The following is a 230104-nucleotide window of genomic DNA, read 5'->3' on the forward strand; positions in this document are numbered from 1 at the left end:
GAAGGCGGGGAGGGGGAAAGCGGCCTCGAAGCGCTGCGACAGCACCACCTGGAAGATGTCGCCGGCGCGGATGTATTCCTTCGCCTTGGCAACCATATCCTCGAACTCTTCCGGCGTCGTGTTCGACACCGGTGGATCGAAGTGGATGGTTGTGGGGTCGCTGCGATCATCGATGGGAAGCGGCATATCGAGGGCCTGCGTCACCGCGTCGAGGCGGGACACGGCGGCCTCGTAGGCCGCCCTTGCCGGGACCCCGGATTGCGGGCGCACAGGCGTCACGAGGGAGATCTCATCCTTGACCGCGTCGAACACCACCATCACGGTCGGCCGGATGAGGATGGCGTCCGGAACCGCGAGCACATCCGTATTGGGGTTCGGCAGACGCTCCATCTGGCGCACCATGTCGTAGCCCAGATAGCCGAAGAGGCCTGCCGCCATGGGCGGAAGGTCGTCGGAGAGGGGCAGTGCGCTTTCCTTGATGAGCGCGCGCAGGCTCTCCAGGGGAGGGCGCTCGTCCGTGACGAACTGCCTGTCCCGAGTGAGCGCATGGCGGTCGATGGAGGCCACGCCGTCCCGGCATTGCCATACGAGATCCGGGTCGAGGCCAATCATCGAGAAGCGCCCGCGGGTGGCGCCGCCTTCGACGGATTCCAGCAGGAAGGCAGAGCCTTTCCGATGGTGACGCAGCTTGATGAAGGCTGCGACGGGCGTGAGGAGGTCGCCGACGAGGGTGGCGCGCAGGACACCTGCCTCACCGTCCCCGTAGGCCTCCGCGAAAGTCTCGAAATCGGGCGCGATGCTCATGGGTCAGAAGATGCTCATGGATCAGAGTTCGCCGCTGCCTGTTGCTTGCTGCAGAGCCTGCGCGTTGACCGTAACACCGAGATCCTGGCGGGCCTGGGCGATGTACTGGTTGATCAGGTCGTCGCTGATGCCGTTGCGCAACTGGTTCTCGAGATTCTGCGCTTCCTGGGTCGTCGTGACCATGGGCGGGACGGTGGCTGCCGTAACCTTGTAGACGGCACGGGAACCCGCAGCGTTCGCGGCATTCCCGGCCTTGCCGACCGGGGTTGCGAAGATGCGGTTCACGGCTTCCGCCGAGAGATCGTCCTTGGCCGTGTTGCGGGCGAGGTCGGTGGCGGACTTCACCGGCGCATTCGCCTCCTGCGCCACCGTTTCGATGGCTTCGCCCTTGTCGAGGCGTTCAGTCATCTGGCGGGCTTTCTCGGCGAGACGCTGGGCAACCTGGTCCTCGCGCCATTGCGCCGTCACCTGATCGCGGACCTCGTCGAGGGGCTTCTCGCGCGAGGGTTCGATACCCGTCACGTCGTACCAGACATAGCCGGAACCCGTGCGCAGCGCCTCGTTGTCGACGCCGATATCCGAGGCGAAAGCCGCCTTCGCGACGGCCTCGCGATCGGGCGCGTTCACGGGATTTCCGGCCTTGTCGAGTCCCTGGGCATCCATGGCCGGGACCTGCGCGAGCGCCAGGCCCTTCTCCTTGGCGATGTCCGCGAGGGGCTTGGCGCCTGCGCGCAGATCCTCGATTTCGTCGTGAATCTGCTCGATCTGGCTTTGCGCGCGCTCGCGGGCGAGGGCTTCGCGGATCTCGGCCGCCACCTCCTCGAAGGGGCGCACGGATTCGGGCTGGATCCGGGTGACGCGCAGGAGGACCGGGCCGAAGCGGCCCTGGATCGGATCGCTCACGCCGCCCTCGGGGAGGCCAAACGCCGCGTCGGCGACGGCCGGGTCGAGCATCTCGGACTTCGCGAAGGTGCCGAGTTCGAGGCCCGAGGCGGCGACGCCCCGCTCGGCCGCAACGGCTTCGAAGGCCGTGCCCTCCTTGATCTTGGCGGAGGCGGCCTGTGCGTCATCCATGGACGTGAAGGGAATCTGCTGGATCGTGCGGCGCTCGGGCTGGCCGTAACTCGCCTTCCGCTGCTCGTAGGACTGGCGCGCATCGGCCTCCGATACGTCCCCGGGCTTGGCAATGGCGGCGGCGTCCAGCGCCATCACGTTGACGGCGCGATATTCCGGGGCTCGGAAGCTGCCCTTGCGCTCCTCGTAGAAGCTCTGGAGCTGCTCCGCGGTCGGGGCGGGGATCTCGCCCGCCAGGGCGGCGTCCAGCACCACATAGGACGCTGTGCGGCGCTCGGCGGTGAACCGGTGAAGGGCCTCCCTGGCGGCGGCCGGAACGGTCACCTCGCCGGCCACGGCGTCCGCCAGGTGGGCGCGGGTCATGGAAGCGCGCTGCTCCTGTACGAAGCCGGGCTCGGACAGGCCCGCGTTGCGCAGCGCCTGATCGAACAGGGCGCGGTTGAACTGGCCGTCGGCCCCCTTGAAGGCCGGGTTCTCCACGATGGAGCGAGCCACGAGCTCGTCGGACACGGACAATCCGAGGCGCTTCGCCTCCTCGGCCAGGACGGCCTCGGTGACGAGCGAGTTCAGCACCTGCTGATCGAGGCCGAACAGGCGGGCCTGTTCGGGGGTGATCACCGTGCGGAACTGGCGGCTGAGCTGCTGGAGCTGGTTGGTGTAGGCGTTGCGCACCTGGTTGATGGAGATGGTGGTGTCTCCGACCTCCGCGACCGTCGAGGCAGGGCTTGCGCGGAAGATGTCGCCAATGCCCCAGATGGCGAAGCTGACGATCAGGGCGCCGAAGAAGACGGTGGCGATGATTTTGCCGACCAGGGTCTGCCCAGCCTTGCGCATGTTCCGAAGCATCGTGAACCCGTTCTCAAAAAACTCGTTTAAAAGGCCGATAGCCCATCAAACGTCCGGCGAAAAGGGCAAGTCCGGTTGAAAGAAGCCTAAAGGCTCTGCTACTGCCAAGTTTCCAAGCCTGACAGGAGTCCATGAATGAGCGTCGAATGGCCGCGCCCGCTGGTGGCGGGTAACTGGAAGATGAACGGTCTCAAGTCCTCCCTCGAGGTCCTGAGCGAGATTCAGGTCGGCTATACCCCTGGCCTCAAGGGCAAGGTCGAGCTTCTCGTCTGCCCACCGGCGACCCTTGTGCACAGCTTTGCCGTGGCATGCGTCGGCTCCCGCGTGGGAATCGGCGGCCAGGATTGCCACGCCAAGGAATCGGGCGCCTTTACCGGCGACCTCTCGGCCGAGATGCTCGCCGATGCCGGTGCGGCCTATGTGATCGTGGGCCATTCGGAGCGCCGCCAGTATCACCGCGAGAAGGATGCGGATGTCTGCGCGAAGGCCGTCGCGGCCCATCGGGCAGGGCTGACGGCGATCGTCTGCGTGGGCGAGACCCGGGAGGAGCGGGAGGCGGGCAAGACACTGTCAGTGGTGCGCAGGCAGCTGCGCGGCTCGATTCCGGCCGATTCCAGCAGCGACAATCTCGTGGTCGCCTATGAGCCCGTCTGGGCGATCGGCACGGGCCTCACTCCGACGGCCGCCGACGTGGCCGAGGTGCACGCCGCCATCCGCGAGGAGCTGAAGCGCCTCGTGGGCAAGGCCGACCATACGAGGGTACGCATCCTCTACGGCGGTTCGGTGAAACCCTCGAACGCGGCCGAGCTCATGGCGGTCCAGAACGTCAACGGCGCCCTCGTGGGCGGCGCGAGCCTCGTGGCCGCCGATTTCCTGGCGATTGCAGGCGCTTACCTGGGCTGACACCCTAACAATATGTTCTTCGTCATGTCCGGACCTGTTCCGGCCATCCATATCTTCCACCTCCCTCTTGAGGGAACGCAACGCCGCGAAGACGTGGATCCCCGGGCAGAGCCCAGGGATGACGGAACGGGCCAAGGAGCGTGGGGCACTTCAACAAAAGCAGCCTTGCGGGTCTTTGATCCTGCTCCCACCTGTGCTACAGGCCGCCGCAACGAACGGATTGCGAGCGGCTGACGCATTTCAAGCGCAGCCGCTTGAGGTTTTTGGAACGATGCAAACAGTTCTCATCATTGTCCACCTGATCATCGTGCTCGCCCTGATCGGCGTGGTTCTCCTGCAGCGCTCCGAGGGCGGCGGCATGGGGCTCGGCGGCGGCGGAGGCGGGGTCTCCGGCTTCATGACCGGTCGCGGTCAGGCCAACGCGCTCACGCGCGCCACGGCAATCCTGGCCGGTCTGTTCTTCGTGACGAGCATCGCGCTGACCGTCATGGCCACTTCCGGCCGTGGTCCGCGTTCGATTCTCGACGGCGCGGCTCCGGCGGCCCCCGCAGGTCAGCAGGCCCCCGCGGCGCCGCAGGGCGGCAGCGTGCTCGAGCAGCTGCAACGCCTCCAGGGCGAGCAGCCGGCGAACCCGGCTCCAGCGCCCAACGCGCCGGCGCCCGCAGCGCCTCAGCAGTAAGCCAAGCAGCAGGGCCGGAACTCCGGCCCTCTTCTTTTGTGGATGGTTCCGGAGCGGCAGGATTCGCAGATTGCGAATCGGCGCTCCTTATTGATGGATAGGGGTCCATGACGCGGTACGTATTTATCACCGGCGGCGTGGTGTCTTCGCTCGGCAAGGGACTGGCTTCGGCTGCCCTGGGAGCGCTTCTTCAAGCACGCGGCTACAAGGTCAGGCTTCGCAAGCTCGACCCATATCTCAACGTCGATCCGGGGACGATGAGCCCCTATCAGCACGGCGAGGTCTTCGTGACCGACGACGGCGCCGAGACCGACCTGGATCTGGGCCATTACGAGCGCTTCACCGGCGTTCCGGCCTCCAAGGCCGACAACATCACGACGGGCCGGATCTATCTCGACATCATCACCAAGGAGCGGCGCGGGGATTATCTCGGCGCCACGATCCAGGTGATTCCGCACGTGACGAACGCCATCAAGGACTTCGTGCTCACCGGCAACGAGGGCTTCGATTTCGTGCTCGTGGAGATCGGCGGCACGGTCGGCGACATCGAAGGCCTGCCGTTCTTCGAGGCGATCCGTCAGCTCGGCAACGACTTGGAGCGGGGGCAGGCGATCTACGTCCACCTGACCCTGCTGCCGTTCATCCCCTCGGCGGGCGAGCTGAAGACCAAGCCGACTCAGCACTCCGTCGCGGAGCTGCGCTCCATCGGCATCCAGCCCGACATCCTTCTCTGCCGCACGGACCGGGAGATCCCGAAGGACGAGCGCCGGAAGCTCGCCCTCTTCTGCAACGTGCGCGAGACCGCGGTGATCGAGGCGCGGGACGCCCGCTCGATCTATGACGTGCCGCTCGCCTATCACGATGCCGGCCTCGACAGCGAGGTTCTGGCGGCGTTCGGTCTGGACAGCTCCAAGGCGCCGGATCTGAGCCGGTGGACCGAGATTTCGGAGCGCGTGCACAACCCCGAGGGCGAGGTGAACATCGCCGTGGTCGGCAAGTACACGGGCCTCAAGGACGCTTACAAGTCGCTCATCGAGTCGCTCCACCATGGCGGCATCGCCAACCAGGTGAAGGTGAATCTGCACTGGATCGAAAGCGAGATCTTCGAGAAGGAGGATCCCGCTCCGTTCCTGGAAGGCATTCACGGTATCATGGTGCCAGGCGGCTTCGGCCAGCGCGGCGCGGAAGGCAAGATCCGGGCGGCCCGGTTCGCCCGCGAGCGAAAGGTGCCGTATTTCGGCATCTGCTTCGGCATGCAGATGGCCGTGATCGAGGCGGCCCGTTCCCTGGCCGGCGTCGAGGACGCGAACTCCACCGAGTTCGGCCCCACGCCAGAGCCCGTGGTCGGCATCCTCACCGAATGGCTGCGCGGCAACGAGCTCGAGAAGCGTGTGGCCGGCGGCGATCTCGGCGGCACCATGCGCCTGGGCGCCTACCAGGCGAAGCTCGCTCCCGGCAGCAAGGTGGCCGAGATCTACGGCGGCACGGAGATCTCCGAGCGCCACCGCCACCGCTACGAGGTCAACATGGCCTATCGCGAGCGGCTGGAAGCCAAGGGCCTGCGCTTTTCCGGCGTCTCGCCCGACGGCGTTCTGCCCGAGATCGTGGAATACGAGGACCATCCCTGGTTCATCGGCGTCCAGTATCATCCGGAGCTGAAGTCGCGGCCGTTCGAGCCCCATCCGCTCTTCAGGAGCTTCATCCACGCGGCCGTGGAGCAGAGCCGGCTCGTCTGAGGTTGACATGCGAGAGGCGCCGGCGGGAATTCCCGCCGGCGTTTTCTTTTGCGTTCGCGTCTGCCGCCCTAGGTTCAATGGCTCCACGGATAGGAAAGAGCTTGATGACCCGCCGCATCGATCACCTCGTCATCGCCGTCCGCGACCTCGACAAGGCTGCCGGGCTCTACCGGCGTCTCGGCTTCCAGGTGGGCGCGCGCAACCGACATTCCTGGGGCACGGAGAACCGGCTCGTCCAGTTTCCGGGCGCTTTCCTGGAGCTCATCACGGTCGGCGAGGGGGCTCAGATCCCTCCTCACGAGGAGAGCCGTTTCAGTTTCGGGGCCTTCGTTCGCGATTACCTGAAGGATCGCGAGGGTCTGGCGATGCTGGTGCTCGACAGCCGGGACGCCAAGGCGGATGCCGCGTTCTTCGCCGAGAAAGGGATCGGTGCCTTCGAGCCGTTCCACTTCGAGCGCACGGGCCGGAAGCCCGACGGGAGCGAGACGAAGGTGGCCTTCTCCCTGGCTTTCGCGGCCGACAAGGCGGCCCCCAAAGCGGGCTTCTTCGTCTGCCAGCAGCACAACCCGGAGAATTTCTGGAATCCGGCTTTCCAGGTTCATGAGAACGGGGCCAGTGGGCTGGCGGCGGTGGCCCTCGCGGCTCCGGAGCCTGACCGCTGCAAGTCCTTCCTCAGGGCTTTCACGGGTGTCGTTCCCACGAGCCCGGCCCTGCACGATCTCTCGTTCCGCCTCTCGGACGCCCATCTCGACGTCATGACGCCGGACGACGCCGCCGAAAGCTATGTCTCGGTGGAAGCGGAACTCGACCAGCCGTGTTTCGTGGCCTTCACGGTGAGGGTGGAAGACGTGCTGGCGCTGTCTAAGCACCTGGATGCGGCGGAGGTTCCGTATCAGCACGTGGGCAGCAGGCTTGTCGTTCCCGCCAGCGCTGCCTTCGGGGTCGCCGTCGCGTTCGAAGCAACACAATAAATTAACCATAGCCCCTTAACGATCATGACAATGAAACGTAGGGGCTGACCGTGACTTCCACTCTGGCGGGTTTGTTCGACTTTCTGGTCTTCTTCGTCATCGCCGTCGCGCTCGTGGCGCTGTATCTCGGCATCTACACGCTCGCGACCATGCACAACGAGTTCGCCCTGATCCGGCAGAACGTGATCTCGGCTTCGACCGCGCTCGGCTTCAGCCTGGTCGGATTCGCGCTGCCGCTGGGCAGCGCCATCGTGCACGCGCAGGGCATCGTCGACCTGCTCGTCTGGGGGCTCGTGGCCCTGGCCGTCCAGATCGTCGTGTACTGGCTGGTGCGGATCGTGATGCCGAATCTGTCGCAGCGAATCGCCGGCGGCGAGATGGCCGCCGCGCTGTTTCTCGGCGCATCCTCCCTCTCGGCCGGTATCATCAACGCGGCCTCGATGACGTTCTGACACGTCCATGATGGCCTATGGTACGCATAGGCCTCCGGGAACGCCTTGAACCTGCAGGCTACGACCAATCGCCGCTTCCCGTCCGTCACGAAACGGGGTACGGGACGGCCATGACCAATACCCAACAGAACCCCGCTATCGTCGAGGCCGGCTCCGTCCGCTTCGGCAATCACCTGCCTCTCAGCATCATCGCCGGGCCCTGCGCCATGGAGAGCCGCGATCACGCGCTCGAAATGGCCGCGGCGCTCAAGGAAATCACGGGCAAGCTCGGTCTCGGGCTCGTCTACAAGTCGTCCTTCGACAAGGCGAACCGCACCTCGATCTCGAGCGCCCGCGGCATCGGCCTCGATAAGGCGCTCGGCATCTTCGCCGAGGTGAAGGAAAAGTTCGGTCTCCCCGTCATCACGGACGTGCACGAGAACGACCAATGCGCCCTGGTGGGCGAAGTCGTGGACATCCTTCAGATTCCCGCCTTCCTTTGCCGCCAGACCGACCTTCTGGTCGCTGCCGCCAAGACCGGCCGCGTGGTGAATGTGAAGAAGGGCCAGTTCCTGGCTCCCTGGGACATGGCGAACGTGGCCGAGAAGGTGAGAGCCGCCGGCAATCCGAGGGTGATGCTCACGGAGCGCGGCGCCTCCTTCGGCTACAACACCCTCGTGTCCGACATGCGCTCGCTGCCGATCATGGCCGAAACCGGCGCTCCCGTGATCTTCGACGCGACCCACTCCGTGCAGCAGCCCGGCGGCAAGGGCTCGACCTCGGGTGGCCAGCGGGAATTCGTGCCCGTGCTCGCCCGCGCGGCGGTGGCCGTCGGCATCGCCGGGCTCTTCATCGAGACGCACCAGGATCCGGACAAGGCGCCTTCCGACGGACCCAACATGGTCCCGCTCAGGGAGCTGGAAGGCCTGCTCGCCCAGCTGAAAGCCTTCGACGCGCTGGCAAAGGGCAGGGCGGCCTGAGCCGCGTTTGCACCAACCCCATGACGCATCGGAGGGGCAGGCCTGCGTTCCGGCCCCTCCCCACATTGCCGGGCCGTGATATGGAGCGAAGGGCTCCATATCACGGCCTTCTTCGTTAAAGCGTCATGTCCCCGCGCAATCTCATCCTGATCCTCGCCGTCAGCGGCTTCGCCAGCACCTTTTCCGCCCGTGCGGTCGAGCCCATGGTCGGGGTGATCGCCCGGGATCTGAGTTCCTCCGCCCAGACCATCGCGCTCCTCTCCGCCGCCTTCGCGCTGCCCTATGCCTTCATCCAGCCGGTGCTCGGCCCCATCGGCGATGCGGTCGGCAAGGAGCGCGTCATGAAGGTGGCCCTGTCGCTGCTCTTCCTGGCGCTTGCCGGCTCGTTCTTCGCACCCAATGCCGAAACGCTCTTCGGCCTGCGGATCATCGCGGGCGCTGCGGCAGGCGGTGCCGTGCCGCTCTCCATCGCCCTGATCGGCGATCGGGTGGATGTGGCGCAGCGCCAGGTGGCGCTCAGCCGCTATCTCGTCGCGGTGATCGTCGGCCAGCTCGCCGGTTCGTCCGTGGCGGGCCTTCTGGCGGAATGGATCGGGTGGCGCGGGGTGTTCGGCCTGTCCACCGTCATGATGGCCTGCGCTCTGGCCGCGACGGTGATCGGCTTCCGCGGAGCGCTTCCCGGCGGCCGCTTCGACCCGCATACGGCGATCCTGCGCTACCGGACGATCCTGTCCAATCCGCGCGCCCTGTTCCTCTTCGGCTCGGTGTTCGTGGAGGCCACCGCGATCTTCGGCATCTTCCCCTATGTCGCGCCGCTGCTCGAAGAACGCGGTGGGGGCGGAGCGACCCAGGCCGGCTTCGCCATCGGGGGCTTTGCCGTCGGCGGCCTGGTCTATTCGGCCCTCGTGACCTGGATGCTGAGGCGTCTCGGTATCGGCCGCATTCTCATCGGCGGGGGCTTCTGTGCGGCGGCCGCCCTGGTGGCCCTCGGATTCGCCGGAGACTGGAAGCTCGATTTCGCCGCGCTCCTGCTCATGGGCCTCGGCTTCTACATGCTCCACAACACGTTCCAGGCTCAGGTGACGGAGGTGGCGCCGGACGCGCGCGCCTCCGCGGTGGCGCTCCACGCCTTCTCATTCTTCTGCGGTCAGGCGCTCGGCGTCGTGCTGATGGGCTTCGGCCTCCGGCACGTCGGGCTCGTCGCCTCGACCGCTGCGGCAGCCCTCGTCATCCTGTGCGTGGGCCTGATCGCCTCGAACGTGCTGCGGCGGCCGGCTCCTCAGCGGGCGCGATAGGGCGCGACTCCCTGGTCGGGGAGCCAGAGGTTCTTGGGCGCTTCGCCCGTCTGCCAGAACACGTCGATCGGGATGCCGCCGCGCGGGTACCAATAGCCGCCGATGCGCAGGAAGCGGGGCTCCAGGAGGTCGGCGAGGCGCTTGCCGATCGCCACGGTGCAATCCTCGTGGAACGCGCCGTGATTGCGGAAGCTGTGCATGTAGAGCTTCAGCGACTTCGATTCCACGAGCCACGGTCCCGGCACGTAATCGATCACGAGGATGGCGAAATCGGGCTGGCCGGTGACCGGGCAGAGCGAGGTGAATTCCGGCACGGTGAAGCGGGCGAGGTAGTCCGTGTCGGGATGGGGGTTCGGCACACGGTCGAGCGTCGCTTCCTCGGGCGATTGGGGAGTGGCAGTCGTCTGGCCGAGCTGGAGATGGGCTTCCGTCATCGTATTTCACCTTGGATCGAGACGTTATCGGATGCTCCCGTCCTTGCCCGCTTCCGCGTTTCGGTCAATAAGCCTTCTCATGACGTGAGGCCGCACCCGTCATTGCGGGCGCATCGGCCGCTCTTCAGCCCCAGGGAGCCTGCTTAATGACCGCGATCATCGACGTTTTCGCCCGCCAGATCCTCGACAGCCGTGGCAATCCCACGGTCGAAGTGGATGTCACCCTCGAAGACGGCTCCATGGGCCGCGCGGCGGTTCCCTCGGGTGCGTCGACCGGCGCCCACGAGGCGGTCGAGCTGCGTGACGGCGACAAGTCCCGGTATCTCGGCAAGGGCGTGCTGAAGGCCGTCGACGCCGTGAACAACGAGATCCTCGATGCCATCGGCGGGCTGGATGCCGAGGAGCAGGTGGCCATCGACGAGGCCATGATCGAGCTCGACGGCACTCCGAACAAGAGCCGGCTCGGCGCCAACGCCATCCTGGGCGTGTCGCTCGCCGTCGCCAAGGCCGCCGCCGAGGCCTCGACCTTGCCGCTCTATCGCTATGTGGGCGGCACGCAGGCCCGGGTCCTGCCGGTTCCGATGATGAACATCATCAATGGCGGCGCGCATGCGGACAATCCCATCGACTTCCAGGAATTCATGATCATGCCCGTGGGTGCGCCGACCCTGGCGGAAGCCGTGCGCATGGGCGCCGAGGTGTTCCACACCCTCAAGAAAGCCCTGAAGGACGCCGGCCACAACACCAATGTAGGCGACGAGGGCGGCTTCGCCCCGAACCTGCCCTCCGCGGAAGCCGCGCTCGACTTCATCATGAAATCAATCGAGCAGGCGGGCTACAAGCCGGGGCAGGACATGGTGATCGGACTCGACTGCGCGGCCACCGAGTTCTTCAAGGACGGCGCCTATCACTACGAGGGGACGGGCCAGAAGCTGTCCCCGCAGCAGCAGGCCGAATATCTGGCGAAGCTCGTTTCCGCCTATCCCATCGCCACGATCGAGGACGGCATGTCCGAGGACGACTGGGAGGGCTGGAAGGCCGTGACCGACCTCGTCGGTTCCAGGTGCCAGCTGGTGGGCGACGATCTCTTCGTGACCAACGTGAACCGTCTCTCGCAGGGCATCAAGCAGGGGGTCGCCAACTCGCTTCTCGTGAAGGTGAACCAGATCGGCTCCCTCACCGAGACGCTCGCGGCCGTCGACATGGCCCACCGCGCCGGCTACACCGCCGTCATGTCCCACCGCTCAGGCGAGACGGAGGATTCCACCATTGCCGATCTCGCCGTTGCCACCAACTGCGGACAAATCAAGACCGGCTCGCTCGCACGCTCGGACCGGCTGGCCAAGTACAACCAGCTCATCCGCATCGAGGAGGAGCTGGGAACCCAGGCGCGCTACGCCGGTCGCGCTGCCCTGAAGGCGCTGGCGTAACAAAATAACTAAAAACAAGTTAAGCGAGGGCCGCCTTGGGCGGCCCTTTTCGTTTCGGTCCATCCTTATCTTGTCAGGACAGGCCATTCCGACATGGAAAGCGCGTTTCGCGCAATCATCGCGGTCACCGGAACGAGGCCGGGGACGAGAGACGAGGCCAGGCACTTCTAACGCCTCATTAACTATGCTCGGGTACAAAAGTGCCATGGTCATCCGCAGACGATTGAGACGATTCCTCATCCCGCTGGCGCTCTACAGCGTCTCGGCGGCGGTCGCCGCCTATTTCGTGCATCATGCCCACAGCGGTGCACGGGGCATCGAGGCGCAGCAGCAATACGAGGCCCAGATGGCCGAGCTGAACAAGGAACTCGACGACCTCAAGTCCGAGCGCACGCACTGGGAGCGTCGCATCGCATTGCTCCGAAACGACCAGATCGATCGCGACCTTCTCGAAGAGCGGGCCCGCGTGATGTTGGGGCGCGTTCACAAGAACGATCTGGTCATCATAACAGGCCCATTATCGGAATAGCTCCAAAGAATGAATTAACTGAAATTCTGTTGATCTAAAATTCGATATTTTTTACAAGGCGTTGGCAGTTTCATTGTGCAGCGCAAAAGGACATTTGGGGCTCTCGATTTCCATATCCGTCTGCGCTACAACTTTCGTCGAGGAAACCCTTCGGAGGAACCGATGGCTGTTGCTGCCCGCAAGGCGGGCCGTGCCGGTGCAGGCGCGGCTAACAAGTCCACTTCCAGCAAAGGCTCTGCTCGCGGAGCCGCCCCCAATACCCCCCAATTCAATCAGGACCAGGATCTCACAGCGTACAACGACATGCTGCTGATCCGCCGCTTCGAGGAGAAGTCCGGCCAGATGTACGGCATGGGCCTCATCGGCGGTTTCTGCCACCTCTATATCGGCCAGGAGGCCGTCGTCGTCGGCATGCAGATGGCGACGAAGGAGGGCGACCAGGTGATCACCGGCTACCGGGATCACGGCCACATGCTGGCCTGCGGCATGGATGCGAAAGGCGTCATGGCCGAGCTGACCGGGCGCCGCGGCGGCCTGTCGAAAGGCAAGGGCGGCTCCATGCACATGTTCTCCAAGGAGAAGCACTTCTATGGCGGACATGGCATCGTGGGCGCGCAGGTGTCGCTCGGCACCGGCATCGCCTTCGCCAACCGCTATCGCGAGAACGGCAATGTCTGCCTGACCTATTTCGGCGACGGCGCCGCCAACCAGGGCCAGGTCTACGAGAGCTTCAACATGGCGCAGCTCTGGAAGCTGCCCGTGGTCTACGTGATCGAGAACAACCGCTACGCCATGGGCACGGCCGTGAGCCGCGCTTCGGCGCAGACCGATTTTTCGAAGCGCGGCGTATCCTTCGGCATTCCCGGCGAGCAGGTGGACGGCATGGATGTCCGCGCGGTCTACGCCGCCGGCCAGCGCGCCATCGAGTACGCCCGCTCCGGCAAGGGCCCTTACATCCTCGAGATGCAGACCTACCGCTATCGCGGCCATTCCATGTCGGATCCGGCGAAATACCGCACGAAGGACGAAGTGGCCCGCATGCGCGAGGAGCACGACCCGATCGAGCAGGTGCGTCGCCGCCTCTTGGAGAGCTGGAAGCTCTCCGAGGAGGAGCTGAAGGCCATCGACAGCCGGGTGCGCGAGATCGTCAACGAGGCGGCCGAGTTCGCCACGCACGATCCGGAGCCCGATCCGTCCGAGCTCTACACGGACATTCTTCTCTAAGCACGCTTCAACAGGCGCGCACCGGGCTACGGAACGGGCCCTGCGCGACTGACCGATGGCGGCGCACCCAGCGCCACTCCGAAACTTTCGCCGCAGCGACAATCAAAACGAGTCTTTCATGGCGACCGATATTCTCATGCCCGCCCTCTCGCCCACCATGGAGCAGGGCAAACTGGCCAAGTGGCTGAAAAAGGAAGGCGACAAGGTCAAGCCCGGCGACGTGCTGGCCGAGATCGAGACCGACAAGGCGACCATGGAGGTCGAGGCGATCGACGAGGGCGTCCTCGCCAAGATCCTGGTCTCCGACGGCACCGACAACGTGGCCGTGAACACCCCCATCGCGATCCTGGCGGACGAGGGCGAGGACGTGTCGGCTGCAACCTCCTCGGCGAAGGCGCCTGCCGCTCCGACACCGGAAGCCCAGCAGGCGCCGACGCCCGACATGCAGGCGGAAGGCATGGCCGACCGCCCGGCTCCCGCCGAGCGTCCCGAGCAGACGGACCTCTCGATACCGGCGGCTCCGTCGGTCATCACGAACCGCACCAGCTACAACGCGATGGCGGAAATCCCGGAAGGGACCGAGCTGGTCAACATGACCGTTCGCGAAGCCCTCCGCGACGCCATGGCGGAGGAGATGCGCAAGGACGAGGGCGTCTTCGTCATGGGCGAAGAGGTGGCCGAGTACCAGGGCGCCTATAAGGTCACGCAGGGGCTTCTGCAGGAATTCGGCGCCAGGCGCGTGATCGACACGCCGATCACCGAGCACGGCTTCGCGGGCGTCGGCGTCGGCGCGGCCTTCACCGGCCTGCGCCCGATCGTCGAGTTCATGACCTTCAACTTCGCCATGCAGGCGATCGACCAGATCATCAACTCGGCGGCGAAGACGCTCTACATGTCCGGCGGCCAGCTGGGTTGCCCCATCGTGTTCCGCGGCCCGAACGGCGCCGCGGCGCGGGTCGGCGCCCAGCACAGCCAGGAATACTCCGCCTGGTATTCGCAGATCCCCGGCCTCAAGGTGGTCGCTCCCTACAGCGCCTCCGACGCCAAGGGCCTGCTCAAGAGCGCCATCCGCGACCCCAATCCGGTCGTGTTCCTCGAGAACGAGATCCTCTACGGACAGTCGTTCCCGGTTCCGAAGCTCGACGACTTCACGATTCCGATCGGCAAGGCGCGCATCCATCGCGAGGGCAAGGACGTCACCATCGTGTCCTTCTCGATGGGCATGACCTATGCGCTCAAGGCGGCGCAGGAACTGGAGAAGGAAGGCATCGACGCCGAGGTGGTCGACCTTCGCACCATCCGTCCCATGGACACTGAAACCGTCGTCGCCTCCGTCATGAAGACGGGCCGCTGCGTCACGGTGGAGGAGGGCTTCCCGCAATCGGGCGTCGGCGCCGAGATCGCGGCACGGATCATGGAGAACGCATTCGACTATCTCGACGCGCCCGTGGTCCGGGTCACCGGCAAGGACGTGCCGATGCCGTATGCCGCGAACCTCGAGAAGCTCGCGCTCCCGTCGGTGGCCGACGTCGTTCAGGCCGTGAAGGCCGTTTGCTACAGGTGAGATCATGCCGGAACGGAAGTTCGAAGCTCTCAACGTGCCGCCCGATGCGCTCGAAAAGGGCGGCATCGAGATCCTGAGGGCTTCGGTGGTCGACGGAGCGGTCAGCATCGCGCTGCGCCGCGCCTTCGACGATCCGTTCACCTGGGGCGTGCTCCTGATGGATCTCGCCCGCCACGCCGCGCGTGTCTACGCCATGGAAACCGATCTCTCCGAGGAGGAGGCCCTGGCGGAGATCGTTTCGGGCATTCAAGCCGAGCTGGACAATCCAACCGACCCAGGCTCCACGCAAGCCGTCAATTGAGCATTTTCCGGAAAAGTGGATGCCGGTTTTCCGGCAAGAAAATGCGAAGCTAGAACTCTAACTTAGATCAGGATCCAACACGCCATGCCCATCAATATCCTGATGCCCGCTCTCTCTCCCACCATGGAAAAGGGCAACCTTGCCAAGTGGCTGAAGAAGGAAGGCGACACGGTGAAGTCCGGCGACGTGATCGCCGAGATCGAGACCGACAAGGCCACCATGGAGGTGGAGGCGGTGGACGAAGGCGTCCTCGCCAAAATCGTCGTGCCCGAGGGCACCGCGGACGTGCCCGTCAATCAGGTGATCGCGCTGATCGCTGGCGAGGGCGAGGACCCGAAGAGCGTCACGGCCCCTCCTGGCGGCGGCGCCCCCGCTCCGGCCCCGAAGGCCGAGGCTTCGGCGGCTCCTGCGGCCGCACCCGCAGCGCAGGCCAACACGGTTCAGGGCGATGCGAATGCGCATCTGTCCTATGCCCGGGTCGATCAGGCTCCCGCAGGTCCCGCTCAAGGAGCTAGGCCCAACGGGGCAGGGCAGCAGGCAGGCGGCGGCCGCGTGTTCGCCTCGCCCCTCGCCAAGCGCATCGCCCGCGAGGCCGGCATCGACATCGCGTCGATCCAGGGCTCCGGCCCGCATGGCCGCATCGTCGAGAAGGACGTGCGCGCGGCCCTTCAGAGTGGCGGCGCAAAGCCGGCCGCCGCTCCGGCCGCCGCGGCGGCTCCCGCTCCCGCCCCCAAGCCCGCGCAGGCTCCGGCCCTCGCGCCGAGCATGGGTGCGGATCAGGTCAAGGCCATGTTCGAGGCCGGCAGCTACGAGGAAGTGCCCCTCGACGGCATGCGCAGGACCATCGCTAAGCGCCTCGTGGAATCGAAGCAGACCGTTCCGCATTTCTACCTGTCGCTCGACTGCGAACTCGACGCGCTCATGGCGCTGCGCGAGCAGATCAACGCCGCGGCCGGCAAGGACAAGGACGGCAAGCCCGCCTACAAGCTCTCGGTGAACGACTTCGTCATCAAGGCCCTGGCCATCGCGCTGCAGCGCGTGCCGAACGCCAATGCCGTTTGGGCGGAGGACCGAATCCTGCGCATGAAGCATTCGGATGTGGGCGTGGCGGTTGCCATCGAGGGCGGCCTGTTCACGCCGGTCGTGCGCAAGGCCGAGCAGAAGACCCTCACGGCGATCTCCGCCGAGGTGAAGGACATGGCGGGCCGCGCCCGCAACCGCCGCCTGAAGCCGGAGGAATATACCGGCGGTTCGACGGCCGTGTCGAACCTCGGCATGTATGGCATCAAGGACTTCCAGGCCGTCATCAATCCGCCCCACGGCACGATCCTCGCGGTCGGCGCGGGCGAGAACCGCGTCGTGGTGAAGAACGGCGCTCCCGCCGTCGTGCAGGCCATGACCGTGACGCTCTCCTGCGATCACCGCGTGGTCGACGGTGCGCTCGGCGCGGAACTGCTCGCGGCCTTCAAGCAGCTCATTGAGAACCCGATGGGGATGCTTGTTTAACCAACGTCATGGCCGGCCTCGTGCCGGCCATCCACGTCTTCAATGAACGGTCCGGAGCGCAAAGGCGTGGATACCCGGGCCAAGCCCGGGCATGACGGGGGAATTCTATGGCAAACCAATACGACATCATCGTCATCGGCGGCGGACCGGGCGGTTATGTGGCGGCGATCCGCGCGGCGCAACTCGGCTTCAAGACCGCCGTGGTGGAGCGCGAGCACCTCGGCGGCATCTGCCTCAACTGGGGCTGCATTCCCACGAAGGCGCTGCTGCGCTCGGCCGAGATCTACCATTACATGGAGCATGCCAAGGATTACGGCCTGTCCGCTCAGGGCATCGGCTTCGATGCGGCCGCCATCGTGCAGCGCTCGCGCGGCGTGTCAGGCCGCCTCAACGGCGGCGTCGGCATGCTCTTGAAGAAGAACAAGGTCGACGTGATCTGGGGCGAAGCGGCGATCTCCAAGCCCGGCGAGGTCGTCGTCACGGCTCCCAAGAAGCCCGCCATGCAGCCGCAGCACCCGACCCCGAAGGGCGTGCTCGAACCCGGTACCTACCAAGCCAAGCACATCATCGTGGCCACTGGCGCGCGTCCGCGCGCTCTGCCCGGCATCGAGCCGGACGGCAAGCTGATCTGGACCTATTTCGAGGCCATGGTGCCGCCTTCCATGCCGAAGTCGCTCATCGTCATGGGCTCGGGCGCCATCGGCATCGAATTCGCCTCGTTCTATCGCACCATGGGCGCGGACGTGACGGTGGTCGAGGTGATGCCGCAGATCATGCCGGTCGAGGATGCCGAGATCGCGGCCCTTGCGCGCAAGCGTTTCGAGAAGCAGGGGATGAAGATCCTCACGGGCGCGAAGGTCACGAAGGTGGAGAAGGGCGCGAACTCGGTGACCGCCACCATCGACGATGGAAAGGGCGGCACGCTGACCATCACGGCCGAGCGGATGATCTCCGCGGTCGGCGTCGTCGGCAACATCGAGAATCTCGGCCTCGAAAAGATCGGCGTGAAGATCGAGCGCGGCGTCGTCGTGACCGACGGCCTCGGTCGCACCAATGTGCACGGCATCTATGCCATCGGCGACGTGGCGGGCGCGCCCATGCTGGCGCACAAGGCCGAGCACGAGGGAGTTCTCTGCGTCGAGACCATCAAGGGCCTGCACACGCACGCCATGGACAAGGGCAAGATCCCCGGCTGCACCTATTGCAACCCGCAGGTCGCCTCGGTGGGCCTGACGGAAGCCAAGGCGAAGGAACAGGGCTACGATATTCGCGTCGGGCGCTTTCCGTTCGTCGGCAACGGCAAGGCCATCGCATTGGGCGAGCCGGACGGCATGGTGAAGACGATCTTCGACAAGAAGACCGGCCAGCTCCTCGGCGCGCACATGGTGGGCGCGGAGGTGACCGAGATGATCCAGGGCTTCGTGATCGCCATGAACCTGGAGACCACGGAGGAAGAGCTGATCCACGCGGTCTTCCCGCACCCGACCATCTCGGAGACCATGCACGAGGCCGTCATGGACGCCTACGGACGCGTGATCCATATGTGACGAGAAGGGGCGGGGTCTCCGTCCCGCTTTTTCGTTCACGCCGTTCAGAGACGGGTTACGGGCAGGGACGATCCTTCCGGCCGCCGGCGCACTGATCCCGTCAGCGAGGATGCGGGCGCGATTGGCGAGGAGGCCGCGAGGGCCCCCCAACACTCCGCGACGACAAGTCTAGTCCGCTAACCCCATGAGCCTGCGCGTCTCGGGGCTCTCGGTGAGGCGTTGCCCGAGATACCGGGCGCCGTCTTCCGTAAGGTGACCGCCATCGAAGGAAATCAACTTGCCGTCCGTCGTGAACGGGCGACATGTGGTGCGATCCCCGCACAGGAGCATGGAAAGGTCGACGAAGTCCCGTCCGAGCATCTTCGCCATGGCGGCGTTCACGGCCACATGGGATGAACGCATGGGAATTCGAAGTGCGATCCGCTCTTGTTCGGACAAGAACAGCATCTGGCGCAGGTCGAGCACGCCCAAATCCTTCCGTCCGAAGACGAGCACCTTCCGGCCGAAATCCCGCTCCAGATTTCCCTTGCTTTGCGGCACGAGCTTCGCCTGCCATGAATTCCAGCTCGATATCAGCCATATCGCGTCGGCCTGCCGCATCAATTCGTGGAGCTTGCTGTTCGCGTACCAGTTCTGCTTCCTGCAGAACGCACGATCCTTCGGGCTGACCTTGGGCGACAGGTCCGTATCCAAGTAAAGATTGCCGCAGCTCGCGCTGACGCGGTAGGTGGAGAACTGAAGACCCTTGTCGAGGCCGGATTCGTGCAAGGCGTTGAGGAGGTCGCCGGAAAAGCTGTCTCCGACGACAAGGACCCTACGGCCGCCGCGCGGGTCGAAATCTTTCAGCTCGCGTTCTTGGAAACGGCGCCAGACATAGCTGGTGCGCTCATCCATGGGGGCGATCAGGGACTGGTCCTTCGGAGGGTATCGTCCGGCAAAGCCATCAGTCACATGGCCGGCCCAGCCGAAGAGCGCCAGAAGCACGCTTCCTGCCAGGGAGAATGCGAGGATCTGCTTCCTGCCGATTATCGCTCCGTTCCTGAACGGACGTTCCATGTAGCGCCAGCTCAGATAGGCCAGAACACCCGCGAAACCGGCGAGAAGCAGCAACTCGTACGGGGCGATCTGGGGCTTCGAGACGCGTGCCAATGCGAAGAGGGGCTGATGCCAAAGATAGAAGCTGTAGCTGATCAGGCCGATTCCGACCGGCAAGCGCCACCCCAACCAGCGCCCCACAAGTGTCTCGGGGGACGCGCACAGGATGATCAATCCGGCTCCGATCGTCGGCACAAGTGCATAGATCCCAGGAAACGGCGTCTCCTCGTCGAAGGACAGGACCGCCAGCGCGATCAGGCCGAGGCCCAGAAGACCCGCTGCTTCGTTGACATATCTCGTCACCGTTTCCGAGCGCGCCCAGGTGATGCTTCGGTTGAATGCATGCAAGGCGAGCAGGGCACCGATCAGCATCTCCCAGCCGCGCGTCGTCAGCAGGTAGAAGGCCTTTACGGGATTCCTCGCGGAGCCGATCTGCGCCGCCGTGAAACTCGCGAGGCAGAGCGCCGCGAGAGCCACCACGGCCCATCTCCTGCCCTTGCGCAGAAATGCCAGAAGAACCAGCGGAAAGAGCAGGTAATACTGCTCCTCGACGGCCAGACTCCAAGTGTGGAGGAGCGGCTTCAGCTCCGCAGCCGTATCAAAATACCCGTTCTGCTTCCAGAACAGAATGTTGGACGAGAAGAAGGAAACGTAACCGACGCTCTGCGCGAAATCCTTCATGGCGGGCGGAAGCAGCAGCAGCCAGGCGACCGGGATGGTCACAGCGATCACGAGAAACAGGGCGGGCAGGATTCTTCTGGCGCGCCGCTCGTAGAACCGCAGGAAGCTGAAATCGCCGGCGGCCTTCTCGCCGATGATGAGGGATGTGATCAGGTATCCGCTGATGACGAAGAATACATCGACGCCGACGAACCCGCCTGCAAAGGTTTCTATTCCGGCGTGAAACAACACGACCGATAGAACCGCGACGGCTCGCAATCCGTCGATTTCACGTCTGTAGTGCAATGTTGCGTCGTCCAAGAAGCTTCGATTTTTGAGCGCATACGGAACGGTAGGTCGGATGTCCAGGGCGATCTGAGTCACGCCGGACAGCGATTGTTGGGCAACCTGAATTATGTGACATGAAATGGCCCGATTCCAGCTTGTGCCGATTCCGAAAAGGGGACCAGGACCCGATCCGTTGATTTACCTTGCGGCATACATTCCTGCTGATATGAATTCGGCCCGCGTCCTGCAGGGTGCGCGTCATCGGCCGGAAGGGGAAATGGCATGGCCTACATTCAGTTCTACAGCAGCCTTCCGGTCAGCTTCCGCCTCAAGGACCTCTTCGTGGCGCCGGCGACCGGTATTGCGCTGGCGCAGGATCTCAGCCCGAACCTTGCCACCTTCAGCATTCGCGCCGGCTGGAGCAAGGTGCCGGTCACCTATTACGGGACGAGCCTCTCGCTGGCTCAAGGCTCCGTGTCGGCGATCACGTTCGGCAACGATGACAACCCCTGGATCGTGTTCGGGAGCGCGGGCGATCCCGTGACGCGCTTCACGTACAGCAATGGCCTCGCGGCGTTCCAAGGCAGCGGCGCTGCCGCAGCCGCGGTGATCATGGCGGGCGCCGATCATCTTCGCGGCTCGTCCCGGGGCGACTACCTGGATGGCTATGCGGGGAACGACACGCTCAACGGCGGTGCCGGCGACGACACGATGGTGGGCGGCACGGGCGACGATACGTATTACGTGAACAGCCAGAACGACCGGGCGGTCGAGTATTACCAGGCCGGGATCGATACGGTCATCGCCGGCGCCAGCTATACGCTCGGCGCCGAGACCTATGTCGAGATTCTCCGGGCAGCGGCAGGCACGAAGCAGCTTGCGCTGACCGGCAACAAATACGCCAACCACCTCATCGGCAACGACGGCGCGAACACCCTGACGGGCGGCGGCGGATCGGACACGCTGGAGGGCGGCCGCGGGAACGATACCTATACGATCAGCAGCATGCGCACCATGATCATCGAGGAGAGGGGCGGTGGCACCGATACCGTGTTGATCAGCGTGGACTGCGCCCTTCCGGAAGACAGCTTCATCGAGAACCTGAAGGCCACCGGCGGCAAGGCCCTCGAGCTCACCGGCAACAGCCTCGCCAACACGATTACGGGCAACGACGCCGCCAATCTTCTGGGCGGGATGGAGGGCAGCGACACCCTCTATGGCGGCAAAGGAGGCGACACCCTGTACGGCGGCGAGGGCAATGACGCTCTCTACGGCGGCGACGGCGTGGATCGCCTTTACGGGCAGAACGGCAACGACAAGCTCTATGGGGGCGGGAGCGACGGCTTTCTATACGGAGGCTCCGGCGCTGACGCGCTGTACGGCGCATGGGGCAACGATAGGCTCTCTGGCGATGCCGGCAACGACAAGCTCTACGGGGACACCGGCAACGACACCTTGTACGGCGGCGCAGGCAACGACACGCTGGCCAGCGGCGAAGGTTACGACGCCTTCGTGTTCAACACGTCCCTGGGCCAGGACAATGTCGACACCCTCAAGGACTTCAATGCCTGGGCCGACCAGATCCGCTTGAGCCAATCCGTGTTCGGCGGGATCGGAAGCAAGGGAGCTCTGCGTGGCGAAAAGTTCTGGATCGGCGCGAAAGCCCACGATTCGAGCGACCGCATCATCTACGACAAGACCTCCGGCGCCCTGTACTACGATCCGGACGGAACGGGCCACGAGCAGCAGATCAAGTTCGCCGTCATCGGCAAGACCGAGCTGAGCGCCGCCGCGTTTCTCGTGATCTGACGGCTGAGGTAGGAGCCCCGTGGCGGTTTACGGGAACATTGCGCCCGGGCATCTCTTTTCCCATCCGCCAACGGATACGGAGCACGAGATGGAACGCCTTCTTTCGAGCCTCGCCCTTCTTCTGATCGCAACCTTTGCCTACGCGCAGGACACGGCGCCGGTGGTTCCGACCCAGGAGGCCGCGGGGACGCGGGGCGACACAGTGCTGATTACCGTCATCGCCGTTGCGTTCGTGGTCGTGGCCGTCGGCGTGTTCCTGTTCATCCGGCGCGGCGGGCGTACCCGGATGTGAACTCCTGTCGGGACCTGCCGCGCAACGCTTCGCCTCCGCCTCGTCCTCCGCTAAGGAAGAGGCGCGTTTTCACCTTCGCAGGAGAGACACCATGGAGATAAGGCGAAGCGGATCGCAGCCTTCCGGCCGGGGGCCGGCCGAGTGGTTCTCCGGCACCGTCAGGGTCGATCCGCTGTTCCCCGCCAGCGCACCGGCGCGGGCTGCGGGCAACGCGGTCACGTTCGAACCCGGCGCGCGCACCGCATGGCACACCCACCCGCTCGGTCAGGTGCTGATCGTCACCGCCGGCTGCGGCCGGGTGCAGCGCGAAGGCGGTCCGATCGAGGAAATCCGCCCCGGTGACGTGGTCTGGTTCGAGCCCGGCGAGAAGCACTGGCACGGCGCCGCTCCCACCACGGCCATGACCCACATCGCCATCCAGGAATCCCTCGACGGCAAGGCCGTGGACTGGTTGGAGCACGTCACCGACGAAGAATACGGAGCCTGACGGTATTAGATCACGGTCCGTGCGTCGGGAAAGGAGTTTGCGCCTCCTCCTGGCAGAACTGCTCTCCTGCGACTTGAAGCGGTTTGCTGCGTTAACGTGCAGAAGGTCGCAATGCCTGCGGCTCGCCGGGTCGACGCGTGAAGGCCCACGTGGACGCCGCCCGCCTGAGGAGCGGCAGGCCTGCGACCGGTCGAGGTTCGGGGTCAAGCATCATGACGAGCATTCCCGCCACCGCGGAACCTACGGCGGTTCCCGCCCGCAGCCGCAAGCCTTGGTACAAGGTGCTCTACATCCAGGTGCTGATCGCCATTTTCCTAGGCATCCTCCTCGGCTGGCTCGCGCCGGACGTTGCCAAGAACGACTGGATCAAGGCGCTCGGCGACGGCTTCATCAAGCTCATCAAGATGGTGATCGCTCCGATCATCTTCTGCACCGTCGTGTCCGGCATCGCCCACATTCAGGATGCGAAAAAAGTGGGTCGCGTCGGAATCAAGGCGCTGGTCTATTTCGAAGTGGTTTCCACCTTTGCGCTCATCATCGGCCTGCTCGTCGGCAATCTCGTGAAGCCTGGCGCGGGCTTTTCCGCAACGCCGGACCCGAATGCCGTCGCAACCTACACCAAGCAGGCCGCCGAGCAGAGGCCCGTGGACTTCGTCCTCCACATCATCCCCGACAGCGTGGTGGGTGCCTTCGCGCAGGGCGACATCCTGCAGGTCCTTCTCTTCGCTATTCTCTTCGGCTTCGCGCTGCTCGCCCTCGGAAACCGGGCCGCCACGCTGCGCGGATTCATCGACGATGCGGCGCACGCCATGTTCGGCGTCATCGCGATCGTCATGAAGGTGGCTCCCATCGGGGCGTTCGGCGCCATGGCCTACACGGTGGGTCGCTACGGACCCTCGGCGCTGGGGAACCTGTTCGGGCTGATCGTCACCTTCTACGCGACGGCGGCCGTCTTCGTTTTCGTCGTGCTGGGCCTCATCGCGCGGATCGCCGGCTTCTCCATCTTCAAGTTCCTCGGCTACATCAAGGACGAGCTCCTGATCGTGCTCGGCACCAGTTCGTCCGAGAGCGCGCTGCCCCAGCTCATGGAAAAGCTGGAGCAGCTTGGATGCTCGAAATCCGTCGTCGGTCTCGTCGTGCCCACCGGGTATTCCTTCAACCTGGACGGCACGAACATCTACATGACGCTCGCGACCCTGTTCATCGCGCAGGCGCTCAACATCGAACTCACCCTCGGCCAGCAGCTTACGATCCTTCTGGTGGCGCTGCTCACCTCGAAGGGGGCGACGGGCGTCACGGGCGCGGGCTTCATCACCCTGGCGGCCACGCTCGCCGTGGTGAACCCGGCCCTCGTGCCCGGCATGGCGGTCCTGCTCGGCATCGATAAATTCATGAGCGAGGTCAGGGCTCTCACCAACATTACTGGCAATGGAGTTGCCGCAGTCGTGGTGGCCTGGTGGGAGGGCGAGCTCGACCGCGAGAAGCTCAATGCGGGCCTCGACCGTCAGATCGATCCGTCCGATATCGAGACGGCGGTCACGACGGATTAGGCCGGGCCAGGGAGAGAGCCCCGAGGCTTCCGTGATCCGGACCTGGTGGCGGGGTTCTCGGAGCGGCTTTGATCCGTCATGGCCGGCGAGACGCGTCGGGTTAACCTCTCGGGCAATCCGGCCCCGGCACAACCCGGCCCTGCGGCTTTGGCATTTGCGAAGATGCGCCAGAAGTCTTAAATCAGGCCCATATCCCCGGAGGGGCAGGGGCCCTTCTCCCAAAGGTTCACGCTAGGTTCACGCTTCATGGCCGTCGTTCTCGACCTTCTGAACAAGGACAACCGTCCCCGTCACCCGGAAAAGGCGCATCGGCCGGACCAGCCCGTTCAACAGCGCAAGCCCGAATGGATTCGCGTGAAGGCGCCGGGCTCGCCCAAATGGGCGGAGACCAACCGAATCGTGCGCGAGAACAAGCTCGTGACCGTCTGCGAGGAGGCCGGCTGTCCCAATATCGGCGAGTGCTGGGAGAAGAAGCACGCCACCTTCATGATCATGGGCGACACCTGCACCCGGGCCTGCGCCTTCTGCAATGTGAAGACGGGCCTGCCCGAAGCTCTGGATGCGAACGAACCGGAAAACGTGGCGAAAGCCGTGGAGAAGCTCGGCCTGGAGCACGTGGTCATCACTTCGGTGGACCGGGACGATCTGGCGGACGGCGGCGCGCAGCATTTCGCGGACGTGATCCACGCCATCCGGGCCCGCTCGCCGAATACCACCATCGAAATCCTGACGCCGGACTTCCTGCGCAAGCCCGGCGCTCTCGAGGTCGTGGTCAAGGCCAAACCCGACGTGTTCAACCACAACCTGGAGACGGTGCCGTCCAAGTACCTGAAGGTCCGGCCCGGCGCGCGCTACTTCCATTCCATCCGCCTGCTCCAGCAGGTGAAGGAGCTCGATCCGACCATCTTCACCAAGTCCGGCATCATGGTAGGGCTGGGCGAGGAGCGGAACGAGGTTCTCCAACTCATGGACGACCTTCGCTCCGCGGATGTGGACTTCATGACCATCGGCCAGTACCTCCAGCCGACGAAGAAGCATCATCCGGTGATCCGCTTCGTCACGCCGGACGAATTCAAGGCCTATGAAACAACCGCCTACGCCAAGGGTTTCCTCCTGGTCTCCTCGACGCCGCTGACGCGCTCGTCGCACCACGCGGGCGAGGACTTCGCCAAGCTCAAGGCGGCCCGTCTCGCCAAGCTCGGCTAAGGGCACCGGCTGCGAGGAGAGGGCTCCCGCTTTTCGCAGCTGATGCACTCAAGTTTCGGATGGGGGCATGCATCGCATTCTCGTCATCGGCAGCCCGGGTGCGGGCAAGAGCACCCTGGCCCGTCGCCTCAGCGAGCGGCTCGACCTGCCGCTGATCCATCTCGACCGGGAATATTTCGGCCCCGGTTGGACCATGCCGCCGCGCCCAGAATGGCGCGAGCGGGTCCGGGCGCTCGCCGCCCAGCCGGCCTGGGTGATGGACGGCAACTACGCCTCAACCTTCGACATCCGGGTGCCTCGCGCCACAGCGATCGTCTGGCTCGACCTGCCGCGCTGGCGCTGCGCCCTGTCGGTGCTCTGGCGCGTAGCGCGGAATTACGGCCGGGTCCGGCCCGATCTCGGACCCGCCTGCGCCGAAAAGCTCGACCTGTCCTTCATGCGCTGGATCTGGACGTATCCGGACAAGATGCGCCCCAAGACCGCCCGAATGCTGGAGCGCCTGCGACCCGATCAGCGGGTCTTCGTTCTGCGCTCACGATCCGAGATCCCGAACCTTTACGCCCATTTCACCCTTGCCAAGGAGGCCGCCTGAGCCATGCCGACCTTCCGCATGACGCGAACCGTGAAGCACACGCCGAGCCAGATGTTCGCCCTGGTGGCCGATGTGGAGCGCTACCCCGAGTTCCTGCCGCTCTGCGAGGAGCTGCGCGTCGTCCGCCGGGTGCAGAGCGGGGAAGGGGTGGAAACGCTCGTCGCCACCATGAGCGTGGGCTACAAGGCGATCAGGGAGAGCTTCACCACCCGGGTCACCCTCGACGAGCCGCGCCTGCGCATCGGGGTCGAATACGTGGACGGGCCGTTCAAGTATCTCGAAAACCGCTGGACCTTCCGGGCCGTGCCGGGAGGCTGCGATGTGGAGTTCTACATCAACTACGAGTTCAAGAGCTTCGCGCTCAGCATCCTCATGGGCAGCGTCTTCGACAGGGCCTTCCGGAAGTTCACCGAGGCCTTCGAGGAGCGGGCCGACAGGGTTTTCGCCACCTGACGGGATCAGAAGGCGAGGGCCTTCTCGAGGAGCGCGAGCGCATCCTCGACCGCGCTCCGGCGCACGGCCTCCCGCCCGAGATCGCCATAGCGGCGCTCCAGGTGAAGCGTGGCGAAGCCCCTCCGGGCGAGACCGAAATGCACGAGGCCTACGGGCTTCGTGGGCGTTCCTCCGCCAGGCCCCGCAATTCCGGTGATGCCGACGGCCACGTCGGCGCGGGAATGGGTGAGCGCCCCCTCGGCCATGGCGCGGGCCACGGGCTCGCTGACCGCGCCATGGGCTACGATGAGATCCGCCGGAACGCCGATCGATTCCGTCTTCGCCTCGTTCGAATAGGTCACGAAACCGCGCTCCACGACCGCCGAGGAACCGGCAATCTCCGTGAGAAGCGCCGCCACGAGCCCGCCCGTGCAGGATTCCGCTGTTGCAAGCATCAAGCCGTTCTGCCCGTAAGCCGCGAGGAGGGCCGCCGCCCGTTGCTTCAGCTCAGTATCATTCATGGGGTTCCCTCCGGCAGGCGGATCGTCGCGGCCGCCTGGGCGGCGATGCCCTCGCTCCGGCCGGTGAATCCGAGCTTTTCCGTCGTGGTGGCTTTGAGGGATACCTGATCGAGCCGCAGACCCGCGATGTCCGCGATACGCCGGCGCATGGCCTCGCGGTAGGGACCAAGACGTGGCTTCTCGCAGAGGAGAGTCGCATCGAGGTGATCGACCAGGCCGCCGCGTTCTCTCACCAGAGCCACCGCATGCGCCAAAAACCGGTCGGAGGACGCGCCCCGCCATTGCGGGTCGCTCGGCGGAAAATGCGTGCCGATGTCCCCGTCGGCGAGCGCGCCGAGGAGGGCATCCGTGAGGGCATGAAGAATGACATCACCGTCCGAATGCGCCACCACGCCCCGGTCATGGGGCACGCGGATGCCGCCGAGCCAGACATGGTCGCCGTCGCCGAAGGCATGGACGTCGAATCCCGTTCCGAGCCGGGTCACATAGGTCATGAGGAAGCCTCTCAAGCGTCGTTCGGCCTCGGGGAAGTCGGAGGCATGGGTGAGTTTGACGTTGTGCGGATCACCCTGGAACACGTGGACCGTGAGCCCGGCCCATTCCGCCAAGGCTCCGTCATCCGTAAAGGTTCCGAGGCTGGCAGCGGCCGCCTTCCGATGCGCCATGAGGAGGGATGCGAAATCGAAGGCCTGCGGCGTCTGCACCGCTCGGAGGCTGGCCCGCTCCGGCGTCGACATGACCTCGCCGCGTGGCCCGATCACCTTGATCGTATCCGTGACGGCGATGCCCGGCACGGCCGCCTCGCATTCCCCAGCGGTCTCGCAGGCGCGCTCGATCAGAGCTTCGGTCACGAAGGGGCGGGCGGCATCGTGGATTAGGACGCGGGACGGCGCGTGACTCGCCAGGGCCTCCAATCCGCCTCGAACCGAATCCTGCCGCGTTTCTCCGCCATAGGCCACCGGCAGAAGGTCGCCGGTCAGCCCCTCCGGGAGCGAAGCGATGCTTTCGCGGTAGAGATCCAGATCGTCCGGGTGGATGACCACGAGCGCCTTTCCAATTCTCGGATGTCGAAGGAAGGGTTCGAGCGTCAGGGCCAGGACGGGTTTTCCGCCCAACCACCGGTACTGCTTGGGAACTCCCTCACCGGCTCTCGATCCACGTCCTGCAGCAACGATGAGGGCGGCAACTGACATCAGGTCGGTTCTCCACGAGACGCACCCTCCTAAGCGTCACGTGGAAAGAAGGCAAATCTCAGCGACGGGGGCTTGCGCTCCGCGCGGTATTGGCTAGTAAATAGGCACAATGGAACGTGATCAAAAAATAGGCGAAGGCATGCGGGTAGGGCCCATCGAGGTCGGCGTGTCGGCTGTTCTGGCGCCCCTCTCAGGCGTAACGGACGTTTCGTTCCGGCGTATCGCCAAGCGTCTGGGAGCTGGGCTCGTCGTCTCGGAGATGGTGGCGTCCGACGAGCTCGTTCAGGGCTCGGAGGAGGCGCAGCTTCGGGCCGAAGGCGCAGGAATCGAGCCTCACGTGGTGCAACTGGCGGGATGCGAGCCTCGATGGATGGCGGAAGGCGCCAAAATCGCTGAGGCGGCCGGAGCCCGGATCATCGACATCAACATGGGCTGCCCGGCCAAGCGCGTCATCGGAGGCTATGCCGGATCGGCCCTGATGCGTGACCTCGACCATGCCTGCCGCCTGATCGAGGCGACCATTCAGGCGGTGTCGGTTCCCGTCACCGTGAAGATGCGGCTCGGCTGGGACCATGGCTCCCTGAATGCCCCGGAGCTCGCCCGGCGGGCCGAGGCGCTCGGTGTCAAGGCGGTGACGGTTCATGGCCGGACGCGGCAGCAGTTCTATAAGGGCCAGGCCGACTGGGCGGCGATCGCGCCAGTCGTGGGGTCGGTCGGCATCCCGGTGATCGCGAACGGCGATATCGGCACGCTGGAGGAGGCCCGGACCTGTCTCGCGGTGTCACGGGCGAGCGCCGTGATGATCGGCCGCTCGGCCGTCGGCCGGCCGTGGATCGTCGGCCAGATCGGCGCGGCCCTCCGGGGAGAGACGGTTCCCGAGCCGACGCCGGCCGAGAAGACGGAACTGGCCCTGGAGCATTACGAGGGACTGCTGTCCCTCTACGGCGCCAAGGTCGGGATCAGACACGCCCGCAAGCATCTCGCCGCCTATGCCGATGTGGCGGCGGCGGCCGGATTCCACGTTGCCGCGCATGTTCGCTCCGGATTGGTGACCTCGGACGATCCCGCGACGGTCATGTCGCTGCTGCGCTCCCTCTATCGGCATCAGGCGCGGGAAGCGGCATGAGCGTGGCGATCAACGATCTCATCATGAATGCGCTGCCGTTGCCGGTGCTTACCATCGGCCCGGAACACGGCATCATCCATGCCAATACCGCCGCGGAGGCTTTCTTCGAGGTGAGCCTGCGCATGATGCAGCGGCAGAGGCTCACCGATCTGCTGCCGTTCGGCTCTCCGGTTCTGGCGCTTGTGGAGGACGTCAGACAAAGAGGGGCGAGCGTCAGCGAGCACCGCATCGACGTCGGCAGCCCGCGCCTCGGGTCGGAACGCATCGTGGACGTCTTCGCGACGCCCCTTGGCGATGACAGCGATAACGTCGTGGTGATGCTCCAGGAGCGTACGATCGCCGACAAGATGAACCGGCAGCTCACCCACCGCGGGGCCGCGAGATCCATCACGGCGCTCGGCGCGCTCCTCGCGCACGAGATCAAGAATCCGCTGTCGGGCATCCGCGGCGCCGCGCAGCTCCTGGAACAATCGGCGGACGAGAACGACCGGCTCCTCACCCGTCTGATCTGCGACGAGACGGACAGGATCGTGAAGCTCGTCGAGCGAATGGAGCTTTTTGGGGAAGAGCGGCCCGTCGAGCGCGGTCCCGTGAACATTCACAACGTGCTCGACCATGTGAAGCGCCTCGCGCAGTCCGGCTTTGCTCGTCACATCCGTTTCGTCGAGAACTACGATCCCTCCCTTCCGCCCGTGCTGGGGAACCGGGACCAGCTGATCCAGGTCATCCTGAACCTGGTGAAGAATGCCGCCGAAGCGGTGGGGATCGATGCGACGGATGGAGAAATCACCCTTTCGACCGCGTTTCGAACCGGCGTCAGGCTGCAGGTGCCTGGCTCGCAGGAGCGCGTGAGCCTGCCCATCGAGCTGAGCGTGAGCGACAACGGTCCCGGAATTCCTCCGGAGCTGATGAGTGATCTCTTCGATCCCTTCGTCACCACGAAGGTTCAGGGAAGCGGTCTCGGCCTGGCTCTCGTGGCCAAGATCGTCGGCGATCACGGCGGCATCATCGAATGCGATCCGGCGCCCAGGCGCACGACTTTCCGAATTCTCCTACCCATGCACCGCACCGTCTCGGGCAGCGATGCAGACATGTGAGGCCACGACGACATGCCCAGCGGACACATTCTTCTCGCCGACGACGATGCCGCCATCAGGACTGTCCTGAACCAGGCCCTGTCCAGGGCAGGATACGAGGTTCGCTCCACCAGCAACGCGGCGACGCTCTGGCGCTGGGTGGCTCAAGGGGAGGGGGATATCGTCATCACCGATGTGATGATGCCCGACGAGAATGCCTTCGACCTGCTTCCGCGCATCAAGAAGCTGCGGCCGGACCTTCCCATCATCGTCATGAGCGCGCAGAACACGTTCATGACCGCCATCAAGGCCTCGGAACGAGGGGCCTACGAGTACCTGCCGAAGCCCTTCGACCTCAAGGAGCTGGTCGCGGTCGTCGGGCGCGCGCTCACCCGACCCCGAACGGCCGTGTCGAGCGTCAACCCGGCCGAGAACGAGGACATTCCCCTGGTCGGGCGCTCCCACGCCATGCAGGAGATCTACAGGGCCCTGGCCCGCCTGATGCCCACGGACCTGACGGTGATGATCACCGGCGAATCCGGAACCGGCAAGGAACTCGTCGCGAAGGCGCTGCATGATTACGGCAAGCGCCGCCAGGGCCCCTTCGTGGCCGTGAACATGGCGGCCATCCCGCGCGAACTCATCGAGTCCGAGCTCTTCGGTCACGAGAAGGGGGCGTTCACCGGAGCGACCGCGCGCAGCACCGGACGCTTCGAGCAGGCGGAGGGCGGCACGCTGTTCCTGGACGAGATCGGCGACATGCCTATGGAGGCGCAGACGCGGCTCCTCCGGGTGCTCCAGCAGGGCGAATACACGACGGTCGGCGGCCGGGTGCCGATCAAGACCAATGTCCGGATCGTGGCTGCGACGAACAAGGACCTGCGGGTGCTCATCCAGCAGGGCCTGTTCCGGGAGGATCTCTATTTCCGCCTCAACGTCGTCCCTCTGCGCCTGCCGCCCCTGCGCGAGAGGGTCGAGGACATCCCTGACCTCGCCCGGCACTTCTTCTCGCTCGTGGAGAAGGAGGGCCTCTCCCGCAAGCAGCTCGACGCCGAGGCCATGGATCGTCTCAAGCGCTACCGTTGGCCTGGGAACGTTCGCGAGCTGGAGAACCTCGTCCGCCGTCTCGCGGCTCTCTACCCGCAGGATACGATCACCGGCGCGATCATCGATGCGGAGCTCGATTCCCAACCCCTTCTGCCTCCTCAGCCGGCGGGCAAACCCGCGACTCAGGCCCAGCAGAATTCCGAGGGGCTGTCGGACGCCGTGGAGCGCCACCTGGCCGAGTACTTTTCCGGGTTCCGCGACAGCTTGCCGCCTCCGGGCCTTTATCATCGCATTCTGCGGGAGATCGAGGGTCCCCTGATCGGAGCCGCCCTCGCGGCTACCAGGGGGAACCAGATTCGAGCCGCGGAACTCCTGGGGGTCAACCGCAACACCCTGCGCAAGAAGGTCAGGGACCTGGAGCTGATGGTCGTTCGGACCAATCGCTCCTGAGCGGGCCGCTGTAATAATTTGACCACAGTGTTGTGTTGGTGCATCACCCTCCACGGGGTGCCGCACGGAAGGCACCCGGTTTTGCGGGGCCCACGTCTTGACCGATCAGAGCACTCACGAACAGCGCCAGATGGCGGAACCGACCCAGGGCAGCCTCGGCTGGCTCGGGTACGGGGCCGTGCTCGCGGCTCTCGGCTCGGCCCTGACCACCTTCCTGGTGCTGTCCGGCGCAACGCCGATCCTGCCGACGAACAACGTGGTCATCGGGATGTTCGTCCTCAACGGGCTCCTGATCACGCTGCTTCTGGGGATCGTCGCCTGGCAGGCGAAGAAACTGGTTCGCGAGCACAGGGCAGGGGCCGCGGCCGCGGGCCTCCACGTCAGAATCGTCGGTCTGTTCAGTCTCGTGGCCGTGCTTCCTGCCATCCTGGTCGCCGGCGTCGCGAGCGTCACCCTGGAGCGGGGCCTCGATCCCTGGTTCACGGGCAAGATCCGGGAGCTCATGTACAACACGGTCGAGATCGCCCGCGCCTATCGGGAGATGCAATGCCGAATGCTCGCCCGCGAAACGAACCTGATGGCCGTCGACCTGAACCGCGCGAAGGTCATGTATGATGCGGACCGTCGACTCTTCCGCGAATACATGAATTACCGCTCCGTCGCCCTCGGCTTCCCCTTGGCCATGATCCTGGAGCCGGATGGGAAAGTCGTCGAAAAGATCGAATTGAAGAAGCTCGAAGGCATCCCCGAGACCAAGGCGGCAGATCTCCAGGATGCGAATGGTCAGGAGCCATGGTGCCTGTTCCCGCGGACCGGCAATATCGTGGTGTCGGTTCTCAAGCTCGAGGCCCATAACGGACGCATTCTCTACATCGCCCGCGAGGTCGATCCCGGCGCGATCGAGTTTCCGCCGATCGCCGAGGCTGGAGTGGCCTATTACGAAGCCTTCGACCAGAAGAAGGCCGGCATCCAATTCGCTTTCGCGTCCATGTTCACCCTGATCGCCCTGACGGTGCTTCTGTCCGCGATCTGGTTCGGGCTGAATTTCGCCAATCGCCTCGTGGCGCCGATCCGCCGTCTGATTCATGCGACGGACCAGGTGGCGACCGGCAACTTCTATGTGCAGGTCCCGGTGAAGCGAGCCGAGGGTGACCTGGGCCACCTGGGCGAGACCTTCAACAAGATGACCTCCGAGCTGCGCCGGCAGCACGACGGACTCACGGCGGCAAGCGAGCTCATCGACAGCAGGCGGCGCTTCACGGAAGCCGTGCTGGCCGGTGTGTCGGCGGGCGTGATCGGCATCAATGCGCGCGGCGTGATCACGATCGTCAACCCCTCGACCGAGGCTCTTCTCCAGACGCCGCGGGACAAACTGGTCGGCCGCTCCGTCACAGAGATTCTGCCCGAGGTTACCCAGCTCGTTCTGGAGATGATCCAGGGCCGGCAGCGTCTCATGCAGGACCAGATCCAGATTTCCCGGAAAGGGAGGGAAAGGACCATCAACGTCCGCGTCACGAGCGAGCAGACCCGAAACGACAAGCGGGAGTTCGTCATCACGCTCGACGACATCACCGATCTCGTCGTGGCGCAGCGCACCTCCGCCTGGGCCGACGTGGCGCGAAGGATCGCGCACGAGATCAAGAATCCGCTCACGCCGATCCAGCTGTCGGCCGAGCGGATCCGCAGGAAATACGGCAAGGTGATCACGACCGATCGAGAAGTGTTCGACCAATGCACGGACACCATCGTGCGGCAGGTCGACGACATCAAGCGCATGGTCGACGAGTTCTCGTCCTTCGCCCGGATGCCGAAGCCGGCCATCGGTCAGGAGGATCTCGCGGAGACGATCCGTCAGGTGGTTTTCATGATGCGGATCGCACATCCCGAGATCGAGTTCGTCGAGCAATTGCCCGAGGGGCCCGTGATCGCCCCATTCGACAGGCGGCTGATCTCGCAGGCGGCGACGAACATCGTGAAGAACGCCACCGAAGCGATTGCCGCCGTGCCGGAAGCCGAGCGCGGTCAGCCGCAGATTGCCGTGACGTTGGACGATACCCATCCGGAGTTCCTGATCCTAGCCGTGACCGACAACGGCAAAGGATTCCCGGCCGAAGGTCGCCAGCGGCTGCTGGAGCCCTACATGACGACCCGCGAGGGGGGGACTGGTCTGGGCCTCCCGATCGTTGCGAAGATTCTGGAAGACCATGGGGGCGGCATGGACCTCGTCGACAATCCCGCAGGGCGTGGCGGACAGGTCCGCATGTGGATCCCGAAGACGAAGCAAGTTGCAGCGGAAGAGACGCCTGCCGCCTCGGAGCGCAACGAAACTCGCAGAGCAAGCCTATGAGCGCTGACATCCTCGTCGTTGACGACGAAATCGACATTCGCGAGCTGGTGGCCGGCATTCTCGAGGACGAGGGCCATCGCACCCGCACGGCCGGGACCTCGGACGATGCGCTTGCGGCCATCGAGGCGCGGCGGCCGCATCTCGTCTTTCTCGACATCTGGCTGCAAGGCAGCCGCCTGGACGGACTCCAGGTGCTGGACATCGTCAAGGCCCAGCATCCTGACCTGCCGGTTGTGATGATCTCCGGCCACGGCAACATCGAAACCGCGGTGTCGGCCATCAAGGCCGGAGCCTACGACTTCATCGAGAAGCCCTTCAAGGCGGATCGCCTCGTCCTAGTTGCCGAGCGCGCCCTCGAAGCGTCTCGCCTCAAGCGCGAGGTGCGGGATCTGCGCTCCCGCTCCATCCAGGCCAGCCGCATCGTGGGCAAGTCCATCGTCATCAACCAGCTGCGGCAGGCCGTGGAGAGAGCGGCCCCCACGAATGCGCGGATCCTAATCACGGGAGCTCCCGGTTCCGGCAAGGAGCTGACCGCTCGCACCATTCACGGCATGTCCATGAGGGCCAACGGACCTTTCGTGGTGCTGACGGCCGCCAATATCACCCCCGAGACCATGGAGGCGGAGCTTTTCGGAACCGAGGGTGGGGAGGGCGGCGGGCGCCGGGTCGGCGCCCTCGAGGAGGCTCATGGCGGCACGCTCTACATCGACGAGATTGCCGATATGCCCCGTGAGACGCAGAATCGGATCCTGCGCGTCCTCGTCGACCAGAACTTCCAGCGCGTGGGCGGAGCGACCCGCGTGCATGTGGATGTTCGCATCATCTCCTCGTCGAGCCGCGATCTTCCTGCGGAGATCGCGGCCGGAAACTTCCGGGAGGACCTGTTCCATCGCCTCGGCGTCATTCCCGTCCGGGTTCCCTCGCTGGCCGAGCGGCGTGAGGACGTGCCGGAGCTGATCGAGTTCTTCATGGATCAGATCTCGTCCACGACCGGTCTGCCCAGGCGGCGGATCGCGGAAGATGCCATGGCGGTCCTTCAGTCCCACGACTGGCCGGGCAACGTTCGCCAGCTGCGAAACAACGTCGAGCGGTTGATGATCCTGAGCTCCGGCGATCCGGATGCCGAGGTCACGGCGGAGATGCTGCCCTCCGAGATCGGGACGCTCGTGCCCACGACGCCGGGAGGAGCAGGGGGCGAGAAGCTCATGAGTCTTCCGCTTCGGGAGGCGCGCGAGATTTTCGAGCGAGAGTATCTTCTCGCGCAGATCGCCCGCTTCAGCGGCAATATCTCCCGCACGGCCGAATTCATCGGGATGGAGCGTTCCGCCCTTCACCGGAAGCTGAAGTCCCTCGGGATCGGCAGCTAGGAGATGCCGTTCTTCTCGTCGCTGGGCCCTGGAGGGGGCAAACTGCTCCCTCGGGCTTTCATCCACGGGAAAATATGCACCTGAGGGGGTAGATCGAGCGAGTCCCTCTTGCCGAATGGTCAACTTCGCCCTGTAATAGGCCTGCCGGTCGACGACCGCACGATAGCGGACAACCATATACAGGCGGCCCAATAGCCAAGACCGGCGGCAACGGGCTGGCGAGGCAACTTCAATGGCGGGCGATCGCGCGCAGAATCTCCAGGACACGTTTCTCAACTACGTCCGGAAGCAAAAGATTCCCCTGACGATATTCCTTGTAAACGGCGTAAAGCTGCAGGGCGTCGTCACATGGTTCGACAATTTCTGCGTACTATTGCGCAGGGACGGCCACTCACAGCTGGTTTACAAACACGCCATTTCCACCATCATGCCTGGACAGCCCGTCCAGTTGTTCGACCAGATCGACGAGGCTGGCGAAAAGGCCTGAGGTGACTGAACCGCGCACTCCGGGGGAACATCGTCTCGCCGAACTCGCCGAACCTGAAAAAGAGGTTGCGGCCGGGACGCGAACGCTTGTGGTCGGCCCCTATCTGACCCGACGACGCCCCGCCCGCTCGGGCGACCCCGAGACCGAGGCCACGAACCCCCGTCCGCCCGAGGCCCGGCTGGACGAGGCTTCGGGCCTGGCGCTCGCGATCGATCTCACGGTCGTTCGATCCCTGATCGCGCCGCTCTCCTCACCCCGGCCGGCCACCTATATCGGCAGCGGCAAGGTGGACGAGTTGGCGGCCCTGATCCGGGCCGAGGGCATCAGCCTCGTGGTCATGGATTGCGCTCTCAGCCCCGTGCAGCAGCGCAATCTCGAGAAGGCCTGGGGCGCCAAGGTCATCGACAGGACCGGGTTGATCCTGGAGATCTTCGGCCGGCGTGCCCGCACGAAGGAGGGCACCCTTCAGGTCGAGCTGGCGCATCTGTCCTATCAGAAAGGTCGCCTGGTCCGCTCATGGACCCACCTGGAACGCCAACGCGGCGGCTTCGGCTTCCTTGGCGGCCCCGGCGAAACCCAGATCGAGGCCGATCGCCGGCTGATCCAGGAGAGGATGAACCGGATCGAGCGGGATCTGGAGGGCGTGGTCAAGACGCGCTCCCTGCACCGGACCAGCCGGAGGAGGGTGCCCTATCCCATCGTGGCCCTCGTGGGCTACACCAATGCCGGTAAATCGACCCTCTTCAACCGCATGACGCAGGCCGAGGTCCTGGCCGAGAACATGCTGTTCGCCACCCTCGACCCGACGACGCGCGCCATCGATCTTCCGCACGGCGAGAAGGCGATCCTGTCCGATACGGTCGGCTTCATTTCCGATCTTCCGACCATGCTGGTCGCAGCCTTCCGGGCGACCCTTGAGGATGTGGTCGAAGCCGATGTCCTGCTGCACGTCAGGGACGTTTCGCACGGCGAAACGGAAGCCCAGGCCGGGGACGTGGCCGTGGTCCTGCGGGAGCTCGGCATCGATCCCGACGACAGCAGGAGGATCATCGAGGTCTGGAACAAGGCCGACCTGCTCTCGGCGGACGACCGCGAAAGGCTCGCGACAACATCTCACCGGACCGGCGCCGAACGCCGGCCGATCCTCATATCGGCTCTGACCGGGGAGGGCGTTCCCGAGCTCCTCGAGATGATCGAGCACCATCTCGCGTTAGGACGGACAACTTATGAAGTCGATGTCGCGCCCGAAGACGGGCAGGGGCTCGCCTGGCTTCATGAGAACACCGAGATCCTGGAGCGGAGAACCTTGGAGAATGGTCATACCCTCCTCCAGGTTCGCCTGGTGCCCGGCAAGGAACCCCGGTTCCTGAACCGGTTCCCTCACGCCACCGTCGTTTAATCCCGGCGTTCAGCCGACTTCGCCTTGACCCACAGATCTTCCATCTCGTCGAGGGAGGCTTCGCCCAGCGTGCGTCCCTGCTCTCTCAGGGCCTCCTCGACAGCTCCGAACCGGCGCTCGAACTTGGCATTGGTCCGCCGGAGCGCGGCTTCCGGATCGATGCCGAAATGGCGAGCGAGATTGGTCACCGAGAACAGGAGATCGCCGATCTCGTCCTCGATACGATCTCTGCTTCCGGTTGAAGACGCCTCCTTAACCTCTTCCAGCTCTTCGTGAATCTTATCGATGACCTGACCTGGCTCCGGCCAGTCGAAACCGACCTTGGCGGCTTTCGCCGTGAGCTTCTGAGCACGAGTCAGAGCGGGCAGGGCCGTCGGGATTCCCCCGAGAAAACCGGCCTGATGGGTCTCGGGCGGCAAGCCCATCGCCTCGCGGGCCAGCCGCCGTTCGGCCTTCTCTTCCCGCTTGATCTCGTCCCAGAGCACTTTGACCTGCTCCGGCGCCAGGCTGCCGGCGTTACCGAACACATGCGGATGGCGGCGGATCAGCTTGCGGGTGATGGCCTCGACCACATCGGGAAAGGCAAAAGCACCTTTCTCTTCCGCCATCCGGGCGTGGAAGACGACCTGGAGCAGCAAATCGCCCAATTCGTCCCGCAGATCGGCCAGATCGCCCCGCTCGATCGCATCGACGACCTCGTAGGCCTCCTCGAGGGTATAAGGGGCGATGGACGCGAAGTCCTGCTCCAGATCCCAGGGGCAGCCTGTCTCAGGCGTTCGCAGGGCCGCCATGATGTCCAGCAGCCGCGCGATATCGGACGAGGGCTTCATTCAAGGATTCCTTGCTTTCAAGGCGCTACATAGCCCGATTCCTGTGGGGAATCAGGAGAAAAGATGATCAAAGGGCACTTCGAATGGGAGGCGGGTGAGCATGAAGGCACGGGTGAAACTGGTTGATGGAATGATGTTTGTCGGCGAATCCGGCAGCGGCCATGCGGTCGTCATGGACGGCGCGCCTGAATACGGCGGGCGCAACCTCGGCATCCGCCCCATGGAGATGCTGCTGATCGGCCTTGGCGGATGCACGGCCTTCGACGTGGTCCAGATCCTTCGGAAAGGTCGGGAGGACGTGACCGACTGCGAGGTCGAGGTGAGCGGCGAACGGGCCGAAGCGGACCCCAAGGTCTTCACGGCCATCCACGTCGAGTACCGGGTCAAGGGCCGCAATCTGGCACCCGCGAAGGTGGAGCGAGCCATCGAGCTCTCAAAGGACAAATACTGCTCGGCCTCGATCATGCTGGGCGCGACGGCCAAGATCACCCATGGCTGGACGGTTGTCGACGAGGCGGCGGAGGCTCAGGCAACAGCCTAAGACCCAGGAGAGGGATCGAAGCGGATCTCTTTCAGGCCCTAATATGATTCGCATAAGATATATTATGGAACCGAAATCCGTGGGAGCCTGACTGCAGCGTCAAGAGCCCGGCTGTTCTGAACAAACGCAACAGCCACTCTGAACGGGTTCTTCCGCTCTACGGCATTGGGATCCGCAGGCCGTCGTAGGCCGGCGTGATGTGCGGCGGCAGCTCGCGGCGCAGGGTTTCGTAGTCCAGATCGGTGTGCAGGTTTGTCAGGACGGCACGCTTCGGCTTCACCGCCTCGATCAGCTCGAGCGCCTCGGGCACCGAGAAATGCGTGGGATGCGGCGTGTAGCGCAGGGCATCGATGATCAGGAGCTCGAGGCCCTCCAGGTAGCCCAGGCTCTCCTCGGGCATCCGGCTGACGTCCGGCGCGTAGGCCACGTTGCCGAACCGGAAGCCGAGCGCCTCGATGTCGCCGTGGATCATCCTGAACGGCACGGCCTCGACCGGACCGCCAGGTCCCGTGACGGTCGTGGTCGTGCCGGGCATCAGCGGACGCATCTCCAGGATGGGCGGATAGCCGCTGCCGGCCGGCGCCTCGAAGCAGTAGCCGAACCGCAGCTGAAGCAATTCCGACGTCATTCGGTCCGCATAGACCGGAATGCGCTTGCGCATGACAATGGCCAGCGGACGAAGGTCGTCGATGCCGTGGATATGGTCGGCATGTTCATGGGTGTACAGGACCGCATCGAGCCGTCTCACATCCGCCCCGAGCAGCTGATCGCGAAGGTCCGGGGTGGTATCCACCAGAACGCTCGTCGTGGCGCCCGCCGTGGTTTTCTCGATCAGGATCGAGCAGCGCCGGCGCCGGTTCTTCGGGTTGGACGGGTCGCATGCGCCCCAGCCGACGCCCACGCGCGGCACCCCTGCCGACGAGCCGCAGCCCAGGATGGTTAACGTCGAGCTCATGACATCTGCGCCTGCTCTTTAGCCATGTCGGCCTGTGCCGCCTTGGAGAAAAGACGATAGAAGTTGTCGGTCGTCATCCTGGCGATGTCCACCTCGGCGGCTCCGACGACATCGGCCAGCACCCGCGCGGTATGCGCCACGTAAGCCGGTTCGTTGGTCTTGCCCCGATACGGCACGGGCGCGAGATAGGGCGCATCCGTCTCGACGAGAAGCCTGTCGCGGGGAACGGATGCGGCGATCCGGCGGATCGCGTCCGAATTCCTGAACGTCAGAATGCCGGAAAACGAGACGTACAGCCCAAGCTCGACGCCTACCCGGGCGAGCTCCTCGCCCGACGAGAAGCAGTGGAGAACCGCGCCAAAGCGCCCTCGCCCCATTTCGTCCGACAGGATCTCGATCATGTCCTCGTCGGCCTCCCGAGCATGGATCACCAGCGGCAAGCCCGTCTCGCGCGCGGCTTCGATATGCGTCCTGAAGACCTTGCGCTGCACATCCCGGGGACTGTTGTCGTAGTGATAATCGAGCCCGGCTTCTCCGATCGCGATGCAGCGCGGATGAGCCGAAAGCTCCACCAGACGCTCCACGGGCACGTCCGGCTCCTCGGCGGCATTATGGGGATGGGTCCCTATGCTGAAGAAGATCTCGTCATATGCCTCGGCGAGGGCCTTATAGGTTTCGTAGCGGGCCACATGGGTCGAGATCGTCACCAGCCGGCCGATTCCGGCGGACCGGGCCGCCTCCAGAATCGAGGGCAGTCGCGTCTGAAGATCTGGGAAATCCAGGTGGCAATGGCTATCGACCAGCATTGGGGAAAGCGCCCTCCTCCGGGTCCGTTAATGCTTTTGGCTGCATAGATCGGATTACCCGGCTCGTCTAGCGACGGACTTCCTGGGTGGTCGCCCGCGGCTCGTCATCCTCACGGGATTCCTTGTGCCGCATCCTGCGGAGCCTTTCCTGATGTCGGCGGACAGGGAGTTCATCCATCTCCTGCGGCCGGACCAATGGAACCGAAAGGCACACGCTCTGCGCCGGCAGGACGTCGCACCAATCATGGATCAGCTGCTTGTAGCACCGCCCGACTGGCCGGATGTTGCGATCCAGGTCATAGAGCCCGACCGGCGTGACGCGGTTGTTCTCCTCGCGCAGGGCCACGTCCCAGTCCATCTGGTCCGTCAGGGAATACCAGGTGAAGCCCACGATGGGCACGCCGGTGTTTCGCACCCTGAGGACATTCGCCCATTGCTTCCAGAGCCAATCGACAGCCTCCTCTCCGGTCGGCCCCTCCATCAGGTTCGTTTCCGTATGCATGACGGGCAGGCGGTAGCGCTCGTAGTACTGGCGCGTGATCTCGTCATACCCGAACACCTCGCCGGCGGCCCGTGAGGACCCGTCCGCCTTCACCCGATGCTCGTTGGTGACGTAGTAGTCGTTCCCCATGATGCAGTGGTGACGGAGCGACGAACGGCTGAGGAAGAAGTGATACTCGTCGCGGGTCATCCCGTTGTCCATGAGGAACTCGTACATCTCCGAGTCGATCCGGCGGCCGTAGTTGAGATCGAGCGACAGGAAGCGCCGCGCGTTCATGATTTCCGCCGGTTTGATCGCGGCGGGGTTCTCGGCGTGGAAGTATTCCGATGACTCGCTCTGGATGAACAGGGCATCCGGCCGGACCTTGAGGATCCTCTCCATGGCGAGGACATTGGCCTTCACGATGTGCTTGAGGGCCGTCACGAAAGCGCCGTCACTCCGCAACTGCTCGTTCCACCATCCGTAGGCTGCGGAGAAGGTCGCGCAGATGAACATCTCGTTGATGGGCGTGTAGAGCTGCACCCAGGGGAAGCGCCGGGCGAATGCTTCCGCGTAGTTCGCGAACAACAAGGGAAAGTCGGGGTTCTGAAAGTTGCCGATCCAGTCCGGGACGCCGAAATGACACAGGTCGACGATCGGAATGATGTCGCGGCGCTTGAGCTCGCCGAAGGTCATGTCGGCGAAGGACCAGTCGTAGCGCTCAGGCCCGAGGAATGCCGTGTGCAGCGGCGGCCCGTAGCGCAGCACCTGGACGTCGAGATCGGCCAGAAGGTCGAAATCGGTCTGCCAGTGCTTGTAATGGCCGCACTTCTCCATCTGGTCGATACGAGTGCGGCCGTTGTTGATGGTCGGGATGCTGTTCTCGATCCCGGTCGCGAACATGAAGGTGGTGTACATCTCACGCTTCCGCTGAAGACCCCGAGGGGCCTGTCAAAGCGGAAGCGTCAGGATGCTTCCGCCTCCACATAACGCGGGAAAATCGGCGCAGGTTGCGGGAGAGCCGTCCCCGCCCGCAGGCGGTGCTCCGGTCCGACGGCGGCTAGAACCCGCTCCTCAGGGGCGATCGCCAGCAGGTCCAGAAGCTTGGCTGCAGCCGTCGGAACGAAGGGTTGCGCCAGGATGCCGACCGCTCTCAGCACCTCCGCGGTGACGTAGAGCACCGTACTCATGCGGTCCGGATCGCTCTTGCGCAGCACCCAGGGCTCCTGGGATGCGAAGTAGCGGTTCGCCTCGGCCACCACGGCCCAGATCTCCGCCAGGGTCGTATGCACGGCGAAGTCCTTCATGGCCGCCCTCGCCTTCTCCGGTAATGCGTCCGCGAGCCAGAGAATATCCCGGTCCGCCTGGGTGAATTCGCCGGGTTGCGGCACGGCCGCGCCGCAGTTCTTCGCGATCATCGACAGGGAGCGCTGGGCCAGGTTACCGAGATCGTTCGCGAGATCCGCATTGATGCGGTTGACGATCGCCTCATGCGAATAGTTGCCGTCCTGGCCGAAGGGCACCTCGCGCATGAAGAAGTAGCGGATCTGATCCACGCCGTAGGTGTCGGCGAGGTCGAAAGGATCGACCACATTGCCGACCGACTTCGACATCTTCTCGCCCTTGTTGAGCAGGAAGCCGTGGCCGAACACGCGCTTGGGCAGCGGCAGCTCCGCCGACATCAGGAAGGCCGGCCAATAGACCGTGTGGAAGCGCACGATGTCCTTGCCGATGATGTGAACGTCGGCGGGCCAGTAGTGCCGGCGCGGATGGTTCTCGTCCGGAAAGCCGCAGCCTGTCAGGTAGTTGTTGAGCGCGTCGATCCACACATACATCACGTGCTTCGGATCGCCCGGAACCGGGAGCCCCCAGTCGAACGTGGTGCGGCTGATCGAGAGATCCTGCAGGCCGGAGCGAACAAAGCTGGTGATCTCGTTGCGGCGGGTTTCCGGGCTGATGAAGTCCGGATGGGCCGCGTAGTGCTCCAGCAGGCGGTTCTGGTAGGCGGAGAGGCGGAAGAAATAGCTTTCCTCCTCGATCCACTCCACCGGCGTGCCCGTGGGCGCGCGCCAGCTTCCGTCCGGCTGCTTCGTCAGCTCGCTCTCGTCGTAATAGGCCTCGTCCCGCACCGAGTACCAGCCGGAGTACTTGGACAGATAGATGTCGCCCTTCTCCTGCATCCGGCGCCACAGCTCCTGAGTCGACGGCAGGTGATCCGCATCCGTGGTGCGGATGAAACGGTCGTAGGAGCAGTCCAGACGGTCGGCCATGGCGCGGAACTTCGCGGCCATTTCATCCACGAAGGCCTTCGGAGTCGTGCCGTTCTTGTCGGCAGTCTGCTGGATCTTGAGACCGTGCTCGTCCGTGCCCGTCATGAAGAACACGTCGTAGCCGTCGATGCGCTTGAACCGGGCGATCGCGTCGGAGGCGACGACCTCGTAGGCGTGGCCGATATGGGGTGCTCCATTCGGATACGAGATCGCCGTGGTGATATAGAATTTCTGCTTTTCGGCCATGGCGAATCCTTAAAACTCTCTAATCTCGAAAGCGGCGGCGGCGTGCGCTCAGGCCGTTCGTCGAACGGCCTCGGCCAGATCGTCGAACAGCGTCAGGATGAAGGGCCGGCGGTCGAGATTGAACACGTCGATCTCGCGGGCCGTTCGGGCGATCTTCTCACATACCTCCACCAAAGGCGCAAGGCGTGCGGCCCCGGCGCCGGCCCTCTCGTGCAGCTTGCCGGAGACCCATCGTTCGACGGTTTCCAGCGCAAGCTCGTAGCTGTCGTCGGCGTCCCGCCTCGAGAGAGCCTCGGCCAGTGCATAGATCTGCTTGGCGTCGGCCTTCGGCAACCCGTCCAGAAGCCGCGTGACCTGCTCCACGAAGGCGACCTTGTCCGCATCCAGCAATTCGAGGGTGCGCCGCACCGAGCCCTCCCCGTAGGGCATCGCCTGATCGAGCAATTCGTCCGGCACCGTGGCCCAGGGTTCTCCCAGCGAACGAATGGCGCTCCTGACCTCGCCCTCGGCCAGAGGGCGCAGGAGCAGACGCCGGCAGCGGGAGCGGATCGTTGGCAGAACCCGCTGCGGAGCGTGGCTGACGATCAGGAACAGGGAGCGTGGCGGCGGCTCCTCGATCACCTTCAGGAGCGCGTTGGCGCTCGAGATTGTTAGGTCCTCCGCGCTGTCCACGATGCAGACGCGGTAGCCGCCGTCGGCGGCCGTGGAGCCGAACATGTTCAGGGCCTTGCGGACGGCGTCCACGGGAATGGTCGTGGATGCCGCCTTCTTGTCGGTGGCGGGGGCCCGGCGAAGGACGGACAGGTTGGGGTGGGACAGGGCGGAGATCTGCCGCGCCACGCTCGTGTCGGGGGCCACATCGAGACGAGCGGGCGACGGGTCGTTCGCCCGCCTGGGAGCGAGAACGGCGCGGGCGAGGCGGTAGGCCAGGGTTGCCTTGCCGATCCCCTGCGGCCCTCCGATCAGCCAGGCGTGATGAAGGCGGCCGCTGCGCAGCCCCTCGATCAGGGCCTCCTCGCCTTCCCGGTGGCCGAAGAAGGCGAACTGATCCCGCGGGTGCGGGGCTCCGTCGAATTGATCGGGCTCGGCGGCTTCCTGCACGTCACGCGACATCGAGAGACCTCTCGGCGGGCCGGGTCAGCTCGGGAATCCGTTCGCGCAGCGTCGCCCAGATGGCGGCCTCGACCTCGTCCGCCGACTGATCGGCATTGATGACGGCACAGCGCTGCGGCGCCGCCTTGGCGATCGCCAGGAAGGCTCGCCGCAGGGATTGGTGAAACGAAAGGTCCTCATCCTCGAACCGGTCGGCCCCCTCGCCTTTCCGCGCTCGCCGCTCTCCGGCACGGGCCAGTCCGACCTCGGCCGGGAGATCGAGAATGAGGGTCAGATCGGGTTTGGTTCCGGCGAGGGTGACTCGTTCGAGATCGTCGATCAGCGAAGGGGCCATTGCTTCCGAGGAGCCCTGGTAGGCGCGCGTCGAATCCGCGAAGCGGTCGCAAAGGACGTTCGTCCCGTTCCTGAGTGCCGGCACGATGGTGTTGTCGAGATGGTCGATCCGGGCGGCTGCGAACATCAGCGCCTCGGCAAACGGTCCCAGGGATTTAGCATGGCCGGACAGAATGAAGGAGCGGATCTCCTCCGCCAGAGGGGAGCCGCCGGGCTCCCGGGTGACGAGCGTCGGGTGGCCGAGCTGCTCCAGCCGACCTTTAAGCCTCGCAATCTGGGTCGACTTGCCTGCGCCCTCCCCTCCTTCGAACGTAATAAACCGACCCGCCATCAAATTCTTTCGAAGACACTCGAAAAGGCGCGCCGCACCCAGCCCGTTCCGAATTCCAGAAGACCGTCCAGAGCACGCTGGCTCAAGGTCCCCTCGTGAACGTCCTCGCTGGCGTAAAGCGGCAGTTCGAGCGCTTGCATCTCACCACGGTTGACCTGAATCCGAGCCACCTCGGCTCCCTTCTGGATGGGAGCCTTCAAGGGGCCGGTGTAGATGATGCGAGCCGTCACCCTCTCGCCGTCTCCACGAGGCACCAGTACACGAACAGGCTTCCTGGAGACAAGCGGCAGCGAGCGCCTGCTGCCGCCGAACACCTGAGCCTCGCCTACGACCTGGCCCTCGGCAAAGAGCTCACGGCTCTCGAAGGCCCTGAAGCCCCAATCCAGGAGCTTGCGGGCTTCACTGGCGCGATCCCTGGCCGTTTTCAGCCCGTTGACCACAACCACCAGGCGCTGGCCGTTCTGCACGGCGGACCCGATCAGGCCAAAGCCGGATTCATCGATATTGCCGGTCTTCAGCCCGTCCGCGCCGATCTCCATGGTCAGCAAGGGATTGCGGTTCTGCTGGCGAATCTTGTTCCAGGTGAACTCGCGCTCGCCGAAGAGCTTGTAGAGCTCCGGGTACGTCTCGACGATGTGGATGGCGAGCTTCGCCAGGTCACGCACGGTCGCCTTCTGCTCCGGGTGTCCGTAGCCCGTCGCGTTGCGGAAGGTCGATTTCGTGAGGCCGATGGCGCGTGCGCGCTCGTTCATGAGCTTGGAAAAGTTCTCCTCGGTGCCGGAGATCCCCTCCGCGAGCGCAATGGCCGCATCATTCCCGGATTGCACGATCAGCCCTCTGAGGAGGTCCTCCAGGCGGACCGTGCTGTGGACCTGGAGGAACATGGACGAGCCGCCCGAGCTCGCCCCACCCTTGCGCCAGGCATTCTCGGAAACTGTGAAGGTGCTCTCGAAGGAAAGGCGTCCGGTCTTCAACTCGTTGAAGACGACCTCCGCCGTCATGGTCTTGGCCATGCTGGCCGGAGCGGTCAGTTCGTCGGCGTTCTTCTCGAAGAGAACCGCATGACTGTCCGCGTCCATGAGGATCGCCGTGGGAGCGCCGGTCTGGAAAGCCTGCGCTTGTGCCTCCTGTGGAACAACCCAAGGAAAACCAAGGGTTCCGAGGACCAGAAGGGCCGTCGCGAGGAGGCGGGCAGACAAGATTTGACGCATCATGAGGTATCCAGGACTCTTCCGCTAGGAGAGCCTGAATCTGTAGCGCGTCAATGGCAAATCAACGTTCCGTTAAGATAAGCTGTGTGTCCGTGCATAGGGTGAAAACCCTGACAGAGCGTCAAGCCTGCGCCCCTGATCCTCAGCGCACGACGAACTTCGATTGATCCAGATTGTTGAAGCTGCCGCTCTTCTGGAAGCCGCCATGCCTGGTTTCAGGCGAGGCATAGTACAGCCCGGCGACGACAGGGCGTGACGGGGGAAGGGCCTTGGGAGCAGCGGAGCTCACGCTCATGCCGGGACCGCTCGCGCCCGGGATCGTCCCGAGATCGAAGGGACGCTCAGGCGGCAGGGGAACGTTGCTGCGCACCGGCTGCGCCGACGAGGCAACCTGCTGGGGCGCGGAGCTCGCGACCTCGACCTCATCCTCCGGCTCGTAGGCACTGATGCCGATTGCCTGACGCGTCGCATACGCCGGGCGCGGCGTCGCCTGGGCGATCATGGTCGGGGCCGTATTCGTCAGAGCGGCCGGCTGCCCGTCCGTACGAAGGCTGGCCAGGAGAATCCGGTCGTCGCTCCCATTGGTCGAGGCGCGGCCCACATATTCGACACGCACCCGCGCCGTCCCTTGCCGCTGGAAGCCCAGGGCCGCGGCAGCGCGCTCCGAAACGTCGATGACGCGGTTGCCATGGAAGGGGCCGCGATCGTTCACGCGGACGATCATCGAGTGCCCGTTCTGGAGATTCGTGACACGCGCGTAGCTGGGCAGCGGCATGGTCGTATGGGCCGCGGCGATCGAATCGCGATCGAAGATCTCGCCATTGGCGGTCATGCGGCCGTGGAAACTGGCTCCGTACCACGATGCCAATCCCTCGATCGGACGTGGCGCCTCGGTCGGGACGTAGGTTCGGCCGGCAATCGTGTAGGGCTTGCCGACCATGTCGCGGCCGCCGCCCTTGGGAACCGGCTGGCCGTCGGCGATCACCTTCGGGCTCGGCGCGACACCGTATTTCGGGTCGACCCCGCCGCGGACGTTCGAGGAGCAATTGGCGACGGTCAGAGCAAGGGCCGCAACGCCTGCAACACGGATGAGAGCTTGGCCATTGAGAGGCAAAAGGGCCGCTTGGCCGCGTTTCACTTCAGCGCGATCACAATGCATGTTGTTTCGCATCCCCTTTTTCGCACTGCGCATGGCGGCGTCAGAATCTGCCCCAGACAGCCAACCAAAGTGCTTTTGTCGCCTTAAAGGGAAGTTAAATGGCTCCGCTTGTCAACCGCAAAGCTACTGATTTGTTAATGGGGCTTTGGATCACAGCAAAGCCGCCCAACGCCTTAAGTCAATCGAAGATCAGCCCTAACGCTGGGGAAATTTCGAATGTATTTCCCTGAGCCAGCCTCCTGTTCGGGCAGGTCTTGGACCTGTTTCATCAAAGAATAAGCCTCATGTGCCGAGACTGCCCTGACGGAAACCTTGTATTCGGGCTGCGGCAGGTGCAGGAGCACATCCATAGGTGGTCCGGGGTAAGCGGGCCAATAAAGCCGCCGGCCCGCAGCAAGCAGCATTGAAGTTGACGGCGACGGGTCCGCGGCCTTAGAGAACCATGGAGTTCGGCCCGAATGGGCCGGAGCAGATCCGGAGGGGTGGCCGAGTGGTTTAAGGCAGCGGTCTTGAAAACCGCCGTGGGTGCAAGCCCACCGTGGGTTCGAATCCCACCCCCTCCGCCACAACGCTCCGCTAAACGACTGATATTTTTGAAGAAACCGCTGAAACCACAGGACTGGCCCTAACATTGGCCCCAACACCGACGCACGGCTCAGTTTCTCCAGATACCGGCAAACTTCATCAGACGAGCAGTACACTTACGGCCTTAATGCGGAAATCCAGTCTGCTTCGGCTCCGTGCCAATACCGGCCCTTTAGCCTGGACGCGAACCGGACCGATTTGCGGTTGGGAGCAACATGCTGGCCGGTGACTTTGAGGGAAGTGGTTACCGCTGAGGCGCATCTTCTGTGAGGATTCCATCAACGGGCAGGCTGATGATGCAGTGCAGACCGCCTGGCGTGAACGCCAGGCTAGCCATGCCATCCAGTTCATAGGCCAGCATCCGCTCGATCAGCTCGGTGCCAAAGCCGCGCCGTTGAGGCCTCTCACCTGACAGCCTCACCCCCGTCTCGATCCACCGCAAGACAAGGCGTGGCTCACCATCCGGGCGCTCAATGCCCCACTCCACCGTGATCCTCCCACGGTCTGTTGAGAGGGCACCATACTTCATGGCGTTCGTCGCCAGCTCGTGGATGACGAGCGCGAGGGTTTCGGCCGCCTTCGGGTTCAATCGGACGGTAGGGCCCGTGATGCCGGTGACCCGCTCACCCTCTTGTGCGCCAAGGGCCAGGAGCCCTTCGGCCACCAGCGCCTACGGGATCGGACCGGCTGGTGATGGAGGCATCCTGCGCCTCTTTGCGGGAGATGTCCATTCGGCGAAGCCTGAACTCCTGGATCCGTCAATCGTTGGAAGGTTTGTTGCTTCGCGGGGTGAGCCGAGCCCATGCGCATTCTCCCTCATGACAAGGCGGCCGAGTATCGCCGGCTGGCCGAGGAAGCCAGGGCTATGGCGAAACAGGTCTCGATCCAGGATGCCCGCGACAAGCTCCTCGCGACGGCCAGGCAGTTCGAAACCTTGGCGGATATTGAGGATCGCGGGTTGCGCAGGACCGCCCCGTCCAAAGCTTCCAATCGGAGAGCCGTTCCACGAACGCGGATGCTGCTGTTCCGCCGGGTCAACGGCTCCGCTTTTTCTTCGACACTGATGATGGCGACCGTTTCATCGCTGATGAAGTCGGGCTGGAGGTGGCCGATCTGGCGACAGCCAAAGAAACAGCATGCCGAGCGCTCGTGGACATGGCGAATGATGGTCTCCTCTGTGGCGACCGGCGCGAGTTCAGCATCAATGTCAGGGGGGAGGCTGGAGATGTGGTGTTCCACGCAACACTGACTTTCGCGGTGGACGAAAGCTCAAAGCCTCACGAACAAGGTGGATATTAGCGGCCACGTTCAACCCAGGTGATAGGCACCACTCCTCAGTAGAGTACTGTTGGGCTGTGCCACACGGCACTTTCCTCCTGAAACTTGAGGTCAGCTCCTGATCCTGCTCCCTCCTCGGCACCCCCGATGAGGGAGCTTTTTCTACGACGCAACGACCACAAGCCGTCGCAGTGCCCTCGAAGGGCAGCTTAGGTCACCCGAGGAAATTGCCCCACGGGCAGGAATGTTCGTTTTCTGTTTCTTCGCCGGACATCCGTACTGCTTCGCAGATTTGCATGATGCAGCCTTCCCGGTTTGTAGGGTGGACGGGATTTCGGATCGACCGTTCATGGAACCGGAAGCGTATTCAATCAAAAGGCGCTACTATCTCTTTGCGAGGCGCTGACTAATCCACTTCTCGGCCGCCTCCAGATCAGCAAATGTCGGCTGATCATGTGTTTCCAGGCGCCCGAACCCTGCTTCCAGGTACCAATGGCCAGTTAGTCCATCATACTGGTCGCCAAGGTGGGTCAGCACCGCCAACAGCCGCTGCTTCTCGTCGAAGACCAGCATGCCCTCTTCATCCGATCCGGTGGCAACACGCACTGGCTGGAGGGTGAGGGTCATGCGGCTGGCCGCTCCTGCACCAGGTGAAGATAGGTCGGGTCGAAGTCGCCGGCCTGCTTCAACCCCTCCCAGTCAAGAACGTTCAGCCGTTCGCCTTTCAGCTCGATCAGGCCATTAGCCCGCAACTCCTGAAGCACCCGGTTGACATGAACCGTCGTGACGCCGAGCGCATCGGCGAACTCGCCTTGGGTGATCGGTAGGTTGCAGGCATGGTCCTCGGCCAGCCCCACGGCCCTCAGACGTACCAGCATTTCGCACAGGACGTGCGCCATGCGATGGTAGGCTTCCCGCCGCCCGACATTGAGCAGCCACTCGCGGAAGACGGCTCCCTCCACCAAGGTCTCGCGCCAAAAGGCGGCGGTAAGCCGGGGATAACGCATGCAGAGATCCCACAGATCTTCGTGCTGGATAAAGCCGACGCTGCACGGGCTCAGGGTGGCGACGCTGATGTCCAGCACCTTCAGGTGCAGGCTCTGGAGGTCGGGCATGTCGCCGGGAACACCGAAGGCCACGATCTGAGTCTTGCCGTCTCCCGTGGCCTTGTAGGTGCAGGTGAAGCCGCTCAGGATCACGAAGCAGCGGGAGGGGCGGTCGCCTTCGCGCACCACGTCCTGATCATCCTTGAGGACATTCACCTGCATGGGCAGATCAAGGAGGGCCTGCCGCTCGTCATCATGGAGCGGGAAGATGCTCTCCAGCTTGCGGACGAGCGGGTTGTGATCAGGCGGGAAAGGCGCTGGCACAATCACGCTCCCTATTGGGCAGGCTGGAGCATTCGCATGCTTCAGCACCGAACCCGAGACGTCGTTGATGATGAACCCACCCTTACCAGAATGTATATGCCTGTCTTTGCTCCATGTTATTTTTTGCGTTTTCTTCCAACTTTCACTTCTATAGCAAGGAGAGGTCGCAGGGAAACCTTCGCAGGGGAGACAATCGTCCGTGAATGACGTGCATTTTCCTTCTTGGTACGCTTTCAGCCTCGGGCGAGTGCGCTCAAGATGATCTGCCGCCGGACGTGCCACTGGTCGAGGATCGCCTCCAATTGCCGCAGCAGGTCCCTGGCTTCGGTCACATCATAGCCCTTCTCGATCATCCGCTCGATCCGCTCGATCTGCGCTGATACCCGCAGATCGGCTTCGACGATGAACTCTTGGACCTTGGCGATGTCTTCCTGGCGGTAGGGCATGATGGATGATCATGCCTCATACCGCACTGAATTAACATGCGTTAAAAGAACATACTAACTTATGTTACAAGCAGCAGACGCGATCTCCTCCGCGTTCGGGCGGAATATTATCGAAGAGTTTGCAAGGCGCCTTGGTCCCCGGTTGCTGTGGGGCCACGACTCACACAGCAGCGTGCAGGAACAGGGTGGCTCTGACCAAGCGGTCAGGGCCCAGGTCCTCCTCCGGCTCAAGCTCCAGGAGCTCCGCCAATCGCGTGCGGGCGCGGTTCACGCGGCTTTTGATTGTGCCCAGGGTCGTGCCGCAGATCCTAGCCGCCTCCTCGTAGGACACCCCCTCCGCTCCGACCAACAGCAGTGCCTCGCGTTGCTCGACGCAGAGCCGAGCCAAGGCCGCCTGCATGTCGTTGAGATCCAGGCGAGCACCCTGCTCCGGCAGCACCGCCAGATTGCCAGCCATGACCCCCTCCGGGTCAGGCACTTCCCGGCGCCGTCGTCGGATTTCGGTGTAGAACTGGTTGCGTAGAATGGTGAAGAGCCAAGCCTGCATGCTCGTGCCGGGCTGAAATTTGGCGAGGTTTTCGAGCCCTCTCATCAAGGCCGTCTGCACGAGATCATCGGCGGAGGTGACATCGCCAGACAGCGAGATGGCGAATGCCCGCAGATGCGGGATCGCATCCAGCATCGCCTGGCGCAGGGCTGGGTCAATGGCCATGAGACAACCTCCCCTTCTGGTCCAGCGGTTCCAGGATCCGGAGCAAGGCGTCCGGAACGGGATCGCTCATCAGCTGGGCGTAATGGGCCCGCAGCCGTTCCCCGAGACAGGCTGCGACCTGCGGCGGAAGAGTTGGCTCATGGAGGAATTTGCCTGTGGCAGCCTGCGGCTCCTGGAACGTGTCAGGAACCTGCTCGACGAGGTGGGGCAGTGTGGTCAGCACGTACGCTCCTCCAACTCTGTGGCGAACCATCCATGCGTAACCCTCCAGCGCAAGCCTGCCATTAACCTATGATGGGCTTGAGAGTGGGAACAACTCCAGGCGAACGAGTTCAATCGAGCGTGACGAGGAAGAAACTCCGGCTACGTTTCACCTGCGTGAATGAGCGGATCCACGGTCAAGACCACCTTTGTACGCGATGGTGTTTGCGCATTCATCTTCCCGCGAGAGCCCTGTCGGCTGCCCCCTCCGACAGGGCTCTTCCTGTCATGGAACCACACGAGAGTTGATGTAATGAGTGTTCCCTGTTGCATGATCGTTGAAGACCAGGCGCTGATTGCCATGTCCCTGGAAGCCTATCTGGAAGATGCCGGGTTCGCCGTGGCCGGCCCATTCCCGTCTTGCGCCGATGCCCTTCGGTGGTTGGAGTACAACACACCGCAGGTGGCGGTGCTGGACGTGTCGCTGCGGGATGGCTCCTCCTTGCCGATTGCCCAGGCGCTGAAGGAGCGCAACACGCCCTTTGCCGTCTATTCCGGCCTGCCTTTCACCGCCAGCCTGCCGGAGGAACTCAAGGATGTGCCGTGGCTGGAAAAGCCAGTCCCGCGGGAGGAACTCACCCAAGCTCTGGCTCGCCTCCGGCGAACGGATGCATGACGACATCTTCATTTGCGAAGGAGGAACGATGTTTACCCTCGAAATCGGCGGCAAGCCCATCGCGATCACGGACGCGGAGGAGGCCCAGGCACGGGACATCTTCGAGAGCGATGAATTCAAGCAGGACCTGACAGCGATGACCAGCGAGGGAGCGCCGTTGTGGGACGGGCAAGCGCCCCTGACGATCCGGCCGGCGACCCAGCAGGAGGTTGCGGCGTTCGAGGCCCCCGAGTTCGACATCGATGACGACGAGGAAGACGAGAATGACGGTGACGGTGTGTTCGTGACCTTCCTCGTGCCGGTTGATCATGACCACGAGGAGATGTCGGCCATCCCGCCGGAGCTCCAGAGCTGACAGCGAGCACTTTGGGATTTGCGGTCCACGCACCGCTGTCCCGATGGACCAATTTTCCGACCCCGGTCGTCTCACCTGATCCAGCGCCAGCCATGGGTCCTCGAGGATTGAAATGAACAGTCTAAAGCCGCATCCCAAAGGAACGGAGACGAGGCTCATCACGTGGTGATCGTCGGTGCCGGACTCGCGGGCCTGTTCTCGGCGCAGCCCCCGGGCGGCACGCCCCTGCGCATGACTGTGATCGACCACCGAAATGTTGCTTTGTTCATGCATTCGTCGCAGTTCGGGGATTTAAGGACGACGGTCGGCCGCGCTTGTTTGCACCTCTTGAAGGTCCGGATCGGGTCAGGAACCGAGATCCCCTGCGTTCCCGGAACGTCCGGTTCGATGAGGCTTGCGGTCTTCGAGACTAGGTCTTAGGTGTGCCAGAAGGAGACCTTCCCCTCCCTTTTCTGTCGGGTCCTCCTGAGTGACTTACCCTCCAACAAGCCGCACTGCCGCTACCAGCGTCTATCACAAGCTTGGACGGAAAGAGTTTCAGGACGAGACGTTTGGGAACGTCCCGGGCAACTTGCGCATCTTCCCCTCTGAACGGGATGGCTCGTTATCCTTGTACCCTCCAAGCGATCCCTGCACGATTAGACGTTATGTGTCGGAGGAAGCTGATGCCTGTCTTCAAGCGTGAATTGGCCTTCGCTGCCGATCGCCCTCTCGAGAATGCGGGAGATTGGTGGCACCTAGTCCTCGACACCGATGCGCCGGGTCTCTACGTGGAGCACAGCTGGGCTCGCATGGGCGTTCACTCGGATGGTCAGGCCGACCGTGGTGCCCAGCGCTTTGGCATTAACGACTTCCTCACACTCGCAGAAGGTCAAGCCGCACAGCCGATGCTGATGGGCGCCCTTAAAGAGATGTTCCGGGATTCCGAGCCTACCTCAGAATAGAGGATTCCTAACATTGTGCGTATGCGCCAACCGTCGCTGACTTGGGCTTGCATCAAGAGCAGGCGGAGCAATCGGGTCCTTCAACCTGATTGTTCCGCCTGCAATCTCTCTACTCAGCCGCGTCGAGGAACCTCTGAGCCGTCCAATCGACTTCGCATTCGCTGAAGTAGCGGGAAATGCCACTCTCGAGGGACGGCATGATCAAACCACGCTCGCTCGACAGAGACGTTAGGCGTGGAGTTCCCTCCACCAACCGAGGCCCGGCTCGCCAGGAGAAGCCGCCCTCCGCCGCCACCCGCTCGGCCAGTTCGCTCCAGGAGGTCATGCCCTGGTTCGCCAGGTGCCAAATCCCGTGCTCTCCATCGACCAGAAGATCAAGAGACGCATGAACGAGGTCGGGACCATAGGTTGGCGAAATGATGCCTTCGGGCGGGTTAATGGCGCGGCCTGCCTCCAGGTCGCTGAGCACCTGATAGACGAAGTTTGCTCTGTCCCAGGGGCCGAAGAAGGCGCTCGTGCGGATCACGAGCGCCTCCGGGTGAGCCTGCGCTACGCGTTGCTCGGCCTCAGCCTTGCTCTCGCCGTACACGCAGGCCGGACAGACTGGATCACTCTCCAGGTACGGGCGTCCAAGGCTTCCATCGAAGACCCGGTCGGACGAGAAGGCGACCACCGGCAGCCCGAGGCGGGCAGACGCCTGTGCGATGGCTTCGGCTCCCGTCGCGTTGGCCCTGAAGCACAGATCCCGCTCACGGGCGGCATCATCGACACGAACGTAGCCAGCCGCATTGATCACCGCCCAGGGGCGATGCCGCGCGAGCGCCGCATCGACGGATGCCGGATTGGTGATGTCCATCTCGCCGCGCGTGAGGATCACATGGTCAAGACCGCGCTGCGCGCACAGGCGGGCAAAGGCCCGTCCGAGAGTGCCCGTCGCACCGGCAATCAGGATAGGCCGGCGGGCACGGGATGGCGCTGCGGCCTTGCTCGCCGGTGGATGATAGTGCCGCCCGTCACGCCGCCACCAGCCTTGCTGGTCGAGCACCGGGTGCTCGAAGGTGCCGGTGTGCGCCAGGGCCTCGGCTGCCCTGCCGATCGCGGTGCGGCGCGGCTGGCCGTTGCGGATGTCGAAGGCACCCGGCTCATAGAAGCCGTTACGGGCCACCAGCAAGGAATTCCAGTCCACGGCGCCAAGCAGGGACCAGATGGTGACAGCTCGAATGTCGTGGCCCGTCGCCCTGAGGTCCTGCACGCCTTGCCAGACCTCCATCAGCCAGCGCACCTGCTCCTCACGGGTGGAGCCGTGGTGAGCCTCGGTCACCGCGATGGGTTGCCCGTAGCGGTCCCAGACCTCCGCAAGGCGCGCCTTGAATCCAAGCTCCTCGGACGGAATGTCCATCCGAAGCGCCTCGACATCGGCATAGTGGTCGATGCGCGTGGCCCCATTGAGCGGGTGCAGGTGGTTGCCGCCATGGAAACACTCGGGATAGTGATCCATCGCCTCGTCGAGGTAACGTTCGCTCGTGGGATAGTGATTGATGCCGATGATGTCCGGCGCGGAGTCGCCCTCAAGGAAGAAGTCGAGCTCCTCCTCGTCGATGCCATGCTGGAGGCAGATCTCATACCAGGGATGCGACCGGTCCACCCGCCCGAACAGCAGGTCGAGGCTGAGCCAGCGGCGCTGGTTCTCCAGGTCGGCCTGGTAGCGTAGATGTGGCGTGCTGTACGTCTTGCCCATGTCTTCCGTTTGCACGAGCTGCGCATGCGGCGTGATTCGGCGGATGGCGCGCATGGCGAGCACGGTAGCCCGGCACTCAGTGATGAGGCAGCGCAGGAAAGTGGTGTAGTCGCGCCCATGCGGATGCCAGTGACCGTAAAGCCCGCTGAAGCGGGCCGTCGTCAGCGGCTCGTTGATCGGGGTGAACATGTCGACCCACGGGTAGCGTGCCGCGACACGCTCGGCATGACGGGCCAGCAGATCGGGGAAGTTCGGATCGATCAGGCTGGTGTAGCGCGGCCCGCTGCCATGATGGACAAGACCTGCAATCGGCCGGATGCCGAGTTCGCGCAGGCGAGCAAAACGCTCGTCCGTCCAGGTCCAGTCGCAGATGTCCGGATGATCCGGCGCGATGGACTCCCACACAACGGGGTAGCGCATCGTCCTGATCCCGAGAGCCGCGATGGCATCGAGGTCGGACAGGCGCTGGAGATGGCCTGTCTCCTCCACCTGATTGCGAAACTCATTGCCGATTTGCACAACAGTGCACTCAACGCCGCCCCACAATTGGAGCGGCCGCTTTGCTGGCTCGGTCAAGGTCAAACCTCTTTATCTCAGAGCACGCGGATCGCGCACGAAAGGAGTGGTTCTAACCTGATCCAAGCACCAGTAGTTCCTGATTATTTGACAATATAGCGATATGAGTAACTTAAGTTAGTGAGCTGGCGTGAAGGACCGTTCGCAATAACTGTGCAACCAGCTCTGGTGTTTGGAACGAAGTTGTTCGGACAGGATCTTCCATTAACCTATGATGGGCTTGAGAATGGAAATTGGACGACACGAGAGGGCCTAATGATGGCTTGAGCTCGGAAACTATAGCCGCGTTTAACCTGCGTAATTGAGAGGATGGCCGGTCCCAGGCAGGGTGCACGAAATGGCGGTGTTTCGATCAGCTCCAGCAAGGCGCTGTCGGTCCCATTTGATGGTGGGGCTCTTCCAGCTTCCTGAACAATGAGAGATCTGTTGCGATGACCAGACCCTGTTGCATGATCGTTGAAGACCAGGCGCTCATTGGCATGTCCCTTGAAGACTTCCTGGAAGATGCAGGCTTCTCTATAGCCGGCCCATTCCTGTCCTGTGCCGATGCCCTCCAGTGGCTGGAGCATAACACTCCGCAGGTGGCGGTGTTGGATGTGTCGCTACGGGATGGCACGGCCCTGCCCATCGCCCACGAATTGAAGGAGCGCAACACGCCTTTTGTGGTCTACTCTGGCCTGCCGTTCACCGCCAGTCTGCCGCAAGAGCTCAGGGATGTGCCGTGGCTGGAAAAGCCAGCTCCACGCGAGGAACTCACCCAGGTCATTGCCCATCTTGAGCACCGTGCTTCCTGAAAAGGCCGGGCTGTGACAGCAGAGTAGCTCTTGAGATTCGGTGAGCAGGAGAGCCAATGTTGACCATTGAGGTCGGCGGCATCCCGATTGCCGTGACGAATGTGGACGAAGCCCAGGGACGCGAGGTCTTCGAAAGCGCGGAGTTCAAGCGTGACCTGATGATCATGAACAGTGACGGCACGCCGTTGTGGGATGCGAAGCCACCCCTGACCGTCCGGTCCGCTTTCCGGCATGAGGTCGCCCTCATTGAAACCGCTGATGAGGAGCCTGACATGGGTGACGAAGCGGGAGCCGATTTCGTGTTCGTAACCTTTCTCATGCCGATTGACCATGACCACGAGGAAGTCTCAGCCATCCAGCCTCAGCTTCAGGGCTGATGCCGAGCGCCACGTCGCCGCTCACCGCGCGGTCGTGCTCGACTTCCAGCCGCTTCACCTCCACGCAGGTGAAGATCGTGGACCAAAGGGTCCGCACCTTACATGGAAGTACATTTCTCACCTTCTCGGCCTGATCGGGATCCAAGTTGCAGGCCAGGATCGTGAAGGACCTCTTCGGGTCAAACTCGGCCGTTTAAGCGCGGCCGTGTAAAGGTCTGCTGATCGCCGATGACCTGCCCTCCCCTCTGCGGCTGAAACGGCCCGTGTGGTCTGACGGCCCTCTCGTTGATTTCGCTTCAGCTTAGTCGAGCCAGGGCTGCAGGAGCGGCTTGGCAAGCGCCAACTGCCGCACGATACCCTGGTGCGGCACACCGCGCTGGTGCAGGAACTCCTGCATCTGCTGCTTGACATCATCCCAGGACAGTCCGTGCCGATAGCAGCATTCCAGGTACCTGAGCGTGCGCTCGCGGTTCAACTCGGGAACAGCGAGCGGAGCTTGCTCGTCCATGAAACACTGGGCCACAAGATCTTCGCACGCCATGGCAGAAGCCTTCTGAGACGGTCGAACGGGATATGTGCCGAGACGGTTCAGAATTCGAGGCAGATCTTGCCGAAGTGCGCTCCTGACTCTTCGTACCGGAAGGCATCGGGAATCTCAGCCAAGCCAAAGCTGCGATCGATCACCGGCCGCAGGCCTGTGGCTTCGATCGCGCGCACGAAGTCCATCTGCTGGCGTCGGTTGCCGACAATCAACCCGTGAAGCCGGGCCTGCTTGGCCATCAGGGCACCGGTCGGGACCTCGCCGGCGCCACCAGTCAGCACACCGATGAGCGAGATGTGTCCGCCGAGGCGTACCGCCGCGATCGACTGCGCGAGCGTGCCCGGCCCGCCCACCTCCACCACATGGTCGACGCCGCGTCCACCGGTCCAGTCCCGCGCACGCACGCCCCAGTCCTCATGTTGGCGGTAATTGATGGTGTGGTCGGCGCCCAAGGCCCGGACCCGCTCCAGCTTCTCGTCCGAAGACGAGGTGGCGATGACCGTCGCGCCCATCGCTTTCGCCAACTGAAGGGCGAAGATCGACACACCACCGGTGCCGAGCACCAGTACGACATCACCGGCCTTGAGATTGCCATTGACCACCAGGGCACGCCAAGCCGTCAGCCCGGCTGTTGTGAGCGTTGCCGCCTCGGCATGGCTGAACCCTTTCGGCGCTTGCGTGAACCAGGTGGCGGGACGCACCACCACCTCTCGGGCATAGCCATCCACCCCGTCGCCCGGGGTGGATGAGAAGTCTCCCATGGGCGGCGGCCCCTCGAGCCAGCCCGGGAAGAAGCAGGAGACGACATGATCACCGGCCTTGAACTCGGTCACGCCCTCTCCCACCGCCTCGACCACGCCGGCGCCGTCGGACATCGGAATGCGCCCGTCTTCCGTCGGCATCCGTCCGCTCACCACCCCATAGTCGTGATAGTTGAGCGAGCTCGCATGGAGGCGAACCCGGATCTCGCCCGGACCGGGAGCGCCGGGATCCGGCATGTCGATCAGCTCAAGCCGATCAAGTCCACCGGGTGCATGCAGAACGATCCCTTTCATTGTCCGTCTCCCAATCCTTGTCTGTAGGCTCGTCCAGAGCGAAGGGGTGCCGTTGGGACGAGCGGGACAGGGCGCCTCTTGCCCGCCGTCAGGGCTGCGAACACGCCCGGCTTTCAGCGCCGCAGTCGAAAGTCGCAAGCGCCTCCCGCCTGAAGTCGCGCAACTTAACGCATTGCGGCAAGCCGGGGTCCATGCTGAGACACATCAAGTCCTCAGAAGCTCCGTGAGACGTTTTCCCAGTCTTGTTATTGAGCTTTTGGCCGGACCTGTTCCGAGCGTCTGGCGTTGACGGCGTACTGCCCTCATCCTGGAGCAAGACATGCCTAGCCCTCAAGTGCTCGTGGTCGCCACCTCGCATGACCAGATGGGATCCACCGGTCACCGCACGGGTGTCTGGCTGGAGGAGCTCGCCACCCCCTACTACGCCCTGCTGGACGGAGGTGCGGAGGTCACGCTCGTGTCCATCAAGGGCGGGGCGATCCCGTGGGATCCCCGCAGCCTGCCAGCCGAGGCTGGTGAGGGACCGGGCGAGAAGCCGGAGGAGCAGCAGGAAATCCCGGCCTCAGTTCACCGTTTCCTGGCAGACGAGAACGCCATGCAGACGGCCCGGAACTCCCCTGCCCTTGCGAGCGTCGATCCAGGCGCGTTCGACGCGGTGTTCCTGCCGGGTGGACACGGGCCGATGTGGGATGCGGCCAACGACGAGACGCTGGCTCGCATCGTCGGATCGATGTTCGATCAGGGCAAGGTTGTCGCCGCCGTCTGCCACGGACCGGCCGGGCTGGTGAAGGCCAATCGGCAGGACGGACGGCCCATTGTTGATGGGCGACGGGTGAGCGCCTTCACCAACACCGAGGAGGAGGCGGTGGGATTGACAGCGGTGGTGCCCTTCCTGCTGGAGGACCGGCTTAAAGAGTTGGGAGGCCGCTTCGAGCGAGGACCGGACTGGCAGCCCTTTGCCGTACAGGACGGCAATCTGATCACCGGGCAGAACCCGCAATCCTCCGAGCTTGTGGCTCAGCATGTCCTGACTGCCCTCAGGACAGGCGGCTAGGCCTTCACCCACGATGACGATCCTCATGCTGGTCGGGGCGACTGGGCTCGTGGGCGGCTCCGTCCTGCGGCAGGCGCTGGACGACACGCGTGTGACCCGGATCGTTGCACCCACCAGACGGGAGCTGCCGTCCCATCCGAAGCTCGAAAACCCGGTGGTCGATTTCGAGTACCTGCCGGCTGATGCCGCGTGGTGGTCCGTCGATGGCGTGATCTGCACCTTGGGCAGCACGATGCGCAAGGCAGGCTCGCAGCAGGCGTTCCGCCGGGTTGACCACGACTTCCCGCTGGCTGTGGCGCGGCTTTCCCGTCAGCATGGCGCCCGCGCTTTCGCGTTGAATTCGGCCACGGGAGCGGATCCTGGTTCGCGCTTCTTCTACAACCGGGTCAAAGGCGAGGTGGAGGACGCGCTTCGGGAAATCGGGTTCCTGTCCCTGACCATCGTGCGCCCTTCCCTGATCGGCGGCGACCGGGAGGAGCTCCGGCCCGCCGAGTTCATGGCCATGCGGCTCCTGCGGCTGGCCGAGCGGCTTCTACCACGCCGCTATCGGATCGTGCCGCATGAGCGGATTGCCAGGGTCTTACTGGAGGCCGCGATCACTGCCGCACCCGGCGAGCGCATCATCGAGTCCGAGGCTATCGTCTGAGGAGGCGCCAGGCAACGACCGAGGCCCCATCAAGCCTGCGGTGGCCAAGCCAGGTGCGATCACCCCACCTGCTACGACCGGTTCCTGACAACCTGATGCCGCTGAATTCTGCTGCCGTGTTTAACTTGGAACATGGCCTGCACTCTGCGAATCCAGTATTCCGAAGGGGGCTTCAGAGTTGTTCCTCCCTCTGGATCCTTCTCCCTCCCCGTCCCGCGGGCGAGGGATTTTTTATGGACTGAGTTCACGCAAGCGCTCTGGCGTAGCGCCAGCTGTCCTTTGAGATGGGGCAGCGTGTGGCAGGTCAGCCGCGGATTGGCTCGTCAGCCACGCATCCGCGGCTCCGCGTCCTTGATCCCGGAGATGCTGCAGATGCGCCCAGTCGGTGTTCATGAAGCTGAACTCGCTCAGGCCATCGATATGATCTTCGGCAACAAGTCGGTGCAGCTTGAGACGCCGCAGCTTGCGCCCAAGCCGCGAGTTCTGCATGTCGCCCTCCCGGCAGAGCTGAGCCATCAGCGACAGGGCCTCCAGGTCCCTCTGCAGCGAGCTGTTGAAGGTGATCTGGTTCAGCCGCTTATGGATCTCCGGCGAGGTCGTCGGCAGTTCAGCATGGCTTGCTGGAATGATCTGCACCACCAAAACCTCTGAGGCCCTTGTGGCGGTCACGAGGGGCATCAGGGGAGGGTTCGCCGCATAGCCCCCGTCCCAATGCGGCTCGCCATCGATCAGCACCGCCTGATGGAGTTGCGGCAGGCAGGCAGAGGCCAGGACGACATCGTGGCTCAGGTTCTTGTTGCGGAAGATCCGTAGCGCTCCGTCCCGGACCCGCGTCGTGCCGAGCAGCAGCCGGACGGGCGGGCCAACACGCACAGCCTCGATGTCAACCTCCGCAGTGAGGATGTCGCGCAAAGGGTTCAGATCGAACGGGTTGAACTGGTACGGAGAGAGGTGCGAGGTCACGTGCGACAGGACGGGGTTGGCCGAGAGGAGACGGCTCTGGCGGCCCGCCTCGCTGATCCTGCGCCAGAACCGCTCAAGGGTGATGCGCGCTTCGCCCGCACCTCCTTTCGCCAGTCCGGAGGCGAGCAGGACCGCGTTCATGGCGCCTGCACTGGCCCCACTGACGGAATCGAAGGTCACGCCTTCCTCTAGGAGCCGGTCGAGCACGCCCCAGGTAAAGGCACCAAAGGCTCCTCCACCCTGCAGCGCGAGCGAGATCCGCTTTGGCTTGGAAACTGCGCTCCTGACGGCGCGCCCAGGAACAACCTTGGCCTTGGCCGTGGAAAGCGGGGCAACAGGGCCGGCGATGGGATTGAGAAAGTTCAGGTCTGCCTCCATTTCGCCGCAGGTTTTGTTGGTATTGATCGTCGCGCGGCGGGGCCGTTCGGAATTGTGTGTCCGAACGCAGGAAGGCGAACGTCTGAGACGGCTAGTTGTTGCTGCGGTGCAGCATACGGCTAAGCCGTTGCGGCCATGCGCCCAAGACATGGAACCACATAGGACGTCCGTGAAAGCGTCAGGCGCTCGGGGCGACGCTGGACCAGATTGGAGCTGATCCGCGGCTGGCTCCTCGCCCCGTGTTTGCCGAGGCGCGCCCCGACAACGCTGCTTCCATCCGGCTGCTGACCAAGGTAGGCTTCTACGTCATGGGACGTCCCGGTCCCCGGCCCGACCGGATCGAGTTCGGACTCGGATGAGAACGCCACGTTCATCAGAAGATTAACCGATGGATGTTCCTGACCTTCTCCCCGACGTCATCTTCGACCGACTTTCTTAGACGCATCAGGCAAGGGACTTCGCTTTTGGCGTTAAACGGGCGGCCATGGGCCCTCACATCATCGCGCGATAGGATGATGTGAAACGGCACTGAAGCGTTGGCCCCTCGCAAGGGAGGCGCAACGCCTCGGTTTAGCGACATATATAGGAATTTGGCAGGGCATTATCGGCGCCGGCGATGACCGCTAACGCTATGAACTCGCTAGGACATCATGTGCGTAATGGCAGTCAGCCCGAGGGGCCGTACTCGATGCTGATTTACACATCAGAGCGACGTTAATGAGGAGCCATGAGAGCCGCCTTGCCGGCCTTCAACGAGCTTGATCTTGGCATCGACCAGATCGGCCAGGGCGCTGTCCGGCGTCATGACCCGCAAATCCTTCGATGCTTGCTTGAGTTCAGCCAGTGTCGCTCTGTCGACAAGCGTTCGCTCGGCAATCTGCGATACTTTTTCATAAACCATACCTCAATCCTCTAGGTATCAAAACAGCCGGCAGCCAGTCTTTCAAATGCGACTTTCATAGGCTTGCCCGGAGGTCATTTCAGGCTGCCGGCAACGCTCTTGGTCTGGCGGGCTTTACACCCTCAGGAGTGACTGCTCCCGCTGTTTAGGCGAATGAAAGTGCGACTTTTGCGACTTGGAAGACGCAGTCGTTTCTTACAATCCTTGCGACGCAGGACGCTCGCAACGTCCCTGGAGATGGTGCTGCGAGAAGCCAATGGGCTTTGGCCTTATCTGTCTCCGAACGGATGAAACGGCCCACGGGCCGCTCGCCTGGGCCGATCCAGTTCCCGGAGCCGGTGCTCCAGATCATGAAGATCACAAGCCTCCTCAAGGTACTGCCTGTCGCGTTCGGCATCCGTGGGCAGAAGATCATGCCTGAGTTGTCTCAGATGGGCTCCTATCTTGTTGGGCCACGGTCCTCGGTTCAGGGTGATGCTCGACAAGCGAAGGAATGCCGAATTGAGAAGTGGAATAAGGACCATGTCATAGCTCCTGGTTGGGGATGAGCCTTCCCGGTGTTTCCTAAGTCGGTCTTCTTCTTGTTTTCAGGCTCCTCGGTGCACCTGAATTGTCAGCGGTGCCCTGCTTTCGCCAGCGGCAAGCGATGACTTCTCCGCTCGACCGTGATCGTACGACCTGCCTTGAACGGGGTGAGTGCAGTCCCTCCAGCGGAGAGGCGCGAGGGAACGGAAGCCTCGAGGGCGACGGGCCTGACCTCGTCCTCGGGCAAACCCATCAACTGAGCTGCGATTTCGATTTGGCTGTCGATGTTGTTCGTCAGGCCTTGGGCTGCCGTGACAGCCTCCTCGACACTTGGCGGATCATGCCGAGTCCGCCGCCGGTTCCACTCGGGTGATCGTGTCGGCTTCTGTACCATTTTAACATTCTCCACCATGCGGGAAGCAAACGCAGGACGGAGAGAATTGTGCGCTGCACAATTGCCGCAGGCGTATGGACGCAGCGTTATGGCGTCGGCCTCTGAACTTCTCCTGCCTCGCCGGGATCTGCCTGAGCCGGACTGGTCATCAGTGCGGGTACGGCGCTAATCCTCACATTCACCCGGCGCTGAAGCGCCAGGACTCCCAAGCGATCCTGATCGTCAGCAAGATCGAACGACACCTCACGGGTCGAACGCCCGCTCATTGGGCCCTGTCACAAGCGGGCCGGAATGCCGGCCTGGGGTCACGTCCTGTCGTTCAGCTTGGCCAAGCGAACGTCCGCTTCCCCGGTGACCGCGGATGTACGGCAAAGTCGGCCCCGTGCCATTTGCAGTCCTTCGCCTGCGAGCGTCGCGAGGTTTGCGGCAGCGCCTACGCATAAATGCAAGCGACGTCGTGGCGGTTGGGCGACAGCGTGGATTGGGCCTTCGGGCGCCTGGAGTGTCGCTTCAGTGACTTGATGATCGCCGAGCCGCCCGGTCAAAAGCCTCGACGAGGGTGTGATACAGCGCAGGCGGCAGATCATGCCCCATTCCATCGATCAGCATGAGGTCCGCATTCGGGATCGAAGCTGCGGTGTCTCGGCCGCAAGCCGGAAGGAAAATCGGATCATCGGTACCATGAATAACAAGCGTCGGTGCGGTGATGGTCGCCAGGCGTGAGCGACGGTCACCGGCCATAGCCATCGCGGCGATCTGCCGTGCGGAGCCAGCGGGATCATAGGCGCGCCGGGTTTCCTCCAGGATCAGGAGGCGATGCGCCCCCTCGTCGAACCCGTGGCCGCTGCCGGCGATGCGCCGTGCGAAGGCAAGCCTGTGCGCGAGGAAACGGGCTTCGTCCGAGACGGGATCCGGCGCCGGGCGCATCATGAGCGCCATGACCTCGGGCGCGGCCTGCGGCAGCATGGGATTGCCCGTGCTTGACATGATCGAGGTCAGGGACAGCACCCGCTCGGGATGCTCGCTCGCCGTAATCTGGGCGATCATCCCTCCCATCGAGCGCCCGACGACATGCGCCCGGTCGATGGCGAGGGCGTCGAGCAACCCAATGGCGTCCGCCGCCATGTCATAGAGCGTATAAGGAACGTCGGGCCGCTGTCCGGCCATCAATGCAGCCGCCAGCGCACCGAAATCCGGCGGAGGACAGTGGTGGAAATGGGTCGAGCATCCGGTGTCTCGGTTGTCGAACCGGATTACGCGATAACCGCGCGCCGCCAGCGCCTCACAGAACGGAACGGTCCAGCGGATCATCTGCGTGCCCAACCCGGCGATCAGCAGGAGCGCCTCATTGGCCTCGTCGCCGAAGCTGTCATAGGCCAGATCGATCCCATTGGCTTTCACGACAGTCATGATGCTATTCCGCCCGGGGTAAGGTTAGTTGATCCTGCGGACCAAACGCCAGGCGAAGCACGTGCGACCGCACGTCCTGCGGCCAATTCGCAGTCCATTGCTCCAGCTTTGGACGATCATCCACGAAGAGCGCGCGCGTCGCCTCCTCGTAGCCCGGCAGATCGCCCGCCATGGCCAACATGAAGTGATAGGCGGCATCCTGCGCGGCACGATTATGTTGTCGCGTTCCCCCGCTCCGCCGGGCCTCATCCACCAGCCGTCTCAGGGCGGCAGATGCGCCACCCGGCTGAGCGGCCAGCCAGTCCCAGTGCCGCGGCAGCAGTGTCACCTCGCGCGCAACGACGCCCAGTTTTGGTCGCCCCCGGCCCCTTGGTTCGGAACTCTCGTCTTTCGCAGGTTCAGTCGCCTCATCCGCACGGGGGCGGTAGCGCCCAGCATGCGTCTGAGGCGGCTGGGACAATCTCTCGACAATGTCGGCCTCGGACCCGCGCAGGTCCAGATCGATGACGCGGCCGGTCGCATCGTCGAAAACGAGGATCGCGTTCGATGAGTGATTGTCGGTGGCCGCTTTGACCGCGAGAGCCACTTCGATCAGCGGGCCGGAGAGGAGCACGCGATGACCGTCGAAGGCCGTGCAGGGTTTGGCAAGGAGGTCGGACACGTTCGGCACCACAGGTTAGCCGCTAATTATAACCCGGATAAAAAACTTGCGTCAATATTGCCCGGGTAGTATTCACGGAGGGCGTCCTTGTGGACGCCGAGGCGATTTGCAGTCGTCTCGCAACGGACTGAAAGGTGTGGCAGGATGAAGGGCGAGGCGCGCAAGGCGGCAGTGGCAGCCTACAAGGAACGCAAGGTCGTCGGCGGGGTGTACGCGGTTCGCTGCGCGGCTTCCGGCGAGACCTGGGTCGGACACTGGCCCAACATCGAGACCATTCAAACCCGCCTGTGGTTCACGCTGCGACAGGGCACCCACCCCAGGAAGGAGCTGCTTGACGCTTGGCGTCGCCACGGCGAGGCGCAATTCAGCTTCGAAATCCTGGAAAGGCTCGAGGATCAAACATCATCTTACACGCGTGACTCGTCTTTGAAGGATCTGACGTCCCGTTGGCGGGAGAAATTGAAAGCCAACCCGATTTGAAGGAGAGGAGTTCCAACTTCCACCTGTCGCGCATGCGCCCGACCTGATCCATCACCGATGAGGAGCGTCCCGAGAAGGATCCGTGCTTCGTCGCTCCGAAGGACCACTCCGGGTTAAACGGAGCCATTGAGCCCGAAACTGTAAGGTCCGCTTACCCGCCCAACAGCGGATCCTCAGCATTCTTCGGCTTCGTGCCAGGCAGTATAGCCCACGATCCCGCGCGGATCGGTGCGGGTTTCTATGGCACGGGCATCGGGGTCATGAGTGAGACCTGCTCGTCAGGCTTGGCCTCGAATTGTTCGCCGATGGCGTCAATCGCCTACATTCGCTTGATCTGGTGCGATTGCAAGCACTAGAGCCATGCCTTGCTTCTTGATGATGCCCAAGCGGGTAAGGCCGAAAATTTAATTCAAGTCCTTTTATGCGGCGAACAAGCCGACACCGCGGCGGATTGGGGCGCGTGGATGTCAGCCATGTGAGGACGCCAGGAGGAATTCAAGCCCTTTTAGAACCCGCGGGAGTAGGAGTGGGTCCCTCTGAGCGGGGCGTACTTTGCCCATAAAAAAAATCGCCGTTGGCTATGTATCTCACCCCGTCCCTGGATCTCCGATTGATGCGTGCGACGGATCGACCCGCGTTTGGAGCGTAGTTACTGCTCCAGGCAAAGGGGTCTTGTGAGAGACGGAGAGTCGTCTTCACTCTCCGCCTCGGGCGACATCAACTCGAGGGACAGTAACAGCGGTAACGCGATCACAACTCTACACATTGGTCAGTAGACCTCTTCGCAAGCTGTTATCGTGTGATCGTTGTTGTCACCTGGGGATGTTCGCTCTCCACCAGCGCAGATGTATCGACCCTGGCCTTTGGTCTCCACCTCCCCAGCTTCCGCCATTTTCTTGAGAAGCTGGCGGATGTTGTTGCTGGGAACGTCAAGCCTTTCTGCAATCCCGGCTGGGGCGATCGGTCCGTCCGCTTGCTTCAGCACCGACAGAATGACTTCACGCTGGTCGCTGCGCCGAACCTCTGACGCAGGACCCACAGCCGTACAAGAGCCGGTGCTTCGATCTCCTCGATATCCCGTCCCCGGCCGTAGAGAGTGTCACCTCGGCTACCCTTGTCCAAGATCAGGATGGTATCGGCAGCGCCCGTGAACCCAGTCGTCCCGGATACCATATCGAAGGGATCGTCCGCTTTCTTTCTTCGGACATGATGCACCACCAGAATCGCCTGATCGACCATTTCTCCAAAGGTCGGGAGTGTCGGCTCGTACTCCTTTACGGTGAGCGGATTCCGCCCCTCTGCCAGATGCGAACGTGCCAGCGCGGCCAGTTCCCTGGCACGCGCCAGGTTTATGGTGCTTGCACTGCCTAACCCATCCCCCGCAGTTTGCCTGAGCCTGTCTCGCCCCTCTCCTTCCAGCGGAAGAGGAACACCCAGCGGCGGCGCGAGCCATCTGGCGAGATTGAGAGATACAGTCCGCCGCCGTCAGCATGCCGCCCAGGCTTCTTGAGAGTTGAGACAGCTCTCGCGCTCAACCGGTTTGTCATTCGCGCCACGGTCTGCTTCCCTACGGCCCAAACTTTGGCCCCAACACCGGCTTCGGATTGTCATGAACAATCACGGACTTGAGCGGACTACAGTTCTTGAAACCACCGTAGAGTCAATAGATTCGCGAACACACATGGACGGTCATAAAAAGGAGTGAGACGGACACCCCTCCGCCATCATCCAGGGCTCAGTTGATCGTAATCACACGCAGATTCGCAGGACAGGCTTCGCCCTCCCCCATCACATGCGTCCCTTCTGCTGCTGGCTTGGTTATGGAAGACCGCGCCCGCTCATCCGGTGGGCAGCCATCGTGCTGCTGAGCGCAGATGATGTCGGTATCACCGAAATCATGCGTTGGTCCGGCACCTCCAAGGCCTGTGTCTGACGCTGGCAAGAGTACCTCATGCACGAGGGCGTTTACGACCTGCCACGCAACCAGACGCGCTCCTCCCGAATCAAGCCGCCCGGTCCTGGCAGGGCCGAGCGGGTTGTGCGGACGACCGGAGATGAAGGTCGGATCACGGTGAATTTCGTGACGATTGGCGGGTATCGCCACGAGCGTAAGGGGCGTGCCGCGATATCAGCGGGTCTCGGTGAATCCCGTTTGCATAGAAACTGCCAGCCCCCAGTCTGTGTGGCATGGCGATGCCGACGGATTCGGAAAAGGCTCTGCCGGGACGTTCACCACGGTTCGCAGGACCGTCAAGACGACGTCAGCCGAAGTGTTCGTCATTTGATAGTGCCCACATCGAGAGCGCCCGGAAAGTGAAGGGCACCCGAGGGCCCTCTGCCGGACCTGGATAGGCTGCTGCCTTCCGACGTCATGTCCCAAGCCTCGATGGCCTCGCGGACAGTCTCTGGAAGGTCGAGAGGCCGCATGCTGAGTGAGCTCCTGTTGGAAGTGATATCTGCCAGTACAGCCCGCCACTGCTCGATCTTGGCTGACCGCCGTGCTTCGATTTCGTCGGGAACTCTCTTGGTGGACCAGCCCGAGGAGGCAGCTAATAAGCCCAGGAGCGTACTCATGTCATTCTCCCGTCTTCCGTAGAGTAACATGATGAATATTCGTTCTTCAGCTTAGCAGACGTGCGTCAACACACCTGGCGGGGCATCATTGCTTGGAGAATGGGTTTGTGAGGACCTTGGGCTGTGCCATCGAAATGGCCGGGATGGCTTCATCCTCCACTTCCGAAACGACTGAAGTGCCTCTCGCAGACCTTTCGCGCGCTCCTCCGGGGTTTGGGGGGTCCATACTCCGAACGCCAAACGGATCGCGGTCGTGTGCCTCATGCCAACTGCTACCATGCAACGGCCTGTGCCGCTCGCGTACGCAAGCAACTTGGCGACGATCAGGATGGAGGTGGCTGCGGAATCTCTTCAGAAGGAGACACGTTCTGCTCCCGCCTCCCAAGTAACCGCTGCAGGTCATTGCCCAGCTGATTGACAGGGATCGCCTCGTACTGAGATACGGTTACGCACCGGCTCTCAATGCTGGCCATCACGACGGCGTCGGCAGTATCTTGCTGCTCTTCGCCCGCCTGAGTACTCGCGGGATCGCTGCGGACGTCGCCTGGGCTGCTCCCGCTTCTCAGAACGATGACGTACCAGACGTTGCCGGATTTTGCAGCGTCCCCTAGCGCCCGAGCCCTCTGCTTTGCTTCATTCAAAGCCTTTCGGCGCTCTTCGGTCGACTCTCCCCGTGTGAAGGCGAGATTAGGGGGCGTATCGCCGCTTTCGCCGTACGGATGCACGAAGTTCAGCGTCATCCTCAGCCCGTCGACCTTGACCTCGTTGACCGGAAGCGCGGCGGCCTCCTTTCGCCCTTGAACAAACTCACGGACCGCCACGTCGCATGACCGGAATTCATCCTGCTCCTGCTCGGCTCGGTTTGGCGAAGTTCGCTCTACGGCAGAAGTGCTCCGTTTCCGAGACGTGGCGCCGTCTACTCCTGCGGACGCAACCAGGACCAATGCAGCAGCCAACATAAATGCCCGCATCATGGCTTCATCCTCCCGCCATACGGAAAGTGTCGCCATCTCGACCAAAGGCCAAGCTGTGCTGGGTAACGGATCTGCAGCCGAGATGGCCACTGTCTCATATTAATACTTTTGCCAGGTTCTTTGTTGCTACATCTTTCGAGTGTCGCTCAGACACATCGTCTCCCATCGGCCCGGGAGAGATGGGTTGAAAGACTGTGTTCCGGGGTGTTTCTCATCTCCTAAGCCGTCTCGTCAGCCGTGGCGTCGCCGTGGTGAGCGGCTCGTCGAGCCCGTCGTCCGTCCTATCGCACCGAGCAACGTAAGGAACCGTCCAGCATAACCGTCGCTTAGAATACTGAATCCTCTACAGCGAGTTCCACATCCGGGGTCACCAATGCCGCTGAGCCAAAACCCCATTGTTGAGTGGCCGGCAGAGTTCGAGCACCTGGTCCAAAGTCTTCAGATTTCGGCCGATGCCGATAGCACGCGCAATGGCCACATCGATGTCGATGTAGATGCCGAGACCCTTTTCCGGCTCAATGTCTTCGAGGCCCGGATGCGACACCGACGGGTTCGCCTGAGGGTGCCCGGCACAGATGAATGTCTCGTGGCCGAGATGAACGTGCTGGTGGGTTTGGGAGCCGCAGACAACCCAGGCCGGCGCAGCGCCAAGGTCCGCATCAGCTTCCACGACATCCAAGAGGATGGCTGCGTCGACCCCGTTCCTTCAGATGAAGCCGCGCTCTTCGTTCACCCCGGCTGAGGGAGCCACTCGATTTCGTCGGCGACAGCCAGCATCTCGTTACCGGTCTTCGGTACTCCGGCTCAGTCGCCACCGATTAGGACTTTTGAGCTATGGGGCATACCGCTGTTGCGCCAAGGCCCCGGCATTGACGCTGCGCCGCTCCCAAGCAAGGCTTAGCAAGGGAGGTACGGGGAAATGGCCATGCTCAAGCGCCTACTCGTTACAGCAGCGATCGCTACAGGGGTTAGTCCGGCGATGGCGGACATCATTGTGGATCAGGCCATGATCACAGCGGGCGAGCTGCGCGTGACCGGCCGTTTGAGCAGACCACGCCAGACCGCCCTGACCCTCGATAGCCAACACCAGACGAGAAGCGATGCGAATGGACGCTTTGCCTTCCGGGTCGTCTACCACCCTGCCGATTGCATCGTCACGCTTCGGGCGGACGACGAGCAGCGGGACGCCGTCATAGGATTTTGTGGCCAGAGAGGGCCGGAAGGACAGCGAAGCGAGGCGCCTCCTCAACAGGCGAGCATCGAGCAACCCGTGGCGGTTGGTCCTCCAGGCCCCTCCGGTCCTCCAGGCCCCTCCGGTCCCCCTGGTCCGCAAGGTCCCAGCGGGCCTCAGGGACCCGCAGGACCTCCGGGTCCGGCAGGGGCGGACGGGCCGCAAGGTCCGCCAGGACCTCCGGGCCAAGCCACGACCGATGGACAGCCTGGCCCCATAGGGCCTCCAGGACCAGAAGGGCCTCCTGGACCACCAGGCCCGCAGGGCCCCCAAGGCGTTGCAGGTCACCAAGGACCGCAAGGGCCACAGGGGGCTCCTGGTCCCAAAGGAGAAGCCGGCGCTGCGGGGGCGCCCGGACCCGTTGGACCGCCCGGCCCCCAAGGCCCAGATGGACAGGTCGGCCCACCCGGACCTCCAGGGCCCGCAGGCCCGACCGGAGCGGCTGGCCCGCCTGGAGCTCCTGGTCCGATGGGGCCCGAGGGCAAGCCTGGAACAGCCGGAACCATCCTTCGGGTACTCGTTCAGCAATGCACCCAAGGCGGGCGATGCGCTGCACGGTGCGATGACGACGAGTATCCGATTGGCGGAACCTGCAACCGGGGCGACCAATTCGCCATGGATGAGACCAGCGTCTATTGCTTCTCTGTCAATGAGAGCGATAACGGCATCCGCGCCAGGGCGATTTGCGCCAGGAAGTGATGGACCTTTGTCCGTGAGAACCGTGCGGCAGATAGACATGGATGCTGCCGCACGTGCCGGAAGCACGGGCATCAGCGCGCCTTCTGGTGAAGGTGGGCGAATGACTTTGGGATCTCAGCGCGACGCGGCCGTTCTGCTTACGGCGCCCAGGGCCATGTCTTGCGACGTGACGGCCGCATGGAGGGCGGAGGCCAGGAGCTGCGCGATGCAGTCGTAGCCGCGATCACCCAAGTGAAAGCGGTCGCCCGAGAGCATGGCGTTCAATGTATCCGCAGAGCGCTCAGCCCACTCCTTCATGAGCCGGTAACGCGAGAACACGGGCACCTGCTCGCGGGCCGCCGTCGCGCTGACGAGCCCGACGAAGCGCTCGTATCGGCCAAGATCCGGGATGCCGGGATAATATTGCTGATCGAGAAGCAGGAGATCGACATGCGCGGCCTGGACGGAATCGATCCCCTGCTCCAGCAGAGCCACGAAGCGCCCCTCGTCACCACCTTTGAGGATATCGTTCGTGCCGACCTGCCAGATGACCAGATCCGGTTTGCTGACCTTCAGCACGGCCTCGAGGCGGCTCAACGTCTCGGCAATCGTCTCGCCGCCCCGGCCGGCATTCTCGACCACCACTTGCGCTCCCCAGATTGCGGCCAGATCGGGCTGGAGTTGGGCCGGATACGACAAGGCGGGAGCCGAAGCCCCGATCCCTTCCGTTGAGGAGGAGCCGATCGCCAGGACTCGAATAAGCTCCTGCCGCTTGAGCCGCCGCGGAAGGCTCTCGAGCTTGCCTGAAACGGAGAGAACTGGCCGTTTTGCGGAGCACGCTTCATCCATAGCCAGGGCAGAACCGCCCATTGCGACCAGAGCGAACCCTATCGCGGCAAAGGCTCCGACGACACCGCGAAATGCCCCGCTTGTCCCCTTCGCTCCGGCCGCGATACGGCCGAGCTCTTCTTGTTCCATTCGAGATACCGCGCCAGTGCCAGAAGCCCCAGGATGCCGAAGATCGTGAATACCATGCCGACTAGATGCGGGCTAGCGGACGATTTCACGGCTGCCAAAGTCATGATGACCTCGCCCAGGGCGCTCAAGATGGAGCCGACGGCAAAGATCGGAAGGCCATTGCGGCCCAGGCGCATCATCTCGGCTCCGAACCAGCTTCCCTGAAGGAGGTAACCGAGACGAAGCTGTGTTACGACATAAGCCAGCGCGAGGAAATGGAGCACGCGTCCAAGTCCGAGATCGCTCTTGACGATGTCCAAATCCTGAAAGGCCTGCCAGAGCAGGCCCGGTGCCTGACCGAAGGCCTCCGTCATGATCACCAGGGATGCCGCCAGGATAAGAACAGCGCTCGCCAGCGTAATGCGGAGATACGGCACGCCCGAACGGGCCAGGAAGGCGCCCGTCGCGATCCCAATGGTGAACAGCAGCTGCCAAGCGAACGGATTGAAGAACCACCGTCCCGGCTCGGGCCAGCTCGGGAAGGCCAGGATATCGACTCGAGCGAGGAGATAGATGCCGACGGACACGAGAACCGCCAGGGCGACATGAATCCGCATCAGGATCATGGCAACCGGCGCCCACACCATGAGGGCGATATAGAGCGGGAGGATATTGAAGTAGCCGAGCTGGTGCCCGAGCAGGAGAATGCCCGTGATCCCCTGGGCCGTGTTGTCGAAGACCGTGCCGCGGCCATGGGCCTCGACCATCGAGAGATCATCGCTCAGCACATACCCCACCGAAAACAGGGCAATGGCCGCGCCCGTCAGGATCAGGTGCATGCGATAGAGCTCGAGCGAGCGCCGGAAACAGCGCCCGATCACGCCGATGGCATCGCCTCGCGGGATCCTGGGATAATAGACAAGCGCAACGGACAACCCCGAGATGAAGACGAAGGCCTCAGTGGAATCGGAAAAACCGTAGTTGCGTGGCGTCAGGTGCTCCAGGAGGTTGCCCGGGATGTGGTTGATGAAGATCATGACGAGGATAAATCCGCGCCAGAAATCGATGACGGTGTTGCGACCGCTGGAAGCGTGCATTCCCGAACCCTCTGACTTTGATGATCACCGAAATCGCCGAACTTATCGGCCAGACCTAAGGTCGAACCTCGAATCGACCAGGAGCCTTCACCCCCGGGTTCGGTATCCCAGACACCGTCCGGCGAGGCAAGCGTGGCAGAGCACCGCGCTCAGGGTCGAGCGGCGGCACCTCCCATGTCCCGGCACGAGGCGGGCTTCGAAGGGCAAGCCCACTTCTTCGCCCTGAAGCGGCTTCCGCGAGACTCAGGTCAGGTTCTCGCTGACCTGCAGAACCGGCTGCACGCTCGTGAAATTCGGGATATCCCCGAGGACCTCCTGAGCATGGGCTTCCGCCGCTTGCTGGAAGTCCTGCATCGAACGGAAGGTGAGCAGCGCTATCACCTGATAGGTTGCTGGACTGCCATCCGGCGCATGAATGCCCCGCAACAGGCGCACGTCTTCGAGGCCCATGGGGCCCCACCGCTCCTTCACGAGCGGTATGTGCGTCTGCAGGTAGTAATCGTGATCGAACGACGATCCGGGGTCGTTCGGATATAGGGCGGCTATAAGAACCATGGCTTCCTCCTCGGGCCGGTATGCTCCGGCTCCTGACGAGGCTCTGCTCCGAATGCCCGATGGGCAAGTGGGCGATGCTGCCTCAAACGAGGGATCACGGCGGTTATCGGTAGGATTGTCAGATTTTCGCTGCCTGCGACCGCGCCCCTTTGAATCGCAGGCGCGCGTAGCCGACAACCGTAAAGATCAGCCATGCAGTCTGTGTGATGAACGACGGCAAGTTGAAGTCGAAAATCAGGGAGTAAAGGATCGCGAGCGCACCAATGCCGTTGAGCAGTGCATAGTAGCCGTCCTCGACTTTCAGCCTGCCGAGTTGCAGCAGACCATAGGCCGAAACATAGGCCGCAACTCCGACCAATCCCACGAAATCAGCGACGCTCATTGCCACTCCCTTGGCGTGATGCAGACTTATGGCATGTCGCGCATCGTTCATGAAGAGGGCTCCACGGGACAGGGCCCGGACCTCGCCCGGCCCTTGAAAGAAGGCCAAGGCTGCTTGATCGGAAGTGCTGCTCATGGGGTCCGACATCGTGTGTAATGGTACGCAACGGAACACCTGACAGGGTGCTCGCCGAGCCCTCGATCGCCGGGTTTGCACTTTCAGGAGTACCGGGCTTGCAGCCTGCCCAGGAGCGCTCCCAGCACCATCACACAAGGCCATGAATGGTGATGTCCAACGGGCAGCTTTGCCGCAAGGTCCGCGACCCGAGCGGCCGATCGATACGCCCGGGCCTGCCACCCGGAAGGCGCTCCGGAGGGAACAGCCCAGCAGAACGGGAATTGCCTTGGGAGGCGGCGCTGAAGCCGCTCTTTGGAGGAGTTCGCCCAATGTCCGACCGCAAGCAGGATGGTCAGCAACCGGAAGCTTTGCGCTCTCTGGAATCCGCCGCGAAGGCGGGAAGCCAAAAACCGAAGGACCAGGGTCTTGAGGCCCGTGGAGACACCGCGCCGGTCTCCGCCCCTCTGGAGCAGGAGCAGGAAACCGCCGCGAAGGTGCTTGAGGAGGGAGTCAGGAAAAACCCGCAAGGGATGGAGGAGGCTGCCCGGAAGGCTCCGGAGCGATAGCCTTCCTCTGGCTGCAGGAAAGCCCTCCCCGATCCGTTTCTCGAGCGTTCAGGAAACCGCACCCGCGAGGTACAGAACGACGCCTGCGGCCGAGCAGGCGGCGAGCGTCGGAAGCATGCCTGCCCTGAACCGGAACATGGCGATGACGGCCGCCGCCGACAGCAGCAGCGCCCAGGGATCGACGCTTGCGAGAACGGGGGCATCGAAGGACAGGCCCAAGCCGCGCACGGGCCATGTCTCGCGAAATACGGTGTGGATGGCGAACCAGACGGCGAGGTTCAGAATAACGCCGACCACCGCCGCCGTGATGGTCGACAGGGCACCGTGAAGGGCCTCGTTGCCGCGCAATGCCTCGATGAACGGCGCTCCCAGGAAGATGAAGAGGAAGCACGGCACGAAGGTCACCCAGGTGGCGAGCAACCCTCCGAGCACGCCCGCCGTGAGGGGCGACAGCGTTCCGGGATCCCGGAACGCCCCGATGAAACCCACGAACTGCAGGACCATGATGAGAGGTCCCGGGGTGGTCTCGGCCATACCGAGGCCGTCCAGCATCTCGCCGGGCTGGAGCCAGTGATAGTTCTCGACCGCCTGTTGGGCGACGTAGGCCAGCACCGCGTAGGCGCCGCCGAAGGTCACGACGGCCATGGTCGAGAAGAAGGTGGCGATGCGGCTGAACACGTCGTCGGGCCCGAGCGTCACCAGCAGGAGCGCAGCGGGCACCAGCCACAGCGCGAGGCAGATCCCTGCGACCCGGAGAGCCCGCGTCGCGGAGGGACGGGCATGCTCGGGCAATGTCTCCCCCAGAAGAGCCTCGGCGTCCGCCACCTGCTTGCCGTCCTTGGCCGCGCCGTGCCCGCCTCCGACCCGGAAGGCCGGCAGGCCCGCGCGCGCGCCGATGAAGCCGATCGCGCCGGCAGCAAGAATGATGATCGGGAAAGGCACGCCGAAGAAGAAGATCGCCAGGAAAGCCACGGCCGCGGGAGCGACCATGATCCGGTTCTTGAGGGCCTTGCCGCCGATCCGCACCACCGCCTGAAGCACGACCGCGAGCACGGCCGCCTTGAGGCCGAAAAACAGAGCCGAGACGATGCCGACCTTGCCGAACAGGACGTAGACGATGCTGAGCACCATGATCGAGACGACGCCCGGCAGGACGAACAGCACTCCGGCGATGAGACCGCCGAGCGTGCGGTGCATGAGCCATCCGATATAGATGGCGAGCTGCTGAGCCTCGGGTCCGGGCAGAAGCATGCAGTAGTTCAGCGCGTGCAGGAAGCGGTTCTCGCCGATCCACCGCTTCTCCTCGACGATGATCCGGTGCATGACGGCGATCTGGCCCGCAGGACCGCCGAAGCTCAGCATCGCGACGTGGATCCAGACCCGGAAGGCTTCGCCGAGGCTCACGCCGTGTGAAGCCTTCGGCTGCCGCGTGGGCGCGTCCCGAAGTGTCGTCTTTTGCTCCATCTCACGCCCCCTGCTTCAGGACCGGCCAGTTGTGGGTCTCATCGGTCGCGTCCCGGCACCAGCGGTAGAAGGAATCGTACACTATCATCCCGGCCTCGAGCTGCTCGAGATCGTCGGCGTACATGCGCGAAAGGCCAAGGGAGGCCGCCAGCAGGCCCGGCGCCTCGGGTGCGAGATCGGGGCGGGCAGTGTCGGCTCCGCGGACGATCCTGGCCAAGTGCAAAAGCGGTTCCGTCCCGAGGCCGAACTCCTCCACCATGGTGTCGAAGGTGCATTTCTCGCCACGATGGCTCCAGAAGACGCCCTCGCCCTCGATGTCGAACGGAGCGGCGCCGAAGCGCTGCGCGACGGCGGGGACCTCGGACGGCGTGACGAACAGGAACACCGCCCGGGGATCGACGAAACGGCGGATCAGCCAGGGACAGGCGATCCGGTCGACCTTGGGGCGGGCCCGCGTGACCCAGACCGTGCGCCCGTTCCCGTCTCGGGGCGGCAGGACAGCCTCCGGCACCATCGGCAGGCCCGCCTGTGACCAGGCCAAAGCGCCGCCTTCGAGGGAGTCCGCGGGGATGCCCTCGTGGCGGAGCCAGGCGGCCACGCCTTGGCTGATCTTGAGGCCCTTCTGGCAGATGACGATGGCGGAGCGTCCCCGAACCTCCGGGGCCCATTCGTGGACCTTGGCCCAGGGGCGGCGAACGGCGCCCGGAATCAGGCGCGGATCGGCGGCGAAGTCCTCGTCCGTCTGGACGTCGATAAGAAGCGGGCACTTGGGCGTGCCGATCAGGCGGGCGAGCTTGTCGGTGGAGATCGTGTTGATCGACGGCATGACGAAGCGTCCTTGCTGAAGGTGAGCTGGACGCGATGCTTGGGCATGTCGCCTCGTGAGGGGATCGCAGCCCCCATGCGCCAATTAGGCGCCAGACGCCGGGCTGTGTCAACGAACTTCTGATCGGTTGCGGAGATCCGCCTCTCGGTCCGCCCGACAGCAAGGACAGGGACCGCTTTGCCTGATCGATTGAGGCGGAACTGATGAAAGACAGACATATTTGATTCAGGTCGGCAGGAGACCATTTCAAACGTTGATATGGCGACACAGGCCCCAAGCGAGGCGGATATGACCAGGGATGAACTTGCCGACAAGCTCGACCATCTGGATCCTGGAGCGACGATCACGGTCCCCAAAGAGGTCCTGGCCCGCATCTTCGACGAGGCGACATTGTCCTACGATTCCCAGGAGGCCCTCAGACGGATTACGGATTTCGCTCTCGAATACCAGTGCAGCTTCTCGTTCCATGAACATGAAGATGCGGTGCCCTGCTTTCAGAAGGACGATGTTTTCTGAAAGGTCGCCAAGCAGGCTCGCCGCGGATCACAGACCCGTTGCAGGGGTGACGCGAGGCGGTGGGAAACAGACGCCTTACGATCGCCCACCCCACCGGAACAGGAGCGTGCTCAAGGGCGGAAGCCTGAGCGTCAGGGAGAAGGGCTGGCCGTGCGAGGGAGCGTCCTCCGTGGGCAAGCCGCCTCCATTTCCCATGTTGCTCCCGCCGTAGATCTCAGCATCGGTATTGACGATCTCGTGCCAGAGGCCTGCCTTCGGCACGCCGATGCGGTAGCCCGTTCTCGGAACAGGCGTCATGTTGCTGACCGCGAGGATGACGGAACCTCCGTCACCTGCCGTTCTCAGCATCGCAAAGACGGAATTCGCCGAGTCGTCCGCGACCGCCCATGCGAAGCCTCTGGGGTCGCTGTCGGTGCTATGGAGTGCAGGCTCGGAGGCGTAGACGCGGTTCAGATCGCGCACGAGCCGCTGAACTCCCGCATGGAGCGGGTGATCCAGCAGATCCCAATCGATCGAAGCGTCATGGTTCCATTCCCGGTTCTGGGCGATTTCGCCCCCCATGAAGAGGAGCTTCTTTCCCGGGTGGGCCCACATGTACCCGAAATAGGCGCGGAGATTCGCAAAACGCTGCCACTCGTCGCCCGGCATCTTTCGGATGAGGGATCCCTTTCCATGCACGACCTCGTCATGGGACAGGGGAAGGATGAAGCGTTCCGAATACGCGTAAATCATCCCGAACGTGAACGCGCCGTGATTGTAGCTGCGATAAATCGGATCCTGCTCCATATAGTGGAGCGTGTCGTGCATCCAGCCCATGTTCCACTTGAAGGTGAAGCCGAGCCCCCCCTCCTCGACGGGCTGCGTCACACCCGGCCAGGCCGTGGATTCCTCCGCGATCGTGATGGCGCCGCGACCCCGCTGGGCGATGATGCTGTTGAGGTGCTTGAAGAACTCGATCGCTTCGAGGTTTTCCCGTCCGCCGAACTTGTTGGGAATCCACTCGCCCTGTTTTCGGCTATAGTCCCGGTAGAGCATCGATGCGACGGCATCGACCCGGAGCGCATCGATGTGGAAGCGCTCCAGCCAGTGGAGCGCGCTGGCGATCAGAAAACCCTTCACCTCGTTTCGACCGAGATTGTAGATGAGCGTGTTCCAATCCTGATGGAATCCCTCCCGCGGGTCCTGATGCTCGTAAAGCGCCGTTCCGTCGAATTGCGCGAGGCCCCAGACGTCGGTTGGGAAGTGAGCCGGGACCCAGTCGAGGATCACTCCAACCCCAGCCTCGTGGCACCGGTTCACGAACTCGGCGAAATCATCCGGCGTTCCGTATCGTCCGGTCGGAGCGAACAGGCCGAGCGGCTGATAGCCCCATGAACCGCCGAACGGATATTCCATGATCGGTAGAAGCTCGATGTGGGTGAACCCCATTCCCACCACGTAGGGGATCAGACGATCGGCCAGTTCGGTCCAATCGAGAGAGCGGTTCTCCTCCTCCCGCAACCGCATCCAGGAGCCGGCATGGACCTCGTAGACCGAAATGGCTGAAGCGTCCGTCTGGCGGGCGGCTCTGTTACTCATCCACTCGGAATCCGTCCACGCGAAGGGCTCCGACCGCGCGACGACGGACGCGGTGCCCGGCGCCGCTTCGCCCGATCGCGCAACCGGGTCTGCTTTCTGCGGAAGCAGCTGACCGTGAGGCCCGATCAGCTCGTATTTGTACCGCTCGCCGGGGCCGAGGCGTGGGACGAAGAGTTCCCATATGCCGACCTCGCGGCGCAGCCGCATCGGATGGCGCCGCCCATCCCAACTGTTGAAGTCTCCGACGACGGAAACCCGCCGGGCATTCGGCGCCCAGACGGCGAAGCGTACGCCAGGGACGCCGTCGATGGTCATCGGCTGCGCACCCAGCACATGGCTCAACTCGTAGTGAGTGCCCTGCCCGATCAGATGCAGATCGAGGTCGCCGAGGAGAGGACCGAAGCTGTACGGGTCCTCGGTTTCCTGAACGGCGTCGGGCCAGTGGATCCGGAGCTTGTAGGACGCCTGGTGCTCGAGCCGGCCGGCGAACAGCCCGTCCGCATGCACGAGACGGAGCCGGGCGATCTCGCGACCGCTGCCGATTTCGACGATCTCGACAGCCGTGGCGCCCGGCATGAACACGCGGACGATACTCCCCTGGTCGCCAGAATGCTGACCGAGAATCGAGAACGGATCTCCATGGCGTCCCTCGATCAAAGCCTGGATGCCGGCTGGGTCGGTGCCGGCGAGGAGAACGTCATGTCTCGGCGTCATTCATGGCCTCCTGTGCCTTCTTCCACGAGGCGATGCACGAGCTCGGAAAGGCCGCGAAGGGGTATCGTCAGCCATTTCGGGCGATTGGAGGCCTCGTATTGGACTTCATAGGCGGCTTTCTCCAGAAGGAACAGGTCGAGGAGCGCCCCGTGCCTGCCGGAGGAGAGCCCCAGATCGGGAGCCTGGGACGTGGTCTCCCAATACGCCTCCAGAAAGGCCTTCTCGGCTCCGGCATGGAAGGTCCCGAGCAGGGATTTCCGGATGTCGCGGAACTGCGAGGTGGAAATGTCCTCGTCGGGCATCGAGGCTGTGACGGCCACGTAGTCGAGCGAGCGGAGCAATCCGGCAACGTCGCGGAGCGGGCTCGTCTTCGCGCGCCTCTCGTCCAGCTCACGCACGGGTTCTCCTTCGAAATCGATGATGTAGGCATCGCCCTGTGCGACGAGGACCTGCCCAAAGTGGAAGTCCCCGTGAATGCGCGTCAGCAGCGTCCCGCGACCGGTTTCCGCGAGCCGGTCGACAGCTGCGGTCAGCCTGTCACGCTGCTCCAGGATACGCCCGGCCTGTGCCGCGGGTTCGGCGTCCAGCTCTCCGTGAAGCCTGTCCAGAATGTCGAGAGCGGACACGAGCTGATCGCGGGCCCTCGCCTTCCAGGATTCGATCTCGTCGGCTCCGGCCTGGACCGGCGCGAAAGCGGGATCGTCCGTGGGCGCGGCCAATGCCACGTGCAGCTCGCCCAGCCGGCGTCCCACGACCTCGGCGAAGTTCTCCAGCGTCGTGAAGATTCCCTCCTCCGGAACGGCGTCGTTCTCGATGAGCTCATACTCGTCGAGGGTCCGCTTCAGGTTCTCGAGCATCCAGTTCCAGGCGTCGCCCTGGTTGCGGATCGCTCCCTGGACGATTCCCAGCGTATGGGGTGTCCCGTCGCCCGAGACCCGCAGGATCTGTCCCAGGAGAGGCGCGGAGTTCTGGTACCCCACCTTGGTCAGATATTGCGTCACCTCCGCTTCCGGGTGCACGCCGGCGAAAACGCGCCGGACCAGCTTGATCATGGCAAGGTCGCCGATGATCAGCGAGCTGTTCGACTGCTCGGCTGACAGCCAGCGGATGGGAGCGTCCGAGGTGACCTGCAGGCAATCGAGCTGGGGAGTGCCCTCGAACCGGATCTCTCCGTCCGGGGTCTGCACCGCGGATCTCTCGCAGAGGGCCTGGAGGACGGCATGCGCCCATCGATCGACGGCAAAACCATCCGTCAGGAATCCGACTCGAGGGCCCCGGCGAACCCGCGCCAGCGCGAGCTGCTGCGGCAGGGGCGACGGGTTGGCGCTTTCCCATGCAATGCCGAGAGGCATGAAGTAGCGCTCGGTGCGCTGGCCGACCGATACCTCGATTTCCGACATCAGGACGTCATCCGTGAACGGCATGTCCACCGCCCACGGAATCCGTGCCTCGTGCAGCGTCTCGTTCTTGGAGGCGAACCAGCGCCTGATCGGAAGGTAGGTCGGCAGGATGTCCCGGGCGATCATCTCCATGTGTCGATTGTCCAGGCCTCCGTGGAGGGCGCCTCTTAGAACCAGGGTCTCGAATTCGGTCAGCTGCTCGGGAGGGGCCGTTCTCCATTGCGGGCTCTCGACCTCCGTCGTCAGCTGGAACCAGTAGAAGCCATAGGGCGGCAGGGTCAGCAGGTAGGTCAGCTGGCCGATTGGCGGGAACGGCGACGGGCCGGTCATCTCGACCGGAACCCGGCCGGCGAAGGCGGACAGATCGAGCTCCACCGCCTGGGGCGTCCGCGACAGGTTCGCGACGCACAGGATCGTCTCGCCCTCATGCTCGCGCAGATAGGCCAGCACCTTGCGGTTCGTCGGGTACAGAAGTCGAAACGTGCCGCGTCCGAAGGCGTGGTGGTTGCGGCGGAGCATCAGCATGCGGCGCATCCAGTTCAGGAGGGAATGCTGATCGCGGCTCTGCGCCTCCACGTTGACGGACTCGTATCCGTAGACCGGATCCATGATCGCCGGCAGCACCAGGCTCGCCGGGTCGGCCCGGGAGAATCCACCATTCCGGTCAGGCGACCATTGCATGGGTGTGCGGACACCGTCGCGGTCACCGAGATAAATGTTGTCGCCCATGCCGATTTCGTCCCCGTAATAGACGACGGGGGTTCCAGGCATCGACAGGAGAAGCGCATTCATCAGCTCGATCCGTCGGCGGTCGCGCTGCATGAGCGGCGCCAACCTGCGACGGATGCCGAGGTTGATGCGCGCTCGCTTGTCGGCAGCGTAGGTATTCCAGAGGTAATCGCGTTCCTCATCCGTCACCATCTCCAGAGTGAGCTCGTCGTGGTTCCGGAGAAAGATGGCCCATTGGCAGTTCTCGGGGATCTCAGGCGTCTGGCGGAGGATGTCCGTGATGGGGAAGCGGTCTTCCTTCGCAATGGCCATGTACATGCGCGGCATCAGGGGAAAATGGAACGCCATGTGGCATTCGTCGCCGTCACCGAAATATTCCTGGGTGTCCTCGGGCCATTGGTTGGCCTCCGCCAGCAGCATCCGGTCCGGATAGGTCTCGTCGAGGGCAGCGCGGATCTTCTTCAGGACCTGGTGGGTTTCGGGGAGGTTTTCGTTATTCGTGCCTTCCCGCTCCACGAGATAGGGAATCGCGTCGAGGCGAAGGCCGTCGATGCCCATGTCGAGCCAGAACCGCATGACGCTCAGGACTTCCTTGAGGACGCGCGGATTGTCGAAGTTGAGATCCGGCTGGTGCGAGTAGAAGCGGTGCCAGAAATACGCTCCCGCCGCGGCATCCCAGGTCCAGTTCGATTTCTCCGTGTCGAGAAAGATGATCCGGGTCTCGGGATATTTCTGGTCCGTGTCCGACCAGACGTAGAAATCGCGCTCCCGCGAACCGGGCTTAGCGTGGCGCGCACGCTGAAACCAGGGATGCTGGTCGGACGTGTGGTTGATCACCAGTTCCGTGATGACGCGCAGGCCGCGGGCATGCGCCTCGCGGACGAAGGTCTTGAACTCCTTCAAGGTTCCATAGTCGGGGCTCACATCCCTGTACTCGGCGATGTCATACCCGTCGTCGAGGCGCGGGGACGGATAGAACGGCAGCAGCCAGACCGTGTTGACGCCGAGCGAGGCGATGTAATCCAACTTGGCGAGCAGGCCCGCGAAATCGCCGATGCCGTCGTTGTTGGCATCGAAGAACGATTTGACGTGCAGTTGGTAGATGATGGCGTCCTTGTACCAGAGCGGATCGTTCCCGAGAGACGCTTCGCTCTTGAGAGCCGTGTCGTTCTTCTTGAGCATTCTCACTTATCCTTTGGGGCAACTCGCCAGATCGAGAAGGGAATCTCGGCCGGGTCGCAGCGGATGCGCTGATACTTTCCGGTCCAGCTGAAGCGGTGGTGACGTACGAGATCCTCGACGGCCAGCGTGCCGTGGTCCGGGAGACCGAACTTCCAGAGCGGCAGCTCCACATCCGCTTCCTGAACGTTGTGAGGATCGACGCTGACGGCCACGAGCAGAACGTTCTCACGCCCGGGCGTCGCTTTCTCGAAGAACAGCACCTTGTCGTTCCAGGCATTGAGGAGCGAGATGTTGAGATGGGAATGGAGCGCCGGGTTGTCGCGCCGGATCCGGTTGAGGATCGAAATCTCGTTGATGATGTTGCCCGGCCGGTCCCAATCCCATGCGCGGATCTCGTACTTCTCACTGTCGGCGTATTCCTTCTTCTTAACGTCCGGGCGGCCTTCGCAGAGCTCGAAGCCGCTGTACATGCCCCAGAGGCCGGAGAGCGTCGTCGCAAGAGCGGCCCGGATCAGGTACGCCGACCGGGGAGCATTCTGCAGGAAGTCCGGATTGATGTCCGGCGTGTTCACGAAGAAGTGCGGCCGGAAGAAGTCTTTCGGCGCCGTCTGCGTGAGCTCCGTCATGTATTCCGCCAGCTCCCACTTTTCATTGCGCCACGTGAAATAAGTGTAGGATTGCGAGAAGCCGATCTTCGCGAGCCGGTACATGATCTTCGGCCGCGTGAAGGCTTCCGCCAGGAAGGCGACGTCCGGATGGTCGCGCCGCACGTCCGCGATCAGCCACTCCCAGAAGGGGAACGGCTTCGTGTGCGGATTGTCGATCCGGAAGAGTTTGACCCCCTGCTCGACCCAGAGCAGGATGGTGTCGCGCAGCTCCAGCCACAGGGACGGCACCGCCCCCTTGGCGTAGAAGTCGACATTGACGATGTCCTCGTACTTCTTGGGAGGATTCTCGGCGTATTTGATCGTTCCATCCGGCCGCCAGTCGAACCAATCCGGATGCTGCTTCAGCCAGGGATGATCGGGTGAGGCCTGAACCGCGACGTCCAGCGCCAGTTCCAGGCCGTGCTCGGCCGCAGCCGCCACGAGCCGCCGGAAGTCCTCGAACGTGCCGAGCTCCGGGTGAATCGAGTCGTGACCACCCTCTTCCGAACCGATCGCATAGGGGCTTCCCGGATCGTCCGGACCCGCCGTAAGGCTGTTATTCCGCCCTTTCCGGTGGGTTCGTCCGATCGGATGGATCGGGGGCATGTAGAGAACGTCGAACCCCATGTCGCGGATGTACGGGAGCTTGCGGATCACGTCGTCGAACGTGCCGTGACGATGGGGATCGTCGCTCATCGAGCGCGGGAACAGCTCGTACCAGCTCGCGAAACCGGCGGCGCTCCGCTCCGCGTCGACCGGGATCGGCCTGGAACGCACCAGGAAGGGCCGTCGATCCGCCGCCGTCATGATCTCCGACGTCTCCGGGGCCAGAAGGATCTCGAGGCGGGTCTCGTAGTCCGCATCGGCGAGCCTTTCTGCCAGCGGCCGGACGCGCTCGGCGATGCCGCTCCCTGTCTCGGCGTGCGCCGCCTCGACCAGCAGGCGCCCCTCCTCCAGCTCGAGCGTGACGTCGAGGCCGGCGGCGTACTTCTTCTCCAACTCCGACCGGAAGATCGCGAACGGATCGCGCCAGGCCTGGACGGCGAACTCGTACCGGCCGAGGCGTTCCAGTGGGAATTCCGCGCTCCACCGATCATTGACCATCAGCGTCATGCGGGTCTCGCGCCATCGATCTTCGTCGGCAGCCCGCCAGAGCAGCGCTGCCACCAGCGGATCATGCCCGTCGCCGAAAATATCGGCCTCCACCCTCACCAGCTCACCGACGATGCGCTTGACCGGAAATTCCCCCTCGTCCACGGCCGGTGTAATCCTCTCGATCACGAGCCGGGGCGCGGCGGTTGCCTGCTCCACGCCCGGGACGGACACCGCGCCGACAACGGCTGCGAGAGGTTTTCCTTCCAGGATCCGGACCTCGCCCGGCCGAAGGAGGACGGTGGTGGCCGGTGTGAGTTCGGCCCCTTCCCCGCCGATCTCCTGGAACGGCATGAACTGCGCGCCGCTCTCCGAAACCAGGAACGACCCCGCCGCCTGCGCTGTCCGGCGCAGGTCGGCGTTCGCGACGACCAGACGGGCTGCCTTGCTCTGCCGAACATCCTCCGCGTCGGTTCTCAACAAGGCCGTGACGGGAGACGCATGTCCCACGACGAGATGCACGGGTTTGCGCGTGAAATGTCCATTACTGCGGGCGAGCACCTGGTTCGCCGTCCGAACCTCTCCCGTGAGATCGAACATCCCTTTCTCGCGCAACGTTCTCAACCCCATCCCGTCGCCGCGCGTCGGATCGAACCTGTCCCTGCTGCCGAATTCGAACCCCATGGGCAGAAGCAGACCGTCCCCCAAGGCGGCGGAAAGGCGCAAGGCACGGGTGGCGCGGCGCTCGAGCACGTCCATGGGCTCGACCTCGTGCACGATGCGCTTGTCGAACGGAGCTTCCGGGAACGCGATCTCGTAACCGATGCCCCGTTGCAGTTCGTGTTCGTCGACGATCCAGTCCTCCCGCAGATCCCACCATCGCAGCGAAGAGAACGTGCCGTCGAACCCTGCTCCGCGCAGCGCCCGCCTTGCCTCGAATCTGGCGCCCGGGGTCCAGGCGAGGAAGCGAACCTCGGATGCATTTCCCCGGACCATGCCGATGAGGCGCTCCAGAGCCGCCGGAGGCATGCTGTCCCAGTGCAGGCAGCGAAAACCCGATACGCCAGCGGCCGTGGCAGCCCGCAGCCGGTCCGCGAGCATCGCCAGATAGGGATGATCGGCCGGATCGGCGCCATCGAAGGGAACGACGACAGCCTCCCTCTCGCCCGGATCCCGCCGGGGATCGGGAATGTCGGAACCGGAGGGTGCGAGACCGAGCTCATGGGCAAAGACGCTGTCCGCCGCAACCCGGTCGACCGTCACGTCGACGGCCAGGGACAGATTGCGTGCTTGGGTCTTCTCGACGAGGCGGGCCAGAGCCTCGACGGCGTCCTCGTGTCCGAGAGCTGGATGAAGGCGCCTCATGTCGAGCGGAAGGAGGATGCTGCCGCTGTGACCTGGCTCGAACGGAGGCGCCATCAGAATGGTGTCGAAGCCCAGGTCGACTGCGTGATCGAGGATCTCATCCCAGGCGTGAAAGGGCCCCGCCAGCAGCGGGTGCACATAATAGATTCGAGGCCCCGTCTGGTCCCTGCCCTCTGCCCGGGCCATTCGAGGATGTGTACGGACGTTGTCTGCTGGTGACACGATTTGCCCTGCCGCTGTTCGATCGGATCAACCTGTGGCGAGTTCACGACCGACGTCTGGAACGCAATACTTGACCGGCGTGTCTCCTCGTCAGAAACAGCCCCTCTCCGCCTTTGGTTCCTGTCGCAAACAAGATCGCTCGGGGTGGACCTGGTGAGAATCGGCCGATTCAGGCCGGCGCCGTTTCAGGTTCCGGAGATGGGTTGCGTTCGGCATCCGGAGCCGGATGCGCCTCCGTCACTCCGGCAGGGATACGACTGAGGCTGGAGAGGAAGCGCTGGCACCAGGCCTCGACCGTGTTGACCTGCAAACGCTTCATCATCGTGGCCCACCGTTCGCGCCTTTCCGCCAGGGGCATCTGGAGCGCCCTCGCGATGGCGGCAGCGCACACTTCCGTGTCATAGGGATTGACCAGGAGAGCGCAGTCGAGCTCATGCGCCGCGCCAGCAAACCGCGACAGAATCAGAACGCCGGGATCGTCCGGTTGCTGAGCGGCGACGAACTCTTTCGCGACGAGGTTCATCCCGTCACGCAACGGCGTTACGAGGCCCACGCGAGACATGCGATACAGGCCCGCGAGCGCCGCATGTCCGACGGTCCTGTTGACATAGCGGACAGGCGTCCAGTCCACTTCTCCGAGATTTCCGTTGGTCCATCCGGCCTGTTCCGCGATCTCGCGCTGCATGCGCTGATATTCGGGGACGTCGGAGCGGGATTTCGGCGTGATCTGAATGTAGGTGACCCGGTTGCGGAAATCGGGATTGGACGTGATGAAACAGGAGAATGCCTCGATCCGCTGCTTCAATCCCTTCGAGTAATCGAGCCTGTCCACGCCGATGATGAGGCTTCGGTTGCCCAGGCTCGCGCGGGTTCGACGGACCAGAGCATTTCGCTCCGCTCCGGCGGCGGCGCGGGCAAAGGTTTCGGTGTCGATCCCGACGGGAAATGCACCGATCCGAACCCGGTGGCCGTCGATCTGATGCTCACCGGGCCCGACGGACGATCCGATGTTCTCGCCAACGAGGCAGCGCTCGAAATTCTCCGCGTCCTGGGGCGTGTGAAAGCCCACCAGGTCATAGGCGCCGAAGTTTTGGAGAAGGCGGTGATAGGCCGGCAAGGCGCTGGCGACATCGGGCGGCGGCCATGGGATATGCAGAAAGAATCCGATCCGATTGTTGGAGCCCAGCTTGCGGAGTTCCGACGCCAAGGGGATGAAGTGATAGTCGTGAACCCAGACGATATCGTCTGGTCGCAGCAGGGGGGCGAGCGTGGCCGCGAATGCCCGGTTGACCCGGAAGTAGCCATCCAGCTCGTGACGCTCGATCTGCACGAGATCGAGCCTGTAGTGACAGACGGGCCACAGGGCGCGATTGGCGAAACCCGCGTAATATTCGTCGTAATCCTGCTTGGCGAGATCCATAACCGCGAACGTGATGTTGCCCGCCTGTGAGATTCTCGCTCCCTCCGACGGGTTCTCGACGGTCTCGCCGGACCATCCGAACCAGAGGCCACCGCTCTGCTTCAGGGCTCCCTCGAGCGCAACGGACAGGCCGCCGGCTTTGGTCGAGCCGTCCTTGGGAACGGGAACCCGGTTGGAGACCACGACCAGGCGCGGGCCGGAGGCGGACGCCCGTCTTCTCTCCAGCTCCGATCCGGACGCTCTCTTGCGGGAACGGGACACCCGGTCCGGCATTTCGGATCGACCCACCGGCTGTCGCGGTGCATCGGAAGCGGGATCTGGAATATCGGCCATGGCTTGACCTTGAAGGAAGGGTGAAATTTCAACCATCCGTCCAAGGGGCAGTTCCCACCGGCGAAAAATAAGCTTTGGGATAAGTCCCCAACCTTGGCCTTGGGAGAGAAGCGGGAGGGATGCGGCGGGGCGTCACGCCTTCTTGCGAATTTGATAACTATTCTTGAGTATCACTCTGAAGTTGTTATCGGTCTATTCAAGGGATGCGCGCAAAATATAAATGAGAACGCGTCCCGCAATCGATAATAGAAGATTTGGGGGTTGCCTGTGCAGAGTTTCGATCAAGGGTCATTGTCGTCCCTCTCCTCCGATGAGGCCTGGACAGACGCATTGGATCAGGCGAACCACACGGCGGAAGCGGGCCGCAGCAGCGAGGCGGCGGTCTTGCGGCAAGCCATCCTGGCAAAGCTGACCTATGGTGTCGGCACCAACCCCGCTCATGCGACCGATCATGACTGGTTCCTGGCGACGGCCTTGGCCGTCCGAGACCGCGCCATGGACCGCTGGATGGCCTCGAGAGGCGAGAACCGAGCCGGCCACAAGCAGGTCTGCTATCTCTCCCTCGAGTTCCTGATCGGACGCCTCCTGTCCGACACCCTGAACAATCTCGGCCTGACCGCCAGCACCCGGGAAGCTCTCGACGGGCTTGGCGTCGATCTGGATCGTCTTCGGGCGGTCGAACCGGATGCCGCCCTCGGGAACGGCGGCCTCGGACGTCTGGCGGCCTGCTTCATGGAGAGCATGGCCAGCCTCGAAATTCAGGCCTATGGCTACGGCATTCGCTACGAGCACGGCCTGTTCCGCCAGACCATCCGGGACGGGTGGCAGCAGGAGCGTCCGGAGGACTGGCTCGCCCGCTCCAATCCGTGGGAATTCGAGCGGTCCGATCTGGTGTATCAGGTTCCTTTCGGGGGCTTCGTCGAGCAGGTGCCCACCGCGGACGGGCCGGCAGCTTCCGTCTGGAGGCCGGCGGAAACGGTCCAAGCCGTCGCCTTCGACATTCCCGTCGTCGGCTGGCGCGGCCGGCACGTCAACCCCTTGAGGCTGTGGTCGGCGCGAGCCGATGAGCCGCTGCGACTCGACGCCTTCAATTCAGGCGATCATGTCGGCGCCTCCGCCCACCAGACCCGGGCCGAGGCGATCTCCCGGGTGCTGTATCCGGACGATTCCACTGAAGCGGGGCGGGAACTGCGCCTGCGCCAGGAGTTCTTTTTCACCTCGGCGTCCCTGCAGGATCTCCTGGCGCGGCACCTCCGACTGCATGGCGATCTCCACACCCTGCCGGATCACGCGGCGATCCAGCTGAACGATACTCATCCGGCGATCGCCGTGGCGGAGTTGATGCGCCTCCTGGTCGACGAGCACCGCTTTACCTGGGAGGCCGCCTGGGCGATCACGACCAGCACGGTCAACTACACGAACCACACGCTCATGCCCGAGGCCCTCGAGCGCTGGCCCGTGTCACTGATGGAGCGTCTCCTCCCGAGACATCTCCAGATCATCTACCAGATCAACTGGCAGCATCTCGAACCCCTGATGCGCAGGGCCGCCGACGTCGAGCTCATCAAGTCCGTCTCCATGATCGACGAGAGCCAAGGCCGGTACGTGCGCATGGGCCACCTGGCCTTCATCGGAGCCCACAAGGTCAATGGCGTGTCGGCCCTTCATTCCGATCTTTTGCGGCAGACCGTGTTCCGCGACCTGCACGCCCTCTACCCGGGGCGGATCGTCAACAAGACGAACGGCATCACCTTCCGCCGGTGGCTTCATCAGGCCAATCCGCAGCTGACGCAGCTGCTCACCCGTGAAATCGGCGAGGAGGTTCTCGACGACGTGGGAGCCTTGATCAAGCTCGAAAGGTTCGCGGACGATACGGCCTTCCAGGACGCATTCCGGAACCAGCGCCGCGCAGCCAAGATCAATCTGGCGAGGATCGTGGACGAACGAACCGGGGTGCGGATCGACCCGGATGCCTTGTTCGACGTGCACGTCAAGCGCATTCACGAATACAAGCGACAGCTCCTCAACATTCTCGAAGCGGTCGCGCTCTATGATGCCATCCGGGCCGAGCCAGACCGGCACTGGGTGCCGCGGGTCAAGATCTTCGCCGGCAAAGCCGCAGCCAGCTACCATCGCGCGAAACTGATCATCAAGCTCGCCAACGACGTCGCCAAGGTGGTGAATTCCGATCCTGTGGTCGCCGGCCGCCTGAAGATCGTCTTTCTCCCCAACTACAACGTCAGTCTGGCGGAGGCGATCATTCCCGCGGCGGACCTGTCCGAGCAGATCTCGACAGCCGGCACGGAAGCTTCCGGCACCGGCAACATGAAGCTCGCCCTCAACGGTGCGCTCACGATCGGCACCCTCGACGGCGCCAATATCGAAATCCGGGAATGCGTCGGCCCCGAGAACATCTTCATCTTCGGAATGACCGCCGAAGAGGTCGAGGCGCATCGCAGAGCCGGGATGCACCGGGACCGGATCGGCTGGTCGTCGCGCTTCGAAAGAACCATCGGCCTGATCACGGCGGGGACTTTCTCGCTGGACGAGCCGCACCGGTTCGATTCTCTGGTTCATGCCCTGTCGTCCGACGACGCCTTCATGGTGGCGGCGGATTTCGAAGCGTACTGGGCAACCCAGCGCCGCGTCGAAGATGTGTGGCAGCAGACCTCGGTCTGGACCCGCGCCAGCGTGCTGAACACCGCCAGAGTCGGCTGGTTCTCGGCCGACCGCACGATCCGCGAATATGCTGACGACATCTGGAAGGTGTCGGTGTGATTTCACTGGAGGGCGATCACGCAGCCCTCGTCGGCCCTCAACGCCAGAGCATCGCTCACCGGCTCGTCCCACCGATCAAGGGCCGTTGAGACCAGCAGGCGTCCGGCAGGCAGACCGTTCAGCGATCGGCTCTCGCCGCTCATGTTGAGCGCCACCAGGAAGCGCCTGCCCTGGTGGTGGCGCTCGTAGGACAGGATGTTCTCGCCCGCCGATCGGGGACGGTAATCCCCGACCGATAGCGCCGGCTCGGCTCGCCGCAGCCGGATGAGAGCCCGGTAGAGCGACAGGATCGAAGAGGGATCCGCCGCCTGAGCGGCCACGTTCACCGCATCGGCATCGCGCGCGACCGGCAGCCAGGGCTCTCCCGTCGAGAAGCCAGCGTTCCTCCCACCGTCCCATTGCATGGGCGTTCGCGCGGGGTCGCGCCCGAGCCCGAGGCCCGGCACGTTCCTCTCCCAGGGATCCTGCACCTTGTCGGACGGAACCGGCACATCCGTCATGCCGATCTCTTCGCCCTGATAAATGGTCGGCGTTCCCCGCAGGGTCAGGAGAAGCATGGCGGCGATCCGCGCTTGCCGAAGCCCGAGCCGGCTTGCCAGGCGCGACCGATCATGATTGCCCAGAACCCAATTCGGCCAGCCTCCGGGCGGCAGGGCAGCCTCATAGGCCTCGATCAAGGTTGAAACGGCAACGGGATGCCAGGGGGTGGAGAGCAGATGGAAGTTGAACGGCAGATGGAATCCCGTGAGATCCACGCCGTAATAGGCCATCAGCCTGTCGATGGGCAGATACGCTTCCCCGATCATCACGCGGTCGCCAAAGGCGTCGGCGACGCGCCGCATCGCCGCGATGGCGCCATGCACCTCCGGCTGGTCCATCGTGTGGGCGCGGATCAGGCGGCGTGCGGGTGACATGCCGCTTCGCCAGTCCCGGTTGACAGGGTTGTCCCGAAGCCGCTCATCCTCGAACAGGTGATGGATGGCATCGACCCGAAAACCATCCACGCCGCGCTCGAACCAGAACGTCAGCACGTCGAGCATCGCCCGCTGCACATCGGGGTTGCGCCAGTTCAGGTCCGGCTGCTCCTTGAGATAGGCGTGGTAGTAATACTGGCCGGTGGTGGCGTCCCAGGTCCAGGCGGACCCGCCGAACTCGCTCAGCCAGTTGGTGGGCTCGGACCCATCCGGCCGGGCATCGCGCCAGATGTACCAGTCGCGTTTCGCAGACGTGCGCGAGGACCGGCTCTCCTGGAACCAGGGATGCCGGTCGGAGGTATGGTTGGGAACGTAGTCCAGGATCAGCCGGAGTCCGCGCTCATGGACGGCCGCGACCAGCCGGTCGAAATCGGCGAGGGATCCGAAGATCGGGTGTACCGAGCAGTAATCCGACACGTCATAGCCGAAATCGGCCATCGGGGATGGATAGATCGGGGAGAGCCAAAGCGCATCGACGCCCAGCGACACAAGATGGTCGAGGCGCGAGAGAATTCCCGGAAGGTCCCCGATTCCGTCGCCGCTCGAGTCCTGAAAGGAGCGAGGATAGACCTGGTACACGACCCCGCTCTGCCACCAGGCATGCTCAGGCGATCGACTCCGATTCAAGGATGTCTCCCGGCGATGACCGCGTGCTCTTCACGCTGAAGAGGAACTCGCGTGCGGCGCCCTGGTTGCCGCGGGAACAAGGTGGCCTTCCCGCAGCTCGGATCGGTTTTCTGCCCCATCCTCGGAACTCCCGTGCCGCCCGAAAAGTGAAGCAGCCCTTGTTTCAGTCCGGACCCGGGTTGTTTGTGGAACATGACGCTGGATCCGAGATTATCCTGTCAGCAACATTGCAGGGGGCAAAGGATGATCCTTCCAGCCATGGAGGCTGCCATGACCCACAAGTACAAGGTCGGTCAGTCCGTTGTCCCAGCGAGTCCTCAGCGAGGAAGTTACGATACTTACCTCGTCCTCAAGCAGCTTCCCCCCACCTCGTACGAACCGCAATACTGGGTTCAGGGCATGAGGAGCGGAATGGATTGCATCGTGTGCGAGTCCCAGGTCAAAGCTGCCGGGGATCGTCAGCCGAGCCTGGCATCGGCAAGTCTGGGAGCCTTGAAGATAAGACCTCAATCCGGAAAGCCTTCCTAAGACAGACCCGCTGTCTCACACTTCCGGTCGATCCGGATCCAGAAGATGGAGGAATTCGGGCAGCAGCACGACGCTTCCGTCAGGGCTGTTTCTGGTTCCGCGGATTGCGCAATCCGTCTGCGAGCATTCGACGATCGCGAGATCTCCATTCTCCGTGCGGCCGACCTCCTCCATCGGCGTCCCGTGAAGCGGGCATCGGCCGTCAGCGAGGCGATGCATCAATTGCCGTGTCGATTGTCTGGGCATCTTCTGTCCAATCCCGGCTTCAGGTCAGGGTGAACCTGCTCAGCGGCGACGTGGATCGCCGTCCGTGATCATACGCGCGTCCTCTGCGGAAATGCGACAGGACTGGAGATCACCGTCTCGAATGCTTCTAGCACGTGCTGGAACGAGCGGTCGGCGTCGGTCTGATGCCCCTTCCGTCCCGCGGGCCTGAGAATGAACAGCAGGAGCGAGCGCCCCGTGACCTCATACTCATGCCCGAACTCGAATTCCTGCAGATCGTCGTTCTGCCCCTGGTTGGTGTCTATGAGCCGGACCCAGCGGCGTCCCCCGGCGGCCTCGGGAAGCGTGAACGGCACGACGTCGTCATGTGCGTTCAGCACCAGAAGCAGCGTCGAGTCGGATCCGACCCGGCGGATGCCCGTCTCCTGTGCGCGTCCGTCCAGGAGGACGCCCATGCAGCGCCCGTTGGGATCCTCCCAGTTCTCGACCGTCATCTCATCGCCCTGGGGCGTCAGCCAGCTCACGTCCCTGACGCCGAGCTCCTCATCGTACTCGCCGGTCAGGAACCTCCCGCGGCGAAGCATCGGGAGAGCCCGCCGGATCGCTAGGAGTTTCTGCACGAACTCCGCCAGACACTTCTGTTCCTGACCGATCCCTTCCCAGTCGACCCAGGAGATCTCGTTGTCCTGGCAATAGGCATTGTTGTTGCCGCCTTGCGTGCGCGCGAACTCGTCGCCGGCCAGGAGCATCGGGGTCCCACGGGACAGGAGGAGCGTCGCCAGCATGTTGCGCATGTACCGGAAGCGCAGGTCACGGATCGCGGCATCGTCCGTCGGCCCTTCGACGCCGTGGTTCAGCGACAGGTTGTCCGAATGCCCGTCCCGATTGTCCTCTCCGTTCGCCTCGTTGTGCTTGTCGCTGTAGGAGGCCAGATCGTTGAGGGTGAAGCCGTCATGAGCGGTGATGAAGTTCACGGAGGCCCAGGGCTTGCGGCCACGCTTGTTGAAAAGGTCCGCAGAGGCCGTCAGGCGCGAAGCCAGTTCCGGGAGCTTCCCTTCGTCCCCCCGCCAGTACGAGCGCACCGTGTCCCGGAAGCGGTCGTTCCACTCCGCCCAGCCCGGCGAGAAGCGCCCGACCTGGTAGCCTCCTGGACCGCAATCCCACGGTTCGGCGATCAGCTTGATCCGGCTGAGGACCGGATCCTGCTGGCAGGCATCCATGAAGCGACCGTCTTCCTCGAAACCGTGCGGCTCACGGGCGAGGATGGTGGCAAGATCGAACCGGAAGCCGTCCACGTGCATCTCCTGCACCCAATAGCGCAGGCTGTCACCGACAAGCTGAAGCACACGCGAATGACTCAAGTTCACCGTGTTCCCGGTGCCGGTATCGTTGATGTAATAGCGTGGATCGGGAGCGAGCCGGTAATAGGATGCGTTGTCGATACCCTTGAAGGACAGGGTCGGCCCCAGCTCGTTGCCCTCGGCCGTATGATTGTAGACCACGTCGAGGATCACCTCGATGCCGGCATCATGCAGGTGCGCCACCATCTCCTTGAACTCCGCAAAGGCGAAGTCGGAATTGGCGGCGTAGCGGCGGGCCGGAGCGAAGAACCCGATGGTGTTGTAGCCCCAGTAGTTCTTCAGCCCTTTCTCGGTGAGATAGCTGTCGTCGACAAAGGTGTGCACGGGCAGGAGTTCGATGGCCGTGACGCCCAGCGAGCGGATGTAATCGATCGCCGGCTGGCTGGCCAAGCCCGCATAGGTGCCCCGCAAGGGCTCCCGGATCCCGGGGTGGCGCATCGTGAAGCCGCGCACATGGGCCTCGTAAATCACCGTCTTCTCCCAGGCATTCTGCAGCGGGCGGTCCCTGCCCCACGTGAACGCCTGATCGATGACGCGGGCCTTCATCATGAAGGGAGCACTGTCGCGCTTGTCGAACGTGAGGTCGTCGACGGTCTCCATCTGATAGCCGAACAGGGCCGGGTTCCAGGTGATCTGGCCCACGATCTGTTTCGCATAGGGGTCGAGCAGAAGCTTGTTGGGATTGAACCTGTGCCCCGCCGTCGGCTCATAGGGGCCATGGACCCGGAAACCGTAGATGGTGCCGGGCCGCGCGTCCGGCAGGTACCCGTGCCAGACCTCGTTCGTGTATTCGGGAAGTTCGATCCGCTCCAGCTCACGCTCGCCCTGATCATCGAACAGGCAGAGCTCGACTTTCGTGGCATTCGCGGAAAAGAGCGCGAAGTTGACTCCCAGCCCGTCCCATGTGGCACCGAGCGGGTAAGGCCGTCCTTCGAGGACACGGGATCTGCGCATGACCTGCGAAACAGCGGATGGCCCGCTCGACGAAAGTGAATTGGGGTTCTGGGAACTCATGAAGATCTCGGAGGTGCAGCGGCCCATTCGGCGCGGAGGATCTACCAACGCGAAGCTCGCCCGAAGGTTCACCCTGCGATGAGCATCAGGTCGTCCAGCCCGCTGATCCTCTCCGCCCGGAGCCTCCGAACGCCAAAAAGCCGTACCGTGGCCGGTACGGCTTGACGCTCAGCCCTTCAGCCGCCTGGAGAAGGCCGGGGCCAAACCGCCCCCCTCACGACCGTCGTTTGAGAACGAGATACGCCGCTGCGGTCCACGAGAATGTGTCTCCGCCCAGCCCCTCGCCGGTCGTCGGATCGAAATATTCGCAGAAGCCAGCCCGTTCGATCGCCTGCACGGTCATCTGCTCGATCCGCCGGGCCAGATCTTCCGTCCCGTTCAGGCGTAATCCATCGCAAATGAGCCAGTTGATGACGGCCCAGACAGGCCCGCGCCAGTAGCGTTTCGGCTCGAAGGCCGCTGACCAGGATGGTGTTGTCGGCACGCCGACGACCATGCCGTCGGTCCAGCGTTCGATCTCCGCCGTCGCGGCGCCGCGCTGGTGCCCGTCGAGCATCACGGCAATCAGCGGAATGAAGCCGGCCTGGGTCGGCGCTTCCACATCCTGACCGGAGACGAGATCGAGTGACACGAAACGAGAGAGGTCGGGCCGCCACCGGCGCGACAGGCCGCGGACGAGCACCTGGTGCATGTCTGCCAGCTCGGACCGTTCCTCCTCGCTGCCGAGGCGTTCCGCGAGATGCAGCAGATCCGCCGTCGCCCGCGCCAGAATGGCCGTCATCTGGACGTCGGCGATCTTGAATGGCGTGGTCGCCCATTGGCGTTGCGGATCCCAGCCGCACTCGCGGTAGAGATCCACCAGATGGATGAAGCGTTGATAATCCTCGTCCCGCGGGCGCATGGAAGGATCGACGTGACCCGTATCCTTCCGGCGGATCACGGTCTTCGTCGTGACCGGGACACGTGCCAGCGCGTCGTCCCAAGCGGGAGAATTATCGCTGCCGCTCTCCCAGGGGTGAAGGATGGAGACTAGTCCTATGCCGTCCGGATCGCGCGCCCTCAGCCACCACCGATGGGACCGGAGAGCCGCTTGGAAAAGCGCCCTGGTGCGTTCCTCGGCATCCGGCGTCCCAAACGTCGTTGCAGTTTCGTGAATCTGCCGGAGGGCCATTCCGAAAACCGGCGGCTGAGTGATGCCCGACGTGGGCACGGCGTGCCGGGTGCCCCAGACCTCGGGACCGGGGAAATACGTGTCGCTCGGCGCATGGAAGACGATATGGGGGATCATGCCGTCGGCCCATTGGCCCTCGATGAGACGCTCCAGTTCCCGATAGGCGCGATCCACGTCGAAGAGGGCGAATCCCATGGCGACGAACGCGGAGTCCCAGTTCCACTGGAAGGGATAGAGACGGTCCGTCGGGACCGTATATCCGCCGCGGTCGTTGCGGGCGAGGATGGCGCGGGCGGCCTCTTCCATGTTGGGCGTGTTCAGGTGATCCATCATCTCATCCAATCATGTCCGGGCCATGGCCCGCCCGGTCCCGCTGTCGATCCACGTCAGGCGCGACGGGTCGACGCTCAGGCCGACCCGCGCTCCCGCGTCCACCTTGGCGGTCGGCGGCGCGACGATCCGTGCGAGCTGCCCGTCGATGGAACCCGTCAGGAGCAGGTGAGATCCCATCGGCTCCACGACCCTCACGTCGAACGGAATACCCGCCCCGTCCGCCGTCAAACTTGCATCCTCGCCCCGCAACCCGAGCTCGATGTCCCCGCCTGCAACCGGGCACGGGAGCACGGCCGCGCCGATCTGCGCTTTGCCCTGGGCGCAGCGGACCTTGATGAAATTCATCGGCGGGCTGCCGATGAAGCCGCCGACGAACCGCGTGGCCGGGGTGGCGTAGATCTCGAGCGGCGACCCGATCTGGTCGATCTTGCCCCCGTACATCACAGCGATCCGGTCGGCGAGGCCCATGGCCTCGGTCTGGTCATGGGTGACGTAGATCGTGGTCGTGCCGGCCTCGCGCAGGACCGCCTTGAGCTCCGTGCGCATTTCGAGACGCAGCAGCGCGTCGAGGTTCGACAGCGGCTCGTCCATCAGCAGAACGGCGGGTTCGACCGCAAGCGCGCGCGCCACGGCGACGCGCTGGCGTTGCCCGCCCGAGAGCTTCGCCGGGTATCGGTCCAGGTAGCCGTCGATATGAAGCAGCGCCGCCGCCCGCTCCACCTTTCGCCTCACGTCGGCTTGCGACGCCTTCTGCATCCGAAGACCGAAGGCGACGTTCTCGAAAACGGTCATGTGCGGGAAGACGGCGTAGTTCTGGAACACCATCGCGAGCCGGCGCTTGCGGGGCGCAAGATCGCTCACGTCGCGCCCGCCGATGACGACGCGGCCGGACGATTGCGTCTCCAGCCCGGCGATGATGCGCAAGAGCGTGGTCTTGCCGCAGCCCGACGGGCCCAGGAGCGCCACGAACTCACCGTCGTTCACGGTGAGCGAGACCTCCTGCAGGGCCCGGAAGGAGCCGAACTCCTTGACCACGCGATCAATGACGATATCAGCCATGAAATGCCCCGCTATTTGCTGGCGATGCCCCACACCGCGAACAGGTATCTCCTGACAGCGAAGATGAAGAGCACGGATGGGATGATGAGGATGAAGCCGCCCGCGAACCGGTAATGCAGCGGGCTCTCGGACAGGATCCGGAGCAGATAGGCGGTCAGCGTCCGTTCGCGCACGGTGAGGATCGAAGCGGCGAACACCTCGTTCCAGGAAATCACGAACGCGAAGATGGCCGTTGCGGCCAGCCCCGGCAGCGCCAGGGGCAGAACCACCCGCATGAAGGCCTGGAAGCGCGTGCAGCCGAAGACCCAGGCGGCCTCCTCGTATTCGCGCGGGATCCCCATGAAGAGGCTTTGCGTCACGAGCGCCGCGAATGGCAGGGCGAGCACCGTGTGGATGAGGGAGACGCCGAACGGCGTGTCGTAGAGGCCCAGTCGGATGAACGACACGGTCAGCGGCAGCGCCAGGATCGCGAGCGGGAAGGCGCGCGTGAGGAGCACGAGGAGCCTGTAGGCGTTCTGTCCCCGGAACGTGTAGCGGGCCAGCGCATAGCCTGCGGGCGCCCCGAGGGCGATGGAGAAGAGCACCGTCAGACCGGCGGCGATCAGCGAATTGATCAACGCGTTGAACACGCCCTCGATGGTGAGAAACTGCATCATCGGCTCGATGGCCAGGTCGGTCGGCCAGATCGACTTGGGCCAGCGGAATACGCCGAGCCGCCCGCCGAAGGCGCCGAGCGCCACGAAGTAGATCGGTACCAGAACCCATGCGAGCAGGGCCACAATCCCCGTCCAAAGCAGGAAGCGGCGAGCGGACGGGAGCGTCGTGCTCCGGCCCGGCTCAAGAACCTTGCTGGTCGCTGCCGTCATGGCAGTTGCTCCGGACGTGTTCGCAGAACCCGCAGGTAGACGGCCGTGGCGGCCAGCGAGATCGCCATGATCAGAACCGCATAGGCGGCGGCCACGCCATAGTTCTGGTTGTCGTTCTGCCAGACATAGGCCTCGCCGGCGAGAACCGGGAAGTTCCGCCCTCCGAGCGCATACACGACGGCGAAAACCTCGAAGGCCAGAACCGTGCGCAGGATCAGGGCCGATTGCAGGCTGGGCTTGAGGAGCGGCAGGGTGATCCGGCGGAACCGCGTCCAGGGCCGTGCGCCGAAGATCTCGGCGGCCTCGGAGAACTCCTTGGGGATCAGCTGAAGGCCGGCGATCAGGATCACGAGCACGATGGCGGTGGCGCGCCAGACCTCCGCCATCGCGATGGCGAAGAACAGAGACCACGGGGTCTCCTGCGAGAGCCAGCCGGTCGGCCCGGGAATGAGCCCGAGGGCGTAAAGCGCCGAGTTGAGGTAGCCCGTATTCTGGAGAAGCGCGAGCCACGCCAGACCAGCCGCGAGGTCGGAGATGCCGAGCGGAATGGTGAGCACCCAGAGGACGAGATCCCGTCCCTTGTCGAGTTTCGTCACCATGGTGGCCATGGCGAGCGCCAGCACGACCTGGATCGGCACGACGACAAGGGTCAGCAGGAACGTGTTGCTGACGGCGAGCGAGAAATTCAGGTCGCCGGCCATGCGCTGATAGTTCTCGAGCGAGAGGCCATCGCCCGCCGAGACCGACAGCCACACCGTCTGAACGAGCGGCACGAGGAACAACGCGCCCAGAAAAATGACCGACGGCGCAATCAGCGCATAGGGAATCCAGGACGTGCGCGCAGGCATGACGCCACTCCGTTCACGATGGAAGACGATCCGGCGGGACGGGCCCCGCCGGATCAAGGACGCCGATCATTGCACCGGGCAGCCGCCCTGGCTGGGCTTGTCGGGGGCCCAGCACGGAGCTCCCGTATCCTTCATGAGGGTCTCGAGCACCTTGGCCTGGGCCTCGAGCACGTCCTGCACCGGCTCGTTGCGCAGAACGATGCGCTGGAACGTATCCATATAGACCTTGTTGAACTCGCCGCCCTTGGCGCCCAATCCCACAGGCAGGAGCGACACGACCGCATCCTTGGCGCCCTGCGTCGCGGCGACGGCTCCGGCCAGGAGCTTGATGCCCGGCGCCAGATCTTGCGGGAGCTCCGCCTTGACGACCGGGAAGAAGCCGACTTCGGCCGCGGTCGCGATCTGCGTTTCGGGCTTGGTCATGTGCTCGATCACGGCGACGCCGCCGGCGCGGTTCGGTGCATCCTTCGGGATCGCCAGGCCGGCGATGACGGGCATGTAGCCCCTGCCCTTCGGACCCGCGGGCGCCGGGAAAGCCACGAACTGATCGGGCTGCAGGGTCAGGGCCTCCTTAACGCGGGCGATGTGGTCCCATGCGATCCACACCTCGCCGGACAGCAGGGGCTCCTGCATGAAGTTGTAATTGGTGGAGTTCGGGTTCGAGACGGTCCAGAGCTCCTTCATGGCGTTCCAGCCTGCCTCGGCATCCGCCGATTTGAAGGGCGTCACCACACCGCCCGTGAAGGACGGATAGAAATAGCCCTGGAAGAAGCGGGCCATGAGGCCCGTCGGACCGGCCGGAAAGCCGAGCCGGCGCTGGCCGGTCTTGTCGGCGATATTCTTGGCCCATTGCCGGAGCTGCGCATAGGTGAGCGTGTTCACGTCGGCGCCTTCGGGCAGGTATTGCAGCGCCTGCTTGTTGGCGACCATCACGTAGGTCGCCTGCATCCAGGGGATGTATTGCTGCTGACCCGTGCCGAGCTTTCCGAGTTCCATCAGGTTCGCCGGTATGCCGCGGTCAGCCAGCTTCGCGGCCACGTCGTCGATGGGCTGGAGATCGGCCGGAACATGCGGCTGCAGCTCACCGTGCAGGGCGCCGACAACGCTGGCGGTGCGCTTGCCGGCCTGGGTCTCGGCCTTCATGCGGACGGCAAAGGCCGGCGGCTCGTCGACCACATAGGTCGTCTTCCCGGACAACCCTTTCAGCAGCACGTCGCGAACTTTGCTCGCCTCTTCGATGGGACGGAGCTGCGTGGAGTAGAAGATCGTTTCCTGCGCCTGGGCGACGGTGAGTCCTCCCAAAAGGGCCGTCGCCGCCATCATGGCGCGCAGAGATCCTGGGTTTGTCATTGTCCTTCCTCCGTTGGTCCCGTTTTATTCGCACCTCGCCTCGGGTCCAAAAGGCCGGGTGCATCCATCTCGACCATCGGCTCACGCGCCTCTCCTCGAACCTGATGAACCGAGAAAATGGTGTGTGGGTCACGACGACCCCGCCCGACCAGTCGTGCTAGGCGAGGGACTGCGTGCTGCTGAAGCGTATTCGGCATGGATCGCCTCCCCGCCCCACCACGCGTGGCAGGCGGGGCCTTTGGACCACCGGCCGGAGCTTGTGACGGCAGCGTCACCGACAGCCCCAGCAGTCGCGGGAAATGCTTCTGGTGTGCCAAGCGCGTCGGGCCCTCCACGATGGAGATAACACCCAAAATGCTCGGGATCGTCAACTCGACCTCAGCCGATATATCGTAGGGGCTCGGAATACCCGATTGCCGTTCGGGAACCCGCCTTGCGCTCTGGCTATCGGCATCCCTGCCGCGCCTTGCGCATCGTGGCGGTGAAGCCTCGCAGAGGGAAACTGTACGTGGTTTTGTTGCCGCGCCGGGATGTTGCTTCGACAACCGCCACACGGCCTTTTTCGAGAGCGCGCACGAACTCGGCCTCACGCTCGGTTCGGCGCAGCCAGGCATAATTGTCGCGCGGGATCATCGTGAAGGTCTTGCCATCCACGGCAACGCGAATGGCCACCGGTGCCAGTCGATAGCCTGTTTGCAGGCTTGCTTCGGTCCGGGCCTTCCCGCCCTTGAGCGAGCGGACAAACAATGTCACCCGGCCGTGATCGAGATGTTCAGGCTTCTTCGATGCGGCATCCGAAAACACATAGCAGGCGCGCGCATTGCCCTCCTGGGTCCTCCAAGCACTCCAGCTCTCGTTCGAACCAAGCATGCGGGGATTCTGCGCCAATGCGCAGGTGCTCGAGAGGACGACGATTGCAAGGGCCGTGCTGGTGACTTTCATCTACGAGATACTCGCCTTTGGGGTTGCAGGAGCCCGCAACCTTCCAAGGCAATGTTACCCATTCGTAAATTTCGCAGCGGCCGGCACGCCGACGATGGCGGCGGCGTGAATTTCTCCAGCGTCCAGAACAGGTTGTCGGCTCATCAACAGCTTGTGAACGCCCTGCGCCACCGATCGCCGCCGTTGCATCGGACGTGGCTCGGCGACGCCTCACCTTAAAGGGGCTGATCACGCCTCTCGCTCTGTGCCGCCATAACCTTCGCTGCTCGGGTCAAAGCCAGGAGCGTCTGAGCCTGCAGTTCGCCCGTCACCTGCAGCCCGGCGGCCCGCTGGAAAGCCTCGATGGCCTCCCGTGTTGATGGTCCCAACTCACCGTCGGCCTTGAGGGCACCGAAGCGGAGCTGGGTCAAAGCCTCCTGCGCTGCCATCACGTCCTGTTTCGTGGGGCGCGGCTTGATTCCCAGAACTTCAGGCGCAAGCCCTCCGACCTGGGAGAGGCCGGGCTGGGCCGCCGCAGCCACTTGATCTCGCAGCTTCGCCAGTTCCGCGTCCGTCTCGGACTTGAGACGCTGCATCTCCTGCTGAGCCGCCGAGAGCGCATTCCGCAGGTTCCCGACCGCCTCTGCACTTTCCTCGGCCTTCTGCCGCTCTGCCGTGAACCGTGTCTGATAATCCTCGAGAGCGGCAGCCTGCGCGCGCAATTGCTCCTGCAATACGGCCCGGTTCAAGGAGGAGTGGGCATAGGCACCCCAACCGGCGATTCCCGCCAGTGCCAGAACAGACCCAATGATGCGGTTGGATAAGGGGAATGATCCTCTCTGCTTTAGAGACACGGTACGTCCTTCTACATGATGATCCAGGCTGGCGATAATCGCCTCAGCGACAACCTAGGGACAATCGTGGTCAAACCATGACCTCGGTCACCTCGGCCCCGTGTGGACGGCGTGTTCCGCAGGGCCGCTTGATCTCGGTCTTTTAACGTTTGACTTACCTGTCGAATGCATAAGGAAAGGCTCTTTTCCCACTTCGTGAACCAACGCCAGGTCGCCACTTCGAAGCTGCATCGAGCCGCTTTTGCACCTGGCTGTGTGGCACCGCGCAAGACGCACGAGGAGAAATGATGTCGCCGCGATACGAATCTGAGCACAGGACCTTCAGCCGTGTGATCACCTTGGCACTTGCCTTGGGAGCGGCCACAGGATGGGGGATGTGGTTCGTCTCCGGCCAGTGGTCCGGCCGGACCGAGCGGGAGCTCAGAGAGCAGCTTTCCACGCTGACCCAGAGCCAGATGCAGTTGCTGCACGAACGCGAGATGGCCGAAGCCGCAGGAAATGACGTCGCCTCTCTCCAGTCACAAATCGCCTCCTTGCGAAAGGAGTTCGACGACTTGTCGCAGCAGCGCGACCGGATGCAGGCGGAGCGCCGTGCGGCCGGAGCGGGGGGCCCGGGCAACGTCGCCGCGAAACCCGATCACGACAGCGTGACGGAGACGGGATCGACCACGACGCTCGATCACCCGGAAAAGGTCTTCGTCGCCACGGCCCAGAAAGCGCTCACCAAGCTTGGTTATGGCCCGCTTTCCGCCGATGGCGTCATGGGACCGGGCACCCGGCGGGCTATCGAGGAGTTTCAGTACAAGAACGGTCTGCCCGTCACCAAGGAACTCGATACGGCGACATTGCAGCGCCTCGGAGAGGTCGACAGCGTGGCCGCAGCCGACTGACGAGAGCATTTTTCACAAGGGTCGCGCCGGTCACGGGAGCGCTGTCGGGCGCGGCCCGACACCGGCGCGACGACGATCCGCCGATGGCGTCTCATTGCGCCAGCCGCGCCGTCTACTTCCTTTACCGTGAGTCCTTGTGTATCCCTGCACGCGACCTTTCATGCTTGGGAGTTCGGGACACATGAGCCTTGAATCCGTACGTGCGTTTTTCATGGAGAATGCTCCGGACATCAAGATCATCGAGATGGCGACGAGCACCGCCACGGTCGCGCAGGCCGCGCAGGCACACGGCGTCGCACCGGGGCGGATCGCCAAGACCCTGTCTCTCCGTGTCGGAGAGCGTACTTTCCTGGTCGTGACGAGAGGCGACGTCCGGCTCGACAACAAGAAGGTGAAGGCCACCTTCGGGGGAAAGGCCTCGATGCTGGACGCCGATCAGGTTCACGCCCTCACCGGGCACCCTGTCGGGGGCGTCTGCCCGTTCGGTCTTGCCACCCCCCTGCCCGTCTATTGCGACATCTCTCTCAAGGCTTTCGACGAGGTCGTTCCGGCCGCGGGCTCCATCCACGCAGCCGTGCGGATTGGCCCCGAGCGAATGGCCAGCCTCGCGGGGGCCGATTGGGTCGATGTCTGTCAGGATCCCTCCCCTGTCTAGGGCATCGGACGTGACAGGTGGCTTCCACTTTTGGGCTCCAATCCGATGCTCCACCCGTGGGGAGCGCATCGTTCGGCGCGGCTCCCTGGGTCCGCGCGATGCGCCAGGACTACGGGTCCAGAAAAATTGCCCTGTTAACCTTAAGCATAGTTGCAGAATCTGATCCGGTTTGGTTAACAGGCTGTCATGTCCGACCGAAACACACATCCCGGCAACGACGCCCTTGCGAAGATCTGCGACCTGTTCGTGCTGCTCGTGGGCATCGGATTGTTGAGCCTGGCGCTCAACGTTGCTCGTATTTAAGTTTCTGGCCTCCTTCGCTGATCTTTTTGGGCTGGAGTGGCCTCATCATCCGCCTTCCCGTTTCTGCCGAGGGGCAAGCCTGCGCACCAGTAAAGATTCCCCGGCCGGAAGGCCGGGGAACTCGGAAAGACTTGCGGCTTGTCAGATGAAAGCCTTCGGGCGCTGAGACCTTGATGAAGACAGCAATATCGACCACGGCTTTCCAGCCAGAGCCGTCCACATCGTATTTGAACGTCCTTTTGGTGTCGTAACCAAACAAGCCGTTCTTATCCTTGGGCTTGTCGAGAGCGAAGTACGACTTACCCGACTTGAGCAACTTCGCCCCCCGCGCTCTCCTTGATGGCTTAGATGACGTAGAAGTCGTTGTAGGCGATGCTCTTGTTGGCGCCGATCTTGGCGAAGATCACCTGCCCACCGGCCTTGTTGCCGTTGGAATCGTACCACAGGTCGCCGGTGGCCTTGTTGTAGCCGACGAAGTCGTCGGCATCCCCCGCCTTGCTGCCCAGCTTGAACGAGCTCTTGCTGAGCCATCCGGTCTTCTTGAGCGCCTTGAAGACGCTGTTCTCCAACCGGATCGTGTCGTAGCTCTTGTTCCAGTCGGTGATCCGGTCCCAGTTGCTCCGGCTGTTCGGCTTTGTGTTGAACACGAAGATGTCCTTGCCATGGTTGCCGTAGAGCGTGTCGATGCCGGCTCCGCCATAGAGCCAGTCGTTGTGGTTGCCGCCCGTCAGCCGGTCGGTGCCGGCCCCGCCCATGAGGGTGTCGTTGCCGTCGCCGCCGCTCAGGCGGTCGTTGCCCGCATTGGCCAGGATCCGGTCGTGGCCGACCGTGCCGGCGGCGGTCTCGCTGGCCCAGTCGGACACCTGGATCGTGACGTCCTGCAGGAACGAGAGATCGGTGTCGCCGTTCTCGACCGTGACCTTGAGCCTGAGCCCGTGGCTGCGGGCCTGCTCGTAATCGAGCTTGAACCCGTCGGCCACCTCGATGGAGCGGCCGTCGGCGCCGATCTTGAAGCGGCCGTCGGTGTTGGCCACGCTGCCGTCCGCCAGCACGATCTGGTACGAGAAGGCTTTGTCTTCCGCATCCTTGGCCGTGAGGGTGCCGACCGGGGCACCGGCTGCCGAGAGCTCCCGGATCGGCGCGGCGGTGAGCGCCGCCTTGCCCACAAGCGTCTTCACCTGAACCTCGTCGGTCACGTTCTCATGGATGCCGTCATTGACGGTGATATCGAAGATCCAGTCCCGGATCGTTCCAGGTACTTCAGTGTTCGGCAGCGGCGCGGCATCGAACTTCAGCACGTCCATCGTCACCTCGAGGGCTTCCGCCTTACCGGTGAAGGTATAGACCCAGTAGTCGCCGCTGTTATCATTCGGGTTTCTTGTCCACTGGATGCCTTCGGGGATCATGAGATCGCCGTAAGCTTTCCGGAACTTCACCGTGAGCGTGAGGGTGTCACGATCAAGGTCGGAGATCTGCAGGCCCTGGAACGGACGGGAGTTCGGGCCCGTGTCGAGAACCTTGGTGATTCCTCCACCGGTCAGGGTCGGCGCGGTGTTCTGGCCCGGATCGTCGTTGTCGATCCTGCCGTCGGCGCTGCCGTTGGTGGTGCTGATCGTGCCGCTGATCGGGTTGGACAGCGCTACCCTGAACACCTCGTTCCCTTCAAACTGCGTGTCGCCCCGCACCCGCAGAACCACCTGCCGGGTGGTCTCGTGCGCGGCGAACTGCACTTGGCCGGTCAACGCCTCGAAGTCGTGGGCGTTGATGTGCGTGCCCTCCACCGTCCAGGTCACAGTCGAGGCCGCGCCAGCCAAGTCGCGGCTGACCGTGAACACATAATCGACAAAGCCCGTGTCGCCCTCCGTCACCGCAGCCGTCGCCGTGGCAATCGACAGGGTCGGGACCTGCGGCGCCGGGTTGGTGGAGGTCACCGTGATCGTGCTGTCGTTGGTGTCGCTCAGTCCGCCCGCATCCTGGATCCGCACCGTGAAGGCGGTGTCCACGTTGCCGTAGTTGGTGCCCCGGTCGGCCGGGTTGAACTGCAGCGACCGAACCGCCGCCTGAACATCAGCCACCGTGCCGGTCAGCGTGTAGACCCCGGTGGCTGGGTTATAGCTGCCCGCCACCCCTGTCGGGATCACGATCGCGCCCTCGGCCGCCGTGTCGAGGGTGATCGTCACCGTCACGTCCGTGCCGCCAATTCCGTCATCGGCGAAGGTCACCCCGGCAAACGGCGTCGGCAGACCCGTGGTCGCATCATGCGCAACCGAGCTGCTATAGGCCGGGTTCGTCACCGTCGGAGGAGTGTTCGTCGGAGGCGAGTTGAGGTCATTGACCGTGATCGTCACATTGCCCTGGACAGTCGCGAAGCCGTCGGTGGCGGTGACAGCGTAGGTCACCGGCTCATCTTCGTCGACGAACGTCACCCGGTTCACCTTGATCTGGTTGCCCTCGATCCTGAACCTTCCGTCCGCGCTTGTCGCGCCCTCGCCCCGGAAGCTGTAGGTCACAGGGTGGCCGTCCGCATCTGTCGCCTGCAGCGTCGCCACCACCATGCCCGCCGCTACGCCCTCGTCCACCTCGAAGGTTCCCGCCGGTATGTCCGGAGCCCTGTTGTCGTCGTCCAGGATCGTGCCCGAGGCGGTGCCGTTGGGGCCAATCATCGTATTGCCGTCCACGGCCGACAGGCTCACGGTGAAAGTCTCGTCGCGTTCGGCCAGGCTGTCCTTGTTCACCCAGACCGTGAAGAACTTTATCGTCTCGTCGTCGCCGAACTCGACATCGCCGCTCAGAACGCCGGAGAAGTCGCCGGCATCTGCGGTGCCGAGGTTCACCGTCCAACGCACCGTCGATGGGGAACCGGGGAGATCGCGCACGAGCTTAAACGTGAAAGCCGTCGGGCCGCCCGACCCGCTGCCTTCGGGGGTTGAGACGGAGAGTGTGTCGAACTGAACGACGGGGCGCGAGGCGTTGAGGATATTGACGGTGTAGTCTTCTTCAATCCGCACGTGGCTCAGCTGGGGATCGGGATCGTAGGTCACGACGCGAAGGATCTTCTCTCCCACATCTTCGTTCCGGATGGCCGCATTGGTCGTGATCTGCCCGGTATCGTCATCGATCGAGAATTTGCCGTCCTGCGTGACCAGCTCCCCGTTGACGAGGAAGGCGAACTTGTTGTTCCGGAAACCTGCGTCCGGATCGACAGCCGCCGCGGCGACCACATTCACTCCGGCTTCCGTGACCCCGGCTCGCATGATGTTCTGCGCGGCGCCGAAGGTGATATCCGTCGGCGCCTCGTTCATGTCGGCGATGTTGATCGTGAGCGCCTGCACGGGACCGTAATCCGCTCCGTCGAAAGCCTTCACGTAAACCGTGTAGCTCTGCCGTGCCTCGTGATCCAGGTTGCGCCCTGAGGCCAGTCGTAGCCTTTTGTCGAAATTGTCGATCACGAACATCCCATGCGCATTGCCGCCGTCGCCGCGCGTGGTGTCGAAATGATAGGTGATCCCGGATGCTGGCGTTTCCACGTCGGTGGCGCTCAGGTTGCCGAAGAAATCCCCGTTCTCGTTGACCGATACTGTGATGCCGCCGTTCAGCCGTGGCGGCGAGGGAATATTGCGCGGGAAGTCGTCCAGGGACCAGGTGCCGTCCGCAAACTTCAGATACTCGATTCCCGCGAGTAGATCCTGACCGTCCAAGCCGCGGTTGTCCCTGACGATCGCAGATCCTTGGCCGCCGAAGGAGATGGTGTAGTCCGCCTTGTTGCCGGAGAACTGCGCAACATCCTGGCCTTCCCTGCCGATCAGCTCGTCGTTGCCGGCACCGCTGATGAAGGTGTCGTTGCCGCTTGAGCCGATGACCGCTTCGATCCCGATCAGAACATCCCCTTCCGCATCGCCGCCATGACCCTTGCCGTCCCTAAGATCGATCGTGACAGGCGTGGCGGAACTCTCGTAGACGGCATAATCGTAGCCCGCGCCTCCGCTGAGAGTATCCGCGCCAGCGCCACCGTTCAGAGTATCGATGCCGCCTTCGCCGAAGAGCTGGTCGTTGCCGTCGCGGCCGACCAGGAGGTCGCGGCCGCCGAACTCGTCGGTGCTGGCGCCGCCATAGATAATGTTGCCGCCGTCGTCGCCCAAGAGAGTGTCGCCGTGGGACGAGCCGATGATCCCCTCGATTCCTAACAATATGTCGCCGTGCGCATCGCCGGTAGCGCCTTCTCCGCTCTGCAGGTCGACCCATACCCAGCCCGTCGAGCCGCTGTACCGCGCAAAATCGAAGCCCTGGCCGCCGGATAGGCTGTCGACGCCGGCGCCGCCTTCCAACGTGTCGTCGCCCCCACTGCCCGTGAGCGTGTCGTTGCCGCCACGCCCGAGCAGGAGGTCATGGTCGCTGGCGGAAGAGGAGCCGCCATCGAGACTATTGCCACTGTCGTCGCCGGACAGTGCGTCCCCGAAGCCGGAGCCGATGATCCCCTCGATCCCGCTGAGCACGTCCCCTTGCGCATCGCCGTTCTGACCGTTGTGGGTCTGAAGATCGACCGTGACCCCGGCCGTCGACCCGTAGTATCGCGCGTAGTCGAAGCCTTCGCCGCCGAACAAGGTGTCCGCGCCAGTGCCGCCGTCCAATGTGTCGTTGCCGCCATTACCCGTGAGCGTGTCGTTGCCGCCGCGCCCAAGCAGAATGTCGTTACCGCCGTCGCTGCCGTTGAAGGCCCCGCCGCCGCTGAGTTCGTTGGCACCGTCGTCGCCCAGGAGAATGTCGTTGCTGAATGAGCCGATGAGGCCCTCGATTCCCTGGAGCACATCACCTTGTGCATCGCCGGACTCCCCCGCTCCAGCCTGAAGATCGACCCTCACGCCCGCCGTCGAACCGGCATAGGTCGCGACGTCGAAACCCAGGCCTCCGACCATGTCGTCGGCGCCGATTCCGCCGTCGAGGGTGTCGTTGCCGCCGCTGCCGTTGAGATGATCGTTCCCGCCGCGGCCCGTAAGAATGTCGTTGCCGCTGCCCGTATCGTCGGACGCAAAGCCGCCGCCGTTCAGGGCATTGCCGTTGTCGTCGCCGGAGAGAGTGTCGTTGCCGAGCGAGCCGACGATGGTCTCGATCCCGATCAGCACATCGCCTTGCGCCTCGCCGAACTCGCCGGTGCCGCTTCGAAGATCGACCCTCACCCCCGCCGAGCCCGTGAGATACCATGCCGTATCCGCGGTTCCCGCACCACCGTCCAGAGTGTCGGCGCCTGCGCCGCCCTCCAGGATGTCGTTGCCGGCCTCGCCCTTGAGGGTATCGGCGTTGTCGCCGCCGCGAAGGGTATCCCTGTCGTCGCCGCCCCAGAGGAAGTCGCGGCCCCCTCCGCCGGTCAGGTCGTCGCCCCAGTTGGTGCCGACAAACTGGTAGTCGCGGCCGTCAGGCGCAGCCCACAGCTTTGCTTCCGTGCGGGGATCCAGAATCTGGGCATGCGACCCTCTATCTGATTCCCAGCTCACGACAAGACGACCGTCGAGAAGCCTGGATAGTGTGGGCTCTACGTCATCGGCTACATTAAGCGTAACGGGATTGCCTATGGGGACAAAGGCAGGGTCGTATTCTCTGATGACAATGTTGCGGTTATTGGTGGGATCCGGGGTATCATAGGCTAGAACAAAGCCGCCGTTCTCCAACGGTGTTACGACCGGTGAGGCGATGGCTTCCCCACTGCTTGCAAGTTCGATGACGTTGAAGCTGTTCCCCTGATCTGTAGAGACAGCCGCCTTGACCTTATGAAAGGATTGCTGATTGGAATTCTCGTTCCACACGATGACGATGTTGGACCCAATCCGGATGCCACTTAGTTCAGGGAAAACAGGATCGGGATCAGTGGTCGAATACGCGCCCATCTGAACTGGAGACAAGGATGTCCCGTCAGGACCACTCAAGGCTTTGAATATCTTAAATGTGCGGGTGGTGATCGACCCGACGGTAACGGATTCGATTGTGGTAAAGGCTCTTACGAACGAACTAGCAAAGTCCGTATAAACGACGCTCGTTGCGTCAACATTGTGTTCAACCCCTTGGGAGAACGTGTACTGACGGACACCTGCAGGGTCGAGATCGGAAGGGACAATCGTTACGGCTGGATGAACGTAGAAGGGGTTTGCGTTATACTGCGCGTAAGAAAGAATAAATCCGCCCCCTGGGCTCTCTACAATTTGGGTAGAGCGCACAGGGTAGGAGCCATTAGCATGGAAGCCAAAGCTTCTCACTGGGGTTAGAACTTCAGGTATCTCGTTATTGATGGTAAAAGCATCGAGAACACGGTATTCTTTGATAGTACGTGATCCTGTGGACGGCACATCCCAAGCGACGACGAATCGCCCATCGCTGAGCACCTGGACGACAGGATTTCTCTCGTCCACCGACCTTACAGGATCTCCGGCCCAAAAGGCATTTCCCTTGGGCGTCCCATCCGCGTTGAAGATCTGGCCGCGGATGGCGAAAGAGCCATCATCATTAAAGAAATCAGGAGTGGCCCAAACCGCCACAAAGGTCCCATCGGGAAGCGCTGCAATGCTGGCCCCCTGATTGGCGGCAGTACCCCCCTGACCAAGAATGATCCTGGGACCCCAAACCTGCAGCGACATGTTACACCCTCCTCAAGGAGAGTGCTTTATAATAACATTGTATGAAACCCACAAGTGCGGCAGAACACACCATTCCGGGTATGGGTTGCATGGTGAAGCGGAGGGGGCACGACCGAGATTACAACGGCCGAGCATAACCCCGCCCACTCCTTATGAAGAGGCGAGGAGCCGGTCTCCCTTGAGAAGGCTTTTTGGTTTCAAACCCACCCGCCGTCGACGAGATAGGTCTGGGCGGACATGGCGCTGGAATCGTCCGAGCCGAGGAAGAGGGCGAAGTTCGCGATGTCCTGCGGCACGAGCTTGCGTTTGACGCACTGCCGCTTCAGCAGCTCCTTCTCGCCTTCCGGCGTGAGCCACAGGTCGATCTGGCGCTGGGTCATGATCCAGCCCGGCACCACGCAGTTCACGCGGATGTTCTTCGGCCCGAGCTCCCGCGCCAGCGCGCGGGTCAAGCCGACAGCGGCGGATTTCGCCGTCTTGTAGGCCGCGAAGGAATCGTCGCTCACCATGTAGCTGGTGGAGCCCATGTTGATGATGGAGCCTCCGCCTGCCCGCTCCATATCCGGAAGCACGGCCTGCGCGGCGAAGAACTGGTGGTCGAGATTGGTCGCGAAGCGCTCGCGCCAGTACTCCGGCGTGACCTGATCGATGGTGTGACGATCGTCCCTGGCCGCATTGTTGACCAGGATCGTGATGGGGCCGATCGCCTCGCTGGCGCGGCGGATGGCGGCCTGGAACGCCGGGATGTCCCGCACGTCGCTGTGCTCGAAATGAACACGCTCGCCGAGCTCCTTCACCAGCGCCTCACCCGCTTCGGCATTGTAGTCGAGGATGGCGACGTTGCTGCCCTGCGCATGGAAGGAGCGCGCAATGCTCTCGCCGATGCCGCTGGCGCCGCCGGTGATGAGAACCGTCCTGCCCTTCAGGGAGGGATATGTCGTCTGGGTCATGAAGCTCGTATCCTGGAGTGAGGCGGTGATGGCGTTGCAGCGTCCTTACAACGCTGCAACGTGGGGTCTTCGCACCTTCGGCGTTTACTCGCTGCCCTTTGTCTTCGGCACGTAGGGTCCGTTGCCGTCGAAAGTGTAGGCGGTCTTCACCGTGGTGTAGAATTCCTGGGCGTAGCGGCCCTGCTCGCGCGGGCCGTAGCTGGAGCCCTTCCGGCCGCCGAACGGCACGTGGTAATCGACACCGGCGGTGGGCAGGTTCACCATCACCATGCCGGCCTCCGCATGCCGCTTGAAGTGGCTGGCATATTTCAGGCTCGTGGTGCAGATGCCCGAGGACAGACCGAACGGCGTGTCGTTGGCCAGCTCCAGCGCCTCGTCGTAGTCCCTGGCCCGGATCACCGTCGCCACCGGCCCGAAGATTTCCTCGCGCGCCACCCGCATCCGGTTGTCCACCTCCGTGAACAGCGCCGGTGCCAGATAGAAGCCGGGCGCATCGCGCTTGAGAAGCTCGCCGCCCGCCACGAGCTTGGCGCCCTCCTCCTGGCCGATCTTGATGTACTTGAGGTCCTGATCGAGCTGACCCTGGTCCACCACCGGGCCGATATGGGTGCCGCTTTTGAGCGCATCGTCGATGACGAGCCCCTGCATCCGCTCCTGCATCGCCTGAACGAAGCGGTCGTGGATCCCTTCCGTCACGATCAGCCGCGAGGACGCCGTGCAGCGCTGGCCGGTGGAGAAGAAGGCCGAGTTGATGGCGCACTCGACCGCCACCTTCAGGTCGGCATCGTCGAGCACCACCATCGGGTTCTTGCCGCCCATCTCGAGCTGAACCTTCTTCATCGGATCGGCCGTGATGCAGGTCTGGGCGACGCGCCGTCCCGTCGGCACGGATCCCGTGAACGAGATCGCCGCGACCTTCGGGCTCTGCAGCATGGCCTCGCCCACCACCGAGCCTTTGCCCATCACCAGGTTGAACACGCCCGCCGGCACGCCGGCCCGGACGATGATCTCGGAGAGGGCATGGGCGGAGCCCGGCACCAGCTCGGCGGGCTTGAACACCACCGTGTTGCCGTAGGCCAGCGCCGGCGCGATCTTCCAGGCCGGAATGGCGATGGGGAAGTTCCACGGGGTGATGAGCCCGACCACGCCCACCGGCTCGCGGGTGATCTCCACATCCACGGCCGGCCGCACCGAGGGCAGCTTCTCGCCGGACAGGCGCAGGCACTCGCCGGCGAAGAAGTGGAAGATCTGCCCGGCGCGGGTGACCTCGCCGATGCCCTCGGGCAGGGTCTTGCCCTCCTCGCGGGAGAGCAGGCGGCCGAGCTCCTCCTTGCGGGCCAGGATCTCGTCGCCCACGGCTTTGAGGATGTCGTGGCGGGTCTGGATCGAGGAATGGGACCAGGCCGGGAAGGCCGCATAGGCCGCATCGATGGCGGCTTCAGCCTCGGCCGCCGACGCGCGGGCGAACTCGCCGATCACGTCGTGGGTGTTCGACGGATTGAGATTCGGCGAGGCCTCCGACGCCCCAACCCATTCGCCTGCAATATAGTTCTTCGTCATCACCATGTCTCCATTCCGTATGCAGCCTCACATGCGCCCTGCCGATGCGAATGGCAAGGAGGCGGGGAGGCAAGGGTTCCTGAAGCAAGAGTTCTTCGGCTACTTCTTCCGGTTATAGACATCGAGGGACACGGCTGCGAGCAGCACCAAGCCCTTGATGACCTGCTGATAGTCGATTCCGATGCCAAGGATCGACATGCCGTTGTTCATGACACCCATGACGAAGGCGCCGATCACGGCCCCGGTGACCTTGCCGACGCCGCCGGTGGCCGAGGCGCCTCCGATGAAAACGGCCGCGATCACGTCGAGCTCGAAGCCAAGGCCGGCCTTCGGCGTCGCGGTGTTGAGGCGCGCCGCGAAGATCAGGCCTGCGAGCCCGGCCAGGACGCCCATGTTCACGAACGTCAGAAACGTCAGCCGCTCGGTCTTGATGCCGGAGAGCTTCGCCGCCTTCTCGTTGCCGCCCAGAGCGTAGATGCGCCGGCCGATCGTGGTGCGGTTGGTCACGAAGGCGTACAGCGCGATCAGGACCGCCATGATGACCAGAACGTTCGGCAAGCCGCGATAGGTCGCCATGAGGTAGCAGAAGGCGATCACGAGAACGGCCAGAAGGGCGTTCTTGAAGACGAACAGGCCCAAAGGTGCCGTCTCGACCTTGTGCTTCACCTGGTTCGCGCGGCTGCGGACGCTGAAATAGATCAGGGCCACGACGCTCGCGGTTCCGAGGAACAGGGCGGTGTAGTTGAACCCTTGCCCACCAAAGACATCGGGAAGGAAGCCCGAACTGAGGCGCTGGAAGACCACCGGGAACGGGCCGACCGACATGCCGCCGAGAAGGGCCAGGGTCAGCCCCTTGAACACCAGCATGCCCGCGAGGGTCACGATGAACGACGGTACCTTGAAATAGGCGACCCAGTAGCCCTGGGCCGCTCCGATCAGGCCGCCGACCGCAAGGCACGCGACGGTCGTCGTGACCGGATCGACGCCCCACTTGACCATCATCATGGCCGCGAGACCGCCCACGAAGCCGACGATCGACCCCACCGAGAGATCGATATGCCCGGCCACGATCACGAGCAGCATGCCCAGCGCCATGATGACGATGTAGCTGTTCTGCAGGACCAGGTTGGTGAGGTTCAGGGGCCGCAGCAGGGTGCCGTCGGTCACGACCTGGAAGAACAGCATGATGACCAGCAGCGACAACAGCATCCCGTAGTCGCGGAAGTGGGCCTTGACGAAGTCCAGCCATGACGTCTGCTGGGGAACGTGAAGCTCTTCTGCGGTTCTCGTGTCCATCTCAGCGCCTCCCCGACTTGACGATAGCGTGCATGATCTTTTCCTGTGAGGCCTCGGCGGCGTCGAGTTCGGCCACGATGGCGCCCTCGTTCATCACATAGATCCTGTCGCACATGCCGAGCAGCTCCGGCATCTCGGACGAGATCATGAGAACGCCCTTCCCGGCGTCGGCCAGTCCGTTGATGATCGTGTAGATTTCGTATTTCGCGCCCACGTCGATGCCGCGGGTCGGCTCGTCCAGGATGAGGATCTCCGGATCGGAGAAGAGCCACTTGCTCAAGACCACCTTCTGCTGGTTTCCGCCCGACAGATTGACCGCCTCCTGGAAGACGTTCGAGGAGCGGATCCTCATCCTGGCGCGATAATCGTTGGCCACGGCGAGCTCGCGGATGTCGTCGATGACGAAGTTCTTGGCCACCCCCTCCAGGTTCGCCAGGGTGATGTTCTTCCGGATGTCCTCTTCCAGAACCAAGCCGTAGGTCTTCCGGTCCTCCGTGGCGTAGGCGATGCCGTTTCCGACGGCTTTTTCCACCGTGCCGACGTCGATCTCCCGGCCGTGCAGCCGAACACGGCCGGAGACGTTCTGCCCGTAGCTGCGGCCGAAGAGGCTCATGGCGAATTCCGTCCGCCCTGCTCCCATCAGGCCTGCGATGCCGACGATCTCGCCGCGTCTGATGTGCAGGTCGACATTCTTGACCACCTGCACGTTCGCATGGAGCGGATGGTAGGCGGACCAGTTCTCCACCTGGAAGATCGTCTCGCCGATCTTGGCCTCCCGCTTGGGATAGCGGTCCGCCATGGTCCGTCCGACCATGCCTCGGATGATCCGGTCCTCGCTGATCGTTTCGGCCCGGCAATCCAGCGTCTCGACGGTGCTTCCGTCACGAAGGACGGTAATGGAATCCGCCACCTTCGAAATTTCGTTGAGCTTGTGCGAAATCAGGATCGAGGAGATGCCCTGCGCCTTGAACTGCAGAAGGAGGTTCAGGAGCGCATCGCTGTCCTTCTCGTTCAGGCTCGCGGTCGGCTCGTCGAGGATCAGCAGCTTGACCCTTTTCGACAACGCCTTCGCGATCTCGACGAGCTGCTGCTTGCCCACGCCGATATTGGTGACCAGCGTGTCCGGGGCCTCGTTGAGTCCCACCATCCGGAGCAGCTCCTTCGTGCGTGCGAAGACCGCCGACCAGTCGATGACGCCGAATTTCGCCTGCTCGTTGCCGAGGAAGATGTTCTCGGCGATCGACAGAAGCGGCACCAGGGCCAGCTCCTGGTGGATGATGATGATGCCGAGCTCCTCGCTGTCGGCGATGCCCTTGAACCGGCGTTCCTGTCCCTCGTAGACGATCTGGCCGGAATAGGAGCCGTGCGGATAAACTCCGCTCAAGACCTTCATCAGGGTGGATTTTCCCGCGCCATTCTCGCCGACCAGCGCATGGATCTCACCGGTCTTGACGGTGATGTTGACGTTATCCAGGGCTTTGACCCCCGGGAACGTCTTGGTGATCCCCCGCATCTCAAGGATCGCGTTCATCACTCAAACCTCAGGCAACTCAAGGGAAAGGCGCAGGGCCGCATCGGAAACGAGCAGGGACCCCGCGCACCGGCGCAGGACCCCTCCCCATGTTCAAGCCTTATTTGAACTGGTCTTCCTTGTAGTAGCCGCTGCCGACCAGAACCTCTTTCCAGTTCGAAGCGTCGACGCTGACAGGCTTCAGCAGGTAGGACGGAACGACCTTCACGCCGTTCTCGTAGGTCTTGGTGTCGTTCACCTCGGGCTGCTTGCCCGACAGGACCGCATCCACCATGTTGGCCGTAACCTTCGCGAGCTCGCGGGTGTCCTTGAACACGGTCTGGGTCTGCTCCTTGGCGAGGATCGACTTCACGGACGGCACCTCGGCGTCCTGGCCGGTAATCACCGGCATGGGCTGTTGCGCGGAGCCGTAGCCGACGCCCTTGAGCGATGAGATGATGCCGATGCTCAGTCCGTCGTAAGGCGACAGAACCGCGTCGACGCGCTTGTCCGTGTAGAAGGCGCTCAGCAGGTTGTCCATGCGGGCCTGTGCGACAGCGCCGTCCCACCGCAGGGTCGAGACCTTGTCCATGCCCATCTGGCCGCTCTGCACCTTGAGCTTGCCGCTCTTGATGTACGGCTCGAGCACCGACATGGCGCCGTTGTAGAAGAAGTAGGCGTTGTTGTCGTCCGGCGAGCCGCCGAAGAGCTCGATGTTGAACGGACCCTTGCCCTCCTTCAATCCGAGAGCCTTCTCGATATAGCCGCCCTGGAGCACGCCGACCTGGAAATTGTCGAAGGTGGCGTAGTAGTCGACGTTCTTCGAATTGCGGATGAGACGGTCATAGGCGATGACCTTGATGCCGCTGTCGGCGGCCTGCTGCAATGCGTCTGAGAGCGTCGTGCCGTCGATGGAGGCGATCACCAGCACCTTCACGCCCTTGGTGATCATGTTCTCGATCTGGGAAAGCTGGTTCGGGATGTCGTCCTCGGCGTATTGGAGATCGACGTTGTAGCCCTTCTCCTTCAGCACCTTGACCATATTGTTGCCGTCGTCGATCCAGCGCGCGGACGATTTCGTGGGCATGGCCACGCCGACGGTGCCTTTGTTCTGGGCCTGGGCCGGGCCGAGAAGGCCTGCGGCTCCGAGGGCCAGCGCCGCGATTGCAGTCGTGAAAGTCCTCAAGGTCGTTCTCCCTGTCTTTATCCGATGGCCGAGCCGAGCGGTCCATGGTTGTGCCGGCTCATATCTAGAGTTCCGATACGGCACGCCCAGCGGCCTGGGCAGCCCTCCTGCCGAGGAGCGGCGTCCAAGCGCCAGCGTCTTGAGAGGGCTCTTCTTCAGGAGCCCTTGCGGCTCGCATATCAGGCGATTTGCTCACGAAAGTCACGTGCTCAATCGCCCAATAATACTATAATACTATTTTGAAATGGAGAAGTGGCCAGGGCCGATTTCCCGCAGCTCGGTGAAGCCCGGCGAACGGGTCTACTCGGTTGAGAAAGCGTGCGTTTCGATGGCCGCGAGAGCACTTTCGCCATGCTTGATCCGGACCCGCTCGGCCGCCTGCATGATCAGGGCGGACATGGCCTCGCTGGCCCCGGACGGATTCTGCCGCTCGATGGCGTCGAACACCGCCTGGTGCTGCTGCATGACGTTCTCGAAGCGATCGTCGCTCGAGACGGGAGAGCTGATCGTGAAGGACGTCGCCAGCGCCGCGCCGATAACCGAGCCGATGGACTGGAGGAACGGATTTCCGGAGGCCTCGAGAATGGCCTGGTGAAAGGCCAGGTCGGCCTTGGTGAAACCCTGGCGGTTCGTGGCGCAGCCATACATCGCCTGAAGGGCGCTCCTCATGGTCTCCACCTGTTTCGGGCTCCGCCGCAGGGCGGCGGTAGCGCAGGCGAAAGGTTCGAGCGTCTGCCGGATCTCGAACAGCCAACCCAGGAACTGCGCATCCACGCCGAGTTCGAGATGCCATTCGAGGATGTCGGCATCGAACATGTTCCAGTTGTTCCGGTCGAGAACTTTCGTGCCCACCTTGGTCTTGGATTCGATCAGGCCTTTCGCTGCAAGGGTCTTCAAGGCTTCGCGCAGGGCGGTCCGGGATACGCCGAACAGCTCCATCAGCTCGGCGTCGCCCGGCAGGATGCTGCCCACCGGGAAGCGTCCCCGCATGATGTTCTGGCCGATGCCGTGGGCCACGAGATCGTGGGCCGACCGCGTTCTCGCTGGCTTCTGCAGATCGCTTGCCAAAACCATGATGCTACTCTCGAGCCCCTATCTTGCCCGGACCGATGCCGCCGACAATCCCCTTTGAAGAACGATGAAGGCGAACAGGAGCGCTCCGATCGCGATCTTGGTCCACCAGGAACTCAAGGTTCCCTCGAAGGTGATGTAGGTCTGGATCAATCCCTGGATCAGCACGCCGACCAGCGTGCCGATGATCGTGCCGGAGCCCCCCGTCAGGAGAGTGCCGCCGATAACCACGGCCGCGATCGTGTCGAGCTCGACTCCGGTTGCTGCAAGGGAATAACCTGCGGACGTGTAAAAAGAAAACACGATTCCGGCCAAGGCGGCCAGAAAACTCGACAGCATGTATATCCTGATCGTCGTCTTCCCCACCGGCACCCCCATCAGCTGGGCGGAGGCCCGGTTGCCGCCGAGAGCATAGACGTTGGCGCCGAACCGGGTGAAATGCGCCAGCACGACACCGCATGCGACGACCAGCAGCATGGCGATCGCCACGAAGGTCAGGCGCCCGCCCCCGGGAAGCGGGAAGGCGATATCCGTGATCTGGCCATAGGCCTCCGCGTTGATCGGGATGGAATCCGTCGTCAGAACGAAGCACAGGCCCCGCGCGAGGAACATCCCCGCCAGAGTGACGATGAAGGCCGGGATCTCGAAGGCGTGGATCAGAAGCCCCATGCCCGCCCCGAACAGGGCCGCGAGGCCGAGAACCAGCACGAAGGCGAGGTACGGATTGATGCCGTACCGCTCGATCGCAACCGCCAGGAAAACCCCCGTGAAGGCGATGACGGAGCCCACCGACAGGTCGATGCCGCCCGAGAGGATCACGAAGGTCATACCGACCGCGACGATGCCCAGGAAGGCGTTGTCGGTGAGCAGATTGCCGATCACGCGCGTCGAGGCGAAGCTCGGAAACTGCGCGAGGCAGATCAGGTAGCCGACGATGAACACGCCAAGGGTGATCAGAACCGGCAGGTGACGGCGCATCATGCCCTCCCCCTCTTCCAAAGGATGCCGAGCCCCGTCAGGACCGGCGACTGCGCCAGAAGCACCGCCAGCACCACGATGGCCTTCACGATCAGGTTGTACTCGGGCGGGTAGCCGCTGAGCAGGATGCCGGTGTTCATGGCCTGGATGATGAGGGCGCCCACCACCGACAGCCCGAGGCTGAATCGCCCGCCGAACAGGGACGTGCCGCCGATCACCACCGCCAGAATCGCGTCGAGTTCGAGCCAGAGGCCCGCATTGTTGGCGTCCGCGCCCCGAATGTCCGCCGTGACGATGAGCCCGGCGATGGCCGCGCACAGGCTGCACCACATGTAGACCGCGATGGTGACCGCCTTCGTGCCGATCCCCGCATAGGCGCTCGAGCGCACATTGGCCCCGATGGCTTCGATGAACAGGCCCAGCGCCGTGGAGCGCACCACGAGATGGGTCACGACCAGCATCACGAGAGCGATCACGACCGGCATGGGCAGCATCAGGAACGAGCCGCTGCCGATGGCCGCGAAGCCCTCGCTGACGAAGGTGATGATCTGTCCCTCCGTGATGAGCTGCGCGAAGCCCCGCCCCGCCACCATGAGGATGAGGGTCGCGACGAAGGGCTGGATTTCGAGAACTGCCACGAGAATGCCGTTCCACAGGCCGCAGGCCAGTCCGATCCCCGCCGCCGCCGCCAGCGCGACCGGAAACGGATACCCCTGCGCCGTGAGGGTCGCCGCCATGGCTCCGGCGATGGCCATCACGGCGCCGACCGAGAGATCGATGCCGCGCGTGGCGATGACCAGCGTCATTCCCAGCGCCAGGATCGCCACGGGAGCCCCCCGGTTGAACACGTCGATCAGGCTGCCGAAGAGACGGCCGTCCTGGAGGCGTATGGCGAAGAAGTCCCGGAACACCAGCCAGTTGACGAAAAGAACGACCAGGAGCGCCGCAAGCTGCGGCAGACCCTTGGGAAGGAAACGAGGAGCACTGGCCTGCATGACGCTACTCATTGATGGCTCGCGATCGTCGTCATGATCGTATCCGCATTGACTTCGGCTCCCGACAATTCGCGCACATGCTTTCGGTCGCGCAGCACGATCACCCGGTCGCTGTAGGAGGCGATTTCCTCCAGCTCGGACGAAATCACCAGCAGGGCGAGGCCGTCCTCGCAGAGCCGCTCGATCAGACGGATGATCTCGGCATGGGCGCCGACATCGATGCCGCGGGTCGGCTCGTCCAGGATCAGGAAGCGCGGCTCCGTGGCCAGCCACCGGGCCAGCAGGGCCTTCTGCTGATTGCCGCCCGAGAGCAGCCCGATCGGCTTTTCGGCGTCGGGCGTGCGAATGTCGAGGAGCTTGATGAAACGGTTGGCGATCTCGTCCTGCTTGCGCCGGGGAAGCTGATGCAGCCAGCCGCGCTGCGCCTGCAGGGCGAGAATGATGTTTTCCCGGATGGACAGTTCCGCGACGATGCCCTCCGTCTTGCGGTCCTCCGGCGTGAAGCCGAACCGCAGCCTGGAGGCATCCCGGGCAGAGGCGATGCGCACCGGCTTGCCGTCGACGTAGGCCTGCCCGGTCTCTGCGCGCTCGATGCCGAAAACCAGTTTCGCCGTCTCCGTTCGGCCCGAACCGAGGAGGCCGGCCAAGCCCACCACCTCGCCGGGCCGAACGGCCAGGTCGAACGGTTCAACGAGGCGCCGCTTGCCGTAATCCTTGAACGCCACCACGGGATCGCCCGTGACGGCAGGACGCTGGTTCCGATGCAGGGCTTCGGCCGCGAGCTCCCGGCCGAGCATCATGGAGACGAGCTCGATGCGCGGGAGCTCCGCCGTGGGGCGCGAGCCCACCAGGCGTCCGTTCCTCAGGACGGTGATCCGGTCGCACACGGCATAGACCTGATCGAGAAAATGCGTGACGAAGACGATCCCGATGCCCCGCGCCTTCAGCTCGTTGAGGATGCGGAACAGGGTCTCGACCTCGTTCGCGTCCAGGCTGGCTGTCGGCTCGTCGAGGATCAGCACCTTGGCGGAGAGATCCACCGCGCGGGCGATGGCGACGATCTGCTGGACGGCGACCGAGAAGCTGCCCAGGGGATCGGCCACGTTGATCGAAAGCCCATAGGTCGACAGAAGCTCGGCGGACCGCCGCCGCATCTCTCCGGTCCGGACGAGGCCGAAGCGGTGGGGCTGACGCCCGATGAACAGGTTCTCGGCGACCGAGAGGTTGGGCAGGAGATTGACCTCCTGATAGACGGTGCCGATCCCCAGCGAGAGAGCGTGCGCGGGATCGCGCGCCTCGATCTCCTGCCCGTCGAGCCGGATGCTCCCGGCGTCGCGCTTGAAGACGCCCGTCAGCACCTTGATCAGCGTCGATTTGCCGGCGCCGTTCTCGCCCAGAAGGCCGTGAATCTCGCCGGCGCGCAGGGTGAAATGGACATGATCCAGCGCCTGAACGCCAGGAAAGCCCTTTGTCAGGCCGTTGATCTCGAGAAGATCAGGCCGTTCGTTGAATGACTGCATACCCTCGCCCGCTCACCGCAATGCCGCCTCCCGGCGGATCATGAGAGGCGGCGGGCCACGCGCCCGCCGCCGATGGGAACAAGGGTCAGTAGAGTTCCTTGCGCTTCGCGTACTCGGCCGCGGCCGTGTCCGGCGTGAAGACCTTGGACTCGGTCTGGATCCACTTCTTGGGCGCGGTGCCATCCTTCTTGTAGGCGATGAGGGCGTCCAGGGCCGGGCCCGCCATGTTCGGCGTCAGCTCCACGGTGACGTTGGCCTCCCCGTCGGCCATGGCCTTGAAGATGTCCGGCACGGCGTCGATGGAAACGATCTTGATGTCCTTGCCCGGCTTCAGACCCGCTTCCTTGATGGCCTGAATGGCCCCGATGGCCATGTCGTCGTTGTGGGCATAAACGGCGCAGATGTTCTTGCCGCCGCCTTCGGCCTTGATGAAGCTCTCCATGACCTCCTTGCCCTTCGTGCGCGTGAAGTCGCCCGACTGGGTGCGGATGATCTTCATGCCCGGGTTGGCAGCCACGACTTCGTCGAAGCCCTTCTTGCGGTTGATCGCCGGGCTCGACCCGACGGTGCCCTGGAGTTCGACCACATTGCACTTGCCGCCGGTTTCCTTGGCGAGCCACTCGCCCGCCACCTTGCCCTCGTACACGGTGTCGGAGGTGACGGCCGTGAGATAGAGGGAATCGTCCTTCGTCTCGATGGAGCGGTCGAGGAGAACGACCGGGATCTTCGCTTCCTTGGCCTCCTTGAGCACCGCGTCCCACCCGGTCGCCACGACGGGAGCGAGAAGAATGGCGTCGACGCCCTGGGCGATGAAGGACCGGACGGCGCGGATCTGATTTTCCTGCTTCTGCTGGGCGTCGGAGATTTTCAGATCGATGCCGCGCTTTTCAGCCTCGATCTTCGACACCTTCGTCTCCGCGGCTCGCCAGCCCGATTCCGAGCCGACCTGGGAAAAGCCCACGGTCATTTTGTTCTGTGCGTAAGCGGCGCCCGACGACAGCATCAGCGCAGCCATGCCGATTGTCGTCAGAAGATGACGAGCCTTCATGCGTTTTCTCCCTCTGCATTCCTGGATTTTAGACTTTAGCAGCCTTAACAGCCGCCTATTTATCATATTATATGCAGTCTCACTGACAGCCATCCGACGTTAGTCGTAATCGGAACCTTTTCCTGACCGGCTGCTGCGATCCGTGAAAGCGACCCTTGATGACTGAAGACAAAAAACGCGAGCTTCGAAGCCAAGCCTGGTTCGGCCGCCAGGACAAGATGGGCTTCTATTACCGCTCCTTCCTCAAGAACAGCGGCTTCCCCCAAGACCAGTTCGAGGGGCGGCCGGTGATCGGCATCTGCAACACCTGGTCCGAGCTGACCCCCTGCAACGCGCATTTCCGCACCATCGCCGAGCACGTGAAGTACGGCGTTCTCGACGCCGGCGGATTTCCGCTGGAATTCCCGGTCTCGTCCCTCGGCGAGGTCACGATGCGGCCCACCGCCATGCTTTTCCGCAACCTCGCGGCCATGGACGTAGAAGAGGCGATTCGCGCGCATCCGCTCGACGGCGTCGTGCTTCTCATGGGCTGCGACAAGACCACCCCCGCCCTGCTGATGGGCGCGGCCTCCGCGGATCTGCCGACCATCGGCGTGTCGGGCGGGCCGCAGCTGCGGGGCGTCTATCGGGGAAAATATATCGGCTCGGGCACCAACATCATCTCCATGAGCGAGCAGCTGCGCGCCGGCGAGGTGACCCTGCAGGAGTTTCACGAGGCCGAGGGCGGCATGAACCGCTCGGCCGGGCACTGCATGACCATGGGGACCGGCTCGACCATGGCCTCGATGGTGGAGGCGCTCGGCGTCGGCCTGCCCGAGAACGCCGCCATTCCGGCGGCGGACGCGCGCCGCAATCAGCTCGCCCGCATGGCCGGGCGGCGCATCGTCGAGATGGTGAAGGAGGATCTCGTCCTGTCGAAGCTCCTGACCCGTCAGGCCTTCGAGAACGCCGTCCGCACGCTCGCGGCCATCGGCGGATCGACGAACGCCGTCGTGCACCTGCTGGCCATCGCCGGTCGCGCGGGGATCGACCTGACCCTCGACGATTTCGACAGGCTGGGCCGCGACGTCCATTGCCTCGTGGACCTGATGCCTTCCGGTCGCTTCCTGATGGAGGATTTCTACTACGCGGGCGGTCTGCCGGTGGTCCTGCGCACGCTCGGCGAGCGCGGCCTCCTTCACAAGGATGCCCTGACGGTCAACGGCAAGTCGCTTTGGGAGAACGTGAAGGACGCCCCCTGCTGGAACCGCGAGGTAATCACCACCTTCGAGGAGCCTTTCAAGCCTGAGGCCGGCATCGCGATCCTGCGCGGTAACATCGCCCCCAACGGCGCGGTCATCAAGCCGTCCGCGGCCTCTCCCGAGCTGATGAACCATACCGGCCGCGCCGTCGTGTTCGAGACGATCGAGGAGCTGCACGAGCGCATCGACGACGATACGCTCGACATCGACGAGACCTGCGTCATGGTGCTCAAGAATTGCGGCCCGAAGGGCTATCCCGGGATGGCCGAGGTCGGCAACATGCCCCTGCCGCAGAAGCTGCTGCGGAAAGGGGTGCGCGACATGATCCGCATCTCGGACGCGCGGATGTCCGGCACGGCCTACGGCACCGTGGTGCTGCACGTGGCTCCGGAGGCGGCGGCCGGAGGGCCCCTCGCCCTCGTCCGCAACGGGGATCTCATCACCCTGGACGTGGCGGCCCGCAGCCTCCATCTTCACGTGGACGCGGAGGAGCTCGAGCGCCGCCGCGCCGCCTGGGCTGCGCCGCAGCCGCATGCCACGCGAGGCTACGTGAAGATGTATGTCGATCACGTCATGCAGGCGGACACGGGCGCGGACCTCGATTTCCTCGTCGGGAAAACCGGCGCGCCGGTTCCGCGCGACAACCACTAGCGCATCGTGCGGAAAAGTGGACCCGGTTTTCCGCTGGGACGATGCGCCGCCTTAAGAAGGGAGCATCGGATTGATCCCAAAAGTGCATTCCACTTTTGGGTCCGATGCTCTAACCGCAAGATCCAACAGACAGAACGTTTCAGGGAGAGAACATGTCTTCGCTCGGCAGATCGTCCAGCCGTCCCTATCGCGGCGTGTATCCGGTGGCGCCGACCATCTTCACCGAGAGCGGCGAGCTGGACCTCGACGGACAGAAGCGCGCCATCGACTTCATGATCGATGCCGGGTCCGACGGCCTTTGCATCCTGGCGAATTTCTCCGAGCAGTTCCTGCTCACCGACGCCGAGCGCGACACGGTGATGCGCACGGTGCTCGACCATGTCGCGGGCCGTGTTCCGGTGATCGTCACCACGAGTCATTTCTCGACCGACATCTGCGCCGACCGCTCCAAGCGCGCGCAGGAAGCCGGGGCCGCCATGGTGATGATCATGCCGCCGTTCTACGGCGCGACCCTGCGTGTCTCGGAAGCCGGGATCCACGAGTTCTTCCGTCGCGTGTCCGATGCGATCAGCATCCCGATCATGATCCAGGACGCGCCGATGGCGGGCACCTCCCTATCGCCCGCGTTCCTCGCCAGGATGGCGAAGGAGATCGCCAACGTGTCCTATTTCAAGATCGAGGTCGCAGGAACCGCCAACAAGCTGCGGGACCTGATCGCCCTGGGCGGCGATGCGATCGAGGGTCCCTGGGACGGCGAGGAGGCGATCACCCTCATGGCCGATCTCGATGCCGGTGCGACCGGCGCGATGACCGGCGGCGCGTATCCGGACGGCATCCGTCAGATCATCGATCCCTACTTCGCGGGCAACCGCGAGGAAGCCGCAGCCGCCTATGAGCGCTGGCTGCCGCTGATCAACTACGAGAACCGGCAATGCGGCCTCTCGGCCGCGAAGGCGCTCATGAAGGAGGGCGGCGTGATCGGTTCCGAAGCGGTCCGCCACCCGCTCCAGCCGCTGCACCCGGAGACCCGCAAGGGCCTGATCGAGATCGCGCGGCGCCTCGACCCGGTGGTGCTCCGCTGGGGGCGCTAGAGCATTTTCGCCCCCGAAAACGCGAAAAACCCAAAAACGGGCTGTTTCCACGAAAAGGGGAAACAGCTCTGGTGGGTGAGCTCTGCAGGATCGCCTCCTCCGCAGGCGACGGCGGATATCCCGCTGCCCGAATCCAGCGCTCGGCTCTCTTTTGGCTCGGACTTACCGGCAACGGCACGGCTCCTCGGTGGAGCGACCCGCACCGCCCTCCGACTTCGGGCCCATCCTCACGCTCCCGGGAGGGCGGAACAACCTAGGCCGTTCAATCACTTATCGCGACGTCCGACAGGTTGTCGCGAAAGCCCGGTGTTGTAAACACGGGGGCTCTGTTGTAAGGCATTGCCGCGCCTCAGTCGCGCGCTTCCTCACCCGAAGCGCATGCGCGGGGCGTGACATCGACCTGGGACGGCAATCCCGTAGGGCCCACGTTCCGGGCGCGCAGCGCGTTGCGTTGTTCCGTGCTTCCGATCATCGGCTCACCTGCCATGATTTCGCACCAAAAGCCCCGCTACGGGCCTCTCCCGATGTCCGGATCGCCTCTAGGATTGGAATTTCGCGGATGAATGCTCCCGCTCCAAAAGTCTCGTTCGTCTCCCTGGGCTGCCCGAAGGCCCTCGTCGATTCCGAGCGCATCATCACGCAGCTTCGCGCCCAAGGTTACCAGCTGACCAAGGAGCACGACGGGGCGGACGTGGTCATCGTCAACACCTGCGGCTTCCTGGACAGCGCCAAGGCCGAGTCCCTGGAAGCCATCGGCGACGCGATGGCGGAGAACGGCAAGGTCATCGTGACCGGCTGCATGGGCGCCGAGCCCGAGCAGATCCGCGAGCACTTCCCGAACGTGCTCGCGATCACCGGACCGCAGGCCTACGAATCGGTCGTCTCGGCCGTTCACCGGGCCGCTCCCCCAGCGCACGATCCCTTCGTGGACCTCGTGCCGCCACAGGGCGTGAAGCTGACGCCGCGCCATTACGCCTATCTGAAGATCTCCGAGGGCTGCAACAACCGCTGCACCTTCTGCATCATCCCGAAGCTGCGCGGAGACCTGGTCAGCCGCCCCATCGGGGACGTGCTGCGCGAGGCCGAGAAGCTCGCCAAGGCCGGCGTGAAGGAGCTGCTGGTGATCTCGCAGGACACCAGCGCCTACGGCCTCGACATCAAGTACCAGCCGAGCCTGTGGAAGAACCGCGAGGTTCGCACCCGCTTCTACGAACTCGGCAAGGAGCTGGGCGAGCTGGGCATGTGGGTGCGCATGCACTACGTCTATCCCTACCCGCACGTGGACGAGATCATCCCGCTCATGGCGGAAGGCCGGATCCTCCCGTATCTCGACATCCCGTTCCAGCATGCCTCGCCAAGCGTGCTCAAGGCCATGCGCCGCCCGGGCAACCAGGAGAAGACCCTGGACCGGATCCGGAAATGGCGTGAGATCTGCCCCGATCTGGCGATCCGCTCCACCTTCATCGTCGGCTTCCCGGGCGAGACGGACCAGGACGTGGACTTCCTGATGCAGTGGCTCAAGGAAGCCAAGATCGACCGCGCCGGCTGCTTCCAGTACGAGCCCGTGCAGGGCGCGCCCGCCAACGACATCCCGGGCGCCGTTCCCGACGAGGTCAAGGAAGAGCGCTGGCACCGCTTCATGCAGACCCAGCAGGAGGTCAGCGCCGCGCTGCTGAAGGGTCGCGTCGGCAAGACGCTTCCGGTCATCATCGACGAGCAGGGCGCGACCGTCGCGACGGGCCGCACCAAGTACGACGCGCCCGAAATCGACGGCGTGGTCTACGTGGCCTCCAAGACGCCGCTGAAGCCGGGCGAGATCGTCAACGTGAGGATCGAGAGCTCGGACGAATACGACCTGCACGGAACGGCGGTCTGACCCTCGTTTCCATCAAGCCCTAGTGCATCGTGCAGAAAAGTGGATCCGGTTTTCTGCGTCGAACGATGCGCGCTCCCAAGACTGGAGCATCTGAGCTTCCAACGTCGTGCCCGGCCTCGTGCCGGGCATCCACGTCGTCTCGGCGCGGTGTTCCCAAGACGTGGATGGCCGTTATGGCCCTCCATCGATTTGACTGCCGCCGATCGTGCGAACCCCCGCGGCTTCCCAATCATTCCTCGCCCTGGCCATCGAGCCGTTCGTGTCGATCCCCCGCGAGGCATCCTCGATGAGAAACGTCTCGAATCCCGCGCCGGCGGCATCGATCGCCGTCCAGGCGACACAGAAATCCGTGGCGAGGCCCGCGCAGAACACGCGCTTGAAACCGCGCTCCTTCAGGTAGCCTTCGAGACCCGTTGAGGTCGTCCGGTCCGCCTCCCGGAAGCCGGAATAGCTGTCGATGCCGGCGTTGTAGCCTTTGCGGACGATGAGCTGGGCGTGGGGGATCTGCAGGTCGCGGGAGATCTCCGCGCCCGCCGTTCCCTGGACGCAATGGTCGGGCCAGAGCACCTGCGGCCCATAGTGGAGCGCGATCACCTCGAAAGGCTGCCTGCCGGCATGGCTCGACGCGAAGGAGGCATGGCCCGGCGGATGCCAGTCCTGGGTCAGGACCACGTGCCGGAAGGCGCTGGCCAGGCGGTTGATCGGCCCGATCACCGCATCCCCGTCCGGGACGGCAAGGGCTCCGCCCGGCAGAAAGTCGACCTGAACGTCGACCACGATCAGAACATCCCGGTCATCCGGTCGAATGGGTCCTTGCTCAGCCATGGGCAGCCTCCTCGGTCCAGGAGAGGGTTTATAGATTTCCTCAAACAAAAAAGGCAGCCAATCTCTTGGCTGCCTTTTGCGTTGGCCGGACAATCGCCGCTTATTGCGGGATCTTGTCCTCGATGCCCTGCACGTAGAAGTTCATGCCGAGAACCTGCTGGTCGGAGAGCACGCCGTTGCCCTTGCACTCGATCTCCTTGCCGTCCTGGCCGATGATCGGGCACTTGAAGGGATTGAGCTTGCCGGACTTGATGGCGGCTTCGGTCTCCTCGGCCAGTTTCTTCACGTCGTCGGGCATGTTCTTGTAGGGGGTCATGACGACCATGTTGGCGTTCAGACCGCCCCAGGTGTCCTCGGACTTCCAGGTGCCGTCGAGAACCGCCTTGACGCGGGCGACGTAATAGTCGGACCAGTTGTCGACGATGGCGGTCAGCTGGGCCTTGGGGGCGAAGCGTTCCATGTCGGAGGCCTGGCCGAAGCCGAACTTGCCGCGGGCCTCGGCCGCCTGGATCGGGGCCGGGCTGTCGGTGTGCTGGGCCAGCATGTCGACGCCCTGGTCGAGCAGAGCCTTGGCGGCATCGCCTTCCTTGGCCGGGTCATACCAGGTGTTGGCGAACACGATCTTGATCTTGACGTTCGGGTTCACGGACTTGGCACCGAGGTAGAAGGCGTTGATGCCGGCGACCACTTCCGGGATCGGGAAAGCGCCGACATACCCGATGGTGTTCGACTTGGTCATCTTGCCGGCGATCTGGCCGATGATGTAGCGGCCCTCATGGAACTTCGCCGCATAGGTCGACAGATTCGGCGCGCGCTTGAAGCCGGTGGCGTGCTCGAACTTGATGTTCGGGTACTTCTTGGCGACCTTCAGGGTCGGCTCCATGAAGCCGAACGAGGTCGTGAAGATCAGGTCATGGCCGGTCCGGGCGAGCTGCTCGATGGCGCGCTCAGAATCGGCCTCGGGGACGCTCTCCACGAAGGTGGTCGTGACCTTGCCCGGGAAGGCCTTCTCGATCGCCTGCCGGCCTTGATCGTGCTGATAGCTCCAGCCGTGGTCGCCCACGGGGCCGACATAGATGAAGCCGACTTTGACCTTGTCCTTCGCCTGCGCCATCGCACCGGTTGCCGACAGAGCGGCAACGGCCACGCCTGCCAAAGCGCCGAAGACTTTCCGTGAAAACATGCTCGTTCCCTCGAGGTTAGATTTCCAGACATCCCTTACAGGTCTGAGGATTTCTGGCAAGAATTCCTTTGCTCACAATATCATCACTTTGCCTAGAGCATCGTGCGGAAAAGTGGATCCGGTTTTCCGCTAAGACGATGCTCTCATCTCAAAAGAACGCATCGAATGGATCCCAAAGTGCAAATCCACTTTTGGGTCCGATGCTTTAGCGGTCAGGCACGAAGGGAGCGCCCAGGGAACCGGGCGCTCCGATGGCCCGGCCATGACGCAGGGACAGGAGCAGAAGGGCGATGATGGTCGCAAGGTAGGGCACCGCCGACAGCATCTGCGAGGGCACGCCGAACTGGGCCGCCTGGGCATGCAGTTGCAGCACCGTCGCGGCCCCGAAGATATAGGCGCCGATCAGCAGCCAGCCGGGCCGCCAGGCGGCGAAAACCACCAGCGCGAGGGCGATCCAGCCGCGCCCCGCCGTCATGCCGGGCGACCAGAACCGGGTATAGACTAGGGCGAGATAGGCCCCTGCCAGGCCCGCGCAGGCGCCTCCGAAGAGGATGGCCAGGAACCGGGTGCGCAGGACGGGAAGCCCGAGGGCATTGGCCGAGGTGTGGTTCTCGCCGATGGAGCGGAGCGTCAGGCCGGAGCGCGTTCTGGTGAGGTAGAGGGCGATCAGGATCGTGAGCGCGAAGGACACGTAGACGAAGAGATCCTGCTCAAAAAAGAGGCGGCCGACATAGGGGATATCGCTCAGGCCCGGAATGTCGATCGGCGGGATGGGATCGCGCCGCGCGCCCACGAAGGGAGCGCCGACCAAGCCGGACAATCCCAGGCCGAAAATGGTCAGCGCCAGTCCGGAGCCGACCTGGTTCGCGGCAAAGCCCAAGACGACCAGGGCGAAGAGCGCTGCCATCATGGCGCCGGCAAGGACTCCAGCCAGGACCCCGAGGAGGGTGGAATCGAAGCTCACGGCGGCCGCGAAGCTGCAGGCCGCGCCCATGGCCATCATGCCTTCGACGCCGAGATTCAGAACGCCCGAGCGTTCGGTGACGAGTTCGCCGAGGGCCGCGATCAGAAGCGGCGTCGAAGCCGTCACGATGGTCAGCAGAATGGCCTCGAAAGTGGTCACTTGCCCCCTCCCCGTGCGACGAGACGAATGCGGTAGCTCACCAGGGCATCGGCCGCCAGGACGCAGAGCAGCAGGATGCCTTGGAAAGCCTGCGTGAGATCAAGCGGCAGCTTCAGCAGGATTTGCGCGCTCTCGCCGCCGATGAAGGTCAGGGCCACCACGAGCGCCGCGATGAGAATGCCGACGGGATGGAGGCGCCCCAGGAAGGCGACCGTGATGGCCGTGAAGCCGTAACCCGGCGAGATCGACGGCTGGAGCTGGCCGATCTGGCCGGAGACCTCGGAAATGCCCGCCAGACCGGCAAGCCCGCCCGAAATCGCGAACACCGACAGGGCCGTCACCTTCGAACTGAAGCCCGCGAACCGGGCGGCGCGCGGCGCGTCGCCGGTCAGCTTGAGGCGATAGCCGAAGAGGGTGCGCCCCAGGACCACCGCCGTCACGAGAACGGCGATCACTGCAAAAACGAAGCCGTAGTGAACGCGGCCTGCTTCAACGATGGGCGGCAACGTCGCCGCCGGATCGAACGTGACCGATTGGGGGAAGTTGAAACCCTGCGGATCGCGCCAGGGACCGCGCACGAGATAGTCGAGCGTGAGCTGCGCCACATAGACCAGCATGAGGCTGGTCAGGATTTCGTTGACGTTGAAGCGCGTCTTCAGAAACGCCGGGATCAGGCCGTAGAGCGCCCCGCCGACAATGCCGAGGAGCAGCATGAGTGGCAGCACCCAGAACCCGGCATCCGTTCCATGGGTTCTGAGGGCGAGCCAGCCGCCCAGGACGGCTCCCATGACGTACTGGCCTTCGGCGCCGATGTTCCAGAGATTGGCGCGAAAGCAATAGGACAGGCCGATCGCGATCAGCGCCAGCGGCGTCGCCTTGACGAGCAGCTCCTGCAACGACCACGGGTCGCTGAGAGGCTGAAGCACATAGACGTCGAACGCGGCGATGGGCGAACGGCCCATGAGCCAGATCACGAAGCCCGCGATGAGGAAGGCCGTCACGAAGGCCGCGACAGGCGCAAGGGTTCTGGCCACCGGCGAGACGGTGGCGCGGGGCGTCAGCTCAAAGCGCATGAGCGTCTCCCTGAGCTTGAGCGACGCCCAGCATCTCGAGACCGACCGCCTCCTTCGTCCATGCGCCGATGGGCTTCAGCGGGCTTAAGTACCCTTGATGAATCACGGCCATCTGGTCGGCCACCTCGAACAATTCGTCCAAGTCCTGGCTCACGACCACCACGGCGCTGCCTGCCCGCGCCAGGTCGACGAGAGCCTGCCGGATCAGCCGGGCAGCGCCCGCGTCCACGCCCCAGGTGGGCTGATCGACGATCAGCAGCTTGGGCTTTCGGATGATCTCGCGACCGATCACGAACTTCTGCAGGTTGCCGCCGGAGAGCTTGCGCGCCTGCGGGTCGCCTTCCGGCGTGCGCACGTCGAAGCTCTTGATGATCGAGCGGGCGAGCCGCCTGGCGGCATTGACCAGAATGAAGCCGGAGCGGCTGACCTCGGTGGCCGCATGGGAGATCAGCGTGTTCTCGCTCAGGCGGTGGGTCGGGGCGGCCGCGTGGCCGAGGCGCTCCTCCGGCACGAAGGCGGCGGCCAGCCGGCGCCGGGCATGGACGCCCAAGGTCCCGCAGGCCCGGCCCGCGATCACGATGGCGTCGGGGCGGCTGGCGAGCCTTTCGCCGGAGAGCGCCGCGAACAGCTCGCTCTGTCCGTTGCCGGCGACGCCCGCGATCCCCACCACCTCACCGGATCGGGCGACGAGATTGATGTCCTTCAGGGCCTGCCCGTGAAGCCCCACGGGCGGCATGTCGAGGTGGTCGACCCGCAGGACCTCGCCTTGCGGCGCGTGCGGAGCATCGGTGCGGATGTCCCCCACCTCGTTGCCGACCATCAGCGCCGCGATCTCCCGGGCGGTGCTCGCGCGCGGATCGATGGTCGCCACGACGCGTCCGGTTCTCAGGATCGTGGCGCGGCGGCAGAGGCGGCGCACTTCCTCGAGCTTGTGGGAGATGTAGAGGATCGAGCAGCCGTCCGCCGAGAGCTTGTCGAGGGTGACGAAGAGATGCTCCGCTTCCTGCGGCGTCAGAACCGAGGTCGGCTCGTCGAGGATCAGCAGGCGCGGGTTTTGGAGGAGGCAGCGGACGATCTCGATGCGCTGCCGCTCGCCGGCGGACAACGTCCAGACCGCCCGGTCCGGGTCGAGCGCGAGGCCGTACGTGCGGCTGATCTCGCTCAGGCGGCCGCGGACGGTGGCGAGGCTCCATTCCCCCGAGAGTGCCACGGCGATGTTCTCGGCCACCGTCATCTCGTCGAAGAGGGAGAAGTGCTGAAACACCATGCCGAGGCCGAGCGCCCGCGCCTCGACCGGCGAGCCGATCGTGACGGGCCTGCCCTCCCAGCGGATTTCGCCGGCGCTGGGCTCGATGACGCCATAGAGAATCTTGACCAGGGTCGACTTGCCCGCCCCGTTCTCGCCGAGAAGCGCATGAATCTCGCCGGGTTCGATGGACAGATCGATGCCGTCGTTGGCGAGCAGGTCGCCATACCGCTTGCTGATCCCTTTAAGCTCGACAAGGGGCGGCCCAGATGATGATACGTCTGCCTTCACGCAAGCGACTCTGAACTGATGAATTGGAAGCTGGTCCGACGAGAACCATGGATAACGATCATAGGGATGCGCCGCACAGGTCGGCAATGGCGAATCCATGGATTATTGTGAGTCGGCAAGCCGCCAGGCACGAGATGACCGGGGAATATCCTGACCATGAAAAGCTATAGCATCGCCGTCGTGGGAGCCGGAGCGGTCGGCCTGAGCGCGGCCCTGGCGTTCGCGCGGGACGGCTTCGAGACGGTTCTGATCGGCGGCCTCGACGCGCGGCGCGACGGGCGGACCGTCGCGCTCCTCAACGGCTCCGTGCGGTTTCTGGAGGCGCTCGGCGCGTGGCCCGCCCTGGTGTCCGAGGCAGCCCCCCTCCAGACCATGCGGATCATCGACGACACGGGCAGCCTCTTCCGGCCGCCGCCGGTGTCCTTCTCCTCGCGGGAAATCGATCTCGACGCCTTCGGCTGGAACATCGAGAACGCCACGCTTGTGGAAAGGCTGGCCGAGATGGCGCGATCCCTCGAGCACCTGACGATCCTGCCCCAGAACGCCACGGGGTTCCGCGCCGAGGAGGATCGCGCCGTCGTCACCCTGGCCGACGGCTCGGCCATCGACGTGAACCTCGTGGTGGCCGCCGACGGACGCAATTCCAGGCTGCGCCAGATCGCGGACATCGAGGCCCGGACCTGGTCCTACCCCCAGACGGCCCTCACGGCGATCCTGGCCCATGACCGGGACCATCGGGAGGCCTCGACGGAATTCCACACCCGCAACGGCCCGTTCACGCTGGTTCCCCTCCCCGGCCGGCGCTCGAGCCTCGTCTGGGTGATGAGCCCGAAACAGGCCGAACGGCTCGCGAAGCTGGACGACGAGGCCCTGGCGCTCGCCATCGAACGCCAGGCTCAATCGCTTCTGGGCGCCATGCGCATCGACGGTCCGCGTGGGGTCGTGCCGATGACGGGGCTGTCGGTCGATCGATACGAGGCTCGCCGTCTCGCGCTTGTGGGCGAGGCCGCTCACGTGTTCCCGCCCATCGGCGCCCAGGGCCTCAATCTCGGGTTCCGCGACGTGGCCTCGCTGAGGGATGCGGTCGTGGACGCCTTCGACGATGGGCGCGAGCCCGGATCGCCGGACACCCTGCGCCAGTATCAGCGCAGCCGCGATCTCGACGTGCGCCTGCGGACCGCCGCCGTGGATGGGCTGAATAGGACGCTCTTGACCGGCCTCCTCCCGGCCGACCTTCTGAGGGGCGCGGGCCTCCTGGCTCTGAGCAAGGTGGGCTTCCTGCGCCGCGCGGTGATGCGAGAGGGCGTTCTGCCGCATATGGGAGCGCCCCGCCTGATGCAGGACGCGTCGGCCGCTTAAGGGAGGAGGTCGTAGGGGACGGTGCCGGTCTTGGTGGTGAGGTAGAGCACCCCGGTCAGGGTCAGGATCGACGCCAGCGTTCCGATGAGCACGCAGGCGGAGGCGCGCTCCACGCCGACATTGTACTGGGTCGAGATCACGAAGATGTTCAGGGCCGGCGGCAGCGCGGCCATCACCATGGCCGCGTAGGTCCAGGTCTGCCCGAAATCGCCGATCGCCGACAGGACGATCCAGACCAGCAGCGGATGCAGGACGAGCTTGACGACCACCAGGGCCGGCACCTCGCCGGGCACGCTGCGCAAGGGGCGCATGGCCACCGTCACGCCCAGCAGGAACAGGGCGCAGGGCGCGGCGGAGCCCGAAAGCCAGCCGACCATCTGGTTCAGGGGGCCCGGAAGCTCCAGGTGAAGATAGCTCGCCACGATGCCCAGCGCCGTCGCCACATTGAAGGGATGGGTCGCGATGCGCCAGACGATCCGCCGGATCGTGGCTCCGAGCCTCAGCTTCTCCACCCCGGCGACCGACATGAGCAGCGGGACCACCGAGAACAGGAACAGGTTGTCGAACACGAAGATGAGAACGACCGGCGCGCTCGCGGCCGGACCGATGGCGGCCAGGATCAAGGGCGGGCCCATGTAGCCGACATTGGAATAGGATCCCGCGACGCCCTGCATCACCGATTGCGGCAGGTCCTTCGTGTGGCGCCAGCCCGCCGCGAAGGCCAGCAGGAAGGCGCAGGCCGTCGAGAAGGTCGTGCCCGCGATGAACGCCCAGTTGGCGAGCTGGTCGAGGGGCTTGTCGGCGATGAGGCGGAAGAACAGGCAGGGCAGCGCCACGTAGATCAGGAAGAACTGCATCCACGCGAGGCCGCTCTCGGGCTGCTTGACGATCTTCCCGCAGAAGAAGCCGAGTCCGATCAGTCCGAAGAAGGGGGCGAGCAGGTTGAAAAGCCCGATCAGGTCGGACATCGCAGGCTCCTGATACGGGGCTAAAGCATCGGACCCAAAAGTGGATCTGCACTTTTGGGGGCAATCCGATGCTTTATCTTGGGACGAGAGCATCGTTCGGGCGGAAAACCGGGTCCACTTTTCCGCACGATGCTCTGTGCGGCAAAGAGGAGGTCCCTCTTCTGGCAAGGTTCCGCCCGTCCGGCAATCCCGTCTTTGGAGGGCGGGCAGACCGAAAATGCAGGGCTCGCAGATGGTTGTCCGGCAGGGCTGTCCCGGCGTCCGCGTGCGCTCAACCGTAAGCCCTTGATGATGTTCTCCGAATTGTGAGCGCCGCCGATTTGGAGATTTCGCCCCGCACGTCTATATCCTGTGTTGAGGAGTTAGGACCATGCCCATGAAAGCGAGTTCAGCGAAATTCGCGATCGGCCAGGTGGTCAGGCATCGCCTGTTCGACTTCAGAGGCCTCATCTTCGATGTGGACCCTGAATTCGACAACACGGAGGAATGGTGGCTGTCGATCCCCGAGGAGGTTCGCCCCCGCAAGGATCAGCCCTTCTACCACCTCTTCGCCGAGAACGCCGAAACCGAGTACATCGCCTACGTGTCCGAGCAGAACCTTCTGCCTGATCACTCGGACGAACCCCTGCGCAATCCCATGATCGAGGAAATGTTCATCAGGGAATCCAACGGCGCGTATCGCGCCAAGCCGAGCCTCGCCCACTAAAGCGTCGGACGTGCAGTCGCACTCACGTTCGAAGCTTCAAGCCTCTGTTTTTGGAGCACCTTTCTCCGCAAAAGCGATTCCGACTTTTGCGCCCGATGCTCCGGACGATCGCACGAATGAAAACGCCGGGCTCGATGGCCCGGCGTTTCCTTTTGGACGGGAAGGTCCAGATTACGGCTTGGGCGCCGCCTGAGGAGCGGCAGGCTGACCGCCCTGGCCCGCAGCGCCGCTGCTCTGCAGCATCTTCTGGCGCATCTCCTCGCTCCGCTTCTGGAGCTCTTCCTGGAGCTTCTTCTGCTGCTCTTCGAGCACCTTCGGGTCGATCGGCGGGCCGTCGAAGGCCTTGGCGAAGCCGGCGGCCGGAACCGCGAAGGTGATCTCGCGGCCGGCCTGGTTCTGGACGCTGACGTTCAGGTTCGCGCCCTTCTTGAGGGAGGCGATGAAATCGTCCTTCACGGGAGCCTCGGCGAAGCAGCCGTTGGGCAGGCACATCACGTAGCGGCCGGGGGTCGCCTGACCCTGGTCCACGGCGAAGCGCAGGCCGGGCTGCAGGAGCAGGCCGAGGGGCATCACGAAGCGGACGACCTTCTGCGGCTGCTGGCCCTTCACGTCGTAGACGGCGAGAGCGAGAACCGGCTGACCCTGATCCGACACGAAGTCACGGGTCGTGTAGCAGATCTCGGTGGTGGTGTTCTGGTCCTTGCCGCAGACCTTGGTCCATTCCGGCTGGGACGGCTCGGCCTTCACCTGCACGACCGTGGGACCGGCCTGCTGAGCGGGCTGCTGGCCCTGCGCGGGAGTGGCCGGCTTGGCGGCCGGGGCTGCAGGCTTCGGCTGAGCTTGGGCGGAAGCGGGTGCGCTGGCGAGAAGGGCCAGGGCGATAGCCAGGCCACAGGTGCCCCCCAAGCTCGCGATGCGTGTCGCGAATGACATGTCGTTAGATCCTCTTCACTCGAAAAGTCGGCTCTTGAATGGGCCGCTGGTAACCGGCGTTCTTAAACCTGCAATGGGACGGTGAATCTTTGCCGAATGCGGCGAAGACATGACCTGTGGCGCTCCTTTAACCTTTCATGGGCTAGGTTTCCAGTCACCTCGGTTAACTTTCTGTACAATATTGCCGCCGGTACGGTCGCTGTCCGGAAGCACCGTCGGCCAGCAGGAGCCCCATGAACTGCAGCCTCGTAAGGACCCTAGCCCTTCTCGCCGCCTATGTCTTGGCAAGCTTCGGACCCGTGGTCGCAGCGCAGGCCGGGACCCTGCGGCATGGTATCGCCATGCATGGGGAACCCGCACTTCCTCGCGGATTTCCGCACCTGCCCTATGCGAACCCCGATGCTCCCAAGGGCGGGCGAATCACGCTGGCGATCCAGGGCACGTTCGACAGCCTCAATCCCCTGATCGTTCTCGGCGTCGCGCCGCCGGCCGTCCCCGATTACGTGCTTCAGAGCCTGATGATCCGCTCCAGGGACGAGCCCTTCACGGTCTATGGCCTCGTCGCCCGGTCGGCGGAAATGCCGGACGACCGCACTTCGGTGACGTTCAACCTCGATTCGCGGGCCCGCTTCTCGGATGGCCGCCCGCTGACGGCCGAGGACGTCCGCTTCACCTTCGACATGCTCAAGAAGCACGGAAAACCCTTCCACCGGTCGAGCTTCGGGCAGGTCAAGGCCGTCGAAATCCAGGATCCTCACCGCATCCGGTTCGACCTCTCGGGCTCGAACGACCGGGAACTGCCCCTCATCATCGCCACGATGCCGATCTTTCCGGCTCATGCCACGAACCCGGACACCTTCGACAAGACCACCCTCACCCCGCCCGTGGGCTCCGGCCCCTATGCCGTCACGGACGTCCGGCCCGGTGAGCGCATCGTCCTCACCCGCCGCAAGGATTTCTGGGCCGAGGATCTGCCGGTGGTGCGCGGCCTCTACAATTTCGACGAGATCCGTTACGATTTCTACCGCGACGCCAATACCTTGTTCGAGGCTTTTCGCGCAGGACTTTATGATTATCGCCTGGAAGGCGACCCGGGCCGCTGGGCGACGGGCTACGATTTCAGCGCCGTGAGGGCCGGGCGCGTCGTCCTGGAAACGGTCCCGATCCGACTGCCGAAGGGCATGAACGGCTTCGTCTTCAACACGCGCCGTCCGGTCTTCAGCGATCCTCGCGTGCGCGAGGCCCTCGGCTATCTTCTCGATTTCGACTGGATGAACCGCAACCTGTTCCACGGGTTGCTCACCCGGTCGGACAGCTACTTCGCGGGTTCGGACCTGTCCTCCGCCGGCCGCCCGGCGGACGACCGCGAGCGCGCGCTCCTCGCGCCGTTTCCCGGAGCGGTCCGGGAGGACATCCTGGAGGGCCGCTGGACCCCGCCCGCTCCGGACGGCTCCGGCCGGGACCGGGACATGGCCCGTCATGCCCTGTCCCTGCTCTCCCAGGCCGGGTGGGTCCTGAAGGACGAGGCTCTCCGCAAGGAGGGCACGGGCGAGCCCTTCACGTTCGAGATGCTGGTCGCGTCCAGCCAGCAGGAGCGCCTGGCCCTCAACTATGCCCAGACCCTTGAGCGGATCGGCATCAGGGCCCGGGTGCGGCTCGTCGACAACGTGCAGTACTGGCGCCGGCTGTCGCAGTTCGATTTCGACATGGTGCAATGGGTCTGGCCCGCCTCCGCCTCGCCCGGCAACGAGCAGCGCAACCGGTGGAGTTCCGCAGCGGCGGAACGGGCCGGCTCGCTGAACTATGCGGGAGCGGCCTCCCCGGCCCTCGACCGCATGCTCGATGCTCTCCTCGAGGCGGAGACGAGAGACGATTTCGTCTCCGCCGTGCGAGCCCTCGACCGGGTCCTTCTGTCGGGCTTCTACGTGGTTCCGCTGTTCTACGCGGGCGATCAATGGCTTGCCTACGACAGCCGCCTGAAGAAGCCGGACAGGACGCCCCTCTTCGGGCCCTATCTCGACGCTTGGTGGCGCCAGCCCGGCTCACCCTGAAGAATCGGGATTACCCTTACTGTTGCGCTTCCGTTCAGCTTAGCGATGCAACTAATCTCGTGCTTTGTACGTTGAGGACGGTGTCTCCTGACTCAACCAAGGCGTTCTCACGCAAGGGTGTTGCAATGAATGGAATGCAGAAGGTTCTCGTCGTGGACAACGGCGAGCGCGCTCCTGACAGCGCTCTTTCGGCAGAACTCGCGGGCATGGGTTACGCGAGCGTCACCACCCCTTTTGAGGCGGCGGACGACGTGCTGGCGCTGATTCCCAGCCCTGCGGCCGTCGTCCTGCACATGCCTCGGCATGCCAACTGGTCCGAGCGGAAGCGGTTCCTGGAACTGGCCAGCCGCCTGCGCAAGACTTTGGCCGCAAGCCACACGCCCGTCATCGTCACGGGTGGAGAGGGCGGCACGGTCAGGCTCCTGGAGAGCGAGCTGAATCCCCGTACCGTCGCGGCCGCGGAGTTCTGAGCCTTTACCCCTTCAGCAACGTGAAGGTCCGCTCTTCCGTCCGGCTCTGGTCTTCGTCGGTCATGAAACAGGCCGCCGTCCGCGAGGGCACCTGCCCCTCCAGCGCATGATAGACGGCAATCGTGCTGCCCGGCCCGCCTCCCGTGTGACCGGCAACGACCAGCCCGCAGGCCGTTTCTCCCGTCATCACCCCCAGACCGTATCCAGGCCTTGTCCAGGGCCGGCCTTCGACGGGTCCCGGAAGGACGAAGGGCGTCAGCATGGCCCGCACCATGCCGGCGGGAAGAAGCTCCCCGCGCATCAGGCCGTGAAGGAGCCTCGCGGCGTCCTGAACGCCTCCCACGAGCAGGCCGTGATACACCCATGCGGGATGGTACGACGACGCGCTGCCCATGGTCACCTGCTCCAGATCCACCGGAAGCGTGGCCACCCTCGCGCCCGTCACTTCCAGCGGACGGAGCACGAGTCGCCTCAAGGCATCGTCGAGTCCCTCTCCGGTGACGGTCTCGATCATCCGCCGCACGAAGAGATAGCCGATATTGGAATACTCCCAGCCCTCCCCGGGTGGGTACCGGAGCCGGTCGGCATCGACACAGGCGAGCAGATCCGGAACGGACCAGGGCTCGTCCCGGCGCGCGACGGCTTCGTGATAGGCTGGAAACCAGCCGTATTCGGCAAGCCCCGACCGGTGCTGAAGGAGATGGCGCAGGGTATAGGGGCGATCCGGTATCGGCTCGTCCAGGTTCAGCAAGCCGTCCCGAACGAGAACGAGCGCCGCGGCGGCCAAGACGGTCTTCGTGAAGCTCCACCAGGGGACGAGCCGGTCGGCATCGTGGCTTTCCTCCACGACGCCGTCCCGAACCACGGCCCAGGTCTCGGCCATTCGCGTCAGGCCGCCTTCTTCTCGGCGATCCGCACCAGGTCGCGCAGGATCACCGTCGATGCCCGGATGCGCTCGTCGGGGCTCTCCACGTCGCGCACGAACACGATCTTCATGTCCGGACGGACCTTTGCGAAGGACGCCTGCTCGGTCACGTAGGAGATGAGACCCGGCGGATTGGCGAAGGAATTGTCGCGGAACGAGATGATGATGCCCTTCGGGCCCCCGTCCACCTTCTCCACATTCGCCCGGCGGCAAAGCACCTTGATGGCCATGATCTTGAGCAGCTGATCGACCTCCGACGGGATCGGCCCGAACCGGTCGACGAGCTCTGCCCGGAAGGCGTCGATCTCGGAATCCGCCTCGAAGGTGGAGAGGCGGCGGTAGAGGCCGAGCCGCAGCTGGAGGTCGGCGATGTAGCTTTCCGGAATCATCACCGGCGCACCGACCGCGATGGTGGGCGACCACTGATCCTCGGCCGGTTCCTCGATGCCCGCCTTCAGCTGGGCGACGGCCTCCTCCAGCATCTGCTGGTACAGCTCGTAGCCCACCTCCTTGATATGGCCTGACTGCTCTTCGCCGAGCAGGTTGCCCGCGCCGCGGATGTCGAGGTCGTGCGAGGCGAGCTGGAAGCCCGCCCCCAGGGTGTCGAGCGTCTGGAGCACCTTCAGGCGCCGCTCGGCCTGCGCGGTCAGGTTCTTGTTGGCCGGCACCGTGAACAGCGCATAGGCGCGGGTCTTGGAGCGGCCCACGCGTCCGCGCAGCTGATAGAGCTGCGACAGGCCGAACATGTCGGCCCGGTGCACGATCAGCGTGTTGGCGGTCGGGATGTCGAGGCCGGATTCCACGATCGTGGTCGAGAGCAGGATGTCGTACTTGCCCTCGTAGAATGCGGTCATAACGTCCTCGAGCTGCCCGGCCGCCATCTGGCCGTGCGCCACGGCGACCTTCGCCTCCGGCACCTCCTTGTCGAGGAAGGCCTTCACGTCGCCGAGATCGTCGAGACGCGGCACCACATAGAAGGCCTGCCCGCCCCTGTAGCGCTCGCGCAGGAGCGCCTCGCGGATGAGCAGGGGGTCGAAGGGCGTGATGAAGGTGCGCACCGCCAGGCGATCCACCGGCGGCGTGGTGATGAGCGACAGTTCGCGCACGCCCGTGAGCGCCAGCTGCAGGGTGCGCGGGATCGGGGTCGCCGAGAGCGTCAGTACGTGGACCTCGGCGCGCAGCTCCTTGAGGCGCTCCTTGTGGGTCACGCCGAAATGCTGCTCCTCGTCGATGATGATCAGCCCGAGGTCCTTGAACTTGATCGACTTGCCCAGAAGCGCGTGCGTGCCGACCACGATGTCGACGGAGCCGTCCGTCAGCCCCTCCTTCGTCTTCTTCATCTCGCCCGACGGCACGAACCGGGAGGCCTGCGCGATGTTGAGCGGCAGCCCGCGGAAGCGGTCGCAGAAGGTCTTGTAATGCTGGCGCGCGAGCAGGGTCGTGGGCACGACCACCGCTACCTGCTTGCCGCTCATGGCGGCCACGAAGGCGGCGCGCAGGGCCACCTCCGTCTTGCCGAAGCCCACGTCGCCGCAGACGAGGCGGTCCATGGGACGGCCCGAGGCCATGTCGTCCAGCACCGCCTCGATGGCGTTGAGCTGGTCCTCGGTCTCGTCATAGGGGAAGCGCGCCGCGAACTCGTCGTAGAGCCCTTCCGGCGGCACCATGCGCGGGGCGTCCTTGAGGATGCGGGCCGCCGCGATCTTCATGAGCGCGCCCGCCATCTCGCGGATGCGCTGCTTCATGCGCGCCTTGCGGGCCTGCCAGGCCCCGCCGCCGAGCTTGTCGAGCTGGACTTCCGTCTCCTCCGATCCGTAGCGGGTCAGAAGCTCGATGTTCTCCACCGGCAGGAACAGGCGGTCGCCGCCCGCATAATGCAGCTCCAGGCAATCGTGCGGCGCCCCCGCCGCCTCGATGGTCTTCAGCCCCTCGAATCGGCCGATGCCGTGATCCACGTGCACCACGAGATCGCCCGGCGTGAGCGCCGCGACCTCGGTCAGGAAGTCCTGCGGACGCCGGGACTTGCGCTTCTGGCGCACAAGGCGGTCGCCGAGGATGTCCTGTTCACTGACCACCGTGAGGTCGCCGGTCTCGAAGCCGTGCTCCAGGGGCCAGATCCCCACCGGGATCTCGTTGCGCGGATAGGCCATCGCTTCCGAGAACCGCTTGATCGGCTTCGTCTGCCGCAGATCGTGGTCCTGCAGCACGTGGCACAGGCGCTCGCGCGAGCCGTCCGACCACGCGCCCAGGATGACGCGGCGACCTTGAGCCTGCTGGTCGCGGATGTGCCGGATCACGGCCTCGAACACGTTCGCGTTCTCGTCCGCCCGCTCGGCGATGAAGTTACGGCCCTGGCGCGCGCCGCAATCCACCACGATTCGCGGCGCGCCCGCTTCGGGCACGGCGAAGGGCGTGAGACGGGCCAGCGGCAGCGCGTTCGTCCGCTCGGACCATTCCTCCGGCCTGACGTAGAGCTGGTCCGGCGGCAGGGGTCGGTAGGGCGCGACGCCGGGCTGGTTCTGGCCCATGGCCTCGCGCCGGGCGTCGTAATAATCCTTCACCTGCGACAGACGCTCGGCGGCGGCATCGTCGGCGAGCGCTTCGAACACCACGGGGATGCCGGGGACGTAATCGAGCAGCGTGTCGAGATGATCGTGGAAAAGCGGCAGCCAGTGCTCCAGGCCCGGATAGCGCCGCCCCTCGCTGATCGCCTCGTAGAGCCTGTCGTCGCGGGTCGGCGCGCCGAAGGCGGCCACATAGGCCTGACGGAAGCGCTTGATGCTCTCGGTCGTCAGTTGCACCTCGCTCATGGGAACGAGGTCGAGGGAGCGCAGGGTGCCGATTGTCCGCTGGCTCTCGGGATCGAAGGCGCGGATCGATTCCAGGGCGTCGCCGAAGAAGTCGAGGCGAACCGGGTTCGGCAGGCCTGCGGGATAGAGATCGATGATGCCGCCGCGCACCGCGTATTCGCCCGTCTCGCGGACGGTGCCCGTGCGCATGAAGCCGTTGCTCTCGAGCCAGTTGATGAGAAGCGTGGTGTCCACCACGTTGCCGGGAGCGGCCGAAAAGGTCTCCGCCGAGATCCGCGCCCGGGGCGGCACGCGCTGCACGAGGGCGTTCACGGTGGTGGACAGGATGCGCGGCTTGTCCTCGGCGGTCTTGGAGCGGGCGAGCCGCGCCAGGGTCGTCATGCGCTGGGCCGTGATCGCCGCATTGGGCGAGACCCGGTCGTAGGGCTGGCAATCCCAGGCCGGGAAGGTGAGGATCTCGATCTCCGGCGCGATGAACCCGAGGCTGCTGGCGAAATTCTGCTGCCTCTGCCCGTCCCGGGCCACGTGGACCAGGACGGCCGGCCCCTCCACGCTCCCCGACAGGCCGCGCGCCAGGTCGGCCACCGCCAGCGTGTCGAACCCGTCCGGGACGCTGGCGAGCGTGAGGCCGTGGCCTTTCTTGAGGGCATCGAGGGCGCGGGCGAGTGCGGACTTCATGATATGTGTCGGATCAATAGGTGGAGAACGCGGGCTTTTGGGCCCGGTTCGTCAATTCGGGGCAAGAACGATGCGTCAGGTATGAATCGGCGACGTATGGGTGTGAAACGCCTTCACCCGCCGGAACAGGGGCGTGTCGTAGTTCGATGGAGTCTCGATCTCGCCCGTGATCCAGCCCAGGAGATCCCGGTCCGTCACCTCGATCAGCCGCTCGAACTCCGCCAGGTCCTCGTCGGAAAGGTCCCCGATTTCAGCATCCGCGAAGCGACCCATGATCAGGTCCATCTCGCGCATGCCCCGGTGCCACGCCCGGTAAAGGATCTGCCGGCGGCGAACATCGAGCTCGGCGGTGGTGCGTGTCGTCCCGCTCATGAAAATGCTCCGGTGAGAAAAAGATGGCGTCGCTTCGAAGCGGCTTGGCGGCTATATAACCATCTCCCTTCGACTTGACACCCGTTTGATGTCTTTGCGCCCTTCCATTCTCGATCCCCTGTTCACCCCGGCGGCCTCCCTGCCCGGCGTCGGACCGAAGATCGCCCCCCTGCTGGACCGTCTCCTGGGCGAGCCCGGCAGGCCCGCGCGCGTGGCCGATCTCCTGTTTCATCTGCCGAACAGCGGCATCTCCCGGGAGATGAAGGGCTCCATCGCCGACGCGCCCGTCGGGGAGCCGGTAACCCTCTCGGTCACGGTCGTGGGCCATCGCCCGCCCCCGCCGGGGCGGCGCGCGCCCTACCGCATTCTCGTCGAGGACGAGACGGGGGACGTGTCCCTGGTCTTCTTCAACGGCCACAAGGCACGCCTCGAGAAGATCCTGCCCGTGGGCGAGCGCCGCTATGTCTCGGGCAAGATCGAGCTGTGGGACGGCCGCCGCCAGATGGTCCATCCGGACCGGATCCTGGACGAGAAGGGCGTCGAGAACCTTCCGGCCGTGGAGGCGGTCTACGGCCTGACCGAGGGCCTCTCCTCACGCATGGTGGGCAAGTTCATCGGGGCCGCCCTGGAGCGGGTGCCGAACCTGCCCGAGTGGCAGGATGCCGCCTGGCTCGACCGCAACGGCCTGCCCGAGTTCCGTGCGGCGCTCTTTGCCCTTCACAGGCCCGACAGCGCCGCGCAGCTCTCCGAGGAGGCGATCGCCAAGTCCGCGCCCCGCCGCCGGCTGGCCTATGACGAGCTGCTGGCCTCGCAACTCGCCCTCGCGCTCGTGCGCAGCCGCATGCGGCGCCTGCCGGGCCGGGTCAACGCCGGTGACGGACGCCTGGTCGAGAGGCTTAAAGCAGCCCTGCCCTTCGGCCTGACCGCATCCCAGGCCAAGGCCGTCGAGGACATCCGCCACGATCTGGTCTCGGACAAGAAGATGCTCCGGCTTCTCCAGGGCGACGTGGGCTCGGGCAAGACCGTGGTCGGGCTTCTCACCATGGCGAGCGCCATCGAGGCGGGCCGCCAGGCCGCCATGATGGCGCCGACGGAAATCCTGGCCCGCCAGCATTACGAGCGGCTCACCCCCATGGCCGAACAGGCCGGGCTCTCGATCGCCCTTCTCACCGGCCGCGACAAGGGCGCCGCCCGCCGGGCGGTTCTGGCCGGCCTCGCCGACGGCAGCATTCAGATCGCGGTCGGCACCCATGCCCTGTTCCAGGAGGGCGTGGCCTTCCAGGACCTCGGCGTCGCCGTCGTCGACGAGCAGCATCGGTTCGGCGTGCACCAGCGCTTGGCGCTCGGCTCGAAGGGCGAGGCCGTCGACATTCTCGTCATGACCGCAACGCCGATCCCGCGCACCCTCGCGCTCACCTATTTCGGCGACATGGACGTGTCGGTGCTGAGCGAGAAGCCGGCCGGGCGCAAGCCCATCGCCACGAAACTGATCTCCATCGACCGCCTCGACGAGGTGATCGGCGGCATCGGACGCGCCGTCGCCAACGGCGATCAGGTCTATTGGGTCTGCCCGCTCGTCGGAGAATCCGAGACGGTGGATCTCGCCGCGGCCGAGGAGCGGTACGAGACGCTCAGGAGTTTCTTCGGCGACCAGGTCGGCCTCGTCCACGGCAAGCTCGCGGGCAAGGACAAGGATGCCGCGATGGAGCGGTTCTCCCGGGGCGAAACCAAGATCCTCGTGTCGACTACCGTGATCGAGGTGGGCGTCGACGTGCCCAACGCCACGATCATGGTGATCGAGCATGCCGAGCGCTTCGGCCTCGCGCAGCTCCATCAGCTGCGCGGGCGCATCGGGCGTGGATCGAAATCCTCCACCTGCCTCCTGGTCTACAAAGGCCCGCTCGGCCAGATCGCCCAGGCGCGCCTCGAAATGATGCGCCAGACCGAGGACGGATTCCGGATCGCGGAAGAGGACCTGCGCCTGCGCGGCGAAGGCGAGGTGCTGGGCACCCGCCAATCGGGCACGCCCGGCTTCAAGCTCGCGCGGCTCGAAACGGACGGCGACCTTCTCGCCGCCGCGCGGGACGACGCGCGCCTGATCGTCGACAAGGACCCCGAGCTGCTGACCGAACGGGGACAGGCGCTGCGCACCATGCTGTACCTGTTCGAACGGGATGCCGCGATCAAACTGCTGAGGGCGGGGTAGGAAACGCCGCCTCCTGTCATGGCTGGACTTGTCCTGGCCATTCGCGCCTTATCTCAGCGGATCGAAGACGTGGATCGCGGGCTTGTCCCGGCCACGACGGAAAGCGGCAGAGTTCTTACTCCACCGTCACGGACTTCGCGAGGTTGCGCGGCTGGTCCACGTCTTTGCCCATGAACACGGCCGTGTGATAGGCGAGCAGCTGGATCGGCACCGAGTTCAGGATCGGCGCCACGACAGGATGCACGGACGGCATCACGAGGGTGGCCATCGTGTCGAGACCGCTTTCCAGAGCGCCCTTCTCATCCGTGATGAGGATGATGCGTCCGCCGCGGGCCGCCACTTCCTGCATGTTGGAAACGGTCTTCTCGAAGATGTGGTCGTAGGGCGCGATGACGATGACCGGCATGGTCTCGTCGATCAGCGCGATGGGACCGTGCTTGAGCTCGCCCGCCGCGTAGCCTTCGGCGTGGATATAGGAGATTTCCTTCAGCTTCAACGCGCCTTCCATGGCGAGCGGATAGGCCGTTCCGCGCCCGAGATAGAGCACGTCCTTCGCCTTCGAGAGCTCGCGCGCCAGAATCTCGATCTCGTGCTCGCGCTTCATGGCCTCGCTCATCTGACCGGGAACGGCGATGAGCGCATCCACGAGCTCCTTTTCCTCCTCAGGCGTCAGCGTGCCACGCGCGCGCCCCGCTGCGATCGCGAGCGAGAGCAGAACGGTGAGCTGGCAGGTGAAGGCCTTGGTCGAGGCCACGCCCACCTCGACGCCCGCGAGGGTCTGCGCGACCAGCGTGCTTTCGCGCGCCATGGTGGAAGTGGGCACGTTCACCACGGAGAGCGTGTGCAGCTTCTCGGCCGTGGCGTAGCGCAGCGAGGCCAGGGTATCGGCGGTCTCGCCGGATTGGGAGACGAAGAGCGCGAGCTCGCCGGGCTCCAGGGGAGCCTCGCGGTACCGGAACTCGGACGCCACGTCGATCTCCACCGGGATGCGCGCCAGCCGCTCGAACCAGTATTTGGACACCAGCCCGGCGAGATAGGCCGTGCCGCAGGCCGAGATGGAAATCCGCTTCAGGGCCCTGAAGTCGAAGGGCAGCTCGAACGGGAGTTCCACCCGCCCGGCGGTGAAATTCACGTAATGCGCGAGCGTGCGCCCCACCACTTCCGGCTGCTCGTGGATCTCCTTGGCCATGAAGTGGCGATGGTTGCCCTTGTCGGCCATGAAGGAGCCCACGGGGATCTTGTGGCGCGGGCGTCGGACCATCGCCCCGGAGGCATCCCGGATATCGGCTCCCTTCCGGCGCAGGATCGCCCAGTCGCCGTCTTCGAGGTAGGTGACGTCGTCCGTGAACGGTGCGAGGGCCAGCGCATCCGAGCCGAGATACATCTCTTCCGCCCCGTAGCCGATGGCGAGCGGAGCGCCATGGCGGGCGCCGATCAGCAGCTCATCCTCGCCATCGAAGAGGAAGGCGAGCGCGAAGGCGCCCCGCAGGCGCGGGAGCGTGACGGCCACGGCCTCCACCGGAGGGCGCCCCTGGCGCATTTCGTGGGTCACGAGCTGCGCGACCACCTCCGTGTCGGTCTCCGTCTCGAACCGAACGCCCTTGGCTTCGAGGCCGGCCTTCAGCTCGCGGAAATTCTCGATGATGCCGTTGTGCACCACGGCGAGCTTTTCGGTCGCGTGGGGATGGGCGTTGGTCTCGTTCGGCTTGCCGTGGGTCGCCCAGCGGGTGTGGCCGATGCCGATGACGCCCGAGAGGGGAGCATCGGAGAGCTTCGCTTCGAGGTTGCGGAGCTTGCCTTCCGCCCTGCGGCGCGCGAGGTGCCCATATTCCAGGGTCGCGACGCCTGCGGAATCGTATCCGCGATACTCAAGCCGCTTCAAGGCTTCGACGATCTGCGGCGCAACAGGTGTGTTTCCGATGATTCCGACGATTCCGCACATGCCCCAGGACTTCCTTTCGACGACCTTATTCTAAGCTCAGCTTCGAACTTCCATATAGAGTTCCATATGGCGAATGTGGGGTATCCCGGAATCAACTTCGGTGACCAATTGTGACAACTGGCCGCTATTTTCCCTTTGCCGCCTTGGCCTTAGCCCGAAATTCCGCGGCCCAGCCTTCCTTCACGACCTGACGGCTGCGTCCGAGCGCCAGGGCGTCCGAGGGAACATCCTCGGTGATGACCGAGCTGGAGCCGACGAAGGCTCCGTCGCCGATCGTCAGGGGCGCGACCAGGGACGAGTTGGACCCGATGAAGGCGCCCTCGCCGATCTCGGTCTTGTACTTGCTGTAGCCGTCGTAGTTGCAGGTGATGGTGCCTGCGCCGATATTCGTCGCCGCCCCGACGCGGGTGTCGCCGAGATAGGTCAGATGGTTGACCTTCGCGCCGACGCCGAGCTCCGTGTTCTTGAGCTCCACGAAATTGCCGACCTTGGCCTTGGGTCCGATGACCGCGCCCGGGCGCAGACGCGCGAAGGGTCCGATCTCCGCCCCGGACGCGATCCGCGTCTTCTCCAGGTGGCTGAAACTGTGAATGACCGCGCCGGGCTCGACGGTCACACCCGGTCCGAAGACCACATTCGGCTCCACGATCACGTCCTGCCCCAGCCTCGTGTCGTGGCTCAGGAAGACGGTCTCCGGCGCAACAAGCGTCACGCCTGCCGTCATCGCGGCCTGCCGGAGGCGTTCCTGGATCATGCGCTCGGCGGCTGCGAGCTGGGCACGGTCGTTCACGCCGTGCACCTCTTCTTCCGGCACCACCGCAACGGCGGTCCGGTGTCCGGCTTCGCGGGCGATCTCGACAATGTCCGTCAGGTAGTATTCGCCCTTCGCATTGTGGTTGCCGATCCTCTCGAGAAGCGACAGGGCCACGTCGCCCCGGATCGCCATCAGGCCGCCGTTGCAGAGCGTGATCGCCCTCTCGGCCTCGGAGGCGTCCTTGTGTTCCCGGATCGCGAGAAGCTGGTCGCCGGCCATCACGAGACGTCCGTAGCCGGTCGGATCCCTGGCCTCGAAGGCCATCACCACCACGGCCGCACCCTCTGCGAGCGGAGCGCGCAGCTTGGCGAATGTCTCCACCGTGACGAGAGGGGTATCCGCGTAGGCGACGATCACGTCGTCGAGCCGGTCGCTCAGGGCCTCCCTGGCGCTCAGCACCGCATGACCCGTGCCGAGCCGCTCGCGCTGCACGAAGATCCGGGCCTCCGGCAGGCGCGCGAGCGCCTCCTTCTCGACGTCCTCCCGGTCAGGCCCGATCACGACCGCGACCTGCGTGGCGCCCGCCTCCGTCAGGGTGGCCAGGACGTGTCCAAGCAGGGAGCGGTTCGCGACGTGATGCAGGACCTTGGGCTTCTCGGACTTCATCCGGGTTCCCTCCCCTGCGGCCAATACGACGGCCAGGCAGCTCCGAGCGGCGGGCGTGTCAGGGGAAAGAGTCGATGTCATCAGGCTTCCATCCGGTAGCGTTCGGGACGCGGCTAAATCAGAAGGGGTATTTCGGCAATCTTTTCATGGGCGAGAGCCCGGTGAGCGAACTGCCTCGTTTACTTCATACTCATGTTCGATGATAAATCATGAGTCTTTCTGATTGTCTGGCCCAAGAGCCAAGTTCACGCAAGAGTATCACTGTGTCGGTTTCGCTGGGGGCCTCGCGCCCTTCTCATCCTCGGCGACGCGATGTGCTGGCCTATCTCAGCGCTTCGGTCGCCGCGTTTACGGTCGCGCCCTCCGTCCGGGCCCAGACGCCTCAGGTCAGCATCGCCACCCGCATGGGGGACGGTCAGCGCTTCGATCCCGCGGCCGTCGTCGACATCGCCCGCCAGCTTTCGAAGAGGCCGTTCGTGCCGGCGCCGAACGATCTGCCCGATGCGTTCTCGAATCTGAATTACGACCAATATGTTTCCATCAAGTCGCTCCAGCAGCCGGTCTGGAGCACGGAAGGGCGGGGCATCGCCCTGGAGCCCCTTCATCGCGGTTTCGTCTTCAACAACGCGGTCGACCTCTTCATCGTCGAGGACGGGAACGTCCGGCGGCTCGCCTATGATCCGGCGCGCTTCAACTTCAACGGCATCAACATCCCCAACGACCTGAAGGATATCGGCTTTTCCGGCTTTCGCCTGATCTCCCAGCCGGCCCAGGGGCGGCCTTTCGACTTCGCCATCGTCCAGGGTGCGACCTTCTTCCGCGCCCTCGCGCGCGGCCAGAACTATGGCGCCATTTCCCGGGCGCTGACCCTCAAGCCCGCTGAGGCCAAGGGCGAGGAGTTCCCGATCTTCCGGGCATTCTGGATCGAACGCCCGAGCGTCGGCAGCAACAGCATTACCATTCATGGCGTCCTCGATTCGGATTCCACCACGGGCTCGGTCCGGATGACCTTCCGGCCGGGCGACATGACCATCGTCGATGTGGAGACGACGCTCTTCCCGCGCGTGAACATGGAGCACGTGGGCCTGGGAGGAATGGCCTCGACATACTTCTACGGCCCGAACGATCGCCGCAATGCGGACGACATCCGTCCGGCCGTTTACGAATCCTCGGGCCTGCAAATGCTGAACGGCCAGGGCGAATGGCTGTGGCGTCCGCTGCACAACCCGGAGACTCTCCAGATCTCGGCCTTCGTGGATAATTCCCCGCGCGGTTTCGGGCTGCTCCAGCGCGAGCGCTCGTACGAGTCCTTTCAGGATGACGCCCAGCGCTTCGAGCATCGGCCGAGCCTGTGGGTCGAACCCCTCGGAGAATGGGGCCAGGGCAGCGTCCAGCTCCTCGAAATTCCCACCGACGCGGAGATCAACGACAACATTCTCGCCTATTGGCGTCCTCGTGCCCCGATGGCGGCCGGCTCGGAGGTCGCCTTCGCCTACCGGCAATACTGGGGCTGGAATTCCCCCGAGCGGCCGCCGCTGGCGACGGTCGCGGCGACGCGGTCCGGGCGCGGCAGCGCCGGCCGGCGCCGGCGCTTCACGGTCGACTTTTCCGGGGACATGCTGGGTGACAATTGGCCCAAGGACCTTAAGTCCGTCCTGACGGTTGGTCCGGGAACGTTCCACGACCTCAAACTTTTGCCATATCCGGAGCGAAAGACGATCCGCGTTGCATTCGAGCTTGACCCGGGCAACGAAAACGCGTGTGAGATGCGTCTCATCCTCGAAGCAGGCGGGAAACCGATTAGCGAGACATGGCTGTATCGTTGGACACCCTAAGTTCCGACTCGAACACGAATATCGCCGCCCTCGGGCGGCCCGAATCCGTCATGCCTCCGGAAAAGCACCTGGACATGCCGACCCAGCATCTGAGGCGCTGGTCGGCGGAGCAGGAGCGCAAGCCGATCCGGCGCAACCCGAGGCTCGGAACCTGGCTCGCCCGGCTGTTCGTGTTCGGCGGCGGTCTGCTGCTGACGGCCTACGGCACCTACGAAATGTACCAGGTCGTGTCGGTGAGCCGGACCACGGCCCTCCAGTGGGTCCTGGTGGGCTTGTTCACCGTCAACTTCTCCTGGATCGCGGTGGCTTTCACCAGCGCGCTGCTCGGGTTCCTCGCCCTCCTCCGGCGTCGCCCGCCCGCTCCGCTCCCGTCGGCGCTGCACGCGCGCACCGCCATCGTCATGCCCGTCTACAACGAGCAGACGGCCCGGACCTATGCGGCGCTGGAGGCGATCTACGAGTCGGTCGAGGCGACCGGCCTGGGCGACAGCTTCGACTATTTCATCCTTTCCGACACAACGAATCCGGACGCCTGGATCGCGGAGGAGCGCGCGTTCCTGGCGCTGCGTGACCGGCTGGGGCCCAGGGCGCGGTTCTACTACCGGCACCGGCCGAAGAACCATCATCGGAAGGCCGGCAACATCGCCGACTTCGTATCCCGCTGGGGAGGACACTACGAGCACATGCTCGTGCTCGATGCGGACAGCCTCATGACCGGCGAATGCATCGTGCGCCTCGCGGCAGCGATGGAGGCCGACCCGGACGCGGGCATCATCCAGTCGCTGCCGCTCATCATCAACCGCAACACCCTTTTCGCGCGGCTTCAGCAATATGCCGCCCGCGTGACGGGTCCGGTCATCGCCATGGGGCTCGCGGTCTGGATGGGCCGGGACGGCAATTACTGGGGCCATAACGCGATCATCCGCACGGCAGCGTTCGCCGCCCATGGCGGCCTGCCGGACCTCCGGGGCAAGCCGCCCTTCGGCGGGCACATCCTCAGCCACGACTTCGTGGAGGCGGCGCTCCTGCGCCGTGCCGGATGGGATGTCTACATGCTGCCGGATCTCGAAGGCTCCTATGAGGAAAGCCCGCCTTCCCTCATCGACCTCTCGGCCCGCGACCGCCGCTGGTGCCAGGGCAACCTGCAGCACATGCGCGTAATCACCGCGAAGGGCTTGAAGCTCCCGACCCGACAGCACTTCGCCACCGGCATCATGTCCTATCTGGCATCGCCCTTCTGGCTGTTCCAGCTGATCGTGGGTATCGCGCTCGTCCTGCAGACCACCTACATTCGGCCTGAATATTTCTCGCGCGACTTCCGTCTCTATCCGATCTGGCCGCGTTTCGACCCCGAGCGAGCCTTGGCCCTGTTCGCCCTGACCATGGGGATCCTGCTCGCTCCAAAGCTCTTCGGCCTGATCCTGATGCTGATCCGCGGCAAGGACCGCCGGGCCTCCGGCGGGAGCATCCGGCTGGTCGCCTCGTCGGTGCTGGAAATCATCCTGTCGGCTCTGCTCGCGCCGATCCTGATGCTGATCCAGTCGGGCTCGGTGTTCCAGATCCTCCTTGGCCGCGACACAGGCTGGCAGCCGCAGCGCCGCGACGACGGGTCCATCCCCTTGCGGGACATCGTGCGCCGACACCGCGCGCACACGGTGCTCGGCGCGCTCGCCGGCATTTCGGCCTTCATGATCGCCACGTCCCTGTTCCTCTGGATGTCACCGACGATCATCGGCCTGCTGCTCGCGATCCCGCTGTCCTGGCTCAGCGGACAGCTCGGAGCCGGACTCGCCCTCAAGCGACTGGGCCTCCTGATGACTCCGGAAGAGCACCGGCCGCCCTCCATCGCGACCCGCGCGAACGAGCTGCAGGTGCGCAACGCGACCCTCGGCTTCGACGACGAGGACAGCCTCAGGGCGATCTACGCAGATCCCGCCCTGAGGGAGCGGCACATCGAGATGCTGCCGTCCGCTCTTCCGCGCAAGCGCGGCATCATCGAAACCGAGCGCGCTCTGGCGGAGGCGAAGCTCGTCGACGCCGAGACAATCGAGGATGCGATCAGCTGGCTGCATCCCAAGGAACGCATGGTGGTGCTGCACGATCGCGCGCTCCTCAACATGCTCGTTCATCTGAAGGAGAAGCCCGCCGACGCCCAGGCTGCGGAGTAGGACCGTCTCCGAACACCAGGGCTCAAGCGCTGGTTTTCATTGTGTAGGTCAGAGGATCTCTTTCCGCATCCCCCGCGACCTCGCTGAGAATCCAGTCCCGGAACGCTTCGATCTTGGGGGAGCGTCGCCGGGCCTTCGGATAGACCAGCCAATATCCCCGGCCCGACGACGCCATGAGATCGAAGGGCTGAACCAGGCGGCCCGCCGCGAGATCGTCCGAAAAGAAGAAGGGGTTGATCAGGGCGAAGCCCTGCCCGGCCATCGCCGCCATTCCCTCGAACTGCTGGATCCCAAGCGAGTTGTCGCGACGGCGCGACAGGTCGACGTCAGGGACGCCTGCTGCCGTGAACCAATCCTTCCACCAAGGATCGCCCGGCGAAATGATCGGGAAATTCAGCAGGTCCATCGGCTCCCTCAGTTCCGCGCCTCGGATCAGCTCGGGACTGCAGACCGGCGTAAAGAGATTGGGAATGAGAAGATGGGCCTCGAGCCCGGGCCAGTCCCCTTCCCCGCTGCGGATTCCGAGATCGAACTCGCTTTGCCCCAGGTCCACGAGCCGGTCGCCGACCGAGATCTGCACCGCGATGTTCGGGAACAGATGCTGGAAACGGCCGAGCCGGGGAATGAGCCAGTTGGACGCGAAGGTGCTGAGCGTCGTAATGGCGAGGGTCGACTGCACCGTCTCCTCCATGCCGGCGAAAGCCGCCCGCAGGGTGTTGAACGCGTCGGTCACCGCCGGGGCGAGCTGCTGCCCCTTCGCCGTCAGGGTGACCTGCCGGGGCATGCGCACGAAGAGCGGAGCGCCGACCCGGTCCTCCAGCATCCTGATCTGATAGCTCACGGCCGCCTGGGTCATGCCGAGCTCTTCCGCGGCCCGGGTAAAGCTCTGATGCCGCGCCGCGGCTTCGAAGACCCGCACGGCGCTCATGGGAGGAAGTTTGCTCGGTGGCTTCGACATGGGCGATCCATAAGGCTGCCTTATGTCAGCCCCTTGGCTTTCGTTTTGTCAAGACAGCCGAACAGGAGCAGTCTCCTCTCATGAGCGGGGCGCCGAAGCGCCTGCAAAGACAGCAATGGTGATCGTCATGAGGTACGAAGATGCCCGCCGCCTGCGCGGCGTCGAGAGCGTTTGGCTGCGTCTGGAGATGTGGCTGCGTTCGTTTCGTCTGCGACCCCGCCGTCCGACGGCTGACTTGAGCCACCTCTCGGATCACGAGAGGCGGGATATCGGCCTGCCGGACCCAGTCCGCTACATGGACTGGCGCAGCCTGAAGGATGAAGCGCGCCTGTAGGAGCGTCAGGAGGACAGGCGGCTCGGCTTGAGCTGGCCGCTCTGCTCGAGCAGCGAATGGCCTGTTGCCGCGATATGCGCCTCAATGCGCTTCAGGTCGCGCACGATATCGAGCTGGAGGGCACTGGTGTCGCCCACGGTTCGGCCGGAGCGGATCTGCTCCAGATGCTTCTGGGTGACGGCGCGCTCGAGATCGCGGAAGCGCTCCTTCTCCGAGACGAGGCGGCGGGCCGAGCCGATATCCTGGAACATGAGCACGGAGGCGGCGAGCTGCAGGTGCTCCAGGAGCTTGTTGTGCATGCTGGTGATGTCGTCGAGGCTGTCCTTGGGCAGGCGCAGGTGGTTCTTGATCCTCTTGGCCGCCAGCTCCATCAGGTTCTTGTCGATGATGTCGCCGATGTGCTCCAGGTTGATGGCGAAGGCGAGGATGTCGGACAGGCGCTTCGCTTCCGTCTCGCTCAGGGCTTCGTGGTTGATGGAGCTGAGATACCGGCGGATGGCGCTGTAGAGCCGGTCCACCACGTCGTCCGTGCGGCTCACCTCGGCCACGCGGCTGATGTCGTCCTCCCGGAACAGGTCCTGCGAGCTGCGCAGCATGATCTCGACCGTGTCGGCCATGCGCAGAACCTCGCGAGCCGCGTTGGACAGGGCCACGGAAGGCGTATCGAGAGCATCCTTGTCGAGATATTGCGGCATGCCGGGATCGGAGGCCACCAGCTTCTCGGGGAATGCCCGGGTGAGCAGCTTCGCAATCCAGGGCAGCGGCAGAATGAAGAGAGCTGCGACCGCCACGTTGAAAAGCGTATGGAAGTTCGCCGCCATTCGGGCCGGGTTGGGATCGAACATCGTCATAGTGCCGAGTACGACATCGATCAGCGGCAGCGCCGCCACGCACCCGACCACGCGCATGGCGAGATTGCCGAAGGGCACCCGGAACTTGGCAGGGTCGCCTCCCAGGCCCTCCAGCATCGGATTGACGGAGCTGCCCAGATTGGCGCCGAGCACCATGACCAGCGCGGCATGGGTGTCGATGACGCCCGCCGTCGCCAGCGACATGATGAACAGCATCGCGGCAACGCTGGAATGGGCCATCCAGGCGAAGAAACCGGACAGGAACACCAGGATCAGCGGATCAGGCGCGATCACCGCCAACACGTTCTTGAGAACCTCGGACGATTCGATCGGCCGGATCGTCTCGCTCAGGAGGTGGAGCGACAGGAGCATCAGGCCGAGGCCGATGGCAACGCGCCCCAGATCCCTCATCCGGCTCGAGCCGCCGCGCTTGTAGGCCATGAAGCCGAAGAAGATCAGCATGGGAAAGATCAGGGTGATGTCGAAGGACAGCACCTGCACGATAAGGGTCGTTCCCACATTGGCGCCCAGCATCACAGCCAGGGCGGGCACAATGTCGACGGCGCCGCCGGCCGTGAACGAGGCGACCATGAGAGCCGTGGCGGTGCTGCTCTGCAGGACGGTCGTGACGCCCACGCCGGCCAGAAAGGCATGCAACCGCGTGCGCAGGCCGATTCCGAGGATCCACCGCAGATCGCTGCCGAAGGCGCGCTGGACCCCGCTGTTGACCATATTGATGCCCCACAGAAGCAGGGCAATCTCACCGAGGAGGTGGATCAAGACGGCAGTAGCGGACATCTATTCCTCAGCGCTCCATAGACAGGCATAAACCATCTGCTTAGTCCGGTTATTTAGGCACGACAATAAGGTTGCCGGCTAATTATGACTAGTGAGCGGAGATTTCCCATTTTTTCCGTTCGGCGCACAGGCATGGAGACCTCGCGCCCCCTCTTTGGCGGGTCCTTCGGCCGGAATCGAAGCCGGTCTGCATCCAGGCTCTCCCTGCGTGACCTGACGCAGAGGCAGTCACGATCGCAGATCATCTCATCGAATTCCTCCAGAACGATGTGCGCCTGGAAACAGCGCTCGTCCTCCCTTTCAGGCCAACATCGGCTCCATCGCCCATGCGGTGCTTCACCGGTTCGTCGACGGTCTCTTCCACACTCTGAGGATGTCCAGCGAAGTGCTTCAGGACAGCACATTCGAGCTGCTCGATTCCGGCAGACTCGTTTTCGCGTCGGGCTCGTCGATGATTCTCGGACGGGACGTCCATGATAGGCCTCAATACCGCCCTTGAATGCGACATCCACGGCAGCGTGAATTCAACACGCGCCAACGGGCGCAGACCATCTTCCGGATCGGCATTCACCCGAGCTACCGCGAGCCGGCGGCCGATGGCCTCAAGCGCGCCTCCGGGCACGACAGGCAAGCATCCGACTTCCTCGACAAGGCCTTTACCTGGCGTATCGCGCCTCGCGGACCGGCAACAGCCGCCTGTGCAACCGACCTCCTGACCGTCGGAGATGCCAATCCGAGCCTGACTTGTGCACATTCTTCGGCCTCGGATTAATCCGGTTGCCATATGCTCGCCACACGAGCCGATTTGGCTACTCCCCAAGCATGCCTTTATTGACCTAAGGAACTCTGCTCTTTTCCAGACGCAACGGATACGCATGTGAGACTGTAAGGCCAAGTTTAGGAAGAGGCCAATGCTAGTCGGCAACACGTCACCTATTGGGATTCGGGGAAGCGAGATGGGTTGGGACGATCCATTTCCTATCGAGAAGTGCTCAGGACGAGTACGAGGTGCGGTTCTCGCGGAATTCCAAGGCCGATGTCCGACGATCCGGGAAGTCGCCAGCATTTCGGATGCGCAATGGCTGACCGTTCCCAATATCGGCCCGACCACATTGGAAGAGATCCGCCGTTACATCGGCCCGCCCTCCGCCGAGGAGCGCCTCCAGAACTTGCCCAGCATGGAGGATGGAGAACTGCTGTCCCGGCTGAACCGGGTCCAGCGAGAGCTGAACCTGATCGCCAGCGCCATCAAGACCAGGGCGTCGTCAGCTCCTTATAAGAAAGAACAGGAGAAGTAATAGCCTGCTCGCTAACTCAGATAGAGTGACGTATTCTGGCGATGAAATGTTATTATATATTCAGACAACTTACCTTATTTCGTTATTCTTTCATTGACTATTTTCCGCAATGCCGCATTGGTAGGCCAACATATAAGCAGGATCTCCAATGTCCTCTACGTCACTTCGGGCAATCGACTTTCTCATCAGTGGAGAGCCTGGCGCGCTCATCACGGTCTCAGAGACCCTCGACGGGAAACTCGACTTCAAGGTCAAGGTCACCGACGTCATCTCGGGTTCCACGGACAAGCCCGATATCGCGGATCTCCGCGGTCTCTTCTTCCATGTAAAGGACGAGACGCTGCTCCCCGGCCTGAAGGTGAGCGGACCCCAGGTTACGACCTATCTCACCCAGGCCAACAAGGTGATGAAGGTCGAAAACGACGTCACCATGGAAGGCGAGGTGGGAAAGTCCATCGGCCCCTTCGACGTCGGCATCGAGTTCGGAACGTCCGGAATCGGCAAGGACGACATCCGCGAGTCCAGCTTCACCCTGAGCGCCTCGAAGCCGCTGAGCCTCGAATTCGTGCTTCAGCAGAATTTCGGGCTTCGCCTGACCAGCGTGAGCAACAACGGCGAGGGCCGGGAGCTCAGCCTGAAGCTCGCGGGGCAGCTGACGGGCACCCCGAAAGTCATCGGGGAGACCTCGCCCGCCCCCGGCGGCGGCACCCCATCCTCCCCTGATGACACCCCGACGCCTCCCACCGATCCGGCGCCTCAGCAGCCGGATGATACCGTCACCCCCGTGCCCGGCGTGTCCTATGACGACCTGATCGAAGGCGGCGACGGCAAGGACACGATCTATGGCGGCCTCGGCGATGACGAGATGCAAGGGGAAGGCGGCGACGACCTGATCATCGGCGGCAAGGACAACGGCAAGCTCACCTGGAATGGCGGCCTGAGGATCAAGATCGGCGACAACCTGTACGGCAATGACGGCAGCGACATCTTCCTTTATAAGAAGGGCGACGGTGTCGATCTGCTCTGGGACTTCCAGCCCGGCCGCGACGTGATCAAGCTGGTGGGCTACACCCTTGCCGACATCCATGCCTTCACGCTGGTTCGCTCGGTCGACAACCGGATCGCCACGGGCGCTCACGACAAGATCGCCATCATCCTGGACGAGGGCGGCGATGCGATCGTTTTCAACGACTACCCTGCCCCCAGCGCCAACGACGTCGCCATCGTCTTCGCCGACGGCAGCACGCTGTCCTCGGCGAAGATCATGGAGCTTGCCAGGTCCAACCCGATCAATCTCGCAGAGGGCACGACCGCAGGAAGCGCTTCCACGGCATCGGCGACCAAGTCCGGGACGAGCGCCGCCCCGCTCCTCCTCTACGGCGGCAACGGCGGCGACACGATCATCGGCGGCTTGGGCCACGACAAGCTCTATGGCAACGAAGGCGTCAACGGACTGAACGGCCGCACCGGGAACGATTCGCTCTATGGCGGCAACACCATCGACACCATCATCGGCGGCGAGGGTGACGACACGGGCTTCGGCAATGGCGGCGATGACGTCGTCATCGGCAATGCGGGCGCGGACAAGCTCTATGGCGCCGGCGGCAGCGACCTGATTTTCGGGGACGACGCGGAAGGCATCGACCTCCCCGACGTGCTGACGTCCTACGCCTTCCCGGCGGACGGCAAGAAGGTCAGCGCGGCCATCAAGATCACGAACACCTGGTGGGGCGGCTTCCAGGCCGAAATCACGATCACGGCGAACGAGAGCGTCAACGCCTGGGACGTGTTTCTCAAGAGCCGGTTCAAGATCGACAGCATCTGGGGCGCGGCAACGACGGCTGAAGCCGGCTGGACCGACGGCGTCGTCTACGACCTCGGCAACGCCACCTGGAACGGATCGCTCTATGCCGGCCAGAAGACCACGATCGGCTTCACGGCGCGCACGGGCGTGAACGGTGTCGTCGACGCCGCTCACATCCTGGCGGGGCTTTCGGTGGCCGATTCCGTGTCCCCCCCCGCGGCCGACAGCAACCGCGTCGCCGGGACGCTCGGCAACACGATGCGTGGTGTCGCGGGCGCGGATAACCTCGTCGGCACGTCGTCCAACGACATCTTCTATGTCGACGACAAGGGCGACAAGGTCCGCGAGACCTCGAAAGCGAGCCTCCAGGACAAGGTCGTCACTTCGGTCACCCATACGCTCGAGACCAATGTCGAGAACATGGCCGCCGCGGGCTCGGCTTCCGTGAACCTGACGGGCAACAGCCTGAACAACGCGATCAGCGGCAACACCAACAAGAACGTCATCGACGGCGGAATCGGCAATGACACGTTGAACGGCGGTGCGGGCAACGACACCCTCACGGGCGGCTCCGGCAACGACAGGCTGCTTGGCGGCACCGGCAACGACGCGTTCGTGTTCAGTGCGGCCCTGAACAAGGCCACCAATGTGGACACGATCACGGGCTTCAGCGTGAAGGACGACACCATCCGCCTGGAGAACAAGGTCTTCGCGAAGCTCCTCAAGACGGGCACGCTGAGCAAGGACTTCTTCACGATCGGCGCGAAGGCGAAGGACAAGAACGACTACGTCGTCTACGACAGCACGACCGGCGCGCTCTCCTACGATGCGGACGGCTCGGGCAAGGGCGCCGCCATCAAGTTCGGCCAGCTCGACAAGAACCTGAAGATGACCAACGCGGACTTCATCGTCTTCTGACGGTGACGAGACGGGGAGCGGACACGGTCCGCTCCCGCTGCGCATTTTGGCGTTGAAGCCTCGGACGTGCATTCGAACTCACGTCTGGGGCTTTAAGCTCTTGATCGTTGAGCATCTTTTCACGCGAAACCGGTTCGCACTTTCGCGTCCGATGATCTAGATCGAAAAGGAAAGGACTGCCCGCGTGCCGGCGTGATGCGGATCGAACTCGATGGCCGATTGAAGGTTGGATGCCATCGCGCGCACGATCCTGGTGCCGAGCCCGCTGCCCTGGACCTGGCCGGTTCCCTTCCAGCCGATCCCGTCATCCTCCACCGACAGGAGGATCTGCTCGCCCGAGCTCGACAGAATCACGCGGATATCGCCGGTCGCACCTTCCGGATAGGCGTATTTGAAGGCGTTCGTGACAAGCTCGGTCACGATGACTCCGACGGACACCGCCTTATCGGTCGGGATCGGGATCGGTTCTGCCTGCAGGGAGATCGTATGCTCCCGGCCCGCGGCCCGCATGGCGCCTTCCAGCTCCTCGACCAGACCTTCGAGATAGGTGTCCATTTCGACGAAACGGACATCGTTGGAGGTGTAGAGGCGACGGTGAATCTGGGCGATGGCGGTGATGCGGCTTTGGGTCTCCGCCAAAGTGTCCTGCGCGATGGTGTCGCCCGCGGCGGCACGCTGCTGCATGGCCACGAGAGAGGCCACGAGCTGCAGGCTGTTGGCGACCCGATGGTTCACTTCGCGAAGGAGCATCTCGGCCCGCTCGCGGGCCTCGCGCATTTCCCGCTCGGCCGCTTCCTTCGCGCGGCGCAGCCGCGCCGCCTCGAGGGCTTGTTCCGCGGCGGAGCGGAGCAGATCGAGGAAGACGCCTCCGACATCCTTGATGACGTAGTCGGCCGCGCCCGCCTTGAGAGCCGCCACCGCAATGCGCCCTTCGTCCGCCCCGGTCACGTAGACGACCGGGGGCGGATCGGAAAGGTTCTGAATTTCAGCCAGGACCTGGAGCCCCTCCTTGCCCGGCATGAAGTGATCGAGAGCGATCACATCGAAGGAGCCGGCGGCGAGCGCCTCGAGCCCCTCGTCGCCGCTCAAGGCGTGCGTCACCTGAAATCCATGCCGCGTCAGCGCGCGCTCGACCAGGCGCCCCAGACCGGGATCGTCATCGATATAGAGAAGGCGGATGGGCTGGTCTTCGCTCACAACGTTTCAGGAACCTGAATGACGGAAAGGAAAAGTCCAAGCTGGCGGATGGCCTGGGAGAACGACTCGTACTCGACGGGCTTCGTGATGTACACATTGGCGCCGAGATCGTAGCACCGCTGCACCTCGCGCTGGTCGTCCGTCGTGGTGAGAACCACCACCGGCGCCCGCCTGAGGGTCTCGTCGCTCTTCAGCTTCGCCAGGATGTCGACCCCGTTCATGTCCGGGAGATTGAGATCCAAGAGGACGAGGAACGGGCCGGAGGTGCGCACGCCGTCACTGAACAGGTGCTCAAGCGCGGCCGTGCCGTTCGCGAAGGTGCGGATCTCGTTGCACACCCCGGCGCGCCGGATGTTCTTCTCGATCAGACGAGCATGACCCTCGTCGTCCTCGATCATGATGATGGTAACGGGCTGCTGATGGGGCATGTTACGCCGCCTCCGAACTCATACTGATGGTCTTGGGCAAAGTGACGGTGAAGGTCGAGCCTTCCCCCAATCTCGAACTGACCGAGATCGTGCCTCCGAGCCTTCGCACAAGGGCGCGGACATGTGCAAGTCCAATTCCCTCGCCCTGCTGATCCTGCGTTCCCGAACGCCGGAACAGGTCGAAGATCCGCTCGTAGTCCCTCTCGTCGATGCCGCGACCGTTGTCCTCGACCTCATACCGAACGCTCAGGCCCAAATCGCGGCCTCTCACGAGAATTCTTCCGGGGCGGCCGGGCTTCAGATACTTGACCGCGTTGTCGATGAGGTTGCCGAAGACCTGCTCCACGGCGAGACGGTCGCTGACGAGATCGGGGACGGCCTCGATGATCAGCTTGGCCCCGCGCTCGTGCAATTGGTGCGCCAGGCTGCGATGCTGGGCCTCGAGCAGATTGCTCATGCTGATCGGCTCCGGCGCCAGGACCCTGCGCCCTTCGCGGGACAGTTTGAGGATGGCGTTGATCAGCTTGTCCATCTTGGCCGTGGACGACCGGATGAAGCCGATTGCCTCCGAGAGATCGGTCTCGACGGCGGCCCGAGCGTCCGGCGCGACCAGGCTCGGCTGGGCCTCGACGATCTTCCTGTAGAATCTCTCGATCTCTTTCTGAGCATTCTCGAGTTCGCTGGTAAAGCCCATGATGTTGACGAGCGGCGCCCGCAGATCGTGGCTCACGATATAGGCGAAGCGCTGAATTTCCTCGTTGGCTGCGTCGAGCTCGGAAACCCGCTCGGCCAGCATCGCCGCCAGACGGCTGGTCTCCTGCTCGGATTGCAGCGCCCGCTCCCGGCTGGCCCGGAGCTCGTCCTGGGCCTGCTTGAGGTCGTGAATGTCCGTGCATGTGCCGTACCAGCGCGTGATCTGTCCATGCTCGTCGTAGACGGGCTGCGCGCGCCCCAGCACCCAGCGATACTGGCCCGAGCGGTGCCGCAGCCGGTACTCGATGTGGTAGGGCTCACCAGTCGCGAGCGACTGCCGCCAAGTTTTCCAGGCGGCCTCCTGGTCGTCAGGATGGAACATCCCGTTCCAGCCGGCTCCGTCGGTCGAGCCCTCCGGCACGCCGGTATACTCATACCAGCGCTGATTGTAATAATCGTGGAAGCCGTCCGGCCGGGTGGCCCAGATGAGCTGGTCGATGGAGTTGGCGATCGCGCGGAAACGCTCCTCGCTTTCCCGCAAGGCGTTCTGAGCCCGACGGTGGTCGGTCACGTCGTGGCCCTGAACGAAGATGCCTGAGACCTTTCCGTCCCGGCCGAAGATGGGCTGGTACACGAAGTCCAGGAAATGCTCCTCCGCCTCCTCGGAATCCTGCTTCAGAAGGATGCGCACGCCGCGGCCGACGAAAGGCTCGCCGGTCTGATAGACCCGGTCCAGAAGATCGATGAAGCCCTGCTCCACCACCTCGGGCAGCGCGTCCTGCACGGTCTTGCCCACCAGATCCGAGCGCCCCACCACCTTCCGATAGGCTGCGTTGGCCATGGTGAAGACGTGGTCCGGGCCGCTGAGAGCCGCAATGAAGCCGGGCGCCTGCTCGAACAGGTCCTGAAGATGCTGACGCTCCCGCGACAGGGTCTGATTGACCTCCTGAACCGCCTGGGCGCGACGGAACATGTCGGTCTCGATTAATGCGGACGGCCCGGACAGGAGAGCGGAGGTCTTGGCGAAGGTCCGGAGCTGGTGCAGCTCCGTGACATCCACCGTGTGCTGGAGAATGGAGATCAGCTCCCCGGCCTCGTTGAACAGCGGCGTGTGCGTGGCGCTCCAGTAGCGCTCCTCGAAGCCCTGGCCGTCCGGCAGGGGAATGGCATATGCGATGAGCGGCAGGTGGTCCGTGACTTTCTCCTGGATCACGCGGTCGAACGACGCGCGAAGCTGCCTGTGGCCGTCCGAATCCGGATCGCTCGGGAACGCCTCGAACATGCCCCGTCCCACGAGCTCCTCCCGCTTGCGCATCGTGGCGCGCAGATAGGCGTCGTTCATCCCCATGATGACGAGCGAGGGATTGAGCAGCACGTAAGGATTCGGCGATGCGTTGAAGAGAGCCTCGAAGTTAATGGATTTCAATACTTTAAGCTGGATGCGAACCAGCTCCCCCGTGAAGTTTGTCGCCTGGAGCCTTGCCTTATTTAGGACGCCTCCCGGCATATGCCAGTTCCGTCATGGCCAAGCTTTCCCGGGCGGCAACCAAACTTGGCCAGGCGCGTTCCGGTTTGGAACATGCCTGATGGTCTTGGTCACGGCATGATGGGTCATGGGGTGCTCGCTTGGACACTGAATATGCCTCTTTGACTTCGGTCGGCACCAATGCGGCCGCGAAGGCGGATGACTTTCAGACCCTCCAGGCCCGCCTCGCGAGAACCTTCCAATCGTTCTCCGCCCTCGACGCTCCCCGGACCGTTCTGATCGTCCCGAGCCTGAGCATGGACCAGGAGGTTTTGGCCAATATCTCGGGCGCTCATCATTACGAGGAGCGCATGCTGTGCTACCTCATGCTGCTCCGGATGCCCCGCACCCGGGTGATCTATGTCTCCAGCTATCCGATCCCGGAATCGATCATCGATTACTACCTGCACCTTATGCCCGGCATCCCGGCGCAGCATGCCCGCAGTCGCCTGACGCTCTTCTCCTGCCACGACGGATCGGCCATCCCCCTGACGGAAAAGATCCTCGGGCGCCCTCGCCTTCTCGAGCGGATCCGGGGATCGATCGCCGATCCGGAAGCCGCCTACATGATCTGCTTCAACGTCACGGAGCAGGAGCGCAGTCTCGCGTCGCGCTTGAACCTGCCGATCTACGGCTGCGACCCTGACCTCTTGCACTGGGGGTCGAAGAGCGGCTCCCGCAAGATCTTCCGCGAGGCCGGCATCGAGATGCCCGAGGGCTTCGAGGAGCTGCGCGGCGCGGACCAGGTCGCCGACGCGCTGGCGGAGCTCCGGGCCCGCAGGCCCGGTCTCAAGCGCGCGGTCGTGAAGCTCGAGGAAGGCTTCTCGGGCGAGGGCAATGCTCTCTTCAGCTATGAGGGTGCGCCCGAAGGCGCGGCCTTCAGACCTTGGGTCAGGGAACGGCTGCCCCAGCTCGCCTTCGAGGCCAAGGACATGACCTGGGAGCTTTTCGAGGAGAAGCTCGCGAGCATGGGGGGCATCGTCGAGGAATTCGTCGAAGGCGATGTGAAGCGCTCCCCCTCCGCGCAGTTCCGGGTCGATCCGCTGGGGCGGCTCGAAGCGATCTCGACCCACGATCAGGTTCTCGGCGGCGGAAGCGGGCAAGTCTTCCTCGGGTGCCTGTTTCCGGCGGACGAGGAGTACCGGCTTGAGATCCAGGAGAGCGGCCTCAAGGCTGCCCAAGCCTTGGCGGCGAAGGGCGTGCTCGGCCGCTTCGCCATCGATTTCCTGTCCGTGAGGGAAGGCGACGCATGGCGCCACTACGCCATCGAGATCAACCTGCGCAGAGGCGGCACAACGCACCCCTTCATCATGCTCGAGTTTCTGACCGAAGGACAGTATGACCCCGGCACCGGCACGTTCCTCACGCCGTCGGGGCAGCCGCGCTGCTATTATGCCTCCGACAACGTGGAATCGGATGCCTATCGCGGGCTCCTGCCCGCCGACCTGATCGACATCGCGGCCCTGAACTGTCTCCATTTCGATGGAGCCAGCCAGCAAGGGGTGATGTTTCACCTGATCGGCGCGCTCTCCGAATTCGGCAAGCTCGGCGTGCTCTGCATCGCCCCCACGCACGAGCGGGCCGAGGAGTTTTATCGCCGCACGACCGAGGTTCTCGACCGAGAATGCCGCCCCGCGTAAGGGGCCTTACCCCTCGTAACGAATCCGGATCCTGGCCGCGGCCTGCCGCGCCCGCTCGCGCGCGTCCTCGACCGTGGCACCCGACGCCAGGGCGACGCCCATCCGGCGATAGGGACGCGTCGTCGGCTTGCCGAAGAGACGAACCTCGACCTCGCCCTCGTCGGAGCCCAGCGAGAGCGCTTCCTTCAGCCCGTCGATGGAGAAGCGCTCGGCCTCCCGGTCGGCCAGGATCACGGCGGAGGCGGTCGGGCCCTTCAGGCGAACCGGCGGAATCGGCAGCCCGAGCACGGCCCGGGCATGGAGATCGAACTCGGACAGGTTCTGCGACAGGAGCGTCACCAGCCCCGTGTCGTGCGGCCGGGGGGACAATTCGGAGAAGATCACCTCGTCCCTGGTGACGAAGAACTCGACGCCGAAGATCCCGTAGCCGCCGAGATTGTCGACCACCCTGCGGGCCATGTCCTGTGCATCCGCCAGGAGCCTGTCGGTCATGGGCGTCGGCTGCCAGGATTCCTGGTAGTCGCCGCGCTCCTGCCGGTGCCCGATCGGCGCGCAATAGGACACCCCTTCACGCGAACGCACGGTCAGGAGCGTGATCTCGTATTCGAAGGGGATGAACTCCTCGACGATCACCTTCCGGCGGTCACCGCGCATGTTGGCGACGGCATAGTTCCAGGCCTGCTCGAGCTCCCCGGAGGAGCGGACCGTACTCTGTCCCTTGCCGGAGGACGACATGACCGGTTTGACGACGCAGGGCAGGCCCGTGTGCTCCACCGCCGCCCTCGCCTCGTCCAGGCTTTCCGCATAACGGTACTTCGACGTGCGCAGACCGAGTTCCGTCGCGGCGAGATCCCGGATGCGATCGCGATTCATCGTCAGAGAGGCGGCCCGGGCCGAGGGCACGACTGTGAGCCCCGGGTCCTCGAACTCCTGAAGCACTTCGGTGCGGATCGCCTCGATCTCCGGCACGATGAAGTCCGGCTTGTGCTTCTCGATGGCCTGCCGCAGGGAATCGGCATCGAGCATGGGGAACACCTCGGCCTCGTCCGCCACCTGCATGGCGGGCGCATGGGCGTAGGAGTCGCAGGCGATCACATGGCAGCCGTAGCGCTTGGCCGAGATCACGAACTCCTTGCCGAGTTCGCCCGACCCGAGGAGGAGAATTTTGGCTGTGAACACTGTCAGGACCTTTCCTCTGCTTTGGCGCGAAACACCGGCCGTCCGAATGCGTTCTGTGGAAGCATGTTTTCGAATGGCTTTCCAGCCGCCTCGTGTCGGCATGGCCTAAAAGCCTGCGTCAGGCGCATCCCTGCCGTCACGCCTGCGCATTGTGCGAACTCACGGTTCATACGTTAAGGGGAAGCCCAGGAGAAGCGGAATGCTTGGAACGAAGAAAACACCGAACCGCTATGGCAAGCGGGTCACCCGTGTCGAGCCCCCGTCGCTGGACGAGGCCATTGCCGCCGCACAGGGCCTGACCGACGACATCGAGTGCCAGATCGAGATCGCCTCCCAGCTCATGGGCTTGCCCGAGGACGAGGTGCGGCCCGTCGTCCTCAAGATGTCGACCCAGACCCGCCGGCCGGAACGGGGTCCCTTCGCGGACCGTATTCTGGATCGTGGCGAGGGCGCCAAGGTCATCGTCGTGGAGCGCCGCCGTCCGCGCTTGGCAGCGCGATAGAATTCCCCTATCGACGCATTCGAGTCCCCGGGACTGCGCGACGTCAGTCCGTTTTTTGAAGTTGCCCGCATGGTCAAAGGCATCATTCTTGCCTTCCTTGCCTTTGCCGTGTTCGCCTGGGGCGATGCCGTGGTGAAGGCGATCGGTCACGATCTCGATCCCTTCGAGGTGACCTTCTTCGGCTATCTGATCCCCCTCCTGCTCTCTCCAGCCTTCATGAAACCCGGCGACAGGCTGACCGACCTGGTGCGCTGGAAGAGCCCCTGGCTCATGGCGCTCAGGGTTTTCTTCATCTCGGTGACGACGCCCTTGAGCGTCATGGCCTTCACCCGACTTCCCTTCGCGGAGGCCTTCGCCCTCCTGTTTCTGATGCCGAGCCTCGTGACGGTGCTGTCGATCTTCATCCTGAAGGAGACCGTCCGGTGGCGGCGCGGCCTTGCGGTCTGCGCGGCCTTCATCGGCGTGCTCATCATCGTCCGTCCCGGATTCCGCGAGGTCCTCCCCGGTCACCTGATCGCCATCGCGGCCGCTCTGTGTGCTGCGGGCGGCGTCATCATGGGACGCATGATCGGCACGACCGAGACGCGATACACCCTGATCGGGAGCGTCTTTCTCGGCACCGCACTCATCGCCGGCATCCTCATGATCCCCGGCTTCACATGGCCGACGCCGTCCCAGTGGGGATTGCTGCTCGCCTTCGCGGCGACGGCTTTCGTCGCTCAGGCCTTTTTCGTCATCGCGACGACCTATGCGCCCGCGGACCGGCTCGGGGCCGCGCAATACAGCCAGATCCTCTGGGCTCTCGTCATCGGTGCGTTCTTCTTCGACGAATGGCCCGATGCCATGGCGCTTGTGGGGATCGTCGTCGTCGTCGCGGCGGGATTGTTCATCTTCGCCCGGGAGCAGACGCTGAAAAAGGCGCCGGCTGCGGCCAGAGTGGCCTCCTCGCCAGAGGAGCGGGCTGACCTGGAACCGGCCGCGCGCTGACAGGACATCCATTTCCCCTCCGCCTGACGCAGCGGTCGGCACAACTCCTTCCGCTGATCTCGACGCAGGCGCCTCCGCGGTGACTCCTCTCGCAAGAACCGACGCGCGGCATCGTGTCCGTTGTCGCACCCCGGCATGTGCATTAATCCCCATCCGAATGCCTGCTCATCCGGATGCTTTAATTTCCCGAACGGAACCATAGAGCAACGCCGACCCCGTCGGCCCGACATGAGAGGCGTTTCATTGATCGATTCTTTGTGCCGTTTGCTCCACCACTGCTCTGGATTGTCCCATGCCCGCCGTTGCCACCTTCAGCCCTTCGGGTAACTCCTACATCGATGGCCTTCTGGGCACCCTCAAGTGGGGGGTGAACAGCTTCACTTACAGTTTCCCGACGAGTGGCGCCTATTACGGCTCCTCCTACGGCGATGGCGAGAACGTCACAAATTTCGGTGCACTCAACACCAGTCAGCAGACGGCCACGCGTGCCGCCCTCAAGATGTTCGCTTCGGTGGCGAATCTCAGCTTCACCGCGATCGGGGAGACCTCCACCCAGCACGCCGACCTGCGCTTCGCCCTCTCTGACAAGCCCGGGACCGCCTGGGCCTACTTCCCGACCACCTCTCCGGTCGGCGGAGATGCATGGTTCAACAAATCCAGTGGCGCCTACAGCAGCCCGATCAAGGGCAACTACGCCTACCTGACTTTCGTCCACGAGATCGGACATGCGCTCGGGCTGGAGCACTCGCACGAGAGCGGCATGCCGTCGGCGCGCGACTCCATCGAGTACACGATCATGAGCTACCGCTCATATGTGGGCGCCTCCACCACGAGCGGCTATGTCAACGAGACCTGGGGCTTTGCGCAGTCGCTGATGATGTACGACATCGCCGCCCTGCAGCACATGTACGGCGCCAACTACGCGACCAACGCGGGGAACACGACCTATTCCTGGAGCCCGACGACGGGCGAGATGTTCATCAACAGTACCGGCCAGGGCGCTCCAGGCGGCAACCGGATCCTGCTGACGGTTTGGGACGGTGGCGGCACCGACACCTACGATTTCTCCAAGTACACCAGCGGCCTGAAGGTGGATCTGCGGCCGGGGCAATGGACCACCACCACCACGGCGCAACTCGCGCGACTGAAGTGGGACGGCTCGAAGGTCGCCGTGGGCAATATCGCGAACGCCCTGCTCCACAACGGCGACACTCGCGCGCTGATCGAGAACGCCACCGGCGGCTCCGGCAACGATGCTCTGACGGGCAACGACACCCATAACCTGCTCAGGGGCGCCGCGGGCACCGATCGCCTGACCGGAGGCCGGGGCAACGATACCCTGGATGGCGGAACCGGGACGGATACCGTCGTCTTCAGCGGCGCGCGCTCGAGCTACAGCATCGAGAGCCTTTCGAGCGGGTCCGTGCGCGTGACGGACCTGCGGGCCGATACCCCGGACGGCCAGGACACCGTCTCGACGGCCGAATGGTTTCAGTTCACGGACAAGCTCTATTCCGCAGCAGAACTCAGCGGCAATACGGCGACCACCCCGCTGATCCTGACCACGGCGACCACGAGCAACGTGACCGTGACGGGGACCGAGAGCAACAACACGCTGTCTGGAGGCGCCGGCGACGACAAGCTCTATGGATATGGCGGAAACGACAGGCTGACCGGCGCTGCCGGCCGGGACTATCTCAGCGGGGGTACGGGTACCGACACCGCAGTCTATGCCAATGCGAAGGCCGGGGTTCTTGCCGACCTGATGAATGGGACCGGGAATACGGGCGACGCATCCGGCGACACCTATTCCAGCATCGAGAATCTCACCGGCAGCGCCTACGCGGACTCCTTGCGCGGCACCGACTCGGCCAACACGATCGCCGGCTACGCGGGAAACGACACCCTGTACGGGCGCGGCGGCAACGACAGGATCATCGGCGGGGCCGGCAAGGACATCCTGTCCGGCGGCAGCGGGGCCGATGTCTTCGACTTCGACGCGACAACCGAGTCCCTGTCGACCGCGCGGGACACGATCTCGGACTTTTTGCGCGGCAGCGATCGTATCGATCTGCGCAGCATCGACGCCAATACGAGGATGTCCGGCGACCAGGCCTTCTCTTTCATCGGCGGCAAGGCGTTTACTGGGAGCGCAGGCCAACTCAAGTTCAGCGCAGGCGTTCTGTCTGCGGACGTGAACGGGGATCGGACGGCCGATTTCCAGGTCAACGTGTCAGGGCTGTCGGTGCTTGCTGCAACCGATTTCCTTCTGTGAAGGCCTGCTGAGGATCGCACCATGAGCGACTGGATCGCTTTCGATCGCTGGACCGAGTGTGTTGGATTGGAACGGCCCGGCTATGTGTTCGAGGTCAGGAACCGAGAAGGGCTGACCCTGCAGACCGCCTGCACTGTTCCCCTCCAGCTGCCGGCGGACTGGAAGTCCGCTCCGGTGTCGTTCCGGCTCATCGAGGAACCCAAGCCGCGGCACTCGGCGCCGATTCCGACGCCTCTCAAACGGCCCTAGCGCATCGTGCGGACCCAGAGGGTCGGGTTCGAGACCCGAAGGGCCGCATGAGTGATGCGCCGCTTGAGAGAGGAAGCAATCAACGGCGACCCCTGCAGGGCTCGAACCTGCGGCCTACTGCTTAGAAGTCGTTGGGCGCATTAAGGAATCTATGGGAAATCAGGGTGCTACCGGATGGTTCGCCATCATGAGTTTCCCATATGTTTCCGTCTGGTTGAGCTATCATCAGGGGGATACCTGTTGCACCGTCTCGGGAGGCGGAAGGATGGCCCACCCCGGACTACAGCGATTGGCCTGAGGCAAGAAGCGTCAGACCTGACTATAGTTCGTCGGCTTGGAGGTGCGGCGGCTCCTGACCATAGCGGTGGACCAGGCGCGGAGAGGCCGGAGAGGACATCATCCCCGTGCCTCTTCTTCTGCCCGATCCAGCCATAGAGTTCAGTAGTATTCGCGACCACACCGAGAGCCTCGCTGGGCCTGGTTTGACTGACGCTCTACTGCCTTCGCTGGATGTGCGGTCGGAAAGTCTTCCGATTAGACTCAATCACACCCCTATCCGGTTCCATAAAGGGGATTATCCGAAAAGCGCGCTGTCATAAGCGGAAGCAAACGTTCGGCAGGTCCGAAATGCTATCAGGCAGAACGAACCCCTGCTCCGTCATTCCGCTTCAACGCGAAGCGTGCGGGGATCTCGATGTCCCCGTTTTACCGCCTCTGTATCAAAGGCTTCGTTATATATGAGGCTCAGGTTCGTTTGCTTCCGCCCATCTGGATAGACCTTACCTGTTTGCTGAAACAGTCTGTGGTTTGGGTCTCTAGCCGCCAATTCAGCCCTCAACGTTCCTGTTTGAGCCCCGATCCCAATCGCGTTCAAGATCTGAATTTCAAGCCTGGCCTTTAAGTTATCGATCTCCTGCCGAAGGCTAGCGATCACTTCATTCTGCTGTGCGATTGTCGTATTCTTCTGAGCAATGATCTGGTTCTGCTTTAGGATCTCGGCATTGCAATCCTGAATAATTACTGTGGCCTGCGCATGGAGGCGGTCGTAATCCCGCCGCGCGTCTCCGATGGCATGAGCCGTCGCAATGCCTTCCCAATCGAACCCCATAGCTGCCCCCGTTTTTGGCCTGTGCTTGCACTGTTGGTCTATGGACACATCCCTTCCACAACCCGTCAATCCTAGGATTAAGGGCCAGTCAGTGAGGTCATGGTTGCGTAAGCGGCGTTCCGCGAAATCGACGGAGCGCACTCACGTCCCTCACCTCTCCCGTTGCTCTGGATGGGAGGGAGTAACGCAAGATTTGTATGTGACGTCATTCGCATCGCTCGCCCCGAGCCCCCCTCTAAGTAGGCTGGCCTCCGCTCGGAGGACTTCAATTCACGTCGGAACAATCTTCTGTTAGGCTTGTCTTGGCGGACCAAGGTTGATCATCCTGTGGTCCAAGCTGGCCGTGTGAACAGATGCTTCATTTCATTCTGTCGTTACGCTGGATTACTCTCCTTGCGGCCGCTGGCGCTGCCATTGGGGCGCTCCTGATCTTTGGAGTTGGTGGCATCAAGCTGGCTCACGCCGTGGGGTTTGCCCTTCTTCCAAGTGTAACCAGCGACCTCACGGTGATCGCCGCGGTGATGCAGGCTACTGATGCGTTCCTGTTCGGACTTGTGCTGATCGTCTTCGCCTATGCGATCATGTTCGGCTTTGCCTTCGACCTCCCCAAGAGAGCGAAGGCCAAGCTGCCTCAGTGGATGAGAGTGAGCGGGATCAGTGAACTCAAGATCACGCTGATTGAGGTTATCTTGGTCTACTTGGTCGTGGACTTTGCCACTGACGTGGTGGAGGTCGAGACGCGCATTTCTTGGGAGATGCTCGTGAAGCCAGTCGCCATTCTGTTCATCGCAGCATCCCTTCGGCTTGTCTGGGTATCCCACATAGGAAGCCATACGATGATCGAAGAGGAGCCCAAAGAGCCAACTCAACCAAGACCATCAAAGGGTGAACGAGCCCAGGCATGAACAGGCTTGGCCTATCGGCTTGGGCCGTTTTGATTGTGCTGCGCACTCGATCATATTGCTGCTTCACCTCCAGCGGCCGAGGAGATCAAGGCCACCATGGAGCGGCTTCAGGAGGTCAGAGCACGATGAGCGTAGCAGGATAGGGTTCAATCCCTCCACCCTTACATAAGCAACGACCTGGACATTTGCCGAGTCGTGCCGATCCAGCCCCAATTGCGCACCAGACGCACGCACGGTTCCGAACAGGTTCCACTCGATCATGAGGAAGTAGAAGCGCGGGTCCCTTGCTCCGGGTCGGTCCAGTGCAGCTCTAGGCGGCGCTCGGATGGAGGTCGGAGATCGCCAGGCATTCACAAGAATTACTTCTCAAGAACTGATTGGAAGCGGCGGCGACGCCATTTAGCTTGGCTATAAGGAGAACGAAGAAAGGGAAGAAATTATGAAAGCCGTTAATCTTTGTGTGTCGTTGACTCTTGTCGTGGCATCGTCCGTGCCGATGGCCCGTGCTTACGCTCAGTCGGCACCTAAGCCGTTTTTTGGCACGGTAGAAGGAGCTCGGATACAGTTCAATGGGCGGGAGCTTGTCACGACCTACCCGAGCAATCGCGGCCGAGACGTGTCCGGCTCCTACCGGTAATGTGCCTTTTCTTATTTCCACCCGTCACGCAAGGAGAACGTATACTGCTGTTCAAAGTACTCCGGGGATGTGGCAAGCAAATTCAGGTTTGCACAAGCGGCGACCGGGAAAATCACCACATGGCGGGCTCACACGGAGTGCTCCACAGGCCCTGGTTGATCTCTCCAAAGAAAGACAGCGATCATTATGCCTGAGCATGGATCAGCTATGCTGCACTAGGTAAATTCGGTGCTGCACCAGATGGTTCTGGTTCGGCGAGCACAGCTCGTCTGGCATTGCTGCTTTTTTGGGCCACGTCTCCCAGCCTGGAACCTTGAGGCAGGCATATTCCTTCCTCATCTCTCGGCCCCGTCGGCTTCATGGGGTCTGACAAGGTCACGGATAGGACGAGCCTCCCTGACCAACCCTCCTAGCATCATTGTGGATACTGCTTCGGCCGCGTCGAGAGATAGTGCCGGTAGGCCTCAATCACTCTCCGGGCAGCCTCGCCCCTGTTGGTCTCAGTCCCGCTCCGCGATGCTGGTCCGTGACTGGGTCGACGAAACGGCCAATATCCCGGTGCCATGGGTCATAGCCTCCGGGACCTCTCCTACATGGGCCACGAAGCCAAGCGGATGATCCGGCTCGCCGGCCTGCGGGATGAACTGAGCCTCACATCATTCCGGCATGGCGGGCTCACCGAGATGGGCGACGCTGACCTGGCCGACGCTCAGATGCGCGCGATCTCCCGCCACAAGTCGGCAAGGATCTTGCCGACCTATGTGAAGCGGACTTAGAAGCAGATCATCAAGGCGACGAAAAAGCGGCGTTCAGCGCGGGCGAAAGCAGCACACTTGTCTGGATGACAACTGCCGGCTTGTCTGAATGGAACTAACAATCGGGCGCTAAGCCGTTGAAACAGTTGGCGACCCCTGCAGGGCTCGAACCTGCGACCTACTGCTTAGAAGGCAGTTGCTCTATCCAGCTGAGCTAAGGGGCCGTCGGTCCGCAGGCCTGGACCTCAATGGGTCCAGGGGCCGACGCGATTGAACTTGAAGTTGTCGGAATAGGAAATCGTGCGCCGCTTCACCTCGTGCGGCTCCTCGACCCGGTAGGCGATGCCCTCGCGCTCGGCATAGGCCATCGCCTCCTCCTTGGAGTCAAACCATAGGCGCAGCTGCTGGCGGGTATCGCCTGAGCTGGTCCAGCCCATGAGGGGCTCGATCTCGCGAGGCTTGTCCTGCTCGAAGACGAGCAACCATTGCTTCGTCCGGGCCAAGCCGGACTGCGTTGCGGATTTGGCGGGTTTGTAAATCCGGGCAGGCATCGGTCTTTGCACTCTCTCCAAGACGTGAGCCGGTGAGAATGGTCGGGGCGGCAGGATTTGAACCCGCGACCCTCTGCTCCCAAAGCAGATGCGCTACCAGACTGCGCTACACCCCGAGTCTCTCAACGGCTTGGTTTGTCTATCGTTTTGAGAACCCCTACGCAAGCACAAGGTTTCGGCCCGGGAGGCAATAACGATGGGAAATAGGCCGTGACGAGCCTGGCGCCCTCACGAAAGCCTTGAGAGCCTCAGCCAGAGAGGAGCCGCGACGGACCGGCTGGAGCCACAACAGGATGTAGGCTGCAAAGATGTAAATCCCCGCATGGGCTGCATGGAACGCGGTTTCATCAATGGAAACAATCCAGCGCCAGAATCATATTCCTCTACGGCATCTTCGAGTTCTCCAGCCTCTCATCTTCTGAACAGAGGGCACCAGGACCATCGATGCGCATCGAGCAATGTTGTTATTCCGTTGGGCATCTTAAGGCGAGTTGCTGGGGGAGAGCGTAGAGAAATCTTTTCCTTGTCCGACAATCGATGCTAGACCCCCTCTAAAAATAGGGGCAAAAATGAGGCATCAAAGTAAAAAGACGCGCGACTGGGGTCAGTTGCCGTGCATCGTCGCGCTTGGGCTCGTGGTCGGCTGTGCAATCAGTATCACCACTAAGTTTCTTACTCCCGCCATGGTTCAGGCGAAGACGACGCTGCCAGCAGAGGTCCACGACATCCCAAAAAGTATCCAGCTTTCGCCTTCGGCAGAATTGCGAGAGTCTGCGCGAGCAGCCTCTCAGCGTCAGGCTGAGACGCGGCACATGAAACCGGCCGCCTCAAGCGAATTCTGAACCCTGCCGGGAGAGGATTCCACGCAAGGGGAATCATCTCTCGTTTTCGGTGTGCTGCATTTTTGAAAGGCAACCCGGATCCACTTCGCCGCAAAAGGCTCTGGGTCACTCCGGAAGCAGCGACGAACGGCGGGCGAAATCACCCGTTGATGAGCGAACCGGTCCGGGCATTCCGGATGGAGTCTGTCCCTCCAGAAATGGACGTGAAAAGTGGATTTGCCCTTTTGGGATCAGTCGATTCTGTCGACGGCGCGAGCCTACAGCCTCTCATCCTGGCCCGGTTCCTCCAAGTCCGTTTGCGCGGTGTCTAACGTTTGAACAGCGGGTGTTCAATTCTGTCCCCGGGCTTGATCCCGAGCTTGCCGGCTGCGCCGCCATTCAGCTCGAGAACGGCGAGAACGGGTTCGCCGGAGGGGATCGTGCGGGTCGACAGAGGCTCCGCATTGGCTGCAATGCGTGCGATGGTGCCGTCCTGACGGATGAACAGCATGTCGAGGGGCAGATACGTGTTCTGCATCCACATGGAGACCGGCTCGACCCGGCCGAAATCGAACAGCATGCCCCGATCCTGGGCCATAGCGCGGCGGAACATCAGCCCCTGGGCCCGATCCGCATCGTTGCGGGCGACCTCGACCTGAAAGCTGTGCCTCTGACCTCCCTGTGTCACGATCGTCAAAGCCTCGAGAGCTTGAGCATAGGCGGCGCCCGCGAGGGAGAGCACAAGGCCGAGAGCCGGGAGCACCGGGGAGAGACGCTGGAACACGAACGGAGCCCGTCAGTGGGAATGCGGCAAGGCCATCTCAGCGAGACGGACTTCGGCGGCCATGAGGCCCTTCGACCCGTCGCCAAAGCGCACGAAGACCCGCTCGCCGGGCTTCAGTTCGGCGATGCCGTAGCGGCGAAGGGTCTCCATGTGGACGAAAATGTCCGGCTTGCCGTCGCCCTGGGTGAGGAAGCCGAAGCCGCGAAGGCGGTTGAACCACTTCACGACGGCAGGCTCCAGGCCGCTGGTCGGCACCACCTGGACATGGGTGCGGGGCAGCGGCAGCTCGGATGGATGCAGAGCCGTCGATTCATCGAGCGAAAGAATGCGGAAAGCCTGCAATCCCCGGGGACGCTGGACGGCCTCCACGACGATGCGGGCACCCTCGTTGGCCGCCTGGTAGCCGTCGCGCCGGAGGCAGGTCACGTGCAGGAGAACGTCGGGCATGCCGTTGTCGGGCACGATGAAACCGAATCCTTTGGCGACGTCGAACCACTTGATCCGGCCGCTGACCTGGATGAGTTCGAGGGAGTTCTCCTCTCCGGGAGTCTGCGCGACCTCCCGGTGACCTTGATCCAAAGAGGATCTTTCCTCTCGAAGATTGAAGGAGTTAGAGCCGAAATCGCCAGTCATGAATGAACCCGCACTCGAATCAAAAAACCCGATTCTTAAAATCAAGATAACATCGTCCTGAATCAGGGGAAGCCGGAAACGTGACTTAAATCGCGATGAAATTTTCGGCACTCGGCGACAGCATTGAAATCACGGGACAAATGCCGACAGCACGGATCCGATTTCCGCATGAATCACCAGATCTGCCATGGAATCGAGCGGCGTCGGCTCCCGGTTGACGATCACCAGCCGCGCTCCGTTTTCCTTGGCGAAGGCCGGAAAAGCGGCCGCCGGATAAACCACCAGGGACGACCCCACCACAAGGCAAAGATCGCAGCTCGCCATGAGCTTCTGCGCCCGGCGCATGGGCCCCTCCGGCATGGCTTGGCCGAAGGAGATGGTGGCGGATTTCAGGACGCCGCCGCAATCGACACAATCGGGCGGATCCCCGGTCGCCTCGAAGTGCCGTCTGATCCAGTCGAGTTCGTGCCGGCGCCCGCAGGACAGGCATGTGGCATAGGTTCCGTTCCCATGAAGTTCGATGACCTGCTCCCCGGATAGTCCGGAGGCTTGATGCAGCCCGTCGATGTTCTGCGTGATCACGGCCGGCATCCGGCCCGACCCGACGAGGGACGCTATGCCGTGATGCCCCCGGCTGGGTCTCGCATCCCGGTAGAGGTCGTCCATGACGAACTTGCGCCGCCACGCCTCCCGCCGCGCGTCGGCGCTCTGCACGAAGTGCTGGAAAGGGATCGGCTTGTTTCGCATCCACGGACTGTCGGCGGAGCGAAAATCCGGAACACCGCTCTCGGTCGAGATGCCCGCGCCCGTGAAACCGGCGACGATGCGGGCTTCTTGAATCATTTCCTGCAATGCGCCGATTGACGCGGCGAGGTTCTCGGTCATGTCACTGATATAAGCTGCTGCGGCAAGGATAGAAGCACCTCTCGAATGACGGGATCAGCCTCGCGTGAATGACGATATCTCCCAAGCCAGCCCTGTCCGGAACAACCCTTCCGAGGCCCCGGCGACCGGACCCCTTCATCTCGGCGTCTCTCAGCGATGGGACGTCATCGACGTGGCACGCGGCGTCGCGATCGCCGCCATGATCGTCTATCATTTCAGCTGGGACCTCAGTTTCCTGCAACTCATCGCGACGAACATTCTTCAGGTCCCCGCATGGCGGTGGTTCGCGCGCGGCATCGCGGGCTCGTTCCTGCTGCTGGCCGGAATCGGCCTCGCACTCGCCCATGTCCGGGGTTTTCGCCGCTTGCCTTTCCTGAGGCGTCTCGCGAAGGTCGCAGGCGCAGCCCTGGCCGTGACCCTCGTCACGTTCTTCGCGTTTCCAGACAGCTACATCTTCTTCGGCATCCTCCACTGCATCGCCGCATCGAGCGTGCTGGCTCTCCCCTTCCTGCGGCTGCCCCCTGCCCTCACCCTGCTTGCAGCGCTCTTCTTCCTCGCAGGCCCCATGCTGTTCACGAACCCTTCCCTCGATGCGCCTTATCTGGACTGGCTGGGTCTCGGCTCCAGCGATCCGCGGACGAACGACTACGTGCCCCTCTTTCCATGGTTCGGCATGGTTCTGATCGGGGTCGCCCTCGGCAAGATGCTGCTGCCGCAGACGGGAACCGCACGTTTGGCACGCTGGCAGGCGCGAAACACTCTGGCCAGGATACTCCTGTGGGCAGGACGAAAGAGCCTGCCGATCTACCTGACCCACCAACTCGTGCTGCTCGCCCTTCTCTACGGCGTGCTTCAGATCACGGGGCCCGATCCGAGAGCCGAGGCCAAGCCCTTCATGGACGACTGTGTCGCGACATGCCTCATGCAGAATGCCGAACCGGCCACCTGCAGCTCCGTCTGCGCCTGCACCGCCGATACGCTCCGCAAGAGCGAGCTTTGGCGAAAGATGCTCAACGGCACCACGACGGCGGATGACCGGACGCAGATATCGCGCACGGCGCAACAATGCCTGCGCCGTGCCCCGTCCTAGGGGAGCATTTCGCTTTGATGCGACCGACACTCGTCAGCGCCGGCATTATAGGAGAAAAATCCTGACATCGTCGAGCGAGATCAGCTTACTGAAGCCTCGATCTTGCTCTGCAATTCCCAAGCGGTGCTTGCAAGAGATCGTTCCATTTGCTATAACATATCACAAAAGAGCGTAGTGTCTTTATTTTGGTTATCTCAGCGTCATCCGCTTTAGAGGGAAACCATGACCTACTTTCCGGAGGCGGACATTGCTCGTCGAGTTTTGGACCTGTGCAGATGGATCAGCGAAGGCCGCGTGTCGCAAATCGACATGGGCATGTCGCTGACCCGAGACCTGCGATTCGATTCCCTGCAGCTCATGCAGTTTTTCTCGGGCATCGAGGAGCATTACACTGGCCTGGCTCTTGAAGATTGGTTCATCGAGCACTCCACCGGGGGACGTGACACCATCGGCAGCGTCGTGAGCCATATCGCCTATTGCCATCCCGCTCCAAAAGCGACGCTTCCTTATGTCTCGCAGCGCAGCAACGAGTATCGCGACTTCCTTGAACCCTCTCTCCCTCGTCCCCGAGCGGGATTTCACTGGGGCGTCCCTCCGCCGGTCTATATTCCCCCCAAGGTGGTCCAGGATTCCGAAATCTTCGACGCCTGGAATTCCCACGCGCGGACCGAAGCAGCCGATGCCTTGGAAGCCGGTGGCGACCCATCGCGCCTTCTCGGGCCCGGAGACGAAGACCAGTCACCGCATCGCCAATGACACGGCTCCCAAGGCGGTGTCTGGTTTTCGCAGCCGCCGATCAGCGCCGTTGCACGACCGCCTCATTCGCGCACAGAGGGCGTTCTTTCGGCAAAGTGGGTCCGGTTCTCCACCCAAGAAGAAGAGAGCTGTTCCACGGGCATGGAATCGTCTTTAGAAGATCTGTCCGTGCCGCTGCGGGCCGGAGGGTCCAAGCGGGCTGTGACCGGAGCAGGCCGAAGCGACGATCCTGCTGGAAAACTCGTCCGACTTCCGCGTTAAGCGAAAGCCGATACCCCATCCTTCACGAGAGGTGCTGCCTTGCTGCGGGGCTACCTGACCGATCTTCCGTTAGTCGCCATTCTTCGTGGATTGCGGCCTGAGACCGCCGAGACGATCGGCTTGGCCTTGGTCGAGGCCGGCTTTCGCATCATCGAGGTTCCACTGAACTCGCCGGACCCCTTCCGGAGCATCGAAACCCTGGCCAAGCGCCTGCCCGGCGACGTTCTCGTCGGCGCGGGAACCGTGCTCGAGGCTGAGCAGGTCGACGGCGTCCGCGACGTCGGCGGCAAGCTCATCGTCATGCCGCACGCCGACCTCGAGGTGATCCGCCGAGCCAAGGAACACCGCATGATATGCACGCCCGGCGTCGCGACTCCGACCGAGGCTTTCGCTGCCCTGAAGGCGGGCGCAGACGCGATCAAGATCTTTCCGGCCGAGAGCATCCCACCGGCCGTCGTGAAGGCTTGGCGAGCCGTGCTGCCGAAGGAGGCGATCGTGCTGCCCGTCGGCGGCATCAAGCCTGACACCATGAAGCCCTATGTGGATGCGGGCGCCAACGGCTTCGGTCTCGGCTCCGCCCTGTTCACCCCTGCGATGACCGTCGGGGAGATTGCCCGAAACGCACGCGCCTTTGCGAGCGCCTGGAGGCAGCTCCGCTCAGTTTGAGGTCCTGGGGCCCTTTCCAGGAACCGCCACGTTACGGTCCGCGTTCTCACGGCAAAGGCTTATACAGGAGTTCCTATCATGACGAAGCTGGCACTTGTCCTCGCAGCCTCTGTCCTGAGCACGGCGGCGTTCGCTCAAGACACAACGACCACGATCAAGAAAGAGGAAGGCCTCCTCGGCAGCAAGACGACCATCGAGCAAAAGCGCGAGCCGAGCACCACGTCCTCTACGACGGTGACAACCGATTCCGCCGTGGGCTGCACGACTGAGACCAAGCAGAAAACCGACGAATTCGGCGATACCACGACAAAGAAGACCACCGAGTGCTGAGCGCACGACGTTCGCGGCAAAGTCCGGCATGCGCCGGGCTTTCCGATGCAGGTCATTGCCTCACGCATCGGACGTGCCGTCGAACTCATGGCCGATGCGAGGCCCTTGGTTCTACGCGTCTTTCACCGCAAAACCGGTTCCCATTTTTGCATTGGATGCTCTAGCGGCGCTTCCCGCCACGCCCGCCGCGGAAAAACGGAACCGTCAGGAGGCGGCGGCCGGTCTCGTCCACGATTTCGAGTTCGATATTCCCTGCGTCGCTCAGTTCGTCACGCAGTTCCTCGACTGTTGCGATGGCTTCGGCACGGGCGGCTTCGAGATCGGGCAGCTCAATGCCTTCGTCATCCTCGTCCACATCGTAACCGTCACGGATGTTGAAGAAAAAGCGCGGCATGGCAGAACGCTCGGGAATGGGGAGGCGGTTAGAAAACGCCCTTGGCTTCGGCAGGTTCACTGTAGCGCCACGAGCCTGACCTTGGACACCGGAATCTTGGTGACCATGCCCAGTTATGCAGCACAACCTGGTGCGACGGGCGGCATGGAGCTTTTTAGAAGCCTTGCGCGTTGAAGGACACGCCAAGGGTTCATGCGGGAAAACCGCTTAGGAAGCGCCATGATCCACAGATCCCTTGCCGTGCTGTGCGTACTCGGTTGTTCGCTTCTCGTCCGTCCGGCTGAAGCCTTGGCCCAGGCTTCGTGCGGACCCCGTCACGAGCTCGTCAAACTGCTTGCAGATCAATACAAGGAAGATCCCGTCGGCATCGGCCTTGCTCAGCCCGGTCAGGTGCTGGAGGTCTTCGCCTCGCAGGCCGGAACCTGGTCGATGGTCATGACGATGCCGGATGGCAAAGCCTGCTTGATCGCAGCCGGCGACAATTGGGAAATGGTGACGAAGATCAAGGGCAACCCGGCTTAAAGCCGAGCTTTCGCGTCACACAGCCCCGAGCCGCACCGGAACGCACCCGAGCCCGCCCTGCGTCGGCATCCGCTCTCAAGCCGCGAAACTCCCGAGGAAGGGAGTAGCGCGCCATATCGTTCACCGCCTGCGCGTGCCCTGCCATGGACAGCAGAGCGCAGATTGCCATGATGTCCACGTGTCGTGGGCAATCCGTGGGAATATCCATTCATCCCGCGCCAGGTTCTTCATCTTCTGACTGCCCAGGCGGCACAGGATCGGCCCGGCGCAGCCTTCCATGAGCCTGCCTCCGGATAGCACGTCTTCTCGGAAAGCCGATCCGGGGTCGATCCGCTGGCGCCGGTCCAGTGTCCTGAGGGCGGGCCTTCAGATGTATCCCTTGTTGTCCGATGATCGAGCGGGCGGGCAGTTGAGCCGTCCAATTTCGGTCTGCTTTCGGAGCCAGCGCGGATATTCGGCCTACTTTGGAGTAGTGCCAGGAGCGGCCGCTGGCATTCATATTGGTCAAGACAGCATCTCGCGCCTTTCGGTGTAATCAAACTCGCCCTGCTGATCGCGATCCCCCTTACCTACCTCGAAACCGCGAAGATGATCGCATTCGATTAGACGAACGGGAGAGCACTGTTCATCGCTGCCATCGGGCCGAGCAGACGCCAGCGCTCCACCGGCACTAAGTCGCCTTAGCCGAGGATCGCATGGTTGACGGGGCAAATGACAACACATTGGTCCCTTCGGGAGCCATCTCCGATATCGCATACCGAGGGCCCACACTCCCACCCCGTCCGCATATTCCAACAGTTTCGGCCAACGCTTCATTCAGGGAGAGTAATCCAATTTGTCCTTGGCGCCAGGGAAGGCACCAAAAAAGCTATACTTTACAATCATCAAGACAGTGGTGCGTGTCCCATAGATATAGCGGAGTAATCCATTTTGCGGCTCTTATGGAACAACATCAGCAATTAGTACTCCTAAAGCCGTTAGCCATAGTGTTGACTTGCCTATAAATAAGGTATTTTACTGTCTCATCACGATATCGTGAGTCCTGTGCAAAGTATGCTGGTTTCAATAGTAACCAACTTGTAAAGCACTAGCCTACCAATGATGACATGCCATCAGGTTTTAATGGCATGCTGCGCAATAACACTTGTTGGCGGCCTCAGCCAACGTACGCAGCCTAAAAATATCGCGACATCATCACAGATAATCGGTGGGATCATCATGACCAGGAAACCTAATTTCCTGTGCACTGGCCTGTGCACAGCTACACTTCTTCTGGCCGCAACGGGAGCAATGGCGGCAGGCAAGACACAGGATCCCGCAGTGACGGGACAAAACAATCAGTGCTGGGGCCAAGTAGCCTCCGGCCTCGCACAATTTGACAGCCCCAACTACGACGCTTCGACCATGAATGGCGGAGGGATGGGCATGCATGCGCGGTCCCAAACGGGGGCCGACATCAATGGTGGCTTCAACAGCACGACCAGTGTGTTTGGCATTCACCAGACCGATCTCAAAGCATCGGGTGACAACGCCGGACGCGCTGGGGTCGGCAATGTCTCGGCCGGCTTTCCCCACAACACCGCGCCGGGCGACGGCGGCAACGGTCAGCATGCCACTAACAACGGCGAGTTCTTCTCGACAATCGCCGATCCCGTGACAGGAACACTGATGGGCGGGACAGGCGAGCCCATCGAGTGCGATCTGCTGGATCAGGGTATCGTGCCATAGCGCCTTAGACTTCTGCGGATTGCGCATGCCTCTCGTCTGCCGGGGATGTCTATCCCCGGTCGATCCTCATGGGCCGGCACAATCCGTGGCACTGAGAGTATGTAAGGCATAACCATGAAACGCCGCTATTGGATCTTGGCCTTGGGAACGACCATCGCCTCCACCAGTATCCCGGTGCCGCCGAGTGTTATCTTTGGCGCGTCTCAAACGCCTGCCCCGCGGTACATCACCGCCCCGGTCGACCGGGGTGATATCCGCACCACCCTGTCAGCGACCGGCAGCCTTAATGCTGTCGGAACCGTCAAGGTGAGTTCGCAACTCTCCGGCCAGATCGCCGAGGTGCTGGTCGATTTCAATGATCGCGTTACGAGAGGCCAGCCCATGGCGCGTCTCGACCCTACGGCCTTCGAGGCTCGGGCACGGCAGGCCCAGGCCGGCCTCGAGAGCGCCCGCGCACGCATCGCTTTGGCCAAGGCCGGTACCGACCGCATGGCAGCAGGTCTCCTCCGTGTCCGCTCGGCCCTCCAGGTCGCCAACGCCAATGCCCAGGGAGCCCGGGCTCGGGCGGAGAACGCCCGCCGCGACTTCACGCGCAAACAGACTCTTGTCGAGCGCTCGACGATGTCGCAGGCCGCGGGCGATAACGCCCTCGCTGCTGTTCAGGCGGCCGAGGCCGCGCTGCAGGCCGCCGAGGCCGAGCGCGCCGGGGCTGAGTCCACTCTCGTGGCAGCGATGGTCGACCAAAGGTCCGCGGCCTCTCAACTGGTCTTCGCCGAGGCCCTGCTCAGGCAGCAGGAAGCTGTACTCGACCAAGCCCGGGCCGACCTAGCGAATACCGTCATCCGCGCTCCGGCCGACGGAGAGGTCATCGGCAAGGATGTCGACCGGGGTCAGATCGTTGCTGCCAGTCTGTCCGCCCCAACCCTGTTCGTCATTGCGCAGGATCTACGCCAGATGGAAGTCCATGCCAGGGTCGACGAGGCCGACATCACCCGCATCTGGCCCGGACAGACCGCCGCCTTCACCGTCGACGCCAGCCCTGGCCGGCTCTTTGACGCCAAGGTTGTCCAGATTCGCAAGGCACCGAGCGTGATTCAGAACGTGGTCACCTACACGGTGGTGCTATCGGCTTCGAACTCCGACCTGACGCTGCTTCCGGGTATGACGGCCCTGGCGCAGATCACCACCGAACAGGCCAGGGACGTGCTGCGCATCCCGAATGCAGCCCTGCGCTTCCGTCCCCCAGGTGAGGAATCGCCGGGCGCTGCCCTGGCGGCCGATGGAGGGGCTGCCGCCGTGTGGGTGCTGAATGGTAGCCTTCCGGCCAAGATCCCGGTCAGGACCGGACGGAGCAACGCCGGCGCCACCGAAATCGTCGATGGACCGCTGTACCCGGAGCAGCAGGTGATCGTCGGCATCGCAGCAGCTCCCAACGAAGGTTCGCTGCTCGGCCGCCTGGGAGGCGCCCTATGGCCCCGCCACTGATCCAGGCCACTGCTCTTCGCAAGGACCACAGGCTCGGCGACGCCATCGTGCCGGCCCTGCGAGGCGTCACTCTCACCATCGAAGCGGGCGAGTTCGTTGCCATCATGGGGCCGTCCGGCTCCGGTAAGTCGAGCCTGTTGCACCTGCTCGGCCTGCTGGACCGCCCCACTGCCGGCGGTTACCGCCTCGCAGGGCGCGCAGTCGCAGACTTGTGCCCAGACAACCGCGCACAAATTCGTGCCCAAGGGATCGGCTTCATCTTCCAAGCCTTCAATCTCCTCGGTCGCAACACGGCTATTGAGAACGTGGAGCTGGCCATGACCTATGCCGGCATCCCGAGGACCGAACGGCGCCGGCGGGCAGAGACGGCGCTCACGCAGATCGGTCTCGGCGAGCGTCAGCACCACTGGCCCGGTCAGTTGTCGGGCGGGGAACAGCAGAGGGTCGCAATTGCAAGAGTGCTCGCGGCGGGACCTCGCCTGATCCTGGCGGATGAGCCTACGGGTGCCCTGGACACGGCCACGGGCCGCGAGATCATGGCCCTGCTCCAGGATATGAATCGAGCAGGGCGAACCATCGTTCTCGTGACCCACGATCCTGCGGTCGCCGCCTATGCCCAGCGTATCGTGCGCATGCAGGACGGCCGTATTGTCAGCGACCTCCCCGCTGCCATCGATCGTGGCGCCATGAGCATGATTCCGCAAGCGATCGCCTGCCCAGAGACGACAGCATCATGAGCATGGTCGAAACCATTCGCATTGCTTGGCGTGCCGTCTGGGCCAATCTCCTGCGCAGCATGTTGACCATGCTCGGCATCATCATTGGCGTGGCCGCCCTGATCACGATGGTGGCCGTTGGGACCGGAGCTCAAAATCAGATCGACGAGCAGATCCGCTCCCTCGGCGCCAATCTCCTCACGATCCAGCCCGGCTCCTTGAACCAGGGCGGCGTCCGCCTTGGGACAGGCTCGCGCCAAACCTTGAGCGAGGCGGATGCCGCCGCGATTGCTGAGGAGGTACCGGGTGTCGTGGTTGCGGCCCCGACGATCTCGGGAACTGTCCAAGTCGTGCAGGGCAACGCCAACTGGTCCACCCTCGCTGGCGGAATCACACCGGCCTATCTGGTCGCGCGCGACTGGCGGGTCGAGACGGGACGCGGCTTTACTCTGGATGAGGTCGATACCGCCGCTAAGGTGGTCCTGCTCGGAGCGACTGTCGTCGACAAGCTGTTTGAGGACGAGGAGCCGCTCGGGCAGTTGGTTCGGATTGCCAATGTGCCATTCACCATTGTCGGCGTCCTAGGCCGAAAGGGACAGAATGCCGGCAACGGCCGCGATCAGGATGATGTTGTGCTGGTCCCGTTGTCTACCGCCAAGCTCCGTGTGCTCGGAAGCAATAAGGTAAGCCGGAATGCAGTCGACTTCGTCATGGTGAAGGTTGTCTCGGATGAGGCGATCGTCTCGGCGCAAGAGCAGATCCGCCGATTGCTGCGGCAGCGGCACAGGCTGGCCGCCGGAGCGCCGGACGATTTCCAGATCCGCAAACCCTCGGAAACCATGGAGGCTCGTGCGGCGGCGACCCGGTCCCTCACCTTTCTGTTGGCTGCGATTGCGTCAGTTTCGCTGGTGGTTGGTGGGATCAGCATCATGAACATCATGCTGGTCTCGGTCACCGAACGGACCCACGAGATTGGCCTGCGTCAGGCACTTGGCGCGCGCCGACGCGATATCCGGAACCAATTTCTGGTCGAGGCTACCATGCTGTGCTTGTTGGGCGGCGTGCTCGGAGTGGGTGTGGGCGCGCTCGTGGCGGTTGGAATTGGCAATTTGGCGGGATGGCCAATTTGGGTGAGTCCAGCCTCGATTGCACTTGGATTTGCCTTTTCCGGGGCCATTGGAGTGTTCTTCGGGTTCTATCCTGCCCACAAAGCCGCGCTGCTGGATCCCATCGAGGCACTCCGCTACGAATAGGAGAGGATTGGGCTGCGGGTCAGCCCTTTGGCGGACACCTGGAAGTCTGCTCATGTCTCTTCAAGGACTGTTTTGAGCAAGAGCCGTCTCTAAGCGCAGCCGTGTTAAAGTCTGCTTTTCGCCCGATCTCGGATGTTCGCTGGCGCTAAGATGATCGGGTTTTGAATTACAGCCTGCTGTGTCTACATGCAGGTTCGATAGAGACCATTTTTGGGGGGACACATTGGTCGCTGCGTGGTGGACATACCCAAACCACGTTACTCTCAATTCTTTAAAATTTAAGGCTTTTTGAAAGGTGAGTTGGAGTGGCGCGCCCTAGGGGAGTCGAACCCCTCTTTTCTGCGTGAAAGGCAGATGTCCTAACCGATAGACGAAGGGCGCGCTGCGCTTCGAGGCGTTGCCGTCGAAGTGGGCGGACATATAGATGGGTTCGTGGCGCATCGCAAGCGCCAGTTTCAGATTATTCGGGCCTTGCGGCATCCATGATGCGCAGCTCGGCCTTTTCCTGCCCGCCCCACCGGTCGATGGAGAGGGTCCCCGCCACGTGCAGGGTGTTTCCAATGGCTTCGGAGAATGCATTCCCGAGCGGTTGCCCCGCCGCGCGGAATGCGATTCCGCCGATCATGCTGCCGTCGCCGCCGCGCAGCTTCACGCGCACATGCCCGCCGCTGCCGACCTCCCTCGCCTCGATGAGCCGATGGTGGGGGAACACGAACATGGGCTCGGGCTGCCCGGAGCCGAACGGCCCGGCCCGCTCGAGGGCCGCGACGAGCGCCGGCTGCGCGCCCGCCGCGGTCAGGGTGGCGTCGATCGCGAACTGGTCGTTCAGGCGCATGGTGCTCACAGGCTCGTTCAGCTTGTCCGTGACGAAAGCGAGGAAGCGGTCGAGCGCCTCGACCCTGACCGTCACGCCGGCCGCCATGGTATGGCCGCCTCCCTTGATGGCGATGCCAGCCTCCACCGCCGCACGGACGGCATGGCCCAGATCGACTCCAGGCACGGAGCGCCCCGAGCCCGTGGCGGTACCGTCGGGATTGAGGGTGAAGGCGAAAGCGGGACGCCGGAACCGCTCCTTGGTGCGGGCGGAAATGAGCCCCACGATTCCCGGATGCCATTCGGCCGAGGCGGTGACGAGGACGGGCTGATCCGGCGCCTTCTCCAGGGCCATCATGGCCTGGGCCTCGGCCTCCTGAACGGCGACCACTTCGATCGCCTGGCGCTCGCGGTTGAGACGGTCGAGCTCACCGGCGATGGCACCCGCCTGAACCGGATCGTCCGTCAGGAGAAGCCGCGAGCCGAGCGCCGCATCCCCGATCCGCCCCCCGGCATTGATGCGCGGCCCTACGAGGTAGCCGAGATGCCAGCATTCCGGGGCGCCCGTCAGTCCCGCCGTATCCAGGAGCGCCGCCAGCCCCGCACGGCGGCGGCTGCGCATGACGGCGAGCCCCTGGCGCACGAAGGCGCGGTTCAATCCGATGAGCGGCACCACGTCCGCCACGGTGGCGAGCGCCACGAGATCGAGGCTGCCCATCAGATCCGGCTCGGGCCGGCTCCCGAACAAGCCCCGCGCCCGCAAGACCCGGTTGAGGGCCACGAGGAACAGGAACACCACGCCGGCCGCGCAGAGATGCCCCAGGCCGGAAAGGTCGTCCTGCCGGTTCGGGTTCACGATGGCGAAGGCCTCGGGCAGGCGCTCGGGAGCCTGGTGGTGGTCGAGCACGATGGGATCGAGGCCGAGACGCTTCGCCTCCGCGAGCGGTTCGATGCTGGCGGTGCCGCAATCGACCGTCACCAGGATGTCCGCCCCCTGCTCCTTGAGGCCCCGGATCGCGTCCACGTTCGGGCCATACCCTTCCGTAATCCGGTCGGGGATATGGATGGCATAGGCGATGCCGCAGGCCCGCAGGTATTCCGCCAGGAGCGCGGCGCTGCAGGCGCCGTCCACATCGTAATCGCCGAAGATGGCGACCTTCTCCCGGCGCATCACCGCATCCGCCAGGCGGTTGGCCGCGGCCTCCATGTCGGTGAGCCCATGCGGATCGGGCATCAGGTCCCGCAGGCGGGGATTGAGGAAACCCTCGGTCTCATGAATGCCGACCCCGCGTCCCGCGAGGACCCGCGCCAAGATGTCCGGCACCCCATGGGTCTGCGCGATCGCGAGCGCGATCGCGCTCTGGGCGGCGCTGCAGCGCTCGACCCACAGGCGGCCGAGGGCGGATTGGGTCACGCCCAGGAAGGGCTTCGGGAGGGAAATGGGCGATGATTCGGTCACGATATGAGTCTTAACCGCGAAATGTGGTCAAACCACCCTGCCCGTCCAACGAAAATGGCCGGGGCGAGCCCGGCCATCGGAACGTCGGTTGGGCAGAGGATCAGTCGAGGTGGAACTTCGACAATTCGCGATGCTCGCCGTGGATGCGGCGCACGGTGCCGGTGGCGGAGCGGTAGACGACCGTCTCGGTGGTAATAACCTCCTGGCCGAAATGGACCCCCTTGAGGAGCCCTCCATCGGTCACGCCGGTGGCGGCGACGATCACGTCACCGCGGGCGAGGTCCGTCACGTCGTATTTCTTGTTCGGATCGGTCACCCCCATCTGGAAGGCGCGGGAACGCTTCTCCTCGGTGTCGAGGATCAGGCGACCCTGCATCTGGCCGCCGATGCAGCGCAGCGCGCCGGCCGCCAGAACGCCTTCGGGGGCGGCCCCGATGCCGAGATACATGTCGATGCCGGTATCGGCGGGTTTGGTGGTGAAGATCACGCCTGCCACGTCACCGTCGGTGATCAAGCGAACGCCCGCGCCCGTCTTCCGGATGGCGGCGATCAGCTCCGCATGCCGCGGACGGTCGAGCACGAGGCAGTTGATCTCGTTCGGCTTCACGCCCTTCGCCTTGGCGAGGCTGTGGATGTTCTCCTCGGGAGAGGCATCGAGGTCGACGACACCGGCCGGATAGCCCGGGCCGACGGCGATCTTGTGCATATAGACGTCAGGGGCGGCCAGCAGCGTGCCGGCCTCGGCCATGGCCATGACGGCGATGGAGCCCGGCATGTCCTTGGCGCAGAGCGTGGTTCCTTCCAGCGGGTCGACGGCGATGTCGACCTTCGGGCCCTGCCTGTTGCCGACCTTCTCCCCGATGAAGAGCATCGGCGCCTCGTCGCGCTCGCCCTCGCCGATCACCACGGTGCCGTCGATGGGGAGCTTGTTGAGTTCACGGCGCATGGCGTCCACGGCGGCCTGGTCGGCGGCCTTCTCGTTGCCACGCCCGCGCAGGCGGGCGGACGCGACCGCCGCGCGTTCGGTGACGCGGACGAGCTCCAAGGTCAGGATGCGCTCGATGATTTGCCCCGGTTGAACGGTAATGCCTTGCGACATGGACGTGTCGTCTCCCTCTTGTAGGTGATCGGCAGGCTCAGCCGCCCGCCTGCTGTTTAATCGCGCTCGATGCGAATGACTTGGGGCGGCTCGGCGATAAGACCATCCCCCGAAATCTTCTCCAGCGCGGACCGGATGGACGCTTCCGTCGCCGCATAGGTGATGAGCACCAGGGACACCGGTGCGCCGGAGCGGCCATGGGGATCCTGGGTGGCGGCCAGTTCGGAGCGCTTCTGCAGGATGCTCTCGAGCGAGATGTCCGCCTCGGCCATCCGGGTCGCGACGCCCGCGGCGACGCCGGGCCGGTCGTGAACGGTCAGACGGACGTAATAGCCGCCCTCGTGGCGCTGCATGGGCGCCCGCGGCGCGCTTTCCAGCTGGTCGACGGGCCTGCCGAACAGCGGCTGGGCCACGCCCGCGGCGACATCCGCGATGTCGGCCACCACCGCGGAGGCGGTAGCGTCGCCTCCCGCCCCGGGGCCGATCAGGGTGAGCTCGCGCACGGCATCCGCGTCGATGGTCACGGCGTTGGTGACGCCCATGACCTGCGCGATCGACGAGGTCCTCGACACCATGGTGGGATGGACGCGCTGCTCGATGCCGGTCTGCGTCCGCTCGGCGACGCCGAGCAGCTTGATGCGGAAGCCCAGCTCCTTCGCCATGGCGAGGTCGAGCGGGGTGATGGAGGAGATGCCCTCCACATAGATCGCGTCGGCGTCGATCCTGGTCCCGAAGGCGAGGCTGGTGAGAATCGCCAGCTTGTGGGCCGTGTCGAATCCTTCCACGTCGAAGGTCGGATCGGCCTCCGCGTAGCCCAGGCGCTGAGCGTCCTTCAGGCATTCCTGGAAGGTCAGGCCCTCCAGCTCCATGCGGGAGAGAATGTAGTTGCAGGTGCCGTTGAGAATGCCGTAGAGGCGCGACACCCGGTTGCCCGGCAGAGCCTCCCGCAGGGTCTTGATGACCGGGATCCCGCCGGCGACCGATGCCTCGAAGGCGATCGATACGCCATGGCTCTCCGCGAGCTGCGCGAGCGCGAGCCCGTGCTTGGCCAACAGGGCCTTGTTGGCCGTGACCACATGCTTGCCCTGGGACAGGGCCGTCCGGACCACCTCCAGGGCTGCCCCATCGGCACCGCCGACGAGCTCGACCACGCAATCCACGTCAGCCGAACGGGCGAGGTCCACGGGATTGTCGAACCAGGCGAAGCGGGACAGATCGATGCCGCGGTCCTTCGACCGGTCGCGGGCCGACACGGCCACAACCTCGACGGACCGCCCGCCCCTCTGGGTGATTGTCTCGTTCCGGCGTTCGAGGATCCGAATAACCGAAGCGCCAACGGTGCCGAGGCCGGCGATGCCCACCTTGAGAGGACGTGTCACGGACAAAAGCTCCCTTCAAACCGGGTTGCTCTTTACGACCGCCAAGCTCCCATGTCCATGCGGGCAGGGGAACTTCGCCAGGAATACGCGATCCGCTCGTGCCTGGGGCTCAGCCCCTGCGCGCCATCGGCACCACGTTGTGAAGGACCTGGTCCGCACTGTCGAAGAACTTGCGGATGTTGCGGGCAGCCTGGCGGATGCGCTGCTCGTTCTCCACCATGGCGATCCGGACGTAATCGTCGCCGTGCTCGCCGAATCCGATGCCCGGGGCCACGGCCACGTCGGCCTTTTCCACCAGCAGCTTGGAGAACTCAAGGCTGCCCATGCCTCGGAACTTCTCGGGAATCTGGACCCAGGCGAACATGGAGGCACTGGGGGCCGGGATGGGCCAGCCCGCCTTCTCGAACGACTCGACCAGCACGTCGCGCCGTTTCTTGTAGATGGCCCGCATTTCGCGGATGCAGTCGTCCGGACCGTTGAGAGCCGCGGTCGCCGCCACCTGAACGGGCGTGAAGGCGCCGTAATCGAGATAGGATTTCACCCGGGCGAGCGCCGCGAGAAGACGCTCGTTGCCGACCGCGAAGCCGATGCGCCAGCCGGCCATGGAGAAGGTCTTCGACATGGACGTGAACTCCACCGCCACGTCGATGGCGCCCGGGACCTGGAGGATCGAGGGCGGCGGGTTCTTCTCGTCGAAATAGACCTCCGAATAGGCCAGATCCGAGAGCAGGATCAGCTCGTGCTTCTTGGCGAAGGCGACCAGGTCCCGGTAGAAGTCGAGGGAGGCCACATAGGCCGTGGGGTTCGACGGATAGCAGACCACCAGCGCCACCGGCTTCGGGATCGAGTGCATCACCGCCCGCTCGGCCGCCACGAAGAAGTCCGGGGTCGGCTCGGCCGGGACGGAGCGGATCACGCCGCCTGCCATGAGGAAGCCGAACGCATGGATCGGATAGCTCGGATTGGGCACGAGGATCACGTCGCCGGGCTCCGTGATGGCTTGCGCCATGTTGGCGAAACCTTCCTTGGACCCGAGGGTCGCGACGACCTGCGTGTCGGGGTTGAGCTTCACGCCGAAGCGCCGCTCGTAATATCCGGCCTGAGCGCGGCGTAGGCCCGTAATGCCCTTGGAGGCCGAGTAGCGGTCGGTGCGCGGCTTGCCGATCGTTTCCACGAGCTTGTCGATGACATGCTGCGGGGCGGGCAGGTCCGGGTTGCCCATGCCGAGGTCGATGATGTCCGCTCCGCCGGCTCGGGCGGCGGCTTTGATACGGTTCACCTGCTCGAAGACATAAGGCGGAAGGCGCTTGATGCGGTAAAAATTAGACATCGATCTGTCCTCGAGCGGAATCGGATTGGTCCGGTATAGGTTCTAGCGGTTGGTATTGGAATTCGTCTTCTGGGCCGGTCTCTGCGGCGTGTTGACCGGCAGCTTGACCGGCTCGGGCGGAGGCGTTCCGCCCAGGCGGGCCGCGGCGGCTCCGGCCGCCTCGTTGCGGGCCCGCAAGGCGTCGAGCTCCGCCTCCTCGGCCTTGACCTCGGCGGCGGTCCGCGCGGCCGTGGGACGGCCTTCCACCGCCGTGCCGATCGGCATGTAGTCAAGGTTCTGCGGGCGGGAGCGCGCCACGAAGTCCGGCGTCGGCGCCGTTTTGGGGCCCGCCCCGACCGCGACCGCAATATCCCGCACCGGGTTGGAACCGCCTGTGCAGGCCGTGACGTTAGCAGCAACCAGGATTGTCAGCACGAGAGCCGGGGTCCGGGTCGTCATAGGAAAATGAATACGCATGGTCGCTAACCTAAGAGATAACTGCACAGAGTGGGGATTGATCGCTAAGATGCTCGAAATGTGCACCCTGGGCAATGGCGCGACATAGAGGGAGACCGCCTTATGGACAAGCCATACGGTGAAGAGAAGGCCCAATCCTCAGCTCCCGACTTCGAGGAGCTCTCCCGCAACATGGCCCGCTTCTTCGAAGGAGCGACGAAGGCCACCGCGGCCTACCTCAAGCCGCTGGAAGAGCGCGGGGCTCCTCCCGAAGTGGCCAACGACGCCTCCGACGCGATCAAGACGCTGGGCCGCGTCGCGGAATCCTGGATGAGCGACCCGCAGAGGTCACTGGAGGCCCAGTCCCGCCTCGGCTCCCAGTTCCTCGATCTCTGGGCCTCGACCCTCAGGAAGGCCCAGGGCCAGCCCGCCGACCCCGTGGCGGAGCCCGAGCCGAAGGACAGCCGCTTCAAGGATCCAGAATGGTCGGAGAACCCGGTCTTCGATTTCCTGAAACAGGCCTATCTGATTTCGTCCCGCTGGGCGGAGGACATGGTGGAGGAAGCGGAGGGCCTCGACGAGCGGACCCGGCACAAGGCGCAGTTCTACCTCAAGCAGATTTCGAGCGCCCTCTCCCCGTCGAACTTCCTCCTGACCAATCCCGAACTCATCCGCGAGACGATCAAGGAGAACGGGGCGAACCTCGCCAGGGGAATGGCGATGCTGGCGGAGGATCTCCAGTCCGGCCGCGGCGAATTGAAGATCCGCCAGACCGATCCGAGCAATTTCAAGATCGGCGTGAACATCGCGACGACACCGGGCAAGGTGATCTTCCGCAACGACCTGATCGAGCTGATCCAATATGCGCCCACCACCGAGCAGGTGCTCAAGCGTCCGCTTCTCATCGTGCCGCCCTGGATCAACAAGTACTACATTCTCGACCTGAACCCGGAGAAGAGCTTCATCCGGTGGGCCGTCGACCAAGGTCTGACCGTGTTCTGCATTTCCTGGGTCAACCCTGAAGCGCAGCACGCGGAAAAGGGCTTCGAGCACTACATGCAGGAGGGCATCTTCGCGGCCCTCGAGGCGATCAAGCAGGCCACCGGGGAAAAGAAGGTGACGGCCATCGGCTATTGCGTCGGCGGCACCCTGCTCGCGGTGACCATGGCCTACATGGCGGCCAGGCGCGACAAGCGCATCGACAGCGCCACGTTCTTTACCGCCCAGGTGGACTTCACCCATGCCGGCGACCTGAAGGTCTTCGCCGACGAGGAGCAGATCCGCACCATCGAGACCCAGATGAAGAAGCGCGGCTATCTCGACGGCTCGCACATGGCGAACGCCTTCAACATGCTGCGCCCCACCGACCTGATCTGGTCGAACGTCGTGAACGTGTACATGAAGGGCCGGGCCCCTACCGCGTTCGACCTGCTCTACTGGAACTCCGATTCCACGCGCATGCCTGCCGCAAACCACGCCTTCTATCTTCGCAACTGCTATCTCGAGAACAAGCTCGCCAAGGGCGAGATGGAAATCGCGGGCGTGAAGCTCGATCTGAAGAAGATCAAGGCGCCGATCTTCAACCTGGCCACGAAGGAAGATCACATCGCCCCTGCCCGCTCGGTGTTCCTGGGATCGCAGGCTTTCGGCGGTCCGGTCGATTTCGTCCTTGCGGGCTCGGGCCACATCGCGGGCGTGGTGAACGCCCCCGCCAAGCAGAAATATCAGTTCTGGACCGGCGGCCCCGCCGAGGGCGACCTGGACGATTGGGTGGCGAACGCCAAAGAGACCACGGGCTCCTGGTGGCCTTATTGGTTTTCGTGGATCGAGAAGCAGGCCCCGAAGAAGGTTCCCGCCCGCGAACCGGGCGGCGGCAAGCTGGAGCCGCTCTGCGACGCGCCGGGCACCTACGTTCTGGCGAAGGCCTGAGGCGGGCGGCGAAGCAGCGTCATTCCTCACAGACCCAAAGACGAAAGGCCGGCGTCACCGCCGGCCTTTCTGTTGCAAGCCTCTCGGCTCTCAGTACTTGCGGACGATCGGGGCTGCCGGCAGAGCGACTTTCGGGTCGTCCCAGCGATAGCGCAGGGCAACAGAGATGATATCGGTGCTCGCATCCACATCAGCCAGGAACGTTCCTCCCGCCAAGGGGTCGTAATCCTGGTGCTCGGGCGTGATGCGGATCTCCGTGTCCTTGGAGAAGATGTGCGTATAAGCGATATCGAACGACAGCTTGTCGCTCCACTGGTAGGTGGCACCGACCGAAGCCCAGATGCGGTCGTTGTCAGGCAAGCGGGTGGAGCGGACCTCCGTATCGATAGGCGATTCCTCGTAAGCCACACCGGCGCGCAGGGTCCACTGGCTGTTCAGCCGGTAGTCGAAGCCGAGGGAGTAGAAGTAGCCGTCGTCATAGTTGAGCGGAAGATCGGTAACGACGATCCCGCCAGGTCCCACGACGAGTGGGGCCTCGAGAATGCTCCAGTTCGTCCACTCGAAGCCGGCATGAACCGTGAAAGCCGGTGTGATCGCCTGCGAGATGCCGATAGTGAGCTGGTCCGGGGTGGTCAGGTCCGCCGAGATCGGAATCCGGCTCGCCACCGGAAGCGGAATCGCGACCGTTCCTTCAAGCTCATGATCGATCTGCGACCGGTAGCCGATACCGATGGACGTGCCGGCGAACGGGGTCAGAGTCACGCCTGCCGTGAAGCCGAAGCCGATATCATCGCCGTCAAGGATCACGCTCGGAGCGCCGAGCCCCGCAAAAGCCGCTCTCTTGAGACGAATGTCGAAATATTGGAGAGACGGACCCGCTGCAACCGACAGCCAATCGTTCACCTTGATGCCCAGAACCGGATTGACGTTCAGAGAAAAGATCTTGGAGGAACGCGAATAGCCCTGCCCGGCCCAGGTATCGCGCGGGTCGGTGACGAGACCGTAGGGAGAGCTCGTGGACACACCCACCCAGAACATGTCGTTGACTTGATAGGAGCTGTAGCTTGCCGGAACGATCGCGTCCTGGCCGATGTCACCGGAGCTCCCAAGCGCAAAGGTCGGAATTCCTGGCACCGGATCGATCTCGATCCGCGGGATGATCAGGGACGCGTGCCACTCGCTCTGCCAGCCCGGCGCCATCGTGATGGTGGCGGGGTTCCAGAACATCGAGGAGAGACCGCCAGAACCCGAAGCGGCACCTGCGAAGGAGTAGCCCTGCGCAGTCGCACTCTGCTCGCGGATAGCGAACGCACCAGCCTGGGCTCCTCCTTGGGCGGCCATGAGAGCGGCCAAGGACACGGCAGCGAGGGACAAAGAACGATGGAGACGGCTCATGGAAGCTTCCTGCCCTTTTTTCTGTTTTGCGGGAATCCCGCGTTGACCTCACTGTGCCATGCTTAATTTACGCCGCAATCTCTATAATCTGCGCAGAGCCGGCACAGGAACCATGCGACGACTTGGAAATGTTCCTGACGATTACATGAAGTCTTTGAAGAACAGCAGGAAACAATACAACTCATTACAGCTGGTTCACATGTAAACCAATGTATTCGGCGCCCTGGGCTGCAAATCTGCTGCACTCTTGTGCACGGTGGAAATCCAGCTCTTTCTCCAGGCTCGTGGCAGAACGGCAACAGACATGAGACGAGAACATGCATTGTAGGCGGGCGCGAATGCGCCAGATAGGACCATGCCGCAACGAAAGGAGCACGGAATGAAACTGGTGAGATTTGGGGAAGCGGGACAGGAGAAGCCAGGGATCATCGACGGCCAAGGACAGATCCGCGATCTCTCCGGCGTCCTCCCGGACATCACGGGCGCGATTCTGTCGGAGGAGAGCCTCTCCCGCATCCGCAGCATCGACCCGAGCACCCTTCCCCTTGCGCCCGCCGGACAGCGCCTCGGCGCCTGCGTCGGTCAGGTGCGCAACTTCATCGCCATCGGCCTGAACTATGCCGACCATGCGGCCGAGACGGGCGCTCCCATTCCGGCGGAGCCGATCGTGTTCAACAAGGCTCCCTCCTGCATCGTCGGACCGAACGACGACGTGATCATTCCGCGCCGATCCGAGAAGACCGACTGGGAGGTCGAGCTTGCCATCGTGATCGGCGAGCGGGCCTCTTACGTCGCTGCGAATGAGGCTCTCGAGTTCGTGGCAGGCTATTGCGTCTGCAACGACGTGTCCGAACGCGAATTCCAGCTGGAGCGGGGCGGCACCTGGACAAAGGGCAAGGGCTGCCCGACCTTCGGCCCCCTCGGCCCCTGGCTCGTCACCAAGGACGAGATCCCCGATCCCCAGAACCTCTCCATGTGGCTCGACGTGAACGGCGAGCGCATGCAGACCGGCTCCACACGGACCATGATCTTCAACGTGGCGCAGATCGTTTCCTACGTATCGCACTTCATGATTCTGGAGCCGGGCGACGTGATCACCACCGGTACGCCCCCCGGCGTCGGCATGGGCATGAAGCCGCCCCGCTACTTGAAGGCCGGAGACGTCGTGAGCCTCGGCATCGAGGGCCTCGGCGAACAGCGCCAGCGTTTCGTCGCCTTCGAGGACAATCCACCGGATACGAGCAAAGGCCGGACGGGACATTAAGATCCAGAAGAAACGACAATGCTTCGTCATGCCCGCACTTGGTGCGGGCATGACGTCTTTGCGGCGCGACGCTTCCCAAGACGCGGATGCCCGGGACTGATCCCCGGATCAAGTCCGGGGACGGCCATGACACAGTTGGTTCGAAACTAAGCCAGCCCCAGCATCAGCTGGATGTTCTGCACGGCGGCTCCCGAGGCGCCCTTGCCGAGATTGTCGAGGCGGGCCACCAGCACGGCATGGTTGTAGCTGTCGTGCTTGAAGACGAAGAGCTCCAGTCGATCGGTATCGTTGAGCGCCTCGGGCTCGATCCGCTCGATCTTCTGAGCCCCGGGGATCGTCGGCACCACGCTCACGAGGCCACCGTCCCGGTAGCGCTCCGCGAGCGCAGCCTCCAGGTCCGCAGCCTTAGGCCTGCCCGGCAGCAGGTCGAGGTGGAGCGGAACGCTCACCAACATGCCTTGCCGGAAATTGCCGACGGAGGGGATGAAGATCGGGCGGCGGGTCAGGCCGGTGTATCTCTGAAGCTCGGGCACGTGCTTGTGCTCGAACCCGAGGCCGTAGAGCTCGAAGGCCGGAGCCGTGCCGGCTTCATAGGCCTCGATCATCGCGCGGCCGCCGCCGCTGTAGCCGCTCACGGCATTCACGCTGATCGGATGATCGGCCGGGATCAGCCCCGCATCGACCAGCGGCCGCAGGAGCGCGATGGCGCCCGTGGGATAGCAGCCCGGATTGGCCACGCGATCCGCCGAACGAACCGCCTGCTTCTGCTCGGGGGTCAGCTCCGCGAAGCCATAGGCCCAGCCGGGCGCAACCCGGTGCGCGGTGCTCGCATCGAGGATCTTGGGCTTCCGGCCGCTCAAGCCCTCGACGAGGGAAACCGTCTCCCGCGCCGCGTCGTCATGCAGGCAGAGCACGACGAGATCCACATCGGCGAGGATCTCCCGCTTGGCCTCGGGGTCCTTGCGGCGCGCCGGGTCGATGCTGCGGATCGCGATGCCGGAAACGTCCTTCAGGCGCTCTCGAATGCCGAGGCCGGTGGTCCCCGCCTCGCCGTCGATGAAGACGGTCCTGATGCCCTGAGAGAGAGACGTCGCGTTCTGGGTCATGGTCGTCATGGTCGCTTCGATCCACCTGTGGCCGCCGATGAGGCTAAAAGCCAATAACGCCGATAGGGTTCGGGAGAAACAAAAAAGCCGCGCAACGGCGCGGCTTGCGGTCGGGCCTCAGACAGCCGTCATCGCACGCGCGCCGGGGCGGCGATCATTCGGCATCGGAGGTTGAAGAGGTTCTGCGTCATGAGGCCGGTATGGGATTGTGAGACCGACATGTCAATAAGCCTGGCCTTAAACCCAGCAAAAAGGGCGGCCCGGGAGCCGCCCTTTTCGAAATCGAGAGCCTGAATAAGCCTTAGCGCTTCGAGAACTGGAAGCTGCGGCGGGCCTTCTTCTTGCCGTACTTCTTGCGCTCGACGACGCGCGGGTCGCGGGTCAGGAAGCCTTCCTTCTTGAGCGGGCCGCGAAGCTCCGGCTCGTAGTAGGTCAGCGCCTTGGCGAGGCCGTGACGGACCGCGCCGGCCTGACCGGAGAGGCCACCGCCATTGACGTTCACGACGATGTCGTACTGGCCCTCGCGCTGAGCGATCTGCAGCGGCTGCGACAGGATCAGGCGGAGAACCGGACGGGCGAAGTAAACCTCGACCGCGCGGTCGTTGATGATGATCTTGCCGGAGCCGGGCTTGATCCACACGCGGGCGACAGCGTCCTTACGCTTGCCGGTGGCGTAAGCGCGACCCAGAGAGTCGAGCTTCTGGACATGCTTCGGAGCTTCCGGAGCGGCGGTCTGGGCGTTCTGGCCCAGATCGGCGAGAGACTGAAGGGTCGCCATGGATTAGGCCCTCACGTTCTTGGCATTCAGGGCTGCCACGTCCAGCACTTCCGGCTGCTGAGCGGTATGCGGATGCTCAGCGCCGCCATAGACGCGCAGGTTGCCCATGATCTGGCGGAAAAGCGGGCCGCGGGGGAGCATGCGCTCCACAGCCTTCTCGACCACGCGCTCGGGGAAGCGGCCGTCCAGGATGAACTTGGCGGTGCGCTCCTTGATGCCGCCCGGATAACCGGTGTGATGGTAGTACACCTTCTGCTCGCGCTTGCGGCCGGTGAACACCACCTTGTCGGCGTTGATGACGATAACATTGTCGCCGCAGTCGACGTGGGGCGTGTAGCTTGGCTTGTGCTTGCCACGCAGGCGCATCGCCACGATCGTCGCGAGACGGCCCACAACGAGGCCCTTCGCGTCGATCACAACCCACTTCTTCTCGACCTCGGCGGGCTTCAGCGAAGTCGTAGTCTTCATTGCGCTGTTCCCGTTGAGAGCCCACTGGGCTCAGGTTCTGAAAAACGACAAACCGCCGCGAGATGCGGCGGCGAGTGAGAGGGTGTTTAGTGATTTTGGGCGTGCAAGTCAATGATATTCAACGGGAGAATAACCGCTAGTTTTTTATATAAATCCAATCACTTAAGCCATATAGGTATTGGAATACCGCTAATGTGGTATTTAAAAACCACATTGATTGCCGACCGCTCCCGTCCAGGCTATCGTTCTCACGGCTGCGTTCTCTCGCAAGGATCCAAGAATGGCTGAAGACCTGATTTTCTACACCAATCCTATGTCGCGCGGACGAATCGTCCGCTGGATGCTGGAAGAGGTGGGGCAGCCCTACCGCACCGAGCTTCTGGAATTCGGCACCACCATGAAAAGCCCGGGTTACCTCGCCTTCAATCCGATGGGCAAGGTACCCACCGTCATTCACAAGGGCACGGTTGTCACCGAAGCGGCGGCGATCTGCGCCTATCTGGCCGATGCCTTTCCGGAAGCCGGGCTCGCGCCGCCGCCCGGCGACCGTCGCAGGGGCCCGTATTACCGCTGGATGTTTTTCGCCGCCGGACCGGTCGAAGCGGCCGTCAGCAACAAGGCCCTGGGTTTCGAGATCCCCGACGAGCGCCGCGGCATGGTCGGTTATGGCGGAATGGAGGACGTGGTGAATGCCCTCGAATATGCCGTCACGCAGTCCGACTATATCGCGGGCGAGCGTTTCAGCGCCGCCGATGTCTATGTGGGCTCCCAGATCGGCTGGGGCATGATGTTCGGCACCCTCGGAAAACGCCCGGCCTTCGAGGCCTACTGGCAGCGCATCGCCTCCCGTCCGGCGGCTATCCGCGCACGGGAGATCGACGACGCGCTCGTGGCGGAACGGAAGCAATCGGCTGGCTGAGCCGCCGCATCATCACCGCTCCGGGATCGAATAGGTCCCGGTTGCATGGCAGACCACACCGGCCCTGCCCTCCGAGAAGATCGACACCTCACCCACGGCAAGGCGTTTGCCGAGCTTGAGCAGCCTGCACTCCCCGATGAGGGCGCGCGGCTCGGGCTTTCTCAGGAAGTTGAAGCTGAGATTTGTGGTGACGGCGAGCGCCACGGGTCCGATATGGGCCAGGATCGCGGCGTAAAGCGCCAGATCCGCCAGGGTCATCATGGAAGGCCCCGAGATCGTCCCTCCGGGCCTCAGATGGCGGTCGCGATACTCCATGCGCATCCGCGCGGAGAGCGGCCCGATCTCCTCCAGGAAGTAGGTTTGTCCGCCCTCGTGAATCTGCGGAAACTCCCGGTCGAGGAAGGCGATCAGGTCTTCCCTGGTCATGATCGGCTGCTGCGATGCCATGCGTCAAATGCCCGTTGAACTGCCCTGCCCTATCCCATACGTTCACGCCATGGATCACAGCAATTACCCGAACGATTACATCCGCGGCATTCTCAACAGCGTGAAGAGCATCGCGCTCGTGGGAGCCTCGGCGAATCCGGCCCGTCCGAGCTGGATCGTCACCAAATACCTGCTGGAGCGGGGCTACGACGTCATTCCGGTCAATCCGGGAATCGCCGGCACGGAACTGCTCGGCAAGAAGGTCTACGGTTCCCTTGCCGAGGTGCCTGGCCCCATCGACATGGTCGAGATCTTCCGCAACTCGGAGGCCGCCGGCCCGATCACCGACGAGGCCCTTGCGCTCGAACCCCTCCCCAAGGTGCTCTGGATGCAGCTCTCCGTCCGCAACGACGAAGCGGCGGCGAAAGCCGAGGCCAAGGGCCTCAAGGTCGTGATGGACCGCTGCCCCAAGATCGAGTTCGGACGATTGTCCGGCGAGATTTCCTGGCAGGGCGTGAACTCGCGGATGCTCAGCGCCAAGAAGCCCGTCCTTTCCGGCAAGGGCTTCCAGAAGCTCGGCCTCAATCGCCCATAAGTTCTCCCCCTGGCCCTACGCCCCTTCTTGACCGGAAGAACATTTCGTTCTTTAAAGAGAACAGAAGATCATCCCCAAAGGAAAAGGGCTCCTGCCATGACTGACCGTTTGCCGGGCTTCAACACGCTTGCCATTCACGCGGGCGCGGCCCCCGATGCCGCGACCGGCGCCCGGGCGACGCCGATCTATCAGACCACGTCCTTCGTGTTCGACGATGTGGACCACGCGGCCTCGCTCTTCGGCCTGCAGGCCTTCGGCAACATCTATTCCCGCATCGGCAACCCGACCTGCTCGGTTCTGGAAGAACGGGTCGCGGCCCTCGAGGGCGGCACGGCGGCGCTGGCGGTCGCCTCGGGCCACGCGGCGGAGTTCCTGACCTTCCACACCCTGCTCCAGCCGGGCGATGAGTTCATCGCGGCCCGCAAGCTCTATGGCGGGTCCATCAACCAGTTCAACCATGCCTACAAGAACTTCGGCTGGAACGTGGTCTGGGCCGATTCCGACGATCCGTCGAGCTTCGAGGCGGCCGTCACCCCGCGCACGAAGGCGATCTTCGTCGAATCCATCGCCAATCCGGGCGGCGTCATCGTCGACCTTCAGGCGATCGCGGCGATTGCCAAGAAGCACCGCATCCCGTTCATCGTCGACAACACGATGGCGAGCCCCTACCTGATCCGGCCGTTCGAGCATGGCGCCGACATCATCGTGCATTCCGCCACCAAGTTCCTCGGCGGGCACGGCAACTCGGTCGGCGGCCTGATCGTGGACGGCGGCTCGTTCAACTTCGCCGGAGACGACCGTTACCCGATGCTCTCCAAGCCGCGCCCCGAATACGGCGGCATGGTGCTCGGCGAAACCTTCGGCAATTTCGGCTTCGCCATCGCGGCCCGCGTCCTGGGCCTGCGCGACCTCGGCCCCGCGCTCTCGCCGTTCAACGCGTTCCTGATTCTCAACGGCATCGAGACCCTGCCCCTGCGCATGCAGCGCCATTCGGACAACGCCCTGGCGGTGGCCGAGCACCTGGCGGGCCACAGGAAGGTGTCCTGGGTCAGCTATCCGGGCCTGCGCTCGGACCGTTATCACAACCTCGCCAAGCAATACTGCCCGAAGGGCGCCGGCGCCGTGTTCACGTTCGGCCTGAAGGACGGTTACGAGGCGGGCGTGAAGCTGGTCTCGAACCTCAAGCTGTTCTCGCACCTGGCCAATATCGGCGACACGCGCTCTCTGGTGATCCATCCGGCGTCGACCACGCACCGTCAGCTCACGGACGAGCAGAAGACCCTCGCCGGAGCTGGACCGGAGGTGGTGCGCCTCTCCATCGGCCTCGAAGACACGCAGGACCTGATCGAGGATCTCGATCAGGCCCTGGCTGCCGCTTGAGGATTGCGCCTTCTCGGCGCCCGGATTCCCGGGCGCCCGTGCCCTGCCGGCAGCGCGGAACCGACACCCGGGCACCGCACGGGCGCGACCGCGACGAGGCAACGGATCTCATGAAAAGGGCGGCCCGAAGCCGCCCTTTTTCATGCTTGAAGAGCTTTCGGCTTCAGGCGGCCTGCGAGGAGCCGCTCTTCTTGAAGGTGTTTTGAATGGCGTTGAGCGAACGCTCCAGGGCTGTCCAGAGGCGTCCGATTTCCTCGGCGCCCTGAGAGTTCGGTTGATATTCCCTGGCCCCCTCGCCGGTCGCCAGAGACAGCGTCAGTTCGGGCCGATGCGTGATCTGGCCCGCCCAGACGGGCACTTGCAGCGCATTGAGAGCCCCGCGGGCATCGGCCACCACGGGAGCCTCCGCATCACCGTGTTTGGCCGGAGCGGCATTGATGACCGCCGCATAGGGCTTGCGCAGTTCCCGCGCGATCTGCACCGTGTCCTGAAGTGCCGCAATGTCGAACAGGCTCGCCCGGGTCGGAATGATGACAAGGGTGGCATATTTGATGGATTCGGCCACGATGTTGGACTTGTTCGGCGGCGTATCGACCAGAACCCATTCGTAGCCTTCGCGTTTGGCCTCCCGCAGGGCCTCGCCGAGATTGCGCACATTGTGCTTCAGGCCGAGATATTCCTGATCGCGGATCTTGTGCCAAAGAGAAAGGGATCCCTGCGGATCGTTGTCGACCAGCAACGTCTTACGCGACGGGTTGGCAATATAGCTCGCGAGATGAGCGGCGAGCGTGCTCTTACCAGAGCCACCTTTCCGCGAAGCAAAGACCAGCACGTTCATGCCTGACTCCTCATAAGCCTAAGAAAGCCCGCCACCCTCGTTTAACGCGAGCTTAATATTGTTCATCTGTACCAGAACAAGACCTGATTTCCTAATTCCACCTTCGAACACTCTGTGCATATCCCCAAGCTCCGCTCAGAGTTTCGCGCAAAAATGCATAACGTAACGGCAGGAAGATTTGCCCCGGTGCATTGCCGCCCCCCGCTTCTTCCGCTTTCTGAAGAACAGCAATCAAGCAACTGATCGACATCGAAAACCAGAGGTCAGTGTCTAATGGCAAATCGTAGTTTTTGATCCAGTCCATGAGGAGAAATTCAGAACTTTTTCCTTGAGATCGAAGAATTTTGCAACCTTCCATCATTCTCGGAACCAGCGTCTAGCTTAGTCGTTAAGCTCCCGACTTCACCAGACGAATGGAGCTGACACATGTCCAAGAAGATTCTGTTTGCAGGCGCTGTTCTTGCCGCCCTCGCGCCGGTTGGCGCTTTCGCTCAGGACCCGGCAGCCGGTGGCGCTGCGGCCGGTGCCGCGACGGGCGCGGTCGGCGGCGCGATCGTCGGCGGCCCGATCGGTGCGGCTGTGGGCGGCGTGACGGGCGCCATCGTCGGCGGCCTGGCGGGCGATGCCCAGCCCCGCTTCCGCCAGTACGTGGTCCAGCAGGACGTGCCGTCCTACCGCTATACCGAGGAAGTCCGCGTGGGTGCCACCCTGCCCGCGTCCGGCGTGCAGTATTATGAGGTTCCGGCCGAGTACGGCGTGACCCAGTATCGCTACACCGTGGTCAACGACACCCCGGTTCTGGTCGAGCCCGGCACCCGCCGCATCGTCCAGATCATCCGCTAAGACCCTGAGAACTGACACGAAGTTCGGGCGGCCCCAGGGCCGCCCTTTTTTTATCGGACCGCGCTGACGCGGGCGTGAACCACCGCCATGGCCAGCACCGCCATGGCGAAGACCTGGTGTGCCAGGCCCGCCCAGAGCGGCACCACCAGCACCAGGGTCACGATCCCCAGAGCCATCTGCGCCAGAGCAAGCCCCGCCATGCCGGTGGCGCGGCGGGCCACTGCCGACCGCGGCGCCCGGCGGCGCAGGGTCCAAGCGTGCCAAAGGGCGAAAGCCACGAGCCCATAGGCCAGCATGCGGTGATTGAACTGCACGAGCAGGACGTTGTCGACGAAGTTCTCGACCCAGGGATTCACCATGAACAGAGCCGACGCGGGCGGAATCAGTGATCCGTCCATCAAAGGCCAGGTGTTGTAGGTGTAACCGGCTTTCGAACCCGCCACGAGGCCACCCAGGGCGATCTGCGCCAGGATCAGGCCCACGAGAATGCGAGGAGCGAGGCCGGCAACGGGCTCCGCGGGCGAAGCGCTGCGATCCTTCAGGCCTGCCGCGACCCAAACGAGGCACGCGAGAATGACGCTGGCGACGGTCAGATGGAGCGCGAGCTTGATCGGCGCGACAGCCGTCATGCCTGGCTCCAGACCCGACGCCACCATGATCCAGCCGATCGCGCCCTGCAGCCCGCCCAAGGCACCGATGCCGAGAAGCGTCAGAGCGAGCCTGCCCGTGATCGTCCCCCGGAACCAGAACCAGATCAGAGGCAGGAAGAACACCAGGCCGATCAGTCGGCCCAGCTGGCGATGGCCCCATTCCCAGGCGTAAATGAACTTGAACTCGGACAGGGTCATACCCTTGTTGACGAGTTCATATTGAGAGATCTGCCGGTATTTCTCGAACTCGGCCTGCCAAGCCTGCTCGGTGAGAGGTGGAATGGCGCCGGTGACCGGCTTCCATTCCGTGATCGACAGGCCGGAACCCGTCAGGCGCGTCGCCCCGCCAACGGCAACCATCAGCACGACGAGGGCTGCGAGGATATAGATCCAAGTTCTCACGAGAGTCCGGGACCGGACTTCGGGCGACTCTGCTTTCGGCAGGCGCGCCGGCGGCACGCCCTCGGATGAGGCTGCGACAGCCATGCTCGTTCTCATCGGCAATTTAGGACTTGAACCCAGGATATGGCCTGTCACATAGAGGCTGGATCGCCACGAGGCAATCAATGACAGTGACGCACCGCTCTCAGGCGGCGCTTCGGAAGGGTATGGTCATGGGCATGCGACTGCGCAAGCTGATCGGAACGGTGGTGATGCTCCTCTTCATCATCGCCTATGCACTGATTGCCATGGCCGTTGCAGAGGGCCGCATCACGCAAGCGCCCAAGCTCGTCCAGACCCTCGCCTATGTCGTCCTTGGGCTGATCTGGATCATTCCGCTGATGCCGCTCGTGCGGTGGATGGCGAAGCCCGATAAATCCTGACGTTCCCTCGATAATCTTGCCCGTGCCGCCGCAAGGCGGACAGACCGTCACGCCGATCCGTCCGCTGCCCTCGTATTCAGGGCAGAGATTCTCGCCCGCGGCGGGAGTACTCGGCTCGGCCTGGTCGCCAGGGTTCAGCTTCGTCTGATCAGAGGCAGCGCGATCGCGGGGTGTAAGGCTCGTGACGGAAGCGGCGTTGCGGCTTCTCCGAACAGCGCGGCAGGGGAATCACGGTTTCCCCATCGTCTCGAAACAAAGGCCCGCTTTGAAGCGGGCCTTTCTACGAGAACGGTCCTCGATCAGCCGCACACCTGCCGGCTGCGGTAGTCCCAGCCCCAACCTGGGACCCATTCGCGATAACGCTCGGTCGTGCAGCGCTCGACGTAAACCCGGCGGGGGCGGTGGTGGTACACGACCGGAGCCGGCTCCTCCACATAAACGCGGGCCGGCGGGGGCGGCGCCACGTAGACGGGAGCGGGAGCCGCATAGGCGGGCTGCTGGGCCACCGTGGCGCCGACGATGGTACCGACCGCAAGGCCACCCAGGACGCCGACGGCTGCAGCCGCGCCGGGAGACATGCGATCACGCGCCTCGGCAGGTTGGGCGGCGGCCAGACCGGCCACCAGCGCCAGAGCGGCGGTCGTGCCGGAGAAGAAATTGAAGACCTTCATGGATCGTCACCTACAAGCAGGAGGGAGGTTTCCGCTCTCCCTTTCTTGGCAGTGACTATAAGTTCTCAAACCTCACTGGAAGCTGAACGGATTGTGGCGAAGCACGGGCACAACTCTGTTTCATTCCGGACGGTAAACAGAGTGTTAAGCCGCCCTTTCACATGGCTCCTCTCTCAGTCAGCCGTCGTCCGGAGCGGCACTGAAAGCAGCACGCGCACCAGATCCGCCTGTCGGTTGGTCTCCGTTTTCCGGAAAAGGTTTTTCAGGTGGAAGACAACGGTCGTCTGCGCAACGTCGAGTTCCTCGGCGATCTGATCGAGGCGTTTTCCGTCGATGAGCATCAGCGCAACCCGCGTCTCGGACGGCGTCAGATTGTAGAGCTGCACCAGGGTGTCGCCGGAGACCTTGGTGCGCTGCTCCGTATCGATCACGAGCAGGACCACCGCATCGGGACGCTGGTCCGCCGAGAAGCGCTGTCCCGGCACGAGCACGAGATACGGCCGCCCTCCCGAGGTGCGCGGGAAGGACACGATCTCGTCGAGAGCCTCTTCCTCGAAAGCCCTCTCGATCGCCTGATGCAGTTTCGCGTTCTGCTTCGCCGCCGCGCCTTTCAACACGCCACCGGAGATGCTGATGCCGTCGTTCTCTCCGATGATCCGCTCGGCCTCCTTGTTCATGAGCCTGACACCTCCCTTTTCGTCCACGATGAGGACACCGACGAGGAAGCGGTCGAAAGCGAAGGTGGCCTTGTACAGCGCCTCGACGGTGCGTCCGCGGGACGACTGGAGAACTTCCTGCCAGACCTCTTCGGCACGGCTGACTGCGCTCGACCTCACGCGAGCGACCTGATTGAGACGGGCCGCGATCGTGGCGAGCAGGATCTCATAATCGATCGGCTTGACGAGATAATCGTCCGCACCGGCCTGTTTGCCCACGAGCACGTCGTTCCGCTCCGCGAGGGCCGTCAGAAAGATGAAGGGGATATCCGCCTTATCCCCCTTCTCACGAATGGCCTTGAGGACGCCATAGCCACCAAGTCCCGGCATGGTGATATCGCAGAGCACGAGATCGGGATCCTCCGTCTCGAGCAGCCGCAGGGCTTCGCTTCCGTTTGAGGCCTGGAGCACGCGATAGCTGGCGGCCTCCAGTTCTTCGGCCAGATCGGCTCTCAAATCGTCCTCGTCCTCGACGCAAAGAATGGTCATTTGATGTTTCATGAGCTTGTTCACTTATGCAGCCTGCTGCGCCTGGTCGACATTGGATAGCGGCAAGTCGAACGTAAACAACGATCCCTCGGCTTCGTAGCTCTCCACCTGGATCTCTCCCCCGTGCATGTGCATGATTCTTTGTGCGAAATTCAGCCCGATGCCGGTCCCTGCAATTCCCGACGCCGTTCTCGCGCGATAAAACCGGTCGAAGATCTTCGGCAGCTCGTCACCCGGAATACCAATGCCCCAGTCCCGCACGGAGCAGAAAGCGCGCGCCCCTTCCGTCCAGACCTTGATCTCCACGACCGGATCTTCCCCCGAATACTTGAGCGCATTCGACAGGAGATTGATGAATACCTGCTCGATCAGCGTGGGGTCGCAATAGACCGGAACCGGGCTCTCGGGCACGTCGAACCGAATGGTCGAGTGAGCGTTGAGTTCGCTCTGCCGCTCTCCGAGGTCCACGACCAAGTGGACGAGGTCACAGGGCTCGGGGTTCAGCTCGATGCGTCCGGCATCGAGCTTGGCAGCGTTCAAGACGCTCTCCACGAGGCGGGTCAGGCGGCTGCCGGCATTCCTGATTTTTTGGATGCGCGTGGTGAGTTCCTCCGGTGAAAGATCAGCGCTTCGCCGCAGGATGCGTTGCGCGCTCGAGTCGAGGATCGCCAGCGGCGTGCGGAACTGATGGGACACCATGGAGACGAAGTTACGGTAGGCATTCGTCGTCTCGCGCTCGCGCTCGAGAGCCGATTGGAGGGCCGTCGCCACCTGCTTGTAAGCCGAAATGTCCGTGAGCCGCACGAAGATCGTCGCTCCATCCGCCTTTGTGACCGAGAGGTGCGCCCACACGTCCTTCTTGATCAGAACGTCGACCTCGATCTCCTCGAACGGAGGCTGCGCGACCAGGAGCCGATGATCCGCCCCCTCGCACATGGCAAAGCAGCGCAGAAAAATGGGAAGGCTCATCTCCTCCCAGCACCACAGCGCCACCGGTGCAGCAGCCCAGATCTGCTCATTGGCGAACAGGAGGCGCCCGGTCCAGTCGAACGCCGCAAATCCCTCCGCGGCCGACTCGATGGCCGCGATCAGACGCCGCTCGGCCTGCCGCAGAGCGGCCGTCCGCTGGAGAACCTTGATTTCAAGATCGAAATTCTGCCGTTCCGCCTGCTTGCGGGCGAGCCATTGCTCCGTCACATCGCGCAGAAAGGCAATGCCCAGTTTGCGCTCCGCCATTGAAACCGGAAAGCAGTTGATTTCCAGGCAGCGTTCCTGGGTAGCATCCCCCGTGGTCTCGTCCTCGAAGACCGTGCTCGTTCCCTCGACCGCGAGATTGAGTGAGCGGACCATATCCGGTTTCGAGAACAGAGGATCGAGATCCTGCATCCGACGACCGATGGCATCACCGGGACTGACGCTGAGCAGGTTCTCCATCCCAGGGTTCCAGAGCAGGCATTCGAGCTTCTCGTCGAACAGCACGATGCCCTGGTTGCTCACGTTATTGATGACAAGGTCCGAGAGTTCCTGCTCCTGGCGCAGCAATTGCTTGGCTTGGCTCGCCTCCTGAACCCCTCGGAAGAGTTTCACGAGCAGAAACGCCGCGCTCAGGACAATCCCCAACAGGAAAACGAGGCTTTCCAGCACGACCTGCAGATACATGGCTCGCTTGGACGCCACGTCCGTTCGGTTGATCAGCATCACCTCGTTGGCGGCATCCCGAAGAATAGAGCTCAGCTCGCGAACCTGCATTCGCAGTCCTGTGGCCTCCTCCGGGGTCATTCTCCTTTCGACCAGGGGCTCCGCGAGAGTCAGCATGAGATAAGCTGCCTTCATGTCTCCGAGCAGCCCAACCTTTCTGATGACGTCCGCCTGAGAGCCTTCCAGCAAAACCGCCATGCGGCTGACCAGGATGGACAGGCGAAACGGCGGAGCCTGCTCGACGTTCGAAAACTCTTCGCCGGCCGCGTAGCGGGCGAGACTTTCCGCCGCGAGCGCAGCCTCGAACTGGGCTTGGGAAATCATCCAGAGATTGGCATGGGTATCTTCAGTGCGCAGATCGCGATCGATATCGAACAACCGTACGACGGCAAAGGTCAGCGAGAGAGCGAGAACCGCCAGCGCTACGAGCGTAACCAGACCTGCCTTGTGGTTGTTGATGTTGAGCTTCATGGTCACTCGACGTGCAACCTATTCAACTGCCAAATCCAGCGGGCGTCATAAACCGGTGTTTGCAAAGCATCATAGGAATCGCGGGGATACACCACCCATAACGGTCCCTTGTCCCGCACCTTCAACATCTGCCCGTCGACGCGCATCGCGACGATGGGCTCGTATTTGAGGTCATCGACAGGAATGGTGATTTTGTAGTCGTTGAGGGCCGAGGCCCGGATCGAGGTCCCGTTGCCGCCTACTCTCTCCAGGATGCGTCTTAGGGGAATACCCTCGAAAAGCTGTTTCGCAGCGGACGTGACAGACACCGTCGCAATCGAGGTCTGGCCCAGGGCCTCCAGCATCTCCCGGTCGAACTGCGCTTCAGTTCCGACATTGGCCTGCTGAAGCCGGCCGGAAACGATCAGCAGCACAGGACCCTTTGGCTGCGGCAAAGGCTCTTGGGCTTGCGCCGTGCAAGCCCATCCCAGCAAAAGCGCCAGCATTCCGAGCAATCTAACGTAACGCATGGAAGCCCTATCTGCCGATATAATGTTAGAACATATACTCCTTGAACTATTTTGAGGCGAAAATCCAGGGCCCCGTAAGGGATTTCCCGAATAAGCAGGTGTCCCATGTCTCTTGCCGTTGATGATACAACGCAGCCAGGTAGATCGAAAGCCGAGATTATTTGTTATGTTGTAACGTATGATTCGGCGCTTGTACCTGATGCCCCACTGTCCGCATTGCGGTCATGCGATCAGCCGGCGAGGAGGTTCAGCCGGAAAGCAGCGTAGCATTTGCAAGCTTGGCAGCAGGCAGTGTAGCTTTGCGGCATATATCGATCCTTCGGTACCACAAATCTACAAGACCAGGAGTTCCCGATGCGTAGATTCACTGCAACTCTCGGAAGCGTAGGCATGGCTGGCATTCTTCTCGGCTCCAGCCTTGCCGTTCATGCCGAGCCGCTTCGCAGACAGGCCGTTCCACAGATCGACATGGCCTACCCCAATGAAGCATATACCCAGTATGGACCCCGGCGCGGCTTTCGCCCGCCCCCGCCCCGCTACTACCGTTACCGCCACCGTCATCATTATCATCATAACGGGAGCTCCGCGCTGGCGGCAGGCGCCGTCGGCCTGGCGGCAGGCGCATTGATCGGAAGCGCGATCGCCAGCAGTCAGGCTCAGGCCGCCCCACCCCCTCCTCCCGGCACGGTGGACCCGCAGCTTGCCGCCTATTGCGCCCGCAAATACCGCTCCTACGATCCGGTGACGGGGACCTTCCTGGCCTCGAACGGCATGCGTTACGTCTGCACCTATTAGGAGACGAAGGCGAAGATGCAGCGCCACATCGGCCCATCGCCAGAGGCGGTGGGCTTTTCGTGCTGACCCGCCGGCAATCCATCAACCGCCTTGCGGAACGCCGTCTTGGCCTTTCCGGGAATTCTCCCTTGGTTAGGGATGTGTTGGAGGGCATACAAAAGGGGCGCTCCCTTTTCACGCCGCACGCCCTGATCTTCAGGCTTTACGTTCGGGGTCAGCGCCTTAGAAATGGCTGAAGGTCGAAAATCAAAAAAGGATCCGTTCATGGCCCTCCCTCCCGACAGCAACGGTACCGTCGTTCCGCCCAACGAGGCAGCCATCGTGACGGCCGGCAACATGACGGAGCTGGAGCTTGTCCTTCCGGATCTGGGTGACGAAGACCTACCTGAGATTGCGATCTTCCTCGTCGCCTGCGCCATGCGCTTCCACAGCGACCCCGGTTTCGTCCAGGAGCAGCTCGAATGGCTCGTCAGGATGCACGACACCGAGGTCGATGAGGGCATGAGGCCCGACCAGTTGAACTCCGCCAACGACGATTGAGGCCTCCCCGAAGCCCTCGCTCAATCGAGGAACGCGATCGGCGTGCCCTTCTTGACCATGCCTGCCAGCTCCTCCACGTCCCAGTTCGTCAGCCTTACGCAGCCATTGGAATAGGCCTTGCCCACCTTCTCGGGCTCTGGCGTGCCATGGATGCCGAACGACTCGATGGAGAGGTCGATCCAGGTTGAGCCGACAGGGTTGTTGGGACCTGGCTTGATCTCGAATTTCTCCTTCGCCTTCACGCCCTTGAACGCATAGTCCGGGTTGTACGTGTAGCTTGGTCTAGGAGCGACGGCACGCACGGTGTGGCTGCCGGTCGGAGCAGGCTTCTCCTCGCTGCCGATGGAGGCCGGGTACACGGCGAGCACCACGCCATCCTTCCCGAGCACGCGCAGAACCTTCTCGCTTTTCACGACCTCGATCCTTTCGATCTCCGGTTTGTCCTGTGCGGCTCCCGCTGGAGCGACATTGGCCACCACGATGGAGGCGCCGGCCTCGTCGAAACGCCGGCCCGGGTTCAGCGCCTTCAGGAGGTCGATATCCATGTGAAACTTTTCGGACAGAAGCTCCTCGGGGCTGGAGTAGGACAACCTCTTGAGTTTCGCCTGGGCCTCCATCTTGTCCGGGATCGTCGTGAAAGGGCCTTTCACGTCGTCGTCCGTGATCGTATAGGGCACGAGGACGGGATCGGACGAGGTCTCGTTCAGCTTCGCCCAGAGTTCGTCGTCGAGCGCACCATCGACATGGAGCCCTCCTGCCTTCTCGAACGCCTTGATGGCATTCTGCAGGTTCTCGCCGTCACGGCCGTCGATCACGCCGGGAGAAAACCGCGCCCGGTCGAGCAGAACCTGAGTTTTGATCAGAAGAGGATTGGCACCCTTCTCCGGCGGTTTCGCCGAGAGATCGGCGGCATTGTTCACCGCCTCGATCGTCAAGTCCTGGGCAGCGGCGGCAAGACCTCCCGTCATGCACAGGACACTGAACGCGACGCGCACCCAAACTCCCATTCTCAACTCCGCCACTCCCGCCTCGGAACGAAACGGCGCCCTATTCAAAGACAAAGGCCCCGCAAGCGTTCCTTCGTGTCACTGACAAATGCGGTAATCGCCTTTGCGCGCGCGGGCATCGAGGTGGAGATGATCACCGTGATCGTCGTCCGCGCCCGGGCCCAGCACAGTGGTGAAAATCGTGCAGGCTTCCTTCTGGATGGCGGTTTGAAACGTGGCTTCAGGCGACCCTTCGGTCTGAAATCCGATGGTCAGCGGCGGATGCTTGTCGAATTCGAAGCCCATCACATCGACGCTGTTGCCGAAGGCGTGCTCGCTCAGCTTGCTCCCGGCGCGCTGGTCTCGGCACTGGTAGGCCGTGCCGATCAGGAGCTTGGTCGGTACGCTCTGCAGGTGCTCCCTGGCCCGAGGCACGACAACCTCGGCGACCCAGCGCGCCAGGCCCTCGGCGTAGCTGCATTCCATCAACGAGGCGGGCGCGACCTCGACGCCGTTCGGGAGCGCCGACACTGAAACGGGACTGGAGATCCTGCAGCTGTTCTCCTGCACGGCCGGACGCTTTTCGAACGTCACCCCGAGCTTGCCCAGACGCTCGAGACAGGCCTCGTCCGCCTCCGCGACCGGTACGGTTTGCTGCTCGCCGCCTCCGGCCTTCTGGTCCAGCTCACCCGCGGGCGGCGCCGGCCGGTCGGGCCTGGGCGGCGGCAACTGAGGCGGGCCGGCCTGAGCCAAACCCGCCCCCGGAACGCCGAACGGCGTAGCGAGGATCAAAAGGCGTAGGAGCAGCGCCATTCGGCGTGTGGTACGCCCCCCTCTCCCTCCAGAAGAACAACCGACAAGCTTTGCCATGTTTATCCAACCGTCTTCGACCGACCGGCGTTCCATTCATCCTTTCGGGTGTCTTGCTGTCCTCTCACCTGCGCACCACATTTTTCCTGAACCCTGGAGATAACGCCCTCGCAGCGGTCCTGATCGTCCATCCTGTCGCCGAGAAAGGACGTGTGATGAGCCTGATTTCGCTACCGCCTGCCGATTATGGTGAGGGGCTGGCGCTCGGCCCCAAGCTGCACGAGCTTCAGGAAGGCCATTGCACGAAGCGCATGGCCGACCTCTTGGCCAAGGTGGAGCGGCTCCGGGCGGAGCTACGGGATGCCGAAGACGAGCTGCGCTACGAACAGACCCGCTGGCCTGAAGTCGGTGAATTCGTGCGCTGCCCGCTGACCGGTTTCTTCGGTCGGGTGACGAAGGTCACGCCCCGCCCCTATGGTCGCCCATGGGTCGAGATCCTGCTCTATCTCGCGAACGATATGCCGGGCCACGCCACTATCGACCTGTTCGCGAACTGGGAGCTGATGGATCCGCCCTCGGAGAGCAGGCAGGAGACCTGAAAGCAAGAGAGGCCGCCCTCGCGGGCGGCCTCTTGTCTCGGTTCTCAGTGTGTGGCGACCGATCGCACGTCCTCGGGCATGGCCCGGACAGGAATCACCGGATCTTCCGTTCGCGGAACCGCACGCACGATCTGCGTTGGTTCGAACGCCTGCGTGACATACCGCGGGCGGTTGCGCAGATCCATGAGAGCACGCAGTTCCGCAGCCGGAAGATCCATCGCCTTCGCGTCGCGCCAGCGCTTGCGGAATTTCGGTTGTCGCGAGAAGAGGCCCCAGAGGCTCTTCACCTCCTCCTCGACCTGCAAGATGATCCGTCCGGAAAACGATTTCCGGAGGTTGAAACGCCCCGTCAGAGCCATTGTCCCGTTCCTTTGTTGGGAATTCTTCGACCCGCGTTCTCGATAGCGGCACGAGGTCGATAAAGGCTTAAGACACAAGGTAAACGGCGGCGAGTCGGGGCGTTGGAATCACGGCTTCGGAGGCTTGTAGGCGATCGCCTCGATCTCGACCTTGATGTCCACCATCAGGCGCCCCTCGGCGGTGGTCCGGGCCGGCGGGTTCGTAGGGAAATAGGTGGCATAGACCTTGTTGAAACCGCCGAAGTCCCGCGCATCCTCGAGCCAGACGGTCGTCTTGACCACGTCCGACATCTCGGCTCCGGCGAGTGCCAAGGCTGCTTTGACATTCTCGAGAACCTGACGGGTCTGGACCTCGATGGTGCCGCCGACATTCTCCCCGTTCGGCCCGACCGGCGTCTGGCCCGAAACAAAAATGAAGTCACCGGCCCGGACCGCGGGCGACAGGGGCACGTGCGAGGACCCGAAATTCTGCTTCGTCATTGTGGTTTCCTTCGTGGTTGATAGAGCCTACTTCACCGCACCCAGCGCGAGGCCGCGCACCAGATAGCGCTGGAGCCACGCGAACGCGATGGCGACCGGGATGGTGGCGGCGAAAGTGGCGGCCATCACATGATGCCACTCCACGGTGTAGCGACCCGATACCAACGAGAAGATCTGGATCGGAAGCGTATAGCTGTCCTGCGAGCGCAGCAGCGTGAGGGCGATGACGAACTCGTTCCATGCATTGATGAAGGTGAAGATCGCCGTCACCACCATGGCCGGAACGGCCAGGGGAAGGAATACCTTCACGAGGGTTTTCGTCCGCCCGGCCCCTTCCATCCAGGCCGCCTCCTCCAGGTCGAGCGGGATCGTGGCGAAATAGCTCTGGAGCATCCAGACGGAGAAGGCGATGTTGAAGGCCGCATAGACCACGGTCACGGCGTTGATGCTGTCGATCAGCCCGAGCGCGACCATCAGGCGAAACAGGCCCACCACCAGAACGATGGGCGACAGCATCTGGGTCACGAGCAGGAACTGACGATAGAACTCACGCCCTCTGAAGTCGAACCGCGTGAGCGCATAGGCCGCCGGGATGGACACGATCAGCGAACCCAAGGTGGCCAGAACGGAAACATAGAGCGAGTTTCTGAGGGCGTTGCCGAAATTCGTCGCAACCCACATGGTCTGGAAGTTTTCCCAGGCGGTCCTGGACGGCCACCAGGTCGGCGTCAGCACCTCCGTGTTGGGCTTGAGCGCGGTGATCAGCATCACGGCGAATGGGAAGATCGCCGCGACGACCACCGGCGAGAGAACGAGCCAGCAGACAACCGATCGGCGGAATTTCGATGCGTTCATGCCCTTGCTCCCCGCGCGGTGGTGAGCCTCACATAGATCAGCGTGAAGATCAGGAGGATGCCGAACATCACCAGGGACACCGCGGAGGCTTCGCCCAGTTTCCCAAGCCTGAAGCCCACCTTGTAGAGGTAGGTGACGAGAATGTCGGTGGAGTTCGCCGGCCCTCCCTGCGTCATCGCCCAGATGATCGGGAAGGAGTTGAACACGTAGATAGTGTTCAGCACGAGCGCGATGTTCAGGAAAGGGGCGATGAGCGGAAGCGTGATGTGCCGGAACTGCTCCCAGCGTCCCGCCCCCTCGAGGGCCGCCGCCTCATAGAGATCGTCGGGAATCGACGAGAGCCCGCCCAGGATGATCGTGACCGTGAAGGGAATCGTGACGAGGATGCCGATGAGGATCTGCATCGGGAAGGCGGTGCTCGCCTCCGCAAGCCATTGGATGTTCGAGTCGATGATGCCGAATTCGATGAGAGCGGAATTCAGCATGCCGCTTTCGCCCGACAGGGCCCAACGCCACACGATCGCCGTCATGGTGAGCGAGACCGCCCAGGGCAGCATGACGATCACCCGGGCGAGATCGCGCCCGTAGAAATCCTCGTTCAACACCAGGGCGACCGGCACGGAGCAGATGATGGCGCCGCCGACCACGCCGAGTGTCCAGATGCCTGTCCGCCAGAGCGATGCGATGAAGTTCGGATCGTCGAGGAGCGCCCTGAAATTCGCCATGCCGACGAAGTCGCGCAATTGGCCGAAGCGGTTCACGCTGTGGCTGGCGATCTGGGCCAGCTCGTTGACGGGCCAGATCACGATGAGGGCCGCCAGAACGAAACTGGGCAGGATGAGAACGTAGGGCGCAACCACCCGTTTCGCGGTCATAGACGTTCCGTTGGCTGAGCGAACAGAATGAAGGGGCCGGATCCGATCATCCGGCCCCTCCTGTCGAGACTACTTCTTCAGGATCGCGTTCGCCTTGGAGGCGGCGTCCTTGAGCGTCGGCTCGATCTGGCCATTGCCGAGATAGATCCGCTGGAGCGCCGACGTGGTGACGTCGGCGACTTCCTCCCAGCCGGCGATCACCGGCGCGAAGCGCGCGATCGGCAGGAGACTCGTGAACACCTTCAGGTCGGCATTCTCGGCGAAGTACTTGTCCTCCGCCTCCGCCTTGGTCACCGGCAGGAAGCCCTCATTGACCGTGAACTTGATGCGCTGCTTCGGCTGGAACAGGAAATCCAGAAACTTGAACGCTTCCGCCTTGTTCTTGGAGTTCTGGAACATGATCACCGAGTCGGTCACGCCGTAGGTGCCCTGATCTCCGCTCGGCCCTTTCGGAATCGGGGCCACGCCGTATTTGAGGTTCGGCGCCTCGTCGCGGATCTGGTTGGCCAGGAACGGCGCGGTCATCATCATGCCTACCTTGCCCTGCTTGAAGAGGTTCTGCACATCTTCGCGGGCATAGGACGTGACGCCCGGCTGCGTCGCCCCCTCGTCGATGAGGCGCTTGTAGAGCGAGGCGGCCTCGATGGCGGCCTTCGAGTCGAGGCCCGACTTGCCGTCCTTCACGATGTCACCGCCGAAGGACCACATGCCATAATAGAAGTAGACGTCGGTCTCGACTTCCTTGCCCTGAAGACCGAAGCCGTAGACGCCGTTCCCCAGCGCGGTGATCTTCTTGGCGTTCGCCTCCAGCTCCGCCCAGGTCTTCGGCGGTTCGGAGATCCCCGCTTTCTGGAACAGATCCTTGTTGTAGTACATCGCGCGCGCGGATGCGGCGATGGGCAACCCGTAGGTCTTGCCGTTCATCACTGACGGCGTCAGGAAGGTCTCGATGAAGCGACCCTTGACCTCCGGCGTGAGATAGCTGTCGAGCGGCTCCGCGATGCCCTGTTCGACGAAGTCCACCAGCCAGCGGGTGCCGATGATCGACAGGTCCGCATTGGCATTGGCCGAGATGTCGGTGGTCAGTTTCTGAAGCAGGTTGTCCCACGGCACCACTTCGAACTGGATCTTGATGCCAGGATTGGCCGCTTCGAAATCCTTGGCCACCTGCTCGAAATAGGGGCCCGTCTTGGCGGAATATTCCGCGACCGTCACCCGGACGGTGCCGGCGTTGGCACCTGCGGAGAGCGCAAGGCTGCCGATGCCCGCGAGCATGACGCCCTTGAGGCTGAAGAAGGTGTTCTTTCGGAGTTTTTTCACGTGCATGTTCCCTCTGCTGGGGCCGCACACCTTAGAAAAGCAGCCCGGCAACAGGTATTGTTGTGAAAGAAAATTACTTAGGCAAGGGGATTTTTGCGTATATTCCTGCCTTTTATGTTGCTAAATTTCATAAATCACTTCAGCCTTGTTGATGTCGAAAGCGAGAACCAGTTCGGAGCAAGCCGTTGATGAAGAGCCTGGAGGACCAGCTGGTCGTCATCACGGGTGCGGGCGGCGGGATCGGGGTCACGATGGTCCGGCGGTTTCGGGAAGCCGGGGCCCGGATCGTCGCCTGCGACGTCTCGGCGGAGGCTCTCGGAGATCTTGACGCCGCCCACAAGGAAGTCTTCGACCTTGGCAACCCCGACGCCTGCAAGGAGGCGTGCGCGCGCATTCAGACAAGTGCCGGACTGCCCGACGTTATCATCAGCAACGCAGGCCACACCCGCGCCGAGACGCTGGAACAGGTCGACGACCGTGCCTGGAATTTCGAGCTCGACGTGAACCTCAACGGAGCCCGCAATTTCACCGCACCCTTTCTCGATCCCATGAAGGCGAGAGGATCCGGCGTCTTCGTCTTCATCTCGTCCGTGAACGCGCTCGCCCATTTCGGCAACCCTGCCTATGCGGCGGCAAAAGCCGGACTCGTGGCCTATGCCCGGGCCATCGCGACGGAATGCGGGCGCTATGGCATCCGCTCGAACACGATCTGCCCGGGCTCGGTGCGCACCCATGCCTGGGACCACCGGATCGAGAAGGATCCTGGCATTCTCGACAAGGTCTCGCGCCTTTATCCCCTCGGCCACATGGTCACTCCCGACGACGTGGCGAATGCAGCGGTCTTTCTCGCGTCTCCTCTGTCGGCCGGCATTACGGGCGTCACCTTGCCGGTGGATGGCGGCCTCATGGCCGGCAACCTGCCCTTCATCGATGCGATCAGGTGAGAGGAGTTTCCGATGGCCGATCTGCACCTCGACAACGTCAAGAAGCGCTACGGCTCCCTCGAGATCCTCCATGGCATCGATCTCGCGGTCGCCGACGGCGAGTTCGTCGTGCTGGTCGGCCCGTCGGGATGCGGCAAGTCCACCCTGTTGCGCATGATCGCCGGACTGGAAACCGTGTCCGACGGGGAGATCCGCATCGGCGGGCGGCGGGCCAACGAGGTGCCGCCGCAGAAGCGCAACATCTCGATGGTGTTCCAGTCCTACGCCCTGTTCCCTCACATGAGCGTGAAGGACAACATCACCTTCGGGCCGCGCATCCGCCGGGAGGATCCGGAAGCGACGGCCGAGAAACTGAAACGTGCGGCTTCGATCCTGAATCTGGGCGCCTATCTCGACCGGAGGCCCGGCCAGCTCTCGGGCGGCCAGCGCCAGCGCGTCGCCATGGGCCGTTCCATCGTGCGCGATCCGGACCTATTCCTGTTCGACGAGCCGCTCTCCAACCTGGATGCGCAGCTCCGCGTGCAGATGCGGACGGAAATCAAGGCGCTGCACCACAAATTCGAGAGCACCATCATCTACGTGACCCATGACCAGATCGAAGCCATGACCATGGCCGACCGCATCGTCGTCATGAACGGCGGTCGCATCGAACAGGTCGGCACGCCTCTTGAGCTTTACGATCGTCCCGTCAATCTCTTCGTTGCGGGCTTCCTCGGCTCTCCGGCCATGAGCTTCATCGAAGGAGCGGTGTCCCGGTCGGACCATGCCGTGGCCGTTCGTCTCTCCGACGGGACCATGGTGCCGGTCGCAGGCACGTCCGCACCCGATGGGACCGGCGTCGTCCTGGGCATCCGACCGGAGCACTACCGGCTCGATCCCGCAGGGCCGATCAGATTGGTGGTGGACGTCGTCGAGCCGACCGGATCGGAGAGCCACATCTACGGTCGCGTGGACCAGGCTGCGATACGCGCGGTGTTCCGGGAGAGGATTTCCGTCCGTCCGGGCGAAACCCTTCAATTGGCCGTCAATCCGGAGAAGGTTCACCTCTTCGACGCCTCCACCGGTCTGCGCCTTCCCGGAGCATGAACGTGAAGGCGACACAGGACATCATCGCGCGGGTTCGCAGATGGGCCGCAGACGGCTCGAAGGCGGAGCGCAGGCTTGCGTCCCTTGTCCTCAGCGACCTCTCCTATGTGTCCAAGGCCCCGATCGCCGAAATTGCGAGCCGTGCCGGGGTGAGCGAACCGACGGTGACACGCTTTGCGCGGGCGCTCGGATGCGAAGGCATTCGCGACTTCAAGTATCACCTCGCGCAGGCCCTGGCGGTCGGCGGCAGTTATCTCAACCCCTCGCCTCTTCGGCGCGAGGAGCGCGAAGAGCGCATTCTCGCGACTGTCTGCGGCAATGCGGCCGCGGCGATCGAGCGTGTGCGCTCCAGCATCGACATGGAAACCGTCGGGCTGATCGCGGACCAGATGTCCACCGCGCGCTCCATTCTGTCCTATGGTTCGGGTGGGAACTCCTCGCTCATGTCGATGGAACTGCACAACCGCCTGTTCCGCCTCGGCCTGTCCGTGATCGCCCACAGCGACGGCCAGATGCAGCGAATGACCGCCTCGGTGGCCACGCCGGAAACACTCGTGGTCGCTTTCTCGATCTCCGGCTACTCGCCATCGGTAGTGGATTCCGTCAGAACGGCGCGGCACTACGGAGCCAGGACGGTTGCCGTGACCGCGCCGGGATCGGCGCTCGCCCGCGAGGCCGAGATCCTCCTTCCCTTTGTGGTGCCCGAGGACGGCAACCTCTACAAGCCCACCTCGGCCCGCTACACGATGATGGCCATCGTCGACCTGATCGCGATGACGACGGCCGAAGCCATCGGGCCTTCCGTTCTCGAAGGCCTTCGCCGCATCAAGCACAGCCTGGCTGCCGTGAACGTCAACGATCCGAAACTGCCCCTGGGCGACTGAAAGACGTCGGACCTCTAATGACCAAGATTCATGAACTGGATACCCCTGTCGTGCTGATCGACCTGGACCGCGTGGAGGCGAACCTCAAGCGCGCTCAGAACTACGCGGATGCGCACGGAGTGAAGTTGCGCCCGCACATCAAGACCCACAAGCTGCCGCAATTCGCCAGACGTCAGATGGAGCTCGGAGCCATCGGCATCACCTGCCAGAAGATCGGCGAAGCGGAGGTGATGGTCGAGGCCGGGATCACGGATATTCTCCTGCCCTACAACATTCTGGGCGAGCCCAAGCTCAAGCGTCTCCTGGCGCTCGCGCGGCGCGCAGCCATCAAGGTCACGGCCGACAGCGGCACGACCGTGGATGGGTATTCCAAGACCTTCGCGGGATCCGGCATCACTCTTCCGGTTCTCGTGGAATGCGATACGGGCGGCGGGCGTGTCGGCGTCCAGTCGCCCGAGGATGCGCTCGCCCTTGCCCGGCATATCGCCGGCTCCGAGGGACTGCGCTTCGCAGGCCTGATGACCTATCCGGCCAAAGGCATGGTCGCGCAGGCCAATGCCTGGCTCGAGCGCGCGAGGGCTTTGCTCGCGGAGGCGGGCCTCACGCCCGAGATCGTCTCAACCGGGGGAACGCCGGACCTCTGGCACAGCGGCGAGAACCGAGCGGCCACGGAATATCGGCCCGGCACCTACATCTATCTCGACCGGTTCCAGGTTCAGGAGGGTGTCGGCAGCTTCGACGATTGCGCCCTCACCGTGCTCGCGACCGTCGTCTCCCGCCCGACAGAAACCCGCGCGATCCTCGACACCGGCTCGAAATCGCTGACCAGCGATACGCTGGGACTTCCGGGCTTCGGCCGCATCGTCGAGTATCCGGACGCATCGATCGTCTCGCTGAGCGAGGAGCACGGGATCGTCGACCTGACGCATTCCTCCGCGAAGCCGAAGGTCGGAGAGCTGGTCCGCATCATCCCCAACCATGTCTGCCCCGTGACCAACCTCTTCGACCACGTGACCTTCGTGCGCGGAGACGACGTGGTCGATACGGTTCCCGTCGCCGCCCGCGGCAAGGTAACGTGAGACGGTTCTCGCCTCTTCTCCTGCCGCATCATCTGGAGCTTCCGTCGTGATATCCCATATGCAGAACCCCTTTTCAGAAACGGATCCCGACCGCCGCGAGATCTGGACCATGCTGGTCGAGCGCGACATCGACGCCTTTCTTGCAGCCGACTGGTCGATGGTCGATGCCGACTTTCGCCGCGAAGGCTTCCTGGGACTGCACGCGCACAAGTCGGAGTTGCCGGACAGCTGGCGTCTCGATTTCCCGGACCTGGAAACCTACCGTGACGAATGGCTCCGTCAGGCGAAAGCCTCACAGGCCGTCGAGTATGCGGAGCCCGTTCGCGATGCCCTGTTTCGCGCCACGAACATGCGCGACATCGACCTTCGCGCCGACACGGCCGTCTGCCACAAGAAGTTCGACGGAACCATCGCACTCAAGGGCGGCGGGGTGGAGGTGCTGAACTGGCAGACCCTGTACTTCTGCGCCCGCCTCGACGGGCGCTGGAAGATCACGGGTTTCGTCGGCTACATGCCGTTCCCGATGGGCAAACCCCGCGGTTGAGCCGGAACCGACATTCTTTCACGCAGAGCGGCCGAGGCAACGATGACGCAAGACTGGCTGATCCGAAACGCCCGGATCATCGATGGCACGGGAGCCCCCTGGTTCCGCGGCGACGTGCATGTGGTGGACGGGCGGATCGCCGCCGTCGGCGCCAACCTGAAGGCGGAGCCGAGCATGGCGGTCGTCGATGCGCAGGATCGCTACCTCGCGCCGGGGTTCATCGATGCCCATTGCCACGACGACCTGATCTGCCTTCGCGATCCGGACCGCCCCGAAAAGGCGATGCAGGGCGTGACCACGGTCGTCGTGGGCAATTGCAGCTTCTCCCTTTATCCGGCCCGTGGACAATCCCGCGAGGACCTGCGCAAGCATTTCTCGGGCCTGCTTGGACAAACGACACCCGAAGAGATCTTCGACGACTTCGCGGATTACCGTGAACGGCTTCATCAGGGTGTCGCCATCAACGTCGTCTCGCTCGTGGGCCATGCGGCCCTTCGCCTCGCGGTCATGGGTTACGAGCGCCGTGCGGCGACGCCGGACGAGACCGCCGCCATGGCGTCTCTCCTCGACCGGCAGCTCGCTCAGGGAGCCATCGGCCTGTCCCTCGGCCTCGTTTATCCTCCCAGCGCCTTCGCCGCTCTCGACGAGATGGTGGCGCTCGCCGAGGTGGTGAAGGCGCATGGCCGCCTGATGACCGCGCATGTACGCAGCTATGAGGATGGGCTCGTCCCCTCCATCGAGGAGTTCATCGAGATCCTCCGGCGATCCGGAGCCGCCGGGCTCCTGTCCCATCTTCAGTCGGCAGGACGTCCCAATTGGGGGCAGATTCCGCGCGCTCTGGAAAACTTGGAAGCGGCACGACGGGAAGGCATCGACATCAGCTTCGACATGTATCCCTACCCGGCCGGGAGCACCTATCTCCTGCAGCTCCTGCCACCTGCCGCTCTCGAAGGTGGGCTGGAACCGCTCAAGAAGAGGCTGCGCGATCCAGACGTCGGTCCCGTCCTGCGCCGCTGGGTGGAGAATGGCGGCCCGGCCTTTCACGGTCAGAGCAAGCTGCATCTGATCGGCTGGGATAATGTGCGCATTTCAGGCGTCAACAATGCCGCTCTCAAGCATCTGGAAGGCCTGAGCATGCTCCAGGCCGCCGAGCGCGAAAGCACCGAGCCCTACGATCTCCTGATCCGCCTCGTGGAGGAGGACGAAGGGCAAACCGGCGTCATTCTCTTCCAGCTCGACGAGAACGATCTGCATGCGGCCTGCTGCCATCGGCTTCACATGGTGGGATCGGACGGCCTGCCTCGCCCGGGCACGAAACCTCATCCACGCGCTTTCGGAACCTTCCCTCGCGTGGTCGGCCCCCTGCGGCGTGACAAGGGCTGGTTCTCCATCGAGGATGCCGTCCGGCGCATGACATCGATCGCCGCGCAACGGTTCTCCCTTCAGGACCGCGGCCTGGTGCGGCCCGACATGATGGCCGACCTGGTCCTGTTCGAGGAAGGCGTCACCGACCGGGCGACCTTCGACGAATCGACCCTGCTCCCGTCCGGCATCATCCATGTCTGGGTTAACGGAGAAGCCGTCGTAAGAGATGGTGCGCCGACAGGAGCCCGGCCGGGCCGCATGCTCCCCGTTACCGCGTGACGCGTTGTGAGCGCATCCTGCGCAGGACGCGCTCCCTTTCTTCCTTGTCCCGTGAGGTGTTCTAAAGCATCGGGCGTGAAAAGTGGATTTGCACTTTTTGGTCCGATGCCTTCTTAAGAATAAGAGCATCGTCTTAGCGGACCCGCAGGGCCGCACGGTGCTCTAGCCGCGCTCGATGATTTCGCGGATTCTGACGGCGAGATCTTCGATGGCGAAGGGCTTCGTGATCATTTCCATGCCTGGCACGAGAAAGCCGGAAGCCATGGCGGCCTGTTCCGCATACCCGGTGATGAAGAGCACCTTCAGGTCGGGCCGTGTCAGTCGGGCGTGATCGGCGAGTTGGCGGCCGTTCAGCCCCGGCAGGCCCACATCGGTCACCAGCAGATCGATCCGCTGCTTCGACTCCAGGATCCTGAGACCCGACGGACCATCCACAGCCGCAAGGGCCTGGTAACCGAGATCGGCCAGCACCTCGAGGATCAGCGAACGGACGACCGGCTCGTCCTCCACCACCAGAACGGTCTCGCCCGCCTCGGCCCGATGCGCCTCGCTCAAGCCCGGCGATGAAACGTTTTCCGCAAGCTCGCCTTCGTAGGCGGGAAGATAGATCGTCACGGCCGTGCCCCGGCCGACCTCGCTGTCGATGCGGACATGCCCTTCCGACTGCTTGGCGAAGCCATACACCATGGAGAGGCCGAGGCCCGTCCCCTCCCCGATCGGTTTCGTCGTGAAGAATGGATCGAAAGCCTGGGCCAGCACGTCAGGCGTCATGCCCGTGCCGGTGTCGGACACGCAGACCGTGACATACTGGCCGGGAGAAACATCCTGGCGCGTGGCCGAATAGGTGCTGTCGGGACGAGATATCCCCGTCTCGATGGTGAGCCCGCCGCCCTCGGGCATGGCATCGCGCGCATTGATGGCGAGGTTGAGGATCGCGCTCTCGAGCTGGTTGGGATCGCACAACGTCAACGGCACATTGTCGGAGGCAGCGATCTTGAGCTCGATCGCTTCCGAGGTGGTTCTCCGAAGGAGTTCCTCCATGGATCGGACGAGCTTGTTGACGTCCACCGGTCGCGGATCGAGCGGCTGCCGCCGTGCGAAGGCGAGTAGACGGTGCGTCAACGCGGCGGCCCGATTGGCCGAGGAAGTGGCCGCCTTGATGTAGCGTTCCAGGTTGTCGGCCCTGCCCTGCGCCATGCGTGTCTGCAGAAGATCGAGAGAGCCGACAATTCCCGTCAGGAGATTGTTGAAGTCGTGGGCGATCCCGCCGGTGAGCTGGCCGACGGCTTCCATCTTCTGGCTCTGGCGAAGCTGCTCTTCCAGGAGCTTGCGCT

General features: G+C 63.6%; 202 protein-coding genes, 4 tRNA genes and 2 pseudogenes (2 of these 208 only partly in view). 92 read left to right on the top strand and 116 right to left on the bottom strand.

Going from position 1 to position 230104, the window contains the following annotated elements:
- A protein-coding gene (trpE, locus tag E4K09_RS20820) for an anthranilate synthase component I (protein WP_134499616.1) crosses the window boundary here: on the bottom strand, nt 1-804 show its 5' portion. The gene continues 717 nt to the left of window position 1, outside the view; only the first 804 of its 1521 coding nucleotides appear in the window; its start codon is at nt 802-804; its stop codon lies off the left edge, out of view.
- Nucleotides 805-825: 21 nt separating this feature from the next.
- On the bottom strand, nt 826-2712 hold the full coding sequence (locus tag E4K09_RS20825; protein ID WP_244610616.1) for a SurA N-terminal domain-containing protein: 1887 nt from the start codon (nt 2710-2712) through the stop codon (nt 826-828).
- Nucleotides 2713-2859: 147 nt separating this feature from the next.
- On the opposite strand from E4K09_RS20825, the gene tpiA reads away from it, so the two are divergent.
- The 7 genes from tpiA (at nt 2860) to E4K09_RS20860 (ending at nt 9719) form a co-directional block, all read left to right on the top strand.
- Nucleotides 2860-3627, top strand: coding sequence for a triose-phosphate isomerase (gene tpiA, locus E4K09_RS20830; protein WP_134499618.1), 768 nt, complete (start codon nt 2860-2862; stop codon nt 3625-3627).
- Between the two features lie 271 nt (nt 3628-3898).
- Nucleotides 3899-4306: a preprotein translocase subunit SecG gene (gene secG, locus E4K09_RS20835; protein ID WP_134499619.1), complete on the top strand. Its 408-nt coding sequence runs from the start codon at nt 3899-3901 to the stop codon at nt 4304-4306.
- Nucleotides 4307-4413: 107 nt separating this feature from the next.
- Nucleotides 4414-6042: a CTP synthase gene (locus E4K09_RS20840; RefSeq protein WP_134499620.1), complete on the top strand. Its 1629-nt coding sequence runs from the start codon at nt 4414-4416 to the stop codon at nt 6040-6042.
- 104 nt (nt 6043-6146) lie between these two features.
- The gene (locus tag E4K09_RS20845) at nt 6147-7013 is read left to right on the top strand and encodes a VOC family protein (RefSeq protein WP_134499621.1); all 867 of its coding nucleotides are present in this window, start codon (nt 6147-6149) and stop codon (nt 7011-7013) included.
- Between the two features lie 50 nt (nt 7014-7063).
- Nucleotides 7064-7465 (top strand): DUF350 domain-containing protein, encoded by a 402-nt coding sequence (locus E4K09_RS20850; RefSeq protein WP_134499622.1) that lies wholly within the window; start codon nt 7064-7066, stop codon nt 7463-7465.
- 110 nt (nt 7466-7575) lie between these two features.
- Nucleotides 7576-8424, top strand: a complete 849-nt coding sequence (gene kdsA / locus E4K09_RS20855; RefSeq protein ID WP_134499623.1) for a 3-deoxy-8-phosphooctulonate synthase — start codon at nt 7576-7578, stop codon at nt 8422-8424.
- 125 nt (nt 8425-8549) lie between these two features.
- Nucleotides 8550-9719 (top strand): MFS transporter, encoded by a 1170-nt coding sequence (locus tag E4K09_RS20860; RefSeq protein WP_134499624.1) that lies wholly within the window; start codon nt 8550-8552, stop codon nt 9717-9719.
- On the opposite strand, the gene queF is transcribed toward E4K09_RS20860, so the two are convergent.
- A complete protein-coding gene (queF, locus tag E4K09_RS20865) occupies nt 9704-10153 on the bottom strand; it encodes a preQ(1) synthase (protein ID WP_134499625.1) in 450 nt (149 codons plus the stop codon). The genes E4K09_RS20860 and queF overlap by 16 nt on opposite strands.
- Before the next feature lie 146 nt (nt 10154-10299).
- On the opposite strand from queF, the gene eno reads away from it, so the two are divergent.
- The 7 genes from eno to lpdA all read left to right on the top strand — a co-directional run bounded on the left by eno (nt 10300) and on the right by lpdA (nt 18254).
- Nucleotides 10300-11583: a phosphopyruvate hydratase gene (eno, locus tag E4K09_RS20870; RefSeq protein ID WP_134499626.1), complete on the top strand. Its 1284-nt coding sequence runs from the start codon at nt 10300-10302 to the stop codon at nt 11581-11583.
- 205 nt (nt 11584-11788) lie between these two features.
- Complete coding sequence (locus E4K09_RS20875) at nt 11789-12112, top strand: FtsB family cell division protein (RefSeq protein WP_134499627.1); 324 nt, start codon at nt 11789-11791, stop codon at nt 12110-12112.
- A gap of 162 nt (nt 12113-12274) precedes the next feature.
- The gene (gene pdhA / locus E4K09_RS20880) at nt 12275-13336 is read left to right on the top strand and encodes a pyruvate dehydrogenase (acetyl-transferring) E1 component subunit alpha (protein WP_134499628.1); all 1062 of its coding nucleotides are present in this window, start codon (nt 12275-12277) and stop codon (nt 13334-13336) included.
- Between the two features lie 118 nt (nt 13337-13454).
- A complete protein-coding gene (locus E4K09_RS20885) occupies nt 13455-14900 on the top strand; it encodes a pyruvate dehydrogenase complex E1 component subunit beta (protein ID WP_134499629.1) in 1446 nt (481 codons plus the stop codon).
- A gap of 4 nt (nt 14901-14904) precedes the next feature.
- On the top strand, nt 14905-15201 hold the full coding sequence (locus E4K09_RS20890; RefSeq protein ID WP_134499630.1) for a DUF5076 domain-containing protein: 297 nt from the start codon (nt 14905-14907) through the stop codon (nt 15199-15201).
- Nucleotides 15202-15285: 84 nt separating this feature from the next.
- Entirely contained in the window at nt 15286-16707 is a 1422-nt protein-coding gene (locus E4K09_RS20895; RefSeq protein WP_134499631.1) for a pyruvate dehydrogenase complex dihydrolipoamide acetyltransferase, read from the top strand.
- 107 nt (nt 16708-16814) lie between these two features.
- A complete protein-coding gene (lpdA, locus tag E4K09_RS20900; protein WP_134499632.1) occupies nt 16815-18254 on the top strand; it encodes a dihydrolipoyl dehydrogenase in 1440 nt (479 codons plus the stop codon).
- 168 nt (nt 18255-18422) lie between these two features.
- Here the strand turns inward: lpdA and E4K09_RS20905 are convergent, their stop codons facing one another.
- Nucleotides 18423-20315: an acyltransferase family protein gene (locus E4K09_RS20905; RefSeq protein WP_166802425.1), complete on the bottom strand. Its 1893-nt coding sequence runs from the start codon at nt 20313-20315 to the stop codon at nt 18423-18425.
- 264 nt (nt 20316-20579) lie between these two features.
- Between E4K09_RS20905 and E4K09_RS20910 the strand changes: the two genes are divergently transcribed.
- The 7 genes and pseudogenes from E4K09_RS20910 to E4K09_RS20940 all read left to right on the top strand — a co-directional run bounded on the left by E4K09_RS20910 (nt 20580) and on the right by E4K09_RS20940 (nt 26686).
- Nucleotides 20580-22106: a calcium-binding protein gene (locus E4K09_RS20910; protein ID WP_134499634.1), complete on the top strand. Its 1527-nt coding sequence runs from the start codon at nt 20580-20582 to the stop codon at nt 22104-22106.
- 88 nt (nt 22107-22194) lie between these two features.
- Nucleotides 22195-22398 carry a hypothetical protein gene (locus E4K09_RS20915; RefSeq protein ID WP_134499635.1) on the top strand — a complete coding sequence of 68 codons (204 nt, stop codon included), beginning with the start codon at nt 22195-22197 and terminating at the stop codon, nt 22396-22398.
- A 91-nt stretch (nt 22399-22489) separates the two neighbouring features.
- Entirely contained in the window at nt 22490-22885 is a 396-nt protein-coding gene (locus tag E4K09_RS20920) for a (R)-mandelonitrile lyase (protein ID WP_134499636.1), read from the top strand.
- Between the two features lie 212 nt (nt 22886-23097).
- On the top strand, nt 23098-24435 hold the full coding sequence (locus E4K09_RS20925; protein WP_134499637.1) for a dicarboxylate/amino acid:cation symporter: 1338 nt from the start codon (nt 23098-23100) through the stop codon (nt 24433-24435).
- A gap of 246 nt (nt 24436-24681) precedes the next feature.
- On the top strand, nt 24682-25641 hold the full coding sequence (gene lipA, locus E4K09_RS20930) for a lipoyl synthase (RefSeq protein WP_134499638.1): 960 nt from the start codon (nt 24682-24684) through the stop codon (nt 25639-25641).
- Between the two features lie 61 nt (nt 25642-25702).
- Nucleotides 25703-26233 (top strand): annotated as a pseudogene (locus E4K09_RS20935) (ATP-binding protein); the annotation flags it as partial.
- Between the two features lie 3 nt (nt 26234-26236).
- Nucleotides 26237-26686 (top strand): type II toxin-antitoxin system RatA family toxin, encoded by a 450-nt coding sequence (locus E4K09_RS20940; protein ID WP_134499640.1) that lies wholly within the window; start codon nt 26237-26239, stop codon nt 26684-26686.
- Nucleotides 26687-26691: 5 nt separating this feature from the next.
- On the opposite strand, the gene E4K09_RS20945 is transcribed toward E4K09_RS20940, so the two are convergent.
- Both E4K09_RS20945 and E4K09_RS20950 read right to left on the bottom strand, forming a co-directional pair.
- Nucleotides 26692-27186, bottom strand: coding sequence for a CinA family protein (locus tag E4K09_RS20945; RefSeq protein ID WP_134499641.1), 495 nt, complete (start codon nt 27184-27186; stop codon nt 26692-26694).
- A complete protein-coding gene (locus tag E4K09_RS20950) occupies nt 27183-28379 on the bottom strand; it encodes a bifunctional 2-C-methyl-D-erythritol 4-phosphate cytidylyltransferase/2-C-methyl-D-erythritol 2,4-cyclodiphosphate synthase (RefSeq protein WP_166802426.1) in 1197 nt (398 codons plus the stop codon). The genes E4K09_RS20945 and E4K09_RS20950 overlap by 4 nt, the downstream gene beginning before the upstream one ends.
- A 139-nt stretch (nt 28380-28518) precedes the next feature.
- On the opposite strand from E4K09_RS20950, the gene dusB reads away from it, so the two are divergent.
- The 7 genes from dusB (at nt 28519) to hflX (ending at nt 37678) form a co-directional block, all read left to right on the top strand.
- The gene (gene dusB, locus E4K09_RS20955) at nt 28519-29505 is read left to right on the top strand and encodes a tRNA dihydrouridine synthase DusB (protein WP_244610617.1); all 987 of its coding nucleotides are present in this window, start codon (nt 28519-28521) and stop codon (nt 29503-29505) included.
- The gene (locus tag E4K09_RS20960) at nt 29502-30602 is read left to right on the top strand and encodes a two-component system sensor histidine kinase NtrB (RefSeq protein WP_134499644.1); all 1101 of its coding nucleotides are present in this window, start codon (nt 29502-29504) and stop codon (nt 30600-30602) included. Before dusB ends, E4K09_RS20960 begins: the two co-directional genes overlap by 4 nt.
- 12 nt (nt 30603-30614) lie before the next feature.
- Entirely contained in the window at nt 30615-32078 is a 1464-nt protein-coding gene (gene ntrC / locus E4K09_RS20965; RefSeq protein ID WP_134499645.1) for a nitrogen regulation protein NR(I), read from the top strand.
- 130 nt (nt 32079-32208) lie between these two features.
- Nucleotides 32209-34425 carry a sensor histidine kinase NtrY-like gene (locus E4K09_RS20970; RefSeq protein ID WP_244610618.1) on the top strand — a complete coding sequence of 739 codons (2217 nt, stop codon included), beginning with the start codon at nt 32209-32211 and terminating at the stop codon, nt 34423-34425.
- Nucleotides 34422-35792: a nitrogen assimilation response regulator NtrX gene (gene ntrX / locus E4K09_RS20975; protein WP_134499647.1), complete on the top strand. Its 1371-nt coding sequence runs from the start codon at nt 34422-34424 to the stop codon at nt 35790-35792. The genes E4K09_RS20970 and ntrX overlap by 4 nt, the downstream gene beginning before the upstream one ends.
- A 232-nt stretch (nt 35793-36024) precedes the next feature.
- Nucleotides 36025-36279, top strand: coding sequence for an RNA chaperone Hfq (gene hfq, locus E4K09_RS20980; RefSeq protein ID WP_009491222.1), 255 nt, complete (start codon nt 36025-36027; stop codon nt 36277-36279).
- Nucleotide 36280: 1 nt separating this feature from the next.
- Entirely contained in the window at nt 36281-37678 is a 1398-nt protein-coding gene (hflX, locus tag E4K09_RS20985; RefSeq protein WP_134499648.1) for a GTPase HflX, read from the top strand.
- Here the strand turns inward: hflX and mazG are convergent.
- Complete coding sequence (mazG, locus tag E4K09_RS20990) at nt 37675-38508, bottom strand: nucleoside triphosphate pyrophosphohydrolase (RefSeq protein WP_134499649.1); 834 nt, start codon at nt 38506-38508, stop codon at nt 37675-37677. The genes hflX and mazG overlap by 4 nt on opposite strands.
- Nucleotides 38509-38608: 100 nt before the next feature.
- Here mazG and E4K09_RS20995 point away from each other — a divergent pair, with 100 nt between their 5' ends.
- Nucleotides 38609-39049, top strand: coding sequence for an OsmC family protein (locus tag E4K09_RS20995; RefSeq protein ID WP_134499650.1), 441 nt, complete (start codon nt 38609-38611; stop codon nt 39047-39049).
- Between the two features lie 157 nt (nt 39050-39206).
- Here E4K09_RS20995 and E4K09_RS21000 read toward each other — a convergent pair whose 3' ends face one another.
- The 8 genes from E4K09_RS21000 to E4K09_RS21035 all read right to left on the bottom strand — a co-directional run bounded on the left by E4K09_RS21000 (nt 39207) and on the right by E4K09_RS21035 (nt 47954).
- Entirely contained in the window at nt 39207-40004 is a 798-nt protein-coding gene (locus tag E4K09_RS21000) for an MBL fold metallo-hydrolase (RefSeq protein ID WP_134499651.1), read from the bottom strand.
- Nucleotides 40001-40810, bottom strand: a complete 810-nt coding sequence (locus E4K09_RS21005; protein WP_134499652.1) for a TatD family hydrolase — start codon at nt 40808-40810, stop codon at nt 40001-40003. The genes E4K09_RS21000 and E4K09_RS21005 overlap by 4 nt, the downstream gene beginning before the upstream one ends.
- Before the next feature lie 67 nt (nt 40811-40877).
- The gene (locus E4K09_RS21010; protein ID WP_134499653.1) at nt 40878-42209 is read right to left on the bottom strand and encodes a family 1 glycosylhydrolase; all 1332 of its coding nucleotides are present in this window, start codon (nt 42207-42209) and stop codon (nt 40878-40880) included.
- 47 nt (nt 42210-42256) lie between these two features.
- Entirely contained in the window at nt 42257-43807 is a 1551-nt protein-coding gene (metG, locus tag E4K09_RS21015) for a methionine--tRNA ligase (protein WP_134499654.1), read from the bottom strand.
- A gap of 48 nt (nt 43808-43855) precedes the next feature.
- Nucleotides 43856-44920 carry a DNA polymerase III subunit delta' gene (locus tag E4K09_RS21020; protein WP_134499655.1) on the bottom strand — a complete coding sequence of 355 codons (1065 nt, stop codon included), beginning with the start codon at nt 44918-44920 and terminating at the stop codon, nt 43856-43858.
- Nucleotides 44910-45584, bottom strand: a complete 675-nt coding sequence (gene tmk / locus E4K09_RS21025) for a dTMP kinase (RefSeq protein WP_134499656.1) — start codon at nt 45582-45584, stop codon at nt 44910-44912. Before tmk ends, E4K09_RS21020 begins: the two co-directional genes overlap by 11 nt.
- Nucleotides 45584-46795 (bottom strand): D-alanyl-D-alanine carboxypeptidase family protein, encoded by a 1212-nt coding sequence (locus tag E4K09_RS21030; protein ID WP_134499825.1) that lies wholly within the window; start codon nt 46793-46795, stop codon nt 45584-45586. Before E4K09_RS21030 ends, tmk begins: the two co-directional genes overlap by 1 nt.
- Before the next feature lie 142 nt (nt 46796-46937).
- On the bottom strand, nt 46938-47954 hold the full coding sequence (locus E4K09_RS21035; protein ID WP_134499657.1) for a septal ring lytic transglycosylase RlpA family protein: 1017 nt from the start codon (nt 47952-47954) through the stop codon (nt 46938-46940).
- 476 nt (nt 47955-48430) lie between these two features.
- On the opposite strand from E4K09_RS21035, the gene E4K09_RS21040 reads away from it, so the two are divergent.
- Nucleotides 48431-48520, top strand: a tRNA-Ser gene (locus tag E4K09_RS21040).
- Nucleotides 48521-48783: 263 nt separating this feature from the next.
- Here the strand turns inward: E4K09_RS21040 and E4K09_RS21045 are convergent.
- Nucleotides 48784-49203 carry a hypothetical protein gene (locus tag E4K09_RS21045; RefSeq protein ID WP_134499658.1) on the bottom strand — a complete coding sequence of 140 codons (420 nt, stop codon included), beginning with the start codon at nt 49201-49203 and terminating at the stop codon, nt 48784-48786.
- Nucleotides 49204-49643: 440 nt separating this feature from the next.
- Between E4K09_RS21045 and E4K09_RS31145 the strand changes: the two genes are divergently transcribed.
- Nucleotides 49644-49838 (top strand): DUF6894 family protein, encoded by a 195-nt coding sequence (locus E4K09_RS31145; RefSeq protein ID WP_425293868.1) that lies wholly within the window; start codon nt 49644-49646, stop codon nt 49836-49838.
- A gap of 363 nt (nt 49839-50201) precedes the next feature.
- Here the strand turns inward: E4K09_RS31145 and E4K09_RS21055 are convergent, their stop codons facing one another.
- From E4K09_RS21055 to E4K09_RS21075, 5 genes are all read right to left on the bottom strand, one after another.
- Nucleotides 50202-50444, bottom strand: a complete 243-nt coding sequence (locus tag E4K09_RS21055; RefSeq protein WP_134499660.1) for a hypothetical protein — start codon at nt 50442-50444, stop codon at nt 50202-50204.
- Nucleotides 50441-51187 (bottom strand): Crp/Fnr family transcriptional regulator, encoded by a 747-nt coding sequence (locus E4K09_RS21060; RefSeq protein ID WP_244610619.1) that lies wholly within the window; start codon nt 51185-51187, stop codon nt 50441-50443. The genes E4K09_RS21055 and E4K09_RS21060 overlap by 4 nt, the downstream gene beginning before the upstream one ends.
- 233 nt (nt 51188-51420) lie before the next feature.
- Nucleotides 51421-51633: a hypothetical protein gene (locus E4K09_RS21065; protein WP_134499661.1), complete on the bottom strand. Its 213-nt coding sequence runs from the start codon at nt 51631-51633 to the stop codon at nt 51421-51423.
- 160 nt (nt 51634-51793) lie between these two features.
- On the bottom strand, nt 51794-52345 hold the full coding sequence (locus tag E4K09_RS21070; protein WP_134499662.1) for a sigma-70 family RNA polymerase sigma factor: 552 nt from the start codon (nt 52343-52345) through the stop codon (nt 51794-51796).
- Nucleotides 52335-52568, bottom strand: coding sequence for a NepR family anti-sigma factor (locus E4K09_RS21075; RefSeq protein ID WP_134499663.1), 234 nt, complete (start codon nt 52566-52568; stop codon nt 52335-52337). The genes E4K09_RS21070 and E4K09_RS21075 overlap by 11 nt, the downstream gene beginning before the upstream one ends.
- Nucleotides 52569-52877: 309 nt before the next feature.
- Between E4K09_RS21075 and E4K09_RS21080 the strand changes: the two genes are divergently transcribed.
- The 3 genes from E4K09_RS21080 to E4K09_RS21090 all read left to right on the top strand — a co-directional run bounded on the left by E4K09_RS21080 (nt 52878) and on the right by E4K09_RS21090 (nt 54521).
- Nucleotides 52878-53222 carry a response regulator gene (locus E4K09_RS21080; RefSeq protein ID WP_166802427.1) on the top strand — a complete coding sequence of 115 codons (345 nt, stop codon included), beginning with the start codon at nt 52878-52880 and terminating at the stop codon, nt 53220-53222.
- Nucleotides 53223-53250: 28 nt separating this feature from the next.
- Nucleotides 53251-53577 (top strand): hypothetical protein, encoded by a 327-nt coding sequence (locus tag E4K09_RS21085; RefSeq protein WP_134499665.1) that lies wholly within the window; start codon nt 53251-53253, stop codon nt 53575-53577.
- Between the two features lie 665 nt (nt 53578-54242).
- Nucleotides 54243-54521: a hypothetical protein gene (locus E4K09_RS21090; RefSeq protein ID WP_134499666.1), complete on the top strand. Its 279-nt coding sequence runs from the start codon at nt 54243-54245 to the stop codon at nt 54519-54521.
- Between the two features lie 109 nt (nt 54522-54630).
- On the opposite strand, the gene E4K09_RS21095 is transcribed toward E4K09_RS21090, so the two are convergent.
- On the bottom strand, nt 54631-56778 hold the full coding sequence (locus tag E4K09_RS21095; RefSeq protein WP_244610620.1) for an SDR family oxidoreductase: 2148 nt from the start codon (nt 56776-56778) through the stop codon (nt 54631-54633).
- A 506-nt stretch (nt 56779-57284) separates the two neighbouring features.
- On the opposite strand from E4K09_RS21095, the gene E4K09_RS21100 reads away from it, so the two are divergent.
- Both E4K09_RS21100 and E4K09_RS21105 read left to right on the top strand, forming a co-directional pair.
- Complete coding sequence (locus tag E4K09_RS21100) at nt 57285-57629, top strand: response regulator (RefSeq protein ID WP_244610621.1); 345 nt, start codon at nt 57285-57287, stop codon at nt 57627-57629.
- Nucleotides 57630-57685: 56 nt separating this feature from the next.
- Nucleotides 57686-58006 (top strand): hypothetical protein, encoded by a 321-nt coding sequence (locus E4K09_RS21105; protein ID WP_134499669.1) that lies wholly within the window; start codon nt 57686-57688, stop codon nt 58004-58006.
- Nucleotides 58007-58307: 301 nt separating this feature from the next.
- Here the strand turns inward: E4K09_RS21105 and E4K09_RS21110 are convergent, their stop codons facing one another.
- Both E4K09_RS21110 and E4K09_RS21115 read right to left on the bottom strand, forming a co-directional pair.
- Complete coding sequence (locus tag E4K09_RS21110; RefSeq protein WP_134499670.1) at nt 58308-58547, bottom strand: hypothetical protein; 240 nt, start codon at nt 58545-58547, stop codon at nt 58308-58310.
- Nucleotides 58548-58594: 47 nt separating this feature from the next.
- The gene (locus E4K09_RS21115; RefSeq protein WP_134499671.1) at nt 58595-59602 is read right to left on the bottom strand and encodes a zinc-dependent alcohol dehydrogenase family protein; all 1008 of its coding nucleotides are present in this window, start codon (nt 59600-59602) and stop codon (nt 58595-58597) included.
- Between the two features lie 319 nt (nt 59603-59921).
- Between E4K09_RS21115 and E4K09_RS21120 the strand changes: the two genes are divergently transcribed.
- Together E4K09_RS21120 and E4K09_RS21125 are read left to right on the top strand one after the other, a co-directional pair.
- Nucleotides 59922-60656: a type 1 glutamine amidotransferase domain-containing protein gene (locus E4K09_RS21120; RefSeq protein ID WP_134499672.1), complete on the top strand. Its 735-nt coding sequence runs from the start codon at nt 59922-59924 to the stop codon at nt 60654-60656.
- 13 nt (nt 60657-60669) lie between these two features.
- Nucleotides 60670-61302 (top strand): NAD(P)H-binding protein, encoded by a 633-nt coding sequence (locus tag E4K09_RS21125; RefSeq protein WP_134499673.1) that lies wholly within the window; start codon nt 60670-60672, stop codon nt 61300-61302.
- Nucleotides 61303-61533: 231 nt separating this feature from the next.
- On the opposite strand, the gene E4K09_RS21130 is transcribed toward E4K09_RS21125, so the two are convergent.
- The 6 genes from E4K09_RS21130 to E4K09_RS21155 all read right to left on the bottom strand — a co-directional run bounded on the left by E4K09_RS21130 (nt 61534) and on the right by E4K09_RS21155 (nt 66534).
- Nucleotides 61534-62643, bottom strand: a complete 1110-nt coding sequence (locus tag E4K09_RS21130; protein ID WP_134499674.1) for a patatin-like phospholipase family protein — start codon at nt 62641-62643, stop codon at nt 61534-61536.
- 703 nt (nt 62644-63346) lie between these two features.
- The gene (locus E4K09_RS21135; protein WP_134499675.1) at nt 63347-63544 is read right to left on the bottom strand and encodes a hypothetical protein; all 198 of its coding nucleotides are present in this window, start codon (nt 63542-63544) and stop codon (nt 63347-63349) included.
- Between the two features lie 269 nt (nt 63545-63813).
- Nucleotides 63814-64068, bottom strand: a complete 255-nt coding sequence (locus E4K09_RS21140) for a DUF3563 family protein (protein ID WP_134499676.1) — start codon at nt 64066-64068, stop codon at nt 63814-63816.
- Between the two features lie 89 nt (nt 64069-64157).
- A complete protein-coding gene (locus E4K09_RS21145) occupies nt 64158-64463 on the bottom strand; it encodes a hypothetical protein (RefSeq protein WP_134499677.1) in 306 nt (101 codons plus the stop codon).
- Nucleotides 64464-64973: 510 nt separating this feature from the next.
- Complete coding sequence (locus tag E4K09_RS21150) at nt 64974-65873, bottom strand: alpha/beta fold hydrolase (protein WP_134499678.1); 900 nt, start codon at nt 65871-65873, stop codon at nt 64974-64976.
- A 4-nt stretch (nt 65874-65877) separates the two neighbouring features.
- Nucleotides 65878-66534 (bottom strand): DUF2239 family protein, encoded by a 657-nt coding sequence (locus E4K09_RS21155; RefSeq protein WP_134499679.1) that lies wholly within the window; start codon nt 66532-66534, stop codon nt 65878-65880.
- Between the two features lie 144 nt (nt 66535-66678).
- On the opposite strand from E4K09_RS21155, the gene E4K09_RS21160 reads away from it, so the two are divergent.
- Both E4K09_RS21160 and E4K09_RS21165 read left to right on the top strand, forming a co-directional pair.
- Nucleotides 66679-67014, top strand: coding sequence for a GIY-YIG nuclease family protein (locus E4K09_RS21160; RefSeq protein WP_134499680.1), 336 nt, complete (start codon nt 66679-66681; stop codon nt 67012-67014).
- A gap of 799 nt (nt 67015-67813) precedes the next feature.
- Nucleotides 67814-68041, top strand: coding sequence for a hypothetical protein (locus E4K09_RS21165; protein ID WP_134499681.1), 228 nt, complete (start codon nt 67814-67816; stop codon nt 68039-68041).
- Nucleotides 68042-69911: 1870 nt separating this feature from the next.
- Here E4K09_RS21165 and E4K09_RS21170 read toward each other — a convergent pair.
- Nucleotides 69912-70562, bottom strand: coding sequence for a hypothetical protein (locus tag E4K09_RS21170; protein ID WP_134499682.1), 651 nt, complete (start codon nt 70560-70562; stop codon nt 69912-69914).
- Nucleotides 70563-70935: 373 nt separating this feature from the next.
- Here E4K09_RS21170 and E4K09_RS21175 point away from each other — a divergent pair, with 373 nt between their 5' ends.
- The gene (locus tag E4K09_RS21175) at nt 70936-71304 is read left to right on the top strand and encodes a hypothetical protein (RefSeq protein WP_134499683.1); all 369 of its coding nucleotides are present in this window, start codon (nt 70936-70938) and stop codon (nt 71302-71304) included.
- Between the two features lie 448 nt (nt 71305-71752).
- On the opposite strand, the gene E4K09_RS30760 is transcribed toward E4K09_RS21175, so the two are convergent.
- The 5 genes from E4K09_RS30760 to E4K09_RS21200 form a co-directional block, all read right to left on the bottom strand.
- A complete protein-coding gene (locus tag E4K09_RS30760) occupies nt 71753-72100 on the bottom strand; it encodes a hypothetical protein (protein WP_280177487.1) in 348 nt (115 codons plus the stop codon).
- A gap of 506 nt (nt 72101-72606) precedes the next feature.
- Nucleotides 72607-73449, bottom strand: coding sequence for an SGNH/GDSL hydrolase family protein (locus E4K09_RS21185; protein ID WP_134499685.1), 843 nt, complete (start codon nt 73447-73449; stop codon nt 72607-72609).
- Entirely contained in the window at nt 73359-74525 is a 1167-nt protein-coding gene (locus tag E4K09_RS21190) for an OpgC family protein (protein ID WP_134499686.1), read from the bottom strand. Before E4K09_RS21190 ends, E4K09_RS21185 begins: the two co-directional genes overlap by 91 nt.
- A 243-nt stretch (nt 74526-74768) precedes the next feature.
- Nucleotides 74769-75080 (bottom strand): EthD family reductase, encoded by a 312-nt coding sequence (locus E4K09_RS21195; RefSeq protein ID WP_134499687.1) that lies wholly within the window; start codon nt 75078-75080, stop codon nt 74769-74771.
- Nucleotides 75081-75198: 118 nt separating this feature from the next.
- Nucleotides 75199-75597, bottom strand: coding sequence for a CBU_0592 family membrane protein (locus tag E4K09_RS21200; RefSeq protein ID WP_244610622.1), 399 nt, complete (start codon nt 75595-75597; stop codon nt 75199-75201).
- Nucleotides 75598-75908: 311 nt separating this feature from the next.
- Between E4K09_RS21200 and E4K09_RS21205 the strand changes: the two genes are divergently transcribed.
- Nucleotides 75909-76145 (top strand): hypothetical protein, encoded by a 237-nt coding sequence (locus tag E4K09_RS21205; protein ID WP_134499688.1) that lies wholly within the window; start codon nt 75909-75911, stop codon nt 76143-76145.
- Between the two features lie 48 nt (nt 76146-76193).
- Here the strand turns inward: E4K09_RS21205 and chrA are convergent, their stop codons facing one another.
- Together chrA and E4K09_RS21215 are read right to left on the bottom strand one after the other, a co-directional pair.
- Nucleotides 76194-77609 (bottom strand): chromate efflux transporter, encoded by a 1416-nt coding sequence (chrA, locus tag E4K09_RS21210; protein ID WP_134499689.1) that lies wholly within the window; start codon nt 77607-77609, stop codon nt 76194-76196.
- 1 nt (nt 77610) lies between these two features.
- On the bottom strand, nt 77611-78435 hold the full coding sequence (locus E4K09_RS21215) for a chromate resistance protein ChrB domain-containing protein (protein ID WP_134499690.1): 825 nt from the start codon (nt 78433-78435) through the stop codon (nt 77611-77613).
- 288 nt (nt 78436-78723) lie between these two features.
- Between E4K09_RS21215 and E4K09_RS21220 the strand changes: the two genes are divergently transcribed.
- Nucleotides 78724-78951: a hypothetical protein gene (locus tag E4K09_RS21220; protein ID WP_134499691.1), complete on the top strand. Its 228-nt coding sequence runs from the start codon at nt 78724-78726 to the stop codon at nt 78949-78951.
- Nucleotides 78952-79026: 75 nt separating this feature from the next.
- Here E4K09_RS21220 and glgB read toward each other — a convergent pair whose 3' ends face one another.
- The 4 genes from glgB to otsA form a co-directional block, all read right to left on the bottom strand.
- Complete coding sequence (glgB, locus tag E4K09_RS21225; protein ID WP_134499692.1) at nt 79027-81243, bottom strand: 1,4-alpha-glucan branching protein GlgB; 2217 nt, start codon at nt 81241-81243, stop codon at nt 79027-79029.
- A complete protein-coding gene (treS, locus tag E4K09_RS21230; protein ID WP_134499693.1) occupies nt 81240-84554 on the bottom strand; it encodes a maltose alpha-D-glucosyltransferase in 3315 nt (1104 codons plus the stop codon). The genes glgB and treS overlap by 4 nt, the downstream gene beginning before the upstream one ends.
- Before the next feature lie 2 nt (nt 84555-84556).
- The gene (locus E4K09_RS21235) at nt 84557-87844 is read right to left on the bottom strand and encodes a maltotransferase domain-containing protein (RefSeq protein ID WP_134499694.1); all 3288 of its coding nucleotides are present in this window, start codon (nt 87842-87844) and stop codon (nt 84557-84559) included.
- Between the two features lie 205 nt (nt 87845-88049).
- Nucleotides 88050-89633 (bottom strand): alpha,alpha-trehalose-phosphate synthase (UDP-forming), encoded by a 1584-nt coding sequence (otsA, locus tag E4K09_RS21240; protein ID WP_244610623.1) that lies wholly within the window; start codon nt 89631-89633, stop codon nt 88050-88052.
- Nucleotides 89634-89963: 330 nt separating this feature from the next.
- On the opposite strand from otsA, the gene E4K09_RS21245 reads away from it, so the two are divergent.
- The gene (locus E4K09_RS21245) at nt 89964-92411 is read left to right on the top strand and encodes a glycogen/starch/alpha-glucan phosphorylase (RefSeq protein ID WP_244610624.1); all 2448 of its coding nucleotides are present in this window, start codon (nt 89964-89966) and stop codon (nt 92409-92411) included.
- 2 nt (nt 92412-92413) lie between these two features.
- On the opposite strand, the gene E4K09_RS21250 is transcribed toward E4K09_RS21245, so the two are convergent.
- From E4K09_RS21250 to E4K09_RS21290, 9 genes are all read right to left on the bottom strand, one after another.
- Nucleotides 92414-94012 carry an alpha-amylase family glycosyl hydrolase gene (locus E4K09_RS21250; protein ID WP_134499695.1) on the bottom strand — a complete coding sequence of 533 codons (1599 nt, stop codon included), beginning with the start codon at nt 94010-94012 and terminating at the stop codon, nt 92414-92416.
- A gap of 842 nt (nt 94013-94854) precedes the next feature.
- Nucleotides 94855-97140: a glycogen debranching protein GlgX gene (glgX, locus tag E4K09_RS21255; RefSeq protein WP_134499696.1), complete on the bottom strand. Its 2286-nt coding sequence runs from the start codon at nt 97138-97140 to the stop codon at nt 94855-94857.
- 214 nt (nt 97141-97354) lie between these two features.
- Nucleotides 97355-98641 carry an amylo-alpha-1,6-glucosidase gene (locus tag E4K09_RS21260; RefSeq protein WP_244610625.1) on the bottom strand — a complete coding sequence of 429 codons (1287 nt, stop codon included), beginning with the start codon at nt 98639-98641 and terminating at the stop codon, nt 97355-97357.
- 12 nt (nt 98642-98653) lie between these two features.
- Nucleotides 98654-99703 carry an ABC transporter ATP-binding protein gene (locus tag E4K09_RS21265; RefSeq protein WP_134499697.1) on the bottom strand — a complete coding sequence of 350 codons (1050 nt, stop codon included), beginning with the start codon at nt 99701-99703 and terminating at the stop codon, nt 98654-98656.
- A gap of 11 nt (nt 99704-99714) precedes the next feature.
- A complete protein-coding gene (locus E4K09_RS21270; RefSeq protein WP_134499698.1) occupies nt 99715-100569 on the bottom strand; it encodes a carbohydrate ABC transporter permease in 855 nt (284 codons plus the stop codon).
- Nucleotides 100566-101417: a carbohydrate ABC transporter permease gene (locus E4K09_RS21275; protein WP_134499699.1), complete on the bottom strand. Its 852-nt coding sequence runs from the start codon at nt 101415-101417 to the stop codon at nt 100566-100568. The genes E4K09_RS21270 and E4K09_RS21275 overlap by 4 nt, the downstream gene beginning before the upstream one ends.
- A 66-nt stretch (nt 101418-101483) precedes the next feature.
- The gene (locus E4K09_RS21280; RefSeq protein ID WP_244610632.1) at nt 101484-102740 is read right to left on the bottom strand and encodes an ABC transporter substrate-binding protein; all 1257 of its coding nucleotides are present in this window, start codon (nt 102738-102740) and stop codon (nt 101484-101486) included.
- A gap of 471 nt (nt 102741-103211) precedes the next feature.
- Nucleotides 103212-103709 carry an invasion associated locus B family protein gene (locus E4K09_RS21285; RefSeq protein ID WP_134499701.1) on the bottom strand — a complete coding sequence of 166 codons (498 nt, stop codon included), beginning with the start codon at nt 103707-103709 and terminating at the stop codon, nt 103212-103214.
- A 215-nt stretch (nt 103710-103924) separates the two neighbouring features.
- Entirely contained in the window at nt 103925-104542 is a 618-nt protein-coding gene (locus tag E4K09_RS21290) for a peptidoglycan-binding domain-containing protein (RefSeq protein WP_134499702.1), read from the bottom strand.
- Nucleotides 104543-104916: 374 nt separating this feature from the next.
- Here E4K09_RS21290 and E4K09_RS30870 point away from each other — a divergent pair, with 374 nt between their 5' ends.
- Both E4K09_RS30870 and E4K09_RS21300 read left to right on the top strand, forming a co-directional pair.
- Nucleotides 104917-105432, top strand: a complete 516-nt coding sequence (locus E4K09_RS30870; RefSeq protein WP_342211363.1) for a peptidoglycan-binding domain-containing protein — start codon at nt 104917-104919, stop codon at nt 105430-105432.
- A gap of 181 nt (nt 105433-105613) precedes the next feature.
- Nucleotides 105614-106087, top strand: coding sequence for a YbaK/EbsC family protein (locus E4K09_RS21300; protein ID WP_134499704.1), 474 nt, complete (start codon nt 105614-105616; stop codon nt 106085-106087).
- Between the two features lie 283 nt (nt 106088-106370).
- Here E4K09_RS21300 and E4K09_RS21305 read toward each other — a convergent pair whose 3' ends face one another.
- The 12 genes from E4K09_RS21305 to ytfQ all read right to left on the bottom strand — a co-directional run bounded on the left by E4K09_RS21305 (nt 106371) and on the right by ytfQ (nt 125127).
- Entirely contained in the window at nt 106371-106706 is a 336-nt protein-coding gene (locus tag E4K09_RS21305) for a hypothetical protein (protein WP_134499705.1), read from the bottom strand.
- 28 nt (nt 106707-106734) lie between these two features.
- Nucleotides 106735-112284, bottom strand: a complete 5550-nt coding sequence (locus tag E4K09_RS21310; RefSeq protein ID WP_166802429.1) for a Calx-beta domain-containing protein — start codon at nt 112282-112284, stop codon at nt 106735-106737.
- A gap of 926 nt (nt 112285-113210) precedes the next feature.
- On the bottom strand, nt 113211-113963 hold the full coding sequence (locus tag E4K09_RS21315) for an SDR family NAD(P)-dependent oxidoreductase (RefSeq protein ID WP_134499707.1): 753 nt from the start codon (nt 113961-113963) through the stop codon (nt 113211-113213).
- 84 nt (nt 113964-114047) lie between these two features.
- Nucleotides 114048-115529, bottom strand: a complete 1482-nt coding sequence (locus E4K09_RS21320; protein ID WP_425293869.1) for an aldehyde dehydrogenase family protein — start codon at nt 115527-115529, stop codon at nt 114048-114050.
- Between the two features lie 93 nt (nt 115530-115622).
- Complete coding sequence (gene mmsB, locus E4K09_RS21325; protein WP_134499709.1) at nt 115623-116819, bottom strand: multiple monosaccharide ABC transporter permease; 1197 nt, start codon at nt 116817-116819, stop codon at nt 115623-115625.
- Between the two features lies 1 nt (nt 116820).
- Nucleotides 116821-118353, bottom strand: coding sequence for a multiple monosaccharide ABC transporter ATP-binding protein (gene mmsA / locus E4K09_RS21330; protein WP_193557333.1), 1533 nt, complete (start codon nt 118351-118353; stop codon nt 116821-116823).
- 97 nt (nt 118354-118450) lie between these two features.
- Complete coding sequence (chvE, locus tag E4K09_RS21335) at nt 118451-119515, bottom strand: multiple monosaccharide ABC transporter substrate-binding protein (protein ID WP_134499711.1); 1065 nt, start codon at nt 119513-119515, stop codon at nt 118451-118453.
- A gap of 300 nt (nt 119516-119815) precedes the next feature.
- Entirely contained in the window at nt 119816-120589 is a 774-nt protein-coding gene (locus E4K09_RS21340; RefSeq protein ID WP_134499712.1) for a FadR/GntR family transcriptional regulator, read from the bottom strand.
- A gap of 18 nt (nt 120590-120607) precedes the next feature.
- Nucleotides 120608-121564 (bottom strand): galactofuranose ABC transporter, permease protein YjfF, encoded by a 957-nt coding sequence (yjfF, locus tag E4K09_RS21345; protein WP_134499831.1) that lies wholly within the window; start codon nt 121562-121564, stop codon nt 120608-120610.
- Entirely contained in the window at nt 121564-122559 is a 996-nt protein-coding gene (gene ytfT, locus E4K09_RS21350) for a galactofuranose ABC transporter, ATP-binding protein YtfT (protein WP_166802441.1), read from the bottom strand. Before ytfT ends, yjfF begins: the two co-directional genes overlap by 1 nt.
- Nucleotides 122560-122567: 8 nt before the next feature.
- Nucleotides 122568-124079 carry a galactofuranose ABC transporter, ATP-binding protein YtfR gene (gene ytfR / locus E4K09_RS21355; protein ID WP_134499714.1) on the bottom strand — a complete coding sequence of 504 codons (1512 nt, stop codon included), beginning with the start codon at nt 124077-124079 and terminating at the stop codon, nt 122568-122570.
- A gap of 85 nt (nt 124080-124164) precedes the next feature.
- Nucleotides 124165-125127 carry a galactofuranose ABC transporter, galactofuranose-binding protein YtfQ gene (ytfQ, locus tag E4K09_RS21360; protein ID WP_166802430.1) on the bottom strand — a complete coding sequence of 321 codons (963 nt, stop codon included), beginning with the start codon at nt 125125-125127 and terminating at the stop codon, nt 124165-124167.
- Nucleotides 125128-125285: 158 nt separating this feature from the next.
- Here ytfQ and E4K09_RS21365 point away from each other — a divergent pair, with 158 nt between their 5' ends.
- The 3 genes from E4K09_RS21365 (at nt 125286) to rimO (ending at nt 129986) form a co-directional block, all read left to right on the top strand.
- Nucleotides 125286-127019, top strand: coding sequence for an IlvD/Edd family dehydratase (locus E4K09_RS21365; RefSeq protein WP_134499715.1), 1734 nt, complete (start codon nt 125286-125288; stop codon nt 127017-127019).
- 152 nt (nt 127020-127171) lie between these two features.
- Nucleotides 127172-128110 carry a dihydrodipicolinate synthase family protein gene (locus tag E4K09_RS21370; RefSeq protein ID WP_134499716.1) on the top strand — a complete coding sequence of 313 codons (939 nt, stop codon included), beginning with the start codon at nt 127172-127174 and terminating at the stop codon, nt 128108-128110.
- A gap of 559 nt (nt 128111-128669) precedes the next feature.
- The gene (gene rimO / locus E4K09_RS21375) at nt 128670-129986 is read left to right on the top strand and encodes a 30S ribosomal protein S12 methylthiotransferase RimO (RefSeq protein ID WP_134499717.1); all 1317 of its coding nucleotides are present in this window, start codon (nt 128670-128672) and stop codon (nt 129984-129986) included.
- Between the two features lie 171 nt (nt 129987-130157).
- Here the strand turns inward: rimO and E4K09_RS21380 are convergent, their stop codons facing one another.
- The 5 genes from E4K09_RS21380 to E4K09_RS21400 all read right to left on the bottom strand — a co-directional run bounded on the left by E4K09_RS21380 (nt 130158) and on the right by E4K09_RS21400 (nt 135727).
- On the bottom strand, nt 130158-130811 hold the full coding sequence (locus E4K09_RS21380) for a nicotinamidase (protein ID WP_193557334.1): 654 nt from the start codon (nt 130809-130811) through the stop codon (nt 130158-130160).
- 100 nt (nt 130812-130911) lie between these two features.
- The gene (locus E4K09_RS21385) at nt 130912-131994 is read right to left on the bottom strand and encodes a BMP family ABC transporter substrate-binding protein (RefSeq protein WP_134499718.1); all 1083 of its coding nucleotides are present in this window, start codon (nt 131992-131994) and stop codon (nt 130912-130914) included.
- Nucleotides 131995-132199: 205 nt separating this feature from the next.
- Complete coding sequence (locus E4K09_RS21390) at nt 132200-133117, bottom strand: ABC transporter permease (protein ID WP_134499719.1); 918 nt, start codon at nt 133115-133117, stop codon at nt 132200-132202.
- Nucleotides 133114-134190, bottom strand: coding sequence for an ABC transporter permease (locus tag E4K09_RS21395; RefSeq protein WP_134499720.1), 1077 nt, complete (start codon nt 134188-134190; stop codon nt 133114-133116). The genes E4K09_RS21390 and E4K09_RS21395 overlap by 4 nt, the downstream gene beginning before the upstream one ends.
- Nucleotides 134180-135727, bottom strand: a complete 1548-nt coding sequence (locus E4K09_RS21400; RefSeq protein WP_244610626.1) for an ABC transporter ATP-binding protein — start codon at nt 135725-135727, stop codon at nt 134180-134182. Before E4K09_RS21400 ends, E4K09_RS21395 begins: the two co-directional genes overlap by 11 nt.
- 156 nt (nt 135728-135883) lie before the next feature.
- Between E4K09_RS21400 and E4K09_RS21405 the strand changes: the two genes are divergently transcribed.
- Nucleotides 135884-137086: a UbiH/UbiF family hydroxylase gene (locus tag E4K09_RS21405; protein WP_134499722.1), complete on the top strand. Its 1203-nt coding sequence runs from the start codon at nt 135884-135886 to the stop codon at nt 137084-137086.
- On the opposite strand, the gene E4K09_RS21410 is transcribed toward E4K09_RS21405, so the two are convergent.
- Entirely contained in the window at nt 137083-138054 is a 972-nt protein-coding gene (locus E4K09_RS21410) for an AEC family transporter (protein ID WP_134499723.1), read from the bottom strand. The genes E4K09_RS21405 and E4K09_RS21410 overlap by 4 nt on opposite strands.
- 376 nt (nt 138055-138430) lie before the next feature.
- Here E4K09_RS21410 and hspQ point away from each other — a divergent pair, with 376 nt between their 5' ends.
- Entirely contained in the window at nt 138431-138760 is a 330-nt protein-coding gene (gene hspQ / locus E4K09_RS21415; protein ID WP_134499724.1) for a heat shock protein HspQ, read from the top strand.
- Between the two features lie 171 nt (nt 138761-138931).
- Here hspQ and E4K09_RS21420 read toward each other — a convergent pair whose 3' ends face one another.
- On the bottom strand, nt 138932-139693 hold the full coding sequence (locus tag E4K09_RS21420; protein WP_134499725.1) for an invasion associated locus B family protein: 762 nt from the start codon (nt 139691-139693) through the stop codon (nt 138932-138934).
- A 233-nt stretch (nt 139694-139926) separates the two neighbouring features.
- Between E4K09_RS21420 and E4K09_RS21425 the strand changes: the two genes are divergently transcribed.
- Nucleotides 139927-141744, top strand: coding sequence for an extracellular solute-binding protein (locus tag E4K09_RS21425; RefSeq protein ID WP_134499726.1), 1818 nt, complete (start codon nt 139927-139929; stop codon nt 141742-141744).
- Nucleotides 141745-141869: 125 nt separating this feature from the next.
- Nucleotides 141870-142214, top strand: a complete 345-nt coding sequence (locus tag E4K09_RS21430) for a response regulator (protein ID WP_134499727.1) — start codon at nt 141870-141872, stop codon at nt 142212-142214.
- Nucleotides 142215-142218: 4 nt separating this feature from the next.
- On the opposite strand, the gene E4K09_RS21435 is transcribed toward E4K09_RS21430, so the two are convergent.
- From E4K09_RS21435 to E4K09_RS21445, 3 genes are all read right to left on the bottom strand, one after another.
- Nucleotides 142219-143097: a serine hydrolase domain-containing protein gene (locus E4K09_RS21435; RefSeq protein ID WP_134499728.1), complete on the bottom strand. Its 879-nt coding sequence runs from the start codon at nt 143095-143097 to the stop codon at nt 142219-142221.
- A gap of 5 nt (nt 143098-143102) precedes the next feature.
- Nucleotides 143103-146627: a transcription-repair coupling factor gene (gene mfd, locus E4K09_RS21440; RefSeq protein ID WP_134499729.1), complete on the bottom strand. Its 3525-nt coding sequence runs from the start codon at nt 146625-146627 to the stop codon at nt 143103-143105.
- Between the two features lie 75 nt (nt 146628-146702).
- Entirely contained in the window at nt 146703-146999 is a 297-nt protein-coding gene (locus E4K09_RS21445) for an FAD assembly factor SdhE (protein ID WP_134499730.1), read from the bottom strand.
- An 88-nt stretch (nt 147000-147087) separates the two neighbouring features.
- Between E4K09_RS21445 and recG the strand changes: the two genes are divergently transcribed.
- Nucleotides 147088-149205 (top strand): ATP-dependent DNA helicase RecG, encoded by a 2118-nt coding sequence (recG, locus tag E4K09_RS21450; protein WP_134499731.1) that lies wholly within the window; start codon nt 147088-147090, stop codon nt 149203-149205.
- A 115-nt stretch (nt 149206-149320) separates the two neighbouring features.
- On the opposite strand, the gene glmS is transcribed toward recG, so the two are convergent.
- Both glmS and glmU read right to left on the bottom strand, forming a co-directional pair.
- On the bottom strand, nt 149321-151147 hold the full coding sequence (gene glmS, locus E4K09_RS21455) for a glutamine--fructose-6-phosphate transaminase (isomerizing) (protein ID WP_134499732.1): 1827 nt from the start codon (nt 151145-151147) through the stop codon (nt 149321-149323).
- Between the two features lie 124 nt (nt 151148-151271).
- Nucleotides 151272-152648, bottom strand: coding sequence for a bifunctional UDP-N-acetylglucosamine diphosphorylase/glucosamine-1-phosphate N-acetyltransferase GlmU (gene glmU, locus E4K09_RS21460; RefSeq protein WP_134499733.1), 1377 nt, complete (start codon nt 152646-152648; stop codon nt 151272-151274).
- Between the two features lie 233 nt (nt 152649-152881).
- Between glmU and E4K09_RS21465 the strand changes: the two genes are divergently transcribed.
- Complete coding sequence (locus tag E4K09_RS21465; protein WP_244610627.1) at nt 152882-154402, top strand: OpgD/OpgG family glucan biosynthesis protein; 1521 nt, start codon at nt 152882-152884, stop codon at nt 154400-154402.
- Nucleotides 154378-156570 (top strand): glucans biosynthesis glucosyltransferase MdoH, encoded by a 2193-nt coding sequence (gene mdoH, locus E4K09_RS21470; protein WP_134499734.1) that lies wholly within the window; start codon nt 154378-154380, stop codon nt 156568-156570. The genes E4K09_RS21465 and mdoH overlap by 25 nt, the downstream gene beginning before the upstream one ends.
- A gap of 22 nt (nt 156571-156592) precedes the next feature.
- On the opposite strand, the gene gcvA is transcribed toward mdoH, so the two are convergent.
- On the bottom strand, nt 156593-157528 hold the full coding sequence (gcvA, locus tag E4K09_RS21475) for a transcriptional regulator GcvA (protein ID WP_134499735.1): 936 nt from the start codon (nt 157526-157528) through the stop codon (nt 156593-156595).
- Nucleotides 157529-157655: 127 nt separating this feature from the next.
- Between gcvA and E4K09_RS21480 the strand changes: the two genes are divergently transcribed.
- Entirely contained in the window at nt 157656-157862 is a 207-nt protein-coding gene (locus E4K09_RS21480; protein ID WP_134499736.1) for a hypothetical protein, read from the top strand.
- A gap of 5 nt (nt 157863-157867) precedes the next feature.
- Here the strand turns inward: E4K09_RS21480 and E4K09_RS21485 are convergent, their stop codons facing one another.
- Nucleotides 157868-159511: a Na/Pi cotransporter family protein gene (locus tag E4K09_RS21485; RefSeq protein ID WP_134499737.1), complete on the bottom strand. Its 1644-nt coding sequence runs from the start codon at nt 159509-159511 to the stop codon at nt 157868-157870.
- A gap of 215 nt (nt 159512-159726) precedes the next feature.
- Between E4K09_RS21485 and E4K09_RS30430 the strand changes: the two are divergent.
- The 3 genes and pseudogenes from E4K09_RS30430 to E4K09_RS30765 form a co-directional block, all read left to right on the top strand.
- A pseudogene (locus tag E4K09_RS30430) lies at nt 159727-159959 on the top strand (propionyl-CoA--succinate CoA transferase); the annotation flags it as partial.
- Between the two features lie 508 nt (nt 159960-160467).
- On the top strand, nt 160468-160809 hold the full coding sequence (locus E4K09_RS21490; RefSeq protein WP_134499738.1) for a hypothetical protein: 342 nt from the start codon (nt 160468-160470) through the stop codon (nt 160807-160809).
- A 148-nt stretch (nt 160810-160957) separates the two neighbouring features.
- Complete coding sequence (locus E4K09_RS30765) at nt 160958-163531, top strand: cellulose binding domain-containing protein (protein WP_134499739.1); 2574 nt, start codon at nt 160958-160960, stop codon at nt 163529-163531.
- A 156-nt stretch (nt 163532-163687) separates the two neighbouring features.
- On the opposite strand, the gene E4K09_RS21500 is transcribed toward E4K09_RS30765, so the two are convergent.
- Genes E4K09_RS21500 through E4K09_RS21510 form a run of 3 tightly spaced genes read right to left on the bottom strand, consistent with a single transcriptional unit; the run spans nt 163688 to nt 167275 of the window.
- Nucleotides 163688-164728 (bottom strand): sensor histidine kinase, encoded by a 1041-nt coding sequence (locus E4K09_RS21500; RefSeq protein WP_134499740.1) that lies wholly within the window; start codon nt 164726-164728, stop codon nt 163688-163690.
- Nucleotides 164725-165156 carry a response regulator gene (locus tag E4K09_RS21505; protein WP_134499741.1) on the bottom strand — a complete coding sequence of 144 codons (432 nt, stop codon included), beginning with the start codon at nt 165154-165156 and terminating at the stop codon, nt 164725-164727. The genes E4K09_RS21500 and E4K09_RS21505 overlap by 4 nt, the downstream gene beginning before the upstream one ends.
- A 1-nt stretch (nt 165157) precedes the next feature.
- Nucleotides 165158-167275 (bottom strand): PAS domain-containing sensor histidine kinase, encoded by a 2118-nt coding sequence (locus tag E4K09_RS21510; RefSeq protein WP_166802431.1) that lies wholly within the window; start codon nt 167273-167275, stop codon nt 165158-165160.
- 200 nt (nt 167276-167475) lie between these two features.
- Between E4K09_RS21510 and E4K09_RS21515 the strand changes: the two genes are divergently transcribed.
- Entirely contained in the window at nt 167476-169014 is a 1539-nt protein-coding gene (locus tag E4K09_RS21515; RefSeq protein ID WP_244610628.1) for a peptide ligase PGM1-related protein, read from the top strand.
- A 6-nt stretch (nt 169015-169020) separates the two neighbouring features.
- Here E4K09_RS21515 and purT read toward each other — a convergent pair whose 3' ends face one another.
- Nucleotides 169021-170193, bottom strand: a complete 1173-nt coding sequence (purT, locus tag E4K09_RS21520) for a formate-dependent phosphoribosylglycinamide formyltransferase (protein WP_134499743.1) — start codon at nt 170191-170193, stop codon at nt 169021-169023.
- Between the two features lie 199 nt (nt 170194-170392).
- On the opposite strand from purT, the gene E4K09_RS21525 reads away from it, so the two are divergent.
- The 4 genes from E4K09_RS21525 to E4K09_RS21540 all read left to right on the top strand — a co-directional run bounded on the left by E4K09_RS21525 (nt 170393) and on the right by E4K09_RS21540 (nt 174206).
- Complete coding sequence (locus E4K09_RS21525) at nt 170393-170695, top strand: hypothetical protein (RefSeq protein WP_134499744.1); 303 nt, start codon at nt 170393-170395, stop codon at nt 170693-170695.
- Between the two features lie 69 nt (nt 170696-170764).
- Nucleotides 170765-171682 (top strand): DMT family transporter, encoded by a 918-nt coding sequence (locus E4K09_RS21530; protein ID WP_134499745.1) that lies wholly within the window; start codon nt 170765-170767, stop codon nt 171680-171682.
- Nucleotides 171683-171974: 292 nt separating this feature from the next.
- Nucleotides 171975-173957, top strand: coding sequence for a M10 family metallopeptidase (locus E4K09_RS21535; protein WP_134499746.1), 1983 nt, complete (start codon nt 171975-171977; stop codon nt 173955-173957).
- 21 nt (nt 173958-173978) lie between these two features.
- The gene (locus tag E4K09_RS21540) at nt 173979-174206 is read left to right on the top strand and encodes a hypothetical protein (protein WP_134499747.1); all 228 of its coding nucleotides are present in this window, start codon (nt 173979-173981) and stop codon (nt 174204-174206) included.
- Nucleotides 174207-174864: 658 nt separating this feature from the next.
- Here the strand turns inward: E4K09_RS21540 and E4K09_RS21545 are convergent.
- Nucleotides 174865-175314: a hypothetical protein gene (locus tag E4K09_RS21545; protein ID WP_134499748.1), complete on the bottom strand. Its 450-nt coding sequence runs from the start codon at nt 175312-175314 to the stop codon at nt 174865-174867.
- 353 nt (nt 175315-175667) lie between these two features.
- Between E4K09_RS21545 and E4K09_RS21550 the strand changes: the two genes are divergently transcribed.
- Complete coding sequence (locus E4K09_RS21550) at nt 175668-176219, top strand: YqhA family protein (protein ID WP_134499749.1); 552 nt, start codon at nt 175668-175670, stop codon at nt 176217-176219.
- 1200 nt (nt 176220-177419) lie between these two features.
- On the top strand, nt 177420-177632 hold the full coding sequence (locus E4K09_RS21555; RefSeq protein ID WP_134499750.1) for a site-specific integrase: 213 nt from the start codon (nt 177420-177422) through the stop codon (nt 177630-177632).
- Between the two features lie 126 nt (nt 177633-177758).
- Here E4K09_RS21555 and E4K09_RS21560 read toward each other — a convergent pair.
- From E4K09_RS21560 to E4K09_RS21585, 6 genes are all read right to left on the bottom strand, one after another.
- Nucleotides 177759-177835: transfer RNA gene (locus tag E4K09_RS21560), tRNA-Arg, on the bottom strand.
- Nucleotides 177836-177856: 21 nt separating this feature from the next.
- The gene (locus tag E4K09_RS21565; RefSeq protein WP_134499751.1) at nt 177857-178162 is read right to left on the bottom strand and encodes an ETC complex I subunit; all 306 of its coding nucleotides are present in this window, start codon (nt 178160-178162) and stop codon (nt 177857-177859) included.
- Between the two features lie 39 nt (nt 178163-178201).
- Nucleotides 178202-178278 (bottom strand) — tRNA-Pro (locus E4K09_RS21570).
- A 1033-nt stretch (nt 178279-179311) separates the two neighbouring features.
- Nucleotides 179312-179767, bottom strand: a complete 456-nt coding sequence (locus E4K09_RS21575) for a DUF192 domain-containing protein (protein WP_134499752.1) — start codon at nt 179765-179767, stop codon at nt 179312-179314.
- A gap of 12 nt (nt 179768-179779) precedes the next feature.
- Nucleotides 179780-180400, bottom strand: coding sequence for a cold-shock protein (locus tag E4K09_RS21580; RefSeq protein WP_244610629.1), 621 nt, complete (start codon nt 180398-180400; stop codon nt 179780-179782).
- A gap of 129 nt (nt 180401-180529) precedes the next feature.
- On the bottom strand, nt 180530-181285 hold the full coding sequence (locus tag E4K09_RS21585) for an SIR2 family NAD-dependent protein deacylase (protein WP_244610630.1): 756 nt from the start codon (nt 181283-181285) through the stop codon (nt 180530-180532).
- A 64-nt stretch (nt 181286-181349) separates the two neighbouring features.
- Between E4K09_RS21585 and E4K09_RS21590 the strand changes: the two genes are divergently transcribed.
- The 4 genes from E4K09_RS21590 (at nt 181350) to E4K09_RS21605 (ending at nt 184388) form a co-directional block, all read left to right on the top strand.
- Entirely contained in the window at nt 181350-182375 is a 1026-nt protein-coding gene (locus E4K09_RS21590) for an acetyltransferase domain-containing protein (RefSeq protein WP_134499754.1), read from the top strand.
- Between the two features lie 222 nt (nt 182376-182597).
- Nucleotides 182598-183131 carry an acyl carrier protein gene (locus tag E4K09_RS21595; protein WP_134499755.1) on the top strand — a complete coding sequence of 178 codons (534 nt, stop codon included), beginning with the start codon at nt 182598-182600 and terminating at the stop codon, nt 183129-183131.
- Nucleotides 183132-183431: 300 nt separating this feature from the next.
- The gene (locus tag E4K09_RS21600; RefSeq protein ID WP_134499756.1) at nt 183432-184058 is read left to right on the top strand and encodes a 2-dehydro-3-deoxy-6-phosphogalactonate aldolase; all 627 of its coding nucleotides are present in this window, start codon (nt 183432-183434) and stop codon (nt 184056-184058) included.
- A gap of 78 nt (nt 184059-184136) precedes the next feature.
- Complete coding sequence (locus tag E4K09_RS21605; protein ID WP_134499757.1) at nt 184137-184388, top strand: hypothetical protein; 252 nt, start codon at nt 184137-184139, stop codon at nt 184386-184388.
- Nucleotides 184389-184548: 160 nt separating this feature from the next.
- Here E4K09_RS21605 and E4K09_RS21610 read toward each other — a convergent pair whose 3' ends face one another.
- The gene (locus tag E4K09_RS21610; RefSeq protein WP_134499758.1) at nt 184549-184782 is read right to left on the bottom strand and encodes a DUF6894 family protein; all 234 of its coding nucleotides are present in this window, start codon (nt 184780-184782) and stop codon (nt 184549-184551) included.
- Nucleotides 184783-185001: 219 nt separating this feature from the next.
- Here E4K09_RS21610 and E4K09_RS21615 point away from each other — a divergent pair, with 219 nt between their 5' ends.
- The 5 genes from E4K09_RS21615 (at nt 185002) to E4K09_RS21635 (ending at nt 190486) form a co-directional block, all read left to right on the top strand.
- Entirely contained in the window at nt 185002-185304 is a 303-nt protein-coding gene (locus E4K09_RS21615) for a hypothetical protein (protein WP_134499759.1), read from the top strand.
- Between the two features lie 1218 nt (nt 185305-186522).
- Entirely contained in the window at nt 186523-187032 is a 510-nt protein-coding gene (locus E4K09_RS21620; protein WP_166802433.1) for a hypothetical protein, read from the top strand.
- A gap of 114 nt (nt 187033-187146) precedes the next feature.
- Entirely contained in the window at nt 187147-188517 is a 1371-nt protein-coding gene (locus E4K09_RS21625; protein WP_134499761.1) for an efflux RND transporter periplasmic adaptor subunit, read from the top strand.
- Nucleotides 188502-189254, top strand: coding sequence for an ABC transporter ATP-binding protein (locus E4K09_RS21630; RefSeq protein ID WP_134499762.1), 753 nt, complete (start codon nt 188502-188504; stop codon nt 189252-189254). Before E4K09_RS21625 ends, E4K09_RS21630 begins: the two co-directional genes overlap by 16 nt.
- On the top strand, nt 189251-190486 hold the full coding sequence (locus tag E4K09_RS21635) for an ABC transporter permease (RefSeq protein WP_134499763.1): 1236 nt from the start codon (nt 189251-189253) through the stop codon (nt 190484-190486). Before E4K09_RS21630 ends, E4K09_RS21635 begins: the two co-directional genes overlap by 4 nt.
- Nucleotides 190487-190792: 306 nt before the next feature.
- Here the strand turns inward: E4K09_RS21635 and E4K09_RS21640 are convergent.
- The 6 genes from E4K09_RS21640 to E4K09_RS21665 form a co-directional block, all read right to left on the bottom strand.
- Nucleotides 190793-190867 (bottom strand) — tRNA-Glu (locus E4K09_RS21640).
- 79 nt (nt 190868-190946) lie between these two features.
- Entirely contained in the window at nt 190947-192758 is a 1812-nt protein-coding gene (recJ, locus tag E4K09_RS21645; RefSeq protein ID WP_134499764.1) for a single-stranded-DNA-specific exonuclease RecJ, read from the bottom strand.
- Nucleotides 192759-192858: 100 nt separating this feature from the next.
- The gene (gene glpX / locus E4K09_RS21650; protein WP_134499765.1) at nt 192859-193857 is read right to left on the bottom strand and encodes a class II fructose-bisphosphatase; all 999 of its coding nucleotides are present in this window, start codon (nt 193855-193857) and stop codon (nt 192859-192861) included.
- 56 nt (nt 193858-193913) lie between these two features.
- The gene (locus E4K09_RS21655; protein ID WP_134499766.1) at nt 193914-195236 is read right to left on the bottom strand and encodes a homoserine dehydrogenase; all 1323 of its coding nucleotides are present in this window, start codon (nt 195234-195236) and stop codon (nt 193914-193916) included.
- A gap of 109 nt (nt 195237-195345) precedes the next feature.
- Nucleotides 195346-196566, bottom strand: coding sequence for an LL-diaminopimelate aminotransferase (locus E4K09_RS21660; RefSeq protein ID WP_134499767.1), 1221 nt, complete (start codon nt 196564-196566; stop codon nt 195346-195348).
- Between the two features lie 42 nt (nt 196567-196608).
- Entirely contained in the window at nt 196609-197022 is a 414-nt protein-coding gene (locus E4K09_RS21665; RefSeq protein ID WP_193557336.1) for a hypothetical protein, read from the bottom strand.
- A gap of 102 nt (nt 197023-197124) precedes the next feature.
- Between E4K09_RS21665 and E4K09_RS21670 the strand changes: the two genes are divergently transcribed.
- Entirely contained in the window at nt 197125-198930 is a 1806-nt protein-coding gene (locus E4K09_RS21670) for a PHA/PHB synthase family protein (protein WP_193557337.1), read from the top strand.
- A gap of 90 nt (nt 198931-199020) precedes the next feature.
- Here the strand turns inward: E4K09_RS21670 and E4K09_RS21675 are convergent, their stop codons facing one another.
- A complete protein-coding gene (locus E4K09_RS21675; RefSeq protein WP_134499768.1) occupies nt 199021-200325 on the bottom strand; it encodes an OmpP1/FadL family transporter in 1305 nt (434 codons plus the stop codon).
- Between the two features lie 379 nt (nt 200326-200704).
- Between E4K09_RS21675 and E4K09_RS21680 the strand changes: the two genes are divergently transcribed.
- The gene (locus E4K09_RS21680; RefSeq protein ID WP_134499769.1) at nt 200705-201589 is read left to right on the top strand and encodes a fumarylacetoacetate hydrolase family protein; all 885 of its coding nucleotides are present in this window, start codon (nt 200705-200707) and stop codon (nt 201587-201589) included.
- Nucleotides 201590-201735: 146 nt separating this feature from the next.
- On the opposite strand, the gene argC is transcribed toward E4K09_RS21680, so the two are convergent.
- The 3 genes from argC to rplM form a co-directional block, all read right to left on the bottom strand.
- Nucleotides 201736-202704: an N-acetyl-gamma-glutamyl-phosphate reductase gene (gene argC / locus E4K09_RS21685; RefSeq protein WP_193557338.1), complete on the bottom strand. Its 969-nt coding sequence runs from the start codon at nt 202702-202704 to the stop codon at nt 201736-201738.
- Between the two features lie 292 nt (nt 202705-202996).
- Nucleotides 202997-203473, bottom strand: a complete 477-nt coding sequence (gene rpsI / locus E4K09_RS21690) for a 30S ribosomal protein S9 (protein ID WP_134499770.1) — start codon at nt 203471-203473, stop codon at nt 202997-202999.
- A 3-nt stretch (nt 203474-203476) separates the two neighbouring features.
- A complete protein-coding gene (rplM, locus tag E4K09_RS21695) occupies nt 203477-203941 on the bottom strand; it encodes a 50S ribosomal protein L13 (protein ID WP_134499771.1) in 465 nt (154 codons plus the stop codon).
- 280 nt (nt 203942-204221) lie between these two features.
- On the opposite strand from rplM, the gene E4K09_RS21700 reads away from it, so the two are divergent.
- On the top strand, nt 204222-204860 hold the full coding sequence (locus tag E4K09_RS21700) for a glutathione S-transferase family protein (protein WP_134499772.1): 639 nt from the start codon (nt 204222-204224) through the stop codon (nt 204858-204860).
- A gap of 12 nt (nt 204861-204872) precedes the next feature.
- On the opposite strand, the gene E4K09_RS21705 is transcribed toward E4K09_RS21700, so the two are convergent.
- Entirely contained in the window at nt 204873-205286 is a 414-nt protein-coding gene (locus tag E4K09_RS21705) for a PaaI family thioesterase (RefSeq protein WP_244610631.1), read from the bottom strand.
- Between the two features lie 70 nt (nt 205287-205356).
- Between E4K09_RS21705 and E4K09_RS21710 the strand changes: the two genes are divergently transcribed.
- Nucleotides 205357-205881, top strand: a complete 525-nt coding sequence (locus E4K09_RS21710) for a CoA-binding protein (RefSeq protein ID WP_134499774.1) — start codon at nt 205357-205359, stop codon at nt 205879-205881.
- A gap of 96 nt (nt 205882-205977) precedes the next feature.
- Nucleotides 205978-207261, top strand: a complete 1284-nt coding sequence (locus E4K09_RS21715) for an O-acetylhomoserine aminocarboxypropyltransferase (RefSeq protein ID WP_134499775.1) — start codon at nt 205978-205980, stop codon at nt 207259-207261.
- Between the two features lie 163 nt (nt 207262-207424).
- On the opposite strand, the gene E4K09_RS21720 is transcribed toward E4K09_RS21715, so the two are convergent.
- Both E4K09_RS21720 and E4K09_RS21725 read right to left on the bottom strand, forming a co-directional pair.
- Nucleotides 207425-208099, bottom strand: coding sequence for a ParA family protein (locus tag E4K09_RS21720; protein WP_134499776.1), 675 nt, complete (start codon nt 208097-208099; stop codon nt 207425-207427).
- A 91-nt stretch (nt 208100-208190) separates the two neighbouring features.
- The gene (locus E4K09_RS21725) at nt 208191-208403 is read right to left on the bottom strand and encodes a hypothetical protein (RefSeq protein ID WP_134499777.1); all 213 of its coding nucleotides are present in this window, start codon (nt 208401-208403) and stop codon (nt 208191-208193) included.
- A gap of 122 nt (nt 208404-208525) precedes the next feature.
- Here E4K09_RS21725 and E4K09_RS21730 point away from each other — a divergent pair, with 122 nt between their 5' ends.
- The gene (locus E4K09_RS21730) at nt 208526-208942 is read left to right on the top strand and encodes a DUF1236 domain-containing protein (RefSeq protein ID WP_134499778.1); all 417 of its coding nucleotides are present in this window, start codon (nt 208526-208528) and stop codon (nt 208940-208942) included.
- 50 nt (nt 208943-208992) lie between these two features.
- On the opposite strand, the gene E4K09_RS21735 is transcribed toward E4K09_RS21730, so the two are convergent.
- Entirely contained in the window at nt 208993-210078 is a 1086-nt protein-coding gene (locus tag E4K09_RS21735; protein WP_134499779.1) for a COX15/CtaA family protein, read from the bottom strand.
- 80 nt (nt 210079-210158) lie between these two features.
- Here E4K09_RS21735 and E4K09_RS21740 point away from each other — a divergent pair, with 80 nt between their 5' ends.
- Nucleotides 210159-210416 (top strand): DUF2842 domain-containing protein, encoded by a 258-nt coding sequence (locus tag E4K09_RS21740; protein ID WP_342211364.1) that lies wholly within the window; start codon nt 210159-210161, stop codon nt 210414-210416.
- Between the two features lie 299 nt (nt 210417-210715).
- Here the strand turns inward: E4K09_RS21740 and E4K09_RS21745 are convergent, their stop codons facing one another.
- The 4 genes from E4K09_RS21745 to E4K09_RS21760 all read right to left on the bottom strand — a co-directional run bounded on the left by E4K09_RS21745 (nt 210716) and on the right by E4K09_RS21760 (nt 214946).
- The gene (locus E4K09_RS21745) at nt 210716-211087 is read right to left on the bottom strand and encodes a hypothetical protein (protein WP_134499780.1); all 372 of its coding nucleotides are present in this window, start codon (nt 211085-211087) and stop codon (nt 210716-210718) included.
- A 173-nt stretch (nt 211088-211260) separates the two neighbouring features.
- The gene (locus E4K09_RS21750) at nt 211261-212292 is read right to left on the bottom strand and encodes a response regulator (RefSeq protein WP_166802434.1); all 1032 of its coding nucleotides are present in this window, start codon (nt 212290-212292) and stop codon (nt 211261-211263) included.
- A 24-nt stretch (nt 212293-212316) separates the two neighbouring features.
- Nucleotides 212317-214461, bottom strand: coding sequence for a sensor histidine kinase (locus E4K09_RS21755; protein WP_134499782.1), 2145 nt, complete (start codon nt 214459-214461; stop codon nt 212317-212319).
- A gap of 2 nt (nt 214462-214463) precedes the next feature.
- A complete protein-coding gene (locus E4K09_RS21760) occupies nt 214464-214946 on the bottom strand; it encodes a putative pterin-binding protein (RefSeq protein WP_134499783.1) in 483 nt (160 codons plus the stop codon).
- 378 nt (nt 214947-215324) lie between these two features.
- On the opposite strand from E4K09_RS21760, the gene E4K09_RS21765 reads away from it, so the two are divergent.
- Nucleotides 215325-215765, top strand: coding sequence for a BA14K family protein (locus tag E4K09_RS21765; protein ID WP_134499784.1), 441 nt, complete (start codon nt 215325-215327; stop codon nt 215763-215765).
- Here the strand turns inward: E4K09_RS21765 and E4K09_RS21770 are convergent.
- Entirely contained in the window at nt 215762-216031 is a 270-nt protein-coding gene (locus E4K09_RS21770; protein WP_134499785.1) for a hypothetical protein, read from the bottom strand. The two genes, E4K09_RS21765 and E4K09_RS21770, sit on opposite strands and share 4 nt — an antisense overlap.
- Between E4K09_RS21770 and E4K09_RS21775 the strand changes: the two genes are divergently transcribed.
- On the top strand, nt 216030-216305 hold the full coding sequence (locus E4K09_RS21775) for a hypothetical protein (protein ID WP_134499786.1): 276 nt from the start codon (nt 216030-216032) through the stop codon (nt 216303-216305). The genes E4K09_RS21770 and E4K09_RS21775 overlap by 2 nt on opposite strands.
- A gap of 20 nt (nt 216306-216325) precedes the next feature.
- On the opposite strand, the gene E4K09_RS21780 is transcribed toward E4K09_RS21775, so the two are convergent.
- Nucleotides 216326-217312, bottom strand: a complete 987-nt coding sequence (locus E4K09_RS21780; protein WP_193557339.1) for a L,D-transpeptidase family protein — start codon at nt 217310-217312, stop codon at nt 216326-216328.
- 78 nt (nt 217313-217390) lie between these two features.
- Complete coding sequence (locus tag E4K09_RS21785; protein WP_166802435.1) at nt 217391-218104, bottom strand: extensin-like domain-containing protein; 714 nt, start codon at nt 218102-218104, stop codon at nt 217391-217393.
- Nucleotides 218105-218316: 212 nt separating this feature from the next.
- On the opposite strand from E4K09_RS21785, the gene E4K09_RS21790 reads away from it, so the two are divergent.
- Nucleotides 218317-218700: a hypothetical protein gene (locus tag E4K09_RS21790; RefSeq protein WP_134499789.1), complete on the top strand. Its 384-nt coding sequence runs from the start codon at nt 218317-218319 to the stop codon at nt 218698-218700.
- Nucleotides 218701-218744: 44 nt separating this feature from the next.
- Here E4K09_RS21790 and E4K09_RS21795 read toward each other — a convergent pair whose 3' ends face one another.
- The 5 genes from E4K09_RS21795 to E4K09_RS21815 all read right to left on the bottom strand — a co-directional run bounded on the left by E4K09_RS21795 (nt 218745) and on the right by E4K09_RS21815 (nt 222544).
- On the bottom strand, nt 218745-219059 hold the full coding sequence (locus tag E4K09_RS21795; protein WP_134499790.1) for a hypothetical protein: 315 nt from the start codon (nt 219057-219059) through the stop codon (nt 218745-218747).
- Nucleotides 219060-219167: 108 nt separating this feature from the next.
- Nucleotides 219168-219539, bottom strand: coding sequence for a RidA family protein (locus E4K09_RS21800; RefSeq protein WP_134499791.1), 372 nt, complete (start codon nt 219537-219539; stop codon nt 219168-219170).
- A gap of 27 nt (nt 219540-219566) precedes the next feature.
- Nucleotides 219567-220394, bottom strand: coding sequence for a carbohydrate ABC transporter permease (locus E4K09_RS21805; RefSeq protein WP_134499792.1), 828 nt, complete (start codon nt 220392-220394; stop codon nt 219567-219569).
- A complete protein-coding gene (locus E4K09_RS21810) occupies nt 220391-221269 on the bottom strand; it encodes a carbohydrate ABC transporter permease (RefSeq protein WP_134499793.1) in 879 nt (292 codons plus the stop codon). The genes E4K09_RS21805 and E4K09_RS21810 overlap by 4 nt, the downstream gene beginning before the upstream one ends.
- 69 nt (nt 221270-221338) lie before the next feature.
- Entirely contained in the window at nt 221339-222544 is a 1206-nt protein-coding gene (locus tag E4K09_RS21815; RefSeq protein WP_134499840.1) for an ABC transporter substrate-binding protein, read from the bottom strand.
- Nucleotides 222545-222777: 233 nt separating this feature from the next.
- On the opposite strand from E4K09_RS21815, the gene E4K09_RS21820 reads away from it, so the two are divergent.
- The 6 genes from E4K09_RS21820 to E4K09_RS21845 are packed head-to-tail and all read left to right on the top strand — an operon-like array spanning nt 222778 to nt 228770.
- Nucleotides 222778-223533, top strand: a complete 756-nt coding sequence (locus tag E4K09_RS21820; RefSeq protein ID WP_134499841.1) for an SDR family oxidoreductase — start codon at nt 222778-222780, stop codon at nt 223531-223533.
- A 12-nt stretch (nt 223534-223545) separates the two neighbouring features.
- Nucleotides 223546-224619: an ABC transporter ATP-binding protein gene (locus tag E4K09_RS21825; protein ID WP_134499794.1), complete on the top strand. Its 1074-nt coding sequence runs from the start codon at nt 223546-223548 to the stop codon at nt 224617-224619.
- Between the two features lie 2 nt (nt 224620-224621).
- Nucleotides 224622-225503, top strand: a complete 882-nt coding sequence (locus E4K09_RS21830; protein WP_425293870.1) for a MurR/RpiR family transcriptional regulator — start codon at nt 224622-224624, stop codon at nt 225501-225503.
- 17 nt (nt 225504-225520) lie between these two features.
- Complete coding sequence (locus E4K09_RS21835; RefSeq protein WP_134499796.1) at nt 225521-226582, top strand: D-TA family PLP-dependent enzyme; 1062 nt, start codon at nt 225521-225523, stop codon at nt 226580-226582.
- A gap of 49 nt (nt 226583-226631) precedes the next feature.
- Nucleotides 226632-227126 carry a hypothetical protein gene (locus E4K09_RS21840; RefSeq protein WP_134499842.1) on the top strand — a complete coding sequence of 165 codons (495 nt, stop codon included), beginning with the start codon at nt 226632-226634 and terminating at the stop codon, nt 227124-227126.
- Nucleotides 227127-227168: 42 nt separating this feature from the next.
- Nucleotides 227169-228770, top strand: a complete 1602-nt coding sequence (locus E4K09_RS21845; RefSeq protein ID WP_134499797.1) for an N-acyl-D-amino-acid deacylase family protein — start codon at nt 227169-227171, stop codon at nt 228768-228770.
- Between the two features lie 162 nt (nt 228771-228932).
- Here the strand turns inward: E4K09_RS21845 and E4K09_RS21850 are convergent, their stop codons facing one another.
- Nucleotides 228933-230104, bottom strand: partial view of a PAS domain-containing protein gene (locus tag E4K09_RS21850; RefSeq protein ID WP_166802436.1) — the 3' end only. Its footprint extends 1591 nt past the window's final position; only the last 1172 of its 2763 coding nucleotides appear in the window; its start codon lies off the right edge, out of view; the stop codon is at nt 228933-228935.

The sequence above is a fragment of the Microvirga pakistanensis genome, from assembly GCF_004458765.1.
Taxonomy (GTDB): Bacteria; Pseudomonadota; Alphaproteobacteria; order Rhizobiales; family Beijerinckiaceae; genus Microvirga; species Microvirga pakistanensis.

Excerpts from the sequence above, each read along its gene's own strand:
- E4K09_RS20825 (WP_244610616.1), bottom strand. The coding sequence starts at position 2,712 with ATGCGCAAGGCTGGGCAGACCCTGGTCGGCAAAATCATCGCCACCGTC.
- tpiA (WP_134499618.1), top strand. The coding sequence starts at position 2,860 with ATGAGCGTCGAATGGCCGCGCCCGCTGGTGGCGGGTAACTGGAAGATG.
- secG (WP_134499619.1), top strand. The coding sequence starts at position 3,899 with ATGCAAACAGTTCTCATCATTGTCCACCTGATCATCGTGCTCGCCCTG.
- E4K09_RS20840 (WP_134499620.1), top strand. The coding sequence starts at position 4,414 with ATGACGCGGTACGTATTTATCACCGGCGGCGTGGTGTCTTCGCTCGGC.
- E4K09_RS20845 (WP_134499621.1), top strand. The coding sequence starts at position 6,147 with ATGACCCGCCGCATCGATCACCTCGTCATCGCCGTCCGCGACCTCGAC.
- kdsA (WP_134499623.1), top strand. The coding sequence starts at position 7,576 with ATGACCAATACCCAACAGAACCCCGCTATCGTCGAGGCCGGCTCCGTC.
- E4K09_RS20860 (WP_134499624.1), top strand. The coding sequence starts at position 8,550 with ATGTCCCCGCGCAATCTCATCCTGATCCTCGCCGTCAGCGGCTTCGCC.
- queF (WP_134499625.1), bottom strand. The coding sequence starts at position 10,153 with ATGACGGAAGCCCATCTCCAGCTCGGCCAGACGACTGCCACTCCCCAA.
- eno (WP_134499626.1), top strand. The coding sequence starts at position 10,300 with ATGACCGCGATCATCGACGTTTTCGCCCGCCAGATCCTCGACAGCCGT.
- E4K09_RS20875 (WP_134499627.1), top strand. The coding sequence starts at position 11,789 with ATGGTCATCCGCAGACGATTGAGACGATTCCTCATCCCGCTGGCGCTC.
- pdhA (WP_134499628.1), top strand. The coding sequence starts at position 12,275 with ATGGCTGTTGCTGCCCGCAAGGCGGGCCGTGCCGGTGCAGGCGCGGCT.
- E4K09_RS20885 (WP_134499629.1), top strand. The coding sequence starts at position 13,455 with ATGGCGACCGATATTCTCATGCCCGCCCTCTCGCCCACCATGGAGCAG.
- E4K09_RS20890 (WP_134499630.1), top strand. The coding sequence starts at position 14,905 with ATGCCGGAACGGAAGTTCGAAGCTCTCAACGTGCCGCCCGATGCGCTC.
- E4K09_RS20895 (WP_134499631.1), top strand. The coding sequence starts at position 15,286 with ATGCCCATCAATATCCTGATGCCCGCTCTCTCTCCCACCATGGAAAAG.
- lpdA (WP_134499632.1), top strand. The coding sequence starts at position 16,815 with ATGGCAAACCAATACGACATCATCGTCATCGGCGGCGGACCGGGCGGT.
- E4K09_RS20910 (WP_134499634.1), top strand. The coding sequence starts at position 20,580 with ATGGCCTACATTCAGTTCTACAGCAGCCTTCCGGTCAGCTTCCGCCTC.
- E4K09_RS20915 (WP_134499635.1), top strand. The coding sequence starts at position 22,195 with ATGGAACGCCTTCTTTCGAGCCTCGCCCTTCTTCTGATCGCAACCTTT.
- E4K09_RS20920 (WP_134499636.1), top strand. The coding sequence starts at position 22,490 with ATGGAGATAAGGCGAAGCGGATCGCAGCCTTCCGGCCGGGGGCCGGCC.
- E4K09_RS20925 (WP_134499637.1), top strand. The coding sequence starts at position 23,098 with ATGACGAGCATTCCCGCCACCGCGGAACCTACGGCGGTTCCCGCCCGC.
- lipA (WP_134499638.1), top strand. The coding sequence starts at position 24,682 with ATGGCCGTCGTTCTCGACCTTCTGAACAAGGACAACCGTCCCCGTCAC.
- E4K09_RS20940 (WP_134499640.1), top strand. The coding sequence starts at position 26,237 with ATGCCGACCTTCCGCATGACGCGAACCGTGAAGCACACGCCGAGCCAG.
- E4K09_RS20945 (WP_134499641.1), bottom strand. The coding sequence starts at position 27,186 with ATGAATGATACTGAGCTGAAGCAACGGGCGGCGGCCCTCCTCGCGGCT.
- E4K09_RS20950 (WP_166802426.1), bottom strand. The coding sequence starts at position 28,379 with ATGTCAGTTGCCGCCCTCATCGTTGCTGCAGGACGTGGATCGAGAGCC.
- dusB (WP_244610617.1), top strand. The coding sequence starts at position 28,519 with ATGCGGGTAGGGCCCATCGAGGTCGGCGTGTCGGCTGTTCTGGCGCCC.
- E4K09_RS20960 (WP_134499644.1), top strand. The coding sequence starts at position 29,502 with ATGAGCGTGGCGATCAACGATCTCATCATGAATGCGCTGCCGTTGCCG.
- ntrC (WP_134499645.1), top strand. The coding sequence starts at position 30,615 with ATGCCCAGCGGACACATTCTTCTCGCCGACGACGATGCCGCCATCAGG.
- E4K09_RS20970 (WP_244610618.1), top strand. The coding sequence starts at position 32,209 with ATGGCGGAACCGACCCAGGGCAGCCTCGGCTGGCTCGGGTACGGGGCC.
- ntrX (WP_134499647.1), top strand. The coding sequence starts at position 34,422 with ATGAGCGCTGACATCCTCGTCGTTGACGACGAAATCGACATTCGCGAG.
- hfq (WP_009491222.1), top strand. The coding sequence starts at position 36,025 with ATGGCGGGCGATCGCGCGCAGAATCTCCAGGACACGTTTCTCAACTAC.
- mazG (WP_134499649.1), bottom strand. The coding sequence starts at position 38,508 with ATGAAGCCCTCGTCCGATATCGCGCGGCTGCTGGACATCATGGCGGCC.
- E4K09_RS20995 (WP_134499650.1), top strand. The coding sequence starts at position 38,609 with ATGAAGGCACGGGTGAAACTGGTTGATGGAATGATGTTTGTCGGCGAA.
- E4K09_RS21000 (WP_134499651.1), bottom strand. The coding sequence starts at position 40,004 with ATGAGCTCGACGTTAACCATCCTGGGCTGCGGCTCGTCGGCAGGGGTG.
- E4K09_RS21005 (WP_134499652.1), bottom strand. The coding sequence starts at position 40,810 with ATGCTGGTCGATAGCCATTGCCACCTGGATTTCCCAGATCTTCAGACG.
- E4K09_RS21010 (WP_134499653.1), bottom strand. The coding sequence starts at position 42,209 with ATGTACACCACCTTCATGTTCGCGACCGGGATCGAGAACAGCATCCCG.
- metG (WP_134499654.1), bottom strand. The coding sequence starts at position 43,807 with ATGGCCGAAAAGCAGAAATTCTATATCACCACGGCGATCTCGTATCCG.
- E4K09_RS21020 (WP_134499655.1), bottom strand. The coding sequence starts at position 44,920 with ATGTCGCGTGACGTGCAGGAAGCCGCCGAGCCCGATCAATTCGACGGA.
- tmk (WP_134499656.1), bottom strand. The coding sequence starts at position 45,584 with ATGGCGGGTCGGTTTATTACGTTCGAAGGAGGGGAGGGCGCAGGCAAG.
- E4K09_RS21030 (WP_134499825.1), bottom strand. The coding sequence starts at position 46,795 with ATGCGTCAAATCTTGTCTGCCCGCCTCCTCGCGACGGCCCTTCTGGTC.
- E4K09_RS21035 (WP_134499657.1), bottom strand. The coding sequence starts at position 47,954 with ATGCATTGTGATCGCGCTGAAGTGAAACGCGGCCAAGCGGCCCTTTTG.
- E4K09_RS21055 (WP_134499660.1), bottom strand. The coding sequence starts at position 50,444 with ATGACCCTCACCCTCCAGCCAGTGCGTGTTGCCACCGGATCGGATGAA.
- E4K09_RS21065 (WP_134499661.1), bottom strand. The coding sequence starts at position 51,633 with ATGCCCTACCGCCAGGAAGACATCGCCAAGGTCCAAGAGTTCATCGTC.
- E4K09_RS21070 (WP_134499662.1), bottom strand. The coding sequence starts at position 52,345 with ATGGCCATTGACCCAGCCCTGCGCCAGGCGATGCTGGATGCGATCCCG.
- E4K09_RS21080 (WP_166802427.1), top strand. The coding sequence starts at position 52,878 with ATGATCGTTGAAGACCAGGCGCTGATTGCCATGTCCCTGGAAGCCTAT.
- E4K09_RS21085 (WP_134499665.1), top strand. The coding sequence starts at position 53,251 with ATGTTTACCCTCGAAATCGGCGGCAAGCCCATCGCGATCACGGACGCG.
- E4K09_RS21090 (WP_134499666.1), top strand. The coding sequence starts at position 54,243 with ATGCCTGTCTTCAAGCGTGAATTGGCCTTCGCTGCCGATCGCCCTCTC.
- E4K09_RS21100 (WP_244610621.1), top strand. The coding sequence starts at position 57,285 with ATGATCGTTGAAGACCAGGCGCTCATTGGCATGTCCCTTGAAGACTTC.
- E4K09_RS21105 (WP_134499669.1), top strand. The coding sequence starts at position 57,686 with ATGTTGACCATTGAGGTCGGCGGCATCCCGATTGCCGTGACGAATGTG.
- E4K09_RS21110 (WP_134499670.1), bottom strand. The coding sequence starts at position 58,547 with ATGGCGTGCGAAGATCTTGTGGCCCAGTGTTTCATGGACGAGCAAGCT.
- E4K09_RS21115 (WP_134499671.1), bottom strand. The coding sequence starts at position 59,602 with ATGAAAGGGATCGTTCTGCATGCACCCGGTGGACTTGATCGGCTTGAG.
- E4K09_RS21120 (WP_134499672.1), top strand. The coding sequence starts at position 59,922 with ATGCCTAGCCCTCAAGTGCTCGTGGTCGCCACCTCGCATGACCAGATG.
- E4K09_RS21125 (WP_134499673.1), top strand. The coding sequence starts at position 60,670 with ATGACGATCCTCATGCTGGTCGGGGCGACTGGGCTCGTGGGCGGCTCC.
- E4K09_RS21130 (WP_134499674.1), bottom strand. The coding sequence starts at position 62,643 with ATGGAGGCAGACCTGAACTTTCTCAATCCCATCGCCGGCCCTGTTGCC.
- E4K09_RS21135 (WP_134499675.1), bottom strand. The coding sequence starts at position 63,544 with ATGGTTTATGAAAAAGTATCGCAGATTGCCGAGCGAACGCTTGTCGAC.
- E4K09_RS21140 (WP_134499676.1), bottom strand. The coding sequence starts at position 64,068 with ATGGTCCTTATTCCACTTCTCAATTCGGCATTCCTTCGCTTGTCGAGC.
- E4K09_RS21145 (WP_134499677.1), bottom strand. The coding sequence starts at position 64,463 with ATGGTACAGAAGCCGACACGATCACCCGAGTGGAACCGGCGGCGGACT.
- E4K09_RS21150 (WP_134499678.1), bottom strand. The coding sequence starts at position 65,873 with ATGACTGTCGTGAAAGCCAATGGGATCGATCTGGCCTATGACAGCTTC.
- E4K09_RS21160 (WP_134499680.1), top strand. The coding sequence starts at position 66,679 with ATGAAGGGCGAGGCGCGCAAGGCGGCAGTGGCAGCCTACAAGGAACGC.
- E4K09_RS21170 (WP_134499682.1), bottom strand. The coding sequence starts at position 70,562 with ATGATGCGGGCATTTATGTTGGCTGCTGCATTGGTCCTGGTTGCGTCC.
- E4K09_RS21175 (WP_134499683.1), top strand. The coding sequence starts at position 70,936 with ATGCCGCTGAGCCAAAACCCCATTGTTGAGTGGCCGGCAGAGTTCGAG.
- E4K09_RS21185 (WP_134499685.1), bottom strand. The coding sequence starts at position 73,449 with ATGGAACAAGAAGAGCTCGGCCGTATCGCGGCCGGAGCGAAGGGGACA.
- E4K09_RS21190 (WP_134499686.1), bottom strand. The coding sequence starts at position 74,525 with ATGCACGCTTCCAGCGGTCGCAACACCGTCATCGATTTCTGGCGCGGA.
- E4K09_RS21195 (WP_134499687.1), bottom strand. The coding sequence starts at position 75,080 with ATGGTTCTTATAGCCGCCCTATATCCGAACGACCCCGGATCGTCGTTC.
- E4K09_RS21200 (WP_244610622.1), bottom strand. The coding sequence starts at position 75,597 with ATGAGCAGCACTTCCGATCAAGCAGCCTTGGCCTTCTTTCAAGGGCCG.
- E4K09_RS21205 (WP_134499688.1), top strand. The coding sequence starts at position 75,909 with ATGTCCGACCGCAAGCAGGATGGTCAGCAACCGGAAGCTTTGCGCTCT.
- chrA (WP_134499689.1), bottom strand. The coding sequence starts at position 77,609 with ATGGAGCAAAAGACGACACTTCGGGACGCGCCCACGCGGCAGCCGAAG.
- E4K09_RS21215 (WP_134499690.1), bottom strand. The coding sequence starts at position 78,435 with ATGCCGTCGATCAACACGATCTCCACCGACAAGCTCGCCCGCCTGATC.
- E4K09_RS21220 (WP_134499691.1), top strand. The coding sequence starts at position 78,724 with ATGACCAGGGATGAACTTGCCGACAAGCTCGACCATCTGGATCCTGGA.
- glgB (WP_134499692.1), bottom strand. The coding sequence starts at position 81,243 with ATGACGCCGAGACATGACGTTCTCCTCGCCGGCACCGACCCAGCCGGC.
- treS (WP_134499693.1), bottom strand. The coding sequence starts at position 84,554 with ATGCTCAAGAAGAACGACACGGCTCTCAAGAGCGAAGCGTCTCTCGGG.
- E4K09_RS21235 (WP_134499694.1), bottom strand. The coding sequence starts at position 87,844 with ATGGCCCGGGCAGAGGGCAGGGACCAGACGGGGCCTCGAATCTATTAT.
- otsA (WP_244610623.1), bottom strand. The coding sequence starts at position 89,633 with ATGGCCGATATTCCAGATCCCGCTTCCGATGCACCGCGACAGCCGGTG.
- glgX (WP_134499696.1), bottom strand. The coding sequence starts at position 97,140 with ATGAGTTCCCAGAACCCCAATTCACTTTCGTCGAGCGGGCCATCCGCT.
- E4K09_RS21260 (WP_244610625.1), bottom strand. The coding sequence starts at position 98,641 with ATGGATCACCTGAACACGCCCAACATGGAAGAGGCCGCCCGCGCCATC.
- E4K09_RS21265 (WP_134499697.1), bottom strand. The coding sequence starts at position 99,703 with ATGGCTGATATCGTCATTGATCGCGTGGTCAAGGAGTTCGGCTCCTTC.
- E4K09_RS21270 (WP_134499698.1), bottom strand. The coding sequence starts at position 100,569 with ATGACGGCAGCGACCAGCAAGGTTCTTGAGCCGGGCCGGAGCACGACG.
- E4K09_RS21275 (WP_134499699.1), bottom strand. The coding sequence starts at position 101,417 with ATGCCTGCGCGCACGTCCTGGATTCCCTATGCGCTGATTGCGCCGTCG.
- E4K09_RS21280 (WP_244610632.1), bottom strand. The coding sequence starts at position 102,740 with ATGATGGCGGCGACGGCCCTTTTGGGAGGACTCACCGTCGCCCAGGCG.
- E4K09_RS21285 (WP_134499701.1), bottom strand. The coding sequence starts at position 103,709 with ATGAAAGTCACCAGCACGGCCCTTGCAATCGTCGTCCTCTCGAGCACC.
- E4K09_RS30870 (WP_342211363.1), top strand. The coding sequence starts at position 104,917 with ATGTGGTTCGTCTCCGGCCAGTGGTCCGGCCGGACCGAGCGGGAGCTC.
- E4K09_RS21300 (WP_134499704.1), top strand. The coding sequence starts at position 105,614 with ATGAGCCTTGAATCCGTACGTGCGTTTTTCATGGAGAATGCTCCGGAC.
- E4K09_RS21315 (WP_134499707.1), bottom strand. The coding sequence starts at position 113,963 with ATGACCCAGACGACATATCCCTCCCTGAAGGGCAGGACGGTTCTCATC.
- E4K09_RS21320 (WP_425293869.1), bottom strand. The coding sequence starts at position 115,529 with ATGGTGATGACGAAGAACTATATTGCAGGCGAATGGGTTGGGGCGTCG.
- mmsB (WP_134499709.1), bottom strand. The coding sequence starts at position 116,819 with ATGGACACGAGAACCGCAGAAGAGCTTCACGTTCCCCAGCAGACGTCA.
- E4K09_RS21340 (WP_134499712.1), bottom strand. The coding sequence starts at position 120,589 with ATGGTTTTGGCAAGCGATCTGCAGAAGCCAGCGAGAACGCGGTCGGCC.
- yjfF (WP_134499831.1), bottom strand. The coding sequence starts at position 121,564 with ATGCGCCGTCACCTGCCGGTTCTGATCACCCTTGGCGTGTTCATCGTC.
- ytfT (WP_166802441.1), bottom strand. The coding sequence starts at position 122,559 with ATGCAGGCCAGTGCTCCTCGTTTCCTTCCCAAGGGTCTGCCGCAGCTT.
- ytfR (WP_134499714.1), bottom strand. The coding sequence starts at position 124,079 with ATGCAGTCATTCAACGAACGGCCTGATCTTCTCGAGATCAACGGCCTG.
- ytfQ (WP_166802430.1), bottom strand. The coding sequence starts at position 125,127 with ATGAAGGCTCGTCATCTTCTGACGACAATCGGCATGGCTGCGCTGATG.
- E4K09_RS21365 (WP_134499715.1), top strand. The coding sequence starts at position 125,286 with ATGACTGAAGACAAAAAACGCGAGCTTCGAAGCCAAGCCTGGTTCGGC.
- E4K09_RS21370 (WP_134499716.1), top strand. The coding sequence starts at position 127,172 with ATGTCTTCGCTCGGCAGATCGTCCAGCCGTCCCTATCGCGGCGTGTAT.
- rimO (WP_134499717.1), top strand. The coding sequence starts at position 128,670 with ATGAATGCTCCCGCTCCAAAAGTCTCGTTCGTCTCCCTGGGCTGCCCG.
- E4K09_RS21380 (WP_193557334.1), bottom strand. The coding sequence starts at position 130,811 with ATGGCTGAGCAAGGACCCATTCGACCGGATGACCGGGATGTTCTGATC.
- E4K09_RS21385 (WP_134499718.1), bottom strand. The coding sequence starts at position 131,994 with ATGTTTTCACGGAAAGTCTTCGGCGCTTTGGCAGGCGTGGCCGTTGCC.
- E4K09_RS21395 (WP_134499720.1), bottom strand. The coding sequence starts at position 134,190 with ATGCGCTTTGAGCTGACGCCCCGCGCCACCGTCTCGCCGGTGGCCAGA.
- E4K09_RS21405 (WP_134499722.1), top strand. The coding sequence starts at position 135,884 with ATGAAAAGCTATAGCATCGCCGTCGTGGGAGCCGGAGCGGTCGGCCTG.
- E4K09_RS21410 (WP_134499723.1), bottom strand. The coding sequence starts at position 138,054 with ATGTCCGACCTGATCGGGCTTTTCAACCTGCTCGCCCCCTTCTTCGGA.
- hspQ (WP_134499724.1), top strand. The coding sequence starts at position 138,431 with ATGAAAGCGAGTTCAGCGAAATTCGCGATCGGCCAGGTGGTCAGGCAT.
- E4K09_RS21420 (WP_134499725.1), bottom strand. The coding sequence starts at position 139,693 with ATGTCATTCGCGACACGCATCGCGAGCTTGGGGGGCACCTGTGGCCTG.
- E4K09_RS21425 (WP_134499726.1), top strand. The coding sequence starts at position 139,927 with ATGAACTGCAGCCTCGTAAGGACCCTAGCCCTTCTCGCCGCCTATGTC.
- E4K09_RS21430 (WP_134499727.1), top strand. The coding sequence starts at position 141,870 with ATGAATGGAATGCAGAAGGTTCTCGTCGTGGACAACGGCGAGCGCGCT.
- E4K09_RS21435 (WP_134499728.1), bottom strand. The coding sequence starts at position 143,097 with ATGGCCGAGACCTGGGCCGTGGTTCGGGACGGCGTCGTGGAGGAAAGC.
- mfd (WP_134499729.1), bottom strand. The coding sequence starts at position 146,627 with ATGAAGTCCGCACTCGCCCGCGCCCTCGATGCCCTCAAGAAAGGCCAC.
- E4K09_RS21445 (WP_134499730.1), bottom strand. The coding sequence starts at position 146,999 with ATGAGCGGGACGACACGCACCACCGCCGAGCTCGATGTTCGCCGCCGG.
- recG (WP_134499731.1), top strand. The coding sequence starts at position 147,088 with ATGTCTTTGCGCCCTTCCATTCTCGATCCCCTGTTCACCCCGGCGGCC.
- glmS (WP_134499732.1), bottom strand. The coding sequence starts at position 151,147 with ATGTGCGGAATCGTCGGAATCATCGGAAACACACCTGTTGCGCCGCAG.
- glmU (WP_134499733.1), bottom strand. The coding sequence starts at position 152,648 with ATGACATCGACTCTTTCCCCTGACACGCCCGCCGCTCGGAGCTGCCTG.
- mdoH (WP_134499734.1), top strand. The coding sequence starts at position 154,378 with ATGGCTGTATCGTTGGACACCCTAAGTTCCGACTCGAACACGAATATC.
- gcvA (WP_134499735.1), bottom strand. The coding sequence starts at position 157,528 with ATGTCGAAGCCACCGAGCAAACTTCCTCCCATGAGCGCCGTGCGGGTC.
- E4K09_RS21480 (WP_134499736.1), top strand. The coding sequence starts at position 157,656 with ATGAGGTACGAAGATGCCCGCCGCCTGCGCGGCGTCGAGAGCGTTTGG.
- E4K09_RS21485 (WP_134499737.1), bottom strand. The coding sequence starts at position 159,511 with ATGTCCGCTACTGCCGTCTTGATCCACCTCCTCGGTGAGATTGCCCTG.
- E4K09_RS21490 (WP_134499738.1), top strand. The coding sequence starts at position 160,468 with ATGGGTTGGGACGATCCATTTCCTATCGAGAAGTGCTCAGGACGAGTA.
- E4K09_RS30765 (WP_134499739.1), top strand. The coding sequence starts at position 160,958 with ATGTCCTCTACGTCACTTCGGGCAATCGACTTTCTCATCAGTGGAGAG.
- E4K09_RS21505 (WP_134499741.1), bottom strand. The coding sequence starts at position 165,156 with ATGCCCCATCAGCAGCCCGTTACCATCATCATGATCGAGGACGACGAG.
- E4K09_RS21525 (WP_134499744.1), top strand. The coding sequence starts at position 170,393 with ATGCTTGGAACGAAGAAAACACCGAACCGCTATGGCAAGCGGGTCACC.
- E4K09_RS21530 (WP_134499745.1), top strand. The coding sequence starts at position 170,765 with ATGGTCAAAGGCATCATTCTTGCCTTCCTTGCCTTTGCCGTGTTCGCC.
- E4K09_RS21535 (WP_134499746.1), top strand. The coding sequence starts at position 171,975 with ATGCCCGCCGTTGCCACCTTCAGCCCTTCGGGTAACTCCTACATCGAT.
- E4K09_RS21540 (WP_134499747.1), top strand. The coding sequence starts at position 173,979 with ATGAGCGACTGGATCGCTTTCGATCGCTGGACCGAGTGTGTTGGATTG.
- E4K09_RS21545 (WP_134499748.1), bottom strand. The coding sequence starts at position 175,314 with ATGGGGTTCGATTGGGAAGGCATTGCGACGGCTCATGCCATCGGAGAC.
- E4K09_RS21550 (WP_134499749.1), top strand. The coding sequence starts at position 175,668 with ATGCTTCATTTCATTCTGTCGTTACGCTGGATTACTCTCCTTGCGGCC.
- E4K09_RS21555 (WP_134499750.1), top strand. The coding sequence starts at position 177,420 with ATGGGTCATAGCCTCCGGGACCTCTCCTACATGGGCCACGAAGCCAAG.
- E4K09_RS21565 (WP_134499751.1), bottom strand. The coding sequence starts at position 178,162 with ATGCCTGCCCGGATTTACAAACCCGCCAAATCCGCAACGCAGTCCGGC.
- E4K09_RS21580 (WP_244610629.1), bottom strand. The coding sequence starts at position 180,400 with ATGACTGGCGATTTCGGCTCTAACTCCTTCAATCTTCGAGAGGAAAGA.
- E4K09_RS21585 (WP_244610630.1), bottom strand. The coding sequence starts at position 181,285 with ATGACCGAGAACCTCGCCGCGTCAATCGGCGCATTGCAGGAAATGATT.
- E4K09_RS21595 (WP_134499755.1), top strand. The coding sequence starts at position 182,598 with ATGACCTACTTTCCGGAGGCGGACATTGCTCGTCGAGTTTTGGACCTG.
- E4K09_RS21605 (WP_134499757.1), top strand. The coding sequence starts at position 184,137 with ATGACGAAGCTGGCACTTGTCCTCGCAGCCTCTGTCCTGAGCACGGCG.
- E4K09_RS21610 (WP_134499758.1), bottom strand. The coding sequence starts at position 184,782 with ATGCCGCGCTTTTTCTTCAACATCCGTGACGGTTACGATGTGGACGAG.
- E4K09_RS21615 (WP_134499759.1), top strand. The coding sequence starts at position 185,002 with ATGATCCACAGATCCCTTGCCGTGCTGTGCGTACTCGGTTGTTCGCTT.
- E4K09_RS21620 (WP_166802433.1), top strand. The coding sequence starts at position 186,523 with ATGACCAGGAAACCTAATTTCCTGTGCACTGGCCTGTGCACAGCTACA.
- E4K09_RS21625 (WP_134499761.1), top strand. The coding sequence starts at position 187,147 with ATGAAACGCCGCTATTGGATCTTGGCCTTGGGAACGACCATCGCCTCC.
- E4K09_RS21630 (WP_134499762.1), top strand. The coding sequence starts at position 188,502 with ATGGCCCCGCCACTGATCCAGGCCACTGCTCTTCGCAAGGACCACAGG.
- E4K09_RS21635 (WP_134499763.1), top strand. The coding sequence starts at position 189,251 with ATGAGCATGGTCGAAACCATTCGCATTGCTTGGCGTGCCGTCTGGGCC.
- glpX (WP_134499765.1), bottom strand. The coding sequence starts at position 193,857 with ATGTCGCAAGGCATTACCGTTCAACCGGGGCAAATCATCGAGCGCATC.
- E4K09_RS21660 (WP_134499767.1), bottom strand. The coding sequence starts at position 196,566 with ATGTCTAATTTTTACCGCATCAAGCGCCTTCCGCCTTATGTCTTCGAG.
- E4K09_RS21665 (WP_193557336.1), bottom strand. The coding sequence starts at position 197,022 with ATGCGTATTCATTTTCCTATGACGACCCGGACCCCGGCTCTCGTGCTG.
- E4K09_RS21670 (WP_193557337.1), top strand. The coding sequence starts at position 197,125 with ATGGACAAGCCATACGGTGAAGAGAAGGCCCAATCCTCAGCTCCCGAC.
- E4K09_RS21675 (WP_134499768.1), bottom strand. The coding sequence starts at position 200,325 with ATGAGCCGTCTCCATCGTTCTTTGTCCCTCGCTGCCGTGTCCTTGGCC.
- E4K09_RS21680 (WP_134499769.1), top strand. The coding sequence starts at position 200,705 with ATGAAACTGGTGAGATTTGGGGAAGCGGGACAGGAGAAGCCAGGGATC.
- argC (WP_193557338.1), bottom strand. The coding sequence starts at position 202,704 with ATGACGACCATGACCCAGAACGCGACGTCTCTCTCTCAGGGCATCAGG.
- rpsI (WP_134499770.1), bottom strand. The coding sequence starts at position 203,473 with ATGGCGACCCTTCAGTCTCTCGCCGATCTGGGCCAGAACGCCCAGACC.
- rplM (WP_134499771.1), bottom strand. The coding sequence starts at position 203,941 with ATGAAGACTACGACTTCGCTGAAGCCCGCCGAGGTCGAGAAGAAGTGG.
- E4K09_RS21700 (WP_134499772.1), top strand. The coding sequence starts at position 204,222 with ATGGCTGAAGACCTGATTTTCTACACCAATCCTATGTCGCGCGGACGA.
- E4K09_RS21705 (WP_244610631.1), bottom strand. The coding sequence starts at position 205,286 with ATGACCAGGGAAGACCTGATCGCCTTCCTCGACCGGGAGTTTCCGCAG.
- E4K09_RS21710 (WP_134499774.1), top strand. The coding sequence starts at position 205,357 with ATGGATCACAGCAATTACCCGAACGATTACATCCGCGGCATTCTCAAC.
- E4K09_RS21715 (WP_134499775.1), top strand. The coding sequence starts at position 205,978 with ATGACTGACCGTTTGCCGGGCTTCAACACGCTTGCCATTCACGCGGGC.
- E4K09_RS21720 (WP_134499776.1), bottom strand. The coding sequence starts at position 208,099 with ATGAACGTGCTGGTCTTTGCTTCGCGGAAAGGTGGCTCTGGTAAGAGC.
- E4K09_RS21725 (WP_134499777.1), bottom strand. The coding sequence starts at position 208,403 with ATGGACTGGATCAAAAACTACGATTTGCCATTAGACACTGACCTCTGG.
- E4K09_RS21730 (WP_134499778.1), top strand. The coding sequence starts at position 208,526 with ATGTCCAAGAAGATTCTGTTTGCAGGCGCTGTTCTTGCCGCCCTCGCG.
- E4K09_RS21735 (WP_134499779.1), bottom strand. The coding sequence starts at position 210,078 with ATGGCTGTCGCAGCCTCATCCGAGGGCGTGCCGCCGGCGCGCCTGCCG.
- E4K09_RS21740 (WP_342211364.1), top strand. The coding sequence starts at position 210,159 with ATGACAGTGACGCACCGCTCTCAGGCGGCGCTTCGGAAGGGTATGGTC.
- E4K09_RS21745 (WP_134499780.1), bottom strand. The coding sequence starts at position 211,087 with ATGAAGGTCTTCAATTTCTTCTCCGGCACGACCGCCGCTCTGGCGCTG.
- E4K09_RS21750 (WP_166802434.1), bottom strand. The coding sequence starts at position 212,292 with ATGACCATTCTTTGCGTCGAGGACGAGGACGATTTGAGAGCCGATCTG.
- E4K09_RS21755 (WP_134499782.1), bottom strand. The coding sequence starts at position 214,461 with ATGAAGCTCAACATCAACAACCACAAGGCAGGTCTGGTTACGCTCGTA.
- E4K09_RS21760 (WP_134499783.1), bottom strand. The coding sequence starts at position 214,946 with ATGCTGGCGCTTTTGCTGGGATGGGCTTGCACGGCGCAAGCCCAAGAG.
- E4K09_RS21765 (WP_134499784.1), top strand. The coding sequence starts at position 215,325 with ATGCGTAGATTCACTGCAACTCTCGGAAGCGTAGGCATGGCTGGCATT.
- E4K09_RS21775 (WP_134499786.1), top strand. The coding sequence starts at position 216,030 with ATGGCCCTCCCTCCCGACAGCAACGGTACCGTCGTTCCGCCCAACGAG.
- E4K09_RS21770 (WP_134499785.1), bottom strand. The coding sequence starts at position 216,031 with ATGAACGGATCCTTTTTTGATTTTCGACCTTCAGCCATTTCTAAGGCG.
- E4K09_RS21780 (WP_193557339.1), bottom strand. The coding sequence starts at position 217,312 with ATGGGAGTTTGGGTGCGCGTCGCGTTCAGTGTCCTGTGCATGACGGGA.
- E4K09_RS21785 (WP_166802435.1), bottom strand. The coding sequence starts at position 218,104 with ATGGCGCTGCTCCTACGCCTTTTGATCCTCGCTACGCCGTTCGGCGTT.
- E4K09_RS21790 (WP_134499789.1), top strand. The coding sequence starts at position 218,317 with ATGAGCCTGATTTCGCTACCGCCTGCCGATTATGGTGAGGGGCTGGCG.
- E4K09_RS21795 (WP_134499790.1), bottom strand. The coding sequence starts at position 219,059 with ATGGCTCTGACGGGGCGTTTCAACCTCCGGAAATCGTTTTCCGGACGG.
- E4K09_RS21800 (WP_134499791.1), bottom strand. The coding sequence starts at position 219,539 with ATGACGAAGCAGAATTTCGGGTCCTCGCACGTGCCCCTGTCGCCCGCG.
- E4K09_RS21805 (WP_134499792.1), bottom strand. The coding sequence starts at position 220,394 with ATGAACGCATCGAAATTCCGCCGATCGGTTGTCTGCTGGCTCGTTCTC.
- E4K09_RS21810 (WP_134499793.1), bottom strand. The coding sequence starts at position 221,269 with ATGACCGCGAAACGGGTGGTTGCGCCCTACGTTCTCATCCTGCCCAGT.
- E4K09_RS21815 (WP_134499840.1), bottom strand. The coding sequence starts at position 222,544 with ATGCTCGCGGGCATCGGCAGCCTTGCGCTCTCCGCAGGTGCCAACGCC.
- E4K09_RS21820 (WP_134499841.1), top strand. The coding sequence starts at position 222,778 with ATGAAGAGCCTGGAGGACCAGCTGGTCGTCATCACGGGTGCGGGCGGC.
- E4K09_RS21825 (WP_134499794.1), top strand. The coding sequence starts at position 223,546 with ATGGCCGATCTGCACCTCGACAACGTCAAGAAGCGCTACGGCTCCCTC.
- E4K09_RS21835 (WP_134499796.1), top strand. The coding sequence starts at position 225,521 with ATGACCAAGATTCATGAACTGGATACCCCTGTCGTGCTGATCGACCTG.
- E4K09_RS21845 (WP_134499797.1), top strand. The coding sequence starts at position 227,169 with ATGACGCAAGACTGGCTGATCCGAAACGCCCGGATCATCGATGGCACG.